Here is a 230,686-nt window from a genome sequence, read left to right as displayed (position 1 = left end):
AGCTCAATTTTAACTGTACCGCCTTTTTCCATTTCGATTTCTGCATATTTTGCCATCTATTCAGAACCTCCACTTTTCCATTTTCAATTGTAGATTATACGCGAATTGCGTGAAAAAAGAAAATGAGACTCCTGAAGAGTCTCATTCCATTCACAATCAGCGCCCATGAAAGGCGCCAAGGGCTCATCTGATCTATGCTTTGGCTGCCTCCACTTTCTTCGCAAGGCGCGCCGGGATCACATCATTGACAACGATATCCTGATGGGATTCCCGCTTGACGACTACATCGGCTTGTCCATCCGCCACAAAAACAACGGCCGGTCTGCGAATGCGGTTGTAATTGCTCGCCATCGCATAGTTGTAGGCTCCTGTACAGGAAACCGCCAGCAAGTCACCAGTCTCTGCCTTTGGAATTTCCAGATCCCACAAAATTTTATCTCCACTTTCGCAAGCTTTGCCCGCAACGGTTACTTTCTCCGTCGCAGCTTCATTGGCACGATTGGCCAAAATGGCTTCATACTTCGAACCATACAGAGCAGGACGAATATTGTCTGTCATGCCGCCGTCAACCGCAATGTATTTGTTCACTCCCGGAATTTCCTTGTAGGTGCCGACTGTATACAGCGTCGTACCCGCATCACCGACCATGCTGCGGCCTGGCTCAATCCAGATCTCCGGCACCGGATAGCCGGCGCTCTCAAAAGTCTGCTTGACGGAATCTGCAATCGCCCCCACGTACTGGCTCATTTGCAGCGGGGTATCTTCAGCGGTATAGCGAATGCCAAAGCCGCCACCCAAGTTGATCACTTCAAAGGTCAGGCCCAGTCTGTCCCGAACGTCAATGGCAAATCCGGCAACCTTGTCTACTGCCATCTTGAAGCCATCCACTTCGAAAATCTGGGAGCCGATATGAGAGTGAACGCCGAGAATGTTCAGGTTCTCCAGCGCCTTTGCTTCTTCCATTGCGGTATATGCAGCTCCGTTGCCCAGATCAAATCCAAACTTGGAATCCGTCTGGCCTGTGGAGATAAATTCGTGCGTATGCGCTTCTACGCCTGGTGTAATGCGCAGCAATACATTGACCTTGCTGCTTCTTTCCCCTGCCATCGCATTAAGCAGCTTGAGCTCTACAAAATTGTCCACCACAAAGCAGCCGATCTGGGCATCAAGTGCCATTTCAATTTCCTCTGGTGTCTTGTTGTTTCCGTGAAAATGAATCCGTTCTGTCGGGAAACCTGCGGTCAGAGCGGTGTGAAGCTCACCATCGGAAACGACATCCAGGGATAGTCCTTCCTCATCGGCAATCCGGCACATGGCCTGTACACAAAATGCCTTGCTGGCATAGGCAACCTGGAAGGTCAGACCTGATGCACGAAAGGCTTCCATATACTCTCTCGCTCTTTGACGAATCAGCGCTTCATCCATGATATACAATGGCGTTCCGAATGTTTCTGCAAGCTTGGACGTATCACAGCCCCCGATTTCAAGATGACCTTGCCCGTTTATTTTAGACGTTCCGTGTAAATACATAATCATTCTCCTTTTCCCAATTTACATACACTTAACGTACCACAAGCAAGGAGAGAGGAGCCATGTATTATCGAAAAGAAAATTTGTATTTTACCTCAGTCTGTCTGAACCCGTCCTTGGTTCCATGACAAGTTACGGATCGCGTCTCGTATTGTCCAGACTCTTGGTAATGCTGGGGCGCACCTTCTCCATCCGAAATGGCTTGCGGATCACGATAGAGAAGAGCGCATTTGCATTGAAGGGAATAAACGGCCACATATACGGACTGTTGTAGGATCGCTGGAAGATCAGGATCAGCATGACCAGCGTCGTGCCGATTACGAGGCCTGGAATTTTGAAGAAAAATACACTCACAAGCAGCAACAACCTGACAATTCGGTTCGCTACACTCAATTCATAGCTCGGGGTTGCGAACATGCCAATCGCGGCCACGGCCATATAGAGGACTACCTCGTTGACGAACAGACCGGTGGATACTGCAAATTCCCCGATCACAATCGCCGCGACCAGACCCATGGCGGTAACCAATGGCGTTGGGGTATGGACGGCCGCCATCCTCAGCATGTCTATCCCCACTTCCGCAATGAGAAACTGAATGATAATGGGCAGATTGGCTGTCTCTTGCGGGCCGATGAAGGCCAGCGCTTCAGGCTTCATGGCCGGATAGGCGACCATCAGGTACCAGAGCGGCAGCAGGAATATGGATGCCATAATGCCGATAAAGCGTACCCACTTGAAATAGGTGCCGATCATCGGGGTTTGTCTGTGCTCTTCTGCATGCTGTACGTGGTGAAAAAAGGTTGTCGGCAAAATCATGGCACTCGGGGACGTATCGACAAACACAATCACATGCCCTTCCAGCAAATGGGCGGCAATGACATCTGGACGTTCTGAATAACGCACCATCGGATACGGGTTCCAGGTACGCCCCATCATCTCTTCCTCCAGTTGCTTGTCTGCGAGAGGAAGCCCTTCGACCTTGATCTTTTGAATCTTGTCCTTGACTGCCTCGACCAGATCCATATCGGCAATATCACTTACGTACCCGACACTGATGTCTGTGCGAGTTCGTTTGCCTACGGTCAGCAGCTCAAACTTGAGATTGGGGTCCTTCAGCCGACGGCGTACGAGCGAAATATTCATCAGCATCGTCTCGACAAAGCCATCTCTGGAGCCTCTGACGACCTTTTCCAGTGAAGGCTCCTCAATCGATCGAACCGGAAACTGCTTGGCGTCAATCACGATGGCCGCAGACTCATTTTCCAGGAACAGAATGCTGCTGCCCAGCATCATTTTCTGAATTGCACCTGACATGGTATGTACCTTCTCTACCTGAACATGCGGAATGAGGGCGTGAAGATACGTATCAAGCGGCTGGTCAGACAGATGATCCGGTTGCACATAGGTCAGTCTGGTCAAAACGTCAGACATCACAATGTCATTGGCAAAACCGTTGAAAAAAAGCAGCGCCGCCTTTTTACCTGCAAATTTCATTTCTCTGAACACAATATCAAAGCTGGTGCCGAGTCCAATCAGCTCTTCAAGAATTCGCTTGTTGTCCTCAATGCGATGCATGATCTCATCCTTATGCTTCCAGTCGCGTTCTTCGCGCGTGAGGACCTGTTCTTCCTTCAGTTTCTTGTCGTCTTTGCGAATATCCAGTTTTTTGGTTTTCAGCTTGCCGGGTAATATCGTGGCCTGTCCTTTTCCTTCCTCTATTTCATGAGGGCTCGGGTCACCGGTTTGTTTAGATTTTCTTGGCTCCCGGGTTGTAAATTTCATCGCGCTGTCTCCTCCAATCAGGATGTTTGATAGATCATCCAGTCAAATAATGATCCCACGACCTTGCCAAATACAACCGCCATGAGTAGCCAGACAAGCACGTCATCCAGCTTGAGTCGCTTTGCCAGTATCGGAAAAACATTCAGCACCTCTGTCAGTGCTGCGGCGAGCATGCCGATAAACATGCCCTGAAGCAATCCGATAAAGGCCGTGCCGAATGGCAGAAAATGAAAGTGAACGTCACTGAAATCTATCACCATGGCAGAAATGACGCCCCAGATAACCGCTTTTTCCAGCCATTGAACGGATACCGCACCCCCCAGCAGCTGATACAGACGAGGGATGATATCCAGGACGGTAATAAACGCGACAAATCCGCACCCTACCGCAAGACCGCCACTCAAGCCGAGAAACGCCGTAAACAGCCATGCCAGCATATCCGTTTACCTCTCTTTCTCTTCGCTCTCTGTCTTGTCTTTGCCGGTCGTGGGAGAGGATTGCATTTTTGCATATTCATCATGAATGACATATTGTCTGACATTCTCTTCATACATGAACATTTCGACTTCGAGCGGATTGGGTTCCTCATTGAATTTTTTCTTGAAAATCCGGTTAAAAAACAAAATCATCCCTGCACCGAGTCCTATCGAATACGGGATCTGCATGACGAGAGGATGGGCATCTTCCTGTCCGGTTACGATGGCATACATTTTCTGATGAACTTCCTGCATGCTGACATCCGCATGAAAATTCATGATGGCCAGCCCTGAACCGAAAAACAGAAGCAGCCAGATAAAACCGATCATGACCCAGGACGCCCTCTTCTGACTGTTGCCGCTCTCTATGAGGACGTGGGGCTCTCCGTAATTTTCAATGGTGCCCTCGATGCCATTTTGTTTCATACAGTGAATAAGCTGAAGAATATCGATGAGAATCAAATTGCCGTCCTCCGGCTTGACTTCATGCACAATCAGTTTCTCCAGCCTGTCCGATTGCTCCTGATCTGTCGTCAGGAAGATGGCGATCGCAGCAAGGGGAATATGGGTGACCGTCGCGGGCAGCTTCACTTTTTTCTTGAGCTTCAGATGAATGACGGCAGAAGCCTGCTTGGACATGATGGTTCACTCTCCCTGTTCGCAATTCTCACCACCAGCAAGGAAAAGAGAATCTCCTCGGGAACGCTTGGATACCCCATGGGTACCCTTAGTATGTTCCAAGCCTGGGTTGTTCAACCCATTTCGACCCCATATACGCATATAAAAAAAGCCGAATGCCGCGATGGACGCTGCGGACATTCGACTCGACTTCTCCTATTGAGCAATCTGATTTCGGATTGATTTCAGAATTTTTTTCTCCAGCCTGGACACCTGAACTTGTGAGATTCCCAGTCTGCTGGCTACCTCTGACTGGGTCTGATCCCTGTAATAACGAAGATAGACGATCAGCTTCTCCCTCTCCGTCAGCCCGCCGATGGCTTCATGCAACGCAATCTTGTCAAACCAGTTGTCCTGGGAATCATCCGATATCTGATCCATCAGCGTAATCGGATCGCCATCATTTTCAAACACGGTTTCATGGATGGAAGTCGGCGGCTTGTTTGCTTCCTGGGCGAATACGACCTCCTCAGGCGACAGATCCAGGGCATCAGCGATCTCATTAATCGTTGGCAACCGCCCCAAATCCTTGGACAATTCATCCTTTTTCTTGCGTATTTTATTGGCCGTTTCCTTGAGCGAACGGCTGACCTTCAGGGTACCGTCATCACGGAGAAATCGCTGGATTTCCCCGATAATCATCGGAACCGCATAGGTGGAAAACTTGACATCATAGGACAGGTCAAACTTGTCTACAGACTTGAGCAGGCCGATGCAACCGATCTGGAACAAATCTTCCGGTTCATAGCCCCGGTTCAAAAATCGCTGCACAACCGACCAGACGAGACGGATATTGCAATTCACCAACGTGTCTCGCGCATCGGTATCTCCGCTCTGAGAAAGTGCGATCAGTCTCTTCACTTCCTCATCGTCTAAAAAGTGATGAGTTTGGTTTCGCTTATCAAATTCCATCGGATCACCTAATTATATAAGGCATGCTTGGATTGAATTCGTTTCATCATGGAGATGCGTGTTCCTTTTCCAACATCTGAAGCCACTTCAATCTGGTCCATAAAATTTTCCATGATCGTAAATCCCATCCCTGAACGCTCGAGTTCCGGCTTGGAGGTATATAACGGCTGCCTGGCCAGATCCAGATCCTCGATACCGCCTCCCTCATCTTCAATCGATAAATAGATACAGTTTTCCTCTATTTTCGCCTCGATGGTAATCGTACATGCGGGATTGCTGTCATACCCATGAATAATCGAATTGGTCACCGCCTCGGACACCACCGTTTTAATATCAGTCAATTCATCGACCGTCGGATCAAGCTGTGAAGCGAAAGCGGCAACAGTGACTCTGGCAAATGCCTCATTCTCGGAAACACTGGCAAATTGAAGCTTCATCCTGTTTTGCTTGCTCATGATACAACCCCCAAACTTGAAAGCGCGTGCTCTTCATTCTCTTCAATCGTCAAAATTTTGAAAAGTCCGGACATTTCGAACAACCGATAGACGGACTCGTTCATATCACAGACCACCATCTTGCCTCCTCTATTGGACAATTGCTTGTATCTCCCCAGGATCACACCCAATCCGGAGCTGTCCATGAACGTCAGCTCTTTCATGCTCAGGATCACATGCGGTCTGTTTCCCTGTTCAATGACCTCTTCCATTCTGCTGCGAACGAGATCTGCTGTATGATGATCCAGCTCCCCCTTTAATCGAACAATCACCGCACTAGGGTGCGTGTCCATTTCCAACTCCATGCTCATTGTGCTCACTCCTTCTTCACGAATGAATCACTGTTTCGCTTTTTGCCAAACCGATTCCTGCCCCTCGACAAAACTAGAACGAGGCAGTCATGATCAGACAGACCGTCCTCTGTTCATTCGTCTTCAACTGACACCCAAATGAAAAAAACCGACATCACTCATCTCTTCTTTGCCCAACGAAAAAAACCGACATCACTCATCTCTTTCTTTGCCCCCGATGCAGGTGCGCACGATGATGTCGGTTTAATATTACTTCTCTTTTGTTTCTTGATTCTCTTTTGTTTCTTTCTTCTCTTTCATCTCATCTAGTTTCTGTTGCTTCGGCTGGTTTTCATCCGCAGGCTCTTCGACGGATGGCTCTTCCTTGCGATCCGGTTCATCCTTTTTGCCCAGCACAATCATATTTTTCATCGATCGCTTGAACAGCTTCCACCAGCCTGCTTTCCCGATTTCATGATCGGCATAGAGCGGGAATTCCTTCAGAACTGTTTCTTCGTCCCGTATGACCAGCTTTCCGATCTCATCCCCTTTATGGATGGGGGCATTCAATTCGTTCATTTCCAGATCATGACGCCATTCACCGTGTTTTTGTCCTTTTTTGAGCAGCATGCTGTATCGCTGATCGGCGATGATCGGATAGGATTCCTCCTGGCCTTTTCGAACTGGCGCAGTTCCCATTACCTCTCCTTTTTGATACAGCGGTACATTCTCGTATTGCGCAAATGCATAATCAAACAGCTGGGAAACTTCCGCATTCCGTGTTTTCGTATTTGGTTCCCCGAGTACGACAGCGATGATTCGAAAATCCTTGCGTTTGGCGGTCGCAGCCAGGCAAAATTTCGCCTCGCTCGTATAGCCTGTCTTCAAACCGTCCGCACCGGGATAGAAACGAACCAGCTTATTTGTATTGACGAGCCAAAACGGCTTGTCTGAATCCTGACGCAAATAATCCTGATACTTGCCTGTAAAGGTCGTAATGTGCTCATACTTGAGCAGTTCCCTCGAGATGACCGCAATATCGTGCGCAGAAGAATAATGTTCATTTGCCGGCAAACCGTTCGTATTGGCAAAATGCGTATTTGCAAGTCCAAGCTGCTTGCTCTTTTCATTCATCATGTTCACAAACATTTCTTCCGATCCAGCTATCTTCTCCGCCATCGCCACTGTGGCATCATTGCCCGAGGCCATGGCAATACCCATCAGCATATGACGTACACTCATCTGCTCACCGGGTTCAAGGAAAATTTGCGATCCACCCATGGATGACGCATATTCACTTGTCATGACCATATCATCCATGCCAATCTTTCCCTCATCAATGGCCTCCATAATGAGCAACATGGACATGATTTTCGTAATGCTTGCGGGTGGCAACTGGTCGTGGGCATTCTTCTCGTACATGACCGTTCCCGAATCTGCGTCCATCAAGATGGCTGATTTAGCATGAGGCACCAAATCGACCTGCGTTTGTTTTTCTTCGGCACTGGCATATTCCATCGGCTGAAAGAAGCTAAGCAGCATCCCTGCCAGCACGATCATAATCCAACTACGTTTCTTCCGCATCAGATGACCCCTCCTGTGGTGACCTTCACTGGATTGTAAGGCAATAATCATACTTGACCTCAGTGTTGACCAAGAGAGGGGAAATTATTCCACCCGACATGCGAAATGATGGGATTCTTTCGTTTACTCGATAATCTCATAAATCATCGGTTTGACCTCAACAGGCGAATCGACAAACTCGTAGGCGGATCTGGCCATTTCCTCTGCTCGCGCAGCCTGCTCACGATTCGTGTGCAGTTCCACCAGCAAGTCTCCTGCTTTGACAAAGTCTCCAACTTTCTTGTGGATGGAGATACCGGCTGCATAATCAATGCGATCCTCTTTCGTTTCTCTGCCAGCACCGAGCAGCATGGCCGCAATTCCGATGCTTTCTGCATCCATCGCGCTGACATAACCTTCCTTCTCGCTTCTCACTTCAAGATGATGCTTCGCTTGCGGGAGCAGCTCATGCCGGTCCACGATGTCCGGGTTCCCTCCCTGGGCTTCGATAAAGGTTCTAAAGGTCGCCAGTGCTTGTCCGTTTTTCAGCTTGGCAGTCAGTTCCTGTCTGGCTTGCTCCAGATCATCAAATGCGCCGCCCAATACAGCCATATGGGAAGCCAGGGTCAGACTAATCTCCGTTAATCTCGCTTCTCCCATTCCTGTGAGCACTTGCATGGCCTCTACGACTTCATTGGCATTCCCGATCTCATGACCGAGTGGCTGATTCATATCGGACAGCACCGCGACCGTTCGGCGGCCCAGATGCTTCCCGATCTGAACCATTGTCGTAGCCAGTTTTCTGGCGTCCTCCAGTGACTTCATAAAGGCACCTGATCCCACTTTGACATCCAGGACAATCGCATCTGCGCCTGAAGCGATTTTCTTGCTCATGATGGAGCTGGCGATTAGCGGTATCGAGTTTACCGTTGCCGTCACATCGCGCAAGGCGTACAGTTTCTTGTCTGCAGGTGTCAGGTTGCCGCTCTGTCCTACCAGCGCCAGCTTCAACGTATTGACATTGTCGATGAACTGTTCGCGTGTCATCTCGATCTGAAAGCCCGGTATCCCTTCCAGCTTGTCTACTGTCCCTCCGGTATGACCCAGCCCTCTTCCTGACATTTTGGCTACTGGCACGCCTACCGAAGCCACCAGAGGTGCAATGATCAGACTGGTTTTGTCGCCCACTCCGCCGGTGGAATGCTTATCGACGATCACACCCTCAATGGGTGAAAGATCCACCGTATCGCCGGAATCCGCCATCGCCATCGTAAGCTGAGCGGTCTCTTCTTCGCTCATCCCCTGGAAATAGACGGCCATGGCAAATGCAGACATCTGGTAATCCGGTATTTCGTCCGCCGTATATCCCTTGATCATGAATTGAATTTCTGCTTCACTCAACGATTGACCATCCCGTTTTTTCTGTATGAGGTCTACCATTCGCATGCCTTTACGCCTCCGTTGTCATTGTCAGTAGTGATTTAGATTTAGATTTAGATTTAGATTTAGATTTAGATATTCAGATCTCGTTTTCCATTTTCATTTGATAAACAGATGTAAAACAAGAGCATCTCCTCCATGAGAAGGATGCTCTTGTTTGTTCTCACCTGCTGACATCAGGTCCGTTCTGTTGATCTCGCGAGATAGGCGCGGACCAGTTTCATAAATTTCGGTTTCGTTTCATTGGCTACGGCCACAACCTGCTCATGCGTGAGCGGCTCCAGTTCTTCCCCGATCGCCATATCTGTGATGCAGGAAATACCCAGCACACGAAGGTCGGCATGACTCGCCGCAATGACCTCCGGCACCGTTGACATGCCGACCGCATCACCGCCCAGTTTGGCAAGCATCGTAAGTTCAGCCGGAGTCAGATAGGCTGGTCCTGTAATGCCCGCATAGAGCCCTTGCTGCACGGTCAGACCCTCAATCTCGTCTGAAATCTGGCTGGCCAGTTCTACGGCTTTTGGACAATAGGCCGCTGACATATCGGGAAAACGTTGTCCAAGCTCGGGATGATTCGGGCCGATTAACGGATGATCACCCGTCATATTCAAATGATCCGTAATCAGCATCAGATTCCCTGGCTGAAAGCTTGGATTCATTCCTCCTGCTGCATTGGTGATGACCAGTTGCTCCACACCCAGCTGCTTCATCACATAGACGGGCAATACGACCTGCTGCATCGTATAGCCCTCATAATAATGAAATCTACCCTGCATCACGATCACGGTCTGGCCCTCAAGCGTGCCAATGACGAACTGACCCGCATGGCCTGCTACGGTTGAGGCTGGAAAATGAGGGATTTCCGCATAAGGGATGATGGTGCTCTGCTCCACCTCGTTGCCCAAATCTCCGAGTCCTGATCCCAGAATGAGACCGATCGAAGGCTGCAAATCGTTCAGTTTTTCCTTCACGAATGCAGCCGCTTCCTGAATATGCTGCCTGTACGTTTCAGCCGTTTGCATGCCTCAGTGCTCCTTTTCTGCGCCCTTCGTCCTGTACATCTTCCAGACCATCATTCCTCTGCGCTTCGTTACAGCTTCGGAATAATAGCCAGGACGAGTGATTTGAATGTTTCCTTGACCTTCTCTGTCGTCTCCATCACTTCTGCATGAGAGAGAGGCTGCTGCAAAATCCCTGCTGCCATGTTGCTGATACAGGAAATGCCCAGCACTTCAATGCCTGCATGTCTGGCTGCAATGACTTCCCCAACCGTAGACATCCCTACCGCATCTGCACCTAATCCTCTCATCATGCGAATTTCTGCCGGCGTTTCATAACTGGGTCCGAGTAAACCGATATAGACGCCTTTTTTGACCGGAATCTGATTTTCCTTCGCTGTTTGCTCAGCAATTTCCCTGAACGAACGGCTATACGCCTCTGACATATCCGGGAAACGTGCACCCATGTTTTCATCATTCGGTCCAATCAGCGGGTTGCGGAACGTAAAGTTAATATGATCCTCAATAAGCATCAAATCGCCAGGCTCAAATGACGTATTGATCCCGCCTGACGCGTTCGTAACGAGCAACTTATCAATCCCCAGTGCTTTCATGACCCGAATCGGAAATGTCACATGCGAGACGTCATAGCCCTCGTACAGATGAAAGCGTCCCTTCATCAGCATCACCTGGCGACCAGCCAGCTTGCCGATCACCAGCTCACCAGCATGTCCTTCTACCGTGGAGACCGGGAAATGAGGAATCTCGTTATACGGAATGGTGATGGTGTCTTCCATTTCATCAGCCAGCACACCAAGTCCTGATCCGAGAACCAGCCCAACTTCCGGCTTTTCCTTCATTTGCTCCTGAATACGTTTCGTTGCCTCTTCCACCTTCATTGCCAATTGCTCCATTCCCATCATCTTTTCCACCTTTCTCTATTTCGATTCGCCTCATCCCTATAGAATGAGAACCAGAATCACAACATTAGTTCTGCCTAAGTTCTGCCAAAAAGCTCTTTCCATTTGCCGGCTTTTGAACTTCAAAGTTGTCGGCAATGGTTGCCCCGACATCTGAAAACGTTTCCCGAATGCCCAGCTCCACCGTCTTCATCGTCGGATTATATACGAGCAGCGGTACATATTCCCGCGTATGATCAGTTCCGTGATGAACCGGGTCATTGCCGTGATCTGCGGTAATGATCAGCAAATCGTCAGGCCCAATCTGCTCCATAATCTGTGGCAGATGCCGGTCAAACTCTTCTAACGCCTCCGCATAGCCAGCCGGGTCCCGGCGATGTCCATACAGGGAATCGAAGTCGACGAGGTTGGTAAACAGCAGGCCATGAAAATCTTCACTCAGGCATGCGATCGTTTGCTCGATGCCATGGCTGTTGCTTTTCGTCGGATAGGATCTGGTGACCCCTTCTCCCGAGAAAATATCGTTAATTTTCCCGACAGAAATGCAATCCAGCCCCTTCTCCTGGACGAAATTCATGACAGTCTTCTCCGGTGGACTCAGGGCATAATCATGCCGATTCGATGTACGCTCGAAATGCCCTGGCTCGCCGATATAGGGCCGGGCGATAACCCTTCCAATCGCATAGGGCTCCGTTCGTGTCATCTCGCGGGCAATCTCGCACGCCTGGTACAGCTCGTCCAGCGGGATGATATCTTCATGTGCGGCAATTTGAAACACACTGTCTGCCGAGGTGTAGACAATCCATGAGCCCGTACGCATCTGCTCCTCGCCCAGCTCCTTTAATATCTCCGTGCCCGATGCGGGCTTGTTGCCGATGACCTTGCGACCGGTTCGTTCCTCGAACTGCTGGATCAGTGCCGGAGGAAATCCATCCGGATACGTCTCAAACGGAATGGTCACTTTCAGCCCCATCAGCTCCCAATGTCCGGTCATCGTATCTTTTCCTGCCGATACTTCTGCCATTTTGCCATAGCTGGCGGTCGGTTCCTGTACGTGCTGAACAGGCGGGATGGTTGCAATGTTGCCCAAACCAAGCTGTGCCAGATTCGGCAGCTTCATACCGGGTACTTCTCTGCCAATGTGCCCAAGGGTATGGGCGCCCTGATCATTGAACTGTGAGGCGTCTGGCAACTCTCCAATACCCACGCTGTCTAATACGATGAGTGCAATACGTCGAAAGCGGTTCATAGCAGCCTCCCAAAGATTGGTATTTGTCTGTATTATCTCATGAATGGCGGGCAAGATGCAAAATGAAGCGTGCGCGTGCGCTTCGTTTATTTCTTCGCTCTCGGATGAGCGCGGTCATAGATTTCTTTCATTTTCGATTTCGTCACATGTGTATAGATTTGGGTCGTTGAGATGTCAGCATGGCCCAGCATTTCCTGAACCGCTCTGAGATCCGCGCCATTTTCGAGCAGATGTGTCGCGAAGGAGTGCCGAAGGGTATGCGGGGTTAGCTCTTTTTTGATGCCGAGCTCACTTCCGTATTTTTTAATGATTTTCCAAAATCCCTGCCGGGTCATCCGCACGCCCTTCTGATTGACGAACAGCGCATCCTCCTGAGGCTGCTTGCGTACAAAGTGGGGACGAGCCATCTCCACATACTCGTGGACACAGGTCAGGCTGATTTTACCAAGCGGAATGATCCGTTCCTTCGATCCCTTCCCGATGCAACGTACAAAACCCATACCGGTATGTACACTGTCCATATTCAGATCGAGCAGTTCGGTCACCCTCATCCCCGACGCATACAGTATCTCCAGCATGGCCTTGTCCCGAAGACCGGCTTTCTCCTTTACGTCGGGAGCTTGCAGCAAACGATCTACCTCTTCGATCGAGAGCGCTTTTGGCAATCGTTTCTCTTGCTTTGGCATCTCAAGATGCTGGATGGGATTTTTGTCAATCCACCGTTCGATCTGCAGAAACTGAAAAAAACCGCGAATGGCAACGAGACTTCGCGAGATGGAAGCCGAAGCCTTTCCCTGTTGCCTGCCATGCAACAAATAGGAGGTTACATGCTGCTTCTTGATCTGCTGCACCTCCTGCACCTGAAACGTTTCTTTTATATAAAGAGCAAATTGGGTCAAATCACGCTCGTACGATTGAAGCGTATTGACGGACAGCCCTTTTTCCACCGAAATATAATGCAGAAATTGTTTAATCTGATCCAGCATGCTGAGCATTCCTCTCCCGATGACATGTCATAGCCTGTGCGTACAAGACCGTACACAACCGATACGATACATGAAGGTGCTTCATGATACGCTTTGGCTCTGAATTGTTGTTTCCACATTGTCATCGGGATTTCCTGCTTGTGCCAACATTATTCTCCGGTCAGATAAAATTGTTTCAACCTTTCGAGTGGATGCCGGGGCTCTGTCCAGCCTGCATCTGTCGAAAAAGCCTTCACTGCCGCTCCCTCCGGCACCCGATACGTATCCATTGGGTCCAGCCAGTCCTGTACCCAGCCGTAGACATGGGAAAAAACATAGGTCAAACATACGAATAGCAATAAAAACTGAATTCGCTCCATCCACTTTCGCAGTGAAATGATCATGCGCAGCACCTTCCCCTAATCCCTCGTGTTCTTCACACGTGTTCATTCACGCGGGGCTTGTTCCTCCCCGTATTTCACCATATGTGAAAAAGGATACCTTTATCACACTTGCATGATGTGAATAAGAGGGCTGGCATCACATTTGCATAGGAAGCAACTGATCAATGACATGATACGGAGCGCCGAGTGATTCTGCCACGGCCTGGTGCGTAATTTTCCCCGCATACGTATTGACTCCCAGCTTCAACGGATGATAATCCGCAATGGCTTTGCCCAGACCCTTGTCTGCCAAATCAAGGGCAAAGGCGAGCGTCACGTTGGTCAGTGCGAGTGTGGAGGTTCGAGGAACGGCACCGGGGATATTGGCGACGGCGTAATGTAGCACATCATGTTTGACATACACTGGCTCACTATGCGTCGTCACCCGGTCAACCGTCTCGATGCTGCCTCCCTGATCCACGGCCACATCGACAATGACCGAACCTTTCTTCATTTGACTCACCATCTCTTCCGTAACCAGTCTCGGGGCTTTGGCGCCCGGAATGAGCACCGCACCGATCAGCAAGTCCGCTTTTTGCACCGCATTGGCAATATTGTACGGGTTCGACATCAGGGTACGAATACGGCCCTGAAACACATCGTCCAGGTATCGCATGCGATCCGTACTTTTCTCTACCATCACGACATTGGCTCCCATGCCGAGCGCCATTTTTGCTGCATTCGTACCCACAATTCCTCCGCCAATAATGATGACATCCGCAGGCGGTACACCTGGCACTCCGCCTAGCAGAATACCTCTCCCGCCATAGAACGTCTCCAGAAACTGCGCCCCTACCTGAACGGACATTCTCCCGGCCACCTCACTCATAGGTGTCAGCAGTGGCAATCCACCGCTGGGAAGCTGAATCGTCTCATAGGCAATAGCCGTCATGCCGGAACGAACGAGGGCATCCGCAAGCGCAGGGACAGCAGCCAAATGCAAATAGGTGAACAGCATCAGATTCTCCCGGAAATACCCATATTCCTCTGGCAACGGCTCCTTGACCTTCATGACCATATCTGCGCGACCCCACACTTCGGCTGCCGTCTGGACGATGACCGCACCTTCCTGTCTATAATCCTCATCCTCAAATCCGCTGCCGGAGCCGGCCTGATGTTCAATGTATACTTGATGACCTCTTTGTACAAAAGCAGCCACCCCTGCAGGTGTGATGGCTACGCGATTTTCATTGCTTTTGATTTCCTTTGGCACCCCGATCAACATGATAAATCCCTCCTGAACTAGACCTTTCTCATCTTGTATTGTTGCTAATTCCAAGTCGGATTATGAAAACAGGTATAAAAAACTCTCCTGAAAAGTTCATTCAGGAGAGTTTCTGTCTTCTATATATTTAACCATGATCCGGTTTGTTAAAACGGCCTGTGCAGATTGATGCGAGCCACAGAGCTACGCGGTGCTTCGCTGGGCTACGCGAGGCTTCGCCTTGCTACGTTTCACTTCGCGGGGCTACGCGGGCTGCGCTTAGCTACGTTTCACTACGCTGGGCTTCGCGGGGCTTCGCCTTGCTACGTTTCACTTCGCAGGGCTTCGCTAGCTACGCGGTGCTTCGCTGGGCTACTCACTTTTCTTGTCAGACTCTTCATTGTTGCATCGATGACAAACGCCCTGGAAATCAAGTCGATGATCCAGTACGTGAAAATTAAACTCTCGGGCCAATCTATCTTCCAGAGGACCCAGCCAATCTTCCAGAATTTCATCTACTGCTCCGCACTGTACACAAATGAGATGATGATGATGATGCTTGCTTGTATCGCCGCGCAAGTCATATCTTGCCACGCCATCGCCAAAATTCATCTTCTCTACGACATGCAATTCAGCCAGCAATTCCAGGGTACGGTAGACTGTAGCCAGACCAATTTCCGGTGCTTTCTCCTTGACAAGCATGAATACATCCTCAGCGCTCAAATGATCCTCTTCATTCTCGAGCAGTACCCGGAGGGTCGCCTCTCGTTGAGGTGTCAGCTTATAGCCTTGAGCCTGAAGCTGCTGCTTGATTTTTTCTATCCTCGCTTCCATCCCGTTCCCCCTCTTACCTGAACCCAAAGCCAGTAACTTCAATATGTTTTCATTATAGTGGGTGAACGTTTGAGAAGTCAAATGAAAAGGTCACGGCCATTGAGGCCTAATTGGCTCCGCTCAAAGACAACACAGGCGTAGCCCATTCGATGAAATACGGCGAACAAAAGACCTCCAGCAAGGAGGCAAGCAACAGGACACCTGTGAGCGCCAGCACCCCGATGGAGTATTGCATAAAGGCCTGGGAGATATTCCCTTTCTTCTGCATGAGCCGATTCCGAATCAAATAAATCGAGAACAAGATCGCAAACACACTGCTTAATATAAAGGAAGGAATAATCACGATATTTTGCGGAGCCACAGCTGCCATGGCAAAAACCATGCCTTTCCACGACCATTGGGAAACAAAAAAACCAACCGTAAAGCCCACCAGCACGCCCTTGAGAAAATTCAGAACCAAAACGAGCGGCAATCCAATTACGGACAGGCCCAGTACCCAGATCAGCAACATCCATTTCAAATGCATGCCGAAAATATGCTGAAAGGATTCTGTTTTACTCCCCTCTGTACCTTGGTCAATCGAATGAAAGAAACTCCCCACATAGCGAAACATTTCCTGTTTTTGCTCGAGGGACAGGGCATTCACCAACAAGGCACCGAACACAATCCCCATCACAAACAGAACCGAAACGAATACAGTGAGCGGCATATAATCCTGAAGCAGCTTTTTCATCTGGAGCGGCATATTCATGTCTATTTCCTCCCTTGTTCAGTTACGATCAATATATGAACAAGATTGATAGACTATGCCTCTTTTTGCTAGATTGCTTATTTCAACTTCCCGTACCTGCCTCCGCCCCCACTTTCAATGTCCAACTGCCCGCTTCGCGCACGATCGATTCGGCCTGCCAGTTGTTCCCCGCACACTCGTGCAAGCTCTTCTGCTGGCACATGGTGAAGCACATTCATCTCTGTACCAAAATGCTGCAGCAGCTTGTCCAGCATTTGCTTGCCGATCCCAGGGATGAACTCCAGCGGAACTTGCAGCTTGTAAGGGGGTCTGCGTTGGTCATCCGGTTCCTTCCGATCAGCAATAGTCTCAATCCGATGCGCTACACCTGTCGTTTTCCGCACCTTTCCACAAACGGGACAGACTTCACTCGGCTCATTCGCGTTCAGCTTTTGTCCGCAGGCCGCACAGGTTGTCTGGTGATATTTGCCGAGAGCGGGAAGGAGTCCATAGTTGGCTTGGATCGCCCTGCCCTGTTCGCCGCCCAGAGCGGCTTTCCATTCAGCAAAAGTAGGTTCCTTGAGCAGAAGCTCGTTGTATTCCCGTGCAATCTTGGGCAAGGAATGTGCATCCGAATTCGTCAGAAAGGGCAGCACATCCAGCTCGGATATGCGGCTGGCCATGGACGTGTCTGCACTCAGACCAAGCTCCACAGCAGATACCTGGTCCGGATTCAGCACGTCGGCCATCGCATCGGTGCAACTGCCATACAAGCTTTTGTGCGGCGTAAAGATATGAGCGGGGATAAACAGTCCACCCCGGTCCACCACCTCCTGCTGCACCTGTCTGGCAGAAGCATAAACGCGCTGGGAGCTGAGATGAATGTTCTTGACATGCCGGGACAGCCACGCCGTCCAGTCCTGCATATCTGCCAAATAGGGAAAATAGACGAGATAATGGGCCGCTCCCCGTCCATCTTCCTTTACTTCAAGCTCACAGCCCAGCATGATCGTAGTCGTCCGGTAGCGGATGCCTCCATCCACATGCTCCGCCATCTCCCCGCGATCGAGCAGCCGTAAAATATCCCTCTGGACACCGGGAGCATGACAATCGATAATTCCGATCAAATTGATGCCTTTGCGATCTGCGGCTTCTCTCGCAATATGTGCAAACGTCAGGTTCCGGCTAGCCGATATTTTGACTGGCTTCCCGTCATCGGTGCTGCCGATATGAATATGAAAATCGGCAAAGACAGACGAAAGACGCTCCATGCCTACATCAGCTTTCCGGTGAGCTGGTAGAGCTCCCACACATAGATAGCCGTAACCGTCTTCGCGTCGCGAATTTTTCCCTGTTCAACAAATGCCTTGGCCTCATTCAGTGTCAGCCATTGTAATTGAAGAAACTCATCCTCGTCGGGCTGCTGTTCTCCCTTCGTACATTGATCTGCAAAATAGAGATGAATGATTTCATCGGCAAAGCCGGGTGACGTATAGAAGGATTTCACAAGCGTCACATGATCCGCCTTCATCCCGGTTTCTTCTTGCAATTCCCTCATCGCGGCACTCTCCGGGGTTTCCCCTTCATCCAGCTTTCCTGCCGGGATTTCAACCAGACTGCGTTCCAGCGGCTTCCGATACTGCTCCACTACAGCCATTTTGTCATCCTGGATGACCATGACAGCTACAGCACCCGGATGCTTGACGACTTCCCGATAGGCCTGCTTGCCATTGGGCAACAAAACTGTATCCCGCTGTAAAGAAATGATTTTGCCTGTAAAAATAGGTTCCGTTTCAACTGTCTTTTCTGCAAAGGCCTGATTTTCGTCAGCAAATGGATCTTTTCCGATCATCGATATCTCTTCCTCTCCCTGATTTGGTCATAGGTTGTCCAGTATGCGCATACGTTAGGATATAGCTTTTCCCTGCCCATTCCTGCCATCTGTCCATATTGTAACCCGCGCAGGAGGGTTTGGCAAAAACAGGATGCAATACATCTGCCATCTACCATTTACGCCAAAACGAACAGGAAAAAGGAGGAAGGACACGATGATCATGGCTATAACCGAGAATCAGCTATGCTTGTCCGGCAAGATGTGGGAAGTTCGCGCTTATGTCAGACAGCTTGTGAAACAGGAAGGTGCAACAACTACGATAGCTGCCCTGATCGCAGCCAGGCATACTGCGAAGCAGCACACACCCCTAGAAAGAAAGCAGGCTCCTCATCCAATCCTCTACCCATTGTCGTAAGCGGAGAGCCATAGCGCTGCATCGCCTGTGAGACGGAGCTTAGTGAGATCGTTTCCATCCATTCAATGGCATGATGTTGGGCCAGTCCGGCATCTTCCACCTGCTGCCGAATCTGCAACCGTTGCTCATGTGGCAAGTCAGCTGGCAGAGGGAGAATCGCACGTTCACTCGCATAGCGAAGTGTGGTCAGCAGATGGTGACTAAGACCTTGATGGCGACTCCGTCGATCAGCAAAACTGATACGGGGAATCACGACAGGTATCCCGCCCAGTTTAGAAGTCGCATTGATTAGCTCACTCACTTCCATCCCCGAATGTCCCAGCTGCGTTCCTGTGCCAGCAATGCCAGGACCCATCATGACGAGAGAGATATCCGCACCGCTGACCCACTTTCCGGCAATCAGTGCTGTATATTTATTCATCGCCTCATAATCACCGCCATACGCATGTCCATATGTAATCGTTTGATCGATCCAACCGAGTTTCTTCAACTGACGCACATGTCGGCTAAACGACAATGGCAAGGCTCCTCCATCACTCATCAAATAGCATACGCGCAATCTTCTCTTGTTCTCTGGATGTTCCCGATGTTCCCGATTTCCCCGCACTTCCCGCTCTACAAGTGGTTCACGATAAATTTGCTGTTGATAGAGCCAGGCTGCAGCGACGGGCAGCATGCTGTGCAGTTCCCCGATCAACACGGGCATCTGCTCCAGTTTCAGCTCATTCAAGAACAGTTCGTGCGCTCTACTCTCTGCTTCTTCCACAGATAGCACAGAGCGCTGGAAAGGGGTGTATCGGAGTTTCATCATATGGCCTTTTGATAGAACCTGAGCATTCGATGAAGTCTGATTCTCACACATAGATCCGATCAGTTTGTCTGAAGACACTGCATGTGCGGGCACCTCATTTGATGATGCGGTTGTGGTTGTATTTGTAGATGTAGCTGTAGCTGTAATCGAGTTGGATGGATCATCATGAGACTTGCCAGCCAAACCCACTACAAAATGCAGTCCGCCCGTACCCAGCTTCAATCTGACAGCGGTTGTATTGAGCCATACCCGATCCCCCGGCTCCAGCGGGACAGGCATCCAGTCGAGTTCATGACGTGCCCGGCACGTCTCTTCCCCAAGTTGAACAGCCCACTCCTGCACACCCGCATGTTCCTCCTCGAGCCTCAGTAATATCCCTTCTTCTACCTTTAGCACAGTGATCGACCTTTCCTGCACGCCTCAAGCGGCGCTGACAATAGTACGTGAATGATTAGTATCGTCACATCGGATGGTCTGCATACCCTGGGTATCCGGGTTCTGTTCATTGACGTTCCTGACTCTCATTCGCGCTGCAATGGAAAATTAGAAAAAATCGTCAACCTTGCTCACTCTACAAGTCTACGCACGCGAAATGGACAACACATATACTGTAGCATCCCCTTGAAAAGGATGTGAATGTTTTGAATCACACCAAGCAAATTCCGATTTCCTTTCTAACATGGAACGTGTACGTTGGTGCCGATCTGAATCCGACTCTTTCTTCCCCGATTCAACTCGTACCACAGCGTGTAACAGAAGCATATCGACAATTCCTAGCCACTAATTTTCCTCAGCGTGCCAAAGCGATTGCCAAACAGATCAAGAAAAAACAGCCAGATATCATTGGCCTTCAGGAGGTAGCTCGCTGGGAGCTGATCCCGCCGAGAGGCAATCGGGTTGTATTCGACTTTTTGCAGATCTTGCTCCGTCAGTTGAAGCTGCTGGGTCTGGACTACAAAGTCGCGGCCGTGAACCGCAATCTATCTGACCAGCTTCCTGCCAGCACAGGCAATATCGTTCGTCTCACAGACCGGGATGTCATATTGGTGAAAAACACATGCCGCTTCAAGATCATTCGCCGCATGTCAGCCAATTACAAGGCCAGTCTCAATGTACGAATCGGGGGACAAACCATTCGAATCCTTCGCGGTTACTCCTTCATTGATGTAAAAGTAAATGGTCACGTGTTCCGTGCCATCAACACGCATCTGGAACCATTGTCTCCTAAAATCAGACAGGCTCAAGCCAATGAACTGCTTGCAGGTCCCGCTTCCACAAAGTTGCCGCAAATTCTGATGGGAGATCTGAACTCCAATGCCAATCGACCGGGCATGACCGTCTACCGCAAGGCATTAAAATCCGGATTCAACGATCCATGGACGATCGCAGGTATCGGAAAAGGCTTTACCTGTTGTCAGGATCGAGACGTATTGAGTGCCCGTTCCCGCTTAAGCGAGCGGATTGATTACGTTCTGTTCAAACGCAAAATCAACTGGCGTGTCATACGCACGAAGCGTGTCGGCGCTTGCCAGGCTTCCCGAACTCCGACAAGGTTGTGGCCTTCTGACCATGCCGGTGTATTCGCGAAGCTGGTGCTCCGATCACGTTAATGCGCCTGATCATCTGAACGTTTGTCAGCAGGGATGAAAGTTTGTTAACAGATATGAAAGCTTAGCAGCAGACATGACAATGGGGAAGCCAGAGATGTTTACATTTCTGGTCTTCCCCATTTTGTATAACTGATTCAGTTCGACTCGTTCTGTTGGTTATTGATCCAGACCGACTCGTTTTTTCCCTTCTTCTGTCACCGCAAACTTCCGGCTCATGGTTTTGATTTGGTGGACTAATCGAAAGCGCAGAGCAGACCAGTCCTCATCGATGGACACTTGTCTCACCGGCTCGAAGCCTGCCTCCGCCAATAATCCAGCAACCGACTCTCTGCTGCAGTCTGATCCCTTGTATGTTTTTGACGATTTCTTGGGATAACAGAGCCAGAGCAAACCATCTTCCTGCAACGAACTCAAAACGGATTGGGCTGACTGTTGCAGGTGCTCATTCCCGGTACCGAATATTTGAATGAACGGATAGGATGCCTGTTCAGGCTGCTCGTGTACCTCACCGGGACAAGCCTTCATCACATCCTGATACGCCTCGGGTGCATGCATGATCAGGATCGGCTGCATATTTGTTTTCCACTGCAATTTCTTCAATGTCGGATGCATGTCTGTCATCGTATGCTCGCCCTCCCTCATTTCGGCCTACTTCACTTTCACTTCTTCTTATCTGTCTTGGCTGCCCTTCATAGTAAGCTAGACGCGTGCAGCCTGCCCGATAATCGCCACGACCAGCTCTGCCGTCTTGACGAGTTCTTCGATCGGCATCTGTTCCTTCTTGGTGTGGATATATTCATAGCCAACCGCCAAATTAACGGTCGGAACCCCCATGCCATTAAATATATTCGCATCGCTGCCCCCGCCAGAATGAACGAGCTTCATCGGACGTCCGATCTGTTCCAGTGCTTTTGCGGCCAACTGAACGACTTCGGACTGCTCATCAAACAGAAACGCCGGATAAATGATCTCGTGGTTAAAATCGGCAACAGCCCCGAGTTCCTCTGCCGTTTCCACAAATGCCTTGCGCATATGTTCGACCTGCGCTTCCAGCTTATCGTCTTTCAAGCTGCGTGCTTCTGCCTTCAGGTACACTTCTTCGCACACGATATTGGTTTCCTTGCCACCCTCGAAGCTGCCGATATTAGCCGTGGTCTCCTCATCAATACGCCCCAGTCTCATTCTCGATATTGCCTTGCTGGCAACCTGAATCGCAGAGATGCCATCTTCCGGATTGACACCTGCGTGAGCCGATTTACCTGTAATCTTGACCAGAATTTTGGATTGGGCAGGCGCTGCTACAGCAATTTCTCCCACTTTTCCATTGGAATCAATCGCATATCCGTACTTGGCCTTCAACAGACTGGCGTCCATGGCCTTGGCTCCGATCAGACCGGATTCCTCCCCGACCGTAATGATAAACTGGACAGGACCGTGCGGAAGGTTCTCTGCCTGGATGACCTCGATTGCCTCGATCATGGCGGTGATTCCGGCCTTGTCATCGCTCCCCAGAATCGTCGTTCCATCACTGCGAATATATCCGTCTTCATCTACTTGCGGCTTAATGCCGGCACCAGGCACAACGGTATCCATATGGCAGGTGAAGTAGATCGGATCAGCTTGTTCTAGCCCTTCCGATGCTGCCCATGTTACAATCAGATTGCCGGCTCCATGACCCGTAGCCGCTGTGGTGTCATCCTCTGCCACTTCCAGTCCCAAGTCTGTGAACAAACGGGTCAACAGGTCGCAAATTTCTCTCTCATGTCGGGTCTCACTGTCTACACGAACTAAATCGATAAACTGTTGGATCATGCGCTCTTGATTAATCATCATTGGCCTGACCTCCTGCAATTATAGGTTTCATTCTGATCTTAAGGTATAATGAACACGTTCATTTCATACACGAGGAGTGATAAAAAATGAAGCGAGGCAAAATCCAGAAAACCGTCATCTACATTTTGATCTTTGCCCTGGTGCTCTCCAGTGTGGCTATGGGACTCCAACTGTTAACGGGACAATCCTGAGCCTAGTGCTTGGGACTGCCCCGTTTTTTTAGTTTCAGTAGACTGCTATGGGAATCGAATGGTCTAGTACAGCTTGGTATCGCTCGTATAGCCTTCTATGTTTTCCTTCACACGTTGCAGGAAGCGGCCGCAAATGACCCCATCCAAAATACGGTGATCGAGCGAAAGACAAATATTGGCCATATGACGTACGGCAATCATGTCGTGAATGACAACCGGACGTTTGACTATCGCCTCAAAGGTAAAGTTCGCCGCTTGCGGATAATTGATAATCGGCTGCGACAAAATGGAGCCGAATGAACCCGTATTGTTGACGGTGAAGCTGCCACCTTGCACATCGGCAGGACTTAGCTTGACCGCTCTTGCTTTCTTGGTCAAGGTATCAATTTCCCGGGCGAGACCGGCGATGTTTTTCTGATCGGCATTTTTTATGACAGGGGCATAGACCGCATCCTCTGTCCCGACAGCCAGGGAGATGTTAATATCACGCTTCACGATAATTTTGTCAATCGCCCATACCGAGTTCATGATCGGGTAGTCTTTGATGGCATTGACCACGGCCTTGATCACAAACGCCAGATAAGTCAGATTGACCCCTTCATTTTTCATGAATTCCGTCTTCAATTCGTTGCGCAGTGTCACGAGATTAGTGACATCCACCTCGATCATCGTCCAGGCATGCGGAATTTCAGTAACACTTTGCCGCATACGGGTTGCGATGGCATTCCGAACAGGACTCACGTCCAGCAAATATTCCCCGCGTCCTTCTCTCTCGGCGTCTGTACGTTCCTGCATCTGGAATGCCGGAGGCGGCGTCAAGTGAAGTCCCGAGCTTCGAACCGGAGGAGAGGCATCTTTATCTGGTTGCGGATTCAAGGCAGATGCCGATTGTGGGGAAGCGTCTTTTGGCTGTGATGTCGGTGCCGATTGCACTTTCTGGCGTGGTCCGCTTTCCAGATAAGCTTGTACATCCTTGCGTGTAATTCGCCCTCCAAGACCCGTACCGTCGATCAACTGCAAATCGAGTTGATGCTCTTCCGCCAGCCGGAGTACAGCCGGTGAATATCGCTTGCGCATTGTTCCTTCTTCTGCCGAAGAAGAATTTGCCGAGACGCTCCCGCCTTCGTGTGCACCGGACGACTCCTGGTCTGGCTGTTGTGTGAAGGAACTCTCCCCGCGTTGACCATTCTGGTCAGTTGCTTCAGTCCCAATCGTACACAAGACCGTTCCAACTTTCACGGTTTCTCCTTCCGGAACCAGTATTTCCTGAAGAATGCCTTCCTCTGTGCTTGGCAGCTCAGCGGTAACCTTGTCGGTTATCAGCTCACAAATCGGTTCATAATACTGGATCGAATCCCCCGGCTGTTTCAGCCACTTGGCAATGGTAGCATCGACCACACTCTCCGCCAGCTGTGGCAGCTTTACTGTTTTTACTTGATCCTGATTCGTCAACGATCTGACTCCTCTCCTCACATTATTCGAACACTGTCCTCTATCAGTACATCGCCAATTTTTTCATGGCGGTCTTCAGTTTTTCCTTGTTGAGCATATAGAACTTTTCCATCGGTGGACTGATCGGCATGGCTGGTACGTCATAACCACAGAGTCGCTGGATAGGCGCATCAAGCTCATACAGCATTTCCTCGGCAATGATGGCCGATACTTCTGCTCCGATTCCACCGGTCTTGTTGTCTTCATGTACGATCAAGACTTTACCGGTTCTCGCGGTCGCTTCCAAAACGGCTTCCTGATCCAACGGCTGCAATGTTCGCAGATCGAGAATATGACAGCTGATTCCTTCCTGGGCGAGCTCTTCGGCAGCCTGCAACGCAAAATGAACCGTCAAGCCATAGGTAATGACCGTGATATCGTCCCCTTCACGCTTTACATCAGCTTTGCCGATGGGTACAGTATATTCGCCCTCCGGTACTTCCCCTTCGATCATCCGGTAGCATTTCTTGTGTTCGAAGTATAATACAGGGTCCTGATCACGAATGGATGAGAGAAGAAGACCCTTCGCATCATACGGTGTAGAGGGCGCCACAATCTTCAAACCCGGTGTGCCGAAAAACACCGACTCCGGACACTGGGAATGATACAGGCCGCCAAACACGCCTCCCCCGATCGGTGCGCGCACGACCAGCGGACAATCCCAGTCATTGTTGGAGCGATAGCGGATCTTGGCCGCTTCACTAATAATCTGGTTAGTGGCCGGCAACATGAAATCCGAATACTGCATTTCGGCAATCGGGCGCATTCCGACCATCGCAGCCCCAATCGCAACTCCTGCGATGGCAGATTCAGCTAGCGGGGTATCCAGCGCGCGATCTTCACCAAACTCTTCATACAAACCTTTGGTTGTGCCGAACACGCCCCCCTTGATGCCTACATCCTCGCCGAGAACGAAGACAGACTCATCTCGTCTCATTTCTTCGAGCATGGCGGTGCGAATCGCCTCGATATAACTGATCTTCGGCATTACAGTCCCTCCCCGTTCTGCTGGTCAGACGATGCATACACATGAAGAAGCGTATCCTCCGGCTTTGGAAATGGCGCTTCCTCTGCGTAACGAATCGCTTCCCGAATCAACTGGTCGGCCTCTTTGCCAAGTTCAATCTCCTGCTCTTCGCTCCACAAGCCACATTCCACCAGATAGTTGCGGAAATGACGTACGCCGTCCTTTTCCTTGTGATAGTCCACTTCTTCCTGCGTCCGATACGCCAGATCATTGTCGGAGGTGGAATGCGGAGAAAACCGGTAGCAGCACGCCTCGATCAAGGTCGGCCCTTCGCCGCGAATCGCACGTTCCCTCGCTTCTTTCACAGCCTGATACATGGCAAGCGGGTCATTGCCATCAACCTGTATACCCGGAAAACCGTATCCCTTGGCCCGGTCCGCAATGCTCTCGGCACCAACCTGCTTGTGATACGGTACGGAAATCGCATACCGGTTGTTCTCACACATGAAAATGACAGGCAATCGGTGCACCCCTGCAAAATTCAACCCTTCATGAAAGTCACCCTGGTTACTGGAGCCTTCCCCGAATGTGACGAACGTAATGAGCTCTTCCTTCCTCATTTTCGCTGCCAGTGCAATGCCGACTGCATGAGGAACCTGTGTCGTAACGGGACTTGAGCCCGTCACCATCTTGAGTCGTTTCGAACCGAAATGACCGGGCATCTGTCGGCCGCCGCTGTTCGGATCTTCTGCCTTGGCAAACAACGAAAGCATCAGTTCTTTCATCGTCATGCCCATTTTGAGAACAAAGGCAAAGTCCCGATAATAAGGGAGAATATAATCCGTGTCTTTCTCCAGCGCAAAAGCAGCGCCGACCTGTGCGGCCTCCTGACCCGGTCCGGCGATATGAAAGTTAATCTTTCCCGCCCGTTGCAAAATCAAGCCCCATTCGTCATATTTGCGACCGAGTTGCATCCAGCGATACATATCTACGGCTTCTTCATTCGTTAAACCAAAGGCATGATGACGGAATTGTTCTGCTGATGAAGTTTGTTCCATCCGATTCAACCTCCTAATGATCCTCGCTTGCTGTTTCTTTATATTCAAACTTAAGACCTGGTACTAGTATTAACTCCTATTATACGCCCTTATGTATCAGATTCCAAGGGGCTTTTCCTCGATCAGATGCATCGCTTCACCGAAAATTTCCGAGAGCGTGGGGTGCGGATGAATGGTCTGACCCACTTCCCAGGCGGTTGCATCCAGCGTCATGGCGAGGGTGCCTTCCGCGATCAGTTCCGTTGCCTTGGGGCCTACGATATGAATCCCGAGCAAGTCGTCGGATTCCTCGTCCTTAATGACCTTCATGAAGCCTTCCGACTCTCCGACAATCCAGGCTTTCCCTATCGCCTTCATCGGGAAACGGGACACCTTGATCTTCCTACCTTTCTGCCTTGCCTGTTCCTCCGTCCAACCCACGCTGGCCGCCTCCGGAGCACTGTAAATGCATTTGGGTATCTGATCGTCACGATGACGAATGCCCTTTAGTCCGGCACTATGTTCAGCAGCATAGATGCCTTCATGCGCCGCTGCATGGGCAAGCTGAATACCGCCCGTCACATCTCCGATGGCATAAATATGCGGTTCTCCTGTCTGGAAATGTTCATTAATCGTAATCAGGCCGGACGCGACCTGTACATCCGTATTTTCCAGACCCAGTCCCTCTACGTTGCCTTGCCGTCCAACACTGATCAGCATGGCCGATGCTTCGAGTTGAACCGATTTACTGTGTTGCTGAACGGGGATAAACAACGAATCCTGACCTGCTTCGACACGTTCGCTTTCAATTCGAGCGTCTGTTAGAATCCGAATGCCCCGATTTTCGAAGCTTCTTGCGATTTCCCGGGAAACGTCCTCATCCTCAAGCGGCAGAATACGTGAAGCATATTCCACAATCGTGACCTCTACACCAAAATCACAAAGCATGGAAGCCCATTCGGAACCGATTACCCCGCCGCCAACGATCACGATGGACTTCGGAAGCTCGTCCATTTGCAGCGCCTCATCACTGGTCATGATACGCGCATCTTCAGGCAGACTGTCCAGCTTTCTCGGTCTTGTCCCGGTTGCAATGATGGTATGGGTGCCTACGACCATGACGGATTCATCATTTTCAAGCTCCACGGCAACGGCTCCGCTCTTCGGAGAGAAGATCGAAGGCCCCATTACCCGCCCTCTTCCGTGAATGACTTCGATCTTGTTTTTCTTCATTAACATTTGCAGTCCCTGATACAACTGGGTGACGATCTTGTTCTTTCGCATTTGCACCCGTTGAAAATCCAGACGGACATCACGGGCTGTAATGCCATACGCTTCGCTATCTTGCATCTTCACGTACAGCTCCGCACTATGCAGCAAGCTTTTGCTCGGAATACAACCCTGATGAAGGCAAGTGCCTCCGACTTTATCTTTCTCCACCAGCACAACGTTCTTGCCTAATTGGGAAGCGCGAATCGCCGCGGTGTAACCGGCAATCCCTCCCCCTAAAATAACCACATCACATTGTTTCGGTTCCATTTGCAGCTCCCTCCAGCTTTTCTACATCTATTCTATGAAATGATGAAAAGAATCCATACCCATTTTTTCACGTTGTTCAGTGTCTATTGTAGCGGTTCTGTGACAAGAAATATAGTATAAATGCCACAAGTCCTCCATGGACAGCCTCTCTCTCATTTTGTATCATAGAGAACAGCACGAACAATTGACAGAAAGAGGATCGAAAACATGCGCAATCCATTGATCGGAAGACTCATCGCTGTCCTTCTGCTTGTCATTCCCGGCTGGGCTGCCACCTATGGCTTCCTCCTCATGAAGGATGCCGTATTCCTGTATTTCTCCCAGTTCGGTGACGAACAAGTAACGCCGGATTTCAACTGGCTGCCGTTTCTGGGCGGGGCCGTTTTGTTTTTGCTCGGTGTCTTTTTCATTGGCGGCTGGATATTCTTCCGTGACCGAAAGCGGAACTACGTCGCACCGAGATTCATGGACAAATCGGGCAAGCGAGGAAAATGAAAATAAAGATCAGACAAAAATAGAGATGAGCACTGATTTCACAGGCTCATCTCTATTTATTTGCGACTTTGAAGTTTTGCGACTTTGCGACTTCGTGACTTGGCACTCACCTTCAACGATTTTGTTTCTGTATCCCTCCCCATTGATCCAGCCTTCTCAGCCAGTCATGCTGTTCAATCAGTCTGGAAATGGAGCTGCGTTCCGCAATCCAGTGCAGCACAATCCACATAATCAGCCAACCACCCTGTAACCAAGCGGGGCAGCTCGTCACCAGCACATAACCCATCATGAAACCAATCAGATTCGCCCCGCTGTCACCCAGCATAGCCTTTCGCCGCAGATCAAGCGGAGACCAGATCACCAGCATCCAGATGAGGGGGACGAGCAGGACAACAAGTGTCAAATTCCATTGTAGGAAAGGGAGGACGAGCAGTGCACTGCCCAACCAGCCCTTCACACTTCTGCCTGGCCTGACATCCAGCAGATTAAATCCATTGATGGTCAGCACCCATAACAGAAACAAGATGCCGAGAGAAAACAATGATTCCTCTTCCCCGATCAGCATCATGAGTAAGATCAGTACGGCTGCACTCATGCCGATGATCTTCAAGAAACCGGTCGTAAAGCGGTGTTCACGAAACAGCACGCTAACATGACCGCGGAAGCCTTTCGTCAACCGGTCTCCCACTGCATCATCGAGCCAGCCAATGGCAAACACGACAGACAGTGCCACACACAGAGCCAGTACCTCACTCCATGCGACCTCACTCCATGCAGGCGAAGGCTGCCATATCCATTCCACCATCAGCCCCCAAATCCAGATACTGTTCAGCAGGCCTGCCCACACAAACAGACCCCCTGATACCGGAATCACACGGCCCGTGTAATTTTCTCTGCGCATGCCCAGTCTCGATGCAAGCCGGCATGACAAGCGCAGCCATGTACGGGTCACGACTGCATACATGCCAAGCCATCCTACCAGCAGAATCATCCGCTCTATCGCTTGCTCCATAATGTTCTCCCAACGGCTACGAATTGCTTGCCACGATGAAGGACGCCGGACCAATCTCTCCCGCTTTCGCGATGATGAAAGGGAACCTCCACCTCCGTAATGCGAAATCCATCTCTGGCAGCATCAATCGTGAAGCCCACTTCAATCCCGAATCCGGGACTGAATGTGCGGATTCGTTCCATTACCTGCCGCGTCATCGCCCTTTGCCCGGACAACGGCGCGGTACTGCGATAACCTGATAATCGCCAAATGCCATGGGAGGCCAGCTTTCTGACAAGTCCGAGTCCCCCTTTTCGCCGTGCAGGCGGCAGCTTGGCAATGCTCAGGTCTGCTTCCTGTTCCAACACCGGCTTCAGCAACTGATAGGCATGTCTGGCACTTTCCTGGAGGTCTGCATCCAGGAAGACCAGGAACGCTCCATTTGCAGCTTCCACGCCGGCCTGAAGAGCCTCTCCCTTGCCCCGATTTTGCGGCAAGGAAAGCACCCGATCTGCAAATGGAAGAGCGAGTTGTTCCGTATCGTCCTCGCTCCCGTCATTGACCACCAACAGTTCGGTTTGCAGCTGCTGCAACTGCTCACAGCTGCACAGACTGAGCAGGGTCCGTTGTATCGTTGCCTGCTCATTGTATGCCGGGATGATCAGCGAAATGGTCGGATGCATAAGTGGTTTCCTCCAATAATTCATTCATGTGCAACAGCAATCTGCCGATTTGTTCCGCTTCTGCGTTCTTCCAGTCTTCGGGTTCTACAAACATCCATCTGGGCTGTGTTGGTGCAGTCTCTTCCCCGTCCGCACGGGTTCCCCATATGCCTTCATTCCAAGCTTCCATCGTCAGCGATTTCTTCTGAGGATCGTCGTCCGTCCCTTCCCAGTACACAACGATCAGATCGGGACGCTGCACGCCCTCTGCTCGAAGCCGCTCGATGATGGGTCCCGCTTCCATCCCTGTTTCTAGACTGGTTTCTACTCCGGATTCAACTCCGTTTACTGTCTCAGCTTCTATCCCGCTCTCCTGTTCCATGACCAGGATATCCAGACCCATTTCCTCCAGTAGCCTTTTGGTATTCTCTTCGAGTATCGGGTGACCTGCTGGCTGCAATAGCAGCACCTTGCTAGCCTTTATCCGGGGAATCAGCTGCGTGCTAAGCGCTTTCAGTTCCTCGACACGATCATGCAGTTCTGCGTTCGTCACCCGTTCCTGTTCATATTGTGTCAGCATCTCTCGCCATACAAAATGCTCGGTATCCCTCATCCAGGATTGCCCCAGGGTTCCACCAATCACAATACCGATGCCCAGTGCAAAAAAAATACTGATAATGGTCATGGCATGATAGCGGGTATGTATCACAGGGGAAGCACCTCCCTTTTTTGCACACCTGTTTCGAACGTATGAACCCGAGTTCGTCAGGTTACTTGAACGAAATTTGAAAATAAATCCGAATGGTATCCAGAAACTGTCGGAAACCGGGATGAATGACAAACAACATCACGAGAGGAAACAGGGCCGCGGCCAATACGTGCCACATACTGCGAAACCTGACTGGTCGTTGATACAACTTGCTCACGCCCTTGGCATCCACCAGTTTGGAACCGACTTTCATCCGCACCAGCAAGGTGCTGGCCATCCCTTTTCTTCCCTTCTCCAGAAAGTCGATCATGTGCGTATGGGTACCAAGGGTGACAATTAGCTCGGCACCCTGCTCATAGGCGAGTAGCATCGCGATATCTTCACTGGTGCCTTTCGCACAGATTTTACGGCTCGGGACGTGCAGTTTCTCCAGTCTGTCAAGGCCCGGAGCCCGTCCGTCCGGATAGGCGTGAACGAGTAACTCCGCGCCACAGCGAAGCGCATGGTCAGACACACTGTCCATATCGCCAATAATGAGATTCGGCATGAAGCCATGTTCCAGCAGAGCATCCGCGCCGCCATCGACCCCAATCAATACGGGCCGGTAATCCTGGATGTAAGCCCGAATGATGCTCAGATCCTCCTTGTAGCCGCTTCCCCTCACCACGACCACAACATGCTGGTTTCCTAGCCGTGTTCGCAAGGGGGGCGTCTTCAGACGATCAATCACGAGTTCTTTCTCCTGACTGGCATAGGTCAGCGTATTGTCAATGAATCGATTAAGCTGAGAACCCATATTACGCATGGCCTGCTTGTATAAATGGTCATAGTCAGCAAACGTAAATGGCTGACAGGTAATCTGGTTGTCCTCCACTTGAATGGCATCCTCGGTAATGGTGATCGTATTCCCGCTTTGAAAGCAATGAAAGGCAAGCGGATCAATATCAAAAATCGGTATTGCAGCATCGAGCAGCCTTTTCGCTCCGACTGACGGGTAACTGCCATCCATCGTTTTAGCTGCGTTAATGACCGCCTTTACTTTCGCTTCAATAAAGCCATTGGCGGCCATTTCATCAATATTCTCATGGCAAATCACCGCAATCTGCCGAGGTTGAATCGACCGAAGCAGCTGCTTCGTGCTCGTATGGACCTGAATGGTTCCACTCAAATTCGTAGTTTGACTTAACCGCATCATGCGAAATGGTTTCACTCCTATACTCAGACAGGCTTGCCCTTATTATGCATCAGTCCGGGCAATTTATGCGGCATGCAAATAAGGCCGATTGTCCGAAAAACGGAAATCGACCTTTGTTCACTTTAAATTTGAAATTTGAATTCGTTAACAATGAAAATGTTACGCTTGCTTTGTGGTTGCTTGAGCGATCATTATTCTACAATGAGGGTCGAAACCATATCATCATGACCCGTTCCGCACATAATTGCACATTTGATCTCATAGGTGCCTGGCTCAAAGGTATGTTCGACAGAATCCCCATCTTCAAGGTAAATATCTGTTCCTTCAATTTCAACAGCGTGGATGCCTCCGCCGCGTTTGTTTACCATGGAAAGGACCATCGGCTCTCCAGCCTTGATTGTATACTCTTCCTGGTCAAATTTGAAATTTTCAGCCTCAAAGCGGACTTCGTTTTCTTTTGGTGCTTCTTCTGCTGTTTCTTCTTTTGTTTCGATGGATGTAATGGACAGTGTGACAGCCAATAGACCTGCGATCACCATCAATCCAAGCATGACCCATTTATGCATGTTGAAGACCTCCATTTATACTCGTATAAGCAATATTGTACAAAAATGATGTGAAGTTTTGTTTGCCTGATTGCGATTTTAATTGAACGATTTGTGACAAATTCTTTTTCTGAAACGTGCAACTGCTTAGCTTGCCCCGCCTTCTCTCTATTTATTATGGACAAATGCCAAGCAATCAAAACGGGTATCATCCAATCCGTGACTGCACATGTTAAAAAGGAGTTCATCAAGTGTATGCAGGAGGGATGAAGATGACGGAACAGGGACAGCACCAGCAAGTGTTTCAAAAAGCGGTAGAACGGGCTGAGCAAGCCATCAATCGTGCCAGGGATTCAGAAATGGCCGCTCATGAAGCCAAGAAGACGAATCACCCTTCTTCCATGCAATCTGCCAGGCAAATGGTCAAACAGGCCGAGATTGAATTGAAGCAGGCGTCCGAGCATTTGGAATCAGCCAGTCAGCTCGGTCAGGTTCAGCAAGCCCAGGGTATGCAGGAAAACCTGGCCCAGGCGCTGGGCAATCTGCAGGTATTTGATTTACATGATCCCAAGCAGGTAAGATAATCGCTGCACTGCCTGTATCTAACACTTCTTGTGCTGCATGACTGACGAAGCAGAGGACAAAATAAGTCCGTATCTTCATGACTTCCTAAAGGAGTGATTAGCAATGCGTGAAGGATTGGTTCCATCGATTTTAGGTTCCGTCGTAACCGCATCAGGAGCAACTCTGTTAGGCAGGAATCGAGCTGCAGCGCTGGGTGTCATGGGATTTGGTCTGGCTCATGTCGTGCTAGGCGCCATTGACCTGTTCGAACATCGCTATCGTCGCTAGCTCTGAAGATCGGCAAGGGCAGGCAGCATGTGAAGAGCATGTTGCCTGCTTGTCCAGCTATCAGTCACAGAACAAGCGAAGGGGGACGCACAATGAGCAGCCGAAAAAATCACAGTGTGAAGGGCAGCCGCTCCAATCAGGATACGCTGCAATACCATGCGGATCAGGTTATCGAGAAAAACCAAAAGCATGCAGGACAAAATTCCTTCTATCATCAGGCTGAAAAGTCTGCCGAAAAGTAACAGAAATGAAAAAGCCATTTCGCGCGGGGTGTGTTTCACCCTGACGGGAAATGGCTTGTTCGTATTTGTTCAGGGTGCTTCAAGTTCGCTTTCTGTTACCCATTTATGATTCGTCACTTTTCCCTCACCTGTTGTCGGAACGTAGTCAACCATATAAACGGTTGTCTGTTCGGCAGAATCAATGGTCGCTGTAGCGCCGTCCATTCCCTTCATATGATCTGCCTGCAAAACGACCTCCGTTCCTTGCTCAAAAGCCGCATCCCCTGCATTCATCAGTTCTTCGTGGATGACCCACTTGTGATCGGTCACTTTCTCTCCACCTGTTGTGGGCATATAGGAGACGGTGTAAACGATCGTGTCATATGCGCCAACAATCGTGGCTGTTGCACCGTTCATTCCTTCCATATGATCAGCTCGGATCATGGCCTCACTGCCAACCGGGAACGTTGGGGCAGCTGCTTCCTGCAACTTATCAGGCAATTCACCTGATGAGGAATGGTTCATGTCTGAATGCTCGTCATGATGATTGTTGTTTGATGAGTGAGCGTGATTCGTATCGTTTCCATTCCCGCAGGCACTTACACTGAATACAATCATCGCTGTTACAGATAGCATGACGATCAGCTTTTTCATTCTCTACCGCACTCCTTGAATTTGATTTATCATGATCATCATATACCCACCCATCGTATATTGCAAATCAAGAAACATACTTGCACAAAAAATACCATCCCCTTATCTGATGTGTGACACATCGAATAAAAGAGATGGTATCTTTTTGTACTCATTACGTCCTTCTATCAGCTCACCTTATGCTCGATCCGCAGCTTATCTGCGACCATCGCGATGAACTCACTGTTGGAGTAGGCGAAATACGATTTCGTAATCTCTCACGCCTTATACATACGGGCTGCATGACGCAAAGCTCACCGGAACTTTATCGGAATCACGGCGAAATATTCATAGCTATTGAGGAGTCGGATTAACATGGAACAAAAATACGGATTTATCTCTCGGAAAAAAAATGCTAGAACGTTAGATTTCGATAAGTATATACCGGAATTTTTAATGACAAAGCGGCTGGAAAAACGGTCACCCAAAACAATTTCCACCTATGAACAGACGTTAAAGCAATTCAAACGATTTTTCGATGAGCGAAGCTATTCCGAAATGAACGCTGATGTTATGCGAGATTACATTCATTATCTAACTTATGAAAAGAAGAGATGGGACGACCACCCGACAAGTCCGATTCGCGAAGACGGATTATCTGCTCGATCAGTTAATAATGTGATTCGAATCATGAAAGTGTTTTTTAATTATCTCAAAAACGAAAATTTAATATCTAGCAATCCACTTAAATCTGTAAAATATCAAAAGCAAGAAAAAGATACCTTTGAAATTTTTACAGATGAAGACGTCATAAAATTACTTGAAGTACCAAATAAGAAACTCTACACTGGCTTTAGAGATGTATGTATGATGTTAGTGTTAATTGATACCGGACTTAGAATAAAAGAGTTAACGAACCTAAAAGCATCGGATATTGATTTCAAAATGCGTCAAATCACAGTCCGGTCATCTGTGTCAAAAACAAACACGGCTCGAAATGTCCCCATTTCTAAACGTACGTGTGCAGAATTACAAAAACTGATAGAGATGATTAACGTAGAATCAGATGATTATGTTTGGCTTACTCAATTCGGGGAGCGGTATTTTGCCGATACCTTCGCAAAAATGTTAAAGAAATATGGAAAAAAAGCACATATATCAGGCGCAAGAGTTTCGCCGCACACCTTTCGTCATTATTTCGCGATAAAGTTCCTACGAGAAGGAGGAAATCCAATGACATTGGCACGTATATTAGGACATACATCGCTAAATATGACGCAAGTGTATCTAAAATTTACTGGTTCTGATTTACGGGATCAACATGACATCGCATCGCCAGTAACCAGTCTTTTCGATAAAGGAAATATTAAGAAGTCGGGTAAGATCCGCTTTAAATAATCACTATAACTAATTAGAAACGAAAAAAGACGCCAACCCCTCGGAATGATCCCGATAGAGTCGACGTCGCCCTCGAATATTGATACGCGCCGCTCGAATATGTTACGATTGGATTAAGAGGAAGGGGCATTTTCGCCCCTCACTCCGTTGGTACTTAACGTTTGCCCGGTCGGCGCCGTTTTGTACCTTTTTCTATGCACCCGAGTTCGGAAAATTGTCCGTAAGTTTTCCGCACCTAAAACGCCATATCTGACGGGGTGCCCTGGGGGTACTCCATTCCGCAATGCATAACGTATTCATTTCCGGTTTACATAATGATTCTTGTCGGACGCAAATTCGAATGTATCAAAACGGCGGAATCCCGCGTCACAACTGGCGTCTAGGCATCACGTCAGTAATGGCGGGATTTTACCGTTTATGCATTCGTTATGCAGTTCGTTGAATAATCCGCTTAACCGTGCGGTCTGGCGGCGATTCCGTTCGTTGTGGCGGCGACGGATGCGACGTGCGAATATACGCCGTTTATGCAGCGGCAGACCCCCGAGTTTTGAGACCGCCCGTCCTTCCGGAGCGTCTTGCGGATAATCACGTCATTCTGTCCGAATTTGTTTACGCTGTTCCACTCACTTTACCGCACTAATTCAATGCATTTCACGTATTTATCACTGCATCATAGTTCCGTACACCTAACGCAAAAAAGACCCGCCAGCCACAGGCCATTAATGACTATTAATCATTTCGTCTAAATCAGCGATCTCTTTCGCGATCTCTTCGTCTGTTTTGCGTCTATGTTCAATCGTTTCGCGATTATCTTCGACGACTTGTCTGTCCGTTAACAGACCGAATCTACGCATAAATAGGTCGATGGCCTTAACGGAAGGCACACCGTTAGATCCACCTCGGATCAGCTTCATAATCGCTACGTTAACCTCGCCGCGCATCGTTGATAGCTCTTGATCAGTTAAGTAGTTAACGTATTCGTTAAACGCCTCGATACGCTTCCACTCATAAAGAGTCGTGCGGCTGATTGATAGCTGATTAGCGATTTCTTGCATCGTCATCTTCTTACCTTCAGTTAATACGCCCCACTCGTTATCAACGATTAAACGCGCTGCTTTTCGTTGCTGTGGTGTTAATTGCGCTTCAAGTATCTTCTTTCTATTTCGTGACATCTACATGCCCCTCTCCCTCTTAGATTAAGTGTTTGATTGATTCATAATGCGTCCATGCTGCTTCTTCGGCCGCTTGCAGACGTTCGGGATCGGCTTTAAGCATTTCGACTTCTTGTCGTAATCGCTCTCTATGGGCTACGGGATTATCACTTTGATAGTCTGAGTATAAATCGTGTTTGCCCATTTGAAACCCTAACATCGCTACCTCTATCAGTGATAACTTAGAGCTAAGGTTTATATCGTCGGTCCTACCGGTGTCAATTGATTTATTGATAGATCTCATTTCATTTAATATGATCCCTACACCAGTGACGTAGGATCTTACGCCATCAGCCTTTGATTGGGCAAGTAACTTCGCTAATGATTCGTATTTCTCAAATATAGACATGTCTATGCTGTGATACGTACCCCCTGCGACAAGCTTCGCGTATTTAACCGCGATTGGATAAAATGGAAATAATCGCTCGACTAGAATGATGGATAACGCTTCATCTACAAAATCTTCCGGGGGTTCATGCGGTAATCCCCGTTCTATTCGGTATTGACGTAGTTCTTCCGTCAGTTCGTCGACCATTCGCTTTATTTCTTCGATGCTTTCTGCCAAACGATCCACCCCCGTATTAGTATCCCGCCGACGCCGCGCCGAGCATTTGCGCTTCTTTCACTTTCCGTACGAACGCCGCCGCAATCCGGTCGATATCCGCGTCTTCTCGAATCACTACTTGATCTGCAATCTTGGCGATGTTGATTCCGCCGTTTCCTCCGGTTCTCGAATATTCCCGATTCTCTTCCGGAGTTAATACGCGCTCGTCCTTATGCAGTCGCGCGATATATCCGTTATAGGGGACGCGGGATAAACCGGAAGCGTACGAACCACTTACGCGACCTGCCGTCCAATCGATCGCGTTCTTTGCGGCGTCGCGCGCGCTGCCTAAACCGAATGGGTTATTCGTAAATGCGCCCCACTGCCGTTCGAAGAAACTCCGATCGTCTGGCGGCGCAGCCATTAGAACGCCGTCTCCAAATACGGACTCGCCCGGCTTCGCGTTTTCTAATTTTTGGTAGAACGATTTCTGTTCCTCGCGCGCAACCCGATCCGCTTCTTCTCTTCTGTGAATGGCGCCAGTTATCGACGATCCGCCGTAAACAGTCGCCGCCGCGCCGAGTTTGACCGCCGCCGGACCAGGCGTTGCCAAAAACGTCAGCAGAGCCGCAAGTTCCGGATTCTGCTCGGCGGCGCCTTTTAGTCCGTCCAGCATCCCCTGCGCCAACGCCTTTCCGACGTCTACGCCGACGCTCACGATCGTAGGCAACGACGCTCGAACCGATTCCGATAACGTCGAAATGAGCGAGCTGGCGGCGTTGCGGATCATCTCTTTTCCGTCGTTTTGATACCACCGATTAAATACGCGCTCCACATCGCTCATGATCTCCCGGACCTTATCGCCGAAACTGAGATTGAGGAATTCCGGATTATTCAGGTAATTCCGGTCGATGTATCCGTATAGTAATTTCGCCTTTTCGTGCGCCCATCCGAATGCGTCCGCCAGTCCGCGCGATAGCATATCCGTAAATGGCCGCCACTTGCCGGAGTCCATGAATTCGTTCATATCGCGTAGCATCGGCCGCAGGACTTCGAGCGACCCTTCGCCGACAGACCGCATCGCCGTTTTCAGCCGGGCTTTAAACTTGTCCCAAAGCACGATGTTAGACGTTCCGATTTTATCGAGATATTCTTGCGATATCCCGATTTTTATCAGATAATCGTCGAGCGCAACGAGCTGGTCCGCAACGTCCATTTTTTTGATATCGTTTACGACGTCTTTCGGAATCTCGAAGCGCTCTGACATCGATAATCCGTCGCCGGAAAAGATTTCCCGGAGTGCAAACGTGGCGCCATCGATACCTTGAATCGGATCATAAGCGACAAGCTTTTCCGTTACGTCCCACATTTTCTGCAACGTATCCAAATCGTGAGACTGCCCGATGAATCCCTTCGAGTAGGCAAGCATTTCGGCTTCGTGTATGATCGGCGAGCTGAACGCCTTTTTCCGGACGTTCTCCATATATGCGGCGGCTTTATCGGCGTCCTTTAGCATTCCCTCGATTTGAAACTGGCTGAGTTCGTACCTGGCCGCCTCGCCGACGGTGGCGTTAAACGTTTGATAGGCCGCAACCGCCGATCCGACTGCGACGACAAGACCTCGCATGGATGCCGTTGCCCGCGCCGATCCGGATACGACGTTCCGCATTCCACTGCCGACCGCCCGTCCCATGCTGACGAATGCCCGACCGGTCATGTTGCTTGCGCGACCAAGCCTATCCGTCGCGGATTTCGCCCGATCCAGCGACCTCTGCGCCCGTTCAAGCCGGGACTGGACTGAGCGGAGAGGCTTTGATAATCCGTCTTCGAGTTTGAGACTTGCTTTTAGTTCAAATGAAATATCAATCTAACTCCTTTCTTTTCTCAGCGATGATTCGCATGATTATTTTTTCAATCCGTTCTGCTTTTTTCTTTAGTTTCTCTTTTTCTCTAGTTGATGTACTTTGCTTGTAGTTCACGATCAATTTAAGTGCGTCCTTAGCTTTAATAAATAAAAGCTTTGATTCATCATCCTTTTCAACGAAATCTTTATAATGATGAAGAAATCTCTTGATCTTTACATTGTCAGAACAATGTAATAGTTGATCAGATAATTTGTTCAAATCATATACAAATGACTCTAATTTATCTCTCATGCTTACCTCCTTCAATTGAAAAAGACGTCCCACTTACTGGGACGCCTTGCTGTAGACTGCCTAGCCAATTTGCAGGGGCTCATCTTGGCGCTCATCTAGTTTAAATTCATATTGATCAGGTCGATTGGCGAAACTCGCGATCTCGCGGTCAAATAAGTACACTAACGTGTCTTTATGAATGTGATTGTTAAAAATGTCTGCGCCATATCTCGCATCGAGATGAGGTGAAAGTTCTGCCGCCTTCTTCTGCTCATCTGACAAGGCTTTATTAGAAATATCTTCATATAACTTTTTAACTTTAATAGCGAGTTCAGGACGCTCATCACCTGATGAAGTTAGCAGATCGCTGACCATGGAGGCAAACTGATCTTTTATTATTTTTGCAAAATATGGATTGTCCTGTTTCTCAATAAATTGTGTAATCTGTTCAATACATTCACCAGGGCTAGTAAACAGTAATTTTGTTTTTATGTCATTAAATTCGCGTTCAAACGTTTTTATTACAGTATCACTAGCTGGTTTTTCATGAGACTCATTTAAAACAAGCTCAGCGCCTACTTTTGCAGAAATTGCTGCTTTATCAAACTCCTCTCTCATTTTTTTAGCTTCTCTCAGAAATTTCTCGCCATATTGTAATTTTGCTCTTTGAATTTCTTCTATTTTACCCTCGCCACTCAACCTTGTGTCGGATTTTATTTGTCTTTCTGCCTCTTCAAATTCTGTTTTCACATCAAGAAGTAGTGTTGTTGCTCTCTTTTCGATTTCGCTTGTCTTTTCTAGTGCATCTATCATTTTTTTATAATTTGTCATTTCCCATTCCCCCATAACGAATTTTTTTATTTCTCAGCGATTACTCTGCTAGTGCCTTTTGGCCATTCCCCATTTTTCTGCAAATTATATACCTCGCGATCCGTCACAATCGGCAAATCTGATAAACTAAACAACTCACCAAGCGAAATGTGCGCCCCTGGATAGTTGTCGTTATCTTTGTAGCATAAGTTCTTTATCTCTGATTCGATCTCACTATATTTTGCACGAAGTTCTTGATAATCAACGATTGCATTATAGAACTCCTCTTTTCCTCGCAACATTCTCTCAATAACTGGTGACAACTCTTCTTCTCTCACTTTATGTCTATAATTATCTCTAAAGTCAAGAACGAGGTCACGAATACTTATCTTGTCTATACTTTCCTGCTCGCAAACATAATTAAATGCATGTTGTCTCTCCTTCGTGGCTGCTTCATATTCTTTTTCTGCCTCTTCTATTTGTTTTCTTAACTTCTTCTTATCTGTTGATAGATCCTCACATCCTGATAATTCTTGTTTGATTAATGATTCGAGTTGAGATGTTAAGTCGGTCACACGTTTACTAGCGCTGGCCTCATTTTTTATATATTTCTCCTTGAAGTCATCAAATCTGTGCTTCTGATTTTCATAATCTTCATATAATTTCCATTTGATCATGATTTATCGTCCTTTCGAATTTTAGAATTTATCCAGGTAAAAAATTGGATAAGCCAGTTTTTGCTCACAGGTTCATCTGCTTGTTCTTCTCTTGTATCGTCACGATTCAATAGAAATAACTCTTGCATGATGTGAAACATTGGGTCAGCCGGCGTCATGATTCTGTACAAATGTGATAAATCGGCGCTTGGAATAAGTGAGCAGTTAATTCCAAGGATGTTGTAAAAAATTTTGAACACTCCCTCGTCATCTGTCTCTAAATCTACTGATTTGACATCGTTTACTAGCATTATGTCTAAAATCACATCAACTAAATCGACCGCGTGCGCAATTGGCTTCACAGTTTGACCGGCGTGCCACCCATGGCTGTCGTAAAACGTTATGATAGCGAAGTGTATGCCCTCTAGCTCTGTTGTGCCAACGTTAAAAAGTGGTCTCACATCTATCCCCTCATCTTCTATGCCTTGTTTTCCTTGTTTTCCGTCTTTTCCCTGCTGATACCACCGATTTTCCTAGCGATGGCTCTAACCACGTAATCTCATCGCCAGTGCCTTCGCCGCCTTTCCAAGTAATCGCCCTTTTATACGTCAAGTTTTACGCCTCCCTTTTCGACCAAATGCGGTGCCATATATCGAATATATTTATCCGAGACGCCGCCGCCAAACTTCATCCGAAAACTCTCGCCCGTCTGAGTGTGCGTGATATAAACGTTCTTCTTATAGCAGCCGTCTAATTCAATCACCGAAACAACGAAATTGCTCAACGTATTCACCTCCAGGTAATATAGTCATAATCCGCTGGCACGTCGATATGAACGTGCCGAACACCGTACTCTTGCGCATTTTGAATAACCCAATCCGTTACGGAACGTATCAAGCTCGGATCAACGCGCGGCACGTAAAACGATTCCGCCTTTTCGCCTAAAATTTCGCCCGTATCTCGGTCAACGTATTTGCATACAACGTTGTATTTTTTATGCGACGCCGTACCTAGTCCGATTTTTATCGTTAACTTTGCGATTATCTCCAATTTTAGCGGGGACCTCCCTTCAAAATATGTAGCCGAAGATACCGGCAATCCTCCGCCGGTTCGCGGAGACATTTGCAGCGTGGGTCAGACTCCGTTTTCAATGCCGACATAATCGCGCATGTGGTATCCGGCTTGTACATGTCGCACCAGGCTTTCGCGTATTCTCTCAACGTTTCCCCTCCTACTTGTTAACATTTAGACATACCAAATAGCCGAGTTAAGGTGATTCTACCTGCTCGGAACTTCGTCGACTGGGAACGCCCTTGTTATGCGCTTTTCTAACGTCTAAATGTTAACGAATTGCCGAGTCTCGGACATTGCGATTCTTGACCGCGCTCTCTTCTTTTCAGCAGAACAATTAACGCAATATTTCTGACGATTAGATTTCTTGACGATTGGACAGCCGCATGTACTGCATTGACTGATCGCTTCTTCATCTGTTGCCCAATACGCAGACTCTAACGCTGCGTCCACAGGAAGTACGTGCTTTTCAAAGTAAAAACAACGCATCCCTCCTTCGTTAAGGTATCGTTTCGCCTCCGGATCATCGCGGAACCAGATGCATTGTGATTGATATCGACATCCATTCGTTCCGGTAAAAGCTGCACAATGTTGACGTGCTAATTGCTGAAATCGTCTGTTTAAATTACGTATCATTTAATCGCCCTCGATGCGGATCGCTGCGGTTTGCATCCGACTCGTTTTATCGCCCGCATGGCCGACTGTTTAACGTCTGCTCGTAAGACGCAATCTATAACCAATCTAATAAAACCTCTTTTTGTGCAATTTCCTGAACTGGAGCAGCCATTTTTCTCTGTTTTGATGTTGGTTTACTTGTTCTAGCTTCAATGTTAGCAATACGTTCAGTTCTATATTGAAGCGCCTCAGGGAACCTACTATAAAATTCGGACTCTGATTCGATTGGAGCTGACAAAAAATAAATATTATTTGCTCCTGTATCACTTTTGCGAGTTTCTATTAGATTCCATTTATTTAATTCTCGTAACAATTTACGTATCTTATCATCACTGAATCCAGTTTCTATACACAAGGTAGCTATTGGTGGAAATGAATACTTATATTGATAGTTCCAATAATGATAAAGTACATCATACACTGAAATATGATCACTCTTAAACCCAGGAATGTTCATATAGAGCGTTCTCAATGTCCTAGCAGATGGGACGAAGACCGCTGCCTGCATTGGCTTTGATTTTGACGTTGCATCCAAAATTGCACCTCCTCCTGTCCCCCACATTTTACGGGGGATATATAATTCTTATTATTCTTTCTCTCTCTCTCTCAACGTCCTAGGATATATATACAAACATACTATCCGTTGTTCCGTCGCTTTAGCGGCGGTAATATAATTCTTTATACGTAATTCTTAATATATAATTATTAATACACCCGTAATTTACGGGGGATAATAACTATTTTTACGGGGGTCATACCCGCAATTCGCGGGGGATTTCTTTTAAACTTGCGATGGGACTTCTGTAATAGATATTTTTCTACGCGCCAGTTCCATTCGGGTTGGATTCCGTTCTAACTCGTTGTATATTTCTAAAATTCGTTGAAGTTTAGCCGGTGTCAACTCAAGTTCGATCTTGATTTTAGCTACCATATCAGCAGTTAACGGTCTTTGATCGTGTTCAATCCGCCACATGCCGGCGGCAGACGTATTCAGTATGGCCGCCATATCTTCGAGCGTTAGGCGATATACTCTGCGAATGATTCGAATGGTATTAGGTGTAATCTTCATGTGCGATCCTCATCCTCCTTTGAAATATTTTTTTTCATAGCGACAAATAAAAAAATTTTCGATCGTACGACGTTCAGAAAAATAAAAAAGCATCCGAAGATGCCATTTTGACTTTCGATTATTCCCTCATAACTGAATTAACTCTCTATTTACGTTAAGTAATACGTCAATGTTTAACATATTTATTCTTTAATTTTTCTCAATCTGCGACTTAAACTTGCCTCATGTATTCCGAGTTTCTTCGCAATATACCGATTTTTCATTCGATATCCACCAGTAAGGTCTACGTGATATTCCGAAAAATCCCCGGTTTTTTTATCCTCTTCTATAATAGATACGATACGATCAATAAATTGCTGATTGCGCTGTGATTGTTTGATTAAATCAATCCTGTCAGCTCCAAATAAGGTATAAATGGGACCGTAATATTTAGGATCGACGTACTTTACCTTACCTTCACGTCTAACGCGCCTTTTATCGGCGAATTGAGTCTTCACATAATGAGTACGTATTGCTCTATTAACGAAATGAACGATTTGCCGCTCAGATAATTCCGTATCGACCTTTGTCAGGGCGTATTCAATCGCTGAAAACAAATCATCCCAGTGTTCTTCGACTAACCTTGACGTTAGCAAACTCCACAATGTCTCTCGCTGTCCTGTTAACTGCTCATAAGCGCGCTGAAGAATCGGAAATGAAGCAGAAAAATAACGAGCTAAATACAACTCATGCTCCCTATAATTTTCAACAGTTAATTTAATACCCGTCCACGCTTCAAGTTGTGCAGCATGTTCTGCAAATATCCAGTCTGGTGAATCACGTTTAATATCCAATCCGGCCTCACTTAACGTATATTTAATCGTCGATAGTCTACCGCCAATAAGACGAAGGCAGCGAAAAGCGACATAATATTCAGGGCCTGGTAAATTATGCAGTCCGTGCTTCAAAAAGTCATATCCCATCGCGTTTCGAATCATATCAAACACGATCGGATCTTTGTTAAGTTGATATTGGCGTATAGCTTCAAGAAACGTCTTCATTTACGCGACCTCCTCTCTCTCATAAATACGCTACCTGGCTTCATTATCCTCCCCCTCAATGAATGTCAATAATAACTGCTTCTTCCGTCTCACTAAACGATAAATTCCGCTCTAACGCCGTGATAAACTCCTTTAGTCCGGCAACAGCGCTTTTGTATTCGTCTAAACTGTACCGGTTTATCGTCGTGAACTCCGCCAGATATAACGTTAAGTGGTAGTACGTTTGGAGTAGGTTTCGGACGTCCTCCGAAAAACTCATCGCCGCACCGTTGACCTCGGTACTGTTATCAATCCGAAATGTCGGATCGTCAATGTCCCCGTATTTCTTTACGTACCTACGGAGCTTGTCCGATTCCCGCACCTCTGCCTTTTCCGCCCTTTCCTCCGCCTCCTTCAACGCTTTTTTGACTTCGCGCAGCTCCCTCACCGTCATTTCGTCTACCGTTTTTGCGGCACCCGTCGACGGGATCGTATGCGAGGTGGATACGAAGGATTCGCGATCGACGTCGGATGGTAGCGAGAGCATTTCGAGGATCTTACTCGATGGTAAATTCGCCGACGTCGGGGATTCTGAGAATTGTTCAAACGCTTGAATATAGCGGTGTACATGCGATTTGTTAAAACCGATAGACTCCGCCCAATCGCCAAAATCCACATGTGTCAAATCGTTCTCCTTAACGTGTTTCAGCCGTCTTCCTATTTCGAAGATACTTTCGCCGGCAATCCGCTTGTATGCGTTGATTTCGGCCGTTACAACGTCTAAATCCGATGATAATGCGACGATCTTCATATTAACGCCTCCCTATTCGTAGTTTCTTCGTTTCCTCAACGTCCTTTAACGTGTGAAATAATGTAACTCTGCCTCCTTTCGGTTTTGACGTGTTTGGTTTTTATATATCTATGACGTCAGACATAAGTGGTAACGTCAGATATATTTGGTGTTAACTGTCCCGTATCGGTTCGGTTTTTAACCGGTGCGGTAATGTTTATTCTCATTTGTTGTTATTACCGTTGTTATTATTACAATCCTGTAGACAGGACTCGGCGGACTCCTGTAAACGGGACTCGGCGGTATCCTACGGACAGGATTCGGCGGGTAAAAACATCGGCGTATACACGTCTTTCACGTTACCCTTATACGGAACTTTTTCGATGACTACTAACTTCTCATCCGCTAATAACGTCTTGATCCGTTTGAGCCTATCCCGATGGATTCCGGTGTCACGGCTGATTTGTTCATTCGTCGGATATGCCCGCATATAAAAAGCGCTGTCTATTTTTCCGTTGACGTTAGCGTGTAAATATCCGAATAATATGAGCGCATCCCTCGCATCCCTCCCGTTATATTTTCGGATGAGCGCCGGTAAGACGTCGCGGTATATCGAATGGGACGTCGGAGTATAGCCGCCTTTTTCGACCAACTTCGTTTTTTGAATTATTGCGGTATCTATTGGCGCTCACCTCCGTTACGTATAATACGGCTGGTCAGTGCGGAAATTGAGACAACGTTGTTTACTCCGTTACCTATATGTACAACGCTATTTTCGATTTCGCACACTTTTGACGGAAAAAGAACGGAAATTTCTTCGTATTTAATTCCGCCTATACTATATATGGCGAACGGAAATGGCGTTTCGCACAGAAACCGGAATAAATTTTCCGATTTTCCGTCATCTTCGACGGGAAAATTCTTTAAAATCAGCGGATTTCAGGCGTTCTATGGCAGAGGGTACCGATAGGACTTGGCGGATGGGAAAACGGCTGAGACGGGGAATACGGAAAGGAAACGGAAGGGGAATGCGGAGGGGTTTTCGCCTCATAGCACGAAGCTGAATTCGATTGGTATCGATTTGACCGCAGAGATTCTGAAACCGAACATTTGTTCTAACGTAATACATATTAAAAGACGGACAGTCCACGTTGCCGCGTAAACCGACCGCCTTTCAGTAATGGATCGTTGCCGATGAGGATGCGCATTCCTCCCGATCCAGGAATTAGCGTATCGGCTCCCGCGTTTGGCGCCGTGGGAGCCATTATATAGGCGAAATCGCTGGCGTCGTATGTCTCCTCCATTACTGCCGATAGAGTTGTAGTTGGCGCTACAATTCCGAAATTTCATCGGAGACAGCGTTACAAATCGAAAGCTACTTCATCAATTGCAAGTTTGATTACGTGTTCGATGACTAATTCATACGCACTCATCCGTTTTAACCTCTTATATAGTAGCGGGACATCTTCGATGCTGGCCGTTCCGAGCCTAACGTAAGTAAAGTGTGACGTCATCAAGTATACATCGTCCTCTAGCAGCCTCACATGAACGACGGCCGCGCCGATGTCATCAACGAAAATAGCCGCATTATTTGACGTCAAGTAACCATCGTAATCGAGATTTTCAGATGATCCGTCAGTTTCTACGAAATGGAAGCGTACTGTTACCCGTTTCATTGGCGGACACCTCCACTTATCGTCGCTTTATGCTCGAAGATCGCGGGTATCACCGCGTGCCATTCAGTAACGATGAACGTTTGACCGGTCGGCGCTTTGACTCGTATATAGCCATTCGGATAAGCAATCGAATATGGCATATAGCGTAGCTTATAATCGTTGCAAGCGGCATATTCGTGCGCTTTGACTTCCGTTTGTGATTTATATTTCATCGGCTGATCATCCCCGTCATGATGATACGAAAAAATTCAACGAGAAGGGCCGCGATAATTTGCGATATGAAACGTTTCCTTCGTCGGCTCATAACGAGATTAAACTGCCGTATATGTATCGTTGCCACGAGCGATCACCCCCTCGTCAATAATAAAGCCGAGCGCGGCGGCTTGCGACGGTGTGACCGCCATACAACCGAAAGTGGCGGACAGGCTGGCGCCAGTTTTGCGGCTGAATGGAAGCGGGAGTAACGCGATTTCCTGCGTGGTTCCGATGAGACTAACGATGAAATTACCGGATTGGTGGCGGCGGTATGAGATTTGATTCATATGTGTAACCTCCTAAACTAAGTATATTATTCTTTTATACGTATATCAGTATAATCGTTTATTCGTATTGTGTCAATATACTACTTTTCGTATAATCAAATAAATTAGACTGGAGGATTAGGAATGGGACGTAAGATTAATGTTAAACTTAATGAAGTTATGCGGTCACGGAATTTAACTCAATTGCAGCTTTCAGAAATGACAGGTGTTAGACAAGCTTCGATATCAGAGATGAGCCGTAATATTAGAGACAAAGTAAACCTTCGCCATTTAGAGCGAATTGCTGATGCTTTAAATATTGATGATGTTTCTGAGCTGATAGAAATTACATACATACAACACTACAACGAAGAATAACGCGACTAGCTCATGGCTGGATCGCGTTTTTATATGGGGGAATGACAGATGAAGAGTCACGTATCAGCGCTACTCCTGGCAATAGGAATCTTATTATTTATTCTCGGATTTTATCTCGGCTTCAAAGTTGAGGGAGTGCTTAAGTACATAGCAATTGGAACCGGAATTGCCATCGGTGCTTTCTTCCTTGGACTTGGTAAGATTATCGATCTTTTAAAAGAAATCGCTGATAAAAAATGACGAATCTATCTAACGTTGAACTATACACAGCCGCAATGGATCGTCGAATTGTTTGCGTCTTACAGGCAGGCGAATTGATCGAAGCGGGCGGAGTGATCGAGGATATATCAGAAAATGCGGTAAGAATTAACGGAGCTTGGTTCATGCGGGGGAATTGTACGTTTATTATTCGAAGGTAAATACGAAGTACCTACGCAAATTCTACGTAGGTACTTTTGATTATACGTCCCTTTCGCTCATTAACCGATCCAGCGGACTATATTTCCGATGCTGCGTCGCCACGTCTTCGCTGAACAGCGATATGTAATGCGATACCATATCTAGCGTCGTGTGGCCGAGAATATTCTTGAGACTGAACGCATCGCCGCCGTTTAGCAAATACATTTTCGCGAACGTATGGCGGAGCGTATGTGGCGAGACTCGAACAGGCAGCCGGGATTTCACGCCGTATTTCCGCATGTTGTCCTGGAACGAGCGGGGTTTTAACGGCTGATTTTCAACGGACAAGAATAAATTCGGATGCATGATCCGTCCTCTGTACTCGATATACTTCCGCAGCCGCTGCGCCATTTGATCCTGGAATGGGACATAGCGCTCTTTCCGTCCTTTGCCGAATACGCGGATTAACCCGGCCTTAAAATCGACGTCATTCATTTTAACGCCTATTGCTTCAGATAAACGGACGCCTGTTTCGAGCATCAGCGACATAATTACGTAGTCCCGAAAACCGGTAAACGTCGCCCGATCCGGCGTATTTAGCAGCTTATCTACTTGTTCAGCTGAAAACGTCTCAATGAGCTTCTTTTCGATGAGCAGATTCGAAATGTTCTCAAATGCGTTGATTTTTGCAAATTTATTGCGGACGAGAAAATTCCCGAACGGCCGCCAAGTACGGAGGTACTGATTGATCGTCGTCGCCTTAACGCCGCATTCCAGCTTATACGTGATGTATTCGCGAACGATATTTTCCGTCAAGTCCTCTACATCAACGTTAAAGTGCTTAATCAGCTTGTCCAGTTCGCGTATACTATTTTCGTGGTATTTCAACGTGCTATCCGCTAAATTCCGAGACCGGTTATACGTCATAAAGCCGGCGAGCGCGCGGTCGAGTCCGTTGTTGAAGCGCAACTCGTCAGACAATCGGTTACTTCGTTTTCTTCGCTGTTCCATTTTAATCCCCCAAAGATAAATAAAATGTTGATCAGAAATTACGGTTATTTTCAATTTGAAAAATAAATCCGCAATAAACTTCTTCAATGCAACATCCTACCATATTTTATATCCGGAGGAAACAGCTAATCATCATACCTTATGTTTTAATATTAGCAAAAAAGAGTTGTTTTATCCGAAAATGACAAAAACCCGCCGAGAAGTCGACGGGCTTATGCTTAATACGTTATGATAAAGACATCGTTGTTGATTCCGAAAAACAATTACGAAAGGAGCCATGAAATTAGCAAAGTTATTCGGAACGCATAGCGCAAAGTTTATCGGAACGATCCAATCCTATTGCCGATAAATTTCGTTGTACATGCGATGCGGCATCCGTCAAAGCTCCCGTCGTTAAAGCGCTCAGCTCACCTTATGCTCGATCCGCAGCTTATCTGCGACCATCGCGATGAACTCACTGTTGGTCGGTTTCGCCTTGGAGATGTTGATCGTATAGCCAAACAGATGTGAGATGCTGTCGATGTTGCCACGTGTCCAGGCGACTTCGATCGCATGACGGATGGCACGTTCGACGCGGGAAGGCGTGGTTTTGTATTTTTCGGCAATCGCCGGATAAAGCGTTTTGGTAATGGCCCCTAGAATTTCAATATTGTTGTACACCATGGAGATGGCTTCACGCAAATATTGATAGCCTTTAATATGCGCAGGCACCCCGATTTCATGAATGATACTTGTAATGTTAGCATCGAGATTTTTGCCCTTGCCCATTGGAATGACATTGGGACGACTGGTACTGACAGAAGGGATAGCGTTATTTGGCAATGCCAGCTGACGAATGCGATTGATGAGCATTTCCATATCGAAAGGCTTGAGTATGTAGTAGGATGCGCCAAGTTGTACAGCCTTTTGTGTGATATTTTCTTGTCCAAAGGCAGTCAGCATAATGATTTTCGGTTGAGGCTGAAGATCCATCTCCCTTAATTTTTCCAATACGCCCAAACCATCGAGATGAGGCATGATAATATCCAGAATCAATATATCTGGAACACGTCCCTCTTCAATGTGGTTCAGTACTTCATCTCCGTTATAAGCCACCCCCATGACTTCCATGTCATTCTGCTCGGAGATGAATTCCGATAAAAGCCCCGTAAACTCTCGATTATCATCTGCCAGTAAAACTTGAATATTTTGCACGAACACGTCCTCCTATTCTCTATGTGGCAATTTTCCATTTTTTACTCTTTGTTAAGTTTCGACACTGTGAATGGAATTCCTTCTGTCGAATTTATTTTTTTCGCGATTTCCATTTCATTTTACATCAAGATCGTATATAATTAAAGATTTTATGTACTTTTCTACAATAACAATCATTTTGTCTGATTTTTCGACAAAACAAGAGGAGGCTTTAACCAGCCTCCTTCAGCTCCCCTTTTTGGGATTCAGCTTGCGGACGATCGAGGGCAATGCCTGCATCGCCCAGCATCCATTCAATGAAGCAGCCATAGCCGCTGGATGGATCGTTGACAAATACGTGGGTGACCGCACCGACAATTTTGCCATCCTGAATGATGGGACTGCCGCTCATGCCTTGCACAATGCCCCCTGTTTCTTTGAGCAGCCTGTCATCCGTGATCTTGATGACCATTCCTTTGGTCGCCGGGGCATGCTGTTTCGATACATGTGCAATTTCAATCTCGAACTTCTCGACCTGATGCCCTTTGACAACGGTGAGAATTTCCGCTTTCCCTTCCTTCACTTCTTCTCTAAACGCGACCGGCATCGGCTTGGGGGACAGTCCAAAGTCCGGATTGCGATGCATTTTGCCAAAGATGCCAAAGTGGGTGTTCCGTTCAATGGTGCCAAGGATTTGGTTTTCTTTGAAGAAGTGCGCCCTTTTCTCGCCAGGCACGCCGTCCTGACTTTTGCTGATCGAGGTGACATTGGAGTGAACAATCGTCCCGCTGCCGACGGTGACAGGTGTCTGGGTATCCATATCCGTAATGACATGGCCCAGTGCCCCGTATACCTGGTGCTCAGGCGAATAGAAAGTTAAGGTGCCTACTCCAGCTGCTGTATCCCGTATATATAATCCTAGACGATAGCTTTGATCCGAAGAATCCAGAGCGGGATACAGGGTTTTGTGCAGTACCTTGCCACCTCTCTTCAGGGTGACCTTGAGCGGTTTCTGTTCCTTGCCTGCCTGGTCGGCAAACCGGGAGACTTTGGACACATCATTCAGTTGTTTGCCGTTGATTTGGGTGATCAGATCTCCGACCCGAATATCGGCCTGCTCACCAGGGGAAATGGTCTCCGCATTTCGTTGCACCAAGTGGTGTCCGACCACGAGAATGCCTGCTGATTTCATACGTACGCCGATGGTTTGTCCGCCTGGAATGACCTTCAAGTCGGGAATGACGCTCACTTTGACGGTTTTGAAAGGTATGGTGCCGAACAGCTTAAGCTGCATTTCCGTTTCACCGATTTTACCGGAATGAAAGGCAAGAGGCTGGTGGAGATCGGTCCGAAACGAAGGGGTGGAATGTCCGTTTACTTTCACAATATCCGGGTCCTTGACCATGACTTTGGCATGAACCGGCACAGCCAGCCGCAGCGTTTTCTGCTGACCATTGAACATGCGCAGTTCCTGGGGAAATGAAGCAAAGGATTGAAACGGTGCGGAAAAACTGAATAAGCAAATGAAGAAAACGAGCAAAAGTCCGAAACTTTTCTTGATGACTGGTCGCAAATACATCACGCTCCCTTTTCTCCCTATTCATTGCCTGCGGCAATCGCCATTTGCGTACCTTTAAGTTAACCGCACCGATTTTGTTTTATTACTGTAAATGATTCCACGATTGCTTTTTCTGTGCCGCCATGTCAAGCATTTCTTTGGCATGCTCCTCCGTCGTTTCCGTTACTTCGACCCCTCCGAGCATGCGGGCAAGCTCTTGAATGCGTTGCGTGGTATCCAGCATCTTCACTTCGGTAAACGTCCGCTCTCGGGCCACATGTTTGGCGATTTCATAATGAACATCCGCCATGCACGCGACCTGTGGCAAATGCGTGATGGAGAACACCTGACACTGCGAGGCCAGTCTGGACATCTTCTCCGCAATCGCCTGCGCTGCCCGTCCGCTGACGCCCGTGTCCACTTCATCAAAGATAAGTACGGGAACCTCGTCCACGTCGGCGAATATCGACTTCAAGGCCAGCATGATCCTCGACATTTCTCCACCTGAGGCAATTTTGGACAAGGGGCGAACCGGTTCGCCTGGATTGGCAGAAATCATGAACTCCACATCATCCTGTCCATCCTTGCTAAGTGCACCGTCCTTCTTCCGATCCATGTTCACTTCAAAACGAGTTCTGCCCATTTGCAAATCCTTCAAATGCTGCTCCACCTGTTTGGATAACTGATGGGCCCCTTTTGTGCGAAGTTTGGTTAAATCTTCAGCCAGGAGACGCAATTCTTTTTCCTGCTCTTCCATTTCGATCATGAAGGCGTGAATGCGTTCGTCCTTATGCTCAAGCTGATCCAGCTGCTCCTGGATATGGGTAAAATGCTGCAGAATATCATCTATGGTTGCTCCGTATTTTCGTTTAAGGGATTGCATGGAAGCTAGCCGGTTCTCAATCTCATCCAGCCGAACAGGATTGAATTCCACCGAATCCCGATAATCCCGCAAGCTGAACGCCGCATCTTCCAGCTGGTAATACGCAGATGTAATCTGTTCGTGGATCGGTCGAATTTTGGCTTCGTCCACGTGAATCAGTCCCTCTACTTTTTGCATAGCCGTCTGGATTTCAGCGAGTGCAGAACGAGAGCCATTCAGACTTTCATAAGCTGCGGAGGAGGACTGGACTAATTTTTCGGCATTAGCTAGCTTTTGCTTTTCTTCCTGCAGCCATTCATCTTCACCCGATTTTAATTCCGCTTTCTGGATTTCTTCTACCTGGAAACGGAACAGATCGATCATTTGCAGATTTTGCTGGGAATGCTGACGCAGTTCCTCCAGTTTCCGCTTGGTGGCAAGATACGTATCGTACAGGGACGTATATTTTTGCTTCAGCTTTTCAATTCGTTTGTCACAGAAAGCATCGAGCAGATGAATATGCTGATCGGTATGCAGGAGGGATTGATGCTCATGCTGACCGTGAATGTTGATGATTTGTTGCCCGAGCTGCTTCAGCATGGACAAATTGACAAACTGTCCGTTGATTCGGCTAATGCTTTTTCCCTGTTTCGTGATTTCTCTGCGGATAACCAATTGCACACACTCGGCCTGATCGATCCCCCATTCCTGCAACAGCGCCCATGCGGTATGATGGGCAGGCAATTCGAACAGACATTCAATCTCTGCGCGATCTTCCCCATAACGCACCCATTCTGAAGAAGCTCTTCCTCCTGCAATTAACCCGAGCGCATCAATCAGCATCGATTTCCCTGCGCCTGTTTCCCCCGTAATGACATGAAAGCCTTCATAAAACCGCACATGAATGGATTCGATGACGGCCAAATTTTTAATCGTACATTCCACCAGCATCCGTGTTCCACCTCTCCCCTTGGCTGTTCAATCAACGGTTCTGTCACGCTAGTTAATCAGGTCCAGTATCTTTTCTACGATTTTCTCGCTTTCCTGCTTGCTGCGGCAAATGATGAGCAGCGTATCATCACCGGATATCGTACCGAGTATCTCTTCCCATTCCAGGTGATCAATCAGCGCTCCAAGTGCATTGGCCGTACCCGGCAGCGACTTCATGACAACGAGATGGTCCGCAAAATCAATACTCATGAAATGATCCTGAAGGGTTCGCTTCAGCTTTGCCATCGGGTTGAATTTCTGATCCTGGGGAAGTGAATACTTGTATCGTCCATCATTGGATGGCACTTTAATGAGATGCAATTCCTTAATATCTCTCGATACGGTTGCCTGCGTGACCTGAAATCCCATATTTCTCAATGCTTCAACCAGTTCATCCTGTGTTTCAATCTCATGTTGGTGAATGATCTCCTTGATTTTGATATGCCGCTGTCCCTTCATTGCTGACCTCCTATATGAAATACTACTTTATGAAGCTGATGGTTTTGCTTGTCCAGCCAGATTACGCCTTCGATAGCCGGCGCATAGGCGAGCCAGTAGATCATCAGTCGATCTCTCACCTGAGAGCCTGTCCAATCCATCGGTTGACGCCGATTGGCTAATTTGACTACATACTTGATGTGATTCTTCCTCACGATATAATCGATAAACAGCTGTGAAGAGAGCCGCTGGCCGTCCTTGTTCATTTCAATGGGCAGCTTGATTTTGCCGCACAGCACTTCATAGCCTTCCTCTGTCAGCAGTTTCGCTCCCTCGGGTTCCGGTTCCGTCGCTTGATTCAAATCAAGAGGGAGTACCACTTTGGCAGGAGCAAACAGCCAATTTTTCCCTGCCCGAAGCAGCCACAACACAGCCAGAACACAGATTGCGACCAACACATAGAAATCCCCATTTTGTGCCATCTCTGCACCTCCCGACTATATATTCGAGAGACAGGTCATATTTCCTCTTCTTTCTGCGGTGGCACGCTCGGGGTTTGCATGAAAAAGACACCGATGAATCGGCGTCTTCATTTCACAAAGGTATGACGGGCTGCTTCGACCACGCGCTTGGCTTCCATCACATGATCGATACGGGCTGGCCTGAAGGACCAGTGTGCCAAAAATTCGATATTCCCTTCACCGCCTGTAATCGGTGAGAAGGTAAGTCCTTGCAATCCCATACCCAGCTTTTCCTCCGAAAAGGCGAGGATGTCGTGTAGCACTTCCAAATGAATACTGGGTTCGCGAACCACACCAGACTTGCCTACTTTTTCTCGCCCAGCCTCGAATTGCGGCTTGATCAAGGCGACAATCTCGCCCTCTGTTCCTTTCAACAGCTCAATCAGGGGAGGCAGGATCAGTTTCAATGAAATGAAAGAGACATCAATGGTGGCAAAGTCGGGTTTGGGACCTTTCAGATCCGCTATGGTCGTATACCGAAAATTGGTTCTCTCCATGACACATACTTGCGCATGATTGCGGAGGGACCAGTCCAGTTGATTGTATCCGACATCAATGGCATACACATATTCAGCACCATGCTGAAGCGCACAGTCGGTAAATCCACCAGTCGAAGCACCGATGTCCAGCATGACCCGATTCGTCAAATCAAGGTCAAATTCCTGAATGGCCTTCTCCAGCTTCAATCCGCCACGACTGACATAAGGATGCAGAGCGCCCTTGACCGTTAGCTTGGCGGTGCGGGGAATCTTCGTCCCAGGCTTCTCCACTCTCTCCTGATCAGCCAGGATCAGACCCGCCATAATCGAAGCCTTCGCCTTCTCGCGACTTTCAAAATATCCCTGCTCCACGAGCAGGACATCAATTCGTTCTTTATTTGAAGCCATGCTTACTCCTTCAATTTCGCCTAAGCTCTTTTTTGCTGCAGGGGCAGTCGGCCCTGAATCTCTGTGACGAGATGCTCAGCCGTCAGTCCAACTTCCTGGCGCTGCTCCTTCACACTGCCATGTTCAATAAAGGCATCCGGAATACCCAACGGAATAACCTGAATATCCGAAATTCTATGCAAGGCATAATGCTCCAGCACACTACTGCCGAAACCGCCAAGCACCGAGCCTTCCTCAATCGTAAAGATCGTCTCGAAGCGTTGGGACAAGCTGGTGAGCATGCCTGCGTCCAGTGGCTTCAAGAATCGTGCGTTGATGACCTCCACTTGGATTCCTTCTGAAGCCAGTTGATCAGCCGCCTTGATCGCGACATCCATCATCGGTCCAACGGCCAGAATCGCGGTTTCCTTGCCCGCCCGAATCGTTTCCCATTTCCCGATTGGAAGCGGCTCCGTTTCCGCCATCGGAGTTAGTTCTATTCCCTTGCCAACATCTCTCGGGTAACGAACCGCAATTGGGCCTTGATCAAACAGGATGGCTGTCTTCATCATCTGGCGCAGTTCCTGTTCATCCTTCGGCATCATCAGTACCATGTTCGGCAAGTGGCGCAGATAGGAAATATCAAATACACCATGATGGGTCTCTCCATCGGCTCCTACGAATCCGGCACGGTCAATGGCAAAGACAACATTGAGGTTTTGTCTGCAAATATCATGCAGGACTTGATCGTATGCCCGTTGCAGGAAGGTGGAGTACACGGCAAATACCGGCTTCATGCCTTCCATCGCCATAGAGGCAGAGAAGGTAGCCGCATGCTGTTCGGCAATCCCGACATCGAACATGCGATCAGGGAAGCGATCTGCGAATTTCAACAGACCTGACCCGCCTGGCATGGCAGGTGTGACCGCCACGATTCGTTCATCCTGTTCGGCCAGCTCAATAAGTGCGTCGCCAAATATTTCGGTATAGGCAGGTGGCTGATCGGTCGCTTTCAGAACTTGACCAGACTCGATCTTATACGGGCTGATCCCGTGCCACTTGTGTGAATCGGCTTCTGCGGGACTGTAGCCCTTCCCTTTTACCGTCAGCACATGCACCATGACAGGACCTTGCAAGGTCTCGCACTGCTTTAATGTCTCCAGCAGCTTCTCGAGGTCATGTCCGTCTACCGGACCCACGTATGTAAAGCCAAACTCCTCAAACAATATGCCGGACATCATCATGTATTTCAGCGTATCTTTGAGCTTCTCTGCCGTTTTGGCCAGCTTGCCGCCGATCGCCGGAATTTTCTTCAGCAGATGCTCGGCTTCTTCTTTCGCCTTCAGATAATGTTTGTCAGAACGAATTTTGCTTAAATATTTATGAATCGCCCCCACGTTCGGCGCGATGGACATTTCGTTATCATTGAGAATAACGGTCACATTACGTTTTTCATGCCCGATATGGTTCATGGCCTCCAACGCCATGCCGCCTGTCATCGCACCATCCCCAATGACGGCTACCACTTTGTGCTTTTCATTCTTCAAGTCCCTGGCCGTCGCCATCCCTATGGCAGCAGATAGTGAGGTACTGCTATGACCCGCTTCCCAAACATCATGCTCGCTCTCATTTCTCTTCACAAATCCGCACAATCCCTTGTATTTGCGAAGCGTCTGAAACTGATCCTTGCGACCGGTCAGAATTTTGTGCACATAAGCCTGATGACCGACATCGAAAATAAATTTGTCCTGCGGACTGTTGTACATATAATGCATCGCGATCGTCAATTCGACCACACCCAGATTGGGAGCCAAGTGCCCGCCTGTACGGGACAATTCTTCAATCAGAAAGCTTCGTATTTCACCTGCAAGCGTCTCCAATTGAGGCAAATCCAGTTTTTTCAGATCACTAGGATGGTTGATTTGATCCAGCAGCACGTTTGTTCCCCTTCTTTCCATTGGAGGATTTCTTCTTTCCGCTTATGATCTTGATATGCAGTCGATGCTCCGAGAAGTAGAATATCTTGCCTACCCACAAGATGATCAGGTTGGCATACGAAATGGCAATCGACTTACCCATCGCTTTACCCCCAACGGTCATCGCTGAAACAAGACCTGTAAATAATACACTGATGGTTGTATGAATAAGGGCATTATCAACGTTCATCGATCTCACAAGCTCGATGACGACCATTGCGCTCGCCGCCCCGCTGATAATCCCTGCTATATCCCCAATTACGTCATTGCAAAAGCTCGAAAACTTGTCAGCATTTCTTACGATCAGGATCGCTTGTCTGGACCCTTTGACCTTTTCTGCCGCCATCGCATGAAATGGCGTTTCCTTCGCCGCCGCTGCCGCAAGTCCGGTCATGTCAAACACAATGCCGACCAGCACCAATAAAAAAACCGTCCCCATGCCAATGCCCCAGGACAGACCTTTCAGGACAGAGGTGGCTGCGACTGTCAGCGCACAGGACACAATAAAAGTAACGATAGATATAAAAATACTCCATCTGATGGAGTTTCGTAAAGAGAATTTCATTTATTTGTCTCCTTGGTCCTAATATGTACAAGGTTGTTCAATTTCAATCGCTGTTTGTCTCCGATTCACACATATTAGAAAGTAGAGTGGCAGCTTCTTGAGTAAACACTGTGGCTTAGGTCCAGTAGGTTTTCCCAGACAGAACTCCTTCTCGTCGCCAAGAAGGCGGTTTCCCTTTATGTCCGCCTTGATGTCGTCACCGAGCATCAGACTAGATTACCACTTAGTCCACACTATAATCCTCAAGAAACTTCAAAATTGAACAGTCTAGGAGTTTTCCTCGACAACCTTGACCCATTTCTTAGCCTCTTTTGCGAAGCAGTTTTCATACAGCATCCAGATGAGTTGCTTCTGGCCACAAAGCGCTTCATCCTACCATCTGTAATCCCCACTGACTCGCTCAAGGCAGGCTACGCTGCACACAAGTCGTTTTAGCATTTAACAATGAAGGATAAATGCAGGTGAGACTCGCAAATTGCAGGTTCATACCCCAAGCCGTAACCTGCGGACGATGCCGCTCAACAGCCACGCACTTGGGCCTCCGCGGAAGCAGGGTCAACGCCCACATGCCATTGTGGATCGCCCTGCGACCTTAACTCCCAGCATCAACCCCCGACTGGGCGTCGGAAGCCAACACAAGGAACTTCATCGATGTGCCCTTTGGCGAATTTTTAGGCCCGCCTTCAAAATGGTAGATTGACTAGAATACTGCGCCACTCTATTTGAGACTCATTATAGCACACAATAAAATGCATACTCAATGGAACTTCAAGGGGAAAACGTCTAAGACTCCCTTTTTACCAGAAAATCAGCCAGCTGCAGTAGTCGTTTCTCGTCTGTCAGACCGGCCTCCATCAGTGCCTGCTTGCCTTCATCCGTCAAAGCCTGTACGGTTTGTTTAGACTTCTCGATGCCAAGCAGCTGCGGATAAGTCGACTTGGAAAGCTTCTCATCGCTGTTTGTTTTTTTGCCGAGCATTTTCTCATCCCCGGTCACATCGAGAATATCGTCCTGAATTTGAAAAGCGAGCCCGATGCAGTAGCCAAATGTACTAATGGCTGCGAGCTGAGCCGGGTTCGCTCCCCCGATCATCGCCCCGGCGCGCAGGGAACAGACGATCAAGTCTCCGGTCTTGTGTGTATGAATATGATTAAGGCCTGCCAGATCCACGCGCTGTTTCTCCGCCTGAAGATCATATGCCTGACCGCCTACCATCCCTGTTGGACCGGCATAGGCAGACAGTTCCTGGACGAGTTGCAGAATGACCTCCGGGGCCACCTGCTCTTTTCCTGATCCGTGAACCAGCGTATGAAAAGCGTGGGTCAGCAAGCCGTCTCCCGCAAGAATCGCCATGGCTTCGCCATAGACTTTATGATTCGTTAGTTTTCCCCTGCGATAATCATCATTATCCATCGCCGGCAAATCATCGTGGATCAGGGAATACGTATGAATCATTTCAATCGCCGCTGCCGCAGGCAGAGCCTGTACCGTATTCCCACCCACAGCCTCACAGGCCGTCAGGGTCATGATCGGCCGCATTCGCTTTCCTCCCGCTTGCAAAGAGTATGCCATTGCCTCCTGAAGGATTGGATTCACCTGTTCCTGCGGCAAGGACTTGATCAGGACATCCTCTACCCGCTTCGCGGTTTGCTGCAAATACGTTCGTAATTCGTTCACATCCTGTGTCGTCAACCTCTCACCCCGTTCCCCTTATTCTTCTGCAGGCGGATGAAAGAGTTCTCTCTCTACGCCAGTCTCCTGTTCAATCAACACCTCGATTTTACGTTCAGCCTGATCCAGCTTGCCGGAGCACAGGTGAGACAGCTTCATGCCTTCCTGGAACAGGTCAATCGCCTGCTCCAGCGGTACATCGCCACTCTCCAGCTGCTTCACGATGACCTCCAGCTGCTCGAGCGCCTGCTCAAAGCTGATTTCATTTGCCATTATTCCCTTCCCCCTCGACAGATAGTACCTCGCAATGAACTTGACCATCTTGCATGCGCACTCGCAGTTGTTCTCCCTGCTTCAGTTCCGCCGCAGACTTCCTCACCTGGGTGCCCGTCTCATCATAAACGAGGCTGTAACCCCTCTGCATGATCTTCAGAGGGCTGAGTGCGTCGAGCTGTCTCATCTCTGAGCGCAGCTGATGGTGTTTGTCCTTCATGACCATTTGCAGCGATTGCGTTAATTGCTGCCTCAGCAATGTGGTATCCTTGCGCAGACCTTGCAATCGTTGTCTCGGATGAAGCGCATTCAATTGATGGGCGAATTGCTGCAGTTTTTGCCTCTTCGCAGCAGCCGCCTTGTCCAGTGCATAGGTCAGCTGCTCTTTCAGCCGATCGACATACTGGGAAGGTTCCTGCAGCAAATACCGTTTGGGATGCGTCAGATATGGCGATGCCTGCAACCGCTCAAGCCGCTTACGGCTATCCGCCGACTTGACGGTCAGCGATTGACCCAGGCGCTCCTGCAGCTGTTTCAGACGCTGCTTCAGCTCTCGCTGATCGGGAACAGCCAGCTCAGCAGCTGCCGTTGGTGTCGCGGCTCGCAAATCAGCTACATAGTCCGCAATGGTCGTATCCGTCTCATGACCCACCGCTGAAATAACCGGAATACGCGACTGAAAAATCGCGCGCGCTACCTGCTCCTCATTAAACGCCCACAATTCCTCCAATGAGCCGCCACCCCGACCGACGATCAGAACGTCCACCTCATCGAGCTCATTCATGATCTGAATGCCTCGCACTATTGACGGCGCCGCCTTTACGCCCTGCACATGAGCCGGGTAAAGCAGGACAGGAATACTCGGGAACCTTCGCTCCAGCGTAATCATCATGTCCCGAACAGCCGCCCCGGTCGGGGACGTTACGAGACCGATCGCACGCGGATACGAGGGAATAGGCTTTTTGACATTTGGGTCAAACAGCCCTTCCTGCTTCAGCTTCTCCTTCAACTGCTCGAAGGCAAGGAAAAGGCTCCCGATGCCGTCTGGCTGCATCTGTGTCACGTAGAGCTGATACTGACCATCTCGCTCGTAGACAGAAACAGAGCCTCGCGCCAACACTTTCGCTCCTTCCTTGAGCAGAAAAGGGAGCGTTCGGTTGTGCGAGGCAAACATGACGGATTTGATTCTGCTGTCTTTGTCTTTCAAGGTAAAATACATATGTCCGCTGCGATGATGGATGAAATTCGATATTTCACCCTGCACCCAAATATCCGAGAAAGCCGGATCCGTTTCCAGCCGCTGCTTGATCGTTCGTGTAAGCTCCCTGACGGACAGCACCTGTTGCGGAGTAGCCGGTGTCATGCCCGAATCTTCAAAGCCTTCCGCGCGGAATCAATGGTGTTTTTCAGCAGCATGGTTATGGTCATCGGGCCTACTCCACCCGGCACTGGCGTGATGTAGCCTGCAACTTCCTCCGCTTCTTCAAAGCGCACGTCCCCTTTTGGACTGCCGACGTCAATCACAACCGCTCCCGGCTTGATATGCTCCTTGCCCAGCAACCCTGGACGACCTGCCGCAGCAACCAGGACATCAGCCTGCTTGGTGATCTCCGGCAAATTGGCTGTTTTGGAATGACAGATCGTGACGGTGGCGTCTGCTTGCAGCAACAGCATAGCGACCGGTTTGCCGACGATGTTGCTGCGACCGACCACTACGGCATGCTTGCCTGCGAGATCCATACCGGTACGGCGAATCAGTTCCATAATACCGGCCGGGGTACATGGTACGAAGCAGTCTTCCCCGATCTGCAAGTTGCCTGTACTCATTGGATGGAAGCCATCGACGTCCTTTTCAAGGGATATAGCCTCGATCACTGCTTCTTCTCTCATGTGACCAGGCAGCGGCAATTGCACGAGAATACCATGAATGCTTTCCTTGGCATTCAGTTCAGCAATCAGGTCGAGCAGTTCCTGCTCGGTCGCTTCAGCCGATAGCTCGTACAATTCCGAATGAATGCCGACTTCGCCGCACTTCTTCACCTTCATACCGACATACAGTTTGGAGGCCGGATCTTCCCCGACCACGACGACAGCAAGACCGGGCTGCATACCCTGCTCGGTCAATTCGATGACTTCATTGGACAGTTCTGCAAGCATCTCGTCTCTTACTTGTTTTCCGTTGATTATCTTTGCACTCATCTTGATTCCTCCTGTCCCGCACTTCGCTCTAGGCTTATGATTGTATGTTCTGTTTAATTTTATCTGCTTCTTTCAGCATATTTCCGAGTACACCGTTGACAAATTTGCCGGATTCCTCTGTACCGAAATGCTTGGACAGTTCAATGGCTTCATTGACGGCCACTTTGTCCGGCACATCCTCTGCATAGACCATTTCATAAACGGCCAGACGCAAAATTTGCTTGTCAACCCTTGACAGACGATCCACTTTCCAGCGGGTCAGATATTGGGTGATAACCTGATCCACATTCGTTTTCTTGTCGAGCACTCCCTCGATCATTTGCTGGATGAAGGCCACATCAATCACCTTTTGATGAAATTGTTCGTTTTCATCTGCCTCTGCATCCAGGACAGACTGAATGGCTTCCTGAGAGGAGGAAGCTTCATTCATTTCCAGCTGATATAGACTTTGCACAGCGATTTCTCTTGCAGTCCTGCGTTTCATATTGTCCTCCTGCTTGTCTGCTTGGATCGTACGCCAGTCCCTTCGGGACGGGTCGATCTCATATTATCATATTTCACACAAAAATACCTGCAAGCGCAGCATGCGCCCGCAGTGTATTATCTAAACATCTTCCATCTGTCATTCCATTTTTTCCATCCCTGCAGCAACAGCTCTGTGATGGAGATGCCGCGGTCTTTCAGCTTGCCAATCCAGTAACCGACAGCCAGGAGAAAGGCAAACACGAGCATATCCCAAAATCCGGCGATCAAATAGATGATGCCCAGCAAGAGGCCGGCAACCAAACCTGTCAGCTTGCCCTTATGCTCGCTCCATAACTCGTATCCCCGATCCTTCCACATGCGAACGCCCCCTACTCCACTCGGCTCTTGATGGTGCTCGACGGGACGATGTTGGCAACAAAGACCGACACCTGGGAAACGGGAATCCCCGTCAACTCCTCGATATATTCCTTCACCACCTGCTGGACTTCCTCCGTAAGGGCAGGAATGGCACGATCCCCGTCTACAAACGTCCGAATCTTCAAATAAATGCCGCTCTGGTCAAAGGATACGCGAGCTTTCAAATCCTTGACGCCCTTCACCCGGCCCGCGGCACGAAGCGTCAAATTCTCAATTGTATCCAGTGAAATGCTAATATCCCCAAAATCCGTCCGCTGATCGATGGAGCTTGGCTTGCCCTCACTAAAACGGGTAGAAATATACAGAAACCGAATGGAGATGAGCAGCAACACAGCTGAACCGGCCAGCACAGCCGTCAGATTAGGCACTTCCTCCAGCTCAAGCAGGTCATACAGCGGGTGATCCGCCAGAAAGGAAACGATGATCATGAGTATCGCGGCCACCGTTCCGGTGAGACTGAACAGAAATAACAATAATCGGTCAATGACACGAACCACAGGTTTGTCCCCCCTTTTAATTAGGAGAAACCCCCTCCTTAATCGAGGGGGTTCAGTTCCCGCAAAAACAAATTCAAAAGCTGCGGAGCTTATTATTTCAAGCGTTGAACGCTTTGTTCATCTTCTTCTTTTTCTGCATGTTTGAAATGGACACCATGAATATGTACATTCACTTCGACCACTTGCAGTCCGGTCATGGAAAAGATCGCATGCTGAACATTTTGCTGAATGCCAGCAGCCACTTCCGGGATTTTCTGTCCATAATCAATAATGATGGAGACATCCACGGCCGCTTCCTTTTCGCCAACCTCTACCTTTACACCCTTGGTCAAATTTTTGCGTCCCAAAAACTCAGCGATTCCGCCTGCCAGTCCACCGCTCATGCCAGCAACACCGCTGACTTCTACGGTTGCAAGGCCTGCGATGATCTCAACCACTTCAGGCGCAATCTGAATCATACCCAATTCTGTTTTTTCAAATTCCGGGGTGATCGTAGTCAATCCTTACACCTCCTGTAATGTCATCTCTCAAGCATACATTCTCCAGCCAACCAGCATGGACATTCAGATGCCTTATTTTAATAATATAACATTGGCTTTATTTTATGACAAATAGAGAAGATCAGGAATGCGGATCATTCACATCGTGCTCTTCCAGGAATTTGATATCAAAATCGCCGCGCAAAAAGCGCTTGTGCTCCAGCACCTTCAGATGGAAGCCGATCGTGGTGCTTACACCTTCCACGGCAAATTCAGCGAGCGCACGCTTCATTTTTGCCACAGCTTCCTCCCGGGTCGTGCCCCATACGATCAGCTTGGCGATCATGGAGTCATAATGAGGCGGAATCTTGTATCCCTGGTAAGCGGCACTGTCAATTCGCACGCCTGGCCCTCCAGGTGGCAAATAAAACGTGATTTCGCCAGGAGAAGGCATGAAGTTCCGCTCCGGGTCCTCTGCATTGATCCGGCATTCTATCGAGCAACCGTTGATGCTCACATCCTCTTGCGTGAAGGAAAGCGGGTTGCCTTCCGCAATAGACAGCATTTCCTTGATGATGTCTACGCCTGTTACCATCTCTGTAACGGGATGTTCAACCTGGATACGGGTATTCATTTCCATGAAGTAAAAGTTGCCGTCTGGCCCGAGCAGAAATTCCAGCGTGCCCGCACCGGAATAATGAACGGCTTTCGCTGCCCGAATCGCAGCTTCTCCCATTGCGGAGCGAATGTCCTCAGTCAAAATCGGACACGGCGCTTCCTCGATGAGCTTCTGTCTGCGGCGCTGAATCGAGCAGTCACGTTCACCAAGATGCACGACATTTCCATGCTTGTCCGCAACAATCTGAACCTCCACATGCTTCATGCCGGTCAAGAATTTCTCCATGTACACACCTGCGTTACCAAAAGCACTCTGTGCTTCCTGCTGGGCAGCTGTAATCTGACGAATCAGCATATCTTCATTGTCCACGATCCGTATGCCCTTGCCCCCGCCACCAGCGGTTGCCTTGATGACGACAGGATACCCGATCTCGGCTGCCAGCTTTGTCGCTTCCTCAATATCTTCGATCAAGCCATCGGAGCCGGGAATTACCGGTACATTGGCTTTCTTCATCGTGTCCTTCGCGACCGACTTGTCTCCCATCTTGCTGATCGCTTCCGGGGAAGGACCGATAAAGGTAATGTTGCAGCTCTCGCAAATTTCCGCAAAATCGGCATTCTCAGCCAGGAAACCATATCCCGGATGAATCGCGTCCGTGTCAGTCAGCGTAGCGACACTCATAATATTTGTAAAATTCAGATAACTATCCTTGGAAGCAGTAGCGCCAATGCAATAGGCTTCGTCCGCGAGTCGAACATGCAGCGCGTCCTTGTCCCCTTCGGAATAAACCGCGACGGTCTCGATTCCCATCTCTCGACACGCACGAATGATGCGTACCGCAATTTCACCGCGATTGGCAATTAGGACTTTTTTCAATGTCATGATTCAATTCCTCCTACTTACTGCTTCTTCACCAAAAATAAAGGCTGTCCATATTCCACAAGCTGTCCGTTCTCTGCGAGAATGTCTACAATCTCGCCTTTGACTTCCGCTTCGATCTCGTTCATAAGCTTCATCGCTTCCACAATGCACACAACCGTTTTCTCATTGACGACATCTCCTTTTTTTACATAAGGCGGAGAGGTTGGAGCCGGGGAAGAATAGAAGGTTCCGACCATCGGAGATGTAATCTTATGTAAATGCTGATCGTCAGCGGCTGCAGACTTGTCCGATGAAGCCGGAGCAGCTGTTGCCGGAGCTTCCTGTTGGGGCTGAGCCGGTGGAGCAGCCTGATAGGCGTGTGCTGCCGGTGGTGCTGGTGCATAGGCGTGCGGAGCTGCCTGCGGCTGAATGACCACGGACTCTTCCTTGCCCGGCTTGCGAATGAACAGTCTGGAACCGTCGTTCTCAATCTCGAGTTCCTGAATATCAGATTGGTTTACGAGTTTGATCAATTCTTTGATTTCACTTAATTTGTACATAAATTATTCACTCCCTTGAGATGGTGCCTGCATCTATTCCAGGTTATCGTTTCCTCGCTTGGTGAATCGTGCTGATATGCAACGTAAGTATTATAACATAATCCGCTGAAATAGAAAGAGCCCGAATGAACGGGCTCCAAGATTGCGGAATTTCCTTTGTGAATACGCCGGAATTAACGCACCATTTTGATGACAACCTGGCTCGGATTCACCTGCAATTCAGACATCATCATTTCCGTTATGGTGACCGCTTCGCTCTTTTGCATGTCGGCTGCCCGCACGAGCACCTGCCACTGATTCGCATCCTCTGTAATCAGCACGTGGTCGAACTGCTCCATGAGCGTGGATTCCATGTCGGATATTTTGGCTTCTTTTTCTTCCAGCTCCAGCAGCTGGTTGTGGGCATCGGAGATCATGGTCGCATCGGAAGCTTCCGTAATAATCTGCATCAATTCATCCGCTTTTTTGCTGAATGATTCATTGCGGTTCATCAGGATTGTCGCGAAGTAATCCTCGGACGAGCCCTGTCCTTGTTGCTCAAGCTGGGCAAGGATGTTTGCTTCAGACTCGGCAGAGGCTGGCAAATCTTCCGGTTCTTCTCCCGTATCTTGCACCGAGGATTCACCTTCGAGGGCAAGCAGCTCATCTGGCCATGACCCATTGGCCTGCTGCTCCGTCACCTCATCCACCACGATTTCATTTGTAGAGATGGTGGCCGGATTGGAAGCCATTTCACTGTCTGTTACATCTTCGGTAAACAAATAGTAAGCCGATAGAATCACCATGAGACTGAGCATGCTGACGAGCCAAACCGTTTGTCTTCTTGTATTCATATTCATACCTCCATCATTCTCTATCATTTCAAATTGATCAGCATTTATAGGGTCTGCTTGCGGAATCAAGGCTGCTTCCGCGGCACGACCGAGATTCGATGCACCGGTACGTCAAGTCCCTTGGTTACCGAATCGAGAATCAGCTTTTTGACAGTCGGGTTCTCTGCGCCGTTGGCCACAATGATGACGCCGCGTATTTCCGGCTTGATTGTCTTGATAATGATGGGTTGCTTCTCTCCGGAAACTTCAATGAGCACGAGATCTCCGCTTTTGTTGATGCTGGTAATGTGCCGGGTTCCTCCGTCACGGTCCTTCTCATTGGTCACTTGCTGGGAATGATTGCTGTTCTGATAGACGACTTTCTCCTCTGTCGATTCAATACTGACCATGACATCTACGCCACCCACGCCCACGATTTTGGACAAGATCGCGGTCATTCGGTCTTCGTACTGCTTCTCGTAATCGGCAAACAAGGTGTTCTCCTCGCCTGAGGAGAAAAATGCTTCCTGATTGCCAGATTGAGATTCAGATGGAGAAGCCCGGTCCTGAACAGGTTCCAATGATTCTACGGTGAGAAACGAACTAAAAATGACAAATCCAACTCCCACCAATCCCAGCAGCAACAGCCATCTGTATGTTTTTATCCGATTGCTTCCCTGTTTGCCCTTGCCCCATTTTTCCTCCATCCACTGCAGCCACTTCACCGTCTAAGCCCCACCTCCCCGATTCAGTCATCCCTTTCAACCATCTATATATGAACATTGTCTTCAATAAAGACAACGTGTACACGTTTCTCCTCGATTTCCCATCGCTCTGTTACCCACGCTGTGATCGGCTTGATCAAGCCTTCAGCCTTTTCCGGAACATCGGGAGCAGCCAAACGATCCGTTTCATGGGGCACATGCACCTGGACAGGAGTCACCGGTTCCACGGGTTTTACTTCGACATCCTGCCGGTCCGTCTGATCGTGATGTTTCCCATTCTCTGTCGGGTTAGGCCGCTGCTGCTCTCCTTCATCCTGCTCCTGCTTGCTCACCCCTACCACTACCTCAATCGAGGTGAGCTGTGGTTGATTCTCCTCGGTGACTTCCAGTGTGCTTTGCACGGACTGAACTTGTGTCCAGCCTGCAGTGCGCAGACCTTGCAGCGTTTCCTCATTAATGCGGGACTGCACGATCTGAATGCTGTCTTCTTGCTGCTTTTGCTGTATGTGCGCCGCCTCTGCCATAATGTCAGACAAAGGACGAATTTCGTTGCCCGTCGGAGTGACGGAGGTCTGCTGTGCGCCCTGAAGAAGATGCTCCATCTGCCAGTCTGACTGCAGCAATCGGACAATCGGCTGCAAAATGGTGAGCAGGACCAGCAGGCTCAGTACGACCTTGACGTATCGCTGCATGGAATGATTGGGCAGCAGCAATTCGATAAACGTGGCAAACAATACGATGAGCACAATTTCCTGCAGCCAGCTTCCAAGCCATTCCATCATGATCTATCGCCTCCCTGACCCTGTCTGATTCATCGTTTCACCTCATCATGACCGACACATTTCCAGCTGCAATCAGAATGGTCACCGCGAGAAAAAACATGAAACCGACAGCAGCAAGTGCAGCAAATACATAGATCAGGCTTTTGCCAATCGTACTGAGGCACTGACTGATCGGCGTACTGCCCAGCGGCTGAAGCACCGCCGCGGACACGTTATAAATGAGGGCGAGCGCCAGTATTTTCAGGGCAGGAAATGCGCACAGCATGAACAGAATGAGCACGCCTACGAGTCCAATCGAATTTTTAATGAGCAGTGAAGCTCCGATGACGGTATCCGATGCATCTGAGAACATGCGGCCTACGACGGGTACGAAGTTACCCGTAATATATTTTGCCGTTCGAATGGTGACCCCATCCGTAGTCGAACTCGTTGCCCCCTGTACAGAAATGACGCCCAGGAATGCGGTCAGCATGACACCGAGCAGGCCGATCCCGATATGCCGGAACAGGTTGGCCAGCTGAGTCAGCTTGTAGCGGTCCGTCATGGAGCTGACGAGATGAATGACGGCCGAGATGAACAGCAGCGGAAATACCGTTGTATAGATTAACGTCCCGATCGTATGGATCATGAAGACGATAAGCGGGTGAAGCACAGATACGGTGACCAGATTGCCCATAGAAGCGAGAAGGGTAAGCAGCAGGGGAACCATCGCCACCATGAAGTGGATCATGCTCGAGATGGCAGATTTGGCGTAGCCGATCGCAACGCTGAAGCTGTTCATGGCAATGATCATCAGCACCAGGTAGGAGACGGCGTACGCGACTTTGCTTACACTCTTTCGTTCAAATGCACTCTGGATCGTTTCCAGTAAAATGCTAAACACTGTAATGAGTACAATCGTAATGAGCAGTTTTCCGTTATAGATCAATTCGTGAAAGAAATACCGCAGCAGCGCATGCATAACTTCGCGAACGCTGAAGCCTTCCTCACGACCGGTCAAGATATCCATCAGGCTCGGGGGTTGCTTGTCTGGGAGGACCGACTCGTACTCCTTCATCAGTTGCTCCCAATATGCATCCAGCGCATCGGTCTGCAGGCGTTCAGCCTGCTGCTCGATGAGGATGTCTTCCGGGCCTGCGCTTGCAAGCACTGCCTGATCACTGCATATCGCCATCCCGGTCAGGATCACGATGAGGATGAGCAGCTGTTGCCATTTCATAGTTCATCGCCACTTTCGTATTATGCGGGCAGCAGTTTGATGACCGTTTCGAGGATGACGGTAATGATCGGGATAGACAGATAGAGGATCAATACCTTCCCGGCCAGTTCCACCTTTGAAGCAATGGCATCCTGCCCCGCATCTCGTATAATTTGTGCGCCGAATTCTGCGATATAGGCAATGCCGATAATTTTAAGGACGGTTTTCAGAAAGACCATATTGATATTGGAATCGATGGCCAGGTCCTCGATGACGAAGAGGACGGCGGCAATTTTGCTGATCAGAAACAGAAAGATCGTGATGCCGGTAAAAGCCGATAGCAGAAAGGCAAACATCGGTTTCTGTTCCTTGATGACCAGCACTAATATGGTGGCAATGAGTCCAAGTCCGACGACCTGAATGATCTCCACATCATTCACCTACTGAAATAAAAAAATGGTCTTGATTTCCGAGAACAGTTGATCGAGCAGCTTGACGACCATAAACAGCACAATGACAAAACCAATGACCGTTACCCAATGTGCCATATCTTCCTTCCCCATCTGCTTGAGTACGGTATGAATCATGGCGATGACAATTCCGATGCCTGCGATTTGAAAAATGGCGTTGATATCCATGTTCATTGATTCTCGTGCACCTCATTTCATTCCCCTTTGAGCCCATCTGCGCTATACGAACAGGATGACGAGCAAGATGCCCGTGAGCACCCCCAGGCTTTTCCACATTTTTTCGTACTTTTGCTGCTCAGCTCTAGCCAGATCTTCTTCTGCTGCCAGCTGTTGGATCGCCAGTTGCAGATACTTCATCTGATCGGCACGATGAGAGATACCCAGCGTTTGACCGAGCCGTTCGAAGGCTTCTCTCTCCGGCAGCCTCATCGTCGTCACTCCCCAGACCTGCCGGACACCGCGCTCCCAGGCTGTTTTCAGGGAAGGGCAATCCGGGCTGGACAGACTGTCCGAGATGGCTTTGAAGATGTCGCCAACAGGTGGCTTGCTCGTCTGCACAATCCGCTGGATCGCTTCGGGCATCGGGGTCATGCCATAGTTGATCTCGGTTTCCAGACGCTGGATATGCAACATGAGCTCTCGAATCTGCCTGGGCCTTTTCGCAATGATCGCAGCCTGATAAAAACCAGCCATGGTGCAGGCGCCCAAGATGAGCAGACTACCCAGTATGTGCAGCAAAAGGCCCTCCACCCCCATTTGCCGGGAAGCGATGGATATACAGGGGGGTGCCGAATTCATCGCAGATTCGCCATTCCAGCTGATTGCCTGCTCTTCCTTCGATATACACGTATCGCTCGAAGGCGGATTCGTCCATCAGAGACTGGAGGGCAGGGCGCTTGTATAGATCTTCATCGTCTCGTCCGTGGGCCGAAGCCAGCAGTTTGATGCCTGCCCGCATCGCCTCGCGAACCGCAGCTGCATCCTGTTCGCTTCCTATCTCATCCACAACAAGTATGTCTGGTGACATGGATCGAATGACCATCATCATGCCTTCGGCCTTTGGGCATCGATCAAGCACATCGGTTCGGGGCCCAACATCCAGGAGAGGTACCCCTCTGTAACAGGCCGCTATTTCTGATCGTTCATCCACGATGGATACCTTGAAACCTCTCACCTTCATGGTACCGGTACTGAGCAGTCGGCTGAGGTCTCGAATGAGCGTCGTCTTGCCCAACATAGGCGGTGAGACAATCAGCGTATGTCTAAAGCGCTGCTCCTGCTCGCTGAGGAGATGCCTGAGAAAGGGCGAGGCTACTCCCTTCGCTTCTCTGGCAAAACGAATGTTGAAACTGCTGATATCCTTCATTCCTCTCACCCGCCCTTCCGAAGCAAGCGCTGTCCCGCAAAGACCGATGCGATGACCGCCCTGAACCGTCAAGAAGCCCTGCTTCAGCTCTTCTTCGAACGAGTACAGGGAATGCTCGGTAATCGAGTCCAGCAAATGCCGACAATCCTCTCTGCTGACCATATAGCCTTGCGAGGGGGAGCGGCTCAGCCTTCCGCTTTCCGTCAGAAACTGACTTTGCCGCGAATAGATCCATTCAAGCGGCCTCCCTTCTCTGACGCGAAGTTCTTCCATATGCTCTCTTTCCTGCTCTGGCATGCGGGCGATGATCGCTTGAATCGAAGCGGGAAATAATCGACTCCACTGCTGCATGGTACGACCTCCAAGTTGTCCAGTCTGATACCACATATGTATGCTTGACCGATGCAATTATGACTTGCACCTGGTTGCGGCGCTTATTTTTTTGCGATGCCGATGAACAGGCAGGCAATTCCGAGTACAATCCAGCTCAGCTTGCTGAAGGAGAGTCTGTCAGCCATCCCGACCAAGCCGATGGCAGTGGTGCTGATCAGAATCAGCGGCCCCACGAGAGCAAGAGACGTATTGACCATCAGTGCTTTTCCTACCTCATTCAATCTCCACATGATGAGCGCTGCTGTAATTTCAATCGTTCCAGACAGCAATCTCAGACAGACCATCGCAAGCACAATTTTGTTCAGCATTCGCTACCCTCCCTCCCCATTTGTTCACGGTATTTATCTCTATGCAGGCTTGACCGCAAATAGATGTCCGGCTGCCAAATTCCCGCCCTCTTCCCGCCCTGTAGGCGATGACACACCACCTCCCTGATCTGCATATATTGCCTACATAAAACATACAATCTCTTACAGTAAGGAGACAGGAACAGATGGAAATGCTGTCACAACTTGATTGGGCGCCTGGACTCTCAGATCCGACGTCCAACAGGCAAGCCAAGCCAAGAACGTGCGGAAATACGATGGTGATCGACAAGGGTCTTGGCCTGAAGGCTTATGAAGACTTGCTGGATACGGCTGCTGCTTACATCGATGTCATCAAGCTCGGTTTTGGCACCTCGCCTCTGTACCCCAAAGCCATCCTGCAGGAAAAAATCAGGCTGGCTTCCCAGCATGACATCCATATCATTCCGGGTGGTACGTTTTTGGAAATCGCAGTGGTGCAAGGTGCCATCGCCGATTTTTTCAGATCGATGAACCGCTTTGGTTTTCATGGTATAGAAGTATCAGACGGCACGATTGAGATGAGCCGCTTGCTTCGCAATGAACTGATCACGACAGCCAGAGATCAGGGTCTGCGCGTATTTACAGAGTATGGGAAGAAAATGCACGGCTCGAAGGTGGAGATTGAAGAGCTGCTGACGACCATCCATGTAGATCTGGAGATGGGCGCAGAATGGGTAACGGTTGAGGGCAGAGAATCCGGTATCGGTGTTGGCTTTTATGATCATGAAGGCCGGCCGGCGGTGGAAGAGATGGATCGCATGCTGAAACAGTTTTCCAAGCTCGATAAAATGATGTGGGAAGCCCCGCTAAAGTCGCAGCAGGTATTTTTCATTCAGAAATTTGGCCATTCGGTCAACCTGGGAAATATCTCACCGACGGATGTGCTGGCGCTGGAGGCGCTTCGTCGCGGCTTGCGTTCAGATACCATGAAAGGCTTCGGACCCTCGATATAATCCCGCTTCATGCATGAATGGAGGTGAAAAACGTCCATGCAGGTTGATGTGATTGCCAGCATTAATGAACTTCATACGCAGGAGCTGCTGGGGAAAACCGTCATGGTCATTGATGTCCTGCGAGCCACCAGTTCCATCGTCACCGCTTTTGCCCACGGATGTGAAGCCATCATCCCGGTTGAGACGGTTTCCCAGGCCAGACAGTGGAATGAGAAACAGGAGTATCTGCTTGGCGGAGAACGATTTTGCAAAAAAATCAGCGGATTTGATTTTGGCAATTCCCCGCTGGAATTTACGCAAGCAGATTTGACAGGCAAAAAACTGGTCATGACGACCACAAACGGGACGAGAGCCCTTCAAAAAACGCACAAAGGCAGCCGTGTTCTCACGGCCAGCTTTCTCAATGGAAAGGCCGCTGTGAAATACGGCATGGATTCCCACCGGGATTGGGTGCTCGTGTGTGCGGGTACGCGCGACCAATTTTCGCTGGAAGACGGCTTGTGTGCAGGCTATCTATTAGACATGCTGGCAGCAGTGCAGCCTGATGCGCAGATGAACGACATGGGGCAAGCCATGCTGTCTGCCTACAGGCACACGGAATCCAATCTCGTCCATACGCTGCTGAACTGTGAGAACGGAAGAAAAATGATCAAGAACGGCATGAAAGAAGATGTCCATTTCTGTGCGCAGATGAATGCGTATGCCATCGTTCCTTTACTACAGGAGCATATGCTCATTCCTGTTCATGCGTAGGTTCCGAATATTGGAGGGGTCGTTCTAATTAACGGACAGACTCATACAATAGAAGGGAATTCGTGAAGACAGGGGTCATCCTATGAACGGAGAAGTTTTACTCGTCATTTTGATTATCATCGGACTGATCGGCAGATCCCCGATTATTACAACGGCGGCCTGCATTTTGCTCATTATCAAGCTTATTCACCTGGAGCGATACCTGCCTGCCATTGAGCGAAGGGGACTCGAAATGGGTCTGCTTTTTCTGACGATGGCGGTGCTGGTGCCCTTTGCCAGTGAACGCATTACGTACCGGGATATTCTATCCGTATTTACCACGCCTGCGGGATTGGTCGCTCTGGCTGGAGGGGCTATTGCCACCTATATGAACGGAAAAGGGCTGGATCTGCTTAAGGTCGATCCACAGCTGATTGTCGGACTTGTCATCGGGTCCATATTCGGCATTGTCTTTTTGCGCGGCATTCCGGTAGGTCCGCTGATGGCAGCCGGCATCACCGCCTTCCTGATGAAGCTGACCTTTTTCCTGTTTGAGAGATCATAAAGGCTGGTTGTTGAGACAATCTCATACCATTTCATATCACCTGAAAGACATGATACCTGGAGGAAATTGGCAGCTGGCGCAAAACAAAGAGGCTGAACCGTATGTGTTCCCTGTTCAGGGCACCGATAGGTTCAGCCTCATTTTCGATTACTCGTTCATGACGTTTTCATTTTGCTCACATTATCTGCGGTCTTTAGGCCCGCCCACAAATGCTGTTGTCTGGCTGTCCAGTCCGTAAGCGGTGTGAAGGGCAAGAATAACTTCTGTCAGATCCTTTTGAGCAATGACACAGGACACCTTGATCTCCGAGGTGCTGACCATTTTGATGCTCACATTTTGTTTGGAAATGACATCAAACATTTTCGCTGCCACACCAGGATTGCTGACCATTCCTGCTCCAACGATGGAGATTTTCACCAATTCGGTCTCAGATGTGACTTCATCAAAGCTGACTTTGGAACGAGCTTGCTCCACAACTTCGATGGCACGATCCTTGTCTTCCAGCGTCACACTGAAAGAGAAATCTGCCTTGCCGTTGATGACACCGCTCTGCACGATGATGTCCACGTTGACGTTAGCCTCTGCAAGGGCATTGAAGAACGTGGCCAATACACCGGGTACATCCTCCACACCCAAGATGCTGATCTTTGCTACATTTTTATCATACGCAATGCCGCTGACTACGATTCCCTGCTCCATAACGGCCTCCTCCTTCACATAAGTCCCTTCATTTTGTGTAAAGCTGGATCTCACGACAAGCGGTACCTGGTAATGCTTCGCATACTCAACCGCTCTCGGATGGAGGACTGCTGCTCCCAGATTTGCCAACTCCAGCATTTCGTCATACGAGATTTCATTTAATTTGCGCGCGCATTTGACAATCCGCGGGTCTGTAGAATAAATCCCGTCTACATCGGTATAAATCTCACATTCGTCTGCCTGAATCGCTGCGGCAAGGGCAACGGCGGTCGTATCCGATCCACCCCGTCCAAGGGTCGTAATCTCCCCTTCATCAGACGTTCCCTGAAAGCCTGCAACCAGAACGATCTGATCTTCTTTCAGTGCTTTGTGAATGCGATCCGGCTTGATATCTTTGATCTTGGCTCTTCCGTGATGCTCGTCGGTCTTCATGCCCACTTGCCATCCCGTGTACGAGATCGCAGGGTGACCGAGCTTATGTATCGCCATGGACATCAGAGCGACAGATACTTGCTCACCAGTTGTCAGCAGCATATCCATTTCTCTCGCAGGCGGATTCTTATTTAACTGTTGGGACAGATCAATCAGATCATCGGTAGTATCTCCCATGGCGGACAACACCACGACACATTGATGACCCTGTTGCCGTTTTTCCACAATTCGCTGTGCAACTTTCTGAATCCGCTCCGCGCTACCGACAGAGCTGCCTCCAAATTTCATTACGACTAATGACAACGCGGTCTCACTCCCTCATTCTATTTAACATATAGGCACCATTATAGCACAGAAGCCGTATCCCATCAGCAGATATTTCAGACTCTGCCCAATCGGCGCCATAACATCCTATGTATATACCCCATTTTCAATAAACTGAAACGCAGTTAACAAATAAGCTGCCTGAGGGGAAGCAACCCTTCAAGCAGCTTATGATGATCTGGCCAGCTTGTCCGTTTGAGACCGGACTATGCGCGCGAGATGTATTTGCCGTCCGCTGTGTTGATCAGCAGGACATCGCCTTCATTAATAAACAGGGGAACCTGGACGTTCAGACCGGTTTCCATCACGGCATTTTTCGTTGCACCTGTAGCCGTGTTTCCTTTGATGCCCGGTTCGGTTTCAGTCACCTGCAACTCCACGTTGTTCGGCAGGCTGATCCCGAGAATTTCTTGCTCATAATATTGAATATGCACGGTGTTGTTTTCCTTGATGAATTTCAGTTCCCATTCCAGTTGCTCACTGCCAATGGTCACCTGATCAAAGGTTTCGGTATCCATGAAGACATGCTCGTCTCCGCTAGCATACAGATATTGCATTTCCTTGTTTTCAATATGCGCGCGGCCCACGGATTCACCGGCACGGAAAGTTCGCTCCACGGTGTTTCCGTTGCGAAGGTTCTTAATTTTGCAACGAACGAATGCAGCTCCTTTTCCCGGCTTTACATGCTGGAAATCCTGCACTGTAAAAATGTCTCCATCCACTTCGATGGTAAGTCCTGTTTTAAAATCATTTACCGATATCACGAAGATTCCCTCCTAAATATATAAAAGCATATGCGAGTTGCTAAAAACATCCTTTATCATATCATTTACAGCCAAATTTGAACAGTTCCGCCTAAATATCAATCGTAATCAGTTCTTTGGTCGATTGTGTGAGAATATCGATGCCGTTTTCGGTGATGACCACATCATCCTCGATCCGCACCCCTCCAAAATCAGGCAGATAGATCCCCGGTTCGACCGTCACACACATGCCCGGCTGCAAGACGGTCTCACACGTTTTTGACAGTCTTGGTGCTTCGTGTACTTCCATGCCAAGACCATGGCCGGTGCCATGCCCGAAATAGGCGCCATATCCCGCTTCTTCAATGACCTTTCTCGCCAGGGCATCCCCTTGCGCCCCGGTGATACCCGGCTTCAATCCATCCAGACAGGTCTGCTGCGCCTTCTTCACACATTCATAAATCTCGATGTGCTTCGCTTCAGGCTTGCCCAGTACGACCGTTCGGGTAATATCGGAACAATATCCCTGATAGTAGGCACCAAAATCAAGCTTCACAAATTCATTCGGTTGCAGGAGACGATCACTGGCGATGCCATGGGGCAGCGCCGACCGTTCACCGGAAGCGACGATGATCTCGAAGGAGGATGATACGGCACCATGGCTGCGCATGAATACTTCCAGCTCCAGCGCAATCGCTTTTTCTGTAACACCCGGCTTGATATGCTTCAGAATATGGGTAAAGGCCTGATCAGCCAGCTGGGCGGCTTCCCGCATGACCTTGATCTCGGACGAATCCTTCACAAGCCGAACCTGCTCAATCAGAGAGTCGGACGGTGTCAACCGGATTCCCTCCAGTGCCTGTTCTACCTGTACATATTGCGCATAGCTGACGTGATCCTGCTCAAAAGCCAGTTCCTTGATCTGCATTTCTGACAGCAGCTGACGCACATTGTCCAGTGGCTGAGCGCCGTGCTCTACCACTTCAAAGTGAACGGCCTGCTGAGGAGCCTGAGTCATGTATCGGAAGTCAGTCAGCAGTATAGCCCGATCTAGTGTGATCAGCACCCACCCTGCACTTCCGGTGAAGCCGCTTATGTACCGCCGATTGTAGCTGTTGCTGATCAGGTAGGCGGACAGTTCATTCTTTTTCATTTCGGTACGAAGCCGTTCTATTCTCGCTGCTTCCATTGAAGTCACCTGGCTTTCTTCAAAATATTCATCAGAGCCGTGAAGCCGAGTTCATAGCTATGGGCCCCAAAGCCGGCAATTTGTCCATCTGCAACCGGTGCAATGACCGAAACATGCCGGAAGGACTCACGCTGATGGATGTTCGACAGATGTACTTCCACTGTCGGCAGCTTCACACTGCTGATGGCATCACGCAGCGCATAACTGTAATGCGTAAAGGCACCTGGATTAATTAGAATACCATCCATTTTGCCATAGGCAGCATGTATGGTATCGATCAGCACCCCTTCGTGATTGGACTGGATACAGGTCAGTTCGACATTCTGGCTGCTTGCCAGTTCGCTTAAATGTTTCTCTATTTGGGGCAGGCTGACCTCGCCATACACCCCTGGTTCACGAATGCCCAACATGTTAAGATTGGGGCCATTCAATACTAAAATATGCTTGTTCATATCGCCATCACCAGCCTATCTAATTGGCCATTTTTCGTACGTTTCGACCACTTGCCATTTTACCATAGACTGATTTCGTTTGTTAACTACTTTCTTTGCTCACTGGCTCGCGCTTGCGCTCATCTGTGAATTCAAATGAAATGGAAAATCCGATAAACACACCCCACATGACGTATAATGCTCCCTCAGTCAGCGCCGTATCCAGATCGAGCCGATATGCGGGGGCTGTCAGCCCGAGTGCCGGGCCAGCCAGCAAAAAGATGACGGACCACCAGAGCAGTCCATAAGCCAAACCGTACCAGGCCCCTCTGAGTTTGTAAAACAGCAGCCCGTACAGGAGGGAAGCCATGATGGAGAACAAAGTGAAATAAATGGTACCGAGTACCTGTCCAGCCGGACTTTCCAAAAAAGTGTGGGTGTAAAAAGGTTCAATGAGATAGCCCGGGACGAGGCTGGTCAGTTTGAAAAAATACGCAATCACACGCATCAGACCCCAGATCAGGCCTGCAAAAAATCCGATATGGATCGCATAGAACCATCGATTGGTTGAATGGACGGTCTGAGATACTTGAGAGGTTTCCATCTTGATCCCGCCTTTCTCTTTCTTCAAGCCTCTTGTTCAATCCTGCGTTCTTATATTCCGCATTCCGATTCCTGCTTTCCTAGTATGTACAAAACCGGATGACGTAAACAGGTGGTATTCGGGACCAAAATTGAGTACAATGTGATAAGATAACTGTCACAGGAAACTAGTATATAGGATAAGAGGTGGAGAGGCTCAGTGTCACAGGCAAAATCATGTCCTGCGTATGGCGGACAAGCGGTCGTCGAAGGTGTGATGTTCGCAGGACAAACCGTCAATGTTACCGCTGTCAGACGCAAGTCTACACAGCAAATTGAATTTTTTGAAGCACCCAAGAAAGATGCAGGATGGGTCAAATTCCTGAAAAAAGTTCCGTTTATTCGCGGGATTGTCGCCATTATTGATGCAAGTGCGAAAGGGAGCCAGCATCTCAACTTTTCGGCAGAGGTATTTGCGGAAGAGGAGGGAGAAGAACAGGAGGAGCAGAAAGCCTCGACCTTGACGATGATTCTCGGTGTGGCTGTTGTCGGTGTCTTGTCCTTTCTGTTCGGGAAATTTATCTTCACCCTGGTGCCAGCTGCACTCGAGCAAATTCTGTTCCAGAATCTGATACACAAGGATCATATTATTATTCACAACCTGCTGGAAGGTGTCATCAAGCTCATCTTGTTGATCTCCTATATTTATGCCATCTCGCTAACGCCGATCATTAAGCGACTGTTCCAATATCATGGAGCCGAGCACAAGGTCATTAGCTGCTATGAGGCTGGTAAGGAGCTCACGGTGCGCAATGTGCAGCAGTTCAGTACCCTTCATTATCGCTGCGGCAGCAGTTTTATGATCTTTACCGTCATTGTCGGGGTCATCATTTATTCTTTCTTCCCATATGAAAACATCTGGGATCGCATGCTCGATCGCATTATGCTGCTGCCGGTCGTCATCGGCGTTTCGTATGAGGTGCTTCGCATTACGAACAGTCTGCGGGAAGTACCGGTGTTGAAATATCTGGGCGTGCCGGGCTTGTGGCTGCAAAAGCTGACCACCAAGGAACCAACTGATGATCAGGTGGAGGTATCCATCGCCTCTTTCAATCATATGCTGGAATTGGATCGCAAGCATTTGCAGGCATAGCGCACCGCGCGCAATCGTACAAGGAGGAATGAAGCCATGAATACTCAAAAGTGGGTAACGGGAGCGATTATCGGATTTCTGATTATCGGAATCCTGGCATCATTGAGATCACTCCTCATTCCGATCTTGGTGCTGGGCACCGTGTTTGTTCTCTATAAATTCCCGCCACGCTGGTGGAAAATGCAGGCATACAAAGCGAAGATGAGCCGGACGCAAAGAGATCGGAACCGGCAAAAATCAAAGTTCAAGGTCGTGGGAGGAAGCAAGCAAGATCGTGACCGGAGCAAATCGGACTCCGAACCACCCAGATATCATTGAGCTGTTGGATTTGAATATGAATTTGGATATGCATTTGGTTATGAACTGTCCTTCCCTTTACAGGAGGACAGTTTTTTTATCGTCTGCGAAAATGCCTGGATGAATGAAGGGTCACGACATATTTCTGATAATGCTCCATATATTGCTCGTATGACCACCTCATAAAAAATTCCTTGCCGGCCTGATAGCCCGCTTCATACAATTCCAGACTCTTCTCGCGAGAGAGATCAAACTGGGTTGTCCTGACATTCAGGGTGGGCACCTTGATCGTACGAAAACGATTTTCCATTTCAATGTAGCGCTCATCATGGGCATCCATCATGGTCGAAAACAGTGCCTGAAACATGCTGAGCGGCCCTTTGATGCGATGAGCCTTGCCTTCATGCTGTCCGACCAGCTGGAAGCCGATCGTCGGATGCTGGTGGAACCGAGTGATATCCTTTCGATCAAACAGCCATAACGGAAAGTTGCTCAGTATCGCGCCGTCTACGATGTACACGTACTCCCCGGAGAATGGCTTTTTCTTGCGCCATCTTCCCTTTACATGAATGGAAGGCGGCTTCTTAATCATGACGGGATCGAAGAAATAGGGAATACTGCTGCTCATGCGAATAGCTCGGCTGACCTCCAGCTTGGCCGGCTGAATACCGAATCGTTGAATATCTTGTGGCAGAATCAGAATTTTCCCGTTGGAGATGTCGGAAGCAATAATCTGCAGTCGCCCCGGCTTGATATTGGAAAAGGTATGAATGCCCTTTTCCTTCAAGGTTTCCTTTACCCATTCCTCCAGCTTGTGTCCGGAGTACAGCCCTTTTTTCCAAAAAAGCCGCACCACATGTCCGAGTGCGATGCGATGCAGCCACGACTTCTTGATAAACTGGGAAAACGGCATCTCCAGAATCATGTCCTTCATCTCATCGGCGTTATATCCTGCTGCCAGAAATGAAGCGATGATCGAACCGGATGAGGTCCCTGCGACATGCTCGAATTTGATCCCGTGTTCTTCTGCTGCCTTTACCGCCCCAACTAACGCAATCGCCTTGACGCCTCCACCTTCAAATACGGCATTGCATTTCATCCTGCCTCACACCCCATTCTGACCTTGCGCGCTGCAATGCGCCGTCAGTACGATGTATGCGGACTCAGGTTGTCCTTATGATTGCAAATTGAAAACAGCCTCACCTGGTCAAGGTGAAGCTGGTCGGATCGGGTCCTATGTAGTTTAGTCCGTTTCAATTTCGGATCGAATATCCATTAGCCGTTCTCTGCTCTCGGGATGACGCTTGAAAAACTCAACCAGTCCTTCGATGCAAGTAATGGAATCCCAGCTCAGGTGGTGTTCAATGCCTTCCACATCGGTGTAAATGTTCTCTTCTTGTACGCCAATAAGCTGTAGAAAATCCTCAAGCAGCTGATGCCTGTCCAGCAGTCTCTTCCCCATTTTCTTTCCTTTTGACGTTAAAACCAAACCGCGATATTTTTCGTACACCAGATAATTGTCTTTATCGAGCTTCTGAATCATTTTCGTTACAGAAGATGGATGCACTTCGAGTCCCTCTGCGATATCCGATACACGCGCATATCCCTTCTCATCGATCAGGAGATATATTCGTTCCAAATAATCTTCCATACTTGGTGTTGCCATCCAACTTCCCCCTCTTGGCCATTTCAATCGGGCACACTCTTAGTATATTACACTTTATGGGTTTTAAAAATCAACCCGTGGAACCTGTCTTCGTTGGCCTCTTTCGCCAACCTTTCCCTTCATGAAACCAGGTCTTGCAGTCCAAAATAGAAGCAGAAGCCAAAGGAGGGACTGCTGCACGTGTCTACCACAACGCTCGAAAAACCGAAACGAAAAACGACCAAGCCCTTTATTCCAGATCTCATTTATTTTGAACCTGCAGCGCTCGACTATCCCAAGGGAAAACGCATCCATGAGTGGGCGGAGAAGGAACAGATCCCGATCCGTATCACGACCTCTCATAATCGGATTACCAACCTGCCCGGAGATACCGAATTGGAAAAATATCGCAACGCAAAGCGAACCCTGGTGGTCGGACTACGCAAGACGCTGAAGTTCGATACGTCAAAGCCGTCTGCGGAGTATGCCATTCCCATCTCCACCGGCTGCATGGGACACTGTCATTATTGCTACCTGCAAACGACGCTTGGGGCAAAGCCCTATGTACGCATCTATGTCAATACGGACGATATTCTCGAGGCCGCTCAAGGATATATTGATGAACGGGTTCCGGAAATAACACGGTTTGAAGCAGCCTGTACGTCTGATCCAGTCGGGATTGAGCACATTACCGGCTCCTTGCAGGACTTGATCACCTTTATGGGCAAGCAGGAGCATGGCAGACTCCGGTTTGTGACGAAATATCATCATGTGGAGCCCTTGTTAAACCTGGAACACAATTTGCACACCCGAGTTCGCTTTAGTGTCAATGCAGATTATGTGATCAAGAACTTTGAACCCGGCACTTCCTCGTTTGAAGAACGGATCGAGGGAGCTTCCAAAATTGCCAAAGCCGGATACCCGCTCGGCTTCATTATTGCCCCGATTATCTGGCATGAAGGCTGGGAACAAGGCTATGGTGAGCTGATGGAAAAGCTTGCCGAGCAAGTACAGGTCCAAGATGACACAGACCTCACTTTTGAACTGATTCAACATCGCTTCACCAAGACAGCAAAACGGGTCATCGAACAGCGATACCCGAAGACGAAGCTGGAAATGGATGAAGCAAAGCGCAAATACAAGTGGGGACGCTGGGGCCAGGGCAAATACGTCTACCCCGACGAGCAGGCAGAAGCGCTCCGCATGTTTATCACGGAACAGATTTTCCTCCACTTTCCTGATGCGCGAATTGAATATTTCACGTAAAAGGGAAAAAGAACCCGCAGCGCACCGTTTTGATGTGGCTGCGGGTTATGCGTCTGTTTAATCAATGGATATCCTTTAAAATTTTAGCAAGTCCGGAGTCATGCTATTCAGCCAGTTTGTGATTTGGGTCATTTTGCCTGTGTACAAGAGGACGCCGAAGACGATCATGAGGGCCCCTCCCACTTTCATGATGATGGGGGAATATTTTAGCACCCATCTCGTGGAACCGACAAAGAAAGCCAGTACAAAGAACGGAATGGCAAAGCCCAGCGAGTAAGCGGTCATAAGCGGGAACCAGCTACCCGGTTCGGTGGAAGCCAGTGCAATGATCGCCGAGAGAATCGGTCCCACACACGGAGACCAGCCTGCTGCAAATCCAATTCCGATCAGAAACGAACCCAGATAGCCAGCCGGCTTGGAAGGCATCTTCAGCTTGGCTTCTCTCATCAGCAGTTGTGGCTTGAAGATCCCCAACAGAAACAGGCCCATGATGATGATCAGGATAGCGGCAATCTGACTGATCAGATCCCGGTGCTCCCTGAAAACTTCTCCGACAAGTCCCGCAGCGGCACCCAAGGTGTAGTACACCACGGAAAAGCCCAAAATAAAAAACAGCGTATGAGACATCGTCTTGGCTCTCATCTCTCTCGTCTGTCCTGACTTGATCTGATTAACGGATATCCCGGTAATATAAGATAAGTACGAAGGATAGAGCGGCAAACAGCACGGTGATATAAATGACGCAATTCCCGCCCATAAAGCAATCCACAGATTTACATCCATTGTGAGCTGCTCCTTTCTGAAGTTGCTGGGTCTATCTCATGATGATCAGGGCGTATGTGTCCTTAGTTCATCGCTCTCGACCGACGCAGCATCGTAAATAATAGAGATAGGATTAGAATCCCTATCAATAATAACACAATGCTCCCCCCCGGAGCCAAATTGTACACGCCTGCACCCATCAACCCGCCAAACACGGCGAGTTCAGACACGAGCACACTCCAGATGATCGTGTGGCGAAAGCTTTTGCCGAGCAGCAGACCGGAAGCGGCAGGAATGGTCAGCAAGGCAGATACCATCAGAACGCCGACGACTTTCATCGCAGAACTGACAACCAGTGCTGTTAGCACGGTAATCATCATATTGAGCCAACGAACAGGCAGTCCCTTTACTGCTGCGGTATCTTCATCAAAGGTAAGCAGGAACAACTCTTTCAGGAGAAACATCATCACGGCCAGAACAAGAAGAGTAACGATAAAGATGATCGTCAGATCCGTTTGATCCATCGTAAAGATACTACCGAAAAAATAGCTCTGTACGTTCATATTAAATCCTTTGCCAAGGGTAAACAAAATCGAAGCGAGAGCAACCCCGCCTGACATAATGATGGCAATCGATAATTCAGCATAAGTGCGATAGGTCTTTCTTAATTTCTCTATGATAAAGGCAGCACCAAGGGCAAATACAATGCCCAGCGCAAGCGGATACCAGTTGATCAGAAAGCCAAGGGCCACACCTGCGATGGAAACATGGGACAGGGTATCTCCAATCATGGACAATCGGCGCAAGACCACGAAGACACCAATCAATGGCGCCATCAGTCCGATCATCAAGCCGCCCAGCATGGCTCGTTGAAAAAAGGGCTCAAGCAGCAATTCCATCCGCTATCCCTCCTTGACTGCCATCGCTTCAAATGGCCGTTCGGACTGCAAATGACGCAACGTGTGCATCAAATCATCTTCACTGCAATCCTGCGTTTCATGGGAATGGCGAACATGGAATTGCAGCTTGCCATTGACTTGCTTGGCTTGATCACCCAAATACGCATGCATCATGTCCAGATCATGTGAAACCATGAGAAATGTAATCTGATGGTGCTGATGCATATGCTGAATCATTTGAAAAAACATGCGCTGGGTTTCGGTATCGATCCCGACAGTCGGCTCATCAAGAATGAGCAGTTCAGGGTTATGAATCAGTGCTCTCGCCAAAAACACACGCTGTTGCTGTCCACCTGACAGCTGACCAATCTTGCGATCGCGAAGATGTTCAATGCCAAGGGCACCGAGCGCATCCGTGCATTTCTGCTGATCTTTTTTTGCTATTCTGCGGAAGAGCCCTTTTCGACCGTAAAGTCCCGACATGACGACTTCCTTGACAGTAGCAGGAAACAAGGGATTAAACGCATTTCGCTGCGGCACATACCCGATTCGATCCCAGTCCTTGAAACGGTTCATCGGAGTGCCGAAGAGTCGGATACTGCCTTCAGTCGGTTTCAGCAAACCGACAATCATACGGAGTAAGGTGGTTTTCCCGGCTCCGTTGCTGCCGATTAGTCCAACAAAATCCCGCTCCAGAATTTGAAAATGGAGTTGCTGAATGACTTTTTGATGATCATAGCCAAAGCTCACGTCTTCCAGTTCAATGACGGGAGCGTGACAGTGGTCGCTCTGTTGTGTTTTCGGCCCACTCTGCCTGTTCGCACGCACGGGCTCACCTCATTTCGAATATCTCGCTAGTGGTAGGTCTAAGCACTTCTCGGTATCTGTACTACTCGATGCCTGCATTTGATGTCTGCATTTATTGAAGAGCTTTCTTCAAAGTCTCTATATTTTCCTTCATGATGGAGATATAATTTTCATTCTGCTGATTTTGCTCATCGGTCAATCCCTCCAGCGGATTAAATACCAATGTTTCAATGCCTAGATCATTGGACAGCATCTGGGCAATCTCAGGTGACACAAGCTCTTCAAATAAAATATATTGAACCTCATGTTCTTTGATGAAATCAGAGACCTGTTTAATATCCTTGGCGGTCGGTTCCGCTTCCGGTGACAAGCCCATTACACTGATTTGATTCAGACCATAATCTCTCGCCAAATAGGAATAGGCATTATGCGAAACGACGATATCGGTACGAGCTGCCTGTTCTACAATTTGTCTGATACCTGCATCCAATTCGCTTAATTCTTCCAGCAGTGCACTGAAATTTTGTTCATACTGCTGCTGGTTTTCCGGGTCTGCTGCAATAAAACCTTCTTTTACATTTTCAGCCATCCACATCAACTGCTTCGGGCTGGTCCACAGATGAGGATCGATATCATGGTCGCCATGATCATGACCGGCATGAGCGTCTTCTTCCGCATGCTCTTCTTCGTGCTCATGATGATTTTCTTCCTCATGTCCATGTTCTTCTTGCTTGCTATGTTCTTCTTCCTCATGTCCATGTTCTTCATGCTCATCATGATGTTCTTCTTCGTGTTCTTTATCTTCTTGGTGTGAATTCTCGTCCTGATGGTGATCTTCTTCCATCTCCACTTCAGATGGATAAATAAATGAAGCCCCTTCACTTGCTTCAACCACCTTCATGTCATGATCTTGATCCATTCCACTCAGAAAATCATCCACCCAGCCTTCAAATCCAGCCCCATTATAAATGAACATATCTGCCTTTTTCATATTTAGCAAGTCCTGGCTTTTGGGGGTCCAGTCATGGGAATCCACGCCAGTTGGCACCAGGTTGATCACGTGTGCAGATTCTCCGCCGATTTCTTCAGCCAGAAACTGCAGTGGGTAAAAAGTGGTCACGACATTGACTTTGCCTTCTACTCTTTCAAACTCATTCTGATTGGTACAGGCGGACAATAGCAAAATCATCACGGCGATCAACACCATCCACTTGACCCGCTTCATATGCTTCCCCTTGCCCACTCTTTTTGTTCCATTCATGCTGTTTGCTCCCATCTCTCATCATCCCCTCTTTTTGACTTCTATACTCGTACATCGTACACCGTCTATTTGTTTAATCGTAATGATTACTACATAAACCACAACAGCGATTATACGGACGATCATAGGCTTTGTCAAGCCATTCTTAAGGGGATGGATACCGTTGGATGTCGCCCTCAAAATTGAAGTCAGGAGCCGTAAAAAACCGTTCGGCTATACACCGAACGGCGATTCAGTCAATAGATATCGATATACCAGGTCGTAGGCTTCGCTTATACAATCGGGTTTTTGGTGAAAGCAGCATTGACCTGCAATAATGGCTGTGATCGTGCTGCTTCGACCGAGATGACACCCCTCATCAGCTGCGCACAATTGCGATTTGTACCCAGTATGCGCAAAATATCTGTGCGATTCAGTTCCACCGCCTGTTTACCGCGCAGGGTGAGTTGGATGACACCACTTCGTGCCTGATTCTGACCGATAGCCCGTTTGGATTGCACCACCCTGACCTTGAAGGTGATTTTGCGATGATGCGGATTGTAGATGGTCAGCAGCGTATCATACCTGCCTCGACCCACAACCCCATTGGCCCTCTGGGTTCCGGTAATGAATTTAATCGAATGAACCCGCTGAGGCTTACTGAATGCCAACGCACCCAGCACTTGTTCCACTTCCAATGTCATGCCCTCATCTCCTCTCTTCTACACACTATATATAATGTGAGAGAAGACAAGTTCGCTCGTGTGATCGCCTTGCAGGCATGCAATTTGAGCAGATGCATGCGGTGCAATTGCAAGGTACACCCTGGCATGCTGTACATTTGCCTACCATCTCGCAGTCACTCGTTCTATCTGTCTTGCTTTATTTCACCAATGCTCCGTTCGGCATCATGTCCGGCACGGTCGCAAGGGTCAGCTGATCGCCTTTGGAAGCCGCCAGAATCATACCCTGGGAGAGCTCTCCGCGCAGCTTCACCGGTTTCAGATTTGTCACGCAGATCACTTTCTTGCCTACCAGTTCATCCGGATGATAATGCTTGGCAATCCCGGACACGACCTGACGCTGCTCTTCTCCGAGATCAAGCTGCAACTTCAGCAATTTGTCTGCCTTTTTGACCGGTTCTGCCGCAATCACCTGCGCCACCTTTAATTCTACCTTTGCAAAATCGTCGATGGTAATGAGATTGGCTTCTTGTTCGGCTTCATCCGGTGCTGGCGCTGAATCCGGTGTGGATGCTGGTGCTGCCGGATTTGCTGTTGCCATGACACCACCCATCGCTTCCACGATATACGCCACTTCTTCCTCCACTTCCAGACGCGGGAAGATCGGCGCCGCTTTTTGAACCTGTGCTTGTGGAATGCCGCCGAATTGTTTGGCGCTCTCCCATTCTGTATGTGCTCCTTCTGTCAATCCCAGTTGTTCCCACATCTTCGCAGGTGTACGCGTCATAAATGGCTGCAACAAAATCGAAGTCATGCGCAACGATTCGGCCAGATGGACCATCACAGACGCCAGGGCATCACGATTCGCTTCGTCTTTCGCCAAAACCCACGGTTGTGTCAGATCAATATATTTATTGGTGAAGCTGATCAACTTCCAGATGGCGCTGAGGGCGACGGAGAATTGCATATTCTCCATCGCTTTCTCCACTTCCATAGCAGTATGTTCCGCCAACTTCTCCAGCTCTGCATCATGCTCGGTCACCTGTCCCTGGTAGGCAGGAATGGTTCCATCAAAATATTTGTGAATCATCGCGACGGTTCGGTTCAACAGATTGCCTAGATCATTGGCAAGGTCAAAGTTAATGCGCTCTACAAAACTCTCAGGCGTAAAGGTTCCATCTGAGCCGAAAGGAACCTCCCTCAGCAAGTAATACCGCAGCGCGTCCAACCCGAAACGGTCAATTAGCGTCACAGGGTCCACCACATTCCCTTTGGACTTGGACATCTTGCCATCCTTCATTAATAGCCAGCCATGACCGAATACTTTCTTAGGAAGCGGCAGGTCAAGGGCCATCAGCATAATCGGCCAATAGATCGTATGGAAACGAATGATTTCTTTTCCGACCAAATGGACATCCGCCGGCCAGAACGCCTCGTATTTCTCAGCGTCCTCACTGCCATAGCCTAACGCGGTAATATAATTGGAAAGGGCGTCGATCCACACGTAAATGACATGTTTAGGGTCCTGTGGCACCTTCACGCCCCAATCAAAAGTCGTACGAGAAACAGCCAGATCCTCGAGTCCAGGCTTGATAAAGTTGTTGATCATCTCATTCTTGCGTGATTCAGGCTGGATAAAATCCGGATTGGCCTCATAATAAGCAAGCAGGCGATCCGCATATTTGCTCATTTTGAAAAAGTAGCTTTCTTCCTTTACCCGCTCCACGGCTCTCCCGCAGTCCGGACACTTGCCGTCCTCCAGCTGTCTTTCCAGAAAGAAGGACTCACACGGGGTACAGTACCATCCTTCGTACTGGTCCAGATAGATATCTCCCTGTTCCAGCAATCGGGCAAAGATTTTTTCGACGGACAACTTGTGTCGGGTTTCGGTTGTGCGAATAAAATCGTCATATTGAATGTCCAGTTTCTCCCACAGAGCCTTGATGCCGGTCACAATCTCATCCACAAACTGCTGTGGAGATACGCCCTTTTCCTTGGCCTTGCGCTCAATCTTCTGGCCATGCTCGTCCGTCCCGGTCAAATACATAACTTCATATCCCCGCAGACGCTTGTAACGGGTCATCGCGTCACCGGCGACAGTCGTATAGGCGTGACCGATATGCAGCTTGTCACTCGGATAATAGATCGGTGTGGTGAGATAAAAGGTTTTCTTGGCTTCAGACATCTTTTCTTCCTCCTGTTTATAGACGGTTGTATACATAAAAACATCAAAAAAACTCTCGCCCAATAATGGGACGAGAGTTGTACTCACGCGTTACCACCCATGCTTTCTTTTTTCCTCACAGAAAAAAGCTCACACAGTCCATGACTGCTCCTGTAACGAAGGATTACGCTGCAGCCTTGTCTGAGAGCGTTTATTGCCTGCTTCTCATGACTCGACAGCAGAGCCTCCCGGACCATCTTCTTCAACTGGGCTATACCGGTTTTCAGCAGTTCCCGGCTCTCTGTTCATAGCGCGCATGTCGAATACTTATCCGTTCCTTGGCATCGTGCTCATATGCTTGATATATCCTGCATGTGATATCAAACTCAATATAGCCCTCTTGCTTTCCTCTGTCAAGCTGTTGACCGCTAGGAGGAGCGAGGTTTTTCCTTTTTCTCCGGCACATAGTCGATGCCACCGGGATGAAAAGGGTGACATTTGCACAGTCTTTTAACCGTCAGATAGGTTCCCTTGAAACTCCCGTGCGTTTCCAGTGCCTCTAGCGCATACTGGGAACAGGTCGGATAAAAGCGGCATGTAGGCGGCTTCAGCGGTGATATGAATTTACGATAGCCGTGTACCATTCCCTTCAGCAGCTTGGCTGACACCGTTGTTGCCCCCTTTTCTCTTGCAGCATCGATCCGCAACCACACCGTTCCCCCGTCACCTCGCCGCAGCTTGTCTGGACTGGCCAGACTGACAGGTTTCACAATAACCATATATGTCAAATTTGTGCTTCACAGGCTTGAATCCTTCCGGATATTGCTGCACATGATCCATCGGACAATAGTGAAACGGAATCGTCCGCTCACATTCCAGACAGATAAAATGATGATGGTGCTCATCTGTATGGCACCTCAATCGAAACTTGATGCCATCCTCAAACATAAACTGCTCGACGATATCCATTTCCTGCAATACCCGCAGGTTTCGATAAACGGTATCAAAGCTCATACCCGCATAGGTTTGAACCATGGCTTCATATACTTCTTTTGGGGTCAGGTATCCTTCATGATCAACAAAAAGCCTCGCTAATGTTTTTCGTTGTTCTGTGATGCGCATTCCTTTATTAGACATTGCCTGGATGATCTCTTGTACTTCCACCTGAATTCCCCTTTCTGTCTTCCAGCTAGCTACCGTTATCTTACACCATGACAGCGCTGTACGCAAAGCTAACCGAATCCGATGCACCCCAACATCTTGAATGAAACACCTTTACGAAAGTGTTTCCCAATTTCGCCACTGTTCGACTGGATTAACGGTGTAAGTCTGGTTATCCCGAGACATCAACGCATATACGATACATTCTCTTCTTATTGTCGCAAAATCTTCATGGAAATTTCCGATGAAATCATTAATCTCTCTTTCTTTGTATGACTTTCCTTCTTCGAGTTTAGAGACAAGAAATCCCAATACAATGAGTTTCTTTTTTAGTTGGACAGGTATTCTCTTTAGTTTTCCATCGCTCGAAAAGAAATTTTTAAGAACCGATTCCTTGAATCTTTTATCTTCATCTCTCATCACTGATAACCTCCGATTATTTTAGTGAAAGGCAGGCATTCTCCAGTCATTTACCATACCATTTGGAAAATTCATGCACGCTATCATATTTTCTCACACGGAACCCTATCCCGAGAACACTTGCTCAGTGGATAACCTATTACTTGTATTCTCTTGAAATCAAAAAAACACCGCACCATAATCGGTCATCTGACCCATTTATGGTACGGTGCTTCCGTCAACAAGTTGATGTCCATGAAAACCCGCCAAGATATGCAGGCGTTCTAGCTAGGTCACAAAAGAGACGGTAAATTTGAGGGTTCACACGGTCTGCATTTGTTCCTGTGAGAATCATTCGAAACTTGTCAACTGTCATGCTATGTGGCTGTCATGAATTTGAAAATGATTATCACTTTCGCTTATAAGTTCATCATATAAGGTTTAATCACGCATTGTCAAGTCAAATGTTGTTCAAGAATTGGTAACAAAATGACAACTTCAATGAGAATGAATATCAAATTCATTGACAGGAGCTCATTCATTCCATACAATTTATATAAGGATTCTGTTTCAACAACAAGATCGTTCAACATCCACTTAAAGCCCGTTTTGGGCATGTGTAAACCGTTTGAATGAACCAACGAACCCGTTTGCTTGCATCATACAATGCAAGGATTGAAAATAAAACGTCTCAGAAGAATGTGTAAACAGGAAAGCGAAATGATGACAGGAGTGAGTCCAACATGTCCATACAGACGAGCCGCCTGACTCTCGGATACGGCGAGCAGACCATTATAGAGAATTTGGATCTGGAAATTCCGAAAGGAAAGATCACCGTCCTGATCGGAAGCAACGGATGCGGCAAATCCACCCTGCTTCGTTCCTTATCCAGACTGCTGAAACCGAATGGTGGAACGGCTTTGCTGGAAGGAGCCGACATCTGGAAAACCCCGACCAAGCAGTTGGCCAAACAAATGTCCATTTTGCCACAGGGACCCTCTGCACCCGAGGGGATTACAGTCCTACAGCTTGTCCGACAGGGACGATACCCGCATCGTTCTTTCCTGAAACCCTGGTCTGAGAAGGATGAAAAAATCGTAAACGATGCGTTAGCTGCAACGAAGCTGACCGAATTCAAGCATAGAGAAGTGGACTCACTGTCTGGTGGACAGCGTCAGCGCGCCTGGATTGCCATGACGCTCGCCCAAGATACCGAAACCATTCTGCTCGATGAGCCAACCACGTACCTGGATCTCACGCATCAGATCGAAATTTTGGATCTGCTGTTTGAAATGAACGAGAAACATCAAAGAACGATTGTGATGGTGCTGCATGACATAAACCTCGCTTGCCGATATGCCGATTATATCGTCGCAGTGAAAAACAAATGCGTTTTTGCATCGGGCAAACCGGAAGAGATTATCCAGCCTGAAATGATCCGTCAAGTCTTTGATATGAAATGCCAGATCATGTGTGATCCCGTCTTCGGCACCCCGATGTGCATTCCATTTGGAAGAGGACGCTCTGTCCCATCCATGCAAATGTTAGGAGCCTCCAATGCTTAACAACGAGAACATCGCCCTTATCGAAACCTATTTTAACACCGTCGTACTCACCAGAGCGCAATTGAATGAGAAGACAGAAGACACCATCATACCTATGACCCAATTGCTGGAGAACCCGGAGAAGTTGCGAGAACTGGCTACGTGGTACCAGCATGCTCATCAATTCAAAAGTCTGGCTTCGGCTTCTTCGCAGGTGAGCAAATACCTGGCCAGACACAGCTGTGCGGTTTTTTTCATGGTGTCTGTATTACGGATGACAGAGCCCTTCCATCCAGCCAGCTGGTACATACGATGGGATCAGCAGTATCATTATCCGCAGTTGCTGGTCGTCAAGCCGGAGTCTCCAGCTTTATCTGAGCCTGGAGAAGCCCAGCCGCGAAGTGGGGAACAAACCTTACAGGAACTGTTTCAATACTGGCTGATTCCACTTGTGGAACGCATTTCTGCCATGACCCGTTTAAAAACAGACTTGCTATGGGAAAATATTTTCGTCTACATTCGTTTTTACTATTTGCGCTTTCTGGAATCATGCAAGTCAGATGTATCCATGTATGCGATGATTGAGAAAGAATATACTTGGATCACGATGACCTCCCCTGCACCCTGGCATCCAGCGAACATCGCCAATCCATTTGCAGGCCTGCATGAGACCATTCCACATCCTGTAAATGAAGCGGAAACCTTCCTCGTTCGGCAAACGTGCTGCCTGCGTGATCAGGGAAATGACGGCAAAAAATGCTCGAGCTGCCCTTTGCTGCAGCCCGAGGAACGGTATCAACAGTTAGAGCAGCTGGCCAAATAAGCTGCTCTTTTTTCTAGTCATCTATGTCTATTGCTCTATGCCTGATGCTTTATGTCTGGTACGCTTTATCTGAGGTTCATTCTTGTTGCTGCACGCTACTCGTAGTAAACCGAATAATATCCTTCAAAAAATCGGCCTCCGCATTCCTGCAAAACGGCTTCCACATAATCAACCCAGACCGATTTATCCCCTTCCGCGACAAAGGCGGCAATGGCCTTTACATATTGATCAAATTGCTGCGGCTGATAGGCTTTCAAGGCTCTGGCGGCCCACTTTCCTTCCCCCAGCCATTGTCTGTTCGCTCTCAGTTGCATCTTCTGCACCAGATCGCTCATTTTCAGCAGGATAAACAGTGCTTCACCGGGATCAGAAATCGATTCAAAATCCGTAAGCTGCTCCGTAATCTCGTATCGATACTCATCCAGCTCTGCAAGTGAACAAGGTTCTGGCCCCTCATCCAGCAACTTTTTCGCCATCGTGGTCATCCGTGTAAATTGTGAATTCGGCTTAATCACGATGCCATCTCCGAGCAGTCTCAAAATAGTCGGCAGCCCACTCTGCACCGCCTCCTCAAAGAAACGCGTATAGCTTCGGGACGTCACAATAAACGCTTCAACCGGGTAGCCCTCAAACCAGAAGGATTGCCGAAAAGGATACGGTTCACTGGAATCCACGATCACCAGATCAAGGTCAGATGATGCACCTGCCAAACCCGATGCCGAGCTGCCACCCATCACGGCGAAACTGGCATGGGGATACCTTTCCTCCAAACATCGCGATGCCGCTTCCAATCTTTTCTCCATCACTCTGCATCCTCCTTCGGTTATCCATTCATCCGAATGATCCGGACCTGCACCCATTTTGATGCTATTGTATGCCGTGTCTGCCCGTTTGGGAACCAGAGCCTCAACTTAATTTCAGCAGCAGGAAATCGTGGATGCGCCTGCGTTCCTTGTCAGAGACGACGTAATAGTAAATGCGATTGTACATTTTCCCGCTCCCCTGAATCTCATCACTTTCCAGCCGCGTAAACCGGGTTCGATAGGCAAACAGCTGCTTCATATCCTCAAAAGTCAGATTGGTCTTCACATTCTGCTCCACCACATTCAGCATATCCTGTGCTTTCAGCAAGCTTTGCATGCTCTTGCCTTCCTCCAGCAGGGCCGACAGAATCTGTTTCTGCCTGGCGTTTCGGCCTAGATCCCCCCTGGGGTCCAACTTTCGCATCCGTGAATAGGCAAGAGCCTCCTTGCCGTCCAGGTGCAGCTTGCCTTGTGCAAAGGTGATGCCTTCATACTCAAATCGCCAGGCATTATCTACCTCTACGCCGCCGAACAGATCGACCAGTTCTTCAAATCCCTCCATGTTGATCCTAATATAATAATCTACCGGAATGCCGAGAAAGCCTTCCACCGTCGCAACAGCCAGTGAGGTCCCGCCAAAGGCATACGCATGATTAATTTTGTCCTCCATCTCCGTGCCAGCAATGCGTGTCCGCGTGTCGCGCGGAATGTGAATCATGGTAATGGCTTCCTTACGGGGATGAACCGCCATCAGGATGAGCGCATCCGATCGTCCACGATCCTTGCCCCGTTCGTCAACCCCCATTAACAAAACGGTAAAAGCCTCCTCATCTACCGCAGTCATATTCATGCGCATGGTTCTCTCTTCGATGTCTTGTGTATCTTCTCCCTCGGAATGCATCGACACCGTGTTCAATAACCGTTCGATACCCGGACGTTCCCGCTCCCATTCAGACACAGAAGCTTCGCCGAATAACGAAGCATCCGCTGCCGTAAGCGGGATTCTCTCCAAAGGTTCATAGATCTGACTGGAGGTTTCTTTTACCTCCTGATACAGATACAATCCCCAACCGGCCGCAGCCAACAGAAAGCATCCAAGTGTAACTCCGATGATCAGACCTGCTCTTTTCCATCTGACGTGCATCTTTTTCATCCCTTTCCATGATCCTTTACAGTCATTCCATTCGTTTTTGCACGATCCATTTACTTATCCCGACTGGAAACGCATATACTGTATTACTATTCAAGCGGGAGGCGAACGAAGATGTCCTTTTATCCGGTTTCACCTGATGCGACACCGGAAAGTGTCGCCATGTATGTACGCATTCAGCAATCCAGCCAGTTGCTGACCGGTCAGCATGACTATTTGGAAGACCCCAATAAATATGTGCAGCACATTCAGGATCGTACAGGGCACTGGCCAGTCGTGCATGGTTTCGAGCTGGGCGGCATTACCGGTCAAAGTCCTCAACTTCTGGACAGTCAACGCAATCAGGTCATACAGGCCGCCCTGGCGTGGGGTGAAAATGGCGGCATTCCCTTGTTCACCTGGCATATGCCTTTTCCGGGAAGTGCGAACGAGTGGAGTCAGGTTCAACGACAAACCTCGCATCAGGAGTTTGAGCAAGTCATCACATCCGGGACAAACCTTCATGCGAGCTTCATCAAAGAGCTGGATCATATTGCCCTCCTGTTCAGCAAGTTGCAGGAGAAGAGCATCTCCCTCGTCTGGCGTCCATTTCACGAAATGAATGGCGGCTGGTTCTGGTGGGGCAAGCAGCGTGCCTTTGCAGCTTTGTGGGATATCATGTTTAAACGGTTTACGAAAACACATCGTCTGGGCAATTTGCTCTGGATGTGGTGTCCGCATGCCCCAAACGCCTATACCACAGAACAGCCGACCGATCTGCCTGCGTCCTATCAGATCGACATGTACGGTCTCGATATATACAACGGAGAATTTCTGCAAAGTCACTACGATCATATTCAGTCTTATGCACAAGGCAAACCGATTGCGATTGGGGAATGTGACAAACTCCCGTCACCTGAATCCATCACAGCCACTCAACCCGCATGGAAATGGTTCATGGGCTGGGGAAAACTGGTGGAAGAAGCCAATTCAAATGAGACGATCCAGGCCGTCTATGCTCATCCTTCTACCCGGCACTTGCAGGAGTGGAAGGCCTTTTCAGCTTCACATGGATTGCGCGGTGCCTACTACCGGGATTTAACCTTTACCGACCTCGCTTTTTCCAGAGTGGACCCCATCATCCGCTTTGACTGGAAGCAGCGCTCCCCTCATCACAGCATGGGCAGTGACCAATTTTCTGTACGCTGGACGGGCAGCCTGCTACCCCGTTATTCCGAAATCTACACCTTCTACGTGGCCAGCGATGACGGCGTCCGATTATGGGTGGATGATCAGCTCATCTACGATCGCTGGCAGAATCAGAGCATACAGGAAGGAAAGGGAATCATTCGCCTGCAGGCCAACGTCTGGGTCCCTATCAAACTCGAATATTTCGATAATACCGGAGATGCCCGCGTTTATTTGCGCTGGTCCAGTCCATCCCAATCGAAGGAAATCATCCCGTCCATGTATCTGACGCCATCCAAGACCTCCGATCCACCCGGCCCGGATAAGCCTACCTATGCCGAGATCAAGCAGCAATTGCAGCAGCTGTCCCTCGAGATTGGCAACCCGGAGCAGTTGAGGACCGAGCAAAAGAACAGCCTTGTAGATGCCATCAACGAAATCGTGCAGCTGTTGCAGGCCCTCCTGGAAGCCGGAGACCGTCAACAGGTCATGCTGAATGCCCGTACTTTTGGTGCAACCCCTCTGGAGGAACAGCAGGGATTTGACAGCACTTCCGCCCTGAATGAAGCCATCCAGGCCTCCATCAAGCTGGGCAAGCCACTCTACATTCCTCCAGGCACCTACCGCCTTTCTTCAACGCTGTATGCCAATGGCAAGCAGGTCATGATAATCGGCTCAGGAGCCGCGACCACCAAGCTGATCATGGATGACAGCAGCAAGTCGGATGGCATTCTGATCGGAGACGATCAGCCGAGCGGCGTCAGGCCGAGCGGATATATCAAAAATCTGTCCATCCAGGGCACCAAACCGAGACCGACAGGGTTCAAGGCCGCTGTCAAAATTAATGCTATGCGGCATTTCGAAGTCAAAAACGTCTACGTCGATCATTACGATATCGGCTTTGACCTCATTCACAACTGCTACGGCTCTTCCTTCTTCATGGCTCGTACCTGGGCAGGTGTGAATGTCGGGGTCAACCTCCGCACCGGAGTGGAGAGCGGCAACGATATCCAGTTCTACAATTGCTGGTTCATCGGCAACATTGCAGCCGTACATGTCTCCAATGACAGCGGTGGCTTTCAGTTCTGGGGAGGTCAGATGAGCGCGGGCTGGTATGAATCCCAGGATGATGACCTGCGCGGTGTCATCACCCTGGGCAAAGACTACATATCGGGCCGCACAGGGGGGGTCGGCAACTTTTCCGTGGAGGGTGTCGATATTGAAGGCTTCAAGCATTGCTGGGCCATTCGGTGCTACGATACTGTCAAGGCCACATTTAAAGGAGTGGGTATGCAGCCAAATGATCCCTCCCATCCTGCCATCGGTGTATTGAAAAACTCACACATGAATCAGTCTCGCATTAACTTTGAACGGTTTCAGGCGAATGGCAATTACTCCAGTCCTGCCTTGATCGTCATCGACAAAGCCTACTCGCTGGCCTCAATCCAGGAGCTAAACTGTGGATATGGAGGCAGCATACAAGGTAAAGGCGTCTCAGGCGGCAGTATGCTCGTTCAATCCAAGATCAATATCGGGCAGTCCCTGTTCCGTGAAGACTGGTCGAATCAGCTTCTGCTCGGAAATGTGTGGATTCGGGAAAAAGAGGGCAAGCTGGAACGATCCCTTGACTGGGGAGCAAGCTGGCAAGAGCTAACGCTGTAACGATGATTTCTCCAGAATCCATTGCACGGCAGCACCACCGCCCAGTTCCATTACGAATTCAGCGGTGCCCTGTCCAGCATCTATGACAACATCCTCCATGGCCTCCTCGTATCGATGGTCGGCTCCAACTTTCTTGCCGATATATAGGCCAGGATCGGGCAGATGCACCCTGACCTGCATACGCTGGGGAGATTCTTCGAAATTCACCCCCTGTATCAGCAGCTTCCTGCTCGACCCTCCCGATCCCGGCAGCGGCGCCAGCTCCGACGTGTCCACAGCGCGCACATACATTTTCCGGTCACGGGTTTCTTCCTTGTTCATCCTCTCCACCAACAATGGTTTTCCGTGTGTGGCATAGGCCAGCGCATATCGTCTGAAAATCGCTGCGCGCGGCTCTTCCATTTCCACCGTATGATGCATACGTAGTTCGGATACATCCGGGATATGACTGTCTTGCTGTTCAAACAGGGCGAAGGCATCATAAAAAGCGGCATGCTGAATGAACACATCCGCAAATCCGATATGGGCACGTACGATCCGGTCGAACGCTGCAGCATGAGGCTGGGTCGCCCCGTACACCTCCGGGTCTGTATGTGTATCTGACGTGCCGAATTCCGTTACCATCATCGGCTTGCGCAAACCGGACAGATCACGTCCTACCGAGCGCATATTCTCGATCAGACTACCGCCCTTGGCGTCCATATAGGATCGACCATAGGCATGCCCATTTGTCCAATCGGTTCGTTCCTCTATGTCTTTTCGGTGCCCCGCATCTCCTGCCCAGCCATCCGGTTCTCCGCAGCGTGGCGGATCATTGTTGGCTCCTTCTCGACAAGGCTTCTCGGCATAAGTCGGCCAGTACGCCCAGCCGGGCGAAACGACTTCCAGATGAGGAGCCAGCTTGCGGGCATGATCATCCATCCAATTTGCGATCGCCAGGTTGACCTGCTTGGATCGGTTGAAGAGTCCGGGCTCATTGTCTACCTCATAATAATGCACATAATTCCCGTACTGCTCCAGATATTGACGAAGCTGTCCCGCAGCTGTATCCGAAAGCGTGCCGTCTCCCTCGTTCAGTAAAAGATCTCCTGTGTACAGATGCATGGCGACAGCCTCCAGATTCAACTCGGCCATCGTTCGATAATAGGCTTCCATATGCGAGCATGACCCTGCAACATTCGAGGGACAGCCGGCTCTCAATACATTGCGGCTGTATGCAATTCCCAGCCATTCTGTCACCGCTGGTAGCACCTTGACCGCCTGCTCATTGAAGAAAAACTGCTGATCGTTGATCATCGTTCCCATCCGAACCGTGCGGCTATGAACCGATTCCTTCATTTGTACCCGCCAGGACAGCAGTTCCATCATATCCCATTCGATCCACAACGCATCATCTTCTGCGTCTGAACAGTACAAGCAGCGAACGATCTCCAGCCTCAGGGTATTGTTTCCGTCACGGATCAAATCGGTTGACAGATCCAATTCATATTCATTCGCAAAGCGGTCAGCTCCTGAAACATCTGCCGTCCCTGCAATTTGCAGCATACCCGCAAACTGTCCGTTCATGAATACAGCCAGCTGCGGGATACTGCTTGGCGCCTGCACAATTCCTATCCGAAAACGATATCCATGTGGTGAAGGCTCGTTCAGTGCGAAACTGACTTCTAAATCAGCATTTATAGAACGACTTAGTCCGCTGGGTATGGTGGCCCAGGCTAGATCGTCTTCCAGTTTCAGGAGCTGATCGACGTTAACGGTCCGAATATCGGTTGCCTTCACCTCTTTGCCAAATTCTGCAGCGCTCCCGTCCTGCATCCCAATTCGCCAAACAAGTTCCCGGTCTCCTGACTGGTCTCGTACATACCAGAAGACCACGATGACAAGGGCGAGCAAGAACAACCCGAGCAGAAGCCAGCCTTTTCCTGCCTTCTTCCTTCGTCTCATCCGATTCATCGATTCCCGTTCACTTCCCGGGAGCTCCCTTGGGTTACGCCATCCAGGGTTTCAACAGACGCATGCCTGTACAGGCGAAGCGTATCTGCTTTCTCATTGGATTCATGCAGTTTTTTGCCCCACGTCATGAACCAAACATAGTCATTGCGAATGCCGTCGTTCCCGAGAATCGGCAACGGATGCTCACCGCTTTCCGTGATTGCGACCGGCTTAGAGCCTGCCAAATTGCGAATTTGCTCATCATAGGCATGCTGATAGTCGCGATCATAGATATCCAGTCCGTAGACATCCACCTGATCTTGTGAAACAGCAAAAGGCTGAAGAGGAGCAGACCAGCGATTCGGCGCATTGGCACTCCATACCCACAGCAAATTGTGCAGCTTGTGCTTCTCCGTAAATCGTGTATACATCAATGCCCACAGCGCTTTGAACCGTTTCTTTTCCCCCCACCAGAACCACTCGCCATTCATTTCATGGTAAGGGCGCCACAGTACCGGAACATTCGCATCCCTCAGCTTTTTGAGATAATACGCCACTTCATCCAGCTGTTTCAGCAGTGAGACATGCAGGGAGGTCCCTGGCGTCAGCATCTGGTCAAATTCCTGCTGAGTCGTGGGCCTTTTCACATACTGCCATTCGTAGGCCATCCCGGGAAACGGGGCATGATAGGTCATGGTGACAAGTCCGCCCTGCTTATGCCAGTTGATTGCCGAATTGATCACCCCCAACCGCTGCTCATGCACTTCACGCGAGCTCTGACCCATAATGGCCCCGAGCTCGTAGCCGTGCAGGATCGGATAGGTGCCCGTGGCCTCTGCAATATCTTCTGTATAGACATCCGGTACTTCCAGATAATCATGCTGACCTGCCAAAATGCGGTTTCCCTGTATCTCGTACAGCATCTTCAGCACTTCCCTGGCTTCCGGAGTCGCCTGCGAATTAACTGGTGATATCGGGGCCGGCGCTGCCTCCGCAATCCATCGATACAATCCGATTAACACTGCAACCAGCAGCAGCGTCGTGAGTATCAGTCTGAATTGAACCCCGTACAACTTTTTCGCTCGCATCTCATCACGATCCTCTGTTTTTTAGTAAGCGAAGCTTCAACACATGATACAGAAACAATCCGTTTCCAATCAGATACCTTTTCCACATCCTGCGAGGCTCCAGCCACAGTCGAAACAGCCATTCAAAACGAAGGAGACGCATCCAGCGTGGCGCCCTTTTAATCCGGTCAGATTCGAAATCCAGGTAGGCCCCGACTGCAAAAAAAGCGCGTGCATCAATCCGGTCAAAGTGCCTGTCAATCCATTTCTCCTGAATGGGTACGCCCATGGCCACAATGACGACATCCGGACTTGCCCGGTTAATCTGTTCGACCACCCAGTTCTGATCGGAATAATAACCGTGAAGATACCCGGCCACACGCAAGTTGGGATACCTCTTTTTCAAGCTGGAAGCTGCAGCCTCCGCCACTCCCTGCTGTCCGCCAAGCAAAAACACCGAAATGTCGCAGTCTGCAAAATGTCCAAGCAGCCTTGGCATCAGGTCCGTACCATTCAAATTCTCCATGAACCGAATCCCGAACAGCTTGCTGCCAATCTCCATGCCGATGCCATCATTCAGCACATACTCTGCCTCGTTCAGACAGTGACGATAGGTTTCATCACGCTGCGAGATATTAAAGCAGTGAGCGTTGACAAAATAATAGCGTTCTTTTTTCCGTTGCCTCACAGCCTCCGTCACGGTTTGCTGGATATCACCCGAAGAAGAAACGGTCACCTTGATATTTCCCATTTTGCAGACTTGCATCATTCCCCTACACCCCTTATGCAGATGCTGCACATCGTACATGTTGCAGCGTATGATTCCAGGCTTCCATCGCCAATGAATGCGGAAGCTCGATATCTTCCCATGTGATGATTTGACCGGGGTCTACATGCCGCATCATCACGCCATGCTGAATGAGCCCGATTGGAATATAATCGGGAGCCTCTTCAATTAGCACCGCTTCCCCCCGCAGCTCAAAGCCCCCGATTCCTTGCATGATACGGCTTCCTTTCTTCAGGGCGGTCTTGGCAATCGCCGCCGTACTGACCTTCGGCAATACCCCGTTGTTAAGCAGAATGCCATCCCCGCGCATCACCCGATCGACCGTCTTCATCATCTCCAGATGACAGAGGTGATAATTAGACTGCAACGTATAGTAGGGACCTTCCCCCATTTTGTAATAGCGCAGGCAATCTTGCTCGCTGCTCTGATGCGTCCCAGTAATAAACACACCCGCTGGAGATTCTGGTGACAATATGTAATCACTGATCGGAGACTTCAGCTTTTCAGCGAGCTCCGCCAGAGATGGCCCGCCAATCTGCGAGGTCAAGGCTCTGGGACCAATCAGCCCTTTTTTGGCAATCGTCGCTCCCAGCCCGTTGGCCACCAGCGTCTGCTCGATCTGCACCTTGGTGCCATCAGTGAAAGAAATCTGCTTCGGCAAACTGATTCCCTGCTTTTTCGACCAGTACAGCATATCCTCATAGGTAGGATGATGATTGAGAAACCCCTTGATATTGCCATACACCAATGGCTCAAACCCCATCATGACCGCATTCTCTCTCAGCGCGGCTAGACATCCTGGCTGATCTCCCTCCGCCTCTGTCAGAAATCCCTTCGAGGCCAGATAACTGCCTGTCGTTACCTGTAACTCTGCATTCAGCGTAATGACCGGCAACTGCTGGTTCATCGCCTTCAGTATGACTTGCGTACCATGGATGACATCCCCGCTGCATTCCACTACCAGATCGACGTGCTCCAGAAATGCATCTGCATCTTGCACAAGCAGATGCTGAAGGGGATAATCGGTTCGATAGGCCGGATCTGTCCGGGTCAGTACCCCGGTCACCTTCACTCGGTGCTGTCGCATAAGCTGACGGACAAATCCTTTTGAAATAAAGCCTGTCCCTACGATGCCAATGCGCACAACAGACTTATTCTCCAATCGCATGCGTGAAATCACCCTTTCTGCTCCCCAGCGCCATGATCTCTTCCCAGTGTAGACTTTCACGCACAATATCCTCTTCAATCAACTCACTGCCGCGCTGAACCTCGATGATCTCCAATTCTTCCAGCGCACGGATCGAATGCTTCGCTCCTACCGGTATGACGATGACATCTCCACCCCTTACTTCCTTCAGCTCACCATCCAAGATGCAGCGTCCTCTTCCAGACAATATCGTCCACACCTCACTGCGTTTTTCATGCCACTGATAACTGAGATTGTGCCCGGCAGCGATACGAATTCGCTTCGTCAGCACCTCACCCTCTCCTTCAAGCTTCGAATAATCAATGACACGATAGCTGCCCCAGCGCCGTTCCTCATACATCGGTCTGGTGGAATGGGACGGCAACACCTCCTTGATTCGCGGACTTTGGGTTTTGTCCGTCACCAGAATCCCGTCCGGACTGGTCGCCACAACGACATTGGACAGCCCAATGATCGTGACGGGAATATCCAGCTCATTGATCAGATGCGTATTCCTGGCATCTTCCGAAAGGATGCCCTTGCCCATAACCGGATCGTTCATCTCCTCGGTCAACGTATTCCAGGTGCCCAGATCTTTCCATCTGCCTTCATAAGGAATCACGGCAATGTTCGACGTCTTCTCCACCACTTCATAATCAAAGCTGATTTTTTTCATGCGGCTGTATTGCTTGACCATCGCTTCATATTGAATGGGCAATCCTCGTTGCATCAGCATCTGAATAAACGTATTCATCCGAAAGGCAAAGACACCACAGTTCCAAAGCGCTTTTTGCCCGATCAGCTCTATTGCCTGCGACTCGCTCGGTTTCTCCTGGAATCGGTGCACACGGCATACAGAAGAAGCGCAATCAGCTGAAACGAGTGGATTTTGCTGATCAACCACGCCGGCCTCCGGTACAATGTACCCGTATTTTTCGGAAGGGTGCGTGGGTCTTACGCCCATCAGGGTCAATTCGGCCTGCTCAGACCGCACCGCTTGCTCCAGCTCCTTCAGCTTTTCAAAAAACGGCTGATCGACAAACGGGTCTACAGGCAGCACAACCACCACTTCATCCAGCGGAACGGCCTCCATCGAATACAGATATACCGCCGCCAGTGCGATTGCGGGAAACGTATCTCTCCGTTCAGGTTCTACAATGAGCGGTACCTCCATGCCGAGCTGACTTTGCAGCATCTCCTGCTGGGATTTACTCGTTGCGATATACGCATCCCCGCTCAGACCCGATTGTGTGAGCTGTCGCCATACACGTTGCACCATCGACTCCTGGATCGCTTTCTCGGGATGCTTCAATACCTTTAAAAATTGTTTGGATCGGCAATCATTGGATAAGGGCCATAGTCTCTTGCCAGATCCGCCTGACAGTAATACCAGCTTCATGAGGACACACCTTTCACTCGATATTTACGAAGCAGCCTTTTGACGGCCACATAATCTTCCTTCTGAAACCCGTATTGCTTCAAACCGACGCCAAAACAGCGCCGATACTGCACGATCAGATACAGCCATTTCACAACGGCCGCACACAGCAGTCCAAGCGCTGCACCGTGAATGCCGTACCCCTGTATCCACCACCACATTAACGGCAGCGAAGTGCCAAACCCGATCGCCTGCAGCCAGGACACCCTTCCCGGCAAATTCAGCGCCATAAATGCCTGGGCCAGCACCATGCCGGATTCCGTGAGCATCACTTCCAGCACCAGCAGCCTGAACACCGTGACGGCACCTGCGAAATCTGCGCCGTACAGCAGCGATAAAAACCAGGGAGCAAGCAGGATAATAACACTTCCTCCGACCAGCATCACCAGCACATTGAGCCGAAAAGCTGTCAAGGTCATCCTCACCACTTCCGCTTTGGCTAGCCCGGATGCCTTGGGAAACAGCACCATGATGATAGAATTGGAGAAAATATTGACCATACGTGCCAGACTGACCGCCACCACATACAGCCCCAGTGCGGAAGGAGAGAGCAGAAAAGCGACCAGCAACTGGTCTGCATACAGGGATGCCGTACCGAGCATCTCATGACCGCTGCAACGCATGCCGTAAGACGTCAGCTTGCGTATGGAGGCGCGCAGCCCGCGCAACGTGCCCGGGAGCTGTCTGTACATGCGGTAGCCGAGATAGAGAAAGATGGGCGCATAAGGGAGAAAATAGGACAGTACCGTATAAGACGGTCGAAAGGCATCCAGCCACAGGCATAGACCCAGACCGATTGCGGTCAGGAGCGGCACACTGATACGCGTCAGATTGTATAAGCCAAAACGGTTCATGCTTCTCAGCATCGCCTGCACGAGAAAGGATAAATGAAGCATCGGAATCACAAACAGCATATACTGGGCATAGCGAATCGTCGCACTATCGTAATGGTGAAGGATCATCGGCAACAGAACATAACCGATGCCCATGGCGGCACAGCTCGCACCACTGGACAACAGAAGCGCTCCGGTGAATAGATCCTTGCCCGGCTGCTGCCGCTTCGACTCGTATAAGGCAGCAGAGTGAATCCCCATGTTTAGCAAAAAAGCCAGAAACTGCGGCCAGAGCAGGATTGCGGCATGCACCCCTCGCCCATCCGCACCCAGACCTCGCGCAATTAGCATCCCGGTAAGCATATTTAACAGAACGACGCCCATATTCATGAGCAGGGTTTGCATCGATGCAGTGACGGACGTGTTCGCCAACGTAATTTGTCTGAACAGCCGGAGTCCAATTTGTACCATTTAGATCACCAATTGCGTCCTTTCCTTGAACTCACTCCATTTTTGAACCAAATAATGCTGAAAATGATATTTAAAACTCTCCACATCAAAGGATCGGGCATGCTGACGAATCGCATTCGAATCCCATTCCCTCCACTCCAGCGCCTTGACTGCACGAGCAAGAGATTCTGGCGTTTGCTCCCGAAAATAAATCCCGTTCAGCTCAGGTCGGATCGTATCCAGTGCGCCGCCGGCTTCGTAGGCAATGACCGGTCTGCCCGCTGCATTCACCTCGAGCGGTGTAATCCCGAAATCCTCCTCACCCGGAAAAATAAAAGCCTTGCACGTGGACATGAGGCGATTGACCTCTTCGTCCGACAGCCGGCCCAGAAATTGTATGTTCGGCTTCGCCATCTTCTTCAGCCGCAGCAAATCAGGCCCACCGCCGACAATGCGCAGGGGCAAACCGATTCGATTGAACGTATCAATCGCCAGGTCAATGCGTTTGTAGCTGACCAGACGCGTCACCATCAGATAGAACGGCTCAATCTTCCCGGAAATGTGAAACCTCGATGTCTCCACAGGAGGGAAAATGACATCGGCGTCCCGGTGATAGCATCGTTTGATTCGTTCCTTGACCGCATTGGAATTGGCCACAAACTGATCCACATGTGCCGAAGTTCGCTGATCCCATTTGCGCAGATAGCCCATATACCCCCGCAGCATATGCTTAAACAGCCAGGACCCCGCCTCCCGCTCCATGTAATGGTCAAAATCCCAGGCAAACCGCATCGGCGTATGGCAATAACATAAATGAAACACATGGGAGGGCACTTTAATTCCTTTCACAAACGCACTGCTGGAACTGATGACCACGTCAAATTCCTGCAAATCAAATTGATGGATGGCGACCGGATAAAACGGGAGCATGCGCTTGTAATGGCGATCCATCCTCGGAATGCGCTGCATCCAGGTCGTTCGAATCTCTGCCTTTTGCAGGCCGGGCAGCAATTTCGACTGTTCGACAGCCGCGGTTGTATAAATCGGAGCCTGGGGAAACATGCTGTGCAGCACCTCCACGACTCGTTCCGCTCCCCCCATCTGAATGAGATAATCATGTACGATCGCTACTTTCATCGCTTCATCATCCTTACTCGGCAGCTTTGGCCGTTGATCCCCATAGTAATGAGTGGTACAAATCGTTTACTTTATGTACGGACTGCTCCATCGTAAACTGCTGGACGACCCGCTCTCTGCCACGCTCGCCCATCAGCTGCCTCGGCTTCGGATTCTGAACCATCCAGCTGATCGCCTCTGCCAGAATCTCCGGCTGATTCGGCTCTATCAACAGTCCCGTCTCGCCGTGAACGACGATTTCTCGCGGTCCTCCCGCATTGGAAGCGACTACTGGCAGACCACAGGCCATCCCTTCTACGATGACCTGCCCGAACGGCTCTGGTGTAATGGACGTATGAACGAGCAAATCGGCGGATTCCATCAACTCTTTCATCTGTTCCACATGTCCGAGCATCGAAACATTCGTTAAACCGTGGGATCGAATCTTCATTTCCAGTTGGCGCTTGTAAGCTTGTTCTCCAAACAACGCATCTCCCGCAATCCAGAAATGAATCGCATACTGCTCTTTCAAGAGAGCGGCAGCCTCGATAAAGACATGCTGGCCCTTCCATTCCGCCAGTCTGCCCGCAAGCAGCACGTGGAACAGACGAGATGTGCGCGCTACTTTGGTTTGCTGATCCATTCGGCCCGCAAAGCAGGAATAGACGACCGCCGTTTTCGCTTTGCGCTGTTTGGGAAGCTTCAGGGTCTCCAGCGTAGAGACGGAATTGGCGATGATGCCTTTGGGACAGATTCGCGCCAGCAGTCTGATGGTTTTTGCTACAGGCGGCTTCAGATAGGGGGAAGAAATCTGATCCCGAATGTGCCAGACAAGGGGCACTCGCGCTATTTTTGCAGCAATGACGCCATACAAGGCAGATTTGAGCGAATTGGTATGCACAAGCTGCACTTGTTCCTCCTTCAGAATAGACCCGACTTTTCGACCATAGCGAAGCAATGCAATGGCCGAAGTCAACAGGCTCAGTCCAAATTGATGACGACCCCGACTGCGAACTTTTTCACTCAACGGAACGATCCGTACCTCAATCCCCCTGCTTCTCATCCGATCGGCCAGCGGCCCCTCTTCAGCAAGAATGACGAGCGGTTGAACCCCCTCCTTCATATGGCTAAGTAGATGAAACAACGCAATCTCCCCGCCGCTCCACCTCGCGGTATGATCCAGATAGGCTACCGTTACCCGATGCATGCCTGTTCCTCCTTCTGCCTCCACACCTGCTCAAATAATTGATAGATCTGTTTCCCTGCCTGCTCCCACGTATAATGTTGCTCGAAATAGGATCTGCAGGCCTGCTGACTTGGCCACGATTCCCGATCTTCCAGCAGCGCCAGCAAGCCTTCTGCCATTTGGCCTTCATGGATTCCCTTGAACAAAAACCTTGCGTCCCACTTCTCTATGATTTCCTTGCTCCCGCCTATCGGCGTTGCGGCAACCGGAATCCCTGAAGCCAGCGCCTCGACGGTGATCAATCCGAAACCTTCCAGCGTCCTGGAAGGGACGACGAACAGATCCGCTGCCCGGTAATAGAGAGGCAATCGTTCATCCTCGATATATCCGAGCAATCTGACGTGATCCTCCAGTCCAAGCGCGGCGATCTCTTGCAGCAGTTCTTCATAGAGCGGACCCTTCCCCCCGATATACAGAATGGCATCCGGATATCGATCAACCACCTGTCTCCAGGCTTTTACCAGCGGAATCAGTCCCATTCGATTCACCAGCCTGCGAATCGTAAGCACAACCAGCCGATCCTTCGGGATGCCCAGACTGTCGCGAACCTGATCACGATCCTCAGCCACTTGAAAGCGGTGATCGGCCCCGCCGGGAATCACATGGATGCGTTCGTGCGGAATCCGATAGCTTCGGTGCAGGATGTGGGCGAAAGCTTCGCTCAATACAATAAAATGATCAGCCATTCGATACGCTCTCTTCTCCATGGTACGGGCTGTCGCCGTTTTGACAGATTGCACAATTCCCTGTTTCTCGACCTTCATTTCCTCGGCCCATGGTCCATGAAACCCGAACACAACCGGAATCTGTCGCTTTCTCGCCTCCAGCATAGGCCCAACGGCATAAGGGGCGAAATGGACATAGACCAAATCAAAGGCATGCACGCTCATTTCCCGGGCTGCCAGCTTGCGAAAGTCAAACTGCCGCTGCAGCAAGGATCGCTTGGACGAGACAGGCCCGGCAAACGCCACGCCATCCTCTACCGGCAACGTGTGCCCGCAAACGAGAACATGCACATCACATGAGCCCTTTAACGTTCGAACGATAGACCGAACATATGTATTGAGACCTCCCGGCTGCTCGTCCGGCCATCCCATGCCAATCACGAGAATGCGGGGTCTGCTGATTGTCATTCCAGACACTTCCTTTCCCTAACTCCAGTTCCATGATGCCAATGCCATAAAGCCAATGCCATTACTCCTCCATCCCTTTTCGCACAGAGGGAATGACCGAGCTGGCAGGTGGAAGCAGTGATGTACGTCGTTCCTGTTTTCGTTGCCACTCCAGCTCATACCATTTCAGTTGTTTCAAAAATTCATAATAGGCCCAGAAGATCGACACACTGAGGCCGGCCAGTCCGCTCATAAAGAGCTTATGCATCACATATTTCTGAATGAATTTGGCGGGGGGTCTCCACAACAGACGATGCGTGCGGAATTTCCCTTTACTGTCATGGGCTTTTCGGGCATCCAGGTCGGTGTACATATTGAAGCGCCTGACATGATCCTGAATACTGCGGAAGCCGTCATGCATCAGTACCCCTTCCAGCGTGCGAATTTCCGATTTGGCCGCGTCAATGACTTCATGCACAGGTGTCTCGGTAAACTGATGATGCCGTTTATGATACAGTCTGAGAAGTCGTTCACCCCGATGAAGCCAGGAGCCCAGGAAATTGCCGATCCGGTACACCGAATAGACGAGCTTGGGATCGTGCGGCTGTGCTTTCCAGTCCTTTATCGCCTGCTGAAGCGTCTCATCCAGCCACTCATCCGCATCGATAACAAAAATCCAGTCATGCATAGCATGATCCGCACCGACATTTCGCTGTTTCGCAAAGCCTTCCCACGGGTGGAACACCACCTCGCATCCCAGCTTGCCGGCTATGGTAACGGTCTGATCGGTACTCCCGCTATCCAGAATGACGATTTCATCGGCAATGGATTGACACGACTGAATCGCCTGCGCAATCCGTTCCTGCTCATTCTTCGTTATCATCACCACCGAAAGCTTGCAAACGGACAATCGATTCACCTCCCTCTCTTTCCGCCTGTTTAACTCACTTTGTATTTCACGCTCTATTCAAGCTTTATTTCACTCTCTATTCACTGTCTATCCTTCTGTCTGTCTCACTTTCAATTCCATAAACTGTCCTTCTATCAAACTCGCTATTTCACAGATGATGGCTCCCTATCACAATTTCACTGGAAGCGCCTGGTTCCACTTGGTCCCAGGCTGTCACTTCCATTTCGATGGGCCGCGTTCATTTGGTTCAGGCGATGCCCTGCGAATATCTTGGCGATCGCCAGTCGATTCGGCGCGGGTGCTTTCTTGATGTACGAAATCGGCGTGGGTGCTCGGCTCATTTGCTGATGCGGCCTGTGCTCGCCTGTTCCATCTGCTAAGCAGAAAGCGCCAGTCGTCTCGGTAGAACCACCAGGCAGGCGGTCTGGCACCCAACAATAGCGGGTATTGAATGCATATGCCCACAAATCGAACACAGGTGGCGATCAATACAGCCCATCCGGCGCCCATCATGCCATAGGTGGGCACCAGCAGCATGATGAGCGGAAGCGTCAGGCCAAGACCGATGCCTTGCAGGATCGCCACGCTGCCGGGTCGATCCAGTGCCATGAACCCCTGTGCCAGCACAAGAACGCCTCCTCCAATGACGACTTCCATGACAAGCAGTCGAAACAGAGGAACAGAGGAGAGAAACGCGTCACCGTACAGCAGCTGCAACAGCCACGGTGCGATCCACATGGCCATGCCCGCACCTATCACCGACAGCATCGTTGTGATGCGAAAAGCTCTTCCGGTCCAGCGCAGCACCTCCTCCTGCTTCTGTCCCGACACCTTTGGCAACAGCACTACGATGACAGATGAATAGAGGATCTGTGCCATTCTGGACAGGCTGACCGCCACCACATACAGGCCAAGCTCCACCGGTGATAAATACAGAACCAGAATCACCTTGTCCAGATGATTGCTAACATTGGTGAGCAGATCAATCCCGTAGGAGCGCAGCCCATAATGAAAAAGCCGCCTGATCTGCACCAGCGGCTCGTGAAATGAAATCCCTATTCGATGGATGATCAGGACCGTCATCCAGCAGACCAGCGGAACGGTCGGCAGCAAGTAGGCCAGTACCGTAGTCACCGCGGTAAGTTGTCCGATGCCCCAAAGTCCGCATAGCAGCAGCAAAGTGAAGATCGGGGGCAAATAACGCATCTGATTGAAACTCTTGAAATCTCCAATGGCTTGCAGCACCGCATTATTCATCAGCAGTAGCATAACCACAGGCGCTTGCAGCATGGACCAGCAGGCAAAGCGCACCACCTGATCATCATAGCCATCGAGCCAGGCGGGAATAAACCACCAGCCGATTCCGATCGCCAGCAATCCGATGACCGCAGCGAGACAAACCGCGCTTCCATACCATGCTGAGGCCTGTTCAGGCTTCGTTTTCATACGAAACAGCAGTGCGGTCGGCAGCCCGAATGTCAGGACAAACGGTAAAAACTGTGACCAGATCAGCATCGCGGCCTGATCCCCTCTGCCGTCCGGACCTAGCACGCGCGCCGTAATCATACCCGTAATCACATTCACAGCGAGAATGAACACGCTGGCTGCTGTAGTTCGCAGCGTATGGGCCAACTCACTATGAAGGCTCGGCCAGCTCCATAACCGACGTATTCGCAATGTCTTCATGTATGTTCTCCTAATCCAATATAAAACCACGTATACAAGGCAGTAAGACCCGTCAGACTGTTCTCAAACATCAAGGTGACGATGGCGGCCGCGATCATCGCCGCACTCATCATGGCATAAGGGGTGCGTGTCGGTTCCACCCCTGTCCTTATCTGCATGCTTTTCCATAGCAGAAACAGCAAGCAGCCAGTCCAAACCAGCGTTCCTGGTACGCCAAAAGTCAGGAGCAACGCACCCCAGCCATTGTCAAATACCCCAAACTCGCCAAGCTCGCCTCCATTCGCCAGCTTCGTTCCGGTTCCTGTCGTACCCAGTCCTCTGCCCAACGGATCGTGCTTGATGAGCGGAACAAGTTCACGTGCAAAATCCATCCTTTCCATATACGAATGATCAGACTCGATATCTCCGAGTGTTGCGACACGCTCCGTAACTCCCTCAGAGCCCGGCAGGAGTGGAGCCCCGATCATCATGAGCATGATGATAACGAAAAGCGCCGACAACAGCCGCACCTTTTTGCGGAGGGGGCTGAGGCAGGCATACACCAGGATCATCACGATCAGAGCCAGCCAGCTTGAACGTACGAGAGTCAGACCAAGACCGGCCAGCACAATGAGCACACCCGCCCAGCCAAGTGGCCGCCACTTCCGTTCCACCAGCATCGGAAACAGGGCGCCAGTCAGAAAGGACGCAGCGGGCCCGGGAGAGTTCAAAGTAGAGAAGACCCGAATTTCAAATGGTTCCGGCTTTCCGATTGAACCCATATCGGCATGCTCCATCCAGAAGACATCCCAGGCAGGCGCATAGATATACTGCATGATGCCGTAGATGGACACCCCGATAGCCAGCAGCCCGTACAGTTGTATCCACAGCCGCTTTTCACTCGCATTCGGTTTGGTGATATGCATGTAAGGCAGCAACAGCAGCGGAGCTGCGTAATTAAGGAGGGCAAACAGGGCAGGAAACGGCGCACTCAGCCCCAATGCCACCCCGTAGACCAATACAACGACTAGCAGCATAAATACGTGCTGTACATGTCGTTGCAATTTGCGCCATTCCTTGATGAGTATCAGACTGCCATAGCACATGACCAGCAGCGGTGCAATACTGATATAGGACATAGGGTGGTACGTATCGACTGACCAGTCCATCACTCTTCTCACTTCAGGAGTGATCGCCCAGATCATCAGCGCATAGGGGACATACCATTTTGAATGGGAGAAGGCAAGCACGGCTCCCGGGAATACGAGAATGGTCAAACCAAGCAGCTGCAACCCCGTTCCGATTTCCATTTTGGCACTGCCCCACCCGATCATGAGCGGACAGATGACACAGCCGAGACTAACGAGGATCACGATCATCGAGAGCAATCTCAGCCGCAGCGCATGCGGCCATGAATGTCGCCAAAGTGTCTGTTCTGCCGACATCCTGGTTTATGTCGTGAGCGGCTCAGGAGACAACTGGCTGAGCATGTCAACCATCGCTTCCCGGAGCGGTTGCTTCAAATCTTCATTTCGCAGTGCAAATTCAAGTGTCGTCAGGATGAAGCCCAGCTTCTCACCCACGTCATAGCGATTGCCCTCGAATTCATACGCATGAACCTGCTTCTCTTCATTCAGCTTCTGAATGGCATCTGTCAGCTGAATTTCTCCCCCTGCGCCCTTTTCCTGCATGGACAGATAGTCGAAGATTTCTGGCTCCAGCACATAGCGACCCATAATGGCCAGATTGGAAGGAGCGGTTCCGAGTGGCGGCTTCTCAATAAATTGCTTGACACTGTACAAACGATCCATCCGATCTTCAAAATCGACAATCCCGTACCGGTTTGTCTGATGATCCGGAACCTGCTGAACCCCGATAATCGAAGCATGATGCTGCTCATACTGCTCCATCAACTGCCGCAGGCAAGGTGTTTGCCCTTGCACAATGTCATCACCTAGCAGAACAGCAAATGGTTCATTGCCAATAAAGCGACGTGCGCACCAGACAGCATGCCCCAATCCTTTCGGCTCTTTTTGCCGAATAAAATGGAGATCTACGTGTGCAGCCCGCTGTACTTCATCCAGCAGGTGAAGCTTGCCGCTTTGCAGCAGTTTGTGCTCCAGCTCAAAGGCATGGTCAAAATGATCCTCAATCGCTCTCTTGCCTTTCCCCGTTACAATGATAATATCCTCAATGCCGGAATCGATGGCTTCTTCTACGATATACTGGATGGTCGGCTTATCAATAATCGGAAGCATTTCCTTGGGCATGGCTTTCGTGGCAGGCAGAAATCGTGTCCCTAACCCGGCGGCTGGAATAATGGCCTTTTTGACTTTTTTCAATGCAACTCCTCCTCCAATATGTTCATCTCCTCAGGTTTGCGGCAAACGGGATGCTTGCTCCATTCGTTCCAGATAGGCCTGCAATGCGATTTCCCAGTGGGGAATCGGACCAAATCCAAGCTGTTGCAGCTTGATGCTGCTTAGCGGCGTATTTTTCGGTCTGGCTGCCACCGTGGGATATTCGTTGCTCATGCAGGGCAGACAGGTCGTGGTGCTTTTTTTCAAATGCAGCGCTTTTTCAGCCAGCTCATACCAGCTGCAATGACCCAGACTGGCAAAATGATAAATGCCATAGCGTTCTGTATGCATGAGAAATGCGATAGCTCTGGCCAGATCCAGGGTGTGGGTCGGCGAGCCAATCTGATCATGCACAATACTTAGTTCCCTTTGACGAGTAGCCAGATCGAGAATTTTCTGTACAAAATTCCGTCCGTGTATGCCAAACAGCCAGGACGTACGAATCACAAAGCTTCGACTGCAAGACTGGAGTGCCTCTACTTCTCCCAGACGTTTGCTCCAGCCGTATGTATTGATCGGGAGCGGAGAATCGTGTTCTTCATAATAGGAAGCTTTGGAGCCGTCAAACACATAGTCGGTACTGATATAAACGAATTTGGCACCGAGCATCTCTCCGATTTCCGCTATGTATCGGGTGCCGAGCGCATTGACTTCAAATGCCTGCTGCGGATTGGATTCAGCCAGATCGACCTGCGTATAGGCTGCGGCATGGATGATGACCTCCGGGTTCCAGGAAATCAGTTCGTTCCAAACCTGTCCCTTGTTCGTCACATCCAGCTGACTGCTGTCCAGTGACCGGACAAGATGCTCCGTCTGCAACACCTCCGTCATCTCTCTGGCCAGCTGACCATTGCCACCTGTAATCAGCACTTTCATTGCAGCACCTGGGCGATTTGCGTTCGTTCCCCCACGTCCAGCTTGGCATATCGCTCCATATACCATTCAATCGTCTCAATCAGTCCTTCCTGGAACGAACGAGTCGGTTTCCAGTCCAGCTCCTGTTGAATTTTGCTCGCATCAATCGCATAACGCAGATCATGACCAGGTCGATCCTGGACATACTCAACCAATTGCTCATCCTTGCCCAGCAGTTCCAGCAACAGCTTCACGAGACTCAGGTTGTTCCACTCATTGTGTCCGCCAATATTGTAGACTTCTCCGCTCTTTCCTTGCTGCAGAACACGAAGCACCGCCTCTGCATGATCCTTCACATGGAGCCAGTCCCGTACATTCTCTCCCTTCCCGTAGACCGGAAGCCGCTTGTTTTGCATCGCTCTTGTAATCATCCGGGGAATCAGCTTCTCCGGGTGCTGGTGCGGGCCATAGTTGTTCGAACAGCGCGTAATATTGACCGGAAGTCCGAATGTGCGGTGGTAGGCAAGAACGAGCAGATCAGCGCCTGCTTTAGAGGAAGAATAAGGACTGGACGGAGCGAGCGGAGACGTCTCGGTAAAATAGCCCGCTTCGCCCAGCGATCCATAGACCTCATCCGTCGAGATTTGGACAAACCGGCTTGCCCCGAAGTGCAGCGCCGCATCCAGAAGTACCTGAGTACCCAGCACATTGGTTCCAATAAAAACATCCGGTTGGGTGATGCTGCGATCCACGTGTGTTTCCGCAGCAAAATTGACGATGACGTCAATCTCATAGGTTCGCATCAGATGATAGACAAGCTCCCGATTCTCGATATTGCCCTGAATAAATTGATAATGATAGTTTTCCTCGATATCCGCCAAATTTCTCATATCAGCTGCATACGTCAATGCATCCAGGTTGACCACCATGTCCCCCTGCTGCTTGTGCAGCAGATGCCGAATAAAATGACTGCCGATAAATCCGGCGCCACCGGTTACCAGTACGTTCATACCTTGCACTCCTTCCTTGCAGCCTGCTTCACCTGGCTTAAAGGTGGCAGCTGCTGATCTTTGCTGGAGAGGATGGGATTGGTGCAGGGCCAGTCTATGCCAAGCTCCTCATCATTCCATAATATCCCGCTGTCTGATTCAGGTGCGTAATAGGCATCCACCTTGTACAACACCTCCGTATGATCGCTCAGTGTGCAGAATCCATGTGCGAAGCCTTTGGGAATCAGCAGCTGCTTGCGATTCTGCGCGGAGAGTACGATGCCTTCCCACTTTCCGTACGTCCTGGAATCTGGACGCAAATCGACGGCCACATCATAAATGGCACCGGAAATAACGCGTACGAGCTTGGTCTGCGCATAGGGTTCTGACTGAAAATGCAACCCCCGCAAGGTGCCTGCTCGTTCGGAATAGGAGTGATTGTCCTGAATAAAGCGTCCGGTCATGCCGGCCTCCTGCCATTTGTCCGCATGATAGCTCTCCATGAAGAACCCTCTGGCGTCCAGGTGGAGCGCAGGCTCAATGACGCAGAGCCCTTCGATGCTCAGTGTCTCTATCTTCACCGTGTTCTCTCCCTCCCTCGTTATGTTCCGCTGGACGCCAGGGCAAGCTGCTTCTGCTCCCGGAAGATCAGCTCATTGGCCTTTTGCAGAGATTGATGGGTTCCGGCATCAGTCCACCAGCCCCGCATCTGTTCATATGTGCAGCTCTCACGTGCGATATACGCATTGTTGACATCCGTAATCTCCAGCTCGCCCCGCCTGGAAGGCTTAAGCTGCCGGATCAGGTCAAATACCGCTGCATCATAAAAATAGAGTCCTGTCACGGCCAGAGAAGACTTGGGTCGCTCCGGCTTCTCTTCAATCGACACAATTTGATTACCGTGCACTTCTGCAACACCATAGCGCTCCGGATCATCCACACTTTTCAGAATGAGCATGGCACCTTCCTGCTGACGCTGATAAGTCTCCACATATGGAAGGATGGAATCGGAGAAAATATTGTCCCCAAGCAATACCACCACCGACTCTCCGAAGGCGAAATCCTCAGCCAGACCGAGTGCCTGGGCGATGCCTCCCGCTGCATCCTGAACTTTGTACGTGAATTTGAGACCAAAATCCTGACCGCTCCCGAGCAAATTCACCACATCACCCATATGATGCTTGCCGGTGACGATGAGAATATCCGTAATCTCTGCCTCCTTCATTTTGTAGATGGCGTGATAAATCATCGGATATTCCCCTACGGGTAGCAAGTGCTTGTTCGTCACTTTCGTAAGCGGGTACAGCCTGGAACCCGTACCTCCTGCCAAAATAATGCCTTTCATGTCTCCACTCCTTTTATTTATCTCAAGGTTATCGCAAGGATTTAACCATGATGTACAAGCTGTACACGTAGAATCTGGGCTGAATGAGCAGCCCTTTATGAAGCTGCAAGGCTGTTTTCAATGAATCCCGCGCTTCACGGGCATCTCCACTCACAATGATCTGCTTATAGGCATAAGAGAGGTAGCGATAGCTTTTCCACATGCCGATATGCCGGGAGTGTGAGCCCAGTTTGTCCACAACGGAAAGCTCACTTTCCAGCATGCGTCGAATTTGTCTGCTCTGATTGTGATCATGCACGCGGTAGCCGATCAGGGGTTCATCCACATAGGCAATATTTCCCTGCTCTTCCTGTACACCTTGACGAGCCAGTCGGAGCAGCAGATCCCAATCATCTGCTCCGCTGCCCTGCAAGCGGGTGTCAAATCCGTTCAGGGCGACCAGGGTGCTTCGTTTGAGCAACAACTGCGACGGGGTACAGATTTGATTGCGTTTCATCAGATGCGGCAGCTTGAAGCTCGGCCTGCGGAATCGGTACATACGGCGTACGTGGTGTCCATCTCCATTCATGATCCAGCCACCGACGGCAACGGCTATCGGCTGACGAGCTGTCATGACAGACATCATCAGTTCGATGCATCGAGGCTGCAGGATGTCATCTTGATCGAGAAACAGGACATATTCACCTGAAGCTTCTATTAACCCGCGATTTCTCGCACTGGAAACGCCCTGATTGTGCTGCTTGACCATTCGTATCGCTTCTCCGTATTCGGCAAGCAACGATTCACTGCTGTCCGTTGAGCCATCCAGTACACAAATGCACTCGATATCCCCGTACGTTTGCTGACGCACACTTTCCACCGTTTCCACCAGGTAGCGTTCTCCGTTGTAGACCGGAATAATGACGGATACTTTCGGTCTATCGACCATACTTCTTTTCTTCCTTTCTCTTTAATCTCCATTCCTTCCATACCATCGGGATGAACCCGATGTCCTCCACCAGGTACCTGCGCCAGAGTCGCCTGGGCTCCTGGAGAAGTCTCCACAGCCATTCCAGTCCGTTTCTCTGCATCCAGAGTGGCGCTCTTCGCCGATGACCCGCAATAAAATCAAAGGTGGCCCCAACGCCGATCGAAACCGGGGCCCCATAGGCTTGAAAATGACGGGACATCCAGATTTCCTGTTTCGGTGCCCCGACACCGACCAGCACGATATCCGGTTTGGCCGCTCGTATGTATTGAATCATCTTGTCTGTCTCAGCCTGACTGTACTCAAATCTGGGAGGTGGGGAATAGCATCCTACAATCTGTATCCCGGGGTAGGTTTCCTGCAGCTTCGCTGCCGCCCGTGACGCTATGTGCTCACCAGCCCCCAGAAAATACAGCCGGTAGCCTCTGTCCGCGATGCTGGAACCCAGCTGATTGAACAGATCAGAGCCGGATACCTTCTGCCTAAGCGGCTTTCCGAGCAGTCTGGACGCCCATATGACGGGCATGCCATCTGCCACGATGACCGCAGCACCTTCATAAGCTTGCTGAAATGCCTCATTGTCTCGCAGTTTCATCAGATGATCGACATTGCAGGTGACCACATACGCGGAATCACCTGCCTGAATCTGCTTATCCATAAAGGCAAGCAAATCGGAGAACGTATAGTTCTGAAAGGTCACACCAAAAAGCTGAATGGATTTCAAGTTCTCACATCTCTTCTTAACCCTATTCTTAACTCTCTCCTTAACTCTCTTCTTAACCCTATTCTTAACCCTCTCCTTAACCCTCTCCTTAACTCTCTTCTTAAACTATCTTCTTAACCCTCTCCTTCTCCCTGTCCCTGTTTTCATGGCTCCGCCACATTCGCGAGTGCATTCAAATACCAACAGAACGGCAAGGTGAACTGAAGGGTAGACATGGTATTGTCGGAAAAGGAATAAATCAGGAACCCGAGAAAAAAAGCGACCAGGTAAGGGCGAACGACAGGAGGGGCATGCCTCAGGCTCCAGCCGAGCATCACCAGAATGCTCACAAACAGTAAACCAGCCCCGAAGAGCCCGGTATCATAATAGAAGCGAATGTATTCGTTGTGCGGCACCACGAAACCCTCAAATATCGTGCCGTCATTCGCGTACAGCACGGCGCCGAGTCCTTTTCCAAACCAGGGGGTATCCTCACCCTTGGCGATAAAATAACTCCATGCCTCCGAACGGCCTGACAAGTCAATTCCCTCAGCTGTAGAACGCTCGAAGGAACGTTTTTTCATGTTTTCCCATTGCAGAAAAGATGCAGTTGCGATGACGAGCGTCAGCAGGCCAATCGGAATGAGATAGTACGCTTTTCCTTTCAGAAACTGCTTGCACAGATCCCAAACGGTATAGAGAATGACGGCAACCGAAGCCAGTATGGGGCCTCTTGTGCCTGTCGCCAGCAATATCGCAAAATTAAGCCCTGCAAAAAAAAGAAACCAGCGAGCTTTCACCGGGTTTCGTTTCATTTCAATCACAGCTACAATCATGCCCACAAAGGCAAGCATAGCCAGATGAGCGGAAATATTGGCACCAGACAATCGAAAAGCGCCAGTAAATTCAATCACATACAACTCATGAAGTCCGGCCAGATGGAGTACACCTCCAGCCAGCACACTGATCAGGGGCAGCAGACAAATCAGTTGAATATGCTTGTGCGCGGTTTCCCGGTTCCAGCGAACGATTAGAATGAAGAAGGGTACGGCCAGCCCGATAAAGGCTTTGACGGGTGAGTTGGACATCGCTGTCACTGCATCAGGACGGGACAACAAGAGCGAGATCAGCAGCAATGCGACAAAGGCGGCAAGCGGTGCCGTCAACCCGTGATGAATACCCGCCTTGCACACATAGGGCAACAACAAGGCCAGTACACACAGCTTGTACAGAGAGAGCAGGTCCATGCCCATGAATACAGCATCGAACACGTATTGAATAGAGATGGCGGTAAACACAAGCAGCAGCAGACTCGTTTGCTCGGGTTGAACGAGTGCATATAAGGCCAGCGGTATCCCTAGCACGAGCGCAGCAGCCAGAAATGGGGAGAGCCAGACCGCCGTTCCGATCAGCATGCCCAGCAGGACGGAACCAACTGGCAGCTTCCATGAAGACCAGCCCAGCCAGGCCATCTCTCTTCCGGTCTGCGCAGTGATCTTCATTCCCCGGTCGATCATGCCCCGGTGTATCATCCCGCGGTGTATCATCCGGGATCCCCTTTCATCGTCAAGGTCCGCCACGTGCCTTGTATGCTGTCCAGCCTGCATCGATTCAGCAGCCTTCTGCCATCCTCCCTCGCCCGCAGCGAATCTGCCGCCACATACCCCAGCTTCAATCCTAGCACCAGGAGAAGCCGCAGCTTCTGCATCCGTTTGGCGGATGCCAACCCGTGACTAACGCCCTGGTAGTAATACCGTTTTCGAATCCATTCCTTGGTCAGGCGCTCCTCCGGGATAAAATGATCGACGACGAGTCCGGGAATATAATAGAGGGCACCTCCCTCATCCTGGATGCGCTGGAATAGCCATGATTCTTCCCCGGACAGCAGACTGTTGCCCTTTCTCCCGAGATGAACGGGGAAGCGAATCCGCTCCACCACTTCCCTTTTCAGAACCATGTTCGCACCAAATGGAAACAGATGCTTCGGATACTTCTTTTCCTCATCACCCAGATCCACGATGGTATAAGGAAGCTCCAGTTCATGGATGAGCCAGTCTGGACGAGCCGTTTCGAATCGAGGACGGATCTTGCCTCCTATGCCCTCGGCATCGGGATAACGCTCAAAGGCCTGCACCATCATCTGCAGCCAGTTTCGTTCCGGGATGGCATCATCGTCCAGAAAAGCGATCCAATCGCCGCTTGCTTCCTCAATGCCGCGGTTTCTGGCATGGGAGAGACCCTGTTCTCGCTCGCGAACATAACGAAGCGTGCAGGAAGCCGGCCAGTGCTGTTGAAACTGTGCGACTACGGCGGCTGTATGATCGGTGGACTGATTGTCTACTACAATGACCTCTGCCTGATCCATCCGATGCAGTTCCGGCAGTGCCATCAAGGTTTCCGAAAGCAGGCTCGCCCGATTGTATGTACAGATAATGACCGAAATAAGAGGACGATGCTTCTGTGTAACCGTCATACTTGCGTTCACCCAATTCATTTTTCGTTTTGGTTTAATAGGCATCCTTCGAGCCAAACAGGACGCGAAAGGTTTTGAACATAATCTTGATATCCATCCAGATGCTTCTCTGCTGAATATACGTCAAATCCATGGCAACCATTTCCTCAAAGCCTACACTGTTGCGGCCATTGACCTGCCACAAGCCCGTGCAGCCCGGTGTGATGGACAACCTTCTTTTCTCATAGGCTGTATACGTCGCAACCTCATTGGGCAATGGCGGCCTCGGTCCGACCATACTCATCTCCCCGCGCCATACATTGATGAGCTGCGGAAGCTCATCCAGGCTTGTCTTGCGAAGCACTCGACCCACTCTTGTCACACGCGGATCTTTTTTCATCTTAAACATCGCTCCGCTGACCTCGTTTTTGTCTTTCAATTGCTCCAGCATCGATTCTGCATTGCTGATCATGGTGCGAAATTTATAAATGAAAAAAGTTTTCCCGTTTTTACCGATTCGAACTTGTTTGAATAACACAGCGCCTTTGGGATCATCCCATTTGATGAGAATCGCAATGACGACAAATAGCGGGAACAGGATAATGAGCCCGGCGGTGGACAAGCCAATGTCCGTCATCCGCTTCCATACTCTGTAACTCCGTTTTTCCTTGCGCTTCTCTCTCATCCTCAGCTCAGACGAACTCAGACTGAAATCATAATAGCGCTTTTGCCTCGATACCAACTCACGTTCTCTGGTTTGTTCGGTAACATTCACGTTTAACACCCCGACCTCTTCTCCGAAAATAGATATTTAATATCGGGCATCCAACCCGCCCTCACATCACACCACTGACGACTGGCGTCTAAGGCTGATTCAGCCCACAGTATGATCGAGTGCCTGCAGTGATAAAGGTGCAGCAGACTTTACCTTTCTTTTATAGGGAAGCAATTGTTCTATTTAGAGAACACCGATTGCGGCTGATGCCGATCATAATAGGACTCGGCTTCCTTTTTGTTTTTCTGGTTCAGTACGGCTCCGAGCAAGTTCGCCTTTACAAGCTCCAGTGTTGACTTTGCTTTGCTGAGCTGTGATTTCTTTACCTTTCCGGCTTGCACGACCAGGACGACCCCGTCCACCTTTGTCGCTGCGATTTGCGCATCTGCGACGGCGAGCAGAGGTGGTGAATCGATGATAATGACATCGTACATCTGGTACAGTCTGGAAAGGACCTGATCCATTTTCGACGAAGAGAGCAGCTCTGACGGATGATGCGGAATTTGCCCGGCCTGCAGGAAATGCAGATTCGGGATATGGGTCTGACTGATTCCCTCTGCCAGATCAAACTGGTCCATCAACACCTCGCTCAGCCCGATACCATTCTGCGAGCTGGATCGTGAAGGGTAAAAATAATGGTGCATCGTCGGCTTGCGCAAATCAGCATCCAGCACGATCACTTTCTTCTCCTCCAGCGCATATACCCCCGCCAAATTGACGGCCGTCAGAGTCTTGCCCTCTCCGGCTATGGAAGAGGTAACCAAAATCGACTTGGCGTGCTGCTGCTTCATTGAATACTGAATGTGGGTGCGTAGCATTTTGTACGCTTCGGATACAGGAGAACGGGGATTGATATCCGTAATCATCTTGTACTTATGATTTTGCCGTGACATAGGTCGGTTCTCCTCCTTTGTTTTTGACTGTGGCCTCACCATTTCCATAGATGAAGTCTTTTCGTTTGAGCTTGCGGATCATGCCCAGGGTCGGGATTTGAAACTGGGCTTCCAGATCCTCCTCACTGTGTACACTTTCATCCAAATACTCCAGCAGGAACGTCATCCCGATTCCGGCACACAGGGACAGGATAAAGCTGAGAATCAGACTGATCATCGGGCTCATATTGACCGGTGCAGGGTCGCTTTTCGGCCGGGCATCGAATAATATCTCTACATTTTTCAGGTTCATAATTGTCTCGATCTTGGATTGGAAGACGACGGATACGGCATTGACGATTTGCGCCGCGACATCATAGGAAGGGTCCTGCACGGACAAGGTCATGACCTGTGTCTGGCTCTCTGAGTCTACGCGCACACGTTCAATCAAATCCTCGGTGGTCAGGTTCAACGCTGGATACTGGGCGACAACCTCATCCATGACCGCCGGACTTCTTACAATTTCCTTGTATGTATTAATCAGCAGAATGTTCATATTTAACGTATTCACATCCAGCGGCAGTTCACCGGTATCCTCCGTCTGGTTGACCAGCAGTTTGGTAGAGGCTTCATAGACGGGCTGTACGTAATACGTGCTGAAAACAAATGTGGTCGTACAGGATACAAGCACAAACAGTACAATCAGCCACCATCTTTTCTTCATCGTGTCGAAATATTTTTTCAGCTCCATAACTACCCTCTTTTTCTCCATATTTTTGATTGCAGCGTTGTCGTTTTGTTCTTTATAACGAACTATATGTCTGAGTATAGCGAATACTACCCACGGATGGAAAATCTCAAATTCATGCAAAAATTCTTTTTAACGAACAAAAATAGCCTAATTCCTGCCTGTAACTCTTTCATACTCACGTTTTTGTTTTTTATAAAGAACATTTCATTGTAAACGTTCTCTTAAAAGAACACTACGATCTGTCTGAACTGTATGTGATCACTTGTAAAGTGAAGTGGTTCCCGCTACAAGGTGTTAAGGCTTGGTAAAGTCCACTCGCTCCGTTTGTTCGTTATTAAAATTGGATTCGGCTGTCTGTCCGTTGCTGATCGTTTTGCTTACCTTGCCATCTTCAAAATAAACAACACTGACACGATTTCCTTGATGACGATAATCAAGGGAAAATCCCCTGATCTCCTTTTCAGTTAACAAGGCTTCCATGATCTCAACATCTTCCGGTACAAAAGACTGGAACAAGGAGGTTTCATATTTTTTCATGTCGTCATCCAATTGTTCAATGGGTGTATGTTCGTCGACAATCGCAAAAATATCATCGACTTGCTTCTTTTCTCTGGATATATCCACCCGCTGTATGACACCTTCGTCCAGCTCCGATTCTGGATCATGATCTGTCATCATATATCCATATCCTGCGATGAGACCTAACAGCAATAGAAACCCCGTTCCGATAACCGTCACTTTCCTTTTCCTCATTGTATGCCTCCTATATGAAAATCCGTATGGACCCTGTATCCATTTCCATCATTCATTATAAACACCATAACCCATCTAGAACCAAACCATCTATTTAATGGATGGAACACGCAAATTATTTGAAATAACTAACCACCTAATTGACTGCTTCAAATCAAACTAAATATGACCGAGTAGTAAAATGTCAAATCACAGTCTTCAATTAGAACGAGTGGTCAATAAAAATAAGCCTTGGTGTCAATCGCCCAAGGCTTACGGTTCGCTATACCAGCTATATTCATAAACATCCAATGATATTGTCAGGCACGATCACGATGGAGCATGAACTCACGCTTGAGCTTGTTCTTCAAACGCATTCATGTCCATGTATGCAATTTCCCAAATGTGGCCATCCAGGTCCTGAAAGCCCCATTGATACATAAAACCGTGATCTTGCGGATCGGTAAACCATTTTCCACCAAGGGATATCGCTTTGTTGACAATTTCATCTACTTTTTCGCGACTCTCAGCTGACAACGCAACCATCACCTGCGCATACGTGTCCGTGTCGACGATTTGTTTTTTCGAATAAGTCATAAAGGATTCCTCTGTGTGCAACATGGCATACTTATTGTCACCAATCACAAGGCAAGCCGCTTTTTCTTCGTCTGTGAACTGCATATTGAATTCAAAGCCGAGTCCCGTGAAAAATGCCATCGTTTTTTTGATATCTTTTACATGTAAGTTTACAAAAATATATGTGGAGGTTAACGCCATTTCAATCACCTCATCATTTGAATTGGTTATGCAACCTCTTCTGTATATCGCTTGAAGTTGTCCAAAATCGCTTGCCAGCCCACTTGCTGCATTTCTATAGAATGGGAACTGTCAGCATCAAAAATCTCAACGACCTTCGTTTCATCTCCTTGAATCGTGAAAGTAATATCCACTTTCCTCCCATCTTCCAACGTGTATGAAATTTCCTCATGCTGCTTTACTACATCGTAAATCCCGCTGAAATCGAAGCCCACGCTCCCGTCCTTCGCTTCCATCCTTGTTACAAACTTGCCGCCCACCCGCAAATCATTTTCCGATTTTGGCGAGTACCATGTCTCCGAAGCCTGATTCCACTTCGTGATGTGTTCCGGTTCAGTCCAATACGTCCATACTTTTTCTACTGGCGCTTGTATGACGGCCTGTATCGTTACTCTCGATGTTTGATTATGGGTTTCCATTTTGCAGCCACCTCATTCGATTGATATATTTTTGTTTCTCATATATGTAGACGACAGACGATGGCCATATTCATCGGTCTAATTGTTCAGGAAGGCCAAATCGGGAAAATAATTTTGTGTTGATAAAATTTTGAATGTGATAGATTTTCTTCTCTTTCATGACGATGACGTGAATTCCCCAAGGAACTAAACAAGTTTTGTCGCTGCTTGGCACATATTGCGCAAAAGCAGGGTAACCGCCATTGACCGAAGTTGGCACAAACCGTGATCCGTCACAATGCCAGCGCGTTAACGAAAAAAACGTGAACAAATCTTCCTTGCCCTGTATCCACATAGGGAAAGGCGGCATCGACATACAACCATCTTCATGAAACAATGCAACCAACGCTTGAATATCAAATTGTTCAAACACTTCCACATACCTGGAGAGAAGCTCTTGATCAGGCTGGACATCCATTAAGCTGTATTCTTCAGAGCGGAGCTTTGCCCGATTCATTGTTTCTCTGGCCCTTTGCAGAGCGCTGTTCACAGCTGATGGCGATTTCCCTAGCGTTTCTGCAATCTGTTTGGAGGACCACTCAAATACGTCCTTCAAAAGGAGAACCGCTCGTTGAAGTGGAGGCAATACTTGCAATAGGGTAATAAAACAGAGTTGAAGGGTTTCTTTGCGGATCAGTATTTCTTCCGGATCTTCCGAAAATGCGGGGGCTGGCCATATCCAGGATGAGTCTGGCAATGTTTCGGTGGGTACGATAATGGAGGCAGCAGGATGTGAATAATCAACGGGACGAGTGCGGCGTTTAGCTTGTCTGAGCTTGTCCAGACATAGATTTGAAGCAATACGATATACCCATGTTTTGTAGGAAGATTCCTGTCTGAAGGAATCCCCCCTTTGCCAAACACGAATGTACGTTTCCTGAACAGCATCATCTGCGTCATCCATCGATCCCAGCATTCTATAGCAAAACGATGTTAATTCCGGCTTCAATTTGTCAAATAACTGAAGCTCCAGTGCATCTTCAAGTCCTGTTTCGTTCATTGAGGCCTCCTTCTGAGGGATGAATCTCTTTTCACCCCAAATTTAACTGAATAGATCAAGATTTTATGTTTTCGAAATATTCTGAGATATCTTTTGTTGCGTTCCTATCATTTATGATCCGCGATTACCAAAAATTATATCATAATGAAATGTGAAAAAGCACCAAACAAATACGACGACAGGGACTGACCTCTATTTACATTCCTACTCACTGAATTGTCAGTAATGACAAGTATTTAAGGCCATCCTTTACGGATGGCCTTTTCTCTGAACTCGCTTTGTTATATTAACTTCATCAATGGTTCAACACTAATTTCGGGTATCATTGATATTTTGTGATCCTCAGGACCACATGCTCAACGTTTCACCCCTGGCTAGAGGTCTGTATGCTTACTATGAATCACGATATCACAAGAAACCGTATAGATATATGATGCAACTACTTTACCGATGGTAACGGATCTATATGACGCCTACCTTGAGGATTCTGCTGGCCTTTATGCTTGATTTTCATATCGCAAGACTCAAAAACTGATTTCCGACGCCCAAAAAGACCGGATAAATCGTCAGAAGGAATTCGTCAATCAGGCTGAGCTGTAGCAGCGTCTTCACCGCTCCTGAACTGCTAAAGATGACAATATTCTTGCATGGCTGTTCCTTGAGTGCCTTGATTTCCTCCGCGATATTGTCCCTGATCAGCATTGTGTTGTTCAATTTCACCCTTGTCCATCGTACTGGAAATGACGATTTTCTTTACATCCTAAAGCCAATTGGCATGATCCATACTGTGCTTGGACTCGTTAGGATTATCCAGTACCGTAAGCCAATAGCTCAATCGATACATTGTGCGTCCGTAAACTAGAGGGCCGAATTCGGCTACGACCTACTCGGCGTATTAAAACTATAGTATCTCATTTAAATGAATTTATTACATAACTAATCAAATACTTACCTCTTAGGTTTCATACAGATTCGGGCTCGTGACCGACACCCTTGTCTTCAGCTAACAATTCTATTGCCAAGCCTCTAATGGAGTTTTCCACCTATTTATCGCCAAGGCTGGACGCACCGAAGAAAGCCACGGATGATGGAATGTCCCATGATCCGTGGCTATATTTTCGTTCATTCCTAATAATTCGCAACCAGATCTGCAGATGTTTATTTGTAAGATAAAGTGATACCGGCTTCCGGTTCTAAGGCGTGGTAAAATCTAGTCGCTCGGTTTGTTCGTTATTGAAATTGATTTCTGCTGTCAGTCCATTGCTGATAGTTTTACTCACCTTGCCATCTTCAAAATAAACAACACTGACACGATTTCCTTGATGACGATAATCAAGTGAAAATCCCCTAATCTCTTTTTCAGTTAACAAGGCTTCCATGATCTCAACATCTTCCGGAACGAAAGACTGGAACAAGGATGTTTGATATTTTTTCATGTCGTAATCCAATTGTTCAATTGGTGCATGTGTGTCGACAAGAGTGAAAATATCATCGACTTGCTTTTTTTCCTTAGATATATCCACCCGCTGAATGACACCTTCATCCAACTCCGTTCCTTGATCGTCATTCGACATGATATATATATATCCTGCGATGAGACCTAACAGCAATAGAAATCCAGTCCCTATAGCCGTCATTTTTTTTTTACTCATATTATGCCCCCCCTATATTAGTAACCTAATTGACCCACTCCCCAATTCCATGATCCCCAATTGTTAATTGAATTATTGTAATTATGGACTGCATTGCTGCCAACAACGCTATTTTGCATTTCTAATGCACTTGAAAGCCCATTATGATACCAATTAGCTGAATTATACCCATTTGTACTGTCATAATTCCATCCAAGTGTTACTCTACCGGTATCCCAGTATTCAATTGCTTCTACATTTGTATGATAATTAGTGGGATCATAAACAGTTGCTTCTTTACCTCCCTCAAAATCAAATTCTGCTGTCTTTACAGCGTAAATCGAAGCATCTAAATAATCATATATACTATAACCTATACCAAACCAACCCAACCAGCTAATGGCAGTACCACGAGATACATCCCAAAAAGCAGAAACAGCCCCTATTTTATTGCTAGTTGTAAAATATTTCACTGTCGAATTTACTTCTTGAAAATAATCTAATGTCTCATAGACCCTTACATAATTAGATCCGTCGTATCCTCGATTTTGTAGCGGAGTTGAAAAAAAGCTTGTTCCATAAACTTGTTTTGCATTATATTTTAAAAATTGTGGATCATTCGGAGAAGGATACACATTAGTTATCGATTGAGATGCAATACTTTGCTTCTGATCAACAGTATCTTCACTGATTGTAATGAAAGTCTTACCTTTAATATTATCTACTTTTGTATTATCTAATTCATTTAATTTGCTCATATCTCTGTTTTTAATTAGATTATTAATATGTTGTATTTCCTCTTTACTTCTTTTCTTTATAATTACATCCTTCCCGTTAAATCGTTCTGTTCTTTCATTATTAAAGTTCGTTTCAATCAAAGAACTAGATAAATTTGATTTTGTCTTACTCACTTTACCATCCTCAAAGTAAACATCTTGAACACGTTGATTACCTATCTTATAGTCAAGGGACAAAGCCATCAAACCATTATTTGTTAACAACGCTTCTTCTAAATTAGCTCCATTTGGAACAAACTTATCAAATGCACTTTTTTCATATAACTCCATATTATAATCTAAATATTCTACAGCTTTGTTCTCTGCTACAATTTTAAATATCTCTTCCACATTCTCTTTCATGTCCTTTATTTCAGATTCTTCAATCAGTCTATTTTTTTGGTTCTGTTCTACGATTAATTTTTCAGTTCCTTCAGCATAAGATGGTACAAGTAACATCAATATAACACTAGTGAGCACTACACTACTCTTGTATAATTTAAACAATATTTTTTTCCTCCTTTGTTATTTTTTCATAATAAAAACCACAAATAGATTCAATAAATCATTCGTGGTTTAATTGCTATTTATGGTGTATTTTAGATTATTTTTTTAAGTTAATATTTTCCACTGTTCTTTCATTTAAATCGTAGATTGCCATCCGAGATTCTGTACATTGAACAGACGAGCGTAATTGCCGTTTCGTCTCATCAGTTCCTCATGCGAGCCTTGTTCGACAATTCTCCCGTTTTCGATCAATACGACCTGATCCACATGGGTTATGGTGGACAGACGATGGGCGACAATCAGGGTCGTTCGTCCGGCCGTCAGACGCTCCAGCGACTGCTGAATCTGCTGTTCAGATTCCAGATCGAGCGCAGAGGTGGCTTCATCGAGAATGATCAGCTGCGGATTCTTCAGAAAAACCCGGGCGATAGCCAGCCGCTGCTTTTGTCCACCGGACAGTTTCACACCCCGTTCTCCAATCTCGGTCTCATAGCCTCGTGCAAATTCAGTAATAAAGCGGTGAGCATTGGCCGCGATCGCTGCTGCTGTCACCTCTTCATCGGTCGCATCTGGACGTCCGAGCAGAATATTCTCCTTGATCGAGCCACTGAACAGGATGTTATCCTGCAGCACCATGCCGATCTGCTTGCGCAGACTGCGTACCGTCACATTTCGAATGTCCTCATCGTCCAGATAAATCGCCCCTTCGGACACATCGTAAAACCTTGGAATGAGGGAGACGAGAGAGGATTTGCCCCCTCCGCTCATCCCGACCAGCGCGATTTTCTGACCTGGCTCTATCGTAAGATTGATCTGCTTGAGCACTTCATCCGAATCAGACTGATAGCGGAAGGATACATCCCGAAATTCCACCTTCCCTTTCACCTGGGAAAGTTCCTTCGCCTGGTCTCGATCCGAGATATCATAGCGTTCGTTCATAAACTCCACCACCCGCTCCAGTGAAGCCATCGCCTGAGTCAGGACGGTCGAAGAATTGACCAACCTGCGGAGCGGACTGTATAGGCGTTCCAAATATCCGAAAAAAGCGACAAATGCCCCCAGCGTCAGACTCTCTTCAATCACCAGATACCCACCATATCCTATGACCGCCAGAGGTGCAATGTCCGTCAGCGTGTTAATGACAGAAAAAGTCAGCGCATTCCATCTTGTATGGGCCAACGCCTTGTCCAGAAAGTGATGGTTGCGTTCGCGAAACCGTTCACGCTCATGCCGTTCCAGTGTAAAACTGCGGATAATCGGGATACCTTGAATCCGTTCATGCAAGTAGGCCTGCATCTCCGCAAGCGCCTGGGAACGATTTTTGGTGAGCTGTTTCAGTCGTTTGTACAAAATTTTCACCGCAATGCCATACAGAGGGAATACAGCGATCGCCACCAGGGTTAACGGGGCATTGAAATAAAACATAATACCGAGGGCGACAGACAGTGTGAACAGATCGAGCCAAATGTTCATCATGCCGATCTCAACCAGACTTTTGGTTTGCTCCACGTCATTAATGAATCTGGAAATGATCTCGCCTACCTTGCGATTTTGGTAGAAGCGGATGGATAATTTCTGAATATGCTCATAAAGCGCACTGCGGATGTCATACAAAATCTTGCTCGTTACGAGTTGTGCGAAATATTGTCGCAAATATTCAATGGGGCTGCGCACGATGACAAACAGGGCCAGTCCTCCAATGACGATCCAGGTCAGCTGCTCCAGCTTGGCCTCCCTGCTCATATCTGACATCAGCAAATCATCCACGACATATTTCAGGATGAGCGGCAAGGTCAGGGGAATCGCAAATTTAATAAATCCAATCATCAGCGTAATGGATATAAGCAACCAATACGGTTTGACGAATTGTGAATACGTACGCAATGGCTTCATGCTGAAATCTCCTTCTTGGAATGGTCATTCGACTATTATACCAAAATATCGCCGGAAGCCCCATGATTCGAGTTCGAAAGGTTGGAGGCAAGATTGACGGACAACCCACATATAATGTTTTATCGGTCACGTATTTTGTTTGAGGAGGAACCGTCATGTCTATCAAATTCCGATCTGTGCCGTCTCTTGTGAATGGTTTTCGCAGCCGCTTCTTTTATGCGGTCATGTTTGTTATTCTATTAAATGGATGGTTGCTCTATGAGCTTTTTTCTCCTGGCGGACATTTCCATTCTGCCCGTCAACTTCATCACTCTACGGATATACAGCCTGCCTACGCTTACGATGCGCCTGACAGACCTGAAGCTGTTCAGGTTCATCTGGAATGGGTGAAGGTCGAAGAACGGTACGATGAATCCTTTCTGATTGAGATCTATCGGGAAGTGGAAACGTACCTGGATGCAGATGGAACGAGGATTGAATCCGTACCTACGTCCAACACCAAATCGCTGCGGTATTACATAGGTGATCAACCGGTGACGGTCCCTGATCATTCGATTCATGCCGAGCCTCATTCCACACCTGACATACACATCAAATAGAAATAGAGAAAAATGAAAAAGGATAGACATTTTCAGAGACTATGTTATCATTTATTCGTAATCATTACTTTTAAGGGGTGCGGTCTGGCGTTATGAGTATGTCTTTTATTCAAAACACGAAAATTGTATGGGTAAGCATCGTCCTGGAAGCCATGCCCTTTTTGTTGCTGGGCGTGATCATATCCGGTCTGCTGCAAGTATTCGTCTCCGATGAAACCATCGCGCGTATTCTGCCCAAGCACACCTTGATCGGAATCGTATGTGCTTCCTTGCTGGGCCTGCTCTTTCCGCTGTGTGAGTGCGGCATGATTCCGGTCGTACGCAGACTGATCAAGAAAGGGATGCCGGTCTATAGTGGCATCGCCTTTATTCTGGCTGGTCCCATCATTAACCCGATTGTCATTGGTGCCACCTATACCGCTTTTCCCTTTCATCCAGAAATCGTGTGGGGACGGATCATTGGCGGATTCCTCGTCGCTGTACTGGCGGCGTCCCTGTTTATCCGTGTCAGTTCCAAACAACTATTGAAAACCTACGGGACCGCAGGCAGGCCTGCTACCCTGCATGCATCTGCTGCTGAGTCCGTTGTCCATGTTCATGACCATTCACATTCACATTCACATTCACATTCACATTCACATTCTCATGGTGCCCTGCGAGCTCCTTCGATGGGTGCCAAATTGAAAAGTGCTTTCCTCCACAGTGCGGACGAATTGATCCACATGCTGAAATACGTGCTGTTCGGAGCCTTGATGACCGCTCTGATACAGACGGGGATTGGAACGGCAAAGCTTGTTTCCTGGAGTGATTTCTTCGCCTATCAGCCGCTGTTTATGATGGCATTTGCGTTTGTGCTGTCCCTGTGTTCCAATTCGGATGCCTTTATTGCGGCCACCTTCACCAGCAGCTTCGAGCCATCTGCTCTACTCGCTTTTCTCGTATTCGGGCCGATGCTGGATATTAAAAACACGTTTATGCTGTTCTCAGTCTTCCGTGCCCGCTATGTATGGATGCTGATCGCAAGTGTGACCATCCTGGTGCTATTACTTAGTCTCGGGTATTCGATCTATGAAGGAGTCATGATCTAATGAGTACGAATACAACCAGAATGCAGACCTTTCTTAAAGGCCTACTGCTGGGCAGTTATGCCTGGATTATCTTTTATTTGACGGAATCCGGTCAATTGAACCTGTATATTGCGCCCAGAATGACCTTGCTCGTCAAATTGGCCTGTCTGGTGCTCTATGTGTTTGCTGCCCTGCTTATGATCGTAGCTTTTTTGCAGCGATCCCCTGGCCATGGTACGCATGACCATGCGCATGACCCTGATCAACTGAACTGTGGATGTCAGCATGATCATGATCATGCTGACACTTCATCCAGGTGGGGAGTGAAACGCCTGATTGTCCTGTTCCTCTTTCTGGTACCGATCGGATTGATCTTCCTGACCCCGTCTTCCCAAATGGACAGCGCTCTCGCGTTAAAGAAGGGGATTCAGTATCAAGGGAAAACCAATGGACTGGCAGCGGAAATATCGGAAAAGTCCCTTTCAGAAACAGAGACTATCGATGATACTGTCGATCCGAATGAGACGAATTCAGAACCTGCACCTGCTGGAACAGACAGCACAACAATCCCTCCAGCAGACACGGACAAATATGAAGCTGAAGAGAATTCCATCCCTTCCTTCGAGCAGGCCGAGCCGGAATATGCGGCCTACGCTAAATATGCGAGAACACTGTATGAGCAGCCTGTCATTCAGATTGAACCGGAGAGCTATCTGGAAGCACTTACCGTACTCGATATGTTCAAGGAAGATTTTATCGGGAAACCCCTGGTCATTTCCGGATTTATACTGAGAGAAGAAATCTTTACACCTGATCAGATGGCGGTCGCCCGATTCGCCGTCCAGTGCTGTTCAGCAGATTCGACTCCGTTCGGTATTCTGGTGGAGGGTCCGAGAACCTCTCGCTGGGAAACGGACGAATGGGTGGAAGTAGAAGGTACACTGTCCACCACCACATTGAACGAAGTGGAGATTCTATCGCTTCAATCGACGGCTATTCGCAAAATCACTGCACCTGAAGACCCGTACGTATACGTCAATACAGAGATGGGCTTCTAGCTGCACGTGACGCAGCGTATGACGCAAAACCGGATACACAACAAGCCGCCACCCGTTCTCAGTGAGAGAACAGGTGGCGGCTTCTGTTTTAGATCATGTATGCCGATACGTTCGGAATCGTGACGCTCTTATTTGGCACGTTCGTATTTGATCATGCTGATCGGATGAAGTCATCCTGTATTTATTTATGCACTTGCAGGGAATCAGGCAGCTGTTTCATCTGGATGACCAGATCGTGATTCTGCTCATCAAAGAACCAGCCTTCGCGATTAAGCGGCACATCTTCAGCAGCAAGCTCAGACAATCCGGCAACGGACAGCGGTTTGCTATCTGTAAATCGGACCACGACCTGCAGCAGGGCATCTGGTTGCTGGTAACCGGATTGAACCTGCTCAAAGGCGAGCTGAAGCGTTGAACCACTTTCCTGTGCGGTCACGTTCACTTCCTGGCATTTCCCTTGCTCGTACGCATAGGTCTGACCATCGTCTTCATATAGACGACCCTGATAACGGCCTTCTCCGTTCAGACCATACACCTGAAGCTGCAACTTGCCATCCACTTTCATCGGGATGATGGAACCGGCTTTCACAAAAAGTGGAAGCTTGGACAATGGCGCATGCACCATGATGTGCTGTCCGCCGCTGAATCGCTCTCCTGTCCAGAAGTCAATCCATTCTCCGGCTGGCAAATAGACGGTCCGATGCTCTGTGCTAGGACGCAGAATCGGCGCAGTCATCAGACTGGAACCGAGCATGAATTGGTCGCACAGGTTGAATACCTGCTCGTCCTGTTCAAACTCCAGGAGAAGCGGGCGCATCACAGGCAGTCCAGTCTGGCTCGCTTCCTGGAACAATGTATACATGTACGGCAGCAGCTGGTAACGAAGATCAATATAGGTTTTGCATATCGCTTCGACCTCTTCACCAAATCGCCACGGCTCCTGGTACGGCGTATCAATGGCACTGTGATTTCGACAGAACGGGAAGAGCGCGCCGACTTGCGTCCATCTCGTCAACAGTTCTGCATTGGTTGCATGTGCGAACCCGCCGATATCCGGACCTGTAAAGGCTACCCCTGACATCCCCAGATTCAGGACCATCGGGATGGACAGCTGCAGATGTTCCCAGAAGCTGCGATTGTCTCCGGTCCATACAGCTGCGAAGCGCTGTACGCCCGCATAGGCCGATCGGGTGAGTACAAATGGCCGCTTGCCCTCCATTTGTTCCTTCATGCCGTCAAAGGTCCCTTTGGACATGTAATACCCATACAGGTTGTGAATTTCTTTATGCGTGCGACGGTTGCCATCATATTCATGAACGACATCCATATCCATCGTCTTCGAGTCGTTGTGGAAAACAGACGGTTCATTCATATCATTCCAGATGCCGCTTACACCATCAGCCAACAGGCCTGCATGCTTGTTTCCCCACCACTCGCGAACCCGCGGAGAGGTAAAGTCCGGGAATGCACTTGTCCCCGGCCAGACATCGCCAAGGAACAGATCGCCCTCCAGATTTCTGCAGAACAGATCCTGCTCAATGCCTTCCTGATAGACCGGATAGTTCGGGTCTTTCTTCACACCCGGATCGACGATCGTGACGATCTTGACGCCCATTTCCTCCAGTTCCTCCATCATCTTCTTCGGGTCAGGGAAACGGGTCTTGTCCCATGTAAATACCCGATACTCGTCCATGTAATGAATATCCAGGTGAATGACATCAAGCGGGATATTTTTTGCCTTGAACGTACGGGCAATTTCCAGCACTTCTTCTTGGTTCATGTAGCTGTAACGAGACTGATGATAGCCAATGGACCACTTCGGCGGCATCGGCATGCGACCTGTCAATGCGGTGTATTGCGTGATCATGTCCTTCAGGCTGTCTGCACATATGAGATACGTATCCAGGACACCCGACTCGATCTCAATGGCATAATGCTCCTTGTAACTGCGCATATCGAATACACTTTTACCTGGATTATCGAGGAATGTCCCGCAAACCGGGCGATTGTATTCAAAATGAACGAGAAAAGGAATGGACACGTACAAATTCTCAATGGATGGCACATGCGGATCATAGACATCCATGTTCCACATCGTATATTTTTCTTCCTTTTTATCAAGGAAGCCTGTTTTTTCGCCTAATCCGTAAAAATGAGACATTTCGTTTTTGGGATGATACAACGTCGGCGTCTTTTCATGTTCCCAGCGGAACTGGGCCGGGCCGTATACGATCTCACTCTCACCATCTTTTTCCTTGAATACGCTAAGCGCATATTCAGCTTTTTCAATTACAGCGGTCAGGCTGCCGCAACGAATCAGAAATTGCGTATCACTTTCGGACAGTTCGGTTTCCGTACCTCGCATTTCACTCGCTTCCTTGACGATAGCAGGTGTGGTAAACCATTGCGGTTCCTTCCCGAATACGAGCTGAACACGAATGACCGCATGTTGATGAAATTGCAGCATGACATCGGCATGCTCCCCCTTCAGCAAGTATGTATGCGGTTTGATTTTATCGGCTTGCTTCACGGTTCCAACGGTTCGCTGCACCTTCTGGTCTGCCTGATCTTGCAACACTTTGTCTGGATGTATCGTTTCACTTGTTTGCATGATGGAACTCCTTTCAGACTGATCAACGTAAGTAATCCACACATATCATAGCAAAACTTCGTTTAGAATCAAAGTGGACATCCTTATTGAGAATAGTGGACAATCCAACGAAAATAACCCTTGCTCAGACAGCAAGGGTCAACCACTCAAACATACATCTTCAACCATATATCCAGCGGAATATCCACTCATGCGGATAATTGACCAGCCACAAGATAACAGGCGGGACAACCAGCAGCACTTCATTCGCTTCTCCGTCGCGTTCTACAATCGTGCGCATCACATTCATGCAAGCAACTGGCGCACTGAGGACAAAGGCCCAGCAAGCACCCAGCCATACGAATTGTGCAGGTCGTCGCACGGTTTTCCTGGCAATCCAGATGATGAGCAGGGAGATGATCAAGCCCTTCAGCAGCAGCAGAGACACCATCCACAGCTCGCCTTCCTGGCGCAGAACCCCTGCGGACAGCATCAGCATCGTCACGATAAATCCGTACAGCGACAAGGTTCCCATTCCTTTAATGGTGAGCAGCAAACGCTGAGACTGTCCAGCCTGCAGCTTGCCAGATAGCCGATAGCGATAGACCAGCCCGCACACCCAGCCGATCGTCATGGAAATGACAAACTCAAATATGTATAAGGAGTGCATGAACCACATCGATTTCAGTTCCATGGAGAGCCAGGAAATCAGCACCACGCCCCCTGCCACACCCATATTCCAACGAGTCCATTGCACAGCAGGAGCCGATGCCGAAGGTGGCTTACTGTGAAAGGGGCTCATCAGCCTTAATACAATCGGAGTGAGCATAAAGACCATCCAAAGTGAGATAAACTCATAACCAGACAATACAGGCTGTCCGGGAAAGCTGTCTCTGAAGCGTTCCATCCATTCCGGATTCCATGCAAAGGTACTCGTCCCAAGCAACTGTTGATGTAGGCCGTCATGAAACAGCATCCAAACCATTCCCTCCAGCCCGAGCAAAAGAAGAACCGACAGGAACAAAATGGTGAACAGGCGACCATAATACCGAAGTGTGTACATCCGACCCATCTGAAATCCGATGGTAAACAGGAAGCAAGTTACCAATCCCGTTGTGAATGACTCAGACGGAGCCCACTCAAACAGCCAGGGATCTGTTGTCAGCAAAAGCAGAGAGCCTGCTGCACCTGCAAGCAGTGGCGGAGAGATATAATACCTGGATAGTTGCCAGGTTGACTCCAGGCGCAAGGCTGCTCCAATCAGGACATAGACAACGACCAAGCTCAGCACATCGCTCATGCCGCTATGCTCGTTCAGCCTTCACTTTCTCCGCTTCGATCAAGGCAACTGCCGCGCTGAGCCCTTCAGAGATGTGAATGCGATTCTCAGCAATCGGGTTCGACAGCTTCTTGATTTCCCCGCTGACTTCACTCATATCTGTCGCTTGAACCTGCAGCTCTTTGTTTTCCAACTTCAGCTGATGAACGGTACTGCGAATATGATGGAAACTGGTTCGGGCTTCCTCTACCTCATCTCTACCTTTTTCCGTGTCCGCTAATCCGGCTGCCGTATCCTTTACCAACCCGGATATTTCCTTCGTAATACGCTGTACGATGTCCTCGACTTCTTTGACTGATTTGCCGCTGTTTTCAGCCAGCTTGCGAACTTCCGAAGCGACAACGCCAAATCCCTTGCCTTCCTCACCGGCACGGGCCGCCTCAATCGCTGCATTGAGGGAAAGCAGCTTGGTCTGATCTGCAATTTCCTCCAGAACGCCAACCACCTTCAATATATCCTTGGACAACCGGGATAGCGTATCCATCTTGGACATAATCTCCGAGGCGCGGTCATTGATCTGATTCATCTGATCCACAACGCGACTAATTCGCTCATCTCCAGTTACGGTAGACGCATCCGCCTTCTCGGACAAGCTCGTAATATTCTCCACATGGATAAACATTTCCTTGGCCCGGTATGCAATGTCATCAGTTTGCTCCACAAGACTTTGAACGAGATGCTGCTGCTCCTTCATAGTGTGCTCTGCCCGCTCAATTTTTCGTCTGTTCTCTTCTAGGTGTTCCATGTCCATGCACTCCTTCAAATTAAGAGATTCAGTCTATTGTAGCTTGTTTTACGCTCAGGTTCTGTATGTCAGCTTACAATTGATCTTATTCGTCGTTCTTCCCCTACATTCGACACCTGCGGTCGAATATCCTACTCTATTTTTCGACCGAAAAAAAACAGCAGCCTTCGATAATGAAGACTGCTGTTTCTCATTGGTTGCTGTCTCTGATTGGCTGCTCTCGATGAATGGTTGCCATCAGTTTCCTGCATGCAGGATATTAAACAGCCTTGCGATGCTTCCATACTCCGAACGCAAGCAGGGCAGAAGCAATGATAAAGACATACGGACCCGAAGCGGCTATGCTCTCTCCCATCACCGTTGCCTTGGAATTTATGTACCACAGTCCCAGCAAAACCCCTGCTGCTGCACAGACATACCCGATCACCTTGTTTAGCGGTTTGTTGCGGACTACTGCCACAACCGGATAGATGAAAACAATGAGAAACAAATAGGCATCCTGCTGAAAGCCGTCAACCGAAATGATAAACTCCGCCCATGCAAAAAAGAGCGATAAAATGGCGACTACAGCCGAGCCCAAAATCAATTTTCCACCCATGTCCAGTTTCTTGAAATCCATGAGAATCGTCCTCCTGATCATCTAATCGTATAACTACCCTACCTGATTATATAGGAAAAAAGAATGATGACCATGAAAAAACTGTCAATTCAGGATGATGACATGAGATTTTTATGGCTGCAGTCACCTGTTAGCTTCATGATCCGGTATTCAACATCTGGTGCTTAACATTCGGTGTTTAACATCTGGTATTCAACGTTTCCAGCACATTTCGGGCAATCCATACCCCCGCAGCGCCTGCTTGTGCCAGTCCTCTCGTTACACCAGCACCATCTCCGCCACAATACAGGCCAGCGATCTCGGTTTCAAACGTATCAGAGAGCTTGGGACGGGCCGAGTAAAACTTTGCCTCCACACCGTAAAACAGCGTATGCTCTGAAGCAATGCCCGGTGTGACCTGATCGAGCGCCTCGACCATTTCCACCAGACTGATCATGGTATTGTACGGCAGCACCAATCCAAGATCCCCCGGTACCGCTTCAGGGAGGGTTGGTTCCAGAAACCCTTCTTTTATCCGCTGCTCTGTGGATCTTCTTCCTCGCTTGATGTCCCCATACTTCTGAACAATGACACCGCCGCCAGACAAATCATTGGCGCGCTGGCAGATCTCCCGGGCATATTCGTTCGGTTTGTTGAACGGCTCAGTAAACGTATGGGATACGAGCAGGGCAAAATTCGTATTTTGAGAGCCAAGCTTGGGGTCTTTGTAAGAATGACCGTTAGCTGCCATAACCCCACTGTGGTTCTCGACAACAACGTGACCGGAAGGATTGCTGCAAAACGTTCGCACCCTCGTTCCAACGGATGTATTGAAAATAAACTTCCCTTCATATAGATGCTCGTTGATCTCCCTCATGACCACATCAGAAGTTTCAACCCGCACCCCTACGTCCACCTGATTGTTATACATTTTCAATCTTCTCTTCTTCAATACTTCCGTCAGCCATTTGGAACCGTCTCTTCCCGGTGCGATCATAATCTTGTCACTGTTGCAGACTTGACCGTTCTTGAGAGCAATGCCTTTGACAACATGCTGACCGTTGATTTTTTCTGTAACGAGATCCTCCACCTCTGCCTTGAACTGCATCTCTATGCGATCCTTGAGGTATTCATAAATGGAGGTTAGAATTTCCAGATTTTGTTCCGTACCCAGATGTCTTACTTCTGCACGAAGCAGCTTTAATCCGGCTGCATAGCCACGCTGCTCAATATCTCTGACTTGCTCGGTAGTCGGATCGGTAATGGATTCGGTTGCGCCATGCTTCAGGTTGATGGCATCGACATATTGAATGAGCTCCAGCACTTTGGAAGGAGCCATGTAATCGGTCATCCATCCACCAAATTCGGTTGTAATGTTGAATTTCCCGTCACTGTATGCACCTGCGCCGCCGAATCCGGCTGTGATCGAACAGGCTGGCAAGCAACCGGCAAATTCTTTCTTCCCCGCTGGCGGCGGACAAAGCTCAATTTTCTCTTCTAGAATGGGACATCTTCGATGATAGATATCATGACCTTTATCAATTAGAAGCACCTTTGCTTCAGGGTTCAACAACGACATTTCATAGCAAGCAAAAATTCCTGCAGGCCCGGCACCTACAACGATAAAATCATAATGATTCATTTCATCCACACTCCCGTTTTCATGTATTCAGGCAAGCTGCTTACTGTATCTGCTTGACAGTCAGCAGCTCAGGGGACTGGCCATTCCATTCCAAACAAAAAGGCTACAAATGGATATACGTGTGCATATCCATTCGTAGCCAGGAATGTTACGGTTCCTTGTAGAAACCCCTGCGCCCTATTCGCAGGGTTATACGAATGATCCTCATCGATTGTGAAAAATACGGAATTGGTGAACCCTTTTGCATCATACATGAATAATAGGAAGGGTGTCAATAGTTATTGTTCGTGTTTATAATGTAATTCGATTACTTTCTGTATGATCATTTCCTAATGTTCGTGTTTTTTATTTCTCGATGAACACCACCATGCTGCGCGGGTTCACCAGATATTGATAGCTGCTGTTGCCGGCAAATGAGGTTGCCCACGTATTCGTCCACGTGCCATCTGTCATCTGATCCTCCTGACCCGGCTGATCTACGTTGTTACTGATGGTAGCGGCATTTTCTGCCCAGCTAGCCGTATCGATCACGCGATACCACTTTTTCCCCGGATGGTTTGGAGGAAGCTGGAAGGTCAACGCCCCCCAATAATGGTTGGCAGCGATATAGAAATCATTGTCGTTGACGCTGGCTCCGGTCTCAGCCTTCGCTCCGTCAATGCGCCATGCCAGCGTGCGGCTGCCTGTCGTCCAGTCCGGAGAGCGGTAATTGACACCATGCCACTGAATATCGGAGATGCCGTCGCTGTTATGATCTGTTCCGGTGTAGAAGCTTCCTCTGCGGAACGCGGGATGATCCTTGCGCAACTGGATAATGCCTTTGAAGAACTGATAGGTTCTCTGGTTGCTGCTCATCAGATTCCAGTCATACCAGGAAGCGACGGTATCCAGATTGTAGGCATTATTGTTGCCTAGCTGGGTACGCCTCATCTCATCACCGCCCAGCAGCATCGGCGTTCCAGCAGACAACATCAGATGTGTGCCGAAATTGCGGATTTGCTGTCTGCGCAAGGTTTCATTTCCACCCGTATCCCAGCTGATATTGTTGTCCGTTCCGCCATCGGAGGGGCCATATGGATAGGCCTGGTTGTTGTTTTTCACATTGTAGCTCACCAGATCATTCAGCGTGAAGCCATCATGGGCCGTGATCTTGTTCACGCTGCTGTAAGGTCTTCGACCATCGTCTCCGAACAAGTCACTGCTACCCGCTACCCGGGTTGCGAGATCCGGAACCTGCCCATCGTCCCCTCTCACCAGTCTGCGCATCGTATCTCTGAACTTGTCATTCCATTCACTCCAGGCATTCTGCCCTGCATCAATGGAGCCAGGGAAATTGCCGGGCTGATAGGAATTCCCGCCGATCGCCCACGGCTCTGCAATGTGTTTGGAATTTGGCAACTCCTGATAAATGCGATTCAGCAGCGATGCTTGCTTGCTGTAATGAAATCCGCCATGTTGAATCGTATTGCCGAGAACGGAAGCCAGATCGTAGCGGAATCCGTCCACATGCATTTCTTCCGCCCAATATTTGAGCGAGTCGATCACAAACTGTGTCACTTTCGGGTGCGCCACATTGAAGTTTCCACAGCAGGTATTGTCCATATAATTTTGCCGGTCAGCAGTCAGAGAATAGTACACCTGATTGTCAATTCCCTTAAAACTGAGCAACAACGCTTCGTTGTTGTTCGCCCCTGTCTTGCCTTCCGCTGTATGATTGTATACAACATCCAGGATCACTTCCTTGCCGTTGGCATGCAGGGTTTTCACCATATCCTTGAATTCATTGATCGGGCCTGTGGCGGACTGATCAGACGAATAGCGGCGATCCGGTGCAAAGAAACTGACGGTTGAATAACCCCAGTAATTGTCCCAGTCATTGTTGTTCGGATTACGGTCGTTATAACCGTTAATCGTCTCATGAACCGGCAGAAATTCTACTGCTGTAATCCCCAGGTCATTCAGATGTCCAACCTTCTGCGTCACGCCCTTGTACGTCCCCTTGTTGGCGACGCCGGAACTGGCATGCTGGGTAAATCCTCTGACATGGGTTTCATAAATGATGCTGTCCTTCATCGGGGTCTGCAACGGTTGATCGCTGCCCCAGTTATATGTGCTCGGATCATACACAATTCCTTTTCCCATCATGCCCGCGGAATCACGGTTGCGATTGGCAGACCCGGTCTTGAAGATATCATTGGACCAGTCCGGATCTTTGCTCATGGCTTTGGCATAGGGATCGAGCAGCAGTTTGTTCGGATTATACCGATTGCCTGCGCTGTCTACATCCTGCACAAAACCGTAGCCCGTACCCGGTCTCCACTGGCTGTTATAAGGCCAGTTCGGTCCCCACACCCGTACACCATAATGCAAACCTTGACCATAGACGGTCGAACCGTCATTCATCACATCCGCAACCCAGTAAGCACCCTCATTCACGGTTCCATTTTGTTTAATCAGTTCCATGACTTTGACCGGCGCATCGGTTCCGGTATCACTGTTGCCGTATATCCAAACCTGTGCCTTGGTGGCATGTTTGGACCACAGGACAAATCGGGTGCCGGTCGTTGTACTGCCACTCTTCAATACAACGGCCCCGTCCTTCAGCGATCCCAGAGACGTACTGAGATTTGTTTTCTTCAGCTGTGTCACTTCCGCAGTGGCGACACTTTGATTGGACGCATTTTTGGCGACGACTCTCAGTTTGCCGCTAGTTGTGTTGGCATAGCTGCCAAGATCGATCGAAAAGAAATAATCGTTTCTGCCTGTTATCGCTTGCTGAACGGCAACGGGAGTAGGCGGATACGACGAACTACCTGTCGCATAATACACTTCCACCTGGGTAACATCGCTGCCGCTTACACTCGCTCGTACGGTCACAAACTGATTGGCATGCCAGCCAGTCTGCGGCTCCAGGATCGTAATGGAGGCAGCGGACACCTTGTTTGACTCCATCATGGGCAGGACGAGCGCCAATACAATCACCCAGATCAGCATGACGGATACGTGTTTCTTCTTCATGATTCATCCCCTCTCAATTCGTTTCATCATCAGGCACAGAAAAGAAACCGGTTTCGCTTTGTCACAAAGAGATATGTAAGCGCTAACATAGTATGATTATATCGGTCAATTAACAAAATGTCCAGGAAAAGTACGTTCTCCGAATCGACTCCTTTTTCTCCGATTCTTCATCAAACGACTTTTCCTTTTGACGTTCAAGATAGTATACGCGAAGCGTTCTGTTTCGTGCCAGGGCAAATGACCTGAATGCGTAGTTGCCTGCCCTGACACGCCTTCGCGTTAACAGAATAACTCAGGCGATGCCTGCACAATGCCAACCAGATCCTGAAGCTGCTGAAGCAAGATCATTTCTTTCATATTAATCGTCTCCAGCATCTGCGCCACACTGTCATTGACAGAAATCAACTGCGGCAGCTCCACTACACTCGGGGTCACGGTTCCCCCTACCCCCAGCACGGCCTGTATCTTCTCTCCCTCTGCGTTCATCAGATGGGCAAGCGCCAGTTCCTGCAAGGCAATGGCGGCGAGGTTGGCTGATACCGCCTTTTCCAGATTGGATGGCTGCAGCGCAATTGTCAGCTCGTTGGATGCACCTGAACCATCAATGACGGGGCCGCCCGGTTCGCTCTGAAACTCGAATTCGAAAAAGGCTTGGTTGGTAAATTCGCCTGATTCCGGCTTGGACACAACCAGGAATTGATATTGGATGACGACAGTCTGACCGGCGGCAATCGTACCCAGATTGAGATTGCTAATATCCGCTCCGGGCTGGGGCACGCCGTCTACCAAAATGCTGTTCTCAACAAATACGGTTCCCTCTGGCGGCGGATCGAGCATGACCACCAGTTCGGCGTCAGCTTGCCCGGTATTGGTCACCACCACTTGATACGTAATGACATCCCCGACACCCGCTCCTTCTGTGTTGGCGGTCTTCTCCGCTTCAAAGTTCGGGGCGTTAATGTCTACTTGCAAGCCGAGCCCATTGATCAGGTAAGCATCACCTGCCGTCGTTCCCTGAATGACCGCTGAGGTCTGTGCGTTGTTCAGCGAGGAAGAAACATCAATATTGGTGATGTCATAACCTTGTCTTCGACCGTCTGCATTGACACCGAGTGGCTGATTGAGATTTCCGAACGTTCCCGATGTATCCAGCAGGCCAAGATCATTATTGATCTGCGAAGCGAAGAAGTTATCAATCGGGTTATTGGGACCGCTCACCGGAGCGAGTGTACCGACTGTAGGACCGAACAGCAACTGGTCTCCCACCCGGTTGGAATCCCCTTCCAGCGCACTCACGATCAGGCGTCCATTAACCGGTCCGGTAGGGGGAGTAAAAAATCCGGATATGGTAGCCGGAGCACTTCCGCTTCCGATGCTGACAAATTCACTCGCCACGAAGATGGTCAGGTCCCGAATATCGACCGAAGGATTCTCATAGGCGACGATAAGCGTCCAACCTGCCGCATTTGTCGTGTTGTCCGATGCACTCGTCGTGCCGACGATGTTTCCGACCGTATAGGAACCTGCGCCAGCAGCCTGCACAATCGCCGTCACATCTGCAGAGCGCACATAAAACGTATTGAAGATCGTGGCGGCCGTTGCGGGATCGAAGGCAACGGAGAACAGTCCGGCTGGTGAATTGACAGAAACATTATCGTTGATAAAGGCACTGAGGTCCTGACCGGACACATTGAAGCTGCCGGACCAGATCAGTTCTGCATACAGCACGGTGCTGCCTGCCGGAATATTCAGAATGGCTGTCGCGCCATCCTCTGTAAAATTCAAGGTCGTGCCAGGGGGGAAGTCATTCACCTGGCTCGCCAGATTTTGCGTAGCCAGTGCCCCGATCGCATCCTGGTCTCCCTGAAAATTCGTATTTAATTGCTTGCTGAGACCCAATGTATTTCCGGTAATGGTCAAGGCACCGTTCGTTGTCGTATTGAACCGGGTGACGACAACCATCTCCTCACCTCCTGATTCAGGATATCGCTTGGTAATCCTGATTTCCTACTTAACATATGCTTGCTGACGGCAGTCTGCCTGTGTGCTTGTCATCCCCTGGAATCTCGATCTCCCACTCATATTCACACCTGACGAGGCATATATACAGTACTAACAAAGCTGGGGAGGTTTAAGACATGAGTATGCCAGAGATTCCAGAGAATAAGTTCAGGCCCTCAATCAAAGAAGTATACATTGACCTGCTAGAGTCGATTGCTTTGGAAGAGATCAGTATATCGCACCTTCTCAACGCGGAGGCCGAAAAAATTCAGGCCTTTGTAGGCAAGGACCTGGAGTTCCCCCTCTATCCGACTACGGAGGAAATTATCGGCTTCAATCAATCCGTACGAAAATTCGTCGATACGATCGTCATGAAGGAATGGCTGCTGCTCAAAAAGCTGGAAAGTGTCGTCGACGAATTCAATCTTATATTTGAAGAGCACGAAGATGAGTGACCGTCCCCTTCGAAAGCTGGATGTATGTATCTCGACCCTCTGCCTAGCAATGGAAAAGCGCCTGTCCAGCCAGAAAAGTCTTCAGGTAGCCCTGATCCGTATGTATCAGGCTTCAAGGCCAATTCCTGCCGACAGAGCACAATCTGAATGTATCCGAACGATGAAGCTGACCTTGCACCTGTTAGGCACATTATTGTTTCATATGGAAAAAATATCGCTGATTTACCGACTCGCAGGCGCCAAAACGGAAAATATTGCGCTAGCCCGCAGTATGAAAACAAGTCTGGAGCAAACAGAGAAACAATACGCCCTCATTCCCGAGCTCAAGCTGAACCTGAGTCAGATGAGGGCGCTATTTTACATCCAGGTCTTGAGCGACGTGCCAGTCAAAGCGCCGCCAAACGGGCGTGGTCAGCGCGTATGGCTGCATGGGCAGAGCAAGCGGATCGGACCAGACCAGAATCGCTATTCAAACTGAACCTTCCATTAGGTGAACCGTACATACAGACCGCGGTTCAGACGGATATGCAGAACAAGCCGCCAGCTGAGCTGAACGGCTTGCCTGCTGGCGTACGTGATGGCTGCACATATCAATGCGCCGAAGGGAGATACGGGGCATTACGTACCAATAATGAACCCTCCAGGTGTCACCTGTATGAGATCCAGCACATTCTCGAATTTGAACTGGAGCAGCATTTCTTTCTTAATGACGTTCTGCAGGGTTCTTCTGACGCTCTGATCAACGAGTAGCAGATTGGAAATCGTTACCGCACTAGGCGTTAACGTAGATGTCGTAGGTGTCAGGGTTCCCAGTACAAACTGTATCTTCTCCGCTTCCGCGTTCATAATATGTGCTAACGCCAATTCTTCCAGTGCGATGGAGGATAGCAAAAGTGGGATCGTTTGCCCTACCGTTACGGAAATGGTAGGTGTAATGTTGGGAATTGTAGGCATTGACATGTGATCACCTCTTTCCGTTTGATTATCCCTATACTTTATTCAGGACCACGCTTGCACGTACAGGGCAGGTGCCTATTTATCGTTGGCCTCCTGAACCTTTTTGATCTCGTCAGCCTGATCTTTGGCCGTAATCAGCAAGCCTTCCTGTGTCAAGACAATCTGAAGATGTGCAAGTCCAATCGCCACAACCGGCAGATCGGTCGTATTAATCACCGAGGTATCCTCACACTTCCAGGTAAGCACCTGTTCCGATTCCGGCTGTTCCAGCCACTGATTGATGCTGTCCCATGTCCCCAGATCACTCCATGTTCCCTCGAATACTTTCACCCCGATTCTCTCCGCCCGGTGCAGCACTTCCTTGTCAAAGCTTGTTTTGCGCAGCGTGGTATAGGCTTCTCTCACCGATGATTCCTTTATGGACAACCCGATCTGCTGAAAATGCGAGCGAACCCAGGCGGGATGAATGACAAACGCCCCGCTGTTCCAGCAAGCTCCCTGTTTGATCAGAGCTGAGGCTCCCGCACTGTCCGGTTTCTCCACAAACCGACTGACGGTCAACAGCTTCCCCTCGGTGGCTGCTGCATCCGGTTCTTCCATGAGCATATAGCCAAATTTGGTGGATGGACGGGCTGCGGGAATGCTGATGAGACCAAGCTGATGTCTCTTGGGTTCAAACTGTCGTTCAAAGTCCAGCAAGCTTTCGAAGAACGGCTGCTCAATCCATAAATCGATGGGACAGCAACAGATCAGTTCGTCCTGATCAGACTGTTGCTCCATGATGGATGCACAGGCCAGCAAGACGGCCGGATACGTATCCCGGGCCTCCGGCTCGACCATCCATTGGACGGGGTGAACACTTCGCTCTTCGACATGGCGTCTCATCGCAGGCCACAATGCTTCACTGGTCACAATGGACACGGAGTCTGAGAATACGGAAGCTGACAGACGTAAGGTACGCTGAACCAGTGACTCTCTCTCTCCTTGCGCATCCTGAAAAATGGGAATAAATTGCTTGGGTCGCATCGGCGTGGACAGAGGCCATAGCCGTTTCCCGCTCCCGCCTGCCAGCAGCACCAGCCTCATGACCGCTTCCCTTCCCTGATTCGCCGCAGATCGGCCTCCATCATCATCGCCACCAGTTGTTCCAGCTTTACCTGAGGCGTCCAGCCGAGCTTCTTCTTCGCTTTTTGCGGCGATCCGATCAGGACGTCCACTTCCGCAGGACGATAGAATTGCGGATCAATGACCACATAATTCTCATAATCCAGCCCGACATAATCGAACGCCTGCTTGCAAAATTCACGGACGGTTACGGTGCGTCCGGTCGCGATCACATAATCATCCGCTTCCTTTTGCTGAAGCATGCGCCACATCGCCTCCACGTAATCTCCGGCGAATCCCCAGTCTCTTCGCGATTCCAGATTCCCAAGTCTCAGCTGATCTTGTTCGCCATTGACGATGTTGGCGACACTGTGCGTGATCTTGCGAGTGACAAAATCGAGTCCTCTGAGCGGGGATTCATGATTGAACAGAATGCCGCTGCTCGCATGGAGCCCATAGCTCTCCCGGTAATTGACCGTGAGCCAGTGACCGAAGCATTTCGCTACACCATATGGACTACGGGGGTAAAAGGGCGTTCTCTCCGTCTGCACAGGCTCCTGCACACGGCCGTACATTTCACTCGAAGAAGCCTGATAGAACCGGCAGTCAACCTGTGCGATCCGTATGGCTTCCAGTATATTCAGCACGCCTGTACCCGTCACCTGGCATGTGTGCACAGGCTGCTGCCAGGAGATGCCTACAAAACTTTGAGCAGCCAGGTTGTAAACTTCCTTCGGCTGCACCTCCTTTAAAATCTTCACCAGTGAAGTCAGGTCTGTTACATCACCGTGAACGAACGCCACTTCTTCCGTGATGCCCAGTTCATCCAGTCTCCAGCGATGCGAGGTGCTTCGCTGTGGCAGCAAACCGTAAACGGTATATCCTTTTTGCAACAGCAGCTGGGCCAAATAGGCACCATCCTGTCCGGTAATGCCCGTAATCAAGGCGGTACTTTCCTTCATTGGCTCCATCCTCCCTCTCATGACTTCCCGTCTCATTTACGGATCAACAAATCAAAATGACTGTGCGCATTTGTTTTGTGCATCAAATCATTCAGGCCGAGGGCCGTCACACTTCCGTCATGCTCGATCACATGCAACTGATATTGCAGTTGCTCAAAAATGCGCAACGTCTCAAATGCGTCAAATCCCTGTTTTGCCCAGGCATGCGGATTAAACTCCAGGATCAGCTGGCAGGTATTCGAGCGTTCCAGTACAGCGATCAAATCGGTCAGAATGTGCGGCTCTGCTCCCTCAATATCCACTTTGATCACATCCGCCTGAAGGTCAGGCAGCAAGGCCGTGAGCGGTTTCGTCTGAACAGATACCTCTCGAATTCGTTCTACCATTCCCATACCGGTCAGGCACTCTTTGTGAAGACTGGCGGAAGCCAGCAGATCCTCTGGTATATACAAGGACATCTGTCCCTCCTGCTGACTGATTGCATAGGGATGAATGTCCATATGATAAAAGCCATTGATCAGCTTGCTTCGCCTCAGATTGGCATGAAAAAACGGGTTCGGCTCCACGGCATGTACGCGGCCCTTCAGTCCAACGACCTGTGACGCGAGGAGCGCATAATATCCGCAATTGGCCCCTACGTCGATGACGGTCATGCCTGGCTGGACGATGGAGAGAAACGTTTTCGTCACCCAATCCTCCCAGTAGCCATCCAAAATCAGATGACCTGACATACTGATTTCTCTCGTATCCACGTAAATTTTCGGCCCGTACTTCAGTCGGGCCAGTACGGTATGATCTCCGATGTACACGGCGTTCGCATTCATGTTCCACTCTCCTGATTCATGCTGATACTCCTCTGAAGCAAATGACAAAACCGTTGATAAATCTGTGCACCGACACGCTGTTTAGAGAAGCGAGGAAACAGGGAGGCTCTCGCTACTTTTCCAATCTTCGCTGCCTGCTCAGGACGGGCGTATATGTCCTTCATCAATCTGGAGAGATGTTCTGCACTCGGCTCAGCCCAGCGGTGTCCATAAAAATGGCGTGGCATGGAAGGATCGACCTCAGTCAGACGTTCAGTCTCAATCAAGTAGCTGTTGGTGTCATTCATGAAGGCCAGATGCCCGCTCCAGCGTGTTCCGATTACCGGAAGCTCCATCGCCATCGCCTCCATGAAAGGCCTTCCCCAGCCTTCCCCGCGCGTCGGTAGCACAAAGGCATCCGCAGACACATACAAGCCGAGCATCTCCTCATCCGACAAGGACTGATCGATCACCTTCACAGCCGGCAGATTCTGTTTGCCCATCTTCTTCTTCAGCTCATCGATCACGACGTCCAGCTTTGCCCTCGGCTCATTCACCTTGCTCACCTTCAAGACCAGGGTGACATCATCCTGATCGTCAAAGGCCGTAAAATAGGCTCGAAGCAGAACATCCCATCCTTTGCGGATGCTCCAGTCGAATACGGACAGAAACACGAAGGATCTCGCGTCCTGTAGCGGAAACGGGGCAAGCTCTGGACGCCGTGCATAAATCTGGTCGTCCAGCGTACCCGGAATGATGTGCAGGCTGTTTCCATTGAGACCAGATCGCTCGAATGTTTCCACGTTAAAGGCAGAAGGGACCCACACCTCTGAAAATGAGGACAAGATACGTACCCAGTCTTCAGGTATGCGGTCGGTCTCAAACATCGTCCGGGCAATCGAAATGGGCGCTCGCGGGATCGTAAACAATTGAGCGGGTGCTGCCTGGATATGGATCAGTGGCTTTGACTCTCCATCGCTTTGTGCCTGACCCGACAAGTGAATAAGCGGTACTCGCTGTGCCTGTCGTTCGGGCACGGTATCCATGGGCTGCACCTCGATGGCAATCGGGTACGTCCGCAGTGATTGCATAAAATGCTGTTGCTCACTGGCGTAGCCGGTCTGATTGTAGAGCGGACTCTGCCACAGAACAGGCAATGCCTTCGGAAGCCAGCACATGTATCCGTGATTTTCTGCGCTGTAATCCTCCTTCCTGATCCATCCCTCATGTTTCAGGATCATCAGCAGCATTTCCAGGGAAGTGTGCGAGGGCTCCTCGTAGCAGAGCAGAAGGGTCTGTCCGGCAGATCGGAGCTGCTGACACAAAGTCAGGAAGGGAATCGGGTTAAGTTTGTGAGCTGGCACATAGATGATCCATCCCGTGCACGTTCTTTCACTAGATGGCTTCTGAACCTGCTGATCCAGTTCTCCTGCATCAACGGCTGTGATCGTACCTGTCAGCGGAAACAGTTCCGGCCATTTTGCATAACTGGAGAAACCCTCCACTTTCTCCTGAACAGACGGACTCAGCCAGTGTACGTCCAGGGTTGTGACAGAAGCAGGTGACGGTGAATCTTGCTGGAGCCGCAACAACTCCTTCACCTCCTGCTGCAGATCCGACCATTTCACTTGCAACTCATCTTTCACCGTCTGCCACTTGTTATTTCGACTCGGGCAAACTTCCACTGCCCGTGTGTAACATTCGTTCGCCTGCAGCCAGTGGCGATTCTCCTCATGAATCTGACCCAGTTGTCCGAGCATGTCAGCCATTTGACGAGACAATTGCTGCACTCCCTCCAGCAGATAGGGATACAATACTTTGCGATAAGCTGCATCTTGTTGTCCCAGTTCTTCCATAATCTGAATCGCCCGCTGCATGTCTCCGCTGCGAATATGACTGTTGACCAGACAGAGCTGGACGGAGGACATCAAGGGATCTTCCCGTTTCAAAGCCGCCTTGGCCCGTTCAAAAAAGACCAGCGCCTGATCATATCGTTCATGATCAAGGTAATACAGTCCCGTGCGAATCGTCATTTCCTTAACCTCGGGAAAACGGGTATGGAGTGCCACCAGTTTCTGGGCGAGATCGAGCTGGAACGACGAGGTCTGCTGAATGGCCTGTTCAATCTCGCTCAGTTCCACTGAGAGCGCATTTTCAGCCGAACGGTTTGAGACAGCGGGCTGCGAAGACTCCTCCAGCATCGACTCCGCCATGCGGTCCACACAGCGGGACCATGTAAAATGCGCCTGCATATGCGCGGCTGCCTTCACCCCTTTATCCCTGGCCTCTTCCCGGTGTGCAACGACATGGCGCATCTGTTCGATCAGATGATCCAGATCGGGTTGAATCCATACCGGACGAGAGATCGTCTCCAGATGCCCGAACGGTGCGTTCTCCATCTCTTCCAGTTTGCTGGAAATCAGGTAGCCCATCTCTGCAGTCATCATATCCACACTGGGCCCGCGATCCGGCACGATAACCGGTATTCCGCAAGCCATCGCTTCCACAAGTGGCAGACCGAATCCCTCTCCACGGTAGGGATGAACAAGACAGTGAGCGCGTCGATACAGACTGGCCAACTCCGGCGCTGTCAATCTTCCATCCCGGTAGACGATGGGGGGAACGGTAGATTGGGCCGCTAGAGCTTGGATTTGCGGTCCCAGGTGGATGCCTTTGTAGAAGCTGTTTGTTCCCCAATCTTTAATAATCAGGCGGACATCATCGGATGGTTGGAACGCCTTGCAGTAGGCTTGCAGGACGAGATCAATCCCTTTTCTCGGAATACTGCCCCCGACAAACAAGAAGGTAAAGGGCTCGCTTCCTGACTCTGGGGCGGGATGGAAGATCGTTTCATCGAAGCCAAGCGGCATCGTCTTGATTTTCTTTGCCGGAATTCCGTCCTGTATATAACAATCCCGGTTATATCGGCTGTAGACCCACACCTCATCGGCTTCATATTTAAAAGGGATGTACCAGTCTCTGGGCATCGATCCGAATTCCCAGGGCTGCATCACCATCCATTTGCTTCTTGCGTGACTGCGCTGAAGACGGGGAGGCCACTGATGCTGAAGCACGAGATCGAAATGGCGGTCCCCCATGGGTTCGTCCTGCCGAATCTGGTGAACGTAAGAAGCTTCGATGTGAGCCTGACCGACCAACCGCTTCCAGAGCTCCCGATTGACATGGGCAAAGCTGCTGTCCGAATGCAGGGGACCTTCCAGCAGAAGGGACTTTTTGTCGCTCACCTTCATCTCGCATACCTTCTCTCTTGAATTCATCAACACAATGTATGTCACCAGCCTGTCAGTCGTTCCATTTCAAACAGAAATTGGAATCTATCATACACATACCGAAATGGCAGGGCATAGGATAGATCGATTGTGATTCCATAAATAGAGGTGTATGCATGACTCAGCCAAGCCTGTCTCTTTGTATGATTGTGAAAAATGAAGAGAGAATGCTGGAGCAATGTTTGCAAAGTGCTGCAGAGGTAGTCGATGAGATGATTATCGTAGATACGGGTTCTACGGATCGGACCGTCGATATTGCTTCGTCCTTCAACGCCCGTGTCATTGACTTTCCATGGACCCATCATTTCGCAGAGGCACGCAATGCCGGGATCAGGGAAGCTTCCTCCGACTGGATATTGTGGATGGACGCCGATGAGGAATTGGATACAGAGACGACGCCCCTGATCAAACCGATGCTAGGCAGTAGTCAGAAGGATGTGCTGTCCGTCGAGCTCATTAATTATTTTGGCAAGGAACGAAACCCTTACAAGACGTTCAGGATGGCGCATCCGCGCATCTTCCGCAATCATATGAACCTCTCCTTCACCGGAGCGATTCATGAGATGCTCGATCTGTCCAGCCGCTACAAACCGGATGAAGTCAAGGACGTAGTGGGAACGCTGCCTGTCAAACTGTATCATTACGGTTATCTGGATCAAATCGTAGCGTCGAAGCAAAAGCATGAGCGAAATGTAAAACTGCTCGAAGAGCAACTACAGCAGCGTCCGGATGATGGATGGCTTTATTACCATTTGGCTTCCGAATATTATCGGGTCAAAGATTTTGCCGCGTCTTTCACCCATATCAATCAATCCATCCTGCGATTTATTATGCAGGGCCAAACACCGCCTTCCCTGGTCTACAAGCTGAAATATTCGATCCTTGTCAGCACAGCCAGCTTCGATGGGGCGAGCAGCGGAATTGAAAAGGCCGTGCAGCTGTACCCGGATTATGTAGACTTGCAATTTTACCGAGCGGTCATCTATCTGTATACGGATCAGGTAAAGAAAGCGATCGAGGTCTTTGACCTTTGTCTGGAGCTGGGTGATGATCATTTGCAATACTTGTGTCAGCACGGTCTCGGAAGCTTTCAAGCCTATTATTATCGCGGGCTGGCCTATGAGAAGCTGGGGCAGCAGAAAGAGGCGCTGGAAAGCTATGAAGCAGCCCTCCAACTCTATCCGACATTTGAAGAGGCCATCATCGCTCTGAATGACTTGGAGAAACAGATAAAAAAAAGCCAGATACAGGAGTGACGGCGACTCCTGTACCTGGCCCGATCACAGGCTAAGCTGTGAGCTCAAAAATGACGGGGGATAATCGAGAAATGGTGTCATGCGATGGAAGATGATCAAAAATCCAAAATTAGAGGAATTTTCAACCTGATTGACGAAATGTAAGCGAAACATCAATTTACGTATGGAAGATAGAGAGAGGTGACAGCATGAATATACCAAAAATTTGGTTTATCGAAGGCATTCCCGGTTCTGGAAAAACCACGACAGCCAGATGGTTGTCTACCATCCTGATGCAGTATGGTCAATTAACAGAGCTCTATCTTGAAGGGAATCTCAATCATCCTGTCGATCTCACCTATACCGCGGTTCTCCATGATGCACAATGGCACATGCTGGCGCAGCGGTTTCCCGAACAGTTGCCGCTGCTGCAAACGTTCGTACAATCGGATGCAAGCGGACACCGCCTGATCCCTTATGGGTTAATATCCCATATTCACCATGATTTTCCTGAAACCTGTATGGCGTTTCTAAGTCAGCATGATGCCAATTATCTGTCTCCTGAACAATATTGCCGCATCATGCTGGAACGGTGGCAATCATTTAGCAAACATGCGTTGCATTCGCGCACTATCTACATATTTGAAGGGTGTCTGTTGCATCATCCCATTTCATTCTTGCTCGCCCGGCACAATCAGTCCACCACGCAAATCAAGGACTACATTCTGGCCATGACCCAAATCATGCAACCGCATCAGCCTAACCTGATATATTTTCATCAGGAAGATCCGCGCACTGTCCTGCAGCAAGCCCGATCCGAACGCTCTGATAGCTGGTGGAACCAGTTCGTGCACCAGTGTACCCGCCAGGCATATGGACAGGCCCACAAACTGGCTGAAGAGCAGGGGGTATACGACTATTTGAAAGCCCAACGAAGCCTGGAGATTGAATTGATCTCCAACTGGTCGATCCCTACAATCTCGATTAACTATGCCACCTATACCCCGACCATGCAGCAAATGTTCCAGCAGCAAATCGAGCAGACGCTCCGTTTTACCCTGCTGCCCTAATCGTGCATTTGCCGTTGCCCGGCCTGTTCAGTTTCCGACATCTCAATTGGCGGCAGTCCGTTCAGTTACCTACACCTCACTCGGCATCGACCTGATCGGACTGCCCAGGCTTCCACTCATCCAATTCCCTGATTCGCCAGATGAAGCGCATAAAATGCCCCTCTTCTTGCCATCAGCTCTTCATAACTTCCCATCTCCACACAGCGTCCCTGTTCCATCACCACGATGCGATCGACATCACGAATGGTAGACAATCGGTGGGCGACGATAAACGTGGTTCTGCCCTTGATCAATTCCTGCATCGCTCGCTGAACATGGCGTTCAGATACATTGTCCAGGGCCGATGTAGCTTCATCGAGGATGATCAGCTTGGGCTCTCTGATCAGCGCCCTCGCGATGGCGATACGTTGCCGCTGACCGCCTGACAGCTTGCCCCCGTGCTCGCCGACCAGGGTGTCCAGTCCGTGGGGAAGCTTCTCGATCACCTCGTGCAGATTGGCCATGTCGATGACCTGCTTCAATCTGTCCTCACTTACAGTCGGCAAACCATACGTGATGTTGTCCCGAATCGTGCCCGAGAATAGCAACGTATGCTGAGGTACCATGGAAATATGCTGTCGATAGCTCTGCATGTCCAGTTCACTGAGCGGAATATTGTCTACTCTGATCTGACCGCTTGTCGGTTGATGAAACCCCAGAATCATATTTAATACCGTTGATTTACCTGCACCGGACGCTCCAACAAAAGCGACGCTTTCGCCTGGACGCACATCAAGGTGAAAGTCATTCAAAACGTGGGTATGACCAGACTGATATGTAAAATGCACGTGCTCGAACGAAATTTTCCCGGTGAGCTGGCTGCACTTTTTTTTCCCCTGGTATGACTCGATGTCTTTGGACATCAGCACCTCGGTGACGGAATGAATGGATTCGAACCCTTTGGCCATTTGCGGGTAAATGTTGATCAATCCGGTTACAGAGCCTAGAATCATATTGAAAAAACCTTGGTACATGACGATATCGCCTGCGGGAATCTTGCCTGTATACGCCAAATAAGCCGTGAAGATCAGACAGCCTGCCTGCACCAGTTGAAACGTGACCCAGTTCGAAGCCCCGAAATAGGCCTCAAGCATATCCAGTCTGTGGCCTTTCTCCTTAATGTGGTACAAGGCATCATCCATTTTGTCAATTTCAACCTTTTCCAGTCCGTGGGCACGAGTAACCGGAATCATCTCCACCATCTCGGACATCTTGCCAGACATCTCCTCGACTTCACGCCGGAATTCATGATTGGACAACCGCATTTTTTTTCGAAAAAAAGACACCAGCACGAGGGAAATCGGGATCGTCACCACAAAAAACAACATGACGGTCCAACTGTGATAACTGGTCAGGATTATCGCGATGATCACGTTGAAGGCAGCGGGCAGGACAGAAATCATCATTTGCTTGGACAAAAACTCAATCGCTTCCACGTCCCTGAGCACCTTGGATTGCATCTTGCCCGACCGCAGATCACTGTGAAAGGAGATCGACAAATGCTGAAGCTTGCGTACGAGTGTACTGCGTAGCCCGGCTTCCACATGTCGAATCGCTTTGCTCATAAATTTCATATAAAGCGCATTGGTCGGAATATTTTGCAGCAGCAGGATCACTAGCACACCCAGATTCAGCCACAGCTCAAAAGCTTGATGCTCCCCCGGGTTCACGGCAATGTTAATAATGTTCGCTGTAATAATGGGCATCACCCAGGTTGGCGAACTCTTGATCACATAGAAAAAAGAAGACCAGACCAGCTTCCTCGTGTGTCCGGCATAAAGGTGGGACAGAATGTTCAACGGTTGACTTTTGGAAATATTGTCATCCGCAAATACCTCTTCCATATCCAGCGTTGCTCTCTCATGCTTCAATCACATCAGCCCCTAGCATTTTGTCATCATTTGTTTTGTTAGCTATATTGAGATCATATTATGATAACAAATATAATTCAACTCATGATTAGAGCGTTTTCATCTTTCACGAGAGGTCTATGGCGCTCATGGGTCCTGTTGTTCTCGCTAGAGCCCGTTTACTCGAAATTTCACGTTCAGGCAGGCACGGTTGGCAAGGTTACCATTACGGTCGTTCCCTCCCCCTCCTTGCTCGTGATGTGGAGCTGACCTTGATGGTTCTCGATAATTTTTTGACTGATCATGAAGCCGAGGCCGGTTCCGGTCTTTTTGGTCGTCAGGAATGGATCGCCCATCTTCTGCAAAATATGTTCCGGTATCCCGCAGCCGTTATCTGTAAAGGAGATGTGAATGCTTCCTCCTTCTCCTTGCTGCACCTCAATCTGAATCCATCCCCCGTTCGGACAAGCTTCAATGGCATTTTTTATAAAGTTGATAAACACCTGTTTTAATTGATTGGAATCACAGCGGATGGCCAGTAGACCAGGAGCACATTGATGCTTCACTTCGATCGCATGTAACGTCGCCTGCGGAGCCATCAGCGTGACCACATCCTGGACAATCTGCTCGATGGAATCTTCACGAAACTGCAGATTATGCGGTTTGGCCAGCACGAGCAACTCACTGACGATGAGCTCAATGCGATCCAGCTCGGTTTGAATAATATCGATATACTGGGATTTGACAGAAGGCGCGGTGGCGATCAACTGGATGAAACCCTTTACAGAAGTCAGCGGATTGCGGATTTCATGGGCGATACCAGCAGCAAGCTGACCGGCCAGGGACAGCTTCTCCGCCTGCTTCATTAACTCATCATGCTTGCGGCTCTCGGTCATATCCTTCACAATGACATAAAAACCCACCACTCGCTCATCAATGACGATGGTGGCCGGGGAGGATAACACCTCGACATCATAGCCACTCTTGTGACGAAGGCGGAATGAAATGGAGCGCAATTCCCTGCCTTTCCTCGCTGCGGTTAATCGTTTCCTCAACTTCGGACGATCATCAGGGTGAAGCAATTGGGCAAATGGCAGTCCGATCAATTCCTGCTCCTGGTAGCCGGTTAATTGGAGTACGGCCGGGTTGACCTCCTGAATGTCAGTATTCAAGAGCAATGTAAACACGCCGTCCGGATTATGGATTTTCAATGATTGATAGCGCTTTACACTTTCCTTGAGCAACAGCTCTGTTTGCTTGCGCTCGGTTATATCCTGCACGGTGCCGAACATATACTGCGGCTGACCATCATCATCGGTTAACAGCTCTCCGGTAATATGCATATGCAGGATACGTCCGTCCTCTTGCAAAACCCGGTACTCCTCATTTAATTGCCGGGTCGTCCGGGAAGTCTCGATTCGCTGACGGATTCGCTCCTGATCATCGGGATGGATACGTTTCAGCAGTTGTTCCATCGTATAGGAGTGTTCGCGAACCTCCGTTCCTCCGATTAGATCTCGAATTTCTTCGGAAAGCACGATCCGGTTCGTCTCCGCCACCCATTCATAGAAGCCCATCCGTGTAATACGCTGTGCCTGGGAAAGCTTGCTTTGGCTCAGTTTGAGTTCCGTCTCGGAACGCTTGTGTTCGGTAATATCCAACACGGACACGATGATCTCCGACTCTCCGTCCGGTCGCTGGAGTACATTCATGGAATGATAGTAATAGCGGTCGTTCATCTTCATCTCGAAGAAGACCCTTTCGCCTGACCAAGCTCGCTCTCCATAATGATTCAGAACCGTGCAGCTCGACTCATCAAATACTTCTTCCAGCGACTTTCCAAGCACCTCACTTGGACTGCAACACAAATACTTTTCACTTTGTCCAGATACGATGGCGAAGTAAAAGGTATCTCTCGCCCGAATCAGCTTGAAGGTCAAACTGAGCTGATTCTGCAAAATCTCAATCAACTCTTCCCGGGAACGAATCAGATCGGCTTCTGTTTTCTTGCGCTCCGTCATCTCTCTGCCCACACCAATGACATTCGTGACCGTACCCGCTTCATCCACGATGAGCTTCACCTTGGTCTCGAACCATAGATAATGGCCCGCTGCATGACGAACTCGACTGATATGCATCCCTTCGAGCCCATATTCTCTACGCCTCACCCGGGGAGCATCTTCCGGATGAAAGTAGGAAAAGGAATCTTGTCCGATCATTTGCTCAGCTTCATAACCGAGGATCTTGGTAACGGCAGGCGAAATATACTCTACAATCCCGTCTTCGGTCGTACTAACGAGGATATCCATGGCATGCTCGGTAAACATCTCATGCCGTTTTTCAATTTTTCTCAGCCGTTTTTCTGATTTTTTCCGTTCGGTCATATCCACGATCTGGGCGACAAAATATTCAGGCTGGCCAGCTTCATCCCTGCGTACTTTTAAATGAAGAGTGACCCAAATTGGATGGCCTTGCTTATGGACATATCGTTTCTCAAGCTGGAAAGCAGATCTGTCCGAAGCGTCGTTCACGTCCGCAAGAATAGACGCATCCGCTTTCAAATCCTCGGGGTGCGTCAGTTCCTGATAAGTAAGCTGTGGCAGTTCTTCTTCCGAATAGCCGAGCAGCTGGCACAGCGCCTGATTCACTTTTTGAATCACTCCGCAAGCATCGATCACGGCCATCCCGATCGGAGCGTGCTCAAATGCCGTTTCGTACAGGGAGTGTTGCTTGCCTGTTTGATTCATGTCGTGTTTCCGTCTCATCATAAAATCAGTTCTCCATCTGAGTCGTATGCGAGTCTTTTTGCCTATTTTAGTATATTTCTGTAACTTTGGGTAGCAAAATGGTGCGCCAATTCCCATTAATTAGTATTTAAGTGGGCTTTTTATCCAACCTTTTTTATACCAAAGAGGGACCTCCTTCGCGTTGGAGGCCCCTGCATCGGGTTACGACTCTCGATCGGGTTTCTTCTCTATTTGCAACCCTTCTACATGTCGCTTGCTCATTACCTTTCGTTTCTTACGGGTTTCTACATCTTCAAATACAATGTCCATATCATAATCGTCCGGATAAAGCTGGTCGCGACTTAGATATAATTCCACCCGTTTCCCAAGCACCGTTAACGCCTCCCCCCTTACTAGCAAGGTCAGCTGGCCTCGTTTATTCTCCGTTTGCATGACGGTTCCGTATTCGTTCAGGTAGGGAACAAAAACACGATCCCCTACAGAGAACCGGGAAGGAACGGGCTGGTCTCCCTGTCCAGGCCTTGGCGCTCGTTTCTGTTCTTTCCATCTCTCCGTTCGTTTCAATGATGGAGACTCATCTTCTTGCTCATCTGCGGTTACGGTTCCTTGATCTTGCAGGAGACGGTTTGCATAGCTGCGGGCACGATGGACGATCCGTTCGGGCATACCGAGCCTGGTTGCAATATCGAAGGCATAGCTGCTTCCCGCTTCCCCAATGGTCAACACATAACGAGGTTGCAGCGTCTTCGTATCGAACTCCATTCGGGCATTCTCAAATCCATCTGTGCGACTCGCGTAATGTTTGATCTCATTGTAGTGGGTCGTCACCAGCAAGGTCGCTCCCAATTGATACAGTTCCTCCAGTACGGCAATGGACAAGCCGATCCCTTCTCCCGGATCTGTACCGGAAGCCATCTCGTCAATGAGAATAAGCGTATTGGGATGGGCCCCTTTCAGCATCTCCATAATGCTCCGCAAATGAGAGGAAAACGTGCTGAGTGATTGCTCCATATCCTGATTGTCCCCGATATCGACGAACATCTCATGAAAAATGTGCAGCGAACTGGATTCATCTGCCGGAATCAGTAAACCAGACTGCACCATCAGTGTGAGCAGACCGACCGTCTTCAGACAAACGGTTTTGCCGCCTGTATTGGGTCCGGTAATGATGAGGACGTGATAGTCCTGACCCATCTGAATATCCAGCGGGACGGCTTTTCCTGTCAGGAAAGGATGCACCGCTTGCTTCAGCACGATCATCCCGTCCTGATTCAGTTGCACCCTGCGACCGTTAATCTGGCGTGCATATTTGGCCTTGGCAAAAATAAAGTCTGTCTGCCCGACAATATCCAGATTCAGTTGCAGCTGGGGCTGGTGCTCTTCCAGCAGCGCTGTAAGATGTCCGAGGATTTTCTGTTCCTCTACAGCTTCTGCGGCTGACCATTCTGCCCACTCCGTCTGAAGAGGCTGCAATTCCATCGGTTCGATGAATACAGTCAACCCGCTAGCGGATTCATCCAGAATCACACCTTTTACTTTCTTGTGATACTCCTTCTTCACTGGTATGACGTAACGGTCGTGACGCTTGCTGACGATCGCTTCCTGCATATAGCTGCGGGCTTTCTTCATTATGTGATCCAGCTTTTTCTTGATTCGGTCCTCCAGCATCCTCATCTTTCTACGGATTTTGGCCAGTTCCGCACTTGCTTCATCCGCAACCTGACCGTGATGGATGCTCAGTTCCAGCTGCTCATTGACGTGCGACAGATCCAGCATCGAATAACCGTACGCAGCCATATGTGGTGCTTCTTCTTCCTTTCTCTTCAGAAATGCGGATCACTGGGAGCTGCTTCGCAAAAATTGGCTGATCGCAGTCAAGTCATGAGGGGTGAGCAGATACCCTTTTCCGAGCAGTTCAAAGGCTTGCTCCACGCCTTCCATCGTTGGCAGGGGCAGGCTGCTGCTGTGCCTTAATACATCGGCAGCTTCCTCTACTTCCCGCAGCTGGGTTTGAATCTGCTGCCGGTCTGTCATCGGTTTCAGATTCAGGGCAAGCTTTTTGCCCAGATAGCTCATGGTCTGTTGCTGCAAGATTTGTTTGAGTCGATCATATTCGAGTTTGGTATAGGTGTTCGGTTGCACGTTCATTCCTCCAATGTAGTTACAGATTGTTTTCAGGACACAAAAAAAGGCAAAGAAAAGACGCAGCCAAGCGTCCTTCTTTGCCTAATCTGATCCTCATGCCGAATAAACAGTGAAACCTCGCGATTCAGCATCGCACGGCTCATCATTCGAATGAGAAAGATGGCGTTTTGACGTGTTGTGCTGTTCTTAACCTGTGAACGAATGTCTGAAATTGCGCGTTACAAAATAAACCATTGTATCGTGGCTTTTTTTGCAATCTTGCATATTTCCTGCATCCGTATTCAATTCACTAGTTAAGAATGCTCACCAACATCAAAATGTCCCCTTCCGGGCTATAATTACACATAGTGTATCGGCTGACCGAGTAAAAGTCAAGCCGGTTCTATGTGCCATTCTCGTTTCTTGTTTCTTGTTTTTTGTTTTTTGCTTCTTGCCTCTATGTGATCTGGACAGACTTTTTCTCTCGCTCAGCTTGATAAGCCGCTTCCATCAGTCGGGTCAAGTCCAGCGCCATTTGCAGATTCTCGTCCGCTCTTTCCCGTTTATCGATCTGGGTGACCCATTGGGAAAAGGTCGTCGGGCGAGCTTCTTTCATCGGCACCACTTCCCACTCTCCTCCTGTGTCCTGCGTGCGGATACGTACCTTTTCATCTGGTATGCCCAGCGTCAGGCTGCCTTCCGTTCCATGAATTTCAATGGTGAAAGGGGCAAAAGCATTCACAAATCCGGTTTCGGCAATCCCCACAGCGCCGTGATCATACTGGAACAACACGGTCGCCTGATCCTCGACTTCCCTGCCAGTGACATAATTAAAGCTCGTTTGCACAGATTGCGGCATGCCCAGGAACAACCGATTCAGATAGACCGGATGACATCCCAGATCAATCAGCGCGCCTCCCTGACAAGCCTCGGCATCATAGAAATGTTCAGGCAGCCACTCGGCAATCGCTCCATTGTGGGCAAAACGAACCCTTGCCTGAGTCAGCTTTCCCAAGCGGCCAGCATGAAGGACATCCTTAATCGTAGACGTGTAATCATGATCCAGTCGCGGCATGGACACCATCAGGATGACACCAGCCCGATCCGCGGCCGCGATAATGGCTTCCGCTTCACTCGTCGTCGCTGCAAGCACCTTCTCGGTAAAAATATGCTTGCCAGCCTCTGCGGCCTGAATCATCACATCGTGATGCCTATTCGTAGGGGTATCGATTACGACGCCCTCAATGTCGGGTAATGCAAGCACTTCTTCCAGTGACGCATAGAAAGGTACGCCTCGTTTTTCAGCTTCCCTTCTCCCCCGTTCTGCATCCTCATCCCATATTGCTGCAATATCAACAAGCGGATGCTGCAAGGCTTCCTCCGCATAGTCCTTCGCGTGCACGTGCCAAAAGCTGAGCATGGCGATCTTCATCTGACTTCCTCCTCAGGTCGGTGTAATGAATAGTGAAACGATTCATTCATTCGCCTTCATTGTACACGCTTACGTGATCGTTTCACAAGCCTCCCGATTTCCGAAAAGAAGGGCAAATGGATTCACGGTGTCGATGCGATCTGGTCGATATATGAACGGGCAGCATCATCCAGTTCTACATCCAGAGCAGGCAGCGCATCCAGCACATGAACAGGCTTCCGAATGCCAACAAGCGCGGACGACACAGCCGGATGAGCCCATACATAGGCTAGCGCGAGCTGCGCGACGGTCACGCCGTAGTCATGTGCGATGTCCTTCAATCTTGCTACTTTCTCCAGATTATCCTTCAGCCCATGACCCGTAAAATTCTCATCTCGCAAACGAAGTACGTTCAGGACTCTATCATTTTGCGATGTCGGAATGCAGCCAAGCCCTCGTGAATCATCCGGGTCTGCTTATATACCTGTTTGTACAATGGATAAAGCGACTCATAAGCTTCCACATGCGCAGCAACAGGCTCCACCATGCCACTGTAATGAACAAAACGCTCTGCACAGCTGTGCAAGGAATCGAACCAGCCCAGCCCGACAGCGGCCAGCATCGCAGCTCCAAGCGCAGGTCCCTGTTCATCCTTCAGCTTCCTGACAGGCGTCTGAAAGATATCGGCCTGCATTTGCAGCCAATGCCTGTTCTTCGCTCCGCCTCCGATGGATATCACCGTTTCGACGGGTTTCCCTGCCTCCCTGAAACCATCCAATGACTCACGGAGGGAAAAAGTAATTCCCTCCAGCACAGACCGGGCCAGTTCATCTATACCATGTTCCGCACTTAGACCCATCCAGCTCCCGCGAATGACGGCATCACAATGCGGGGTTCGTTCTCCGGACAGATAAGGGGTAAAGAGCAGTCCGTTCGATCCTATCGGAACTTCATCTATACCGCCAAGCAATTCTTCATAAGACAAATCACGTGCAAACAATTCCTTGAACCAGCTCAGGCTGTGACCAGCCGCCAGCGTGACCCCCATACTGTAATAGGCCTCACGCTGGGCATGATTGAATACGTGCAAATCACCCTGATACCGGTCTTCGGCTTCTGTTTCGTAGGAAAGCGCTACACCCGAAGTTCCGATGCTGCACATCACGGCACCCGGCTTGAGGATGCCGGCTCCCAGCGCCCCACAGGCATTGTCTGCGCCACCAGCAAACACCTGGGTGTCTGTAGACAGTCCGACTTGCGACGCGATGTCCGGCAGCAGGTTTCCTACCTGTGTATCTGATTCCAGCAGCGGCGGACAAAGCCCCTCGGGGATATGAAAGGTATCGCAGATGAGCGAACTCCAGCGGCGCTGTTCGATATCCAGGAGCAATGTACCTGCCGCATCGGACAAATCCATGCCCAATTTACCTGTCAATCGATAACGAACATAATCCTTGGGAAGTAAAAAGACCGAAGCTTGACGGAAAAGCTGAGCCTCATACTGCTGTACCCACAGCAGTTTGGGCAACGTGAAGCCTTCCAGCGCGCGATTACGAGTAATCTCTATCAATTTCTCTCCCAGTCTTTCCTCAATCAAGCGACATTCGCTTGTTGTTCGGGTATCATTCCAGAGGATCGCGTCCCGAAGAACCTGATGCTTCTCATCAAGCAACACGAGCCCGTGCATTTGTCCGGAAAAACTCAGTCCTTTCACGTCTGATGCATTCACTCGGGTCTGATTCATCAATTGCCGAATAGCCAGCATCGTACCCGTTACCCATTCCTCCGGCCGCTGTTCACTATACCCGGCCGCTTTTCTCAGAATTTGAAACGGGCTGGAGGCCTCCCCGCATACTTCTCCCTGTTCATTGACCAAAATCGCTTTTACGGCGGTTGTACCCAAATCAATACCTATGACATAACGCATGTTCCAGACCGACTCCTTCCTCACCCATGGACTTCCAAACGATTTATTCACTACAGACTTTTATTAAAATGATCCTTCTCATTCAAATGATCATTAAAAAAGATAGTCGTTGATCAAATTTTTGATTTGCTCCATACGACCGGACTGATTATGAATCGCAGACTGTTGAAGCGCATGAGCCTCCAGCTTATGAAAGTCTGCCTTCCCGCTAACAAAATCTGCCCCGATTCCCTGCTCGAAGCTTGCATACCGCTGCTGAAGCCGATCTTCGAAGAAACGATCCTCCTTCATCTTGTTGGCGGCCTTCAGACCCCGGGCAAACGTGTCCATCCCGGCAATATGTGCATAGAACAAATCTTCCGGCTCAAAGGAGCCTCTGCGCACTTTTGCATCGAAATTGACCCCGCCTGATCCAATCCCGCCATTTTGCAAGATTTCATACATGGCTAAGGTGACCGCATACAGATCCGTTGGGAATTCATCGGTATCCCAGCCGAGCAGCAAATCCCCCTGATTGGCATCAATCGAGCCGAGCGCCCCATTGATGCGAGCCACGCGCAATTCATGCTCGAAGGAGTGCCCGGCAAGCGTGGCATGATTGGCCTCCAGATTGAGCTTGAAATGCTCCTTTAATCCATACTTGTAGAGAAAAGCCAACGTGGTCGCGCTGTCAAAGTCGTATTGATGCTTGGTCGGCTCCTTCGGCTTTGGCTCTATTAAAAATTGGCCCTTGAATCCGATTTCTCCTGCATAAGACACAGCCATGTGATAGAACCTGGCGAGATTATCCAGTTCCAACGCCATGTTGGTGTTAAGCAGGGTTTCATATCCTTCCCGGCCGCCCCAGAATACATAATTCTCGGCACCCAGTTCCAGCGCAACTTCCAGTCCCTTCTTCACTTGTGCGGCGGCATAGGCTACGACTTCCGCATTCGGAGAGGTTGCAGCACCATGTACATAACGAGGATTCGAGAACAGGTTGGCTGTATTCCACAACAGCTTCACTCCTGTATCTTTCATTCCCTGCTTGATCAGACCCACGATCACATCCAGATTTTCATTGGATTCCTTCAATCTGCGTCCTTCCGGAGCAATATCCACATCATGGAAGCAAAAATATGGCGCTTGAATCTTGTCAAAAAATTCGAAGCCTGCTTCTACCCTTGCTTTCGCTAAATCCAGTCCTGTCAGCCCGTCCCACTTCCGCAGCGCTGTATCACTGCCGAATGGATCAGAACCACCACCTGTCATCGTATGCCAATAGGAAACCGCAAATCGCAAATGTTCCTTCATCGGCTTGCCTGCGATCACTTCCTCGGGATTGTAGTGCTTGAATGCAAGCGGGTTGTCAGAGTTCCGTCCCTCATATTGAATGCGTTGAATGTGATTGAAATAGCTCATGTTCATTCCTCCAGTCTAAAATAATCAAAATCGGCATGTCGCTTCGTTCCTGTCAAATCCTGTACACTTATCCCGATAAAAGTACCCGTGAAGCCCCAGTCCGTAAAATACCCGTCCTGAAAGACTGTGGCACACTCATCAGATAACAAGCTGGCATCAAGTGACTGACCCATCTCCACCCATTCAATCCCATCCATCGAATAAGCAAATTGCAGCACACCCTCTGCCAGGCTTGCTTTCAAATAAACGGGACCGGCTTGACGGATCGGGATTGGCTCCGCAAGTATTTCATCATAGCGATCCGCCAGATTCGCGGCAATTTGCAAGCATTTCCCCTCATTTTCATCCCAGGTGACATGCAGATAATAGTAGTTTTTAGTATTGTAATATACGACGAGACCGGCCATCTGCTGAAAGGAATGCGGCTCAAACTCCACACTTGTTTCAGCCTCACAGTGGAACGCAGTCTGTCGTTTTGCGATCAGGCTCTGAGAAAAGCCGGATTGCAGAGATTGTCTTCCTCGTATACGTGCATATCCCTTGCGTTCACGGAGACTGATCCACGACTCATCCATCGGTTCACGCAGCGTACTGAAATGGAGGTCTAGTTTCTCTTCATCGAAATGCTCTACCGTATTGCCCTGATCAAAGGGATGAGACGCCAGATCTGGCGCAGGGACGATCTCCTCTGGCCGATGCTCGGCATCCATCACGCGCAGCCAGCCGCTTTCTGTCTAGTAACAGCGCTGAATCGCGGTTTCTCTGCCCAAATTGCATCGTCTTGTTCCAGGCAAGGGCCTTCCGCACAAATGGGCCAGATACCATTCTCCCCCAGCCGTCTCAACCAGACTGGCATGCCCCGCTCTTTGCAGCGACAGCTCCGGTGATCCTGCCGCTGTCAAGACGGGATTATCGGGGTCTGTATCATATGGACCGAACAGGTGACGGGATCGGGCAACGGTCACCGCATGATCATATCCCGTTCCTCCCTCAGCCGTCATGAGATAGTAGAAATCATTTCGTTTATAGAGATGGGGTCCTTCTGTTCCTCCCAGAGGAGAGCCTTTGTAAATGGGATAAACCGGACCTACCAGCTTGCCCTCAGCGGCAGACCATTCCTGCAACACGATGCCGTGAAACGGATTTTTGCCCTTGCGATGATCCCAGACCATGTTCACCAGCCACTTGCGGCCATCGTCATCATGAAACAAAGACGGATCAAAACCACTGCTGTTCAGATACATCGGTTCTGACCACGGACCCATGATGGATGCCGAGGTGACCACATAATTCGGTGTATCTTTGAATGCACCGGCCAAGCTTTTCACATCGGTATAACAAAGGTAAAAACGTTCTCCATCGTGTGAAAGACAGGGCGCCCATACTCCTCCTGAATTCGGGTTCCCTCTCATATCCAGTTGGCTTTTGCGTGTTAACGGATGCGGCAGCAAACGCCAGTGAACCAGATCTCTCGAATGATAAAGCTGAACACCTGGAAACCATTCAAACGTCGATGTCGCCATGTAGAAATCGTCTCCGACACGGAGAATAGAAGGATCAGGATGAAAGCCCTTCAATACAGGATTGTGGATGTGGCATCTATCCTTTGACTGCACCAGCGGCCACTCCTTTCGTAATATGCTTTTGCAAAAACAAATAGAGCACAATAATCGGCAACGTGGAGATCACGAGCGAGGCACTCATGGTGCCATACTCCGCCGAGAAATTCCCCCGGAATTTCATCAGCCCGAGCGGTAACGGTTTGAGACTGTCACTGGAGATCATCACGAGCGGGAATACAAATTCATTCCAAATGCTAAAGGCGGACAAGATGGTGACCGTAGCCAGTATCGGCTTGGACAAGGGCAGGAAAATGCGCCAAAACACGCCGTAAATCGTACAGCCATCCATCATCGCGGCCTCTTCCATCTCACCTGGCAATTGCTTGAAAAAGCCATAAATCAAAAAGACTGCAACGGGCATTCCGAACCCGATATACGGGAAAAACAGTGCCCAAAAGGTATCGTATAAGCCGAGATTCGTAATCATGACGTACAGCGGAATCAAGGTGCTCTGCACGGGAATAAGCATAGCCAGCAGGAAAAATCCGAGCAGCCATCCCGACCCTTTAAAAGGTCTTCTGGCTAAATAAAACGACACCAGCGTCGCCACAAACAACGTTCCAAGCACACTGAAAAAGGTAATATACGTACTGTTGAACAAGAAATCATTGATCCCTTCATTCCAGGCCTTCACAAAGTTCTCCAGCTGCCACTCGGCAGGCAGGCCCCAGGGATCTCCGTAATATTCTTTGTTGGTTTTGAAAGATGAAATGAACATCCATATAAAGGGATACCCTGTTATCAGCAAATGACTAATCAAAATCACGTAAAATATACCGTTTCGAATCCACTTCTTCATCGTGTCGCTCCCCTCTCTAGTACGTAATCGCTTCCCGTTTCAACAATCGGGACAGCAACAGAGCAACCGTTAAGCCAAACACAAACAGGAAGGTAGAAATGGTGCTTCCATAACCGTAATCAAACAAGGTAAACGCATTTTTCATCATATAGCTGGCGATGACCTCACTTTCATTGTTCGGTCCACCCTGTGTCATAATCCAGATGAGATCAAAATATTTCAGGGAATTGACGACACAATTCAGCACGGTGAAGGTAATGACATGCCAGATCAGCGGAATTCGAATCTGCAAGAGAATTTTCCACTCGCTTGCCCCTTCAATGCGCGCCGATTCCAGTACCTCGTCCGGGACATTCTGCAACGCTGAGAAATAGACGACGACATAAAAGCCGATATACTGCCAGGCAACGACAGTGATGACCGAGCCGAGCGCATAATTGGGATCACCGAGCCACACCTGTGTCCATTTCTCCAGACCAATCTGCATGAGGAAATGATTGAGCAATCCAAAGTTCGGATCATAAATCTGTCCCCACAAGATGCCCAGCACAGCCGTAGACAACATGACCGGTATAAAATAAACGGTTTTGAACAAATTAGATCCCTTCAGGCCATAGCTGAGAAGAACAGCCAGGAACAAGCCAACAGGGAGTTGAATGATCAGGGCAAACACGGTCAACAGGATTGAGTTTTTCAACGCCTTCCATACGATCGGATCCTGGATGAGCTGTACATAGTTGTCCAGACCGGTGTAGATTCTCGGACTGATCGCATCCCATTCAAAAAAACTGTAAAAAATACTCATGATAATCGGTATTACGACAAACAGACTGAAGATGATGATAGCCGGGCCCATAAATACAAACATACTGGACCAGCGGTACAAGCCCCTCTCTCTCATCTGTGCTCCTCCTCTCCCTCTGAAAAGGAATGTGGTCCCAGAAGCTGTATTCACGTTCCAAGACCACACTCTTTCTATTCAAATCGACTGATGGGACGACTGATGACAACTATTGGACAGTCTTCAGTTCTTTCACAATATCCGCATCTGTCTTACCGACGATCGCGGAGGTGGCATTCAGGAAGGCCTCTGCTCTGGATGGGTCGAGCTGTTGATCATAATAGCCGAAGAATCCTTCTGCATTTTCCTGAATAAATTGCAGATATTCATAGGCCAGGCTATTCATTTTGCTCTCATCCAGCTCCATGCCGGTTACAGCTCCGGCCGTACCTGCCGCTTCCGTAATCTTGCCTCGTTCCTGGGCGCTACTCAGATATTTGATGACTTCATATGCGGCGTCGATATCCGTTTCACTCGAAGCTGCATAGCCAAAACCGAATCCACCATGATACACCTGGGACGAGCCTACTCCATTCTCAATCGACGGGAATGGCACAAATCCCACTTTCTCTAGGAACGCAGGATCCTTGGCAAATCCGGCAATCGCCCAGTCTCCCTGCATATACATCGCGGCTTTTTCATTCGTAAACAATGCTTCTGCCGCGCCGTAATCCAGACCCAGAAAACCATTTACAAATCCATTTTTCTTCGTAGCCAGTTCCTTCAGCTTTTCACCCGCTTGCACAAAAGTCTCGGTGGCGAAATCTGTTTCTCCGGTCTTTGCTTTCTCAAACGGTTCCATGCCGCCTTCACGCTGAGCCAGATAGGAGTACCAGTGGAGAACCGGCCAGCGATCCTTGCCTGCTACCGTAATCGGTGTGATCCCGTCGGCATTGAAGGTGTCTACTGCCTGGAGAAGTTCGTCATAGGTGGCAGGGGGATTCAGTCCGCTCTGCTCAAACATATCCATGTTATACCAAAGCATGACGGCATTCAATGCGAGTGGCACTGCATAACTCTTATTGTCATAGGTGAAGGTCTCAATGCCGCCGGGGAGAATGGTATTCTTGAACGCTTCATCTGCATTCAGCTGGCTGGTGATATCACCCAGAACCCCTGCATCAACCAACGTCTTGAACTGGTCACCGCTCCAGTACGTAAACACATCCGGCATGTTGTTACCGGCTACTGCTACTTTGATTTTGGTCTTGAAGGACTCATCGTCCATGAATTCTGCATTAATCTGAATATCCTCGTGTGTTTCATTGAAAGCATCGATTGAAGCCGTTACCAGGGTGCGATGCGGGTCTCTCGCTTCAAAGCTCCAAAGCGTGATTTCCCTGACTTCCTTTGATTCTTCCTTTTGCGGCTTGTTGTTGCTCTCTGACCCCTGATTTGCTTCGTTATTGTTTCCTCCGCAGCCACCAAGCACGACCGTTAATGAAAGCACGACTACAACCAACAACATCATGGATTTTCTTACATGTTTCAAATTGACTTCCCCCTTCTCCAACTGTTTTGGTGTTAACGCTTTCATTTTATCAAGGATCTGCCGGGTCATCTGCGCAGATCAATTGTATAAAATAGCACTTTGGTTGGATGATTGCCTTTAGCTGGATTTGGGATCTTGGGGGTCGATAAGGATGCCCATGGCTAAAGCGCCGTTTGCTATTTTTTCAGGTAGTCCCGATATTGCTTGGGGGTCATGCCTTCCGCCTGTTTGAATATCTTGATGAAATAGCCGCTGGATTGATACCCTACCTTGTCTGAAATATCAAAGATATCTAGATTGGTCGTCAACAAATATTCCTTTGCCTTCTTCAGCTTCAGCGAGGTGTAATACTCACTGAACGTGTACCCTGTTTCCTCCTTGAACAGCACACTGAAATAACTGTGATTCAAATGAACCTGGGCAGCTACTTCCTTCATGCCTGGAGATTCAGAGAGATGGTCAATCATATATGAGATCGCTTTTTGAACGCTCTCATTTAACGTGCCATGCTCCTGCTTTTTGTCCAATATTTCAAGCTGCGGGTGATACAGTTTTTCGCTAATTCGAGCCCGATGCTTGCGTGAGGCTAGCTGCAAGCCTGATTCTACCGCTTCGATCAGCTTCGCCTGATCAACCGGCTTCAGTAAATAGTCCACAATTCCCAGTCGAATACCGGTTTGGGCATAGGTGAAATCTGCATATCCCGTGAGCATGATGGCCGTCACTTCGTTGCCTTGCTTGCGTACTTCTTCCAGCAGTTCCAGACCATCCATACCCGGCATCCGAATGTCGGTCAGCAGCAGGTCAACCTTGTGCGCTTGCAACAATTCCAGCGCTCTCATCCCGTGTTCAGCCGTCAGGATATCATCTTGTCCACCCGCCCATTTTCGCAACGTCTCCAGTATGCCCTTTCTCGTCATCAACTCATCATCTACAATTAAAATGGTATGTTTCATAGACCCGTTCTCCCCGGTATTCTTAATTTGACTGTCGTACCTTCTCCTTCACGGCTTTCGATAGAAAGACCGAACGGCATCCCGAAGCACATACGGATCAATTGATGGACCGTATACAATCCGATGCCCGTCCCTTTCGTTCCGACCATCCGATCCTCTGCATTCATCAGACTCTCCTGCAGCATGCTCAGCTTGGCACCCGGCATGCCGAGACCGTTATCGGAAATGATCAGCCATACATCCCCCGCCTTTTCGATGACCTGGATCTCCAGAAATCCCCCTTCTATCCGAGGCTCTATTCCATGTACAATCGCATTTTCTACAATAGGCTGTATGGTTAGTTTGGGGATATATAACGCCATGTCATTCACCTGAATGTCGATGTGCCATCGAATTCTTCGCTTCATTCTCAGTTCCATAATACTCAGATAGCGCTCAACATGCTGTAGCTCCTCCGCAACGGTAACCATTCCCTGGTTTCCTTTCGGATTGACCGTATATCGATATAGATCAGCCAGCGTCAGGACATAATGAGCCATCTCTTCTTCCCCGTTCTGAATCAGCGACCAGTAAAGGGTCTCCAGCGTATTGAACAGGAAATGAGGATGCAGCTGGGATTGCAGCGCCTTGATTTCTGCTCTGCTCTTGATTAACTCTTTTTCATAAACCATGTCGATCAAGTAATTGATATGTTGTGCCATACCATTGTAAGTGCGGTACAAGTGATTGATTTCTTTATTCACGTGCGGTCTTGTGTGCACGAGCAGCGTCTGACCCTTCTTCCACTGGGACATCGTACGGATCAGATTGCGAATGGGTTTGGTGATCAGGGAGGCCAGGCCGAATGAAACGAGCGCAGACAGCAAAATACCGAGCACACCCGAACCGATCAGGGCTGAACGCAGAATGTCCGTCCCTTGATTCACTTCCTTGTAGGGGATAAGCATTTTCAGTTGCCAGTCTGTACTTGGTACTCCCTTCTGAGCGAGCATATAGGCCCTGCCCTCTACGTTTATCTTCTGGATATCGGCATCGGCCTGCCATTGATAAGTCGGATCTTCAACGGCACGTGAGTTGGATATCAGATTGCCCTGCTGATCTGACAAGATCATGAAGCTGCCCTCCATCCTGGCAATCTCATCATTGAGAAACTCCAGAAAGATCGGTTTGACTCGAACGATCAGATACCCGCCGTCTGCATACTTTCGATCATACAGACGTATCTGACGTGCAGCGATCAGATATTCTTCATTTGCCGGGTCTTTTCCAATCCAGTGCAGAGCCCCCTTGTGTTCCTCAATCGCCTCAATCGTGTCGCGACTGAGCCGATCATGAATCGTCCGACTGACAAGTGGGTAGACAACATTGTCACGGGCATAAATTTCTATCGAATCAATGACAAAGGATGTCCCTGTCGCATTTAAGACAATATTTCTGACATTGGCTCTTTCCTCAAAGGTCAGGTTTTCTTTGACCAGATCTTTCTCCAACATTTTCTGAATCCGTTCATCTGTGATCAACTGTAAGGTGGACACATTCACTTCATTCAACAAGGCCTCTAGTCGTCCATTGACCTGAGAGGAAATTTCAGCCATATAGTTCTCTGCATTTTTCTCCAATAAGTTAGAAAGCACGATATAAACGCCCGAAACCGTCACGAATACCACAACCATGGTAACAGCCAGGAATCCCACAAACATTTGAAAGCGAGTGGTTAAGAGTCGGAAGCCATGACGCAATCTTTTCACTTTGCACCTTCCTCGGGTTCATGTTTACCTACAGTGTAACAGAGAACGGATATATGAAAAGGACAGAAAAGAAAAAACACACAGGCACCTAGCACTGTGTGTCAATATCCATTCATTTATAAACGTATAAACGCAGATTCCACCTAATCCCCAAGCCATCCAAAAGCCGTCGCGGACTGATCGAAAATTGAACTGTTGATCAATGACCGCCCTGCTCTGTCCACACGGTCTCGATACGCTGCAATCGAATATATTCGTTAGGATGCAGCTCTGCACGAAAATAGGCAAACAAATAAATGGCATCCATAAACGTTAATGAAGGGTAACATACGATCCCTTGCTGCGTATAGGGATTATCCATCAGCACTTGCCACTCTCCGGTTCGAACCTGCGAGGGAAACTGCTTGAGTAGCTGGATTTTGGATTGCAGGATGGTGGTATATTCCTGCCAAATGGATTGCCAGGAGGGGCTGATTTTCTCCGGATGCGGCAATGCGAGCTGCGCACGGTGCAAAATAGCAGCCATCCGATCCATATCGTGTTCTTCAAATCGCTTGAGCTGTACACGCAAATCATCCAGCCATTCTCGCACCGCTGCAAATCCTGCTTCGGTCATTTGCTCTCCCAGTTGCTTGCAGGCTGTCTCTTCTTCCAATGTCAGCAACGCTTGTACCCAGGGTGACGTAATCGCCAATGAGGACGTCCGTTGCCCACTGGCCGTTTCTTGTTGCTCCTGCACGTCCATTTGCTCGGTTGACTTCTGAGTCACTCTTGTTCCGTCGGTACGGGTCATTCCCTTCCTCCTTCGCTGCACAGATAAAGAAGGCGCCAGCTCGGGATGAGCGACGCCTGTATGCAAGCATACCTACCCTTGCAACCTTCTATTCCTGCATGGAGAAACATCACTTCGAACGTTTCATGAACAGGTCTGCTTACAGATAAGCACTTTCATGTCTCGCTTTCAGTCTCATCCAGCGACGCTCCACTTCCTGTTCGAAATCTTGCAGCGCCTCAGCATATTCCGGTTTCGTCAAATGCTTCGTTTTCCCCATATTCTTCAGCCAGTCCTTGACGGAAATCCGTTTGCCCTTGTCTTCCGGGTTGTACGTAATGTTCGTTACACCCTGTTCAATCTCATACAGCGGGAAGAAACAAGAATTGACGGCCTCATCAATCAGTGTCTGCCCAATCTGCTCCTCGGAGAGCCAGTTCAATGGACAGGTAATCAATATTTTTCCATAAACAAGTCCTTCATTTTGCGCATAATACTGGGCCTTTGCTGCTTTTTTCAGCAGGTCTTGCGGGATGGACTCACTGCCCGTAAATACATACGGAATATTGGTCGCCGCCATGATCTGAGCCGTATCTTTATGATGAAACAGCTTTCCGCCCTGATGCTTGCCGACATTTGAGGTCGAAGTGCGATGACCGATCGGTGTCGAATAGGACAGTTGCGCCCCCGTGTTCATATAGCCTTCGTTATCGTACTCCAGGATGATCATTTTATGATTGCGCAGTGCACTGCCGATCGCAGGTCCCATTCCAATGTCCATACCACCATCACCGGTAATCATGACAAAGGTAAAGTCATCCTGCAGGTTCAGATGATCCAGCTCGCCTCTGCGCTTGCGCTCCCAGAACATCTCCACCACCCCGGACAGCGTCGCCGCACCATTCTGGAACAGGTTGTGAATGTAGGTCGCTTTATGAGAAGAGTAAGGGAAGCCGGTGGTGACCACCATGGCGCAGCCCGTATGGAACAAGGCCACGATATCGCCTTCAATGCCTTTGAAGAAAACTTCAAGTCCCGAGAAAATGCCACAGCCCGGGCAAGCTCCATGACCCGGTGCCAGACGCTTTGGCTTCTTCGTCAATTGGCGAATTGGCGGTACCCGTACTTTGAGTTCTCCGGTTTCTTCATTTTTCTCCGTTTTGATGAGTCCCGTATTGAGATCTTCGTATTTCATCGGCTCCAGCACGCGCTGCGGCTTCTTGTCCGGATCACCTGGTGTATGGCCGTAATAATCAAACGGAATCTCAACTTTGCCAGCTGCCACCGCATCCAAAGCAAGCTGGAAGAACTGGTGACCGTCCTCCGCGTAAAAGTCCTTCCCGCCCAGACCGAATATCCGGCTGATGACCATCGTATCCCGGTTGCCATGTGTAAACAGTGCCGCCTTGATCTCTTGTGTCATATTGCCGCCGTATGCCCCGTAGGAATCGGCACGATCCCCGACTGTAATGGCCTTCACATTCTTCAATGCTTCAGCAATTTGCTTTTGCGGGAACGGACGAATCATATTTGGTGCGATAGAGCCGGCTTTTATCCCTTTTTCTCTCAGTTGATCCACGACGTCCTTGATGATTTCCGAGGAGGAGTTCATCAGGAAGACCGCTACCTCGGCGTCTTCCATCCGATACAGGTCAAGTACAGGATAATCTCTGCCTGTCAGCAGCGCATACTCCTTGCGAATCCGTTCGAATACCTCTTCAGCCTTGTACATCGCGACCGATTGCTGGTAACAGTTATTAATATAATCCGGTTCATTCATATAGGGTCCTACTGTGATCGGATTCTCCCGATCGAGTGTATGGGCAAACCCTGCCGGAGGCTGTTCCCCGATGAATGTATGTACATCCTCACGATGGGCAAAGGTCTGCACGCGACGTTTCTGGTGAGAGGTAAAGTAACCGTCTGAGGCCACCATGACCGGAAGACGCACTTCTGGGTCTTCTGCCAGCTTGATCGCCATAATGTTCATATCGTACACGGCTTGAGGATCACGGCACATGAGGATCGGCCAGCCGGTATTCAGTGCATAGTACAGATCGGAGTGATCCCCGTGAATATCCAGCGGTCCTGATACGGAGCGGCATACCAGATTCATGACCATTGGAAAGCGGGTTCCGGATTGAACCGGCATTTGCTCCAGCATGTACAGATACCCGTTGGCACTCGTAGCATTGAACACGCGGCCGCCAGCGGTGGAAGCCCCATAACAGATCCCTGCGGAGCCATGCTCGCCATCGGCAGGAATCAGCTTGATGTCATGCTGACCGTTCGCTTTCATCAAATCGAGAAATTGCGCCACTTCGGTTGAAGGGGAGATCGGAAAATACCCCATCACATGATAGTTGATCTGATGGGCCGCATAAGCCGCCATCTCATTACCGGATTCATAGACCATCCGCTGTTCGACGGTCCCTTTCACCACTTCTTTATCGATTTCCATTGCCATCTGCTATTTCACCTCTTTACGATTCGTATCGGTTCAGGATTGAGTCAGGGAGAAACGATGCGGTACACGGTTGGCCTCTCCATAGCCTTCCGTCTCTCTTTCGCTGCTGAGCGCTTCGGTCGGACACGCGACCACACATTTCAGACAGCCCTTGCAATATTGGTAGTCAATTCCCTGCAGGAACATTTGCTGTCTCCCCCGCTTGTCCGGCTGTTCTTCCCACACAAAGCAAAAATCCGGGCAGGCCGTATCACAGGCGGCGCAGTGAATGCACTTGTCATCATCAAAATGCGGCATCATGCCGTTTCGGGATATACTCAGGTCCTTCAAAATGCTGTTGCCGGGATTGGTAATCATCCCGCCAATCGGCTGTGTCTCATAACCCAGCACCGGAATATCCCATCTGGTTGGTTTCGGCATTTCCATGCCGTCCGGCAGGGTAAACGTTTCCGATTCAACCTCCTGGTAGCCTCGGTCAAAGGTTCGAAGGGCAGGCTCAACGGCATGCGGATATTTTTTCTCCAGTGACTTGCGAATGATGCCCTTCATATGTTCAGGATCGAGAAAATCACACAAACGAAACAGAGCGCCCAGCAAGGCCATATTGACTCGGTTTTTTTCCTCCAATGCAATGCCGGTGCCATCCACCACGGCGATCGTTCCGCTCAGAAGTCCCAGCTTTTCCTTCAGCTCTGCCGGATTTTTCTCTGAGTTGACGAGCACGATGCTGTCTTCATAGATGCCGCTGATCACATTGTTTGTTTTTGATAGATTCTCATGAAATACGCCCACGATATGCGGTCTTTCAATCGGGGTGGTATCCCGAATATGCGTATTCATCTCACAAAAGCGAATATGCGCTTTGACTGGAGAACCTTTTTTCTCTGAACCATAGGAAGAAAAGCTTACGCCATCGAAGCCGCTCCCTACCACACCTGCCTCGGCCAGCATTTTCCCAGCCAGATTGGCGCCCAGTCCTCCAATGGATTCAAGACGAATCTCAAAAAATCCGAGCTCATTTGTTATTGGTAGTTTTGACATCCTGCCACTCCTTTCCTTCTATGAAGCGTTTACACCCATCAAATACCAGTATAGCAATTTTGCAATTTCTTGCATAGAGCCTATGTATATATGTATGAATATTCACATTCAGACATTCATCTTTTCATCGTACTTCACGGTTTGGCAAAAACCTATGAGATTAATCACACATGCACCATTAGAAGGCCGTCTTGCTTGGCCCCCTGATGGTGCATGCAGTATGGTTTCTGATAAAATTGTTCATATGGTTTCTGATTATAGTGCTCATTCTGAGAGCGTCTTTCTGTCGATGCGGTAATCAATGCGCAAGAAGGGCAACCCAAAGATGCGCATATGATGCTCGGCCGTCAGCTTGTGTTCACCTGCATCCTGGATCAGGAAAAATTCAGAAAGCGGCAGTTTGAACACCTTTTTGCCAGCGGCCAGGTAAATTCCTTCATCCCCCTGGTGCGCCGCTTGTTGGCTTGTATGCTCCGGATCGTCGTCAGTCATGCTTGTGATCCATAAAGAGCCGTTCACCTCTCTCAGACGCAATATCCCGATCATCGATGTATAGGGTAGAGGCAAGGCCGTGTTCATATAGGCTTGACCGCCGGTTTGATGCCGATCATAGATAGCCGTAAATACAGTCTTCCCATTCACCTTCCGAATCCACGCTCGCGGATGGTCACGACCGTCTATAAGCGGATCTACGGCACGCAGTTCACAAGTCATCTCTACCTCTTTTCTCGTAATCGGCAGGTTCAGCTGTTCCCATCTGCGGCTGAAGAGCTTGAAACACCAGGCAAGGGGCAGGAACCAGTAGGCCCATTTCACGGTTGCAAACAATCGAAATTGTCCGGTATGTTCATAAAAATGCCGGATCGTAGCAGACAGCCTAGTTACATCAACCAACTGACCCAAATCGTCTGTTATTCCTTCTTTTATTCCCCTTTTTTCTTCCGCTTCCAGCCTTCCTCTAATCTGACTGACCGGAAATGACCATTCTCGGTGCCTGGAAGCAGGCGTATGCATAAGCCAGCCGACGATGCTCAATCCACCGAAAAAGACGCAGTTGAGCAGTCCATGAAAAGCGAGCATAAATGGAATCGTGATTTCCCACCAGCCAAACGCATGGCCTGAAGCATACAGCAAAGAGAATATAATGGCGATTCCTAGTGCGACATAGGAAAGGCGCAGGGAGACTGTCTGTGCCCTTGAAGTAAATGTCGTGCGAAAGGCGAGGATGATCAAGCCGAAGATGGCCACGATATACAGGAATACCGACCCAACTTCAATCAGCCGCCAACCAGAGATGCCGATGGCCACCAGAACGGGATTCACCAGTAAAATCAGTACGACCCAGCGGTACCAGGCCGAACGATGCATCCGCCCCAACAATCCGGCAGAAACCGGAAGCAGAAAGGCGGCATAATGAAAATGAATGCCGGTCAGCCAGGTTATGATCGGACTGAAGCCTGTATCGAATTCAATCACATGAGCAAAAAACCACATTCCCCCTACACTGAGATACATCATCCCGACCTCAATTGAGATTTCTTCCAGGTTTACAAATCCACGTTTTAGAAATCGCTTGATCCCGATCCAGGCCACCCACATCGTTAGTAATAAATAGATAAAAGCGAGTCCAGCCTGCAACCTGCTGTCTGTGAAAATATACAGAGCGGGTATCGAAATGAGGCCAATCGCATAACCGATCTGTTGTGGACGATGTAATGCGCCTACAAGCTGCAACATGATCGGCACGAATATAAGCTGCGCTGCTGATAGCATGAGCAAATAAGCTTTGTCAGCTGTGAGGCTGCATATCAGGAAGCTTGCCACGCCGATGATGGTCAAGGGAGTGAGCAGCGATGGCTGCCTCGTTTCATTGTTCAACTTGCCTTCCACCTTTCTGCGACTTCAACGTACTCTCTCTTTCTTTCCTTCTCTGTTTCACTGTCTTTCTCCCCTGTTCATTTCTCCGTTTTTTTTGCATGTTTACTCTCTTTTTTTCTCTCCTTCGATGATGATCTACTTATCTACTTATCTACTCTTCTGCTCTTTTGCTCTTTTGCTCTTCTGCTCTTCTGCTCTTCTGCTTTTTTGCTTCCTGCTTTTCTGCTTTTTTTGCTTTTTTGCATCACAGTTCTCTGTCTTTTCTCATTTTTCCTGTTCCTCTCTTTCTATCTTCTTTTTTTCCTTGTTTCCTTGTTTCCTTGTTTCCTTGTTTCCTTGTTTCTCCCTCTCGCTTTCTCTCTTTTTCTATTTATTCTATATGTTTTCTCTGTTACTATCTTCCTGTCCTGTTCAGTCAAACCTGAATCAGACCTTCTGCTCTTCCACCTTTCATCCTGAAATCTATCAGTGCCGCCTCTTCGATTCCCAAATCATGAGTGACCTGAACCAAGTCTTCAATTTCACAGATGATGGCTTACCTGAACTCAATTATGGCTCACCTGAACCGGCTCATTCCATTGCTAAAACATTGAAATCATGCAGGATATGAAAGGCGGCTCGAACACAAAAAAACTTCAATGGGCTCTATGCTTGGCCCATTGAAGTAAATGAATCAGTCCACATTTGGCTCCAGGTCGATATGAGGACTCTTCAGCGGAGTGATGCGGAGTCCTGAGGAGCCTTGCGGAGCGCTACTGCTTTTTCGCAGCCTCGCAAAACCGTCTCAAACCTTCTTCCAGCGTTGCTCTCGGACAAGCGAGATTGACGCGCAGGAAGCCCTCACCCTCTGTACCAAACATCGATCCTTCATTGAAGGCCACTCGCGCCTGCTTGAACATCAGATCCTTCAGTCCAGGTACGTCGAGATCGAGCCCCCGGCAATCCAGCCACAACAGGTACGTTCCGTCTGGTTTCATTGGCTTCACCTGCGGCAGTTGCTCTGCCAGGTAAGCGATGGCATAGTCAACATTGCCCTTGAGATACACGAGCAGCTCATCCAGCCACTGTTCTCCCTCGTTATAGGCAGCCTGAACCGCATCGACCGCCATATAGCTCATCATGTGAATGCTGAGGGTTTTGATCCGCATTTCGAATTGACGCTTCAATTTCGGGTTGGGAATGACCATGAAGGAGCTTTGCAGTCCCGGCATATTGAATGTTTTGGTAGGCGCCAGACAGGTCAGGGAATGCTGGGCCATTTCCTCGGAAATAGAGGCATAGGGAATATGTTTCTTGCCTTCATAAACGAGATCACAATGAATTTCATCGGAAACAACCAGTACGCCATATTGTTCACACAAGGCGCCAATTCGGGCCAATTCTTCCTTCTCCCATACCCGTCCGCCCGGGTTATGCGGACTGCAGAGCAGGAACAGCTTGGCCCCATCCTTCATCAACTGCTCCAAATGCTCGAAATCGATCTCGTAACGTCCATCCTTAAGCACAAGCGGATTTTTGGCTACTTTTCGGCCATTCATGCGAATGACGTCATAGAACGGATAATATACGGGCGACTGAAGAATGACGGCACTTCCCGGGCTGCTGAATAGCTCAACAGCCAGACTGAGCGAAGTGACAATACCGGGACTGTCTGTTAACCAGCTTTCCTCCAGCTTCCAGTCATGTCTGCGTTCAAACCAGGACGTGATTGCAGGATAATAGGAATCCGGTCGAAACGTATAGCCATAAACGCCATGCTCAGCCCTTTTCATCACGGCTTCCTTCACAGCTGGCGGACACTCAAAATCCATATCGGCTACCCATAGCGGCAGCAGGTCCGGATCGCCAAACAGCTTCTCCGATTGATCCCATTTGTAGGAATGGGTCTGTTTGCGATTAATGATCTGATCAAAATTGGTCTTCATTCCTTCACCTCATCCGAAAATGTTCTCTAAGCGATCTGTTAAATTCCGTTTCTCTATCATACCACGCCCGCACAAATCCTTCCAAAGCTCTAGCAAATATAATCATGAAACGATGCCCAAAAGCGCCCCATTTTGGGCGAAAGAAGTTGTACAATGCGGGTCGGATGAATACACTACAAATGAAACTTGTACGACAACTCGCAAGCGCAAGATCTAATTCGAATGAGTGAAGGAGAATGAATGACGAATGAATGGATTCATCAGCTATGTAGTATTAGGATTGTCCCTTTCCGCTCCTATTGGACCAATTAACGCCGCACAACTGGATCGGGGGATCAAGCACGGTTTCTTGTATGCGTGGCTGGTTGGCATCGGTGCCATGGTCGCAGATGCCTTGTTTATGCTGCTGATCTATTTCGGTGTCGCGCATTTTCTGAGTACCCCGTTCATGCGCACTTTTCTATGGTCGTTCGGCTGTTTTATTCTCATTTATATCGGCATAGAGAGTATTCGTTCCGCACAGACACATGTTTCGGGGGAGATCCGCAAGGAAGAATCCGCTGCAAAATCATTCTGGGCAGGCTTTGCCATGGCGCTCTCCAACCCACTGAATATTCTGTTCTGGCTAGGCATTTACGGTTCTGTTCTCGCTCAGACGACCCAATCGTTCGGAGGGGGCCAGATGCTGCTGTATAGCGGCGGGATTTTCCTGGGAATTTTACTGTGGGATGTCATCATGGCGGGGATTTCGAGTACGGTGAGCCATCTGTTCAAGCCCGGCGTTCTGAGGGGGATATCCGTTGCGGCAGGTATTTCCCTGCTTGTGTTTGGCTTGTATTTCGGGTATCGGGCTGTGGATATGATTATTCTCTAGCTGTTCGCTTTCGCTTCCTTGACAGGGACAGTCACCCATTTTCCCTCCTCCTAATATGATGGGGTACATAAAGGAGGAATGGAGAATGGTTAGGCTATTTAACCGTGCCCAATTGAAAGCGCAACTGACCTCTCTCGCCACATGGAAGCAGGATGCCTTTAGCCGCTTCGCACAAATGTTGAATGATGAGGAAGACCTGTACCCGTGCATTCCCGGCAAGCAAGCCTTTCAACAGGATACCCTTCGCTATGCGTTCGCACGTGATCCGAGAAAGCCGGAAGCTGCAGAAGATCTCGCTTGCAGCCTGGGGCAATACAATGCCGTTTCTCGGGAAACCGGTCCCTATGCTTCGCTCGTGGTTTTTTTTGATACACCAGAAGATTTGCTGCATGCCAGCCAGGTAACCGATTATGAGCACATGTTCTGGTCCTTGCTGAGCCGGGTGCATGAACTGGATTCGGCGGAATGGCCAGCGGATATTCCACAAGACCCGCAGAATCATAAATGGGAATTCTGCTATCAGCAAGAGCCCTATTTTGCTTTTTGTGCTACACCGGCCCATGAGCAGCGACGAAGTCGAGCCAGTTCACATTTTCTGATTGCCTTCCAGCCGCGCTGGGTATTCGAGCATATCAATGATTCCACCAAGTTCGGCAGAAACATGAAGAAGCTGATCCGCGAACGTCTTCACGAGTACGACGGTATCGAAGCACATCCGTCATTAAAGTGGTATGGTCAGGCGGACAATCATGAATGGAAGCAATATTTTCTGAGAGAGGATGAGTCGTCTCCGGCCAAATGTCCTTTTGCACACCTGCATCCCTCTTCTTCTACCACGAAGTAAAGGGGTTATCCAGGATAGCTCCGGCATACGATTGACACGTTTTGTGGTTTTGCGGTTTTGCGGTTAACTCGGTTTAGGTGCCTGTTTACGCCATTTCAGATGCATGAAGATGGTCACGATAGCGATAAGTGCTAGGAAGAGGAGACTTACCCAGAGACCTGCCCGACTCGTTGAATCGAGTGAGGTGCCGCTGATGGCGGTTATGATCAGCAAGCCGCCCAAACCGATTTTTATTTTCCCCCAGGCACCATTGCGAATGAGCTTGCAGGCAGACAGCAGGATAAAAAACCAGGTGTAGAGCAGCATCAACCCCGCGGCCGTTGTCATATATTCGAAGATATTACTGGGCAGCAACAAGGAAGCGGTGATGGAAACCAGCATGCCTCCCGCAGTCAGCCATAAGGCGGGATAAGCGAGATTGCGCCTGCTTTTTTTGGCAAACACTTTCGGGGCATCCCCTTCCTCTGCCAAGGTCACCAGCATATTGGTTACTGCATACAGGGAAGCAAGCATGGTGGAAAAACCTGCGATGATCAGCACCCCGTTAAACACATGGGGAATAAAGGTGATATGTGTGCCGTCCAGTGCCGTAATAAACGGACTTTTTTTCGTATTAAATTGATCCCATTTCACAAGCAACAAGGCAAGGCTGAACGTCACCAGGTAGATGACAATGAGCGCCAGGATCATCACCTTGCCGGATTTGGAAGCTTCGCTCCGGTCCTTCAATTCCACCGCAAGCAGCCCCATAATTTCGATGCCGCCAAACGCGTAGAAGGCGTACATGAATGCCCCCCACAAGCCTAAGATGCCCTTTGGCAGCCAATCCGACATGACTTCTTGCACCGATTGCGATGAGGTGTCCAGCCAACCGAACCATGCAGCTGAGGCAATGAGAATAAACATGACGATCGCGGCTATTTTCACAACAGCAAACCCGTTCTCCATCCGTTCAAAGCCTTTAACTCCGAGCAGCAGCACCCCAATGCCCAAAACGGCATAAATCGCCGCAAACGACCAGATCGGCATCCCGGGGAACCAAAATCGCGAAAAAATGGACAAAGCGGTCAGCTGACTGCCGGTAATGAGCATTTCTGATGCCCAATACACCCAGCCATTGCTGAATCCGGCCCATCTTCCGTAGGCATGTTTGGCATAGGAGCGAAACGAACCTTTCTCCGGATGAGCTGCGGTCATCGCTGCCAGGGCATCGTATACGAAATAAGTCCCTACCGCTGCGAGGACAAATGCTAACAGCACAGATGGACCCGCCTTCTGAATGGCAATCGCAGGGGCCAGAAAATAGCCCGTACCGATGGTGCATCCGATGCCAAGCAACGTCAGCTGCCACCAGGCCAGCCCTTTGCTGTCCCCTTCCTGTTGCTTCTGTACTTGCCTTCTGGCGGCAACAAATGCTTTCAATGCCATGTCTCCTCCCCTCTGGTCACACATAGTATGAGGCAGAGGTTGAGACACTATGTATATCAAGCTCTCGCGTTGCTCTCACGATGCGGGGCACTGGTCAGGAAAGGGGGAAAACGATGACATTGTCCATTCATCAGCGAATTCCCGCTCGAACAGGTGCGGCCTTTCATGTAAAGCGCCATCAGCGAATTCGTGTGATTGACGTATCGGGTGAACAAGTCGCTGATTTCACTGCCTTTTATGCACCCAACACAGAAGAACGTCTGGACCCACTTGTGACGATTGACGTCCTCGGTCATATACAGCCCAAAATCGGCGACGCGCTCTATTCCAACCAATATCGCCCGATGCTCACCTTCATCCGCGATGATGTGGGCAGGCATGATTTGCTCTACCCGGCCTGTCGACCTGAGATGTACAAGCTCTTGTACGATAAAGGGGACGCTCATCCGAACTGCTATGACAATCTTAATCAGGCGATTCAGCCATTCGGCATTGCCCCCCTTACGCAGCATCATTCATTCAATGTGTTTATGAATGTGCAGCAAACTGCTCAGGGCGCTTTGCAGGTAGTACGCCCTTTGTCCAAGGCTGGCGATCAGCTTGAAATGCGGGCAGAGATGGATCTGATCATTGCGATTTCCGCTTGTCCTACGCTGGAAAGCCCTTGCAATGGCTATCACTGTACGGATATCGTCATCGAAATTGAGTAAGGTCAAGGTCTCGAGTAAGGTCAAGGTCACATACGAAAAGCCGTTGTCCACATTTCTGGGCAACGGCTCTAAACGATCTCTATTGATTGATCTCATATTGATCTCTTATTGATCTCTTTGTTTTCAGGCCGGTCTCAGGTCAGTCTCAGGCCTGTGACCGGTGGTCTCTAATCGGTAATCGGTCTCAGATCAGTCTCAGATCGGTCTGTGTCAGACTTTGATCCGTCTTTATCCGTCTCTAGCTATCACTATCCGTCTGTGATCCGTTGATGATGACTTGATGCTGCGGTCAGCTCTCGTCAAGCGTCTTCTTTTGTACCGCCTGCAGCGCCTTCTGTCCCATGACATCCGCTTCCTTTTCCAGAGCCGGATCATCATTGACGGCTTCACCGTTCAGTTGGGTAGTTGGTTTTACACGACCCTGTTGTTGCTGAACCGTATGCCAGGCTTCGTGTGGTAGATGTTTCTCTTGTCCCGGTGCTACATGAATGTCTGAACCTTGTGCATACGCATGTGCATGCATGGCGGCCGGTTTGGCTGAATTGTAATGCACCTTCACATGATCCATATTCATCCCCGATAAATGCTCAATTCCGGCTTTTACGTTGTCCGGTAAGCCTGTATTGTTCGGCTTGTGCTGCTGAACCATCTGAACCAATGCCTGATTGCCCATTTGCTTTTGAAGTTGCATAAATGGCTTGCCTGCCGAGGCGGCATTCTGTTTTCCCGATTCGTGTGTTGACCGCTCATTATGTCTGGTTTTGGCGTGATTCGTTGTCTGTTTGCCCATAGAACCTCCCCTTTTCCACCCATCTCTTTTCTTTCTCCTTTCATTCGAGACAAGGTTGGCAAATCCTCCTAAAGTTTTGTTAAAGTTGTCATTCCGTTTTTCGAGCACGGGATTTTTTCACGGCCAGAAACTGATTGTACAGCTGAATTTTCTGATTCAGGTAATAGAGGAGCGGAAGGGTGACAACCACAATCACAAGACCGTACAGATAGAACACCCTTCGAAACAGGATGTCAAATCCACCAAAGGCAACATTGCCCATGCCATATATGATCAGGATGAGCAGGGAGGACAGAAACATCTTCATCTTCGTCGAATACGTGTTGCTCGCAAGTACCTTGACATGGATAAAAATCGAGAGTGAACAAGAGAGCATCGCGATCAAGGCACTGAACAGATAGCTTTCGCCATTGGTCCATAGGTGCTCCCCCCGGAACAATAGCACGGAGGCTCGCAACACGATCCCGATCAAAGCGGACAGTACAATGGCCTCTATGATATATTTTCGCATCGCTGGCCTACCTCATTCCTAGAAACGCTTTAAAAGCGGCTACATAATTTTTGGAGACTTCTACTTCTTTTTTGGAGTCATTGAATTTCAAGAGCAGTCTGCGATGAAACCAGGGAATGATCTTGGAGACATTGTCAATGTTGACCACATAGGATCGATTCACCTTGATAAACCGATCTCCCGGCAAACGCTCTTCCAGTTGAAACAGTCTTTCTTTCATTCGGTAAACGCCATCTGCTGTATGACACAGGAGATGGGAATCAACGGCTTCAAAATATAAGATATGGTCCTGCGAGAGAACATAATATTCTTCATCCCGCAGACCCACGATTTTGGATGTTTCTGCTCTGGAAGCGAACAAGCGAAGCACGTCGCACAGTTCGTCCAGATGATCGCGATGAAAGACGATACAGGGTGTGAGTGAATCATGCCACCCATCCTCGACGACATACAGATCGGCCTGGCGAAAGACGTCCAAACCGATGGCATGGAGTCGAGCCACCACCTCTTCGCGTATGTCATTGCCGCAAACGAGTCCCAGTTTCATTCTTGCTCCTTACGCATTCTGTCTTTGGATTGGATAAAGATCAAACGAATCAAAACAATCAAGGCTATTATAATACATCCTGTGAAATATTTCCCCCAATCTGTGTAAAAGGTATCCGTTCCCCTGGTCGGAATATGTCCACTCATCACCCAGTGATCCGTCGTGAAATGATCCATTTTGGCCCAGGTTTGCCCTTTGTAATCCGCCATGGCAGACATGCCGTTAACTGTCTGGGTGATGACATTTGCTCCATTCTCGACGCCTCTGAAATGCCCGATCCAGGTATGGTAAGGAGCAATCTCCTTCCAGTCCGCCGACGGGATGAACAACAAATCGATCTCCTGTTCCCCGACTTGCCTCATGACCGAAGGAAAATCCTTGTCCCAGCAAATGACACCGGACAATCGTCCATACGGCGTATCGACATACTGAATCTGCTTGTCTCCTTCAACCGTTCTTTCGATCATATTGCCCCCGTATTTGTAATGCTCGAGTTCCACGTCACCAGAAGGACCGATGATGTACAACACATTTTCATTCGGCTCACCGTCCGGCGTAAACACATACGGAACCGTCACGATATAGACCTTCCATGTCCTCGCCACTTCGCCCAAACGTTCAAGATAGCCGGATTTCTGGGAATGATCCAGTACAACCGAAGCTTCAGCGTGGTGAATGAGCTTGGCGCCCGATTGTGCCTCTGCTGCGGTTAATTCCAGTAGTTGAACCATTCGTTTCTCCGCTTCCTGAAGAAATGCATGCGGGTCCTGAAGGTGCATATCAAAGATTTGCAGGGTCTCTGAATCAGTACGATCAAGGGTATGAATACCGGAAACGGCGACCGTCTCTGTACCTGAATCGAGCGTCAGGCGAAGTCCTCCCCAGAGAATGATCAGACCGAGTACACCGGACGCGATTAAAAACACCGTTTTTCTCGTTGCAGCCGAATGGTTCAGATGCAACCAGTACAATATAGAGGCAGCCCACAGCATGATAAAGGTCAGGCCAGTTACCCCCAGTACAGAGGCTACCTGTACAAAGGCCAGAAAATCATGCTGGGAATACCCGGGAATCCCGAATGCTCCAAACGGATTGGCGTACACATTCATTTCATCGAGAAGCGCGTATGTACAGGGCAGAATGAGCGTAGCAGCAAAAGCCTGTGTCCGTGTGTAGCTCCATTTTTGCAACATAAACGGGATGGCATACAGGGCCCCCGCCATCGCTGGAATGTAACCGAACATCGGAATATCGGGCAAGCTCGGCAGCATCCCGTGAAAGCTGATCTGGTTGCTCACTGCGGTCATCAGCGTCAAGGCCATCCATGCTGTTCTCATCCGCATATCCCGAATCGCAAACAGAAACAGGACAGGAAATATCCATGCAGCAGGTGCTAGGAGGAACTTGCCGTTGCTCAGGGCCATCAGCACCCCGCCAAGCAACATGAGGATTATCGATTGATAGGTTTTCATTTCAAACTCTCCCTTCGTCTGTTACGCCCAGTATAGAGCGTAGACGCGAAGGTGGCAGTCGATCTTCGGTAAAATGGACATATCTTCTCATGAGAAGGACGAAAGGCGCTAGTACAAGACCGCCCAAACAGGTATAATGTTGTCTGAATCAACAGAATGATGAGCAGGAGGTTGACTGGCAAGATGAATGGCAAGATGAAGAACATGCTTCAACACAAGTCATGGAGGCTGGGCATGATCATGATGCTCGCGCTGTTGCTGTTGTTCGCCGCAGGGTGCGGGCAAGCGAAGGAAAATAATGAGGCCGCCTCAAACAGCCAAAATGAACAGAGCGAAAACGAGCAAGCAAACGAACAAAATGAACAGGATGAATCTGAGTCTGGCACAAACGGCCAAGGAAACCAGGCCACTGGTGATGGAAAGACCGGTGCAGGCGACACACAAGGTCAGCATGACGACACCGCAAACGCGGAACTCGGTGAACCATCGGACGACAGTCTGCCCGTCGTCACAATCGAGATGGCATCCGGCGAAGTGATCAAGCTGGAACTCTATCCAGATCAAGCACCCAACACCGTCCACAATTTTATTTCTCTGGTAGCAGACGGTTTTTATGACGGCCTGATCTTTCACCGGATTATTCCGAATTTCGTCATTCAAGGCGGTGACCCGGACGGAACCGGAATGGGTGGACCGGGCTATAGCATCAAAGGTGAATTTGCCGGAAACGGGTTCAAACAAAACAATCTCGAACATACTAAAGGCGTACTGTCGATGGCACGCAGCCAACACCCTGACTCGGCAGGCTCTCAATTCTTCATCATGACGGGAGATAGCCCTCATCTGGATGGCTCCTATGCAGCATTTGGCAAAGTATTCAGCGGACTTGACGTCGTAGATGAGATCGTCCAGCTGCCACGAGATGCCGGTGATCGACCGCAAGAGCCGCCCGTTATGAAGAAAGTGACTGTGGATACGAAAGGGATCGATTATCCGGAACCGGAAAAAATTCAGTCCTGATTCTGATGTTTTCGAACAACACCAATCACTCTAACCGCAGCGATGGGAACCGTGTTGAACACCGGATTCCTTCGCTGCGGTTTTTCATAAAGAAGCATGAGAAATCGTGTCGGGGTAGAAAGCGAAGGATTGATAGAGTATGGCTCTTCGAAAAAGTGAAACCGTGAGCGAGTAAAAAGTAAAGAACAAGAGAAATAAAAGAAAGAGAATGACAGAGAAAGACAGACAGAGAGAGAAAGACTGAGAAAGTGAGAAAATGACAGAGAAAGTGAGTCAAAGTGAAAGAATGAACTTGAAAGGAGTCATAGAGATGAAGCGCAAACCCCCAGGCCCTAATCGTAAAGGGAAGTGGATCGTCCTCTTGATCCTGTTGCTTTGCAGCTTGACTTTTGTTTTGTTATGGATGTTCATACAACTGATGAATCAACCGATGATCGAGATGTAACCTTGCAACCATTTAACAATGGACGATGAAAAAATGTTGATGAACCGACGTTTCTCTGCTCTGGAGAAAAAGATCAACATGCGGCGCTTGCAAAAACTAATGCCATTAGTTAAACTGAACTCACATGATAGAGTTATACAGAATTGGAGGGATTAGAGCATGCGTCTCACTCGACAAACCAACCTGATTCAACTCACTTTTCTTCCTTATTTGATGCCAGTTAACTGTTATCTGATCGAAGAGGAAGATGGTTACACCCTGATTGATACCGCACTTCCTTCGTGTGGCAAGGCGATATTAAAAACGGCCAGCAAACCGATCAGACGGATCGTACTGACCCATGCGCATAGCGACCATATCGGGGCATTGGATGCGCTAAAGCGCGAGCTGCCAGATGCGACCGTGTACATATCGGAACGGGATGCCAAACTGCTGGCTGGAGATCGTACGCTGCAAAAGGATGAGGAGAAATCTCCTCTGAAAGGCGGCATCCCACGTCCTGGCCGTATTCAAACGAGACCAGACCGTTGCTTGCAGGACGGTGATCGCATCGGCTCCCTTCTAGCCATTTCCGTTCCCGGACATACGCCAGGCTCCATGGCCTTTCTGGATACCCGAACCCGGACACTGATTGCCGGGGATGCATTACAAGTACAAGGCGGCCTTGCCGTTTCCGGTCAGCTAAAGATCATGTTTCCTTTCCCCGCATTCGCGACCTGGAACAAAAGACAGGCCGTAGAGAGCGCCAGGAAATTGCTGGATCTTGAGCCAGCTCTGCTGGCAGTGGGGCATGGACGTCTGCTTCCTGATCCTGCAAATGCGATGTCCCGTGCAATCCAGACGGCTGAACAAGCCCTGTCTGCTAAATAGAAAGATGGATGGAATGAAAACGGAGAACATGCACATCAGAAAAGGAAAAGAAAAGAGAATGATTAGAATCATGATAAGAACTGAAATGAGGAATCCGTATGTCCCCTCGCGTGGGTCTTGATCAACAAACGATCATTCAGACCGCGATCAGGCTGGCAGACGAGCATGGCTTGTCTGGTGTCACTCTCGCGGCTGTCGCCAAAGCTTGCGACGTGAGAACGCCATCGCTCTACAATCATATTCGTGGGCTGGAAGCCTTGCGAACCGAACTCTCCGTGCTCGGCATGCAGGCGCTTTACAGGCAGATGAGCCAGGCCGCGGAAGATCTGCATCAGGATGAAGCGATCCATGCTGTCAGTCGGGCCTATCTGGCATTCGCAAGAGCACAACCCGGCTTGTACGAAGCCTCTCTGGAAGCACCGCGAATGGATCATCCGGAACTGTTGGCGATCAGTCGAAGGCTGGTGGATTTCATGTGCAACCTGATGACTCCTTATGCGCTGGACGAGGATGCCAGCCTGCATGCCGTCAGAGGACTGCGCAGTCTGTTACATGGCTTTACCTCTCTCGAGCAGCAAGGCGGCTTCAAATTGCCACTTGATCTGGACGTCACATTGACAAGACTGATCGATACTTTTTTGGCTGGCATCTACAAAATGCAGGGATGAATGCATGGTGATGGTTGACGTCATCTGACAGGTTGACGTACCATAGACGCGAGACAAACAGACAGAAATGGAGACGGTAGACCATGACAGATCGACATTCAGGCTCTGATTCGGAAATTTCAATCGATGATTTCCGCGCGCAGATCAAGCTGGCGCTGCTGGATCATCCTGACCTTGTATTTGACGAAATGATTCGCATTCAAATATTGCCACCGCACATCCCGGACTGGCTTTCCTTTCTGAAGGAATGGGCAGGCGTACTGGTCACGATGGAGCAGCACGTCACAGAAGCGTATCAAAGCAAACAGCTTGACGAGCAAGCCTATGAATTCTCACGCCGAAGCTATCGACTGGGCATGCATACGATCAATCAATTGTTTGAAGACCTTCAAGCCTTTCATCAGGAGCAAGAGCAGAAAGGGACAGCGGAGGCCTATTTGTACCGCATGAATGCGGCAGACTGCTATTTTATTCCCGCTTATCTCGACGACTACAGTCAGCAGCAAAAGCTGGTTCGTCCCATGGCGGAGGCTTATATTCAGGCGATCCTTACCGGCTTTCGGGAAGAAGGGGACGAATCAGCGGAGAAAAGACTGCTCCACTTGCAGTTGCTCATGCAGGAGTACCTCACTCACCTGCATGTGTTTGCCAAACCGTCCTGAAGCATTCGACAAGAGGCACGCGCACACGCTCGTGTCTCTTGCTTTGTGTTATCGCTTGCCGGGATCGTACGGTTCGCCGAGGGAAGCAGGTGCCACGGATTTGCCGACAAATCCGGCCAGCACAATCAGAGTCAGTACATACGGCAGCATATAGATCCATTCACGCGGAATCTGGTTGGCCCACTCGTAAATCTGCACATAGCTTCCCAGTGCTTGTGAGAACCCGAAGAAGGTCGCCGCTGCAAGCGCGCCGAAGGGATGCCATTTGCCAAATATAACAGCAGCCAGGGCAATAAAGCCTTGTCCTGAAACGGTGTTGTGGGCAAAATTGCTGGAAGTCGTAAGGGTAATCGTCGCTCCGCCAATGCCGGCCAGCATCCCGCTTAGCATCACCCCGATATATTTGACCCGGTTCACCTTCACCCCGACAGTATCCGCTGCGCCCGGATGCTCCCCCACCGCCCTCAGCCTGAGTCCAAACGGGGTGCGAAACAGCACATACCACATGATCACGACAGAGACGAGTGCCAAATAGGTCGTGGGATAGGATGTGAATACCCCTTTGCCTAAGACAGGTATTTGCGATAATACCGGAATCGCTCTCTTTTCAAATCCACCCTGTATCAGCGTACGGGTCTGTCCGGCGCCATCGAATAACAGAGGAACCATATACACGCAGAAACCAAGCGCGAGGAAATTAATCACCACACCGCTGACCACCTGATCCGCCCTGTAGGTAATCGTCGCAAAAGCATGAATCAAGGAAAAAGCAGCACCGAAGACAGCCGCACACAACAGTCCGATCCATGGAGCCAGTCCAGCCATGTCCGCCTGTTCCATATAATAGGCTCCGATTGCAGCCGCAAATGCCCCCGCTACCATCAGCCCTTCAAGCGCAATATTTACCACACCGGATCGCTCCGAGAAGATGCCGCCCATCGCCGCAAATATGAGGGCAGCCGAGAACGTAAACGTAATATTGAGCAGGTCGCCCAGCGTCGTCCATGTCCCCATCTCAGTTCGCCTCCTTTGGCATACGTCTGATGCGCAGACGTTTCAGGATAGTCTGTACAATCCCGGGTGCCGCCACAAAAAAGATCACGGAACCGATGACAACCCGGATAATTTCGGGCGGGACATCTGCGCCAAACTCCATCCCTCCGGCACCATAGGTGAGCACCCCGAACAAGATGGCAGCCAGGATGACACCAAACGGCCTGTTCATCCCGAGCAAGGCAACGGCGATCCCGTCAAAGCCGTAGCCAGGAGATGAGTTCCCCGCTACCTGATAGCCGAATACACCCAGCACCTCAAAAACGCCGGCAAGACCTGCAAATACCCCTGCCACAAACATCGCCTTCACAATATTTCGTCCGACCTTCATTCCCGCATATTCTGCAGCATGCTGGTTATGCCCAACCGCTCTCAGCTCATAGCCTTGTCGGGTACGCCAGAGGAGGATGTAGAACACAAATGCCGCCAGCAAAGCCAGCACGGTTCCCCAGTGTAGACGGGCTCTCGTGGCTTCATAAAGGGGTTGTATGAGGACAGAGGCGCTCTCTTCAATATAATAGGAACGCTGCTGACCCGGCTCCAGCAGCAAGCTGCGAACCACATAACTGGAACCGAAGATGGCAATCCAGTTCAGCATGATCGTTGCAATTACCTCGTTGACTCCTCGCGACGCCTTCAGCCATCCGGCCAACGCTCCCCACAAGCCGCCGGCCAGCCCCCCGGCACCTATTGCAAGTGGAATATGTGCAAACCATGGCAAAGAGACCTGAATGCCCATAAAGGTGGCCGCCGTCATCCCCACCATCAGTTGGCCTTCTGCCCCGATATTGAACAAGCCGGTACGGAAGGCAAAAGCAACAGACAGGCCTGTCAGGATGAGCGGTGTAATTCGCACCGCGGTTTCACCGAGATGATAGGTACTGCCCACGACCCGCTGTATCAATTCCCGGTAAGCCAATAACGGATCATAGCCGCCCAGGAGCATAATCACTGCCCCGACCAGCAACCCCAGGAAAACCGCCACCAGTGGAGTCAGCGTCGAACCTTTCATGAATCGCTTCTGAACAAATTCCATGCTACCCCTCCTCCCTTGCGAGCCGTTTGCTGCCTGCCATCATCAACCCCAATTCCTGGTCATTCGTTTCTTGCGGGTTTACATGACCCACGATCTCTCCCTCATACATGACAACGATCCGGTCAGAAAGATGGAGTATCTCATCCATTTCGAAGGAGATGAGCAGTACGGCCTTTCCCTTGTCTCTTTCTGCTATAAGGCGGCGATGGATAAATTCGATGGCTCCTACATCGAGACCACGGGTCGGCTGTGCAGCGATGAGCACGGCCGGGTCCCGATCGATTTCCCTGGCGATAATCGCTTTCTGCTGATTGCCGCCTGACAGAGAGCGAGCCTGATTCTCCGTTTCCGGCGGCCTCACGTCGAATTCCTGCATAAGCGTTGCGGCATAGGCTTTCATGGCCCCATAATGCAGTAAGCCATACTTCTGAAAGCGAGGCTGATCATACGTACGAAGAGCCATATTTTCCGTCATTGTGAAATCAAGCACCAGTCCGTGTTTGTGACGATCCTCAGGGATATGGGACAAACCAAGCTCCGCCATTTTTTTGGCATGCATACGGTCAGCCTCTTGTCCGTCGATGGTGATTCGTCCTGACTGAAGCTTGCGGAGGCCAGCCAGCACTTCAATCAGCTCTTTCTGTCCGTTGCCATCGACACCAGCAATCCCCAATATCTCGCCGCCCTTTACTTCAAGGTCAATCCCTTTGAGGACTGCTTTACCCGATGTGTCTGTCGCATACACCTGCTCCACCGTAAGTCTGGACTTCGTCGGCTTGGCCTCACTTTTGTCTATCGTAAAGGAAACTTCTCTCCCCACCATCTTCTCAGCCAGCAGCTGGGGCGAAGCTTCTGAAACCGCAATGGAATCGATCACTTTGCCGCGACGAATGACCGTGACCTGATCCGATACCGCCATAATTTCCTTCAGCTTGTGTGTAATGAGCACGATGGACTTTCCGTCCTTCACCAGCTTGCGCATGATCTCCATCAACTCCTGGATTTCCTGCGGAGTCAGCACAGCGGTTGGTTCATCCAGGATCAGAATATCCGCGCCGCGATACAGCGTCTTGAGAATTTCCACCCGCTGCTGCATGCCGACGGATATATCTTCGATTCGAGCATCCGGTTTCACCTCGAGCCCGTATTTACGCGAGAGCTCCATGACGGCTTGTCGTGCCTTACCATAATCAATCTGCAAGTTCTTTCTCGGTTCCAGTCCAAGCACGATATTCTCAACGACGGTAAAATTTTGTACGAGCTTGAAGTGCTGATGCACCATGCCGATGCCAAGCTGGATGGCCTGATTGGGACCTTCCATTCTCACCGGCTTCTCCTGGATGAGAATCTGTCCCTCATCAGGCTGATAGAGGCCGAACAGAATATTCATGAGCGTAGATTTGCCTGCACCATTTTCCCCAAGAAGCGCATGAATCTCTCCCTTTGTGACTTTGAGGTCAATACGATCATTGGCAATCAGTCCGCCAAACCGCTTGGTGATCCCTCTCATTTCCACCACCGTTCGAACTGGATGTTCGCTCCTTGCTTCAGCGTCACGCCTTCTCTCGTTCTTGTCCATCCCCTGCCTCACCTGCCTCCCTTGCTCGTTATTCCTGTGGCACGCTCACTTCGCCGCTGATAATTTTTTGCTTGTATTCCTCGACCAGATTCCATACATCATCCGGGATATTTTTTTTGGAGGTTTCCGACAATCCGACTCCGTTTTCCTTAAGACCCAGCACCGTCATCTCTCCTCCATTGAATTCCCCGTTGATCAGATCACTGGACACCCGATGAACGGCTTCATCTACCCGCTTCATCATGGAGGTCAGGGTAATGTCATCGCCGAAATCGAGCGATTGATCCTTGTCCACTCCGATCACCCATACCTGGTCACCACCCTTTACGCGGTCACGTGCTTCATTGAAGACCCCATTTCCAGTCGCCCCGGAAGCATGGAAAATAATATCTGCTCCTTCATTGTAGATCGTAGAAGCCGCCGCCTTGCCCAGATCAGGCTTGTCAAAAGCACCCGTGTAATTGACAATGAGACGGATATCCGGATTTACAGCCTGAATCCCTGCACGAAAGCCCGCTTCAAATCGCTGGATAACCGGGATCTCGGAACCCCCCACAAAGCCAATCTTATTCGACTTGGTCATCTTTGCTGCTGCAACGCCAACCAGAAAGGACCCTTCATTCTCGGCAAAGGTAACGGAGGAGACATTTGGCGCATCCACCACGTTATCAATGATGGCCAGCTTGGCATCCGGATTCTGCTGGGCTACCTGCTTGATGGAATCCCACATCAGATACCCGATTCCCCAGGTCAGATCATAGCCGTCATTCACAAACGTACTCAGGTTGGGAATATAGTCGGCATCGCCTTCACTCTGCAAATACTTTACCTTCGCACCCGTGTCCTCATTCAGCTTCTGAAAGCCTTCCCATGCACTCTGGTTAAAGGAATTGTCATTGACTCCTCCCGTATCCGTCACCATTCCGATACGAAAATCCTTGCCATCTGTCTTTCCACCTGCATCGGCTCCCTGATTGGCTTCATTGTTACCCGTCTCGTTCACATTGTTGTCTCCATTGTTTCCCCCACAACCTGTCATGATCAGCATGGCTGTGAGCAGCAGTAGTATGGCGGTGCGCGTCCATTTCAGCATTTTGTCATTCCTCCACTTTTTTTCATAGTATGGATGAACAGGCCTACTTTTATTTGCATAAAAAAAGACCTTTCCAGTGAAAGGTCCTAAATGGGATTCTATATTTGGCCGTTTACTTATCGTCTGGCCCTCAGGTGTTGCTTGCGTTTGTCTAGTCGTTTCTCAGCATCGCCGGATCAAAGGCGGGTACAAGCCCTTCTGACGCGGCTCTCGTCAGCAATGTTTCTATCGCGAGATAGCCGTCCTTCCCCAAATCCATCGAGAAATCATTGACGTATAGCTGAATATGGGAACGGGCAACATCTGCATCCATTTCCTGCGCATGCTTCATCACATAATCACGGGATGCCTCGGGATGTTGCCACGCGTATTGCAGCGAAGAACGAATCCAGTTCGAAATGGCATGATGATCAAGGTCGCGACGTGCGACAATGGCCCCCAGCGGAATAGGCAGACCGGTTTCCGTTTCCCACCAGCTCCCGAGGTCTGTCATCATGGACAAACCATAGGTTGGATACGTAAAACGTGCTTCATGAATGACAAGTCCCGCGTCCATCTCTCCCTTCTGAACGGCTGGCATGATTTCGTGAAAAGGCATGACCACGATCTCGCCTGCACCATCCGGAATGTGTGCGGCTGCCCATAAACGAAACAGCAGATAGGCCGTGGAGCGTTCACTCGGAACCGCTATTTTCTTACCAGACAGATCCGCTGGTTGCAGCGCTTGATGGTCAGCTTGCTCCTTCACCAGAACGAGGGGACCACAGCCGCGTCCAAGCGCGCCCCCGCAAGGCAACAGCCGATAGTCCGGCAATGCCCAGGGCAACGCTGCAAATGAAATTTTCATGACTTCCGGGCCTTCTCCGTTCAACGCCCAGTGATTCGTAATGTCTATGTCCGCATACGTCACTTCCAGCTCTGGCGCACCAGGAACGAGTCCATGCGCCCAGGCATGATAGATGAACGTATCGTTGGGACAAGGTGAGTAAGCGATTTTCATGATGATTGATTCCTCCATCTCTTATGGGTCTCGTCCTTTTTCAAATTCAATGCACTGTGAAATGCTTCAAGGCTGCGCCAACTCGTTCCAGCTGCTGCAATGCTTCCGGGATGCGCCAGGCATCTCGATCTCTCGGTCCGACCACGTTGGAAATGGCTCTGATCTCGATCACGGGTACGCTCTGATCACGGGCTGCTTGCGCTATACCAAAGCCTTCCATACCCTCCGCTGCCGCGTCAGGATAACGGGCCAGCAATCGGGCGGTCGATGAAGCTGTTCCGGTTACGGTGGATACGGTTAGTACAGGGCCAGTACGAACAGGGAGATCATGCTGTTCCAGTCGCGCCACGATCTCGCTGCGTGCAGGCCCATCCGCCTCGATCATCGTTTGGCCAAAGCCCATTTCGTCTAATGGAATAAAGCCTTCCGGCGTCTCGGCTCCCAAATCTGCGGCAATTATGCGATCCGATACGACGATAGAAGTCAGGGGCGCCTGACCAGCAAATCCACCGCCAATGCCCATACTTATCACCAGATCATAAGAAGGTTCTGCTCGTGCCAAACAGCGAGCCGTCGAAGCTGCCGCTGCAATCGGTCCGACACCGCAGGTCTGCACTTCAAAAATGGATGTCTCACCCAAACCACGCTTCACGGCCTCTGCTTCGGCCTCTACGGCCGCCATCACTAAAATTCGTTTATGCATTCGGATTCGTTCCTTCCAGTCGATCCACCTGGATGGATCACGTTCAGATTCGTCACGATATTTCTTCATTAATTAAACCAAATCCAGTCGTTCAATTCAATGGAAATGCACGAATCACAGAATAATCAAAGTAATCGATAAATTGCAACATTTTCATCAATTTATTGCGTTGCAATTCACCGCATGACATGTCATATTATGGATATTCTCAACATGTAACCTGTCCATACTCAATTCAAATTAGAGGAGGGAATTTATGCCTACCAGCTGCCTGCAAAAGGTCATGGCTGTCCTGGAGCAAAAACAGTCCGCACATACCGCTGCCGATTTTGAAATTCCGACAATTTGGGATGTAGAGACCTGCCACCAAACGCCAGGAACTTTCAAGGTCAACCCCTATACCTATCTGTTCAACCAACTGCAACAATCCTTTTCACCGCAGCCCGATGTCGATTATACGCAGGCTCTTTCGAAGATTGAACAGCAACAAGGAGAACCAGGCAAGCCAGGGGACTGGATACATAAAAGCGCCATTTATTCCGTACATATCCGTTCATTCAGTGCCTGGGACCATGATGGCTCCGGGGATTTGGAATTCAGCAACGCACAAGGGTACAAGGAAACCGGCACATTTCTGAAAACGATCGCCCTGCTCCCGTGGATCAAAAGCATGGGCATTAACTGCATTTATTTGCTCCCCATATTCGAAATCAGTTCCCGCTTCAAAAAAGGAGAGCTCGGATCCCCTTATGCAGTCAAGAACTATTACAAGCTGGATACGGATCTCCGTGATCCCCTGCTGGGAGAAGAAGTGACGCTGGAAGAGCAATTCTCTGCTTTTGTGGAAGCCTGCCATATGCTCGGACTTCGCGTGTTAATCGATATTATTCCGAGAACTGCTGCCCGGGACTGTGCGCTGATTGCCGAGCATCCAGAGTGGTTTTACTGGATACGCTCCGAGGAAGCCGACTTATATGGGCCACCGATGGTAGAAGCGATAGATGGCATGAATCCGCCAGAGCTGGAACTGCTTCCGACCGTCTATCAAGCCGATACGGTCAAGGCCCATCTGGCGAAATTCTCCTCCCCGCCGAATGAGCTGGACCCGATGAAGTGGAGACAGTGTCAGGAGATCATCAGACAAAACCCGGATATCGATATGCTGGAGCTGATCGATGAACAATTCGGCATTACGACGGCCCCTGCTTTTGCCGATCAGATCAATGATCATCAGCCACCCTGGTCAGATGTAACCTTTCTCAAGCTGTATCTCGATTTGCCGGAGCATGTGAAAGATTTCATCGCACCATCTCAACCCGATTACATACTGTTTGATATTATCAAATCCAATCTGTATCCCGGACAACAAAAGAACCAGCCCTTATGGGACATTTTGTCGGATATCATTCCTCATTACCAGACGAACTACGGCATAGACGGAGCCCGTATCGACATGGCTCACGCCCTTCCACCTGAACTGGAACTGGATATGATTCGAAAGCCGATGGAGCTAGACCCAAGCTTCTGCTTCATTTCCGAGGACATTACGAATGACAATACGCACTCAGCCAAAAAAGGGGGATATCACATTGTCCTTGGCGGAGCATGGTGGCATGAGCCCCGTATTGCCGAAGGAAAACTGCATCGACTGACCTGGGACATGATTGATTTGCTGAAGCTGCCGATTCTGGCCTGTTCCGAGACGCCGGACACGCCAAGAGCTACATCTCGCGAGGGGGGACAGGCCTTTGCCAACTTGTCCGCCGTGTTGAATCACTTTCTGCCACATGGCATTCCATTTCTGAACTCGGGCTTTGAACTGGGCGAGATTCAACCGATGAACCTCGGTCTGGACTGTACGGATGAGCACAAGTTCTTATTGCCTGCGGATTCCCCTTATCAGGGACGTCTGGCCTTCTTCGACCGAACGGCCCTAACGCATTGGGCGCATCCCGATGCACGGCGGCTGTATCAGATCATCCAGCAAGCTGCTGGGCTGAGGGCGGAATATCTGGAAGCCCTGATTGATCCGAGTCGCTTCCATGCGCGCAAGGTGGACAAAGATAACGAAGATGAGGTGGAACCTGAACTGTTCTTTACCTGCAGATTGTCAGACAAACGCGATGAGCCAACGGTGGAGAAGCTACTGATCCTGGCCAATCTCGACCTGAAGGACAGCCGTACCGTTTCGTTTCCTATGGACACCTTCATGCCGACTGATGCTGGGCAACTGAAAGCGGTGCTGCTCATGAATGGCTTCCAGAGAGTGGAAGAAGCATTGTCGCTACAGCCTCAGGGCGATCTGACTCTTCCTTACGAACCAGGTGAAGTAAAGATTGTGAAGCTGACTTATAACCAATCAGCCTCAGGTACTCATCGCTAGATAACACAACAAAAGCCTTCCTGTTTCATCCCCACTCATTACGAGAGGAGATGACCGGGAAGGCATTCTTCGTTTGGCCACCCTTAACCGTTCACAAACCGTTCACTGGCTTCTCCTTCGATGGAGAATGGCACTCGTATGAGTGTCTCTGTTGTTCCAATGGCTTACCTTCACAGCGATGTTGCTGCACGCAGCTTGGCTGCAACGCACATGCTGCACACTTTCCCTTTCGGCTTTTACGAATAAATCGAGTGAGCATCCATCCTGCATAACCGATGATCAATCCGCCAATCAACCCGCTCAGCATGTTTTCTCCCCCTTCCTGATTGTAAGGACCCTCCCTTTTCTTCACATGCAACGCCCATGATCATACCTCCCATCCCAAGAATCGACCTGTCTGATAGACGATCATCGCAATGACATAGGCAATGATAAACGCATACCCAATCGAGAGAAGCGTCCATTTGCGAGACCCGGACTCCTTGCTAATCGTTGCCATCGTAGCCAGACAGGGCACATAGAGCAGGGTAAACACCATGAAGCTGAACGCCGACAGCGGGGTATATACCTCGGTCATCAAACCTTGCAGCGAGGCCGTATCGGGTACAAAATAGATAATATTCATCGTGGAAACGACGACTTCCTTGGCAAGAAAGCCTGTCAACAGCGCCACACTGGCTTCCCACGTCCCAAAACCAAGCGGTGTAAACAGCGGTGCAATGGTGTGACCGATGAGCGCGAGGAAACTGTCTTCAATCGGCACATCGTAACCGGCAGGTCCCATACTGGAGAGAAGCCAAACCATCACTGAGCCTGCGAAAATAACCGTTCCTGCCTTGCGAATAAAACCTTTTCCCTTGTCCCAGGTACTGCGCCACAGCGTCGTCCATTGTGGAAACCGATACGGTGGCAGCTCCAGCAGGAAGGTGCTTTCCTCTTCGTTTTTCAGCAATGAAGCAGCAAACAACTTTGCCATCAGCAGCGCCGTGACAATGCCCAGCACGTACATCGACAACACGACGGTTGCCTGCATGTCCACGAAAAAAGCCCCTGCAAACAACGCATACACCGGTAAACGGGCCGAGCAGGACATCATCGGCACAATCAGCATCGTCATGATTCGCTGTTTCCGCTGTTCCATTGAGCGGGCCGCCATCACACCCGGTACATTGCAGCCAAAGCTGATCATCATCGGGATGAATGCCTTGCCATTTAATCCAAAGCCCTGCATGAGCCGATCCATGACCGTGGCAGCTCTGGACATGTAGCCCGAATCTTCCAGCAAGGATATCAGCAGAAACAAGATCATAATCTGCGGCACAAACACCAGCACGCCGCCCACACCTGCTACGATTCCGTCCAGCACTAGCGCCTCCAAAAAGGCCGATGCCCCAATACTTGATAGACCGGTAGCGATCCAATCCGTCAATGTGCCCGCCAGAAATCCGTCCAGCAAATCAGACAGTGGTACCCCCAGCCAATCAAAGGTCAGCTTGAACATGAGATACATCAACAACAGGTAAATGGGGACACCGAGTAGAGGATGCGTCACAATCGCATCGATATCATCCGTAGTGGAGGGACGATCCACCGGCCGCATTTCCGTCGTCTTGCTTAGCACATGATCAATCCGTTGCTGTCGAATGCGGTGCAGTTCCGCCGTAATCGCCGAAACGGAAGAATGGCCATCCTCCGGATGTCTGCGGAGCAAGCTGGCTTCCGTCTCTTTTCTGCATACATGCCAATCATCCATATTTATGCCCTGTACAGCGGACAAATACATCTCTACCTCTCTGTTCCCATCGAGCCATTGCAGCGCCAGCCACCGTTTGGACGGCATCCCCTCCTGATCGGGAATCCATCGACTGATCTGAGTGACAGCCTCTTCAATCTCGGGCCCATAGTCGATCTGGAACCTCGGACCTCTAAGTTGACGCTCTGCCAGATGCAGCAGGATCTCCGCACAGCCTTTGCCTGTTCGGGCCATAATCGGTAGAACGGGAACGCCCAACTCCTGGCTCAAACGCTGAATATCGGTGTGCATGCCCCTGCTGCGAGCGACATCTTCCATATTCATGCCAATCAGCATCGGTTGATCCAGTTCCATCAACTGAAGCGTCAAGTGCAGACTGCGCTGCACTGGGAAGCATCAACAATATTCAGCAAATGGGAATACGATGGGGTTAGCAAGTAGGTCGCAACGACGCGCTCATCCTCTGACAACGGATTCAGCGAATAGACACCAGGCAGATCAACCAGACTTCCTGAGCGGTTCGACAAGGCACCTACCTTCTTCTCTACCGTCACCCCACTCCAGTTACCGACATACGCGTACGTATTCGTAAGCTTGTTAAAAAGGGAAGTCTTACCGGTGTTCGGATTTCCGATCAAGGCAATACGGGCTTCATGCAAGGCTCTGACACCTCCAGTCTGTCGGCAATCGATCTGCGCAAACTGATCAACTGACTATTTGCCTCAATGATCAGGGGACCGCCAAAAAGCATGACGCCCTTCAGTTCAATTTCGTGTCCTTCCACCAGCCCCATGTCCTTCAGCCGCCTGCCTGTCGAGCCAATGTCTTCAGCAGGAGACAGCAGGACGGCTCTTTCCCGTTTCTTCAGTTGAGTCAGTTTCAATGCAAACCCTCCTCTATCTATCCTCTCTCTTGCAATTGAGAATCAATATCATTTATGTATACCCTATTATAGAAAGGCCGCCCTGACTGTTCTGTGAGATCTCGCACAATTTCACCACAAAAAACCGAACCATTCAGTGAATGATTCGGTCTTCACGTTGCAACTCATCCTATACCGTTTACATGCTCGCGTATACATCCTGAATCTCGCTGGTCGTGGCGCTTACGCTTACATTCATGCCCTGCAAAGCACGATGAATAATACTAATCGCCTGGGCATTCAATGTCTCGCCATCCCCGATCCCCTTCAAGTCTCCCTCATACTTCAAACCCGCCTTGCTGTCTATGTCCACTTTCAGTTCATCCCTGGTAAAGGTGGGATGGGAGAATACATGAATGATGACGGCATCCCCATTTCCAGAATCCTGCATTTTAGTCCGATAGCCATTTGCTTCACTAAGCGATGGCGTAATAAACACATGGCCCAGGCTCCAGTTGTTGTAGGTGGCCTGTGCATCGACATCATCTCTTCCATGCGTACTGACCCCTTCTCCCTGTCCACCTCTCTTGGCCTTCAAGCCGCCAGCCATAATAGCATCCTTATGCTGGGCAAAAGTCGCATGATAATAGCGACATGCGGCAATGACTCGTCGAATGGTATCTGCCTTTTCTTCTCCCTCCCTAACTGGTACTTCATCTTCCGTTACATGCAAACGGGGCGATATGAAAAAATTCCGGAATTGCGCATTCAGGATAATTTGCTCGGCAAGCACCCGCTCTGTAAAGGTTTCTCCCTCATATTCATCCAGCAATTGTGTTCTCACATCGCTGAAGTATGGTATGCTTTCCTTGCCTTCGCTGCGTGTTCTCATCTTGTTCCACAAGGCGGAGAGGGTGTTCTGGCTCCAGGTCTTCACTTCCGCGTCATCCAGGGAACGTTGAATGACAGGCCTGCCTGATGCGTGGTTCTTCATCATTTGCACCATCGCCTGATTGCCCATTGTCGTTTGAGCCTGTATAAGCAGACTCTCAGCTGTCGATTCTTGCGTATGTGCCGTCGCCGGTGCCTGCACTCCTCCCCTATGGCGGGAAGATGCCGTCTTCTTCTCTCCTTGCGAAGAGGCCGATCGCGTCGATGGTTGTGCGCGCATCGCTTTCATTCTCCATCATCCTTCTTTCTCCTGAATTCTGACTACATATGTACGAACTGCTTTCTTATAGACAATCCGCCTGCTCTACCTTTCTCATATCCTCCACACTTCGATATTTGGTCTGCAAACCCTTTCTCTAACTGGAATATTAATGAAAACTTTAACGAACTGAGGGAGGTTTTGTTTGGCAACTGTCGAAAATAGGAGGCATGGTTCTTAGATTAGAAAGCAGGTGAAGGGATGAAATATCAGGCTCATACTGGTGGTTCGCCATCCAGAGCTGCCAAAACGCCACCATCGCAATCACAAGCAATGAAAAAAACAGACTCATCAAATCGGATGATGCAGCTGCAGCAAAAAATGGGCAATCAGGCACTGCAGCGTATGCTTCAGACCGGTTTCGCCCCAGCCATTCAGCGCAAATCGACCCAAGAAGGGGAAGCGAGCCTGGAACTGTCTGCTTCAAGCGCAGCTCCACAAAACAATGAAAGCCTGACGGGCACATCTTTCTCCTCGGAAAACAGTCTGATCCAACGCAAGGTCGTAATGGGTGTAAACAGCAGCAACGTCATTACATCTGTTGTGTTCGACAGCCGTCCATCCTGGCGTGTCCATGTGCGCAATCATTTCGGGGACTATGATGCGGATCAGGAGAACATACGTCACAAGGTCGGATGGAATGTGCTGGAACGTCAGATTGCTGAGGCTCTGGTCGGTCAGACGCTTGATCAGGCTTATCAGGTACTCAAGGGAGAGGGTGTTACGCCAAGCGGCAAAGACTCCGAAAGTATCCGGGCCGCCATTACCGAGTGGGGCGGACAGGTTTTCAACAACCTCGATAATCTCTTTCTGGGGGATGCCGAGGACAACCAGGCGCTGGGCAGAAAAGCTCCGCAAGCCAATCGACTGTTGAAGAAAGCAGAAGCCGGTACCCTCAAATATCCGGTCAAAGTGAAATTCCCGAATTCCACCTCGATTTGGCAACTTAATGACATTGAGGACGTCAAGGATTGGTGGACGAATGTGCAGGGAGATTGGGAAGACTATACGGATATTCAGTATTTGGAAAATGAGTTTCAGGACATATAAGAACGAAATAAGGCTGCAACTGATTAGGGAGGACCTAACCGGTTGCAGCCTTGTTGGCTTATGCTGTTAATATGGGATGCGTTTACGTGTCTGTCTCTTCCTTTGGTTCCATACGTCTAGCTGCATAGAGCACCGGTGTAGACACCACGGAGATGAGCAGCTTGAATCCATAGGTGGTCAACAGAATCTGCAACCATACATCCATCGTATAGACGCCGGCAAAGGCAATCGTACAAAAGACGAGCGTATCCAGAAACTGACTGACGCCTGTACTCCCGATCGTTCGCATCCATAACTGTTTGCGATGCGGATATCTGGACTTGATCCAGGTAAACAGCTTGACATCAATCAACTGGCTGACGGCATAAGCGAGCAGACTTCCCGCTGCAATACGCGGCAGCAACCCAAAAATGGTCTCCAGAGATTCCTGGGCAAAGTCGGTCTCCTGTGGATCAAACCGCAGTGCCAGCTGCATAATGATCGTCGAAGCAATCAAGGTAAAAAAGCCGAACCAGACGGCTTTTTTCGCCTGTCTGGGTCCATATTTCTCATTCAGCAAATCGGTGGCCATATAAATGGTCGTATACACCGTATTGCCAAGCGTTGTTATTATCCCCAACACTTCAATCGTCTTCAGCACCTGAATATTGGCAATGACCGTGGCAAAGCCGATCCAGGCGAAGATGCCCTGCCTGCCGAACAGGCGATAGCAAAGCAGAAACAGACTGAAATGTGCGGCAACAAACAGCATTCCCCACCAAATATGAAACATTTTTCACACTCTCCTTAGTTTTGATAACGCGGGATGGTTACGAACCGCGACTGCCAGTTAGCAGTGTATGTACCCGAAGACAACTAGATTACTTTACTACAGGTTTTCTGGATGTGCAAGCAGAAAAAGCTGCCTCCACTCACGGAGACAGCTTCATATCGGGTTACGCTCGCTTAGAACGACTGCTGCTTTCGTTTATTATAGGACCTCGAATTTCTTGTAGGACCTCAAAGATTTTCTTCCTTCAGGGCATCAATAATATTTTCTTTCTTCAGCTTGGACGCTGCGTAAAGCATCGTCAGAGACACGATCAAAAACACGCCGATGACCGCATACACGATCTCTTTCCATGGGAGGATGAAATCAAATTCAAAGCCGGCCCCCATCGAATTGTACAGCCATAAGCTGATCAGGATGCTGATCGGAATCCCGAACATGAGTGCCTTTAATCCGTAAAACACACTCTCATAATTCATCATTTTCGTAAAACCACGTGGCGTCAAACCGACCGACTTCAGCATGGCAAACTCTCGTCTGCGCAGTGCTACGTTTGTGCTGATCGTATTGAATATATTCGTGACACCAATGAGCGTGATCAACGTGACAAAGCCGTATAGAAAGATGGATATGACCATTTTGGCCGATTCAGCAGCTTCCTGATCAGCTGCGGCATGATAGATCGTCAGAAATTCACCTGGTTTTTGATGATTTCGGGCATCCAGCCCTCTGATCATATTCCGGAAGGTGCGTTCCTCCATTCCTTCATTTACGTTTAGATACAATCCGATCCGTTCTGCATCTTCCTTCCATTCCTGGCGCTCCATCCGTTGGACCGCTTGCTCAAATACGGTATCTGATACGATGATCGTCGCAGTTCCAACGTCTGTGTAAGGTACAGCAAACGGATTTTCTTCGGTCACATGACTGACTTGAAAGTCAAATCGCTCCGGTTCCGGCTCATTTTCATACGGATAATGGGACAACGACAAGGTTTCGCCTGCTTCAATCTGAAGCGGATTATATTCAGCTACCAATGGATAGCTGATCTTGTTATAGTTGACCAGTATGCCATTCAGTTTGTCCGCTCCCGCATCATCTGCCGGGTTCAAGCCCAGTTCCTCCACATAACGCTTATATTCATGCGGCGATATCTTGACCAGCCTGATTCCCATTTTATACGTACCGCTCTCCACTTGCTTGCTGAAATATTCATCCGTGTTCATATCACCCGAATCCAGCATCTCGTCCTGAATAAAGGGACCAAAGCTCTCCCGCTCCATCTCATTGGCAACAAGGTACAGTTGTTGCAGGAACGTATAACGTTCTACCGCATCTTCCTCGATGATTTGCTGGTAGAAGGCCTGCTGATCACGAGCAGATAGCCCCTCTTTTCTCACTTCATAATCATAATTCGTTTCCGTGTAGTACATATTGGTGCTCTCGAAACCATACAGCATGAAAGATGAGAAAGACAGGTACAGCACAATACTGATACAAAGAGAGAAGACCGTTGCCCGGTACCGCTTCCGCTGTCTCTTCATATTTTTCAGTGCCAGTTCTCCCTCCATACCGAATAGCCAACGGGTTAATCTGGATGTTTTGAGCTTCTTGCCCTTGATGTTAATATCCGAGTTCTGACGAATGGCTTGTACGGGAGAGACACGCGAAGCCCGCTTCGCCGGAATGAAGGCTGACAAGAAGATCGTGAACCCGATGAATCCGACAGATTGCAGCATGGTCGTCATCGATACAATGAGGCGAAGTTCAGCGCTTGTGTCTGCAAGCATGTCCGCGATGAGCTGATTGACAACGCTCAAGGTGACCCCAATGCCCGCGATCCCGGACAAAATGCCGATTGGAATGCCGATCAATCCGAGCAACAATCCTTCATAAAACACCATCTGACGAATTTGTCTTTGAGTAGCTCCGACACTTGCGAGCATGCCAAACTGTCTTTTGCGCTCACTGACGGATATGGCAAAGGCATTATAAATGACCGTTACAGAACCCACCACGACCAGTAAAATGATAATGAGGCCAACCGTTCGGAACATCGCATTGATTTCATTGTCTTTGGTAATGCCCATCCATTTCAGCAGTTCCTCGTTGTAGACCACCTTTTCGACACCGGCCGCCTCGGCTATATCAGGTACCTGCTCAAAAATCTGCTTCGGTTTTTTGGCGACGATCGATACATTCACCAGCTCATCCGGTTTCAGTGCACGTTCATCCAAATAGGCAACCGCGGCAAAACCTGCAGAATGATACCGCTCAAAGCGGGGCATCTCGATAAATCCGGTGATCGTATAGGTCTTCTGTTCGGTCTGAGCCAGCTTTTCTGTTTCACTCAGCGGTTCCTGCACCAGTGTCATGCCCTCATCTACACGATCGCCTACCATGAGATCAATCTGGTCACCAACCTGATATTCTACCCCGCCGCTGTAAAACACTTCTTCACTAAGTACAATCTCGCCCGCCTGCTCTGGCAACCGCCCTTCCACGATATCTACAGGCAAATGGGCAAACGCTTCCGCATCATAACTCTTAATCATCAGATATGGTTTATTTACATCCTTCAAACCCTCCAGCCTGGCGAAACCACTGTCCATACTAAGCATAGCGGTTTTCGTAAAGGCATGTTCAGTCACATATTTGATCTGTTTGGCCTTGACATCATAAAAGGACGCATGATGGGCCCCGTCGGTCTGCTTGGCAGACTGGACAAATACATCCTGAAAACTGGCGATCAGCGTCGATACACCGGTAATGAGTGCAGCGGACAGGATGATGCCGATCAAAGTCACAATCGTCCGTCTGCGGTTCAGCTTCAAATTGCGAATGGTCAGTTGTCTGAATACATTCATGGACGAATCACCTCGTCCTTGCTAATGCGTCCGTCCTGAAGCGTAATCATGCGGTCTGCCTGCAAGGCGATCTGAGGATCATGCGTAATCATGATCAGTGTCTGATTGAAATATTTGTTGGATAGTTTCAGCAACTCCACGATTTCCTTGGAGTTTTGACTGTCCAGGTTTCCGGTGGGCTCGTCCGCGAGCACGATAGCCGGCTGATTGATGAGTGCCCGTCCAATCGAGACGCGCTGCTGCTGACCGCCTGAGAGCTCATTTGGCAAATGCTGCTGGCGCTTGGCTAGTCCCAGCGTGTCCAAGAGATCATTCAGTTTCTTCTTGTCCACCCTCCGGTTGTCCAGCAGCAACGGCAAAGTCATGTTCTCCTCTACATTCAGAATCGGGATCAGGTTGTAAAACTGATAGATCAAGCCGATCTGCCTGCGTCTGAATATGGCAAGCTTCGTTTCATTCAACCCATAAATATCGGTATTGTCGATCATCACCTTGCCACTCGTTGGCCGGTCCACCCCGCCCAGAATATGCAGCATCGTAGATTTGCCCGACCCGGAAGGTCCGATGATCGCTACGAATTCCCCTTTCTTTACACTAAAGGATATGTTGTCAATCGCCTTGACCTGCGTATCCCCCTTGCCATATACCTTGGACAGATTCTCAACGCGCATGATTTCCATTCCTGTCTCCACTCCTTTTGTTTGTGTTGGCTTCAGTATAATGAACCAACATGACAATCCCGTGACGGAAGAGGTGACACTTTTGTCACCTGGATGCAGGATGGAGATGATTTCTGTCTTCAGAAGAGGACGCATGAAAAAAAGTCACGGTAAACGTGGTGCCCTCTCCTGGCTCACTGTGCACGGTCAAATCTCCGCCCTGCTTCTTGATAATGGCATAGGCCATCGCCAAACCAATGCCTACACTGTCGGCACCGGCGTTTTTCCCACGGTAAAACCGATTGAAGATATAAGGCAGATCTTGCGGATCAATGCCGGCTCCGTTATCTGCGATCGTCAGCTTCGTATACAGCGGATTGGTCTCATACGTCAACTCGATTTCACCGCCTTCGGGAGTATGCTCGACGGCATTCTTCAACATATTGACGAGAGCTTCACGGGTCCAGTTCAGATCCCCCCTGAGCATGATCCGTTCATCACCATGAACCGTCACCTGTTGCATGCGGATATCGAGAGGGACACTGAGCGACTCCAGCGACCGGTCAATCAGCGTCTGAATCGGGTAAAGCTCCTTCTTCATTTCAATGGTTCCAGCATCGAGCTTGGCCAGTTTCAGCAGGGAAGAGATGAGCCATTCCATGCGATCGAGCTGTGCCTGCATGCGATGAAGAAATTTTTCCTTGACCTCCTCAGCCGGATTGTCCTGCAGCACATCATGAACGACAAACAGGGAGGTCATCGGGGTCTTTAACTGATGAGATATATCCGCGATGGATGCAGCCAGCTGCACCTTGTCTTGTTGCAGATCATTTTTTTGCTCCCGCAGCATGGAAGTAATCTTGTACATCTCATTTTTGAGGATGCTGACCGTTCCTTCCTCGTTATCTCGCATATCCAGTGCTTCTTCTCCCTCTGCGATCAGGCGGGCATAGTGCGTGACTTCATCCAGCTTTCGATAATGCAGCTGAAGATAACGCCAAAGCACGTACCCCATCGTCACAAACGCAAGCAAAATCAGCAACAGCAGCATAACGATATGACTGTGATGAAGCTGTACCATCGTTGCCTGCTCATTGTAAATCAAATTTTGGTCAATTCCGTAGCGTTTCAGCAATTCCTTGCCGCGCTCCACTTCATCCGTTTGGGGACGAAGAATTTGCTCAACCACCGCTTTTTCATCATCCCTGTACGATTGATCGGTTTGTTCGCCTGGCTTGTCCTGCATGGCGTCATCCAATACCGCAGCTACAATCGCAGCCTGCTGGTTGAAGATCGCCTCCCTTTGGGCATGAAAGTGATAAGTGGCAAGGCCAAATGCGATCACCGCAAATGTCAGCAGCCCCGTGAGCCACAGGATGACAAGTTTTGAAAACTCGGGATTTTTCAGCATCTTCATGGCGTTTCTCCCGCCCTGTAACCCAGTCCCCGCACAGTCTGGATGAGCACCGGATGCTGGGGATCGTGCTCGATTTTCTCGCGGAGCCGTTTAATATATACGGTCAAGGTATTGTCATTGACAAAATCGCCGGCCACGTCCCAGATGCCTTCCAGAATCTGATGGCGGGACAAAGTCTGACCCTTATGATTGGCAAATGTCAGTAGCAGCTTGTATTCGATGGGTGTCAAGGCCACTTCCTGCCCACTTTTGGTTACTTTCGCCTCGGACGGATGAACGGAAACATCCCCCAACTGAATCTCCGTCTTCTTATCCGTCTGTTTGCCGCTTCGACGCAACACACTCTTCATTCGGGAAATCAGCTCTCTGACGCGAAACGGCTTCGTTACGTAATCATCTGCGCCAATATCCAGTCCCATTACGACATTCACTTCATCATCTATAGCGGTAAGGAAAATAACCGGCGTGTCCAGCCGGGAACGAATCTGCTTGCATAAATCAAACCCGTTTCCGTCGGGCAATCCCACATCCAGAATAATGAGATCATATCTGTTCTGATTCATTTGCTCCAACGCCTGTTGGGCGCGATGGCACACCTGTACCGCGAAACCTTCTTGCTGCAAGGCATATTCAATGCCCATGGCAATGGTCGTATCATCTTCTACAATTAGAATCTGCTGCATGTCTTCACCTCTTTCTATGTCTATTATACCGATATCTCTGCGCATTCCGTGACAATATTGTCACCTTCCTCCTGCCGTGCAAATAAAAAAGACGTCCGTGTCATCACGACGGTCGTCCTCTGCTACCTTATTCTCGTCTTTCCTCCCGAACGGGCTTGACATGGATCGGGACCTCATTTCCCTTGAGCGTCTTCGTCTCGAGTTTAAATCGTCCTTCATAGCCAAAAATGGGCCCGAAAACGGGATGGGATACCTTTACTTTAATTCGAAAATGCGCCGTCTCTTCATCGTACCATTCCTGAAATTCAGCCGTGCCCGACAACAGGAGGGGAACCGAAAGGCCGATCCATTTCTCATACCATCTCTGCCTCGTGGATACCAGATGGAGACCGCCCTTTTCGTTGACGGAAAGCTCAATATCTACCGCCAGATGCTGGTGTGTACCCAGGTAGTCCACGATCCCGCCTCTCTGCTGACTGTATATCATCGTTGCATCAAACCGCCGCTGTTTGCGTCCAAAATCAAACGTCCGCACCCACGTAACAGTCTCCCGTCCAAAACCGTCCAAGTACGCATAATTCTCAATCATAAAGGGCACCTCTCTGCCCGTATCGGGAAAGAGGGTATGTCGCTTTGTCCCCAGAGCGAGAAAGGGCCGAAAAACCCGGTGTCCGACCCAAATACGGTCCATGGTTCCGGTCCCGACTTGCGCGATACCGGATGTACTGTTCATTCCGAATCGTTGCTGCATGTTCGGATGCAGCTTCTTGAAATCTTCGCCTAATGCCTGCTCATAGATAGACCGCATCTGCTGCCTCCTCCCATCATGCTCATCCTATAAGGTTCAGTAAGGTCCTATAAGTTTCTGTAAGATTCCAACAGGTTTCATTAGATTCCAATCGATTTCATATGCGATCCACTGTCGCCATTTTACCATCATAGACGCTTTCGTCGCTTGCAGTTCGAGGCCGAAGGCAAGTCTTGCAACTGTAGAAGACCTGTCACCGCGACCACCATCATCAATAGATTGAGCGTGACCGGATTGAATGGGGCGACGAATGAAGAGGGGGCAGAGAACGCTGCTCCAAGCGTCAACAGCAACAACAGCACAATCGTTCCGACATAGGTTGCTTTTTTTCGTGCGAGAAGGAACATCAGAACGCCAAGTCCGATCTCCCCCCACCCAACCACCTGCAAAACAAGCGATTCATAGCCGTTAAACAAGCCAGATCCTCTCAGAATGTCCAACTCACCGCTATCCGGAACGAGCAGCTTCGGTACTAGTCCCTGATAGATCCAGGCAAACGCCAGAGCACATACACAGATAACATGGACAAGCATTCGCTGAATCGACCATTTGGGTGCCATCCCTTTCTCCAGCCACAATCGCAGGCAGTCAAAGCTCCACGCCGTCGCCCAGCTCATCAGCGGATTGAACAGGAACCGATCCAGCCACTGTCCCGCCTTGCCAAATCTCGTTTCATACTGATACTGTGTCAAAAAACGTATCCCGTCTTCCTCCTGCACATATTGCCAATAACCGCTTCCTGACCGGATGAGGGAGATGGGCTGATCCGACCAAAACTTCAGGGAACTGGTGCGCTGACTCGCATCCTGAATCGTCTGAATCGACTCTCCCTTACCGGCAATCTGCAAGCCAAATCCGATCTTCGTACGATAATCAAATTGCTGAGGGTCCGACTGCTGTTCCTTGGGCAGATAGGAAATCTCCGAGAACCTGAGATCCCACTGCTGATGCTGATCGGGATGCTGCGTAGCATGCCAGAGCTTCTCCATGCTTGTATCGATTTTTCGTTCCACATAGATGGGCTTCGAAAAAGACTTCGAAATGGGCTTCGAAATGGGTTTCGACGGACTGGGTTTCATGGTCCCCCTCCTTTAGGCTGACAAGTACGCGTGCACGGAAGGTCTGCCTGACTATCATTGATCTATGATTGATGTATGTCTATGATCTACCTATGTCTATGATCTACCTATTTCCATGATGGATCTATCACTCAAATATAACCTTATTATGCTTTATCTATGATGTTGAGATCAACCTGTGCGAAGAGTTGGGCACCCGCTTCCCGGTCGGCCATCACGAGCAAATGGGGATGGGTTTGCAACAGCGAAGCCGGAAGCTCCGTGGTGATCGGACCGGTTAAGGCGCTCGACAATACGTCGGCCTTGTCCTTGCCTTTGACGACCAATAAAATCATCCTCGCCTGCAAGATGGTGCCCATGCCCATCGTAATCGCCTGCTTTGGCACCTCTTCCATCTCACTGAAGAAGCGAGCGTTGGCCTCTCGGGTTTCTTCCTGGAGAGAGACGACATGGGTGCCCCTTTCCAACCCACGCCCAGGCTCATTGAAGCCAATGTGCCCGTTATGTCCAAGCCCCAGTAGTTGCAGATCTATCCGTCCTGCCTCAGCCAGCAGTTGGTCATAACGCAGACATTCCTGGTGAGGATCGCGGGCCATCCCGTCCGGAATATGCCGCTGGTCTGGGGGCATATCCACATGCCCGAACAGATGCTGCAGCATATAATACGCATAGCTTTGCGAGTGTGAGGGAGGCAGTCCGACATACTCATCCAGATTAAAGGCAAGAGCATGTTTCAGACTGAGCCTTTCCTCCGAAAACACCTGGATCAGCGCCTGATAAATCCCTACCGGTGTGCCTCCGGTAGCCAGACCAAATACGGGACGTTCCTTGCTTCTTGCCAGCTCTACCATCACCTCGCTCGCTGCCTTGTCCAGCGCTTCATGTGAATCAAAAATACGAATGTCCATGACCGTTACCTCCCCTTGTCTTTTCGGTATCTCTGCACCATTTGATACGCATGCTCTAGTCGCGGTACATACGCGTCGAACTTCTTCGTCGTCAAGCCGGTAAACAGAATATCTATAACATGAAGCTGGGCAATCCTTGAGGCCATGTCTCCCCTTCGCATGCCCGATTCAAGCGAGCTTGTAAATAGCGCTATGTCTGCAAGCTGCGACAAAGGACTGGACCCGTACTTGGTGAGGGAAATCGTATAAGCCCCATTGTCCTTGGCACAGCGCAGGGCATCAATCATTTCCGGTGTCTCACCGGAATAGGAAATGACAAAGGCTACATCCTCTTCAGTCAGGCTGGAAGCCGAGGTAATCTGCATGTGCGTGTCCGTAAAGGCAGCAGCCGGCTTGCCAATGCGAACCAGCTTCTGATAAAAATCCTGGGCAACCAGTCCTGAGGTCGCAACGCCGTACAGATCGATTCGCCTGGCTTCCAGGAGACGTTCAATCACCAACTCCCACTGCTCCGGTTCGATCAATTGAGTCGTATCCATAATGGAACGAATGTGATTGGCCTCTATCGCCTGGATAATCGCCGGAAGTGTATTGCCTTCCACCAGATCCTGATACGAATTGGAGACCGACCTGCTCGCCAGATCACTGGAAAGCTTGACTTTCAGATCCGGAAAGCCCGCAAAGTGCAAACTTTTGCAAAATCGCGTAATGGTTGCGGGGCTGGCTCCGGATTGCCTGGCCACCTCCGTGATACTCATTTGGGTCAATGGCTTCGGATGGGCGAGTATATATGCTGCCAGGTCCTTGTCCTTGCCCTGCAAGGTCGGAAGCAGTTCCTGAATCGTATGAAGGATGTAAGACATCTGTTGTCCTCCTTTTATCATCCCGTCCTATTGAAAATAATTTTCAATTTAATTATAATTAAAAAGAAAAATATTTTCAACAATGCCTTGTAAACAACTACCTGATATTTGAGCGGCCTTGATGGTTTCAGGGCGGTACCCGATATAACGGAGGGATAAATATGACCGTACAGGCTCAGACGCAATGGTTTGAACATGCACGAATTTATACCGGATATGAAGTAATCGAAGAGGCTTCATTGCTCGTGGAGAATAGCAAAATCGCGGGTATTTATCGGAAAGGTGACCCCATGCCTGTTCTGTCAGAGACTTGCATACGGGTGGATGCCCGTGACCTGCAGCTGATCCCTGGCATGATCGATCTGCATGTACACGGCGGTGGTGGAGGGGATGTCATGAGCGGAGATCATACGCAACTCGCCGCGATGTGTGACTTTCACGCTGCTCACGGTACGACCTCCCTGCTCGCGACCACGATGTCAGCATCCAGGGAACGCATTCTTCACGCATTAAAAGGGGTAGCCGGTTACAACCGACAACAGACGAACACGGGCGCTCGCATAATAGGTGTTCATCTCGAAGGCCCTTTTCTTCATCCAGCCCGAACTGGCGCACAAAACCCTGCCCATTTGCGACAGCCCAATTTGGCGGAATGCCAACACTATGCGGAAGCGTCAGATCATCAGCTTAAACTCCTTACTATCGCGCCGGAGCTGCAAGGCGCTGAGGATGTGATCCGATGGGCTGTGGACGCAGGAATCACCGTCTCTATTGGTCATTCAGATGCCACGCATGTCCAAATGCTGGAGGCCATCCATTGGGGCGCCTCTCAAGTAACTCATCTATTCAACGGCATGCGCCCTCTGCATCATCGTGATCCTGGGGTAGCCGGCACGGCCCTCATGCATGATGCCCTATGTACGGAGTTAATCTGTGACGGCATTCATATCCATCCCCATCTGATCCCGTGGGTAATGGCGCAAAAACCGAAGGACAAAGTCGTCTGCATCACGGATTGCATCTCGGTAGCAGGGCTGACGGACGGGACTTATACACTTGGCGGATTGGCCGTTGAACTCGAAAACCAGATCGTACGATTGAAGATCGATGACGGGGAGGAAACCCCTGAAGAAGTGACCAATGGAACCCATAGGGAAAGTAATAAGAGGAAGGGTAGCAAAGAAGGCAATCTAGCAGGCAGCACGCTCACCATGCATCAGGCTTTGCGAAATACCTTATCCTACACCAATCTGCCTCTTGAAGCGGTTATTCCTTATTTTACGATTAATGCTGCCAAACAGGCGAAAGTAGATCAAACAAAAGGCTCACTGGAAATCGGGAAGGATGCAGATATTGTCATCCTGGACCATGCAGGAAATATTGCCGCTACCTATGTGGAAGGGAAGCGCGTATTCGCTGCCCAAAATTTCTTATCCGTCCACAGTAGCAAAAGTCTATAGGCATTCATACCCTGTGGGTGAAGGAGGTGCTTCACATGCATCATGCACAACCCCAAGCCCAGATGGAAAAGAAAGACCTGCAGCACTTTTGCCACCAGCATCGCTACTATTATGTCATGGCGGAAAGTCAGGATGGTCATCAATATGACGGCATCATTGAGTCGATGGACGATGATCATGTATATATGCTGCTGCCGATGGGCGATCAGGAATCTGAAGGTCCAATGATGAATGCGCAGAGACAATATTACCCTTATGGCTATCCTTATGGGTATCCGTATGGCTACGGGTATGGATATGGCTACCCGGGTCGCTTCCGCCGCTTCGGTAGATTCAGATTCCCGTATTACGGAATTCGCAGATTGTTCTTCCCTTATTTTTACTAATCCATAACGCTTGAATCATCACTTTCGATATTATTGAGAACTGGGAGATTGTCAGCCAGGCCAGACCGAAGAGACATGTTCACCTGTCTTTATCGGTCTTTTTTTTCTTTTTATATCTATCTTGTTATATCTATCTTGCCCGTTAACCTCGACCGCCATCATTGTCTCCTGTTCATATAAGCGCTCGTCTACAAAATGACCTCGATATACATACATGATTTCATTTCGATCGTCTTTTCGCCGAATTCCACGGTTCCCCCAGGCGGACGGTAATAATTGAACGCTTTCAATTGATCGTAGGTTTCGATAGCCAGGATCTTGCCCTGTTCTTAATCAGCACGATCGTCTATCCCTTGATTCAATACTTTTGCATGTGACTCAACCTCTCTCCGCATTTGTTTATGTTTTTTCTACCTGTCTGGCTTCACTTTTTCTATCTCCATATAATATGTCAGCGCGGACTCGATCACCGATTGGGCCATTCCCGTTCTTGACTGAATGCGTTCGCTCCAGGCGAACAGCGATTCAAGCGGTGCTTCCGGTTGGAGTCCCTGGGGAGTTGAGACAAAACTGTGCCATCTGGAAAACTCCCAGTGATGCACATCGTCATTTCCCAGAAACAGTCTTCGTTCTACTAGTGATTGCCGCACATCACGCTGCGAACGCCCACCCGCTTCCCAAACCTGTCCGTCTTCCACAGGTTCCAGTCCGAACACCTGTCTGCTAACTTTACCGTTGGGACGTATATAGGCGATTTCTGCTTGCTGATGTTGAACTTTCACCTGGGTCCGTGCAGCCGGAAAAAAACCAGCCATCATATCTTCACAAAAATCCTCACTCCGTGGATCAACCAAAATCGGCTGTATCCACTGATCTCCCAAATCACATAAAAATCGATATCCCTCATGATTGACCACGATAACCGCCACATGGGCGTTGGGAGTGTGCCAGTCGTGACCGGTCGCATAGGCCGTGATGCCTTTCAACCGGCATTCATCAATCAGCCAAATCGCCAGATCAAAGCAATTGCCTGAGGTGCCATACAGATGGCGGTGCTCCTTCATTTGCGCGACTGTTCGTTGGCTGACACTTCCCTGATGCTGTTTCCAGTGCCAGGCCTTGGTCAATGTCTCCATCGCAAAATCATCAAACTGCTTCCACACTTCCATCACATCCGTCGTAGCATGCACTAGTACGTCCTCCTCAAGGTTTGGCAATCAGTCCGGTCTTCACTCCGCATGCAAATCCGGCCTGTTCGTAAAATTGCAGTGTGCCCGCTTCCTGTGCACCGGTCATGAGCATCACCTTATAGCATTGCTGCTGCCAGGCCGTTTCCAATGCAATTTTTAATACGCGTGTGGCAAGGTCCTGCCTGCGGAATCGGGCATCGGTCACAACATTTTCAATCAAGCCATACGGTTTGCCGCCTCGCGTCAAGTTCGGTATGATGACGAGCACACAGGTCGCCACCAGCTTATCTTCTACAAAAGCACCGAATAGGTAGTGGTAGTCATCCTCCTGGATTTGCTGCAGCAAGGGCTGTAGCTCATTTGAAGAAAGAACTGGATCTTCCGGATGCATCTGTTCATACAAATCCATCAACTGCGGCCATTCTTCATCATGAATTTGCCGAACGTGGCTCATTTCGGCCATCGATATTCCCTCCTAAATCAACCTTTCTCCATATCGTCAATTCCATATATGAGGGCGATCCACTCCCATTGTTCTCATATAGTTTAACAACTGGCCGGTGTGGACAGATTCGTGATAGGCGATGCGCAATAGCATATCCCCGAGTTTTTTCACATAGCCGCCTGCCTCAAGAAGATCAATATCGATGTTTTCCAAATCATCGATAGGAATGGATTGAAGATACGTCAAGAATTTCTCCCGATACGGCTTTGCAAATTGAAGTTCATTCTCTACCGATATGAATGCTTTCCCTTCGAAAGGATTGAATACATCAGCTAAGATTTTCCCCCCTCTTCCTATTAGAACTTGGTGATAAAGAAACTCCGCTTGTAAGATATGTCTGATCATTTCCGCACACGTAAACGCTTCGTTATCCGGTTTCCAATCCAACATTTCGTCGGGGATCGCTTTCCAAACCCTCTCACTTCTACTTCTGATCTCTTGAAAATTTAAAATGATGACATCCATTGCATTCATCGACACCACACCCGTTTCTTTTAAATTTAAAGCTGGATTTGACCTCTTTTTCAGACGGTTACTTATGTAGAAGAAACTCATTTGCTAGCTTACAATCCCTCATGCCTATCAATCAGGTCCATGAATATCAGGGTTTGGAGACATGGATTAGATATAACGCATCCATAAAGAAAAACAGACTTGCTGCCTTGTGCTCTCAGCGAAGTCTGTATCATCTGTCGTCATGATGTTGTCATTGAATGCCAATTCGGTTCGAATGAAGTTAGAATTGGGGATTCCGTAAATCAGGATTCGCCTTCCATGTCTACATTGTGGTAGACACGCTGTACATCCTCCAGGTCTTCCAATGCATCGACCAATTTCTCAAACTGTGCCAGGTCTTCCTCAGACAGCGTTACTTCGGTTTGCGGCAGCATCGTCAGCTCGGCGATACTGAATTCAGATACACCCGCTTGGCCAAGCGCTTCCTGTACCGCATGGAATTGATCCGGTTCCGCATACACAATAACGGTGGTGTCTTCCTCTAGCAAATCCCGCGCATCCACGTCCGCTTCCATCAGGATTTCCAGCACTTCATCGGCACTTTTTCCTTCCAGTCCGATCACAGCAGTTTCATCGAACATATAGGAAACAGAACCGCTGACGCCCATGCTGCCGCCATTTTTATTGAATGCAGAACGCACTTCCGGTGCGGTGCGGTTGACGTTATTCGTCAGCGCTTCCACGATCAGCATGGAGCCGCTTGGGCCAAATCCTTCATATCTTAGCTCTTCGTAATTCTCATCCGCTCCGCCCTTTGCCTTCTCCAGCGCACGATCAATGATGGCCTTGGGTACATTGTATGTCTTGGCGCGCTCCAGAACGACCTTTAAATTGCGGTTTGATTCCGGGTCCGGCTCACCCTGCTTGGCGGCTACATAAATCTCACGCCCGAATTTGGCATAAATACGACTGGTGTTTTTATCTTTGCTTGCTTTTTTCTCTTTGATATTGTTCCACTTGCGACCCATTGTGTCCCCTCTTTCTGCCAGGTTAAGAAGTATGATTCGATTTTTGCGGCAAATTCACTCTTACAATCTTACATTTTATCACAAACCCCCGCTAACCTGAATGACAAAAATCCGCGTCTGATCTAAATGACAAATATCCTGTACATCTTCGTTCTGTTCGGTTCCCGTTTACCCTACACGATTCATACAGCCTGTGATTTTCCCTTCTCGATGTTGACCTTCGCCAGCAGAACAATACCAGCTATGAAAAACAAGAGCAGCGCAAGGATTCCCCACCGGCTGGAGCCTGTCAACAACCCGACAGTTGAAAAAACGAGCGGTCCGACAATCGCAGAAAATTTGCTGGACAAATTCAGAAAACCGAAAAATTCAGCAGCCCGCTCTTTCGGGATCATTTTGCTGTATATCGAGCGGGACAAGGCCTGACTTCCTCCCTGAACGAGCCCCACCATAAAGGCAAGTAGATAAAAATGAAGGGCCGAGGTCATCAGCGCCCCCAAGAGTACGATCAGCACATACACCCATAGCGATAGCGTTAAGGTTCGCTTCGATCCCCATCTATCCGCCAGCTTTCCCAGCAACAGCGTAAACGGGATGCCGACAAACTGGGTAATCACCAGCGCACCGATCAGATCTGAGGTGCCAATGCCGATCTCTTTGCCATAGATCGTCGCCATCGTAATGATTGTACTGATGCCGTCATTGAAAAACCAGAAGGCCAACATAAACTTCAACAGCTCCGGATATTGCCGGAGATGGCGCAACGTATGCCAAATGCGGCTAAAGCCAATGCGTGCATACTGCCGAACCTGTAGTTCGCCATGCCGCCGCGTGTCTCGTACCCGCCTCATCAATGGCAAGGAAAACAGCAACCACCATAGCGCCACGGATAGAAATGAAATCCGTGTCCCCGTCAGCGTATCTGGGATGCCGAACCATTCCGGCTTCTGAATCCACAGCAGGTTCAGCACCAGCAGAAGGCCACCGCCTATATACCCGAAGGCAAAGCCTTGTGAAGATACCCGATCCCGCTGCTCATCCGGGACGAGATCGGGCAATAGGCCGTCATAAAACGTATTGGCATTAGAAAATCCGACCAGGCCAAAGATGAACAATCCCGAAGCCAGTATATAATCTCCTTCCCCGACAAAAACAAAGCCTGCCGAGGCCAAAATGCCCATCAAGGCAAAAAATCGCAAAAAGCGCATCTTCAAACCGGAATAATCCGCCACAGCTCCAAGCACGGGTGCCATCACCGCCATCAAAACCATCGCAATCGTCTGGGTAAATCCCCAGTATGATGTCGCCACATGATCCTCCAGCGGAGCTGCGGCCACTTCAGAATAAAATACGGGCAGAACAGCAGCCATCATCGTCGCTGCAAAAGCTGAGTTTGCCCAGTCATACATCACCCAGGCTCTCACGTGCTGTTTGTTCGTGGACATCGATCTTCTCCTTTTCCCTGTTTTTCCTCTCTGCTGCGCGAAGCAATGGTCTACTGATTTCAGGAAAAATCCAGGTCTCCATATCTATCTATGAATGATTTGGTGTTCATCTCCATCGATCTATATATGAAAGATGCCGTTATCAGACTGACAGGACTGACAGGACTGTCACTCGTATTCATCCACTTGCTTGTACATCCCGCTCTGGGAAGAAGGAGAAAAAAATACGGCGTTTCCGAATTCCTCTGCCTGCTCCCATTTGTCATACTCGGCCAGATAACGATAAAGTCCTTCATCTGTCTGTGAGATCAGTTGTTTACCAGCGACGCGAAGGTCACCGGGTGCCGTTACCATCTGTTTGAGATCATGTTGGGCATGCCATTGATAATAGGTGGAATACCACAATCCGGTTTGCTGGGATCGTGCTTGTTTTTCCAAATAGGCGAGTGAATTGTCCAGCAGCAGAACCTTTCCTTCCGCCTCATCTACAGACCCGTCTCTACCCTCATAACGGGTCCATATCTGATCATCTCTCGTGACCGTCCAGTAATAGCCTTGTTCCGAAATGTGCACGGGCATCCTGGGAATGTTCGGCCACATTCTGATTGTTCCAGTCGTATAGCTTTGTTTTTCTATGACTGGCTCTGTAAGATTCGCATAGATCCATCTGTGAAACGCGTACGCATAATCTGTCTCACTCTTCAGCGGCGTAATGGTCATGAATACCAGCCGATCCGTCCACTGATCGTAAGTAACCTGATGAAGCCTTTCTTGATTGTTGCTGTCTGAAAAATCCTGAATCACTTCTCGCTCCTGGCGGTTCACGTCATATACATAAATACGATGATTGTCCGCATAAAGCAATCGTTCATGATCCAGCCATTGTACCCGTGAAGTCATGGCTGACAAGCCTTCTTCCATGACTAACGGCAGCTCTCCCTTCCTGTGCAATACAAGCTGGTAGGCTCTTTCGGCATGGAGCATGCTCTGATTCCATATCTCTGCAACCCCAACGTATTGCTTGTTGTCCGCTGAAAATACGATGTCTGCATAGAAGTAATCCAGCTCTGACCATCCCACTCGTTCATGACTGTTCATATCGAACCAATTCTTTTTCTGTACTCTCTCTATGGAGATGGAAGGCAAGCGCGAACCGATCTCAATAAAATTTCCGCTCTTTGCCCGGAAATGCTCCAGCGATACTGTGAAATGGGTGCCGTGGTCACTTATGAAGAGGTTTCCAACTTTCTCTCGTGCATTGTCCCATATATGCAGTTGATAGGTTGTAGGATCAATCCATTCTCCGGCTGGCAGCAGTTCAGTTCCATACCGGGTATCCATTTCTTCAGAGAAAACCAGGTTCAAACTCTTTTTCGAATGCGACACTTTCACAGCTGCATGCTCGGATATTCCCGTATGAACAACCAGTCCGTCCTCCGAAAGGGAAGTCTGATCCACGATAACCCCCAGCTTTTCATGCTTTATAAACTCCATCGGTTTCATATCTCCCAGCTTTACTTTAATAGGAGACTGTTCATAAATGAGAGACAGCAGATATATGCCCTCTTCTCGTTCTTCTTTCGTGAACGTATATCGGGTCGTACCCTCTATGCTGATTTGATTGAGCAGGTCTTCGACCGTTGGATGAACAAGGCTCGATTTCAATTTGAGATCAATCAATAGTTCCTCCCGATGCATCACCAGTTGAGTCGGAGTCTGATGAACCTCTGTCCCTTCAAAGGAATAGATTTGCTGACTTGCTTGATCATCGCTTTCCCCGATACCTATCGAGAGGATATCCCGACTGAATACAAAATCCCCTTCTGTTGAAAGCTCTGGGTTCGCTGTCCCTTCTATCAGATTTCTTTGTTCCGCTTCACATCCAACTAGCAAGACAAGTATGGTTACGAGCAGAATGAATGGCCACCGGTTCCGCACGGGACTCCTCCTTATTTTCACAATCATGAACGTTCTTCTTTCATTTACAGTTGTACATGATGCAGCCAAGGTTGGTTATGATCTATTCATTTCGACTTTTCCTATATACTTCCTTCTTTTCCTGTTCTATTATTTGTTCTTCCAACAAGTTTCGACTTTAGGTGAAACCTAGGAGAAAGAGTCTCGTATGTACTGATACAGGAGGGATTAGACTTGAAAAAAATGAAAAATGGACTCTATCTTCTGAGCTGGATCGCGGTATTACTGGTTTCCTACAACTTTCTGATCGTTGAAAAGCCTGATCGGAATGAAGAAAATTGCCAATCTGTCATAACCAAATATGCAGATGTCATCAAATGGGACGACAACACGTACAAAGTGAACGTAAACGCAGAAGCATCGTCTGTGGTAAAGGGAAAGGAATTGGGTCAAGTGCAACATACCGTCGATGCGGATTCATGTGAGGACGATAAATGGAAGAATGGAGCCGCTACTGCTCTACCTGAGGGCACCATCCTTTATAAAGTGGAAAACGAATCCTCGGAATCGGTACTGTTTGCTGATGGCAAGGTCTATCAGCTTATACAGTAAACCGAAATAATGGCCCCATTTTCAGCTATCCACATTTCTAGTTTATTTCGGAACCATCTATACCTATGATCAAACCAGGTCTAGATGGTTCTCATTTTTATCGTCGTGAGGGTTGAAACGAGAATGGGCTTATGTCAAAATAGAAAAGGTTTATACATAGACAGATAAAGAGGTGGTTTTTTGGAAGGATTGCTTGCATTTTTACAGGAAAATTTATGGATTGTTTTGTTCATGTTGCTCGTTTGTGTGTTGATCATCAAGTCGATCAGATCAAACCTCAAATGGCTCCCCGTGGTTGCATTAGTGGGCGGTATGCTGTACTTTGGCTTCCAGCATGAACCTGCTGAGATTCTGGAGGCAGAAGCCGTCGCAGCAGAAGAAGCGGCAGCCGCAGCCGAGGCGGAGGCGATTGACAAGCTGGCCTCTCACACCGATTATGTATATGAAGAAGACTCGGACGGCCAGTTCGTCATCAAAGGCAAGTCCGATCAGCGTATAAACGTGAAGGGTGCAATCAACGGCAAAACCGTCACCATTATAGATGGCGATAAAGAAATGGAAGTAGGTCGCAGCAATAACAAGCTTCGTGCCTTCATCAATCTGATCGAAATGAGAAGTGATTAAGTACATAATCAGCATGTAACAGCAACAGATGGTTAATTGTGAGCGATGATGAGTGGATGATGGAGGAATAAAGAGATGAACTCACGAGCTCCACTTTGGACCAATCTGCACCGCCATTTACCTTTTGGAATATAATGGGCTGTTCGATATTTATGACGGATATAATCCAGTTTGATTGTAGACAAACACAGATGAAGATTGCAAATTATCAAACTGGAAATAATTGTGTTGATAGCTATCGTCTTCACCTTGGGCGGTTCTCGATACACACTGCTTCTATTCACACTTAATAGATTCTTCTTCCAGCAGGGTCCGAGAATTTCTGTAGATTTTTTTCAGCCAGCCTACCTCATAGGTAAGCTGGCAGACTTTATGCTCTAGTTCTGCAATATGCTCGTGGCTGTGTTCGAGTTCCTTTTATCTTGGAAGGCCCTTTCTTAAACACTTTCAAAGCTAAGAACTCTTTTTTCCAAAGAGAGAAGACCACAGGACTAACATCATACTTTGCAGTGATTTCATTCACTATAGACTATTCAGCTAGGATCTCCAATACAACCTTCGGTTTAAATTCGGCGGGGTAGTTCGTTCTCTTTTTCATAGTCTTAGTAGAACTTAGATTTTAGATTTTGTATCTCACCTCTTGGGAGAATTATACACTTACATTATAGTAATGAATTTTTCTAATACTTCCTCATTCATAGTGACCCTTTTCTTCTATACACCACATCTCACCATCAATACCTTTATCAGTATAGGTATATATTCCGCTGTAAACAAGTCTACCAAAGAATTTACTAGCCATACTTGTAAAAAGTTGTTTTTCGCCCCCAATAAGCCAGACTAATTGTAATTCATTTGCTTCAAGCCACTCGTTCATGATGTCTTTCCTAATTAATGCATATGAAGGGCCAATTTCTTTAATGCTTGGATCAATAAATGCTAGATTATTATTTGAATCAACCCATTCCCCATATGTATTATGCTTAAATTTCAAGCCCATATCACTAATTAAAAGTTTATTTGGCAAGTATATTGAAATTGACTTATTTAATGATTTGTCGGTGCTACCAGACTCCCACTCATACTGATTTGTAGGAACAAGATAGTTAACATTTATTAATTCCCGCCAATTAGCATCAGAGTCCGATTCTATCCAATCAAGCATTTCTTTATAATACGGATGCCAAGGATATTCTTTTAAAAATCCTTGGTGGTCTGTTGAACTTGGATTCGAAATATCTGGATCGCATAAGTTTTCACCCTTTAGTTTCTTTTTAAGTTTATCAGCATCTTTTTTATTAATAATACATGTATTTATCCTAAACCAGGCATCTTGACTTGGAATTTTATCTTCATCCATTTCGGGTTTCTTACTCCATTTAGAAAACCCTCTTAGAACCATCCACCTTTTATTATCAATTGGGTTTGTCCTTTCTAATAACTCCTTAAACGGAGGGACAATTGCCTTATCCCAAAGCCAAGACTTCTGATTTTGCAGTTCGTCATTAACAAATGGAAAAACAAAAGGTTGCCACCACGAACCTTCGAATTCATCCCATCCCGAATCTTCAGTTTCTCGTATCCACAAGGATGGATCTAAATCACGCAAATGATTTTGCCAAGGACCCCTGAACTCTGAATCATCTATATCACTATAACCACGGTCAACCCAGTGCAAATTATCCGACATAATTGCTAATAGCTCATGAAAAGCAATCCATTGGTACTTCTTGCCAACCCTTTCTATCCTGGATGGGGACCTATCATAATTTTTAGCATACATTCTCTCAAAATCCTTAAACGTGGGATGCCACCCTAACTCATACGCTCTTTTGCAAACCTCTTAAGCCCCCTATAGTATTTGGACAATATAAGTTCATATGATTATACTATTCATAGTCAGGGGGCGCTTCATTTGAAAAGACAAAAGTATGCAAGAGAATTTAAACTGCAAGTGGTGAAAGAG

Annotated in this window: 227 protein-coding genes, 1 pseudogene and 1 riboswitch (1 of these 229 cut by a window edge); of the genes and pseudogenes, 39 read left to right on the top strand and 189 right to left on the bottom strand. The window is 49.2% G+C overall.

Translation table 11 applies throughout. The annotated features are described in order from the left end of the window. The 21 genes from ACFSUC_RS14830 to ACFSUC_RS14730 form a co-directional block, all read right to left on the bottom strand. On the bottom strand, positions 1–56 hold the 5' end (the start) of the coding sequence (locus ACFSUC_RS14830; protein WP_379930401.1) for a peptidylprolyl isomerase. The gene continues 382 nt to the left of window position 1, outside the view; the window shows 56 of its 438 coding nt (coding positions 1–56); the start codon lies at positions 54–56; the stop codon falls past the left edge of the window. Positions 57–192: 136 nt separating this feature from the next. Continuing rightward, positions 193–1,530 (bottom strand): diaminopimelate decarboxylase, encoded by a 1,338-nt coding sequence (lysA, locus tag ACFSUC_RS14825; RefSeq protein WP_379930400.1) that lies wholly within the window; start codon positions 1,528–1,530, stop codon positions 193–195. Between the two features lie 132 nt (positions 1,531–1,662). Further along, positions 1,663–3,312: a spore germination protein gene (locus ACFSUC_RS14820; RefSeq protein WP_379930399.1), complete on the bottom strand. Its 1,650-nt coding sequence runs from the start codon at positions 3,310–3,312 to the stop codon at positions 1,663–1,665. Between the two features lie 17 nt (positions 3,313–3,329). Next, positions 3,330–3,749, bottom strand: a complete 420-nt coding sequence (locus ACFSUC_RS14815) for a stage V sporulation protein AB (protein ID WP_379930398.1) — start codon at positions 3,747–3,749, stop codon at positions 3,330–3,332. 6 nt (positions 3,750–3,755) lie between these two features. After that, positions 3,756–4,427, bottom strand: a complete 672-nt coding sequence (locus ACFSUC_RS14810; protein WP_379930397.1) for a stage V sporulation protein AA — start codon at positions 4,425–4,427, stop codon at positions 3,756–3,758. Between the two features lie 195 nt (positions 4,428–4,622). Beyond that, a complete protein-coding gene (gene sigF / locus ACFSUC_RS14805) occupies positions 4,623–5,378 on the bottom strand; it encodes an RNA polymerase sporulation sigma factor SigF (protein WP_379930396.1) in 756 nt (251 codons plus the stop codon). A gap of 8 nt (positions 5,379–5,386) precedes the next feature. Beyond that, positions 5,387–5,833: an anti-sigma F factor gene (gene spoIIAB / locus ACFSUC_RS14800; RefSeq protein WP_379930395.1), complete on the bottom strand. Its 447-nt coding sequence runs from the start codon at positions 5,831–5,833 to the stop codon at positions 5,387–5,389. Next, positions 5,830–6,183 carry an anti-sigma F factor antagonist gene (gene spoIIAA, locus ACFSUC_RS14795; protein WP_379930394.1) on the bottom strand — a complete coding sequence of 118 codons (354 nt, stop codon included), beginning with the start codon at positions 6,181–6,183 and terminating at the stop codon, positions 5,830–5,832. Before spoIIAA ends, spoIIAB begins: the two co-directional genes overlap by 4 nt. 249 nt (positions 6,184–6,432) lie before the next feature. Next, entirely contained in the window at positions 6,433–7,746 is a 1,314-nt protein-coding gene (locus ACFSUC_RS14790; RefSeq protein ID WP_379930393.1) for a D-alanyl-D-alanine carboxypeptidase family protein, read from the bottom strand. 123 nt (positions 7,747–7,869) lie between these two features. Continuing rightward, on the bottom strand, positions 7,870–9,171 hold the full coding sequence (locus tag ACFSUC_RS14785) for a pyrimidine-nucleoside phosphorylase (protein WP_379930392.1): 1,302 nt from the start codon (positions 9,169–9,171) through the stop codon (positions 7,870–7,872). Between the two features lie 170 nt (positions 9,172–9,341). After that, the gene (locus tag ACFSUC_RS14780; RefSeq protein WP_379930391.1) at positions 9,342–10,190 is read right to left on the bottom strand and encodes a purine-nucleoside phosphorylase; all 849 of its coding nucleotides are present in this window, start codon (positions 10,188–10,190) and stop codon (positions 9,342–9,344) included. 68 nt (positions 10,191–10,258) lie between these two features. Then, complete coding sequence (locus ACFSUC_RS14775; RefSeq protein ID WP_379930974.1) at positions 10,259–11,080, bottom strand: purine-nucleoside phosphorylase; 822 nt, start codon at positions 11,078–11,080, stop codon at positions 10,259–10,261. A gap of 73 nt (positions 11,081–11,153) precedes the next feature. Further along, complete coding sequence (locus ACFSUC_RS14770; RefSeq protein WP_379930390.1) at positions 11,154–12,335, bottom strand: phosphopentomutase; 1,182 nt, start codon at positions 12,333–12,335, stop codon at positions 11,154–11,156. Between the two features lie 86 nt (positions 12,336–12,421). Beyond that, positions 12,422–13,321 (bottom strand): site-specific tyrosine recombinase XerD, encoded by a 900-nt coding sequence (gene xerD / locus ACFSUC_RS14765; RefSeq protein WP_379930389.1) that lies wholly within the window; start codon positions 13,319–13,321, stop codon positions 12,422–12,424. A 149-nt stretch (positions 13,322–13,470) separates the two neighbouring features. Beyond that, on the bottom strand, positions 13,471–13,704 hold the full coding sequence (locus ACFSUC_RS14760) for a DUF4227 family protein (RefSeq protein ID WP_379930388.1): 234 nt from the start codon (positions 13,702–13,704) through the stop codon (positions 13,471–13,473). 136 nt (positions 13,705–13,840) lie between these two features. Continuing rightward, on the bottom strand, positions 13,841–14,968 hold the full coding sequence (gene ald / locus ACFSUC_RS14755; protein WP_379930387.1) for an alanine dehydrogenase: 1,128 nt from the start codon (positions 14,966–14,968) through the stop codon (positions 13,841–13,843). Between the two features lie 351 nt (positions 14,969–15,319). Continuing rightward, on the bottom strand, positions 15,320–15,781 hold the full coding sequence (gene fur / locus ACFSUC_RS14750; RefSeq protein ID WP_379930386.1) for a ferric iron uptake transcriptional regulator: 462 nt from the start codon (positions 15,779–15,781) through the stop codon (positions 15,320–15,322). Positions 15,782–15,887: 106 nt separating this feature from the next. Beyond that, a complete protein-coding gene (gene spoIIM, locus ACFSUC_RS14745; RefSeq protein WP_379930385.1) occupies positions 15,888–16,532 on the bottom strand; it encodes a stage II sporulation protein M in 645 nt (214 codons plus the stop codon). 77 nt (positions 16,533–16,609) lie between these two features. Next, positions 16,610–17,782: an endonuclease Q family protein gene (locus ACFSUC_RS14740; RefSeq protein ID WP_379930384.1), complete on the bottom strand. Its 1,173-nt coding sequence runs from the start codon at positions 17,780–17,782 to the stop codon at positions 16,610–16,612. Positions 17,783–17,784: 2 nt separating this feature from the next. Continuing rightward, complete coding sequence (locus tag ACFSUC_RS14735) at positions 17,785–18,363, bottom strand: NUDIX hydrolase (RefSeq protein WP_379930383.1); 579 nt, start codon at positions 18,361–18,363, stop codon at positions 17,785–17,787. A gap of 296 nt (positions 18,364–18,659) precedes the next feature. After that, positions 18,660–19,967, bottom strand: coding sequence for a DUF3866 family protein (locus ACFSUC_RS14730; RefSeq protein WP_379930382.1), 1,308 nt, complete (start codon positions 19,965–19,967; stop codon positions 18,660–18,662). A gap of 245 nt (positions 19,968–20,212) precedes the next feature. On the opposite strand from ACFSUC_RS14730, the gene ACFSUC_RS14725 reads away from it, so the two are divergent. Next, entirely contained in the window at positions 20,213–21,181 is a 969-nt protein-coding gene (locus ACFSUC_RS14725; protein WP_379930381.1) for an endonuclease/exonuclease/phosphatase family protein, read from the top strand. A gap of 156 nt (positions 21,182–21,337) precedes the next feature. Here the strand turns inward: ACFSUC_RS14725 and ACFSUC_RS14720 are convergent, their stop codons facing one another. Together ACFSUC_RS14720 and ACFSUC_RS14715 are read right to left on the bottom strand one after the other, a co-directional pair. Continuing rightward, a complete protein-coding gene (locus ACFSUC_RS14720; protein WP_379930380.1) occupies positions 21,338–21,802 on the bottom strand; it encodes a DUF3052 domain-containing protein in 465 nt (154 codons plus the stop codon). 78 nt (positions 21,803–21,880) lie between these two features. Then, positions 21,881–23,011, bottom strand: coding sequence for a M20/M25/M40 family metallo-hydrolase (locus ACFSUC_RS14715; protein WP_379930973.1), 1,131 nt, complete (start codon positions 23,009–23,011; stop codon positions 21,881–21,883). A gap of 89 nt (positions 23,012–23,100) precedes the next feature. Here ACFSUC_RS14715 and prli42 point away from each other — a divergent pair, with 89 nt between their 5' ends. Beyond that, on the top strand, positions 23,101–23,205 hold the full coding sequence (gene prli42, locus ACFSUC_RS14710) for a stressosome-associated protein Prli42 (RefSeq protein WP_379930379.1): 105 nt from the start codon (positions 23,101–23,103) through the stop codon (positions 23,203–23,205). Positions 23,206–23,268: 63 nt separating this feature from the next. On the opposite strand, the gene ACFSUC_RS14705 is transcribed toward prli42, so the two are convergent. The 4 genes from ACFSUC_RS14705 to lpdA form a co-directional block, all read right to left on the bottom strand. Next, positions 23,269–24,657, bottom strand: coding sequence for a dihydrolipoamide acetyltransferase family protein (locus ACFSUC_RS14705; protein ID WP_379930378.1), 1,389 nt, complete (start codon positions 24,655–24,657; stop codon positions 23,269–23,271). A gap of 43 nt (positions 24,658–24,700) precedes the next feature. Continuing rightward, entirely contained in the window at positions 24,701–25,684 is a 984-nt protein-coding gene (locus ACFSUC_RS14700) for an alpha-ketoacid dehydrogenase subunit beta (protein ID WP_379930377.1), read from the bottom strand. Beyond that, the gene (locus ACFSUC_RS14695) at positions 25,684–26,721 is read right to left on the bottom strand and encodes a thiamine pyrophosphate-dependent dehydrogenase E1 component subunit alpha (RefSeq protein WP_379930376.1); all 1,038 of its coding nucleotides are present in this window, start codon (positions 26,719–26,721) and stop codon (positions 25,684–25,686) included. The genes ACFSUC_RS14700 and ACFSUC_RS14695 overlap by 1 nt, the downstream gene beginning before the upstream one ends. Before the next feature lie 96 nt (positions 26,722–26,817). Further along, the gene (lpdA, locus tag ACFSUC_RS14690) at positions 26,818–28,239 is read right to left on the bottom strand and encodes a dihydrolipoyl dehydrogenase (protein WP_379930375.1); all 1,422 of its coding nucleotides are present in this window, start codon (positions 28,237–28,239) and stop codon (positions 26,818–26,820) included. Positions 28,240–28,446: 207 nt separating this feature from the next. Here lpdA and ACFSUC_RS14685 point away from each other — a divergent pair, with 207 nt between their 5' ends. Beyond that, positions 28,447–28,734, top strand: a complete 288-nt coding sequence (locus ACFSUC_RS14685) for a DUF2627 domain-containing protein (protein WP_379930374.1) — start codon at positions 28,447–28,449, stop codon at positions 28,732–28,734. 112 nt (positions 28,735–28,846) lie between these two features. Here the strand turns inward: ACFSUC_RS14685 and ACFSUC_RS14680 are convergent, their stop codons facing one another. From ACFSUC_RS14680 to ACFSUC_RS14660, 5 genes are all read right to left on the bottom strand, one after another. Next, the gene (locus tag ACFSUC_RS14680) at positions 28,847–29,746 is read right to left on the bottom strand and encodes a hypothetical protein (RefSeq protein ID WP_379930373.1); all 900 of its coding nucleotides are present in this window, start codon (positions 29,744–29,746) and stop codon (positions 28,847–28,849) included. Beyond that, positions 29,731–30,408, bottom strand: coding sequence for a glycosyltransferase family 2 protein (locus ACFSUC_RS14675; RefSeq protein WP_379930372.1), 678 nt, complete (start codon positions 30,406–30,408; stop codon positions 29,731–29,733). The genes ACFSUC_RS14680 and ACFSUC_RS14675 overlap by 16 nt, the downstream gene beginning before the upstream one ends. Beyond that, positions 30,368–31,096, bottom strand: a complete 729-nt coding sequence (locus ACFSUC_RS14670; protein WP_379930371.1) for a copper transporter — start codon at positions 31,094–31,096, stop codon at positions 30,368–30,370. The genes ACFSUC_RS14675 and ACFSUC_RS14670 overlap by 41 nt, the downstream gene beginning before the upstream one ends. A gap of 61 nt (positions 31,097–31,157) precedes the next feature. Continuing rightward, a complete protein-coding gene (steA, locus tag ACFSUC_RS14665) occupies positions 31,158–32,291 on the bottom strand; it encodes a putative cytokinetic ring protein SteA (RefSeq protein WP_379930370.1) in 1,134 nt (377 codons plus the stop codon). A 191-nt stretch (positions 32,292–32,482) separates the two neighbouring features. Beyond that, a complete protein-coding gene (locus ACFSUC_RS14660) occupies positions 32,483–32,857 on the bottom strand; it encodes a hypothetical protein (RefSeq protein ID WP_379930369.1) in 375 nt (124 codons plus the stop codon). Between the two features lie 251 nt (positions 32,858–33,108). On the opposite strand from ACFSUC_RS14660, the gene ACFSUC_RS14655 reads away from it, so the two are divergent. From ACFSUC_RS14655 to ACFSUC_RS14645, 3 genes are all read left to right on the top strand, one after another. Beyond that, a complete protein-coding gene (locus tag ACFSUC_RS14655) occupies positions 33,109–33,420 on the top strand; it encodes a hypothetical protein (RefSeq protein ID WP_379930368.1) in 312 nt (103 codons plus the stop codon). 103 nt (positions 33,421–33,523) lie between these two features. Continuing rightward, positions 33,524–33,688, top strand: coding sequence for an asparagine synthase (locus ACFSUC_RS14650; protein ID WP_379930367.1), 165 nt, complete (start codon positions 33,524–33,526; stop codon positions 33,686–33,688). A gap of 92 nt (positions 33,689–33,780) precedes the next feature. After that, positions 33,781–33,930, top strand: a complete 150-nt coding sequence (locus ACFSUC_RS14645; RefSeq protein ID WP_379930366.1) for a hypothetical protein — start codon at positions 33,781–33,783, stop codon at positions 33,928–33,930. 69 nt (positions 33,931–33,999) lie between these two features. On the opposite strand, the gene ACFSUC_RS14640 is transcribed toward ACFSUC_RS14645, so the two are convergent. Next, positions 34,000–34,563, bottom strand: a complete 564-nt coding sequence (locus tag ACFSUC_RS14640; protein WP_379930365.1) for a YdhK family protein — start codon at positions 34,561–34,563, stop codon at positions 34,000–34,002. A gap of 354 nt (positions 34,564–34,917) precedes the next feature. Here ACFSUC_RS14640 and ACFSUC_RS14635 point away from each other — a divergent pair, with 354 nt between their 5' ends. Next, complete coding sequence (locus ACFSUC_RS14635) at positions 34,918–35,940, top strand: tyrosine-type recombinase/integrase (RefSeq protein WP_379930364.1); 1,023 nt, start codon at positions 34,918–34,920, stop codon at positions 35,938–35,940. Positions 35,941–36,659: 719 nt separating this feature from the next. Here ACFSUC_RS14635 and ACFSUC_RS14630 read toward each other — a convergent pair. The 15 genes from ACFSUC_RS14630 to ACFSUC_RS14560 all read right to left on the bottom strand — a co-directional run bounded on the left by ACFSUC_RS14630 (position 36,660) and on the right by ACFSUC_RS14560 (position 48,138). Next, the gene (locus tag ACFSUC_RS14630; RefSeq protein WP_379930363.1) at positions 36,660–37,112 is read right to left on the bottom strand and encodes a phBC6A51 family helix-turn-helix protein; all 453 of its coding nucleotides are present in this window, start codon (positions 37,110–37,112) and stop codon (positions 36,660–36,662) included. A 19-nt stretch (positions 37,113–37,131) separates the two neighbouring features. Continuing rightward, on the bottom strand, positions 37,132–37,716 hold the full coding sequence (locus ACFSUC_RS14625) for a hypothetical protein (protein ID WP_379930362.1): 585 nt from the start codon (positions 37,714–37,716) through the stop codon (positions 37,132–37,134). Between the two features lie 16 nt (positions 37,717–37,732). After that, on the bottom strand, positions 37,733–39,364 hold the full coding sequence (locus ACFSUC_RS14620) for a hypothetical protein (protein WP_379930361.1): 1,632 nt from the start codon (positions 39,362–39,364) through the stop codon (positions 37,733–37,735). A 193-nt stretch (positions 39,365–39,557) separates the two neighbouring features. Beyond that, positions 39,558–39,851, bottom strand: coding sequence for a hypothetical protein (locus tag ACFSUC_RS14615; protein WP_379930360.1), 294 nt, complete (start codon positions 39,849–39,851; stop codon positions 39,558–39,560). Between the two features lie 60 nt (positions 39,852–39,911). Further along, positions 39,912–40,661 carry a hypothetical protein gene (locus ACFSUC_RS14610; RefSeq protein WP_379930359.1) on the bottom strand — a complete coding sequence of 250 codons (750 nt, stop codon included), beginning with the start codon at positions 40,659–40,661 and terminating at the stop codon, positions 39,912–39,914. A 26-nt stretch (positions 40,662–40,687) separates the two neighbouring features. After that, a complete protein-coding gene (locus tag ACFSUC_RS14605) occupies positions 40,688–41,317 on the bottom strand; it encodes a hypothetical protein (RefSeq protein ID WP_379930358.1) in 630 nt (209 codons plus the stop codon). After that, a complete protein-coding gene (locus ACFSUC_RS14600; protein WP_379930357.1) occupies positions 41,314–41,757 on the bottom strand; it encodes a hypothetical protein in 444 nt (147 codons plus the stop codon). The genes ACFSUC_RS14605 and ACFSUC_RS14600 overlap by 4 nt, the downstream gene beginning before the upstream one ends. Positions 41,758–41,897: 140 nt before the next feature. After that, on the bottom strand, positions 41,898–42,080 hold the full coding sequence (locus tag ACFSUC_RS14595; RefSeq protein WP_379930356.1) for a hypothetical protein: 183 nt from the start codon (positions 42,078–42,080) through the stop codon (positions 41,898–41,900). Between the two features lie 1,017 nt (positions 42,081–43,097). Further along, positions 43,098–43,577, bottom strand: a complete 480-nt coding sequence (locus tag ACFSUC_RS14590) for a hypothetical protein (RefSeq protein ID WP_379930355.1) — start codon at positions 43,575–43,577, stop codon at positions 43,098–43,100. Positions 43,578–43,823: 246 nt separating this feature from the next. Next, positions 43,824–44,111, bottom strand: a complete 288-nt coding sequence (locus ACFSUC_RS14585) for a hypothetical protein (protein WP_379930354.1) — start codon at positions 44,109–44,111, stop codon at positions 43,824–43,826. Between the two features lie 182 nt (positions 44,112–44,293). After that, the gene (locus tag ACFSUC_RS14580) at positions 44,294–45,151 is read right to left on the bottom strand and encodes a hypothetical protein (protein WP_379930353.1); all 858 of its coding nucleotides are present in this window, start codon (positions 45,149–45,151) and stop codon (positions 44,294–44,296) included. Between the two features lie 55 nt (positions 45,152–45,206). Then, complete coding sequence (locus ACFSUC_RS14575) at positions 45,207–45,941, bottom strand: DUF3102 domain-containing protein (protein WP_379930352.1); 735 nt, start codon at positions 45,939–45,941, stop codon at positions 45,207–45,209. 1,340 nt (positions 45,942–47,281) lie between these two features. Further along, positions 47,282–47,596 carry a hypothetical protein gene (locus ACFSUC_RS14570; RefSeq protein WP_379930351.1) on the bottom strand — a complete coding sequence of 105 codons (315 nt, stop codon included), beginning with the start codon at positions 47,594–47,596 and terminating at the stop codon, positions 47,282–47,284. After that, complete coding sequence (locus tag ACFSUC_RS14565; RefSeq protein WP_379930350.1) at positions 47,593–47,808, bottom strand: hypothetical protein; 216 nt, start codon at positions 47,806–47,808, stop codon at positions 47,593–47,595. The genes ACFSUC_RS14570 and ACFSUC_RS14565 overlap by 4 nt, the downstream gene beginning before the upstream one ends. A gap of 99 nt (positions 47,809–47,907) precedes the next feature. Next, positions 47,908–48,138 (bottom strand): hypothetical protein, encoded by a 231-nt coding sequence (locus tag ACFSUC_RS14560; protein ID WP_379930349.1) that lies wholly within the window; start codon positions 48,136–48,138, stop codon positions 47,908–47,910. A gap of 123 nt (positions 48,139–48,261) precedes the next feature. On the opposite strand from ACFSUC_RS14560, the gene ACFSUC_RS14555 reads away from it, so the two are divergent. Beyond that, entirely contained in the window at positions 48,262–48,495 is a 234-nt protein-coding gene (locus ACFSUC_RS14555) for a helix-turn-helix domain-containing protein (protein WP_379930348.1), read from the top strand. A 48-nt stretch (positions 48,496–48,543) separates the two neighbouring features. Continuing rightward, entirely contained in the window at positions 48,544–48,735 is a 192-nt protein-coding gene (locus ACFSUC_RS14550; protein WP_379930347.1) for a hypothetical protein, read from the top strand. 219 nt (positions 48,736–48,954) lie between these two features. On the opposite strand, the gene ACFSUC_RS14545 is transcribed toward ACFSUC_RS14550, so the two are convergent. The 28 genes from ACFSUC_RS14545 to ACFSUC_RS14410 all read right to left on the bottom strand — a co-directional run bounded on the left by ACFSUC_RS14545 (position 48,955) and on the right by ACFSUC_RS14410 (position 72,970). After that, on the bottom strand, positions 48,955–49,905 hold the full coding sequence (locus ACFSUC_RS14545; protein ID WP_379930346.1) for a tyrosine-type recombinase/integrase: 951 nt from the start codon (positions 49,903–49,905) through the stop codon (positions 48,955–48,957). Between the two features lie 402 nt (positions 49,906–50,307). Next, complete coding sequence (gene spo0A / locus ACFSUC_RS14540) at positions 50,308–51,099, bottom strand: sporulation transcription factor Spo0A (RefSeq protein ID WP_379930345.1); 792 nt, start codon at positions 51,097–51,099, stop codon at positions 50,308–50,310. Positions 51,100–51,310: 211 nt separating this feature from the next. Beyond that, positions 51,311–52,657, bottom strand: a complete 1,347-nt coding sequence (gene spoIVB, locus ACFSUC_RS14535; RefSeq protein WP_379930972.1) for a SpoIVB peptidase — start codon at positions 52,655–52,657, stop codon at positions 51,311–51,313. Positions 52,658–52,739: 82 nt separating this feature from the next. Beyond that, positions 52,740–54,449, bottom strand: coding sequence for a DNA repair protein RecN (gene recN / locus ACFSUC_RS14530; protein WP_379930344.1), 1,710 nt, complete (start codon positions 54,447–54,449; stop codon positions 52,740–52,742). A 48-nt stretch (positions 54,450–54,497) separates the two neighbouring features. After that, positions 54,498–54,947, bottom strand: a complete 450-nt coding sequence (ahrC, locus tag ACFSUC_RS14525) for a transcriptional regulator AhrC/ArgR (RefSeq protein WP_379930343.1) — start codon at positions 54,945–54,947, stop codon at positions 54,498–54,500. After that, on the bottom strand, positions 54,944–55,408 hold the full coding sequence (locus ACFSUC_RS14520; RefSeq protein WP_379930342.1) for a hypothetical protein: 465 nt from the start codon (positions 55,406–55,408) through the stop codon (positions 54,944–54,946). The genes ahrC and ACFSUC_RS14520 overlap by 4 nt, the downstream gene beginning before the upstream one ends. Before the next feature lie 107 nt (positions 55,409–55,515). After that, positions 55,516–56,334 (bottom strand): TlyA family RNA methyltransferase, encoded by an 819-nt coding sequence (locus ACFSUC_RS14515; protein ID WP_379930341.1) that lies wholly within the window; start codon positions 56,332–56,334, stop codon positions 55,516–55,518. 20 nt (positions 56,335–56,354) lie between these two features. Beyond that, positions 56,355–58,250, bottom strand: a complete 1,896-nt coding sequence (gene dxs, locus ACFSUC_RS14510; protein ID WP_379930340.1) for a 1-deoxy-D-xylulose-5-phosphate synthase — start codon at positions 58,248–58,250, stop codon at positions 56,355–56,357. Beyond that, a complete protein-coding gene (locus ACFSUC_RS14505; RefSeq protein ID WP_379930339.1) occupies positions 58,222–58,854 on the bottom strand; it encodes a hypothetical protein in 633 nt (210 codons plus the stop codon). Before ACFSUC_RS14505 ends, dxs begins: the two co-directional genes overlap by 29 nt. A gap of 783 nt (positions 58,855–59,637) precedes the next feature. Further along, positions 59,638–60,546 carry a polyprenyl synthetase family protein gene (locus ACFSUC_RS14500; protein WP_379930338.1) on the bottom strand — a complete coding sequence of 303 codons (909 nt, stop codon included), beginning with the start codon at positions 60,544–60,546 and terminating at the stop codon, positions 59,638–59,640. Positions 60,547–60,564: 18 nt separating this feature from the next. Further along, positions 60,565–60,798, bottom strand: a complete 234-nt coding sequence (gene xseB / locus ACFSUC_RS14495; RefSeq protein WP_379930337.1) for an exodeoxyribonuclease VII small subunit — start codon at positions 60,796–60,798, stop codon at positions 60,565–60,567. Then, the gene (gene xseA, locus ACFSUC_RS14490; RefSeq protein WP_379930336.1) at positions 60,788–62,161 is read right to left on the bottom strand and encodes an exodeoxyribonuclease VII large subunit; all 1,374 of its coding nucleotides are present in this window, start codon (positions 62,159–62,161) and stop codon (positions 60,788–60,790) included. Before xseA ends, xseB begins: the two co-directional genes overlap by 11 nt. Further along, entirely contained in the window at positions 62,158–62,997 is an 840-nt protein-coding gene (locus ACFSUC_RS14485) for a bifunctional 5,10-methylenetetrahydrofolate dehydrogenase/5,10-methenyltetrahydrofolate cyclohydrolase (RefSeq protein ID WP_379930335.1), read from the bottom strand. Before ACFSUC_RS14485 ends, xseA begins: the two co-directional genes overlap by 4 nt. A gap of 34 nt (positions 62,998–63,031) precedes the next feature. Then, entirely contained in the window at positions 63,032–63,481 is a 450-nt protein-coding gene (gene nusB / locus ACFSUC_RS14480) for a transcription antitermination factor NusB (protein WP_379930334.1), read from the bottom strand. Between the two features lie 116 nt (positions 63,482–63,597). Next, positions 63,598–63,840: a DUF2273 domain-containing protein gene (locus ACFSUC_RS14475; RefSeq protein ID WP_379930333.1), complete on the bottom strand. Its 243-nt coding sequence runs from the start codon at positions 63,838–63,840 to the stop codon at positions 63,598–63,600. A gap of 11 nt (positions 63,841–63,851) precedes the next feature. Then, positions 63,852–64,397: an alkaline shock response membrane anchor protein AmaP gene (gene amaP / locus ACFSUC_RS14470; RefSeq protein ID WP_379930332.1), complete on the bottom strand. Its 546-nt coding sequence runs from the start codon at positions 64,395–64,397 to the stop codon at positions 63,852–63,854. Positions 64,398–64,489: 92 nt separating this feature from the next. Continuing rightward, the gene (locus ACFSUC_RS14465; RefSeq protein ID WP_379930331.1) at positions 64,490–64,897 is read right to left on the bottom strand and encodes an Asp23/Gls24 family envelope stress response protein; all 408 of its coding nucleotides are present in this window, start codon (positions 64,895–64,897) and stop codon (positions 64,490–64,492) included. Between the two features lie 121 nt (positions 64,898–65,018). Then, the gene (gene accC, locus ACFSUC_RS14460; protein WP_379930330.1) at positions 65,019–66,377 is read right to left on the bottom strand and encodes an acetyl-CoA carboxylase biotin carboxylase subunit; all 1,359 of its coding nucleotides are present in this window, start codon (positions 66,375–66,377) and stop codon (positions 65,019–65,021) included. A 17-nt stretch (positions 66,378–66,394) separates the two neighbouring features. Continuing rightward, the gene (gene accB / locus ACFSUC_RS14455) at positions 66,395–66,916 is read right to left on the bottom strand and encodes an acetyl-CoA carboxylase biotin carboxyl carrier protein (protein WP_379930329.1); all 522 of its coding nucleotides are present in this window, start codon (positions 66,914–66,916) and stop codon (positions 66,395–66,397) included. A gap of 173 nt (positions 66,917–67,089) precedes the next feature. Then, complete coding sequence (locus tag ACFSUC_RS14450) at positions 67,090–67,749, bottom strand: SpoIIIAH-like family protein (protein ID WP_379930328.1); 660 nt, start codon at positions 67,747–67,749, stop codon at positions 67,090–67,092. Between the two features lie 65 nt (positions 67,750–67,814). Beyond that, positions 67,815–68,453, bottom strand: coding sequence for a stage III sporulation protein AG (gene spoIIIAG / locus ACFSUC_RS14445; RefSeq protein ID WP_379930327.1), 639 nt, complete (start codon positions 68,451–68,453; stop codon positions 67,815–67,817). 44 nt (positions 68,454–68,497) lie between these two features. Then, entirely contained in the window at positions 68,498–69,235 is a 738-nt protein-coding gene (gene spoIIIAF / locus ACFSUC_RS14440; RefSeq protein ID WP_379930326.1) for a stage III sporulation protein AF, read from the bottom strand. 37 nt (positions 69,236–69,272) lie between these two features. Continuing rightward, a complete protein-coding gene (gene spoIIIAE / locus ACFSUC_RS14435; RefSeq protein WP_379930325.1) occupies positions 69,273–70,454 on the bottom strand; it encodes a stage III sporulation protein AE in 1,182 nt (393 codons plus the stop codon). Positions 70,455–70,474: 20 nt separating this feature from the next. Further along, positions 70,475–70,864: a stage III sporulation protein AD gene (spoIIIAD, locus tag ACFSUC_RS14430; RefSeq protein ID WP_379930324.1), complete on the bottom strand. Its 390-nt coding sequence runs from the start codon at positions 70,862–70,864 to the stop codon at positions 70,475–70,477. A 9-nt stretch (positions 70,865–70,873) separates the two neighbouring features. Next, the gene (gene spoIIIAC, locus ACFSUC_RS14425; protein WP_379930323.1) at positions 70,874–71,077 is read right to left on the bottom strand and encodes a stage III sporulation protein AC; all 204 of its coding nucleotides are present in this window, start codon (positions 71,075–71,077) and stop codon (positions 70,874–70,876) included. A gap of 45 nt (positions 71,078–71,122) precedes the next feature. After that, positions 71,123–71,641, bottom strand: coding sequence for a stage III sporulation protein SpoIIIAB (spoIIIAB, locus tag ACFSUC_RS14420; RefSeq protein WP_379930322.1), 519 nt, complete (start codon positions 71,639–71,641; stop codon positions 71,123–71,125). Beyond that, positions 71,622–72,620: a stage III sporulation protein AA gene (gene spoIIIAA, locus ACFSUC_RS14415; RefSeq protein ID WP_379930321.1), complete on the bottom strand. Its 999-nt coding sequence runs from the start codon at positions 72,618–72,620 to the stop codon at positions 71,622–71,624. The genes spoIIIAB and spoIIIAA overlap by 20 nt, the downstream gene beginning before the upstream one ends. An 83-nt stretch (positions 72,621–72,703) precedes the next feature. Further along, entirely contained in the window at positions 72,704–72,970 is a 267-nt protein-coding gene (locus ACFSUC_RS14410) for a YqhV family protein (RefSeq protein WP_379930320.1), read from the bottom strand. Between the two features lie 185 nt (positions 72,971–73,155). On the opposite strand from ACFSUC_RS14410, the gene ACFSUC_RS14405 reads away from it, so the two are divergent. From ACFSUC_RS14405 to ACFSUC_RS14395, 3 genes are all read left to right on the top strand, one after another. After that, a complete protein-coding gene (locus tag ACFSUC_RS14405; RefSeq protein WP_379930319.1) occupies positions 73,156–73,962 on the top strand; it encodes a phosphosulfolactate synthase in 807 nt (268 codons plus the stop codon). A gap of 36 nt (positions 73,963–73,998) precedes the next feature. Continuing rightward, positions 73,999–74,715: a 2-phosphosulfolactate phosphatase gene (locus ACFSUC_RS14400; RefSeq protein WP_379930318.1), complete on the top strand. Its 717-nt coding sequence runs from the start codon at positions 73,999–74,001 to the stop codon at positions 74,713–74,715. Positions 74,716–74,797: 82 nt separating this feature from the next. Continuing rightward, positions 74,798–75,259: a DUF441 domain-containing protein gene (locus ACFSUC_RS14395; protein WP_379930317.1), complete on the top strand. Its 462-nt coding sequence runs from the start codon at positions 74,798–74,800 to the stop codon at positions 75,257–75,259. Between the two features lie 180 nt (positions 75,260–75,439). Here ACFSUC_RS14395 and ACFSUC_RS14390 read toward each other — a convergent pair whose 3' ends face one another. From ACFSUC_RS14390 to ACFSUC_RS14370, 5 genes are all read right to left on the bottom strand, one after another. Then, complete coding sequence (locus ACFSUC_RS14390; protein ID WP_379930316.1) at positions 75,440–76,693, bottom strand: aspartate kinase; 1,254 nt, start codon at positions 76,691–76,693, stop codon at positions 75,440–75,442. A 227-nt stretch (positions 76,694–76,920) separates the two neighbouring features. Further along, positions 76,921–77,478 (bottom strand): elongation factor P, encoded by a 558-nt coding sequence (efp, locus tag ACFSUC_RS14385; protein WP_379930315.1) that lies wholly within the window; start codon positions 77,476–77,478, stop codon positions 76,921–76,923. A gap of 91 nt (positions 77,479–77,569) precedes the next feature. Continuing rightward, positions 77,570–78,646, bottom strand: coding sequence for a M24 family metallopeptidase (locus tag ACFSUC_RS14380; protein WP_379930314.1), 1,077 nt, complete (start codon positions 78,644–78,646; stop codon positions 77,570–77,572). Positions 78,647–78,651: 5 nt separating this feature from the next. Then, positions 78,652–79,098 carry a type II 3-dehydroquinate dehydratase gene (gene aroQ / locus ACFSUC_RS14375; protein WP_379930313.1) on the bottom strand — a complete coding sequence of 149 codons (447 nt, stop codon included), beginning with the start codon at positions 79,096–79,098 and terminating at the stop codon, positions 78,652–78,654. Between the two features lie 82 nt (positions 79,099–79,180). Continuing rightward, a complete protein-coding gene (locus ACFSUC_RS14370) occupies positions 79,181–79,708 on the bottom strand; it encodes a YqhR family membrane protein (protein WP_379930312.1) in 528 nt (175 codons plus the stop codon). Between the two features lie 171 nt (positions 79,709–79,879). On the opposite strand from ACFSUC_RS14370, the gene ACFSUC_RS14365 reads away from it, so the two are divergent. Both ACFSUC_RS14365 and ACFSUC_RS14360 read left to right on the top strand, forming a co-directional pair. Continuing rightward, positions 79,880–80,812 (top strand): DUF1385 domain-containing protein, encoded by a 933-nt coding sequence (locus tag ACFSUC_RS14365; protein ID WP_379930311.1) that lies wholly within the window; start codon positions 79,880–79,882, stop codon positions 80,810–80,812. A 36-nt stretch (positions 80,813–80,848) separates the two neighbouring features. Further along, the gene (locus tag ACFSUC_RS14360) at positions 80,849–81,130 is read left to right on the top strand and encodes a hypothetical protein (RefSeq protein WP_379930310.1); all 282 of its coding nucleotides are present in this window, start codon (positions 80,849–80,851) and stop codon (positions 81,128–81,130) included. Positions 81,131–81,206: 76 nt separating this feature from the next. On the opposite strand, the gene ACFSUC_RS14355 is transcribed toward ACFSUC_RS14360, so the two are convergent. Both ACFSUC_RS14355 and mntR read right to left on the bottom strand, forming a co-directional pair. After that, positions 81,207–82,208, bottom strand: coding sequence for a patatin-like phospholipase family protein (locus tag ACFSUC_RS14355; RefSeq protein ID WP_379930309.1), 1,002 nt, complete (start codon positions 82,206–82,208; stop codon positions 81,207–81,209). A 144-nt stretch (positions 82,209–82,352) separates the two neighbouring features. Beyond that, a complete protein-coding gene (mntR, locus tag ACFSUC_RS14350; RefSeq protein WP_379930308.1) occupies positions 82,353–82,775 on the bottom strand; it encodes a transcriptional regulator MntR in 423 nt (140 codons plus the stop codon). A 180-nt stretch (positions 82,776–82,955) separates the two neighbouring features. Here mntR and splB point away from each other — a divergent pair, with 180 nt between their 5' ends. Next, positions 82,956–84,020 (top strand): spore photoproduct lyase, encoded by a 1,065-nt coding sequence (gene splB / locus ACFSUC_RS14345; protein WP_379930307.1) that lies wholly within the window; start codon positions 82,956–82,958, stop codon positions 84,018–84,020. A gap of 75 nt (positions 84,021–84,095) precedes the next feature. Here splB and ACFSUC_RS14340 read toward each other — a convergent pair whose 3' ends face one another. The 9 genes from ACFSUC_RS14340 to ACFSUC_RS14300 form a co-directional block, all read right to left on the bottom strand. Continuing rightward, complete coding sequence (locus ACFSUC_RS14340) at positions 84,096–84,803, bottom strand: cytochrome c biogenesis CcdA family protein (RefSeq protein WP_379930306.1); 708 nt, start codon at positions 84,801–84,803, stop codon at positions 84,096–84,098. Between the two features lie 62 nt (positions 84,804–84,865). After that, positions 84,866–85,681 (bottom strand): metal ABC transporter permease, encoded by an 816-nt coding sequence (locus ACFSUC_RS14335; protein ID WP_379930305.1) that lies wholly within the window; start codon positions 85,679–85,681, stop codon positions 84,866–84,868. 3 nt (positions 85,682–85,684) lie between these two features. After that, a complete protein-coding gene (locus tag ACFSUC_RS14330) occupies positions 85,685–86,509 on the bottom strand; it encodes a metal ABC transporter ATP-binding protein (protein WP_379930304.1) in 825 nt (274 codons plus the stop codon). A gap of 91 nt (positions 86,510–86,600) precedes the next feature. After that, on the bottom strand, positions 86,601–87,749 hold the full coding sequence (locus ACFSUC_RS14325; protein WP_379930303.1) for a metal ABC transporter solute-binding protein, Zn/Mn family: 1,149 nt from the start codon (positions 87,747–87,749) through the stop codon (positions 86,601–86,603). Positions 87,750–88,021: 272 nt separating this feature from the next. Next, the gene (locus ACFSUC_RS14320) at positions 88,022–88,432 is read right to left on the bottom strand and encodes a hypothetical protein (RefSeq protein WP_379930302.1); all 411 of its coding nucleotides are present in this window, start codon (positions 88,430–88,432) and stop codon (positions 88,022–88,024) included. 178 nt (positions 88,433–88,610) lie between these two features. Continuing rightward, positions 88,611–90,596: a methionine--tRNA ligase gene (metG, locus tag ACFSUC_RS14315; RefSeq protein ID WP_379930301.1), complete on the bottom strand. Its 1,986-nt coding sequence runs from the start codon at positions 90,594–90,596 to the stop codon at positions 88,611–88,613. A gap of 407 nt (positions 90,597–91,003) precedes the next feature. After that, entirely contained in the window at positions 91,004–91,231 is a 228-nt protein-coding gene (gene yidD / locus ACFSUC_RS14310) for a membrane protein insertion efficiency factor YidD (RefSeq protein WP_379930971.1), read from the bottom strand. 67 nt (positions 91,232–91,298) lie between these two features. Then, entirely contained in the window at positions 91,299–91,739 is a 441-nt protein-coding gene (locus tag ACFSUC_RS14305) for a Fur family transcriptional regulator (RefSeq protein ID WP_379930300.1), read from the bottom strand. Positions 91,740–91,850: 111 nt separating this feature from the next. Beyond that, complete coding sequence (locus ACFSUC_RS14300) at positions 91,851–92,156, bottom strand: DUF2087 domain-containing protein (RefSeq protein WP_379930299.1); 306 nt, start codon at positions 92,154–92,156, stop codon at positions 91,851–91,853. A gap of 722 nt (positions 92,157–92,878) precedes the next feature. Here ACFSUC_RS14300 and ACFSUC_RS14295 point away from each other — a divergent pair. Further along, positions 92,879–93,700 (top strand): ABC transporter ATP-binding protein, encoded by an 822-nt coding sequence (locus tag ACFSUC_RS14295; RefSeq protein WP_379930298.1) that lies wholly within the window; start codon positions 92,879–92,881, stop codon positions 93,698–93,700. Further along, entirely contained in the window at positions 93,693–94,502 is an 810-nt protein-coding gene (locus tag ACFSUC_RS14290; RefSeq protein WP_379930297.1) for a (2Fe-2S)-binding protein, read from the top strand. The genes ACFSUC_RS14295 and ACFSUC_RS14290 overlap by 8 nt, the downstream gene beginning before the upstream one ends. A 95-nt stretch (positions 94,503–94,597) precedes the next feature. Here the strand turns inward: ACFSUC_RS14290 and ACFSUC_RS14285 are convergent, their stop codons facing one another. Both ACFSUC_RS14285 and ACFSUC_RS14280 read right to left on the bottom strand, forming a co-directional pair. Further along, positions 94,598–95,305: a nucleotidyltransferase domain-containing protein gene (locus ACFSUC_RS14285; protein WP_379930296.1), complete on the bottom strand. Its 708-nt coding sequence runs from the start codon at positions 95,303–95,305 to the stop codon at positions 94,598–94,600. Between the two features lie 103 nt (positions 95,306–95,408). Next, positions 95,409–96,449 carry an LCP family glycopolymer transferase gene (locus ACFSUC_RS14280; RefSeq protein ID WP_379930295.1) on the bottom strand — a complete coding sequence of 347 codons (1,041 nt, stop codon included), beginning with the start codon at positions 96,447–96,449 and terminating at the stop codon, positions 95,409–95,411. Positions 96,450–96,569: 120 nt separating this feature from the next. On the opposite strand from ACFSUC_RS14280, the gene ACFSUC_RS14275 reads away from it, so the two are divergent. Then, positions 96,570–99,284, top strand: coding sequence for a glycosyl hydrolase (locus tag ACFSUC_RS14275; RefSeq protein ID WP_379930294.1), 2,715 nt, complete (start codon positions 96,570–96,572; stop codon positions 99,282–99,284). On the opposite strand, the gene ACFSUC_RS14270 is transcribed toward ACFSUC_RS14275, so the two are convergent. From ACFSUC_RS14270 to ACFSUC_RS14115, 32 genes are all read right to left on the bottom strand, one after another. After that, a complete protein-coding gene (locus ACFSUC_RS14270) occupies positions 99,273–101,228 on the bottom strand; it encodes a hypothetical protein (protein ID WP_379930293.1) in 1,956 nt (651 codons plus the stop codon). The genes ACFSUC_RS14275 and ACFSUC_RS14270 overlap by 12 nt on opposite strands. Before the next feature lie 5 nt (positions 101,229–101,233). Continuing rightward, a complete protein-coding gene (locus ACFSUC_RS14265; RefSeq protein ID WP_379930292.1) occupies positions 101,234–102,304 on the bottom strand; it encodes a glycosyl hydrolase in 1,071 nt (356 codons plus the stop codon). Positions 102,305–102,308: 4 nt separating this feature from the next. After that, entirely contained in the window at positions 102,309–103,052 is a 744-nt protein-coding gene (locus tag ACFSUC_RS14260; protein ID WP_379930291.1) for a WecB/TagA/CpsF family glycosyltransferase, read from the bottom strand. A gap of 13 nt (positions 103,053–103,065) precedes the next feature. Then, positions 103,066–104,238: an NAD(P)-dependent oxidoreductase gene (locus ACFSUC_RS14255; RefSeq protein WP_379930290.1), complete on the bottom strand. Its 1,173-nt coding sequence runs from the start codon at positions 104,236–104,238 to the stop codon at positions 103,066–103,068. Continuing rightward, the gene (locus ACFSUC_RS14250) at positions 104,222–105,655 is read right to left on the bottom strand and encodes a sugar phosphate nucleotidyltransferase (RefSeq protein WP_379930289.1); all 1,434 of its coding nucleotides are present in this window, start codon (positions 105,653–105,655) and stop codon (positions 104,222–104,224) included. The genes ACFSUC_RS14255 and ACFSUC_RS14250 overlap by 17 nt, the downstream gene beginning before the upstream one ends. Further along, entirely contained in the window at positions 105,652–106,998 is a 1,347-nt protein-coding gene (locus ACFSUC_RS14245) for a lipopolysaccharide biosynthesis protein (protein WP_379930288.1), read from the bottom strand. The genes ACFSUC_RS14250 and ACFSUC_RS14245 overlap by 4 nt, the downstream gene beginning before the upstream one ends. Then, a complete protein-coding gene (locus tag ACFSUC_RS14240) occupies positions 106,999–108,114 on the bottom strand; it encodes a glycosyltransferase (protein WP_379930287.1) in 1,116 nt (371 codons plus the stop codon). Positions 108,115–108,127: 13 nt separating this feature from the next. Continuing rightward, a complete protein-coding gene (locus ACFSUC_RS14235) occupies positions 108,128–109,300 on the bottom strand; it encodes a glycosyltransferase (RefSeq protein WP_379930286.1) in 1,173 nt (390 codons plus the stop codon). Further along, positions 109,288–110,472: a glycosyltransferase family 4 protein gene (locus ACFSUC_RS14230; RefSeq protein WP_379930285.1), complete on the bottom strand. Its 1,185-nt coding sequence runs from the start codon at positions 110,470–110,472 to the stop codon at positions 109,288–109,290. Before ACFSUC_RS14230 ends, ACFSUC_RS14235 begins: the two co-directional genes overlap by 13 nt. Positions 110,473–110,533: 61 nt before the next feature. Next, positions 110,534–111,361, bottom strand: a complete 828-nt coding sequence (locus ACFSUC_RS14225; protein ID WP_379930284.1) for a glycosyltransferase family 2 protein — start codon at positions 111,359–111,361, stop codon at positions 110,534–110,536. Between the two features lie 213 nt (positions 111,362–111,574). Beyond that, complete coding sequence (locus ACFSUC_RS14220) at positions 111,575–113,047, bottom strand: lipopolysaccharide biosynthesis protein (RefSeq protein WP_379930283.1); 1,473 nt, start codon at positions 113,045–113,047, stop codon at positions 111,575–111,577. Next, positions 113,044–114,471, bottom strand: coding sequence for an O-antigen ligase family protein (locus ACFSUC_RS14215; protein ID WP_379930282.1), 1,428 nt, complete (start codon positions 114,469–114,471; stop codon positions 113,044–113,046). The genes ACFSUC_RS14220 and ACFSUC_RS14215 overlap by 4 nt, the downstream gene beginning before the upstream one ends. A 6-nt stretch (positions 114,472–114,477) precedes the next feature. Continuing rightward, positions 114,478–115,368, bottom strand: coding sequence for a UTP--glucose-1-phosphate uridylyltransferase GalU (gene galU, locus ACFSUC_RS14210; RefSeq protein ID WP_379930281.1), 891 nt, complete (start codon positions 115,366–115,368; stop codon positions 114,478–114,480). A gap of 30 nt (positions 115,369–115,398) precedes the next feature. After that, positions 115,399–116,262: a dTDP-4-dehydrorhamnose reductase gene (gene rfbD / locus ACFSUC_RS14205; protein WP_379930280.1), complete on the bottom strand. Its 864-nt coding sequence runs from the start codon at positions 116,260–116,262 to the stop codon at positions 115,399–115,401. Beyond that, entirely contained in the window at positions 116,259–117,251 is a 993-nt protein-coding gene (gene rfbB / locus ACFSUC_RS14200) for a dTDP-glucose 4,6-dehydratase (RefSeq protein WP_379930279.1), read from the bottom strand. Before rfbB ends, rfbD begins: the two co-directional genes overlap by 4 nt. Beyond that, a complete protein-coding gene (gene rfbC, locus ACFSUC_RS14195) occupies positions 117,248–117,811 on the bottom strand; it encodes a dTDP-4-dehydrorhamnose 3,5-epimerase (protein ID WP_379930278.1) in 564 nt (187 codons plus the stop codon). Before rfbC ends, rfbB begins: the two co-directional genes overlap by 4 nt. A gap of 20 nt (positions 117,812–117,831) precedes the next feature. Then, positions 117,832–118,575, bottom strand: a complete 744-nt coding sequence (locus tag ACFSUC_RS14190; RefSeq protein ID WP_379930277.1) for a sugar phosphate nucleotidyltransferase — start codon at positions 118,573–118,575, stop codon at positions 117,832–117,834. A gap of 28 nt (positions 118,576–118,603) precedes the next feature. Beyond that, a complete protein-coding gene (locus tag ACFSUC_RS14185; RefSeq protein ID WP_379930276.1) occupies positions 118,604–119,503 on the bottom strand; it encodes a glycosyltransferase family 2 protein in 900 nt (299 codons plus the stop codon). Next, positions 119,493–120,266 (bottom strand): WecB/TagA/CpsF family glycosyltransferase, encoded by a 774-nt coding sequence (locus ACFSUC_RS14180; protein WP_379930275.1) that lies wholly within the window; start codon positions 120,264–120,266, stop codon positions 119,493–119,495. The genes ACFSUC_RS14185 and ACFSUC_RS14180 overlap by 11 nt, the downstream gene beginning before the upstream one ends. A 143-nt stretch (positions 120,267–120,409) precedes the next feature. Continuing rightward, on the bottom strand, positions 120,410–121,792 hold the full coding sequence (locus tag ACFSUC_RS14175) for an O-antigen ligase family protein (RefSeq protein WP_379930274.1): 1,383 nt from the start codon (positions 121,790–121,792) through the stop codon (positions 120,410–120,412). Further along, a complete protein-coding gene (locus ACFSUC_RS14170; protein ID WP_379930273.1) occupies positions 121,789–122,718 on the bottom strand; it encodes a glycosyltransferase in 930 nt (309 codons plus the stop codon). Before ACFSUC_RS14170 ends, ACFSUC_RS14175 begins: the two co-directional genes overlap by 4 nt. A 34-nt stretch (positions 122,719–122,752) precedes the next feature. Next, the gene (locus ACFSUC_RS14165) at positions 122,753–123,382 is read right to left on the bottom strand and encodes a sugar transferase (protein ID WP_379930970.1); all 630 of its coding nucleotides are present in this window, start codon (positions 123,380–123,382) and stop codon (positions 122,753–122,755) included. 269 nt (positions 123,383–123,651) lie between these two features. Further along, on the bottom strand, positions 123,652–124,365 hold the full coding sequence (locus ACFSUC_RS14160) for a CpsD/CapB family tyrosine-protein kinase (protein WP_379930272.1): 714 nt from the start codon (positions 124,363–124,365) through the stop codon (positions 123,652–123,654). Further along, positions 124,346–125,095, bottom strand: coding sequence for a YveK family protein (locus tag ACFSUC_RS14155; RefSeq protein ID WP_379930271.1), 750 nt, complete (start codon positions 125,093–125,095; stop codon positions 124,346–124,348). The genes ACFSUC_RS14160 and ACFSUC_RS14155 overlap by 20 nt, the downstream gene beginning before the upstream one ends. 294 nt (positions 125,096–125,389) lie before the next feature. Continuing rightward, positions 125,390–125,848, bottom strand: coding sequence for a hypothetical protein (locus tag ACFSUC_RS14150; protein WP_379930270.1), 459 nt, complete (start codon positions 125,846–125,848; stop codon positions 125,390–125,392). Positions 125,849–126,175: 327 nt separating this feature from the next. Then, complete coding sequence (locus ACFSUC_RS14145) at positions 126,176–126,604, bottom strand: VOC family protein (RefSeq protein ID WP_379930969.1); 429 nt, start codon at positions 126,602–126,604, stop codon at positions 126,176–126,178. A 26-nt stretch (positions 126,605–126,630) separates the two neighbouring features. After that, a complete protein-coding gene (locus ACFSUC_RS14140) occupies positions 126,631–127,062 on the bottom strand; it encodes an SRPBCC family protein (RefSeq protein ID WP_379930269.1) in 432 nt (143 codons plus the stop codon). A 70-nt stretch (positions 127,063–127,132) separates the two neighbouring features. Continuing rightward, complete coding sequence (locus ACFSUC_RS14135) at positions 127,133–128,101, bottom strand: sigma-70 family RNA polymerase sigma factor (RefSeq protein WP_379930268.1); 969 nt, start codon at positions 128,099–128,101, stop codon at positions 127,133–127,135. A gap of 510 nt (positions 128,102–128,611) precedes the next feature. Further along, positions 128,612–128,821: a dihydrofolate reductase family protein gene (locus ACFSUC_RS14130; protein ID WP_379930267.1), complete on the bottom strand. Its 210-nt coding sequence runs from the start codon at positions 128,819–128,821 to the stop codon at positions 128,612–128,614. 473 nt (positions 128,822–129,294) lie between these two features. Further along, the gene (locus ACFSUC_RS14125; RefSeq protein ID WP_379930266.1) at positions 129,295–129,753 is read right to left on the bottom strand and encodes a hypothetical protein; all 459 of its coding nucleotides are present in this window, start codon (positions 129,751–129,753) and stop codon (positions 129,295–129,297) included. A gap of 17 nt (positions 129,754–129,770) precedes the next feature. Next, entirely contained in the window at positions 129,771–131,015 is a 1,245-nt protein-coding gene (locus ACFSUC_RS14120) for a hypothetical protein (RefSeq protein WP_379930265.1), read from the bottom strand. Positions 131,016–131,150: 135 nt separating this feature from the next. Continuing rightward, entirely contained in the window at positions 131,151–132,908 is a 1,758-nt protein-coding gene (locus tag ACFSUC_RS14115; RefSeq protein WP_379930264.1) for an ABC transporter ATP-binding protein, read from the bottom strand. Between the two features lie 155 nt (positions 132,909–133,063). Between ACFSUC_RS14115 and ACFSUC_RS14110 the strand changes: the two genes are divergently transcribed. The 3 genes from ACFSUC_RS14110 (at position 133,064) to ACFSUC_RS14100 (ending at position 135,632) form a co-directional block, all read left to right on the top strand. After that, positions 133,064–133,507, top strand: a complete 444-nt coding sequence (locus ACFSUC_RS14110; protein WP_379930263.1) for a hypothetical protein — start codon at positions 133,064–133,066, stop codon at positions 133,505–133,507. 92 nt (positions 133,508–133,599) lie between these two features. Further along, on the top strand, positions 133,600–134,595 hold the full coding sequence (locus ACFSUC_RS14105) for a permease (RefSeq protein ID WP_379930262.1): 996 nt from the start codon (positions 133,600–133,602) through the stop codon (positions 134,593–134,595). After that, entirely contained in the window at positions 134,595–135,632 is a 1,038-nt protein-coding gene (locus tag ACFSUC_RS14100; protein WP_379930261.1) for a TIGR03943 family putative permease subunit, read from the top strand. Before ACFSUC_RS14105 ends, ACFSUC_RS14100 begins: the two co-directional genes overlap by 1 nt. A 181-nt stretch (positions 135,633–135,813) precedes the next feature. Here ACFSUC_RS14100 and ACFSUC_RS14095 read toward each other — a convergent pair whose 3' ends face one another. From ACFSUC_RS14095 to ACFSUC_RS14065, 7 genes are all read right to left on the bottom strand, one after another. Continuing rightward, the gene (locus ACFSUC_RS14095; RefSeq protein ID WP_379930260.1) at positions 135,814–138,243 is read right to left on the bottom strand and encodes a glycoside hydrolase family 31 protein; all 2,430 of its coding nucleotides are present in this window, start codon (positions 138,241–138,243) and stop codon (positions 135,814–135,816) included. A 160-nt stretch (positions 138,244–138,403) separates the two neighbouring features. Further along, positions 138,404–139,522 carry a hypothetical protein gene (locus ACFSUC_RS14090; RefSeq protein ID WP_379930259.1) on the bottom strand — a complete coding sequence of 373 codons (1,119 nt, stop codon included), beginning with the start codon at positions 139,520–139,522 and terminating at the stop codon, positions 138,404–138,406. Between the two features lie 4 nt (positions 139,523–139,526). Further along, positions 139,527–140,306 carry a methyl-accepting chemotaxis protein gene (locus ACFSUC_RS14085; protein WP_379930258.1) on the bottom strand — a complete coding sequence of 260 codons (780 nt, stop codon included), beginning with the start codon at positions 140,304–140,306 and terminating at the stop codon, positions 139,527–139,529. 259 nt (positions 140,307–140,565) lie between these two features. After that, complete coding sequence (locus tag ACFSUC_RS14080) at positions 140,566–140,925, bottom strand: hypothetical protein (RefSeq protein ID WP_379930257.1); 360 nt, start codon at positions 140,923–140,925, stop codon at positions 140,566–140,568. Positions 140,926–141,103: 178 nt separating this feature from the next. Further along, positions 141,104–142,546 (bottom strand): NAD(P)/FAD-dependent oxidoreductase, encoded by a 1,443-nt coding sequence (locus ACFSUC_RS14075; RefSeq protein ID WP_379930256.1) that lies wholly within the window; start codon positions 142,544–142,546, stop codon positions 141,104–141,106. Between the two features lie 116 nt (positions 142,547–142,662). Next, positions 142,663–142,763: riboswitch (purine riboswitch) on the bottom strand. Positions 142,764–142,891: 128 nt separating this feature from the next. Then, positions 142,892–145,564 carry a glycogen debranching protein gene (locus ACFSUC_RS14070; RefSeq protein ID WP_379930255.1) on the bottom strand — a complete coding sequence of 891 codons (2,673 nt, stop codon included), beginning with the start codon at positions 145,562–145,564 and terminating at the stop codon, positions 142,892–142,894. Between the two features lie 279 nt (positions 145,565–145,843). Next, positions 145,844–147,526: a DUF11 domain-containing protein gene (locus tag ACFSUC_RS14065; protein ID WP_379930254.1), complete on the bottom strand. Its 1,683-nt coding sequence runs from the start codon at positions 147,524–147,526 to the stop codon at positions 145,844–145,846. Positions 147,527–147,702: 176 nt separating this feature from the next. Between ACFSUC_RS14065 and ACFSUC_RS14060 the strand changes: the two genes are divergently transcribed. Both ACFSUC_RS14060 and ACFSUC_RS14055 read left to right on the top strand, forming a co-directional pair. Then, positions 147,703–148,020 (top strand): hypothetical protein, encoded by a 318-nt coding sequence (locus ACFSUC_RS14060; RefSeq protein WP_379930253.1) that lies wholly within the window; start codon positions 147,703–147,705, stop codon positions 148,018–148,020. Next, positions 148,013–148,498: a hypothetical protein gene (locus ACFSUC_RS14055; RefSeq protein WP_379930252.1), complete on the top strand. Its 486-nt coding sequence runs from the start codon at positions 148,013–148,015 to the stop codon at positions 148,496–148,498. The genes ACFSUC_RS14060 and ACFSUC_RS14055 overlap by 8 nt, the downstream gene beginning before the upstream one ends. A 140-nt stretch (positions 148,499–148,638) precedes the next feature. Here the strand turns inward: ACFSUC_RS14055 and ACFSUC_RS14050 are convergent, their stop codons facing one another. From ACFSUC_RS14050 to ACFSUC_RS14030, 5 genes are all read right to left on the bottom strand, one after another. After that, a complete protein-coding gene (locus ACFSUC_RS14050) occupies positions 148,639–148,980 on the bottom strand; it encodes a hypothetical protein (protein WP_379930251.1) in 342 nt (113 codons plus the stop codon). Between the two features lie 72 nt (positions 148,981–149,052). Next, the gene (locus ACFSUC_RS14045) at positions 149,053–150,063 is read right to left on the bottom strand and encodes a sugar phosphate nucleotidyltransferase (RefSeq protein WP_379930250.1); all 1,011 of its coding nucleotides are present in this window, start codon (positions 150,061–150,063) and stop codon (positions 149,053–149,055) included. Continuing rightward, positions 150,060–151,043, bottom strand: a complete 984-nt coding sequence (gene gmd / locus ACFSUC_RS14040) for a GDP-mannose 4,6-dehydratase (protein ID WP_379930249.1) — start codon at positions 151,041–151,043, stop codon at positions 150,060–150,062. Before gmd ends, ACFSUC_RS14045 begins: the two co-directional genes overlap by 4 nt. A gap of 32 nt (positions 151,044–151,075) precedes the next feature. Then, complete coding sequence (locus ACFSUC_RS14035; RefSeq protein ID WP_379930248.1) at positions 151,076–151,867, bottom strand: FkbM family methyltransferase; 792 nt, start codon at positions 151,865–151,867, stop codon at positions 151,076–151,078. After that, positions 151,864–155,097 carry a glycosyltransferase gene (locus ACFSUC_RS14030; protein WP_379930247.1) on the bottom strand — a complete coding sequence of 1,078 codons (3,234 nt, stop codon included), beginning with the start codon at positions 155,095–155,097 and terminating at the stop codon, positions 151,864–151,866. The genes ACFSUC_RS14035 and ACFSUC_RS14030 overlap by 4 nt, the downstream gene beginning before the upstream one ends. A gap of 155 nt (positions 155,098–155,252) precedes the next feature. Between ACFSUC_RS14030 and ACFSUC_RS14025 the strand changes: the two genes are divergently transcribed. Beyond that, positions 155,253–156,392: a glycosyltransferase gene (locus ACFSUC_RS14025; protein ID WP_379930246.1), complete on the top strand. Its 1,140-nt coding sequence runs from the start codon at positions 155,253–155,255 to the stop codon at positions 156,390–156,392. Positions 156,393–156,580: 188 nt separating this feature from the next. After that, positions 156,581–157,441, top strand: a complete 861-nt coding sequence (locus ACFSUC_RS14020) for a hypothetical protein (protein ID WP_379930245.1) — start codon at positions 156,581–156,583, stop codon at positions 157,439–157,441. Between the two features lie 116 nt (positions 157,442–157,557). Here the strand turns inward: ACFSUC_RS14020 and ACFSUC_RS14015 are convergent, their stop codons facing one another. From ACFSUC_RS14015 to ACFSUC_RS13925, 20 genes are all read right to left on the bottom strand, one after another. Continuing rightward, entirely contained in the window at positions 157,558–159,351 is a 1,794-nt protein-coding gene (locus ACFSUC_RS14015) for an ABC transporter ATP-binding protein (RefSeq protein ID WP_379930244.1), read from the bottom strand. Positions 159,352–159,527: 176 nt separating this feature from the next. Further along, positions 159,528–162,098 (bottom strand): PAS domain S-box protein, encoded by a 2,571-nt coding sequence (locus ACFSUC_RS14010; RefSeq protein WP_379930243.1) that lies wholly within the window; start codon positions 162,096–162,098, stop codon positions 159,528–159,530. A 180-nt stretch (positions 162,099–162,278) separates the two neighbouring features. Then, positions 162,279–163,904: an endonuclease MutS2 gene (locus tag ACFSUC_RS14005; RefSeq protein ID WP_449288692.1), complete on the bottom strand. Its 1,626-nt coding sequence runs from the start codon at positions 163,902–163,904 to the stop codon at positions 162,279–162,281. A gap of 9 nt (positions 163,905–163,913) precedes the next feature. Next, positions 163,914–164,219: a hypothetical protein gene (locus ACFSUC_RS14000; RefSeq protein WP_379930241.1), complete on the bottom strand. Its 306-nt coding sequence runs from the start codon at positions 164,217–164,219 to the stop codon at positions 163,914–163,916. A gap of 439 nt (positions 164,220–164,658) precedes the next feature. Continuing rightward, positions 164,659–165,633 carry a Gfo/Idh/MocA family protein gene (locus tag ACFSUC_RS13995; RefSeq protein ID WP_379930240.1) on the bottom strand — a complete coding sequence of 325 codons (975 nt, stop codon included), beginning with the start codon at positions 165,631–165,633 and terminating at the stop codon, positions 164,659–164,661. A 122-nt stretch (positions 165,634–165,755) separates the two neighbouring features. Next, positions 165,756–166,013 carry an aldo/keto reductase gene (locus tag ACFSUC_RS13990; protein WP_379930239.1) on the bottom strand — a complete coding sequence of 86 codons (258 nt, stop codon included), beginning with the start codon at positions 166,011–166,013 and terminating at the stop codon, positions 165,756–165,758. An 11-nt stretch (positions 166,014–166,024) separates the two neighbouring features. Further along, complete coding sequence (xylB, locus tag ACFSUC_RS13985) at positions 166,025–167,539, bottom strand: xylulokinase (protein WP_379930238.1); 1,515 nt, start codon at positions 167,537–167,539, stop codon at positions 166,025–166,027. A 93-nt stretch (positions 167,540–167,632) separates the two neighbouring features. Continuing rightward, positions 167,633–168,940, bottom strand: coding sequence for a xylose isomerase (gene xylA / locus ACFSUC_RS13980; RefSeq protein ID WP_379930237.1), 1,308 nt, complete (start codon positions 168,938–168,940; stop codon positions 167,633–167,635). A 2-nt stretch (positions 168,941–168,942) separates the two neighbouring features. Further along, positions 168,943–169,650 (bottom strand): beta-xylosidase family glycoside hydrolase, encoded by a 708-nt coding sequence (locus ACFSUC_RS19270; protein ID WP_449288691.1) that lies wholly within the window; start codon positions 169,648–169,650, stop codon positions 168,943–168,945. Between the two features lie 24 nt (positions 169,651–169,674). Continuing rightward, positions 169,675–170,556 carry a glycoside hydrolase family 43 protein gene (locus ACFSUC_RS19265; protein WP_449288690.1) on the bottom strand — a complete coding sequence of 294 codons (882 nt, stop codon included), beginning with the start codon at positions 170,554–170,556 and terminating at the stop codon, positions 169,675–169,677. Beyond that, positions 170,540–171,361 (bottom strand): carbohydrate ABC transporter permease, encoded by an 822-nt coding sequence (locus tag ACFSUC_RS13970; protein ID WP_379930236.1) that lies wholly within the window; start codon positions 171,359–171,361, stop codon positions 170,540–170,542. Before ACFSUC_RS13970 ends, ACFSUC_RS19265 begins: the two co-directional genes overlap by 17 nt. 16 nt (positions 171,362–171,377) lie before the next feature. Next, positions 171,378–172,262, bottom strand: coding sequence for a carbohydrate ABC transporter permease (locus ACFSUC_RS13965; RefSeq protein ID WP_379930235.1), 885 nt, complete (start codon positions 172,260–172,262; stop codon positions 171,378–171,380). A gap of 109 nt (positions 172,263–172,371) precedes the next feature. Next, positions 172,372–173,694, bottom strand: coding sequence for an ABC transporter substrate-binding protein (locus ACFSUC_RS13960; RefSeq protein WP_379930234.1), 1,323 nt, complete (start codon positions 173,692–173,694; stop codon positions 172,372–172,374). A gap of 176 nt (positions 173,695–173,870) precedes the next feature. After that, positions 173,871–174,650: a response regulator transcription factor gene (locus ACFSUC_RS13955; RefSeq protein ID WP_379930233.1), complete on the bottom strand. Its 780-nt coding sequence runs from the start codon at positions 174,648–174,650 to the stop codon at positions 173,871–173,873. Further along, a complete protein-coding gene (locus ACFSUC_RS13950; RefSeq protein WP_379930232.1) occupies positions 174,647–176,398 on the bottom strand; it encodes a sensor histidine kinase in 1,752 nt (583 codons plus the stop codon). The genes ACFSUC_RS13955 and ACFSUC_RS13950 overlap by 4 nt, the downstream gene beginning before the upstream one ends. A gap of 199 nt (positions 176,399–176,597) precedes the next feature. Beyond that, positions 176,598–177,191 carry a hypothetical protein gene (locus ACFSUC_RS13945; protein WP_379930231.1) on the bottom strand — a complete coding sequence of 198 codons (594 nt, stop codon included), beginning with the start codon at positions 177,189–177,191 and terminating at the stop codon, positions 176,598–176,600. 139 nt (positions 177,192–177,330) lie between these two features. Continuing rightward, positions 177,331–179,637, bottom strand: coding sequence for a thiamine pyrophosphate-dependent enzyme (locus tag ACFSUC_RS13940; RefSeq protein WP_379930230.1), 2,307 nt, complete (start codon positions 179,635–179,637; stop codon positions 177,331–177,333). A 33-nt stretch (positions 179,638–179,670) separates the two neighbouring features. Further along, positions 179,671–180,678 carry a 2-oxoacid:acceptor oxidoreductase family protein gene (locus ACFSUC_RS13935; RefSeq protein WP_379930229.1) on the bottom strand — a complete coding sequence of 336 codons (1,008 nt, stop codon included), beginning with the start codon at positions 180,676–180,678 and terminating at the stop codon, positions 179,671–179,673. 264 nt (positions 180,679–180,942) lie between these two features. Continuing rightward, on the bottom strand, positions 180,943–182,556 hold the full coding sequence (locus ACFSUC_RS13930) for a YndJ family protein (RefSeq protein WP_379930228.1): 1,614 nt from the start codon (positions 182,554–182,556) through the stop codon (positions 180,943–180,945). A 752-nt stretch (positions 182,557–183,308) separates the two neighbouring features. Next, positions 183,309–184,481: a MalY/PatB family protein gene (locus ACFSUC_RS13925; protein ID WP_379930227.1), complete on the bottom strand. Its 1,173-nt coding sequence runs from the start codon at positions 184,479–184,481 to the stop codon at positions 183,309–183,311. A 247-nt stretch (positions 184,482–184,728) separates the two neighbouring features. Here ACFSUC_RS13925 and ACFSUC_RS13920 point away from each other — a divergent pair, with 247 nt between their 5' ends. Together ACFSUC_RS13920 and ACFSUC_RS13915 are read left to right on the top strand one after the other, a co-directional pair. Next, positions 184,729–185,355: a LysE family transporter gene (locus tag ACFSUC_RS13920; RefSeq protein WP_379930226.1), complete on the top strand. Its 627-nt coding sequence runs from the start codon at positions 184,729–184,731 to the stop codon at positions 185,353–185,355. 85 nt (positions 185,356–185,440) lie between these two features. Next, entirely contained in the window at positions 185,441–186,199 is a 759-nt protein-coding gene (locus tag ACFSUC_RS13915; RefSeq protein ID WP_379930225.1) for a YqcI/YcgG family protein, read from the top strand. 63 nt (positions 186,200–186,262) lie between these two features. Here the strand turns inward: ACFSUC_RS13915 and ACFSUC_RS13910 are convergent, their stop codons facing one another. Next, entirely contained in the window at positions 186,263–187,627 is a 1,365-nt protein-coding gene (locus ACFSUC_RS13910) for an amino acid permease (protein WP_379930224.1), read from the bottom strand. Between the two features lie 113 nt (positions 187,628–187,740). On the opposite strand from ACFSUC_RS13910, the gene ACFSUC_RS13905 reads away from it, so the two are divergent. Further along, positions 187,741–188,337 carry a DUF1989 domain-containing protein gene (locus ACFSUC_RS13905; RefSeq protein WP_379930223.1) on the top strand — a complete coding sequence of 199 codons (597 nt, stop codon included), beginning with the start codon at positions 187,741–187,743 and terminating at the stop codon, positions 188,335–188,337. 289 nt (positions 188,338–188,626) lie between these two features. Here ACFSUC_RS13905 and ACFSUC_RS13900 read toward each other — a convergent pair whose 3' ends face one another. The 4 genes from ACFSUC_RS13900 to ACFSUC_RS13885 all read right to left on the bottom strand — a co-directional run bounded on the left by ACFSUC_RS13900 (position 188,627) and on the right by ACFSUC_RS13885 (position 191,657). After that, positions 188,627–189,127 carry an eCIS core domain-containing protein gene (locus tag ACFSUC_RS13900; protein ID WP_379930222.1) on the bottom strand — a complete coding sequence of 167 codons (501 nt, stop codon included), beginning with the start codon at positions 189,125–189,127 and terminating at the stop codon, positions 188,627–188,629. Positions 189,128–189,215: 88 nt separating this feature from the next. Then, positions 189,216–189,638, bottom strand: coding sequence for a hypothetical protein (locus ACFSUC_RS13895; RefSeq protein ID WP_379930221.1), 423 nt, complete (start codon positions 189,636–189,638; stop codon positions 189,216–189,218). 7 nt (positions 189,639–189,645) lie between these two features. Next, complete coding sequence (locus ACFSUC_RS13890; protein ID WP_379930220.1) at positions 189,646–190,185, bottom strand: LytTR family DNA-binding domain-containing protein; 540 nt, start codon at positions 190,183–190,185, stop codon at positions 189,646–189,648. Next, complete coding sequence (locus ACFSUC_RS13885; protein ID WP_379930219.1) at positions 190,182–191,657, bottom strand: nitrilase-related carbon-nitrogen hydrolase; 1,476 nt, start codon at positions 191,655–191,657, stop codon at positions 190,182–190,184. The genes ACFSUC_RS13890 and ACFSUC_RS13885 overlap by 4 nt, the downstream gene beginning before the upstream one ends. 183 nt (positions 191,658–191,840) lie before the next feature. On the opposite strand from ACFSUC_RS13885, the gene ACFSUC_RS13880 reads away from it, so the two are divergent. The 5 genes from ACFSUC_RS13880 to ACFSUC_RS13860 all read left to right on the top strand — a co-directional run bounded on the left by ACFSUC_RS13880 (position 191,841) and on the right by ACFSUC_RS13860 (position 195,322). Beyond that, positions 191,841–192,677 carry a peptidylprolyl isomerase gene (locus ACFSUC_RS13880; protein WP_379930218.1) on the top strand — a complete coding sequence of 279 codons (837 nt, stop codon included), beginning with the start codon at positions 191,841–191,843 and terminating at the stop codon, positions 192,675–192,677. A 310-nt stretch (positions 192,678–192,987) separates the two neighbouring features. Beyond that, complete coding sequence (locus ACFSUC_RS13875; RefSeq protein ID WP_379930217.1) at positions 192,988–193,122, top strand: hypothetical protein; 135 nt, start codon at positions 192,988–192,990, stop codon at positions 193,120–193,122. 159 nt (positions 193,123–193,281) lie between these two features. Then, positions 193,282–193,992 (top strand): MBL fold metallo-hydrolase, encoded by a 711-nt coding sequence (locus ACFSUC_RS13870; protein WP_379930216.1) that lies wholly within the window; start codon positions 193,282–193,284, stop codon positions 193,990–193,992. Positions 193,993–194,090: 98 nt separating this feature from the next. Beyond that, the gene (locus ACFSUC_RS13865) at positions 194,091–194,660 is read left to right on the top strand and encodes a TetR/AcrR family transcriptional regulator (RefSeq protein ID WP_379930215.1); all 570 of its coding nucleotides are present in this window, start codon (positions 194,091–194,093) and stop codon (positions 194,658–194,660) included. Between the two features lie 83 nt (positions 194,661–194,743). Further along, positions 194,744–195,322: a hypothetical protein gene (locus tag ACFSUC_RS13860; RefSeq protein ID WP_379930214.1), complete on the top strand. Its 579-nt coding sequence runs from the start codon at positions 194,744–194,746 to the stop codon at positions 195,320–195,322. A 48-nt stretch (positions 195,323–195,370) separates the two neighbouring features. Here ACFSUC_RS13860 and ACFSUC_RS13855 read toward each other — a convergent pair whose 3' ends face one another. The 6 genes from ACFSUC_RS13855 to ACFSUC_RS13830 all read right to left on the bottom strand — a co-directional run bounded on the left by ACFSUC_RS13855 (position 195,371) and on the right by ACFSUC_RS13830 (position 201,855). Beyond that, positions 195,371–196,336, bottom strand: a complete 966-nt coding sequence (locus tag ACFSUC_RS13855; protein ID WP_379930213.1) for an ABC transporter permease — start codon at positions 196,334–196,336, stop codon at positions 195,371–195,373. 1 nt (position 196,337) lies between these two features. Beyond that, positions 196,338–197,411 (bottom strand): ABC transporter permease, encoded by a 1,074-nt coding sequence (locus ACFSUC_RS13850; protein WP_379930212.1) that lies wholly within the window; start codon positions 197,409–197,411, stop codon positions 196,338–196,340. A 1-nt stretch (position 197,412) separates the two neighbouring features. After that, a complete protein-coding gene (locus tag ACFSUC_RS13845) occupies positions 197,413–198,990 on the bottom strand; it encodes an ABC transporter ATP-binding protein (protein ID WP_379930211.1) in 1,578 nt (525 codons plus the stop codon). Positions 198,991–199,018: 28 nt separating this feature from the next. Next, complete coding sequence (locus ACFSUC_RS13840; RefSeq protein WP_379930210.1) at positions 199,019–200,083, bottom strand: BMP family lipoprotein; 1,065 nt, start codon at positions 200,081–200,083, stop codon at positions 199,019–199,021. Positions 200,084–200,234: 151 nt separating this feature from the next. Further along, on the bottom strand, positions 200,235–201,083 hold the full coding sequence (locus ACFSUC_RS13835; protein WP_379930209.1) for a 1,4-dihydroxy-6-naphthoate synthase: 849 nt from the start codon (positions 201,081–201,083) through the stop codon (positions 200,235–200,237). 46 nt (positions 201,084–201,129) lie between these two features. Further along, entirely contained in the window at positions 201,130–201,855 is a 726-nt protein-coding gene (locus ACFSUC_RS13830) for a futalosine hydrolase (RefSeq protein ID WP_379930208.1), read from the bottom strand. Positions 201,856–202,042: 187 nt separating this feature from the next. Between ACFSUC_RS13830 and ACFSUC_RS13825 the strand changes: the two genes are divergently transcribed. Next, the gene (locus ACFSUC_RS13825; protein ID WP_379930207.1) at positions 202,043–204,169 is read left to right on the top strand and encodes an alpha-amylase family glycosyl hydrolase; all 2,127 of its coding nucleotides are present in this window, start codon (positions 202,043–202,045) and stop codon (positions 204,167–204,169) included. A 91-nt stretch (positions 204,170–204,260) separates the two neighbouring features. Here ACFSUC_RS13825 and ACFSUC_RS13820 read toward each other — a convergent pair whose 3' ends face one another. From ACFSUC_RS13820 to ACFSUC_RS13805, 4 genes and pseudogenes are all read right to left on the bottom strand, one after another. Further along, positions 204,261–204,476: a FeoB-associated Cys-rich membrane protein gene (locus tag ACFSUC_RS13820; protein WP_379930206.1), complete on the bottom strand. Its 216-nt coding sequence runs from the start codon at positions 204,474–204,476 to the stop codon at positions 204,261–204,263. Positions 204,477–204,536: 60 nt separating this feature from the next. Then, positions 204,537–206,581, bottom strand: a pseudogene (gene feoB, locus ACFSUC_RS13815) (ferrous iron transport protein B). Beyond that, positions 206,557–206,805, bottom strand: a complete 249-nt coding sequence (locus ACFSUC_RS13810; protein WP_379930205.1) for a FeoA family protein — start codon at positions 206,803–206,805, stop codon at positions 206,557–206,559. The pseudogene feoB and the gene ACFSUC_RS13810 overlap by 25 nt, the downstream one beginning before the upstream one ends. A 178-nt stretch (positions 206,806–206,983) precedes the next feature. Next, entirely contained in the window at positions 206,984–207,964 is a 981-nt protein-coding gene (locus ACFSUC_RS13805; protein WP_379930204.1) for a hypothetical protein, read from the bottom strand. Between the two features lie 231 nt (positions 207,965–208,195). Here ACFSUC_RS13805 and ACFSUC_RS13800 point away from each other — a divergent pair, with 231 nt between their 5' ends. Then, positions 208,196–209,044, top strand: coding sequence for a hypothetical protein (locus tag ACFSUC_RS13800; protein ID WP_379930203.1), 849 nt, complete (start codon positions 208,196–208,198; stop codon positions 209,042–209,044). Positions 209,045–209,126: 82 nt separating this feature from the next. Here the strand turns inward: ACFSUC_RS13800 and ACFSUC_RS13795 are convergent, their stop codons facing one another. The 9 genes from ACFSUC_RS13795 to ACFSUC_RS13755 form a co-directional block, all read right to left on the bottom strand. Further along, on the bottom strand, positions 209,127–209,816 hold the full coding sequence (locus tag ACFSUC_RS13795) for a queuosine precursor transporter (protein ID WP_379930202.1): 690 nt from the start codon (positions 209,814–209,816) through the stop codon (positions 209,127–209,129). 227 nt (positions 209,817–210,043) lie between these two features. After that, entirely contained in the window at positions 210,044–212,680 is a 2,637-nt protein-coding gene (locus tag ACFSUC_RS13790) for an ABC transporter permease (RefSeq protein WP_379930201.1), read from the bottom strand. Then, the gene (locus ACFSUC_RS13785) at positions 212,677–213,360 is read right to left on the bottom strand and encodes an ABC transporter ATP-binding protein (protein ID WP_379930200.1); all 684 of its coding nucleotides are present in this window, start codon (positions 213,358–213,360) and stop codon (positions 212,677–212,679) included. The genes ACFSUC_RS13790 and ACFSUC_RS13785 overlap by 4 nt, the downstream gene beginning before the upstream one ends. Positions 213,361–213,445: 85 nt before the next feature. Then, positions 213,446–214,756, bottom strand: coding sequence for a sensor histidine kinase (locus ACFSUC_RS13780; RefSeq protein ID WP_379930199.1), 1,311 nt, complete (start codon positions 214,754–214,756; stop codon positions 213,446–213,448). Then, complete coding sequence (locus ACFSUC_RS13775; protein WP_379930198.1) at positions 214,753–215,439, bottom strand: response regulator transcription factor; 687 nt, start codon at positions 215,437–215,439, stop codon at positions 214,753–214,755. Before ACFSUC_RS13775 ends, ACFSUC_RS13780 begins: the two co-directional genes overlap by 4 nt. A gap of 127 nt (positions 215,440–215,566) precedes the next feature. After that, positions 215,567–216,247: a DUF4166 domain-containing protein gene (locus tag ACFSUC_RS13770; RefSeq protein ID WP_379930197.1), complete on the bottom strand. Its 681-nt coding sequence runs from the start codon at positions 216,245–216,247 to the stop codon at positions 215,567–215,569. A gap of 128 nt (positions 216,248–216,375) precedes the next feature. Then, positions 216,376–217,326 (bottom strand): DoxX-like family protein, encoded by a 951-nt coding sequence (locus ACFSUC_RS13765; RefSeq protein ID WP_379930196.1) that lies wholly within the window; start codon positions 217,324–217,326, stop codon positions 216,376–216,378. 146 nt (positions 217,327–217,472) lie between these two features. Next, the gene (gene nagB, locus ACFSUC_RS13760) at positions 217,473–218,234 is read right to left on the bottom strand and encodes a glucosamine-6-phosphate deaminase (protein ID WP_379930195.1); all 762 of its coding nucleotides are present in this window, start codon (positions 218,232–218,234) and stop codon (positions 217,473–217,475) included. Positions 218,235–218,239: 5 nt separating this feature from the next. Continuing rightward, positions 218,240–219,097: a MurR/RpiR family transcriptional regulator gene (locus ACFSUC_RS13755; RefSeq protein WP_379930194.1), complete on the bottom strand. Its 858-nt coding sequence runs from the start codon at positions 219,095–219,097 to the stop codon at positions 218,240–218,242. A gap of 161 nt (positions 219,098–219,258) precedes the next feature. Here ACFSUC_RS13755 and nagA point away from each other — a divergent pair, with 161 nt between their 5' ends. Both nagA and ACFSUC_RS13745 read left to right on the top strand, forming a co-directional pair. Next, a complete protein-coding gene (nagA, locus tag ACFSUC_RS13750) occupies positions 219,259–220,557 on the top strand; it encodes an N-acetylglucosamine-6-phosphate deacetylase (protein WP_379930193.1) in 1,299 nt (432 codons plus the stop codon). A 35-nt stretch (positions 220,558–220,592) separates the two neighbouring features. After that, positions 220,593–220,943, top strand: coding sequence for a hypothetical protein (locus tag ACFSUC_RS13745; protein ID WP_379930192.1), 351 nt, complete (start codon positions 220,593–220,595; stop codon positions 220,941–220,943). A 410-nt stretch (positions 220,944–221,353) separates the two neighbouring features. Here ACFSUC_RS13745 and ACFSUC_RS13740 read toward each other — a convergent pair whose 3' ends face one another. The 6 genes from ACFSUC_RS13740 to ACFSUC_RS13715 form a co-directional block, all read right to left on the bottom strand. Further along, entirely contained in the window at positions 221,354–222,133 is a 780-nt protein-coding gene (locus ACFSUC_RS13740) for a hypothetical protein (protein ID WP_379930191.1), read from the bottom strand. 13 nt (positions 222,134–222,146) lie between these two features. Further along, positions 222,147–222,596: a GNAT family N-acetyltransferase gene (locus ACFSUC_RS13735; RefSeq protein ID WP_379930190.1), complete on the bottom strand. Its 450-nt coding sequence runs from the start codon at positions 222,594–222,596 to the stop codon at positions 222,147–222,149. Between the two features lie 36 nt (positions 222,597–222,632). Next, the gene (locus tag ACFSUC_RS13730) at positions 222,633–223,112 is read right to left on the bottom strand and encodes a DinB family protein (protein ID WP_379930189.1); all 480 of its coding nucleotides are present in this window, start codon (positions 223,110–223,112) and stop codon (positions 222,633–222,635) included. A 284-nt stretch (positions 223,113–223,396) separates the two neighbouring features. Continuing rightward, positions 223,397–224,122, bottom strand: a complete 726-nt coding sequence (locus ACFSUC_RS13725) for a YebC/PmpR family DNA-binding transcriptional regulator (protein WP_379930188.1) — start codon at positions 224,120–224,122, stop codon at positions 223,397–223,399. 182 nt (positions 224,123–224,304) lie between these two features. Then, on the bottom strand, positions 224,305–225,567 hold the full coding sequence (locus tag ACFSUC_RS13720) for an MFS transporter (protein ID WP_379930187.1): 1,263 nt from the start codon (positions 225,565–225,567) through the stop codon (positions 224,305–224,307). 168 nt (positions 225,568–225,735) lie between these two features. Next, positions 225,736–227,505, bottom strand: coding sequence for a hypothetical protein (locus ACFSUC_RS13715; RefSeq protein WP_379930186.1), 1,770 nt, complete (start codon positions 227,503–227,505; stop codon positions 225,736–225,738). Positions 227,506–227,718: 213 nt separating this feature from the next. Between ACFSUC_RS13715 and ACFSUC_RS13710 the strand changes: the two genes are divergently transcribed. After that, positions 227,719–228,096 (top strand): hypothetical protein, encoded by a 378-nt coding sequence (locus ACFSUC_RS13710; protein ID WP_379930185.1) that lies wholly within the window; start codon positions 227,719–227,721, stop codon positions 228,094–228,096. Positions 228,097–228,276: 180 nt separating this feature from the next. Next, positions 228,277–228,720: a hypothetical protein gene (locus ACFSUC_RS13705; RefSeq protein ID WP_379930184.1), complete on the top strand. Its 444-nt coding sequence runs from the start codon at positions 228,277–228,279 to the stop codon at positions 228,718–228,720. A gap of 691 nt (positions 228,721–229,411) precedes the next feature. Here the strand turns inward: ACFSUC_RS13705 and ACFSUC_RS13700 are convergent. Next, positions 229,412–230,503, bottom strand: coding sequence for a hypothetical protein (locus ACFSUC_RS13700; protein ID WP_379930183.1), 1,092 nt, complete (start codon positions 230,501–230,503; stop codon positions 229,412–229,414). Between the last annotated feature and the right edge of the window lie 183 nt (positions 230,504–230,686).

This window comes from Marinicrinis sediminis (genome assembly GCF_042685085.1).
In the GTDB taxonomy this organism is placed as follows: Bacteria; Bacillota; Bacilli; order Paenibacillales; family KCTC-33676; genus Marinicrinis; species Marinicrinis sediminis.
This window is presented reverse-complemented; position numbering and strand designations above follow the sequence as displayed.

Bases quoted from the DNA above. Each gene is read 5' to 3' on its own strand.
- lysA (WP_379930400.1), bottom strand. From the start codon at position 1,530: ATGTATTTACACGGAACGTCTAAAATAAACGGGCAAGGTCATCTTGAA.
- ACFSUC_RS14820 (WP_379930399.1), bottom strand. From the start codon at position 3,312: ATGAAATTTACAACCCGGGAGCCAAGAAAATCTAAACAAACCGGTGAC.
- ACFSUC_RS14815 (WP_379930398.1), bottom strand. From the start codon at position 3,749: ATGCTGGCATGGCTGTTTACGGCGTTTCTCGGCTTGAGTGGCGGTCTT.
- ACFSUC_RS14810 (WP_379930397.1), bottom strand. From the start codon at position 4,427: ATGTCCAAGCAGGCTTCTGCCGTCATTCATCTGAAGCTCAAGAAAAAA.
- sigF (WP_379930396.1), bottom strand. From the start codon at position 5,378: ATGGAATTTGATAAGCGAAACCAAACTCATCACTTTTTAGACGATGAG.
- spoIIAB (WP_379930395.1), bottom strand. From the start codon at position 5,833: ATGAGCAAGCAAAACAGGATGAAGCTTCAATTTGCCAGTGTTTCCGAG.
- spoIIAA (WP_379930394.1), bottom strand. From the start codon at position 6,183: ATGAGCATGGAGTTGGAAATGGACACGCACCCTAGTGCGGTGATTGTT.
- ACFSUC_RS14790 (WP_379930393.1), bottom strand. From the start codon at position 7,746: ATGCGGAAGAAACGTAGTTGGATTATGATCGTGCTGGCAGGGATGCTG.
- ACFSUC_RS14785 (WP_379930392.1), bottom strand. From the start codon at position 9,171: ATGCGAATGGTAGACCTCATACAGAAAAAACGGGATGGTCAATCGTTG.
- ACFSUC_RS14780 (WP_379930391.1), bottom strand. From the start codon at position 10,190: ATGCAAACGGCTGAAACGTACAGGCAGCATATTCAGGAAGCGGCTGCA.
- ACFSUC_RS14775 (WP_379930974.1), bottom strand. From the start codon at position 11,080: ATGGAGCAATTGGCAATGAAGGTGGAAGAGGCAACGAAACGTATTCAG.
- ACFSUC_RS14770 (WP_379930390.1), bottom strand. From the start codon at position 12,335: ATGAACCGCTTTCGACGTATTGCACTCATCGTATTAGACAGCGTGGGT.
- xerD (WP_379930389.1), bottom strand. From the start codon at position 13,321: ATGCTGGATCAGATTAAACAATTTCTGCATTATATTTCGGTGGAAAAA.
- ACFSUC_RS14760 (WP_379930388.1), bottom strand. From the start codon at position 13,704: ATGATCATTTCACTGCGAAAGTGGATGGAGCGAATTCAGTTTTTATTG.
- ald (WP_379930387.1), bottom strand. From the start codon at position 14,968: ATGTTGATCGGGGTGCCAAAGGAAATCAAAAGCAATGAAAATCGCGTA.
- fur (WP_379930386.1), bottom strand. From the start codon at position 15,781: ATGGAAGCGAGGATAGAAAAAATCAAGCAGCAGCTTCAGGCTCAAGGC.
- spoIIM (WP_379930385.1), bottom strand. From the start codon at position 16,532: ATGAATATGCCGCTCCAGATGAAAAAGCTGCTTCAGGATTATATGCCG.
- ACFSUC_RS14740 (WP_379930384.1), bottom strand. From the start codon at position 17,782: ATGGAGCGTCTTTCGTCTGTCTTTGCCGATTTTCATATTCATATCGGC.
- ACFSUC_RS14735 (WP_379930383.1), bottom strand. From the start codon at position 18,363: ATGATCGGAAAAGATCCATTTGCTGACGAAAATCAGGCCTTTGCAGAA.
- ACFSUC_RS14720 (WP_379930380.1), bottom strand. From the start codon at position 21,802: ATGACAGACATGCATCCGACATTGAAGAAATTGCAGTGGAAAACAAAT.
- ACFSUC_RS14715 (WP_379930973.1), bottom strand. From the start codon at position 23,011: ATGATTAATCAAGAGCGCATGATCCAACAGTTTATCGATTTAGTTCGT.
- prli42 (WP_379930379.1), top strand. From the start codon at position 23,101: ATGAAGCGAGGCAAAATCCAGAAAACCGTCATCTACATTTTGATCTTT.
- ACFSUC_RS14700 (WP_379930377.1), bottom strand. From the start codon at position 25,684: ATGCCGAAGATCAGTTATATCGAGGCGATTCGCACCGCCATGCTCGAA.
- ACFSUC_RS14695 (WP_379930376.1), bottom strand. From the start codon at position 26,721: ATGGAACAAACTTCATCAGCAGAACAATTCCGTCATCATGCCTTTGGT.
- lpdA (WP_379930375.1), bottom strand. From the start codon at position 28,239: ATGGAACCGAAACAATGTGATGTGGTTATTTTAGGGGGAGGGATTGCC.
- ACFSUC_RS14685 (WP_379930374.1), top strand. From the start codon at position 28,447: ATGCGCAATCCATTGATCGGAAGACTCATCGCTGTCCTTCTGCTTGTC.
- ACFSUC_RS14680 (WP_379930373.1), bottom strand. From the start codon at position 29,746: ATGGAGCAAGCGATAGAGCGGATGATTCTGCTGGTAGGATGGCTTGGC.
- ACFSUC_RS14675 (WP_379930372.1), bottom strand. From the start codon at position 30,408: ATGCATCCGACCATTTCGCTGATCATCCCGGCATACAATGAGCAGGCA.
- steA (WP_379930370.1), bottom strand. From the start codon at position 32,291: ATGATGCGGTTAAGTCAAACTACGAATTTGAGTGGAACCATTCAGGTC.
- ACFSUC_RS14660 (WP_379930369.1), bottom strand. From the start codon at position 32,857: ATGCATAAATGGGTCATGCTTGGATTGATGGTGATCGCAGGTCTATTG.
- ACFSUC_RS14655 (WP_379930368.1), top strand. From the start codon at position 33,109: ATGACGGAACAGGGACAGCACCAGCAAGTGTTTCAAAAAGCGGTAGAA.
- ACFSUC_RS14650 (WP_379930367.1), top strand. From the start codon at position 33,524: ATGCGTGAAGGATTGGTTCCATCGATTTTAGGTTCCGTCGTAACCGCA.
- ACFSUC_RS14645 (WP_379930366.1), top strand. From the start codon at position 33,781: ATGAGCAGCCGAAAAAATCACAGTGTGAAGGGCAGCCGCTCCAATCAG.
- ACFSUC_RS14640 (WP_379930365.1), bottom strand. From the start codon at position 34,563: ATGAAAAAGCTGATCGTCATGCTATCTGTAACAGCGATGATTGTATTC.
- ACFSUC_RS14635 (WP_379930364.1), top strand. From the start codon at position 34,918: ATGGAACAAAAATACGGATTTATCTCTCGGAAAAAAAATGCTAGAACG.
- ACFSUC_RS14630 (WP_379930363.1), bottom strand. From the start codon at position 37,112: ATGTCACGAAATAGAAAGAAGATACTTGAAGCGCAATTAACACCACAG.
- ACFSUC_RS14620 (WP_379930361.1), bottom strand. From the start codon at position 39,364: ATGCGGAACGTCGTATCCGGATCGGCGCGGGCAACGGCATCCATGCGA.
- ACFSUC_RS14615 (WP_379930360.1), bottom strand. From the start codon at position 39,851: ATGAGAGATAAATTAGAGTCATTTGTATATGATTTGAACAAATTATCT.
- ACFSUC_RS14610 (WP_379930359.1), bottom strand. From the start codon at position 40,661: ATGACAAATTATAAAAAAATGATAGATGCACTAGAAAAGACAAGCGAA.
- ACFSUC_RS14605 (WP_379930358.1), bottom strand. From the start codon at position 41,317: ATGATCAAATGGAAATTATATGAAGATTATGAAAATCAGAAGCACAGA.
- ACFSUC_RS14585 (WP_379930354.1), bottom strand. From the start codon at position 44,111: ATGAAGATTACACCTAATACCATTCGAATCATTCGCAGAGTATATCGC.
- ACFSUC_RS14580 (WP_379930353.1), bottom strand. From the start codon at position 45,151: ATGAAGACGTTTCTTGAAGCTATACGCCAATATCAACTTAACAAAGAT.
- ACFSUC_RS14575 (WP_379930352.1), bottom strand. From the start codon at position 45,941: ATGAAGATCGTCGCATTATCATCGGATTTAGACGTTGTAACGGCCGAA.
- ACFSUC_RS14570 (WP_379930351.1), bottom strand. From the start codon at position 47,596: ATGAAACGGGTAACAGTACGCTTCCATTTCGTAGAAACTGACGGATCA.
- ACFSUC_RS14565 (WP_379930350.1), bottom strand. From the start codon at position 47,808: ATGAAATATAAATCACAAACGGAAGTCAAAGCGCACGAATATGCCGCT.
- ACFSUC_RS14560 (WP_379930349.1), bottom strand. From the start codon at position 48,138: ATGAATCAAATCTCATACCGCCGCCACCAATCCGGTAATTTCATCGTT.
- ACFSUC_RS14555 (WP_379930348.1), top strand. From the start codon at position 48,262: ATGGGACGTAAGATTAATGTTAAACTTAATGAAGTTATGCGGTCACGG.
- ACFSUC_RS14550 (WP_379930347.1), top strand. From the start codon at position 48,544: ATGAAGAGTCACGTATCAGCGCTACTCCTGGCAATAGGAATCTTATTA.
- ACFSUC_RS14545 (WP_379930346.1), bottom strand. From the start codon at position 49,905: ATGGAACAGCGAAGAAAACGAAGTAACCGATTGTCTGACGAGTTGCGC.
- spoIVB (WP_379930972.1), bottom strand. From the start codon at position 52,657: ATGTATTTGCGACCAGTCATCAAGAAAAGTTTCGGACTTTTGCTCGTT.
- recN (WP_379930344.1), bottom strand. From the start codon at position 54,449: ATGCTGGTGGAATGTACGATTAAAAATTTGGCCGTCATCGAATCCATT.
- ahrC (WP_379930343.1), bottom strand. From the start codon at position 54,947: ATGAAGGGACAGCGGCATATCAAAATCAAGGAGATCATTCACCAACAT.
- ACFSUC_RS14520 (WP_379930342.1), bottom strand. From the start codon at position 55,408: ATGGCACAAAATGGGGATTTCTATGTGTTGGTCGCAATCTGTGTTCTG.
- ACFSUC_RS14515 (WP_379930341.1), bottom strand. From the start codon at position 56,334: ATGGCTTCAAATAAAGAACGAATTGATGTCCTGCTCGTGGAGCAGGGA.
- ACFSUC_RS14505 (WP_379930339.1), bottom strand. From the start codon at position 58,854: ATGAAATTCTCTTTACGAAACTCCATCAGATGGAGTATTTTTATATCT.
- xseB (WP_379930337.1), bottom strand. From the start codon at position 60,798: ATGGCAAATGAAATCAGCTTTGAGCAGGCGCTCGAGCAGCTGGAGGTC.
- xseA (WP_379930336.1), bottom strand. From the start codon at position 62,161: ATGACACCGGCTACTCCGCAACAGGTGCTGTCCGTCAGGGAGCTTACA.
- ACFSUC_RS14485 (WP_379930335.1), bottom strand. From the start codon at position 62,997: ATGAGTGCAAAGATAATCAACGGAAAACAAGTAAGAGACGAGATGCTT.
- nusB (WP_379930334.1), bottom strand. From the start codon at position 63,481: ATGAAACGCAGGACTGCAAGAGAAATCGCTGTGCAAAGTCTATATCAG.
- ACFSUC_RS14475 (WP_379930333.1), bottom strand. From the start codon at position 63,840: ATGTGGAAGGATCGGGGATACGAGTTATGGAGCGAGCATAAGGGCAAG.
- accC (WP_379930330.1), bottom strand. From the start codon at position 66,377: ATGACATTGAAAAAAGTCCTAATTGCCAATCGCGGTGAAATTGCGGTA.
- accB (WP_379930329.1), bottom strand. From the start codon at position 66,916: ATGTACAAATTAAGTGAAATCAAAGAATTGATCAAACTCGTAAACCAA.
- ACFSUC_RS14450 (WP_379930328.1), bottom strand. From the start codon at position 67,749: ATGAATACAAGAAGACAAACGGTTTGGCTCGTCAGCATGCTCAGTCTC.
- spoIIIAF (WP_379930326.1), bottom strand. From the start codon at position 69,235: ATGATGGAATGGCTTGGAAGCTGGCTGCAGGAAATTGTGCTCATCGTA.
- spoIIIAE (WP_379930325.1), bottom strand. From the start codon at position 70,454: ATGAAATGGCAACAGCTGCTCATCCTCATCGTGATCCTGACCGGGATG.
- spoIIIAC (WP_379930323.1), bottom strand. From the start codon at position 71,077: ATGAACATGGATATCAACGCCATTTTTCAAATCGCAGGCATCGGAATT.
- spoIIIAA (WP_379930321.1), bottom strand. From the start codon at position 72,620: ATGCAGCAGTGGAGTCGATTATTTCCCGCTTCGATTCAAGCGATCATC.
- ACFSUC_RS14410 (WP_379930320.1), bottom strand. From the start codon at position 72,970: ATGCTGAACAAAATTGTGCTTGCGATGGTCTGTCTGAGATTGCTGTCT.
- ACFSUC_RS14405 (WP_379930319.1), top strand. From the start codon at position 73,156: ATGGAAATGCTGTCACAACTTGATTGGGCGCCTGGACTCTCAGATCCG.
- ACFSUC_RS14400 (WP_379930318.1), top strand. From the start codon at position 73,999: ATGCAGGTTGATGTGATTGCCAGCATTAATGAACTTCATACGCAGGAG.
- ACFSUC_RS14395 (WP_379930317.1), top strand. From the start codon at position 74,798: ATGAACGGAGAAGTTTTACTCGTCATTTTGATTATCATCGGACTGATC.
- ACFSUC_RS14380 (WP_379930314.1), bottom strand. From the start codon at position 78,646: ATGGAAGCAGCGAGAATAGAACGGCTTCGTACCGAAATGAAAAAGAAT.
- aroQ (WP_379930313.1), bottom strand. From the start codon at position 79,098: ATGAACAAGCATATTTTAGTATTGAATGGCCCCAATCTTAACATGTTG.
- ACFSUC_RS14360 (WP_379930310.1), top strand. From the start codon at position 80,849: ATGAATACTCAAAAGTGGGTAACGGGAGCGATTATCGGATTTCTGATT.
- ACFSUC_RS14355 (WP_379930309.1), bottom strand. From the start codon at position 82,208: ATGAAATGCAATGCCGTATTTGAAGGTGGAGGCGTCAAGGCGATTGCG.
- mntR (WP_379930308.1), bottom strand. From the start codon at position 82,775: ATGGCAACACCAAGTATGGAAGATTATTTGGAACGAATATATCTCCTG.
- ACFSUC_RS14340 (WP_379930306.1), bottom strand. From the start codon at position 84,803: ATGGATGTAAATCTGTGGATTGCTTTATGGGCGGGAATTGCGTCATTT.
- ACFSUC_RS14335 (WP_379930305.1), bottom strand. From the start codon at position 85,681: ATGGAATTGCTGCTTGAGCCCTTTTTTCAACGAGCCATGCTGGGCGGC.
- ACFSUC_RS14325 (WP_379930303.1), bottom strand. From the start codon at position 87,749: ATGAATGGAACAAAAAGAGTGGGCAAGGGGAAGCATATGAAGCGGGTC.
- ACFSUC_RS14320 (WP_379930302.1), bottom strand. From the start codon at position 88,432: ATGACATTGGAAGTGGAACAAGTGCTGGGTGCGTTGGCATTCAGTAAG.
- metG (WP_379930301.1), bottom strand. From the start codon at position 90,596: ATGTCTGAAGCCAAGAAAACCTTTTATCTCACCACACCGATCTATTAT.
- ACFSUC_RS14300 (WP_379930299.1), bottom strand. From the start codon at position 92,156: ATGAGAGATGAAGATAAAAGATTCAAGGAATCGGTTCTTAAAAATTTC.
- ACFSUC_RS14295 (WP_379930298.1), top strand. From the start codon at position 92,879: ATGTCCATACAGACGAGCCGCCTGACTCTCGGATACGGCGAGCAGACC.
- ACFSUC_RS14290 (WP_379930297.1), top strand. From the start codon at position 93,693: ATGCTTAACAACGAGAACATCGCCCTTATCGAAACCTATTTTAACACC.
- ACFSUC_RS14285 (WP_379930296.1), bottom strand. From the start codon at position 95,305: ATGGAGAAAAGATTGGAAGCGGCATCGCGATGTTTGGAGGAAAGGTAT.
- ACFSUC_RS14280 (WP_379930295.1), bottom strand. From the start codon at position 96,449: ATGCACGTCAGATGGAAAAGAGCAGGTCTGATCATCGGAGTTACACTT.
- ACFSUC_RS14275 (WP_379930294.1), top strand. From the start codon at position 96,570: ATGTCCTTTTATCCGGTTTCACCTGATGCGACACCGGAAAGTGTCGCC.
- ACFSUC_RS14270 (WP_379930293.1), bottom strand. From the start codon at position 101,228: ATGAGACGAAGGAAGAAGGCAGGAAAAGGCTGGCTTCTGCTCGGGTTG.
- ACFSUC_RS14265 (WP_379930292.1), bottom strand. From the start codon at position 102,304: ATGCGAGCGAAAAAGTTGTACGGGGTTCAATTCAGACTGATACTCACG.
- ACFSUC_RS14260 (WP_379930291.1), bottom strand. From the start codon at position 103,052: ATGATGCAAGTCTGCAAAATGGGAAATATCAAGGTGACCGTTTCTTCT.
- ACFSUC_RS14255 (WP_379930290.1), bottom strand. From the start codon at position 104,238: ATGCGATTGGAGAATAAGTCTGTTGTGCGCATTGGCATCGTAGGGACA.
- ACFSUC_RS14250 (WP_379930289.1), bottom strand. From the start codon at position 105,655: ATGAAGCTGGTATTACTGTCAGGCGGATCTGGCAAGAGACTATGGCCC.
- ACFSUC_RS14245 (WP_379930288.1), bottom strand. From the start codon at position 106,998: ATGGTACAAATTGGACTCCGGCTGTTCAGACAAATTACGTTGGCGAAC.
- ACFSUC_RS14240 (WP_379930287.1), bottom strand. From the start codon at position 108,114: ATGAAAGTAGCGATCGTACATGATTATCTCATTCAGATGGGGGGAGCG.
- ACFSUC_RS14235 (WP_379930286.1), bottom strand. From the start codon at position 109,300: ATGCATCGGGTAACGGTAGCCTATCTGGATCATACCGCGAGGTGGAGC.
- ACFSUC_RS14230 (WP_379930285.1), bottom strand. From the start codon at position 110,472: ATGACAATCAGCAGACCCCGCATTCTCGTGATTGGCATGGGATGGCCG.
- ACFSUC_RS14220 (WP_379930283.1), bottom strand. From the start codon at position 113,047: ATGAAGACATTGCGAATACGTCGGTTATGGAGCTGGCCGAGCCTTCAT.
- ACFSUC_RS14215 (WP_379930282.1), bottom strand. From the start codon at position 114,471: ATGTCGGCAGAACAGACACTTTGGCGACATTCATGGCCGCATGCGCTG.
- rfbD (WP_379930280.1), bottom strand. From the start codon at position 116,262: ATGAAAGTGCTGATTACAGGTGGCAATGGTCAGCTGGCCAGAGAGATG.
- rfbB (WP_379930279.1), bottom strand. From the start codon at position 117,251: ATGAACGTACTGGTAACCGGTGGCGCCGGATTTATCGGCAGTCATTTT.
- ACFSUC_RS14190 (WP_379930277.1), bottom strand. From the start codon at position 118,575: ATGAAAGGCATTATTTTGGCAGGAGGTACGGGTTCCAGGCTGTACCCG.
- ACFSUC_RS14185 (WP_379930276.1), bottom strand. From the start codon at position 119,503: ATGGTCGATAGACCGAAAGTATCCGTCATTATTCCGGTCTACAACGGA.
- ACFSUC_RS14175 (WP_379930274.1), bottom strand. From the start codon at position 121,792: ATGATACACCGCGGGATGATACACCGGGGCATGATCGACCGGGGAATG.
- ACFSUC_RS14170 (WP_379930273.1), bottom strand. From the start codon at position 122,718: ATGACGGTTACACAGAAGCATCGTCCTCTTATTTCGGTCATTATCTGT.
- ACFSUC_RS14165 (WP_379930970.1), bottom strand. From the start codon at position 123,382: ATGAGAGAGAAGCGCAAGGAAAAACGGAGTTACAGAGTATGGAAGCGG.
- ACFSUC_RS14160 (WP_379930272.1), bottom strand. From the start codon at position 124,365: ATGTCACGGCAAAATCATAAGTACAAGATGATTACGGATATCAATCCC.
- ACFSUC_RS14155 (WP_379930271.1), bottom strand. From the start codon at position 125,095: ATGGAGCTGAAAAAATATTTCGACACGATGAAGAAAAGATGGTGGCTG.
- ACFSUC_RS14150 (WP_379930270.1), bottom strand. From the start codon at position 125,848: ATGAGGAAAAGGAAAGTGACGGTTATCGGAACGGGGTTTCTATTGCTG.
- ACFSUC_RS14145 (WP_379930969.1), bottom strand. From the start codon at position 126,604: ATGGCGTTAACCTCCACATATATTTTTGTAAACTTACATGTAAAAGAT.
- ACFSUC_RS14140 (WP_379930269.1), bottom strand. From the start codon at position 127,062: ATGGAAACCCATAATCAAACATCGAGAGTAACGATACAGGCCGTCATA.
- ACFSUC_RS14135 (WP_379930268.1), bottom strand. From the start codon at position 128,101: ATGAACGAAACAGGACTTGAAGATGCACTGGAGCTTCAGTTATTTGAC.
- ACFSUC_RS14125 (WP_379930266.1), bottom strand. From the start codon at position 129,753: ATGAGTAAAAAAAAAATGACGGCTATAGGGACTGGATTTCTATTGCTG.
- ACFSUC_RS14115 (WP_379930264.1), bottom strand. From the start codon at position 132,908: ATGAAGCCATTGCGTACGTATTCACAATTCGTCAAACCGTATTGGTTG.
- ACFSUC_RS14110 (WP_379930263.1), top strand. From the start codon at position 133,064: ATGTCTATCAAATTCCGATCTGTGCCGTCTCTTGTGAATGGTTTTCGC.
- ACFSUC_RS14105 (WP_379930262.1), top strand. From the start codon at position 133,600: ATGAGTATGTCTTTTATTCAAAACACGAAAATTGTATGGGTAAGCATC.
- ACFSUC_RS14100 (WP_379930261.1), top strand. From the start codon at position 134,595: ATGAGTACGAATACAACCAGAATGCAGACCTTTCTTAAAGGCCTACTG.
- ACFSUC_RS14095 (WP_379930260.1), bottom strand. From the start codon at position 138,243: ATGCAAACAAGTGAAACGATACATCCAGACAAAGTGTTGCAAGATCAG.
- ACFSUC_RS14090 (WP_379930259.1), bottom strand. From the start codon at position 139,522: ATGAGCGATGTGCTGAGCTTGGTCGTTGTCTATGTCCTGATTGGAGCA.
- ACFSUC_RS14085 (WP_379930258.1), bottom strand. From the start codon at position 140,306: ATGGAACACCTAGAAGAGAACAGACGAAAAATTGAGCGGGCAGAGCAC.
- ACFSUC_RS14080 (WP_379930257.1), bottom strand. From the start codon at position 140,925: ATGGATTTCAAGAAACTGGACATGGGTGGAAAATTGATTTTGGGCTCG.
- ACFSUC_RS14075 (WP_379930256.1), bottom strand. From the start codon at position 142,546: ATGAATCATTATGATTTTATCGTTGTAGGTGCCGGGCCTGCAGGAATT.
- ACFSUC_RS14070 (WP_379930255.1), bottom strand. From the start codon at position 145,564: ATGAAGAAGAAACACGTATCCGTCATGCTGATCTGGGTGATTGTATTG.
- ACFSUC_RS14065 (WP_379930254.1), bottom strand. From the start codon at position 147,526: ATGGTTGTCGTCACCCGGTTCAATACGACAACGAACGGTGCCTTGACC.
- ACFSUC_RS14060 (WP_379930253.1), top strand. From the start codon at position 147,703: ATGAGTATGCCAGAGATTCCAGAGAATAAGTTCAGGCCCTCAATCAAA.
- ACFSUC_RS14055 (WP_379930252.1), top strand. From the start codon at position 148,013: ATGAGTGACCGTCCCCTTCGAAAGCTGGATGTATGTATCTCGACCCTC.
- ACFSUC_RS14050 (WP_379930251.1), bottom strand. From the start codon at position 148,980: ATGTCAATGCCTACAATTCCCAACATTACACCTACCATTTCCGTAACG.
- ACFSUC_RS14045 (WP_379930250.1), bottom strand. From the start codon at position 150,063: ATGAGGCTGGTGCTGCTGGCAGGCGGGAGCGGGAAACGGCTATGGCCT.
- gmd (WP_379930249.1), bottom strand. From the start codon at position 151,043: ATGAAGGAAAGTACCGCCTTGATTACGGGCATTACCGGACAGGATGGT.
- ACFSUC_RS14035 (WP_379930248.1), bottom strand. From the start codon at position 151,867: ATGAATGCGAACGCCGTGTACATCGGAGATCATACCGTACTGGCCCGA.
- ACFSUC_RS14030 (WP_379930247.1), bottom strand. From the start codon at position 155,097: ATGAAGGTGAGCGACAAAAAGTCCCTTCTGCTGGAAGGTCCCCTGCAT.
- ACFSUC_RS14025 (WP_379930246.1), top strand. From the start codon at position 155,253: ATGACTCAGCCAAGCCTGTCTCTTTGTATGATTGTGAAAAATGAAGAG.
- ACFSUC_RS14020 (WP_379930245.1), top strand. From the start codon at position 156,581: ATGAATATACCAAAAATTTGGTTTATCGAAGGCATTCCCGGTTCTGGA.
- ACFSUC_RS14010 (WP_379930243.1), bottom strand. From the start codon at position 162,098: ATGATGAGACGGAAACACGACATGAATCAAACAGGCAAGCAACACTCC.
- ACFSUC_RS13995 (WP_379930240.1), bottom strand. From the start codon at position 165,633: ATGAAGATCGCCATGCTCAGCTTTTGGCACGTGCACGCGAAGGACTAT.
- xylB (WP_379930238.1), bottom strand. From the start codon at position 167,539: ATGCGTTATGTCATAGGTATTGATTTGGGTACAACCGCCGTAAAAGCG.
- xylA (WP_379930237.1), bottom strand. From the start codon at position 168,940: ATGAGCTATTTCAATCACATTCAACGCATTCAATATGAGGGACGGAAC.
- ACFSUC_RS19270 (WP_449288691.1), bottom strand. From the start codon at position 169,650: ATGGATGCCGAGCATCGGCCAGAGGAGATCGTCCCTGCGCCAGATCTG.
- ACFSUC_RS13970 (WP_379930236.1), bottom strand. From the start codon at position 171,361: ATGAAGAAGTGGATTCGAAACGGTATATTTTACGTGATTTTGATTAGT.
- ACFSUC_RS13965 (WP_379930235.1), bottom strand. From the start codon at position 172,262: ATGAGAGAGAGGGGCTTGTACCGCTGGTCCAGTATGTTTGTATTTATG.
- ACFSUC_RS13955 (WP_379930233.1), bottom strand. From the start codon at position 174,650: ATGAAACATACCATTTTAATTGTAGATGATGAGTTGATGACGAGAAAG.
- ACFSUC_RS13945 (WP_379930231.1), bottom strand. From the start codon at position 177,191: ATGACCCGTACCGACGGAACAAGAGTGACTCAGAAGTCAACCGAGCAA.
- ACFSUC_RS13940 (WP_379930230.1), bottom strand. From the start codon at position 179,637: ATGGCAATGGAAATCGATAAAGAAGTGGTGAAAGGGACCGTCGAACAG.
- ACFSUC_RS13935 (WP_379930229.1), bottom strand. From the start codon at position 180,678: ATGTCAAAACTACCAATAACAAATGAGCTCGGATTTTTTGAGATTCGT.
- ACFSUC_RS13925 (WP_379930227.1), bottom strand. From the start codon at position 184,481: ATGAAGACCAATTTTGATCAGATCATTAATCGCAAACAGACCCATTCC.
- ACFSUC_RS13920 (WP_379930226.1), top strand. From the start codon at position 184,729: ATGAATGGATTCATCAGCTATGTAGTATTAGGATTGTCCCTTTCCGCT.
- ACFSUC_RS13915 (WP_379930225.1), top strand. From the start codon at position 185,441: ATGGTTAGGCTATTTAACCGTGCCCAATTGAAAGCGCAACTGACCTCT.
- ACFSUC_RS13910 (WP_379930224.1), bottom strand. From the start codon at position 187,627: ATGGCATTGAAAGCATTTGTTGCCGCCAGAAGGCAAGTACAGAAGCAA.
- ACFSUC_RS13905 (WP_379930223.1), top strand. From the start codon at position 187,741: ATGACATTGTCCATTCATCAGCGAATTCCCGCTCGAACAGGTGCGGCC.
- ACFSUC_RS13900 (WP_379930222.1), bottom strand. From the start codon at position 189,127: ATGGGCAAACAGACAACGAATCACGCCAAAACCAGACATAATGAGCGG.
- ACFSUC_RS13895 (WP_379930221.1), bottom strand. From the start codon at position 189,638: ATGCGAAAATATATCATAGAGGCCATTGTACTGTCCGCTTTGATCGGG.
- ACFSUC_RS13890 (WP_379930220.1), bottom strand. From the start codon at position 190,185: ATGAAACTGGGACTCGTTTGCGGCAATGACATACGCGAAGAGGTGGTG.
- ACFSUC_RS13885 (WP_379930219.1), bottom strand. From the start codon at position 191,657: ATGAAAACCTATCAATCGATAATCCTCATGTTGCTTGGCGGGGTGCTG.
- ACFSUC_RS13880 (WP_379930218.1), top strand. From the start codon at position 191,841: ATGAATGGCAAGATGAAGAACATGCTTCAACACAAGTCATGGAGGCTG.
- ACFSUC_RS13875 (WP_379930217.1), top strand. From the start codon at position 192,988: ATGAAGCGCAAACCCCCAGGCCCTAATCGTAAAGGGAAGTGGATCGTC.
- ACFSUC_RS13870 (WP_379930216.1), top strand. From the start codon at position 193,282: ATGCGTCTCACTCGACAAACCAACCTGATTCAACTCACTTTTCTTCCT.
- ACFSUC_RS13865 (WP_379930215.1), top strand. From the start codon at position 194,091: ATGTCCCCTCGCGTGGGTCTTGATCAACAAACGATCATTCAGACCGCG.
- ACFSUC_RS13860 (WP_379930214.1), top strand. From the start codon at position 194,744: ATGACAGATCGACATTCAGGCTCTGATTCGGAAATTTCAATCGATGAT.
- ACFSUC_RS13855 (WP_379930213.1), bottom strand. From the start codon at position 196,336: ATGGGGACATGGACGACGCTGGGCGACCTGCTCAATATTACGTTTACG.
- ACFSUC_RS13850 (WP_379930212.1), bottom strand. From the start codon at position 197,411: ATGGAATTTGTTCAGAAGCGATTCATGAAAGGTTCGACGCTGACTCCA.
- ACFSUC_RS13845 (WP_379930211.1), bottom strand. From the start codon at position 198,990: ATGGACAAGAACGAGAGAAGGCGTGACGCTGAAGCAAGGAGCGAACAT.
- ACFSUC_RS13840 (WP_379930210.1), bottom strand. From the start codon at position 200,083: ATGCTGAAATGGACGCGCACCGCCATACTACTGCTGCTCACAGCCATG.
- ACFSUC_RS13835 (WP_379930209.1), bottom strand. From the start codon at position 201,083: ATGAAAATCGCTTACTCACCTTGTCCCAACGATACGTTCATCTATCAT.
- ACFSUC_RS13830 (WP_379930208.1), bottom strand. From the start codon at position 201,855: ATGAAGAAATATCGTGACGAATCTGAACGTGATCCATCCAGGTGGATC.
- ACFSUC_RS13825 (WP_379930207.1), top strand. From the start codon at position 202,043: ATGCCTACCAGCTGCCTGCAAAAGGTCATGGCTGTCCTGGAGCAAAAA.
- ACFSUC_RS13820 (WP_379930206.1), bottom strand. From the start codon at position 204,476: ATGCTGAGCGGGTTGATTGGCGGATTGATCATCGGTTATGCAGGATGG.
- ACFSUC_RS13805 (WP_379930204.1), bottom strand. From the start codon at position 207,964: ATGAAAGCGATGCGCGCACAACCATCGACGCGATCGGCCTCTTCGCAA.
- ACFSUC_RS13800 (WP_379930203.1), top strand. From the start codon at position 208,196: ATGAAATATCAGGCTCATACTGGTGGTTCGCCATCCAGAGCTGCCAAA.
- ACFSUC_RS13795 (WP_379930202.1), bottom strand. From the start codon at position 209,816: ATGTTTCATATTTGGTGGGGAATGCTGTTTGTTGCCGCACATTTCAGT.
- ACFSUC_RS13790 (WP_379930201.1), bottom strand. From the start codon at position 212,680: ATGAATGTATTCAGACAACTGACCATTCGCAATTTGAAGCTGAACCGC.
- ACFSUC_RS13785 (WP_379930200.1), bottom strand. From the start codon at position 213,360: ATGGAAATCATGCGCGTTGAGAATCTGTCCAAGGTATATGGCAAGGGG.
- ACFSUC_RS13780 (WP_379930199.1), bottom strand. From the start codon at position 214,756: ATGAAGATGCTGAAAAATCCCGAGTTTTCAAAACTTGTCATCCTGTGG.
- ACFSUC_RS13775 (WP_379930198.1), bottom strand. From the start codon at position 215,439: ATGCAGCAGATTCTAATTGTAGAAGATGATACGACCATTGCCATGGGC.
- ACFSUC_RS13770 (WP_379930197.1), bottom strand. From the start codon at position 216,247: ATGCGGTCTATCTATGAGCAGGCATTAGGCGAAGATTTCAAGAAGCTG.
- ACFSUC_RS13765 (WP_379930196.1), bottom strand. From the start codon at position 217,326: ATGAAACCCAGTCCGTCGAAACCCATTTCGAAGCCCATTTCGAAGTCT.
- nagB (WP_379930195.1), bottom strand. From the start codon at position 218,234: ATGGACATTCGTATTTTTGATTCACATGAAGCGCTGGACAAGGCAGCG.
- ACFSUC_RS13755 (WP_379930194.1), bottom strand. From the start codon at position 219,097: ATGTCTTACATCCTTCATACGATTCAGGAACTGCTTCCGACCTTGCAG.
- nagA (WP_379930193.1), top strand. From the start codon at position 219,259: ATGACCGTACAGGCTCAGACGCAATGGTTTGAACATGCACGAATTTAT.
- ACFSUC_RS13745 (WP_379930192.1), top strand. From the start codon at position 220,593: ATGCATCATGCACAACCCCAAGCCCAGATGGAAAAGAAAGACCTGCAG.
- ACFSUC_RS13735 (WP_379930190.1), bottom strand. From the start codon at position 222,596: ATGGCCGAAATGAGCCACGTTCGGCAAATTCATGATGAAGAATGGCCG.
- ACFSUC_RS13730 (WP_379930189.1), bottom strand. From the start codon at position 223,112: ATGAATGCAATGGATGTCATCATTTTAAATTTTCAAGAGATCAGAAGT.
- ACFSUC_RS13725 (WP_379930188.1), bottom strand. From the start codon at position 224,122: ATGGGTCGCAAGTGGAACAATATCAAAGAGAAAAAAGCAAGCAAAGAT.
- ACFSUC_RS13720 (WP_379930187.1), bottom strand. From the start codon at position 225,567: ATGTCCACGAACAAACAGCACGTGAGAGCCTGGGTGATGTATGACTGG.
- ACFSUC_RS13700 (WP_379930183.1), bottom strand. From the start codon at position 230,503: ATGTATGCTAAAAATTATGATAGGTCCCCATCCAGGATAGAAAGGGTT.